Here is a 211,262-nt window from a genome sequence, read left to right as displayed (position 1 = left end):
TTTAGGCTTTACTTTCTCTTTTTCCAATTTCTTCTGATAGGCAAGACGTTGTGTGTCATTCATCTTACCAATATTTTTATGAATATGATCCAGAACTTCTTTTTGCAAAGGCTGCAACTCTTTTTCTTGTGTTAATCCAGTGTACACCTGGCGTATATAAAAGTTTGTGGTGTTGTACATGTTCTTAGCGTTATGACAACATTCTTGAAAATAAGAATACATACGATGCCCTTTTTTAATCCAAATTTGAAAAGTTTTATAGTTTGACGGATTTTCCTTTGTCATTTTATTCACCTCCTTGTTAAGGATATTATAGCAAAAAACAGAACGTATGTTTCTATTATTTTCTTGAAAATAATATATTTCTTTCGATTCACCTCACCACCTTCACTTACGTTTAGAAGTGGGAGTCCTCTCGAAAGGCATATGATAGAAAGTGTAATTTTAATAAGCGGGGGTTCTTCATCCCCCGCTCATTTCTATGTAGATTACATTAAAAAAGCATCCAAATTAGTTTAATTGGATGCTTTTTTATGTATATTTATCAGTTCATTCACTTTATAGTTATATATAATAAACTTAAGATTACTATTCATTATCATACTTACGCTTTCCGTAGCATTCTAGAGAAGAATGTAACGATTAAAATAAAGACGATTGCACCTAATAACGCTGGAAGAACAAAAATGCCTCCCCATTCAGGACCCCAATGACCAAATAACGCACTACCTACCCAAGATCCAATCAAACCAGCAATCACATTACCAACTATACCTAAAGGAAAGTCTTTTCCCGTAATCATTCCAGCTAACGCACCAATAAGTCCACCTACAATACACGTAATAATAAGTCCCACAATTAAACCTCCTATATTGTTTTTATATTTGATTTATCAAGCTTTGGTATGTAACCAAAGCTTGATAAACATGTATTATTCTTTATTATCCAATCCATCACTTATCTTTTGTTTCACTTTTCCGACTTTTTCTTTTATCGTTCCCTTCGTCTTCTCCCACTTCCCCTCATTTTTCAACTCTCTATCTTCTGTAATTTCACCAATTCCTTCTTTTACTTGTCCTTTTTTCTTTTCAACTTTACCCGTAATTTGTTCTTTTAGACCGCTCTCACTCATATTTCCCATCTCCTTTTCGTAATAGATTTATAGATGTAAAGGATATAAATTTAAATAGAATACATGCATCTTCTTTCGTGTAGCCATTCACCGACTCTTTCTAAATCCTTAACGAATAACAAGATTTTTCCTTCATCCAGCTTTTCTTCATAAAAGTTAGCTTCTTCCTCATTAAGCCCTAACTCCTGCATCTTATTTCTTAACTGATCTCCCGTTTTTTGAAAGACATTAATAATGCTTGTCCCAAGTCCTTCCTCTTTTATTCCAATCGTGTTCACGTCTGCATTATCTGCGATTCTATCTGTCCTCTCTTTCTCATGTGTTAATACGTAAATATCTTTTTGGTCTATCCCTTTCTTCACTAGATCATTCGCCGCATTCATGACCTCTTTCTCCGTAATAAATTCATATACAAAAGGTTTACTATACTTCGTTTCCATCTTTAACTTCCTCCTTTAAAATGAATTATTTGTTATATTATATGTAGTACACCTATTTTCGAAATGTTAAACATAAAATATGAAAAAAGTTATGTGAATTTTGCTTTTAATAGAGAATGAACAACATCATTTACCACTTTAAAACATCTTCTCCTTACAATAACTACCTAAATTAGCAGAAAATTGTTATAATTGAATTTGAGGAGGGATACTATGAAAAAAATCATATCTATATGTGCTCTAACCGCTCTATCTTTTACTTTAATAGGTTGTACAAGCACCTCGGCTACAGATAAAACTTCGCAGGCTAAGCAAGAACATACACAAAATGCCTTTCAATTAAATTCCGCAAATATTACAGACATTGAAATACTAAAAACAACAAATTATACTACTTCCAAATCTCAAACAGATAATAAAGAAATGATAAAATCTATCGTTTCAGCCGTTCAAAATGGAACACCTACAACAATTACTTTAGATCAAAAAAAGAGAGAATCTGCACATTCTACTATTACCGTTACATATAAAGATGACTCCAAAGAAGAGTTTCTTGTTTGGGTTGATAATAAGGAACAAATTACAATTGCTAAAGATGAGAAGAAAGATAAGGTAGAAGGTGTGATAGTAAATATTAAAGATGCTAAAATGATGAAGGATTTCTTTTAAAATTCTAGTTAACGTTAAAAAAAGAGTAGGATTACACCCTACTCTTTTGTTTAATCATGCTCAATAAATAGACCTTTATAAAATCTATTTAAGGTCTATTTTTGCTAAATCATGTTGTAAAACATTATTTCCTTCTTGTGGGTTAAATACGATTGCACTAAGACCAAAAACATTTGTAACAACATCTCTATCTTTCGGACGAATGATTCTTACTTCATAAGCAAAGAGTGCTGGAGGAAGAGCTGCTGAACGAAAAGTAACATATCGATTAGGTGGCAATGTTTGTGTTGAAGGGTCTATTAATGGTAACAATACCGGAGAACCCGATGACCAATCAAACATTTCAACTGTTACTCTACGAGTATCATCTGGATCAACATTCATAGCTTCAACAGTAAGAAATAACGTAGCGGAATGTCTACGTAATACACCCGTTGATAAAGTTTCATTATGATGTTCAAAGCATTTTTTTGGAGGGTGACCATAGCCATAACTCATACCAATTCCCCCCTTTCATTTACAATTAAGGACAAGTATTCCTTATAATATATAATGCTAGTATTCTTTTATTGAAAGGTATAAAAGCGGATTTCTATCTATATTTTTGGATATTTTATTTTTCATTTATTCGCTCTTAAATAATAAAGTGAAACTTTATTCCAAACAATATCGCTATTGCACCAAAGTAAAACAAACTGGACAACCTAGATTTCAAACTGTAAGATTAGATGTTGATGAAATTGGGCAGCAAAGCATATATAGAAAATAGGTGTTAATTTTGAAAATCAATAAAAAATTCGAACCAATAATTTTTAATATCTTTATGATTTTAGGCATATCTAGCATTATCTCTTTCGTCATGGTTTCAATGAATGTTGGATATACAGCTTTATTTCTCAAATCATGGATAAAAACATGGGGAATTGCTTTCATACTTGCATTTTTAGCTTCTAAATTATTACCCTTTGTAGTTAAAAAGATAATGAAAATCTTTACTTTTGTTGAGAATGATGCTTAAGAATAAAGTGATGTACTGCGTAGGTTCATTCCAATTAAAAGAGTTTATTATCACAAAAACTTAACCTAGTAAAATGTTTCAAATCGAAGGAAGACACCTTAAAGGTTGTCTTTTCTTTATAAGTAAAAAAAGCCCGCCTATTTCCGTAGGCGGGCTTTATCTTTATTACACAATATGAAAGTATACTCTCTTTTTCACTGAAATTTTATGTAATTATACATATTCATGAAAATAGCAGAATTAAAATATGCCAAAATAAAAAATGAGCTAAATCCCCTAAATAGCTATATAGAGATGAAGTTGTTATGACAACATATTTTCCACTTTCAACTTAGTTATCATTAGAATGTTTTTCTACAAAATCAAGGATCCTAGCATTAACTTCGTTAGAGAACTCACCATTGATTGCGTGAGATGCATTTTTCCAATTAACTATATCAATATCTTTAACGTATTTTTTTCCAGTTTCAACTGCTTTTACCGAATTGTGCATTGTACTTTTTTCAGCTATAAGTGCAAGCACTGGAATATCAATATTTTTTAAGTCTTCTTTACTAAATAAATCAGGCGCTGGCGTTTTCAGTTTATAGTTACGCATACCCGACTCGATTAACTTAGCGATAGGCTCATCGTCACTTGCTTCTGCTCCTCCAGAAACATAGCTTAACATCTTTTCTCTTAAAAACTTAGGGACAATAGGAACAGAAGCTGGAATAGATGCCAGAATCATTTTTATGGATATTTGCGCAAATACAAAGACTGGATCTAATAAACTAGCCGTAGCAATATGCTCAGGATTATATCTGGCCAAGTTCATTGTTGTCCACCCTCCAATGGAGACACCTACGATATGCACTCTTTCTAAACCTAATCCTTCAATTACTTCATTTAACCATTCTGCTTGTTGTTTTTGGTTCTCAATCACCTTCGTTTGCACACTCATTCCAGGCTCACCGAGTAAATCTATCGTATAAACAGGCCTTTTCTCCCTTAGCCCTTCTAAATTCGGGACCCACATTGGAGTAGATGCACCGCGTCCAGGGAGTAAGAGTATTGGTTCCTTATGTTTGTTTTCCTCTTTAGTAAAGTAATAAGCACGAATTGTGCCATATTTCGTTTTTATATCTTTCGTTTCGTTAGGTTTTGGAAGAAGTGCCATTGATTCATCGTAAGCAATTTGAAAATCTTCCTTCCCTTTTTCCGATATAAAATGACTAATCTTATTATCATCTCTCTTCATTTGAATTCCCCCTTTCTACAAATATATGGATGGAGTTTATCAATATATTCATGGTGGGGAATAGCAAATGATTTAAAGAAATGGGAATAAATTATTAAAATCAAAATAAGCACATCTCGTTAAAAAACAGATGTACTTATTTTTATATAAGAATTTCTTTATCACGTTTAACAATACTCTAAAATCTATTAAATCAAATTATTGTTTTATAAATTTGAATACTATTCCTTTGTCCATCTAACTAATATAATACTTTTTGCTTTATTTTATAAAATGAAGTATTTGACGCAAATAATTTCTTCTAATAATAAGGTAGTAAATTATTTGTACACTAATAAAGCTTGTGAATATGAGAATAGAATTCCCTGCAACAGGTAAGTCTACGCCCACCCTGCTCTGCGCTAAAGCCCTTATTGCCAAAAAGGCTACGCTACTGTGCAGAATAGAAATCACAATAGGCACAAAAAATAATATGCTAATTTGTTGGGTTACAATTTTTTTCAACTCTCTTTTAGTTAACCCTAATTTAGAAAGCGTTTGAAATTGACTTTTATCTCGATCTAAATCTGTGAATAAACGGAAATACAAGAAGCTAATTGCAAATATAAAAAATACAACCCCCACTAGTACGCTAAGAATAGATAGCATTGCATTCATTTGTTTACGTTCTAACCATTGTAAGACCGAGCAATCAAACATAAAAGGTGGTTGTCCACTTTGATAATCATATAAAATTACCTTCTCAAGTTGTTTAGCAACATCTGCTGTTTCATGCATATTTTTAATTAAAAAACGATAGACTTTATGTTGATCAGCCTTTCCTTCTGCTAATTGCTTTGTATTTAGTATTGTTTCGTACATTGAATCTGAAACAACAACAGAAAAATGATAAGATGGGCTAATAATATTATCCCTTAATATCTTATTTCTCGAAAGATTAAAATGCATATTATCCTGTTCTATTTCAAGAGATGAAGACACTTTCTTTAATTCCTCTTGAGAAGCTGTTCTTAAATATTTTTTTGATGGTAGAATTAGACTATCCGTTTCCCTTTTTAATGTTTCTACTGGGTACCCTAGTGTTTTGGCAGTTGCGTTGTAATCAGTCAGGCTCATAATTGTTGCACCTCCTCCTGTATTAAAACCAATAGAAGTTACTAACTTATATGAGAATCCAGCATCATGTAATTGTTTCTCGATTTGAGAAATATGAGAGGACTCCTGCTTGTTTCGTTTCAATGATGTATACTCAAACGCATAAGGGCTGTCAACTTCCGCTAATGCTCCATTTCCAATAGCAAGACAAGCACCAATAGAGGTAAAGGCGACTGCCGAAAGTATACTTACTAGAAATAGTGTTCTTGCGTTATCTGTCATTCGATATGCTAACTCCGAAATCGTTAACATATTTGTTTTTTTAAAGAAAGTGTATTGACGATTTTTCAATATTGTAATGACATAAAAGCTGAGCTGAGTAAATAAAAAGTATGTTCCTAATACACATAAGAAAACGCACATTAACATAACATATATATAATCGGTTCCTTTTTCCAATGCTGTATCTAAATAAAATGCTGAGGCATATCCAATGATAATACAAAGAATTGAAAAGAAAGCTAGCCATTTAGATGACTTTGGTTCCGTTTTTGGTTTTTCTTCAGATTTCATGAGTTCAATTAGCTGGGATACTTTCATTACTCGTAAAGTGAAAAAAGAGACAAGTATAAATAAAATAAAAAACATAATAGATGTTATTAAAATTGCCTTAGTAGGAAAATAAAATGGAAGCCCGCCTTTTAATAGGAAAAGTGAACTACATATCAGTAAGATTAATTTTCCAAAGACTAATCCAGTTCCAATCCCAACAATAATTGCAGAACATCCAATTAACATATTTTCCATGAAGATTAACTTTTTTAATTGTGTGTCAGACATGCCATGGAGTATTAAGATACCGAATTCCTTTTTCCTTGTTTTTAAAAACATAGTAATAGAATATAGAATGAAAAAGAAGGAGAAAAATATAATTAGATATTGAGTAATTTTAAATCCTTGTGTACTTAAAGCACTTATGACCGCACTTGTCGATACAAGATTACCAGTGAAATTAGGATGAAATGCAAGTAATTCATAAATGAATAGAATCATCACGGCAAATGTACTACTTAAAAAATGACCTAAATATAATCGCTTATTACGAATGACGTTATTAAGCGCGAACTGACGCAAATTCATGTTGATTGCCTCCTAATAAAGATATTACATCCATAATATTTTTGTGAAATATTGAACGATTTTCACCGTAATAAATTTCATTATAAAAAGATCCATCTTTAATGAAAACTACTCGGTCACAGTAACTCGCTGCTACAGCGTCATGTGTCACTAGCATCATAGTTACTTGTTCTTCTTGATTTAATTTCTTTAAAAGTTCCATCACATCATTTGCCGCTTTTGAATCTAAATTTCCTGTTGGCTCATCTGCTAAAATTAATTGAGGAGAATGAATGAGTGCACGAGCAATGGCAGTTCGTTGAGCTTGACCTCCTGAAATTTCATAGGTTCTTTTATTTAAAATCTGTTCAATCCCCAGTTGTTTAGAAATAACTTCTACTTTTTCGTTCATATCATTCAAACTTACATTATCTAATGTAAGTGGTAAAACAATATTCTCTTTTACAGTTAGAGTATTCATAAGGTTAAAAGATTGAAAGACAAATCCTAGTTCACGACGTCTAAATAGAGCTAAATCATTAGAAGATAAACAATAGGGATTTTTTTCGTTAATAAATACTTCCCCAGATGTTGGCGCATCAATAGTAGAAATCATATTCAGCAAAGTTGATTTTCCACTCCCTGATGCTCCCATAATCCCTACAAATTCTCCTTTTTGTATTGTCAAATCAATATTGGAAAGAGCTTTATAAGATACTTCTCCTGTATTATAAATTTTACTTAAGTTACGGACTGTTAATATACTCATTGTTGCTATCTCCTGTTCGTTTATTGGATATCTACAATTTAATCTAAAGTGTTATAGTCTTCATATTGAATTGTCTTACATTTACCTTACAAGAATGTAAGATTACAATAAGAAAGTGCAATTAATATTAAAGTAAATAGTAGTATTGTCAAGAATATCGTTAATTTAGAGGCATTTATAAATCAATTCCATAAAAAGGGTAACATTCGGCTGTTCTGGTTTAAGTTGTTCTAGCTTTACTTCTTTATATTGCACTGTTTGTCCCTTCTCATCAATTTCAGCGTGAATAGCTATTCAGATATTGTCTTGATACAGTTCTTCAAAAACTACTAGTTCTTTACCTTGTAGTCCAGAAGTATTAAATGTGAAATCTAATGTGATAGAACCGTTTCTTTCGTTTTAGGGGAGAATCAATTTCTTAAGTTAATAGCGATGGGGGCACCATATGAAAAAAGAAAATTGTACGTTTAAATACAATTTGGCAACAAACTAACTGTTTTCTTATACATTAATAGACAACTACTGTAAGAGTTATAGTTCCCTTTTTGCATTTATCTTTTAATCAGATGAATGCTTTTTTTATACATAATAAAAAAGATAAAAAACAACTAGAAAAACTGTCACAAAATCCGTTTTTCTGGTTTCTCTATAATACAGGTATCAAATTGAGAGTGAGGTTTAAACTAATATGTTAACCATAGAAAATGAAGAAAGGCATGCATCTGATATGACTTTTGAAGATTTATTTAAGCAGTACTATGCTTATGCTGTGAAACAGATTATATGGATTGTTAAAGATCAATCTATCGCTGAAGAGTTAGCACAAGAAGTATTTTTACAATTATATCGTAGCGATTGGAATGGAATTGAAAATATACCTGGATGGTTGATTAAATCTTCTACTTATGTAGCTTATAACCATTTTCGTTCTGAAAAAAGGCAGCAAGCGAAGATTGATAAAGAAATACAATACCATGAAGTACAAAATGTTTCATCATTAGACGATGATTGGATAAGAAAAGAAGAAATTACAAAGGTCCAAACGATACTAAATAAAATGAATGATCGAGAACGAACCCTTTTACTAATGAAATTCTCTGGTTTTCAATATAAAGAAATTGCAGAAGTACTTCAAATTGAAATATCTTCTATTGGAACATTATTGGTCCGAGCCAAAATGAAATTCCGCAAGATTTATAAACAAATGGAGGAGGCATAACAAATGAAATGTTATGATATCGGGTTTATTCAAACATATATTGATGGAGAACTTTCTCATGATATAAGAAAGGAATTCACAAAGCACCTAGATACATGTGAAGCATGCCAAGATTTATTAGTAGAAATCAGTAAATTAAATCAATGGGAAAACGTAATGCTAGATGAAGAATCTGCAAATTCACCACAAGAAATCAAAATTGATATAGAACAAGCATGGAAAACATTTGAAAGCCGTTCCAAGTTAGACAATGTTTCTAATATAAATCACAAAAAGCACCAAAAGAAGGGAATGTTTACAAACATGAGTAAAAAATCAAAACGTTTCATTTATACAGCAGTAGCTGCAGCAGCACTTTTCACAACAGCAATGATTCCACAAGTACAAGTAGCGGCTACAAATGTCGCTTCATATTTTTCTGATGCAATTACAAATGATAAAGTTGTAAATGAAGGAATAAAAGATGAAAATGGTATCACACAAGATATGATGAAGAATGGTAAATATATTCCTATTGATGAAAAAATTACAGATCAAGGTATTACTGTACATCTCAAAGAATTATTTATCGCAGATTCACGTATATCAGTTCATTATAGAATGGAAAAAGCTGACGGAAGTTTAGTACCATTTGAATTTGATACATCAGGATTAGATCTCCAAAGTGATGGTATAATTAATGGACAACAAGAGGAAAACCCTGAGATTAAACATGATGGGAGACTATCATTTATCCATGATGCAGATGATCGTCTTCCTTTTGAACTTGTGGCAGCAGGTCAAAAGTTAGATAAAATAGGCATCCGTGATAATGATAGACCCGAAGGTGTTGCTACATTTGTTATAACTAATGAAGAAAAAGACGTTTTTAAACAGCCTCTTACTTTAGATGTAAATATAACTAGAATTGGAAAAGTAAATGGATCTTGGAAAGCTCAAATTCCAATTGATACTTCACATTTGAAAAATAATACGAATTAACATGAAAAAAAGAATAGAACAATATGTATCTAATTCTCAGTTTATATGTTTTCTTGTTTTCGTTACATTTATTTCGTATATAGTTTTTACTCTATCTTTTATTTATGATTTAAGACCATTATAAGAAAAAGCCCTCTAAAAAAGTAGGAAAATAAATAACCGGTTTCTTAACGTATAAGGAATCGGTTATTTTGTATTTAAAATGCGTCTAAACGTACAAATTTCTTTTTATAAAAAAGAATAGACACCCTAAGGTGCCTTCCTCCGACTTGAACCATCTTAATTTTAATAATATGTATTGGACTCCCGTCCAACTATTATTTTACCACGTTAAGTTGTTTTGTTTATTGAGAAATACAATGTTTTATTTATGCTAATCTTCTGTATTAGTTCATTTTGTAGTCCGTGCAGCGGTTAACAAGAAAATAATAGCATTGATGACACCTAAAAGTCCCTGCTTAATCCACATAGATAATGCAGCATTTGTGCCAATGGCTAGAAAAATAAGCATTACTGTGTATCTATTGAATCTCAGTATAGACAACCTCCCGATGGGACTATATTTAAGGAAATTTCATTATTTTTTTGTTCCGTAAAACATTGTACTTCCTAGTGAAGAGAAATTCAGTTTTACTTCTATAACTCGCCCTGTTTCCACTCTTTATTATGGATATCTAATCCTTCTTGACCAAAGAAATGGAGAATAAATTCTTTTTCATCACTATCAATTTTTTTAGCTAGTTTAGATTCCTCCATACTTTGCTTTTTTCCTGAACTTAAATAATGAATTTCTTCAAAGTCTTTAACTACAGATTCGAACTCTCCATCATACCATTTGTTCAGAATAGATTCATATTTTGGTCTTTCATCATTATTAATAACATTTAAGTTGTTTTTTAAGTATTGAATGTTTTCTTTCGTCATTTGAAATCGCCCTACATCACGGGTACCGGAAACATGAAGATTATTCCCATTGAATGTGAGTTTTTGTAAAGACATATGTATCATCATATCATTTATAGTTTGCTCGTTTTGGATTTCACCAATCGACTGTGCCGCTTTAGAGAGCTCATCTTCACTTACTACATAACTATCTTTTTGCTGCTTTTGAATGGTTTGAACTTTCGGTTTTTCCTGAACCTTTTCTTCTTGTTTAGGTTTTGATTCAGTTGTAGTCTTCTCATTTGAGCTACAAGCAGCCATTCCCATAAGCAATGTACCGCATGTTAAAGCCATTAGTAACTTTCGGTTCATTTTTTTCCGCCTATCTGCATTAGTTATTTTAAACAGTTTTTTAATGTAAGATTTCTCATCTCATAGTAGCAAAGAATGTATCTATATATTGTCATGTTTTGTCGAAGAATAATAAAAAAACAACCTAGATCCCATAGGATCTAGGTTGCTTTTAATACGTAAACGTAATTGTTACTAAAGAATACCCTTCTTTCGCATTGTAAGGCTCCGCTTTATAAGAAACTCGATTTGCCCCTTGCGGATAATCGATTTCGCCAATTGCCTTTTTCACATCTTGCAGTGCACCATTCATTGATTGCTTGTATAGCACTTCAATTTTCTCTGGTTTTGCACTATAGCGTTGCTGCATTTTATTTTTTAATTCGGTATAGTTATTTGCGATATATTCATTTCCTAAATAGTTTAACTTTGTATCTTTTAATATTTGTTGATATGCAGGCGTTTTCGTACTACCTGCCGCAATTTTGTTTGTCAGTGTACTATAATAATTCGTTGTAGCTTGCGGGTAGTCTCCGCGGTTCCACTCATGATTTCTTGCGATTTGTTCATCTGATAAATTGAAATACGAATACGTGACGCGGCCCTGCTCATCTGGCACTGGATCATCGAATGTTGTATCAAGGTGATACCATTTGTTTTCGATTTTCACTAAATTCCAAGCATGAGGTTGTCCGTCCCCAGTTCCTGTCACAAAATGATTTTCAATTCCTGCTTCTTTTAATAATTGATAAGTTAATAGTGCGTAACCTTGGCAAACCGCAGAACGATTTACAAGTGCTTCATATGCTGTGTAAGCTTTATAAGACGTATCATAAGAAACATGCTTTACTACGTAATCATGAATCGCCTTCACTTTTTCGTGATCATCCATTCCAACATGAGTAATAGAAGAAACGATTGCTTTCGCTTGTTTCATGACATATTCCGTCTGTTCTTTCGTTTCACGATATGTAATCTTAAGCGTAAACGTATAATTTCCAGGTGATCCAGAAAGTCCATATGAAACATTCGATCTATTATTATTTGTATACTCATTTTTACTTGCAACTTCTTTATATGCGTTAAAAAGTGTATTCATCACTTCTTCTGTATTATTATTTTTCGTTTTATATGGAAGTGTAATATTTGTCTCGTATGTATTAATACGCTTTTGTACTTCCTCTTTAAAAGCTGTTAATAATGCCGCATCTCCTGTGTCTTTCACATCGGCATTTTTATATTTCAAGGTTTTATATAAAAACTGCGCATACTGTTCACGTGTTACTGTGCCATACGGTTCAAAATTCCCGTTCCCTGTGCCATCTGCGATTCCATTTGACTGCACCGCACTAATTGCATTTTCTGCCCAAAATGGATTTGGAACATCCTTAAAGGTATGTTTTTGTTTTGCCGCAAGATGGAAAGCATTTGTAAGAATTTGTGCCATTTCCGCACGACTCACAGAAGCTTTCGGTCTAAATTGGCCATTTTCATCACCTTTAAAAACTCCTAAATTCGTTAAAGTTAACACCTCTTCTGGGAACATTGTAGAACTTTGATTAATATCACCGTAAGGATTTTTAAACGTAGATCCATTCTTTAATACGTAACGAGTTCCACCATTACTAAACGAACCGCCTTGTTTATTTGGTACTAACACTCGATAAATTAAAGCCGCAACTTGCTCCCTTGTCGCAACATCTCCAAAACCAAATATTCCATTTCCATAACCGGAAATAATATTTTTACTCGCTAAATCTTTAATCGCAGGATATGACCAATGTGATGTCGGCACATCAGAAAAAACACCCACTTCAGCAGCTTTTACATCGCTGCCATTTGTATATAACAACGCACCACCAATCAGTGATAATGATGTAATTGATTTTAATAGTTTTGTGTACATAATGTCTTCTCCCAATACGTTCTCTATTTTTGTTGGTTTATGTCGAAAAATCTAAAAATATGACAAAATATATTATACAATTAAAAGTTTTCAAGGGATATATTGAATTTTAAAATATGCAAAAATTCATATTAATATATTTTTCCGTATTAATATTATGTTGTTTTGCTTGTGGATATATATAAGTAGTCAAGTCAACACAAACAATAAAAAGACAGCTATCCATAGATAGCTGTCTTTTTATTGAATCCAATTTAATTATTTTGAAAATCTAGCATACCCCAAGAAGTGCTTTTGAGTGTATGAACTATTTATCTTACTTTTAATTACACCTGTTGTTTCGTCAGCAGCATGAATATATTCACCATTCCCTAAATATATTCCTAAATGAGAAGGACCCGCTTTATATGTATTCTGTAAGAATACTAAATCTCCTGGTTGAGGATCACTTATTTTTGTAACCATTCCCCAGTATCCTGCAACACTTGTTCTCACAATGTTATATCCATTATTTTTAAATACGTAATAAATAAAGCCACTACAATCAAATCCATTTGGTCCTGTCCCAGCTTCAACATACGGCTTTCCAAGTTGTTTTAAAGCTAAATCAATTACTCCAGAAGAACCAGAATCTGTTTGGTTTAGGTTCATCCACTTGTCGCCTTCCCATGTTTTAATCTTCAACCATCCACTAGTTGTCCCATCTATTACTCTAAAATTCTGCGGACTATATAATGCTCCAGCGTTTGCTTTGCCTGAACTAAATGAAGGCTCGTTATACGCATAGAATGCTTTTTCTATGAACCTTTCTTCTCCATCTAGATTCAGCCATTTCTCGCCTTCCCATGTTTTAACCTTTAACCATCCATTAGGTGTCCCATCCACAACTCTAAAATTCTGCGGACTATATAATGCTCCAGCGTTTGCTTTGCCTGCATTAAATGAAGCTTCGTTATACGCATAGAATGCTTTGTTTATGAATCTTTCTTCTCCATCTGGATTGATCCACTTATAACCTTCATAAGTACTTACCTTCATCCAGCCATTTTCTTTTTTTTCTACTACTCCCCAATTTTGTGGGTTAAATGGTGCTCCATAATTTGCTTTCTGTGCATTAAATGAAGGCTCATTATATGCATAAATCGTTTTGTTGACGGTAATTTGTTCAGCCGCAGGATTCATCCATTTTTCGCCTTCCCACGTCTTAAATTTAAGCCAACCATCTGTTGTTCCATCTACTATTCTAAATGTTTGTCGCCCGTACTTCGCTCCAGCATTCGCAACCTTTGATGAGAGAGAAGGTTCATCATATGCATAGAAATCTCCCATGACACGTTCTTCCCCATTCAAGTTAATCCAAACTGGACCTTCCCATGTTTCAATCTTCCACCAGCCATTATCTCTTTTTTCCATGACTCCTACATTTTGAGCACCATACTCTGATCCGCCATTTGTTTTAGCTGAATTAAAAGATGGTTCTTTATACCCATAGAATGATTGATTCACGTATTCTGAACTATTAGCAGCGTGAGTTACCATACTGAATGTCGAGATAGATAGAATAAAAAACAATAAGATTCCTATACTTTTCTTAAACATAAAAATATCCTCCCTTTTATTTTGTCTAATATATAATTTTCGAAGCAAAGAATAGATATATCCTATTTCATTATTTTAATTCTCACTTTTTTACGTCCCCATTCACGTGCTTGCTTTTCTGTAGGAAACAGAACATCAATTTTATTGCCTTTAATAGCCCCACCTGTATCTCCAGCAATTGCATCACCGTATCCTTCAACCCAAACTTTCGTTCCTAGTTTAATAACTTTAGGATCAACTGCAATTAACTTGATGTTAGGATTTTTTCCTATGTCTATTCCAGACGCCGTAATCCTTTCATTTGGTGGACTACCTTCTACACTATATGCAGTAGCTTCCACGTAGAATTCTACGCCTGTATCTTCCGCATTTAAATTCATCCACTTGTCGCCTTCCCATGTTTTAATCTTCAACCACCCACTAGTTGTCCCATCTACAACTCTAAAATTCTGCGGACTATATAATGCTCCAGCGTTTGCTTTGCCTGAGCTAAATGAAGGCTCGTTATACGCATAGAATGATTTGTTTATGAATCTTTCTTCTCCATCTAGATTCAGCCATTTCTCGCCTTCCCATGTTTTAACCTTCAACCATCCACTAGGTGTTCCATCCACAACTCTAAAATTTTGTGGACTATATAATGCTCCAGCGTTTGCTTTAGCTGCATTAAATGAAGCTTCGTTATACGCATAGAATAATTTGTTTATGAACCTTTCTTCTCCATCTGGATTGATCCACTTATAACCTTCATAAGTACTTACTTTCATCCAGCCATTTTCTTTTTTTTCTACTACTCCCCAATTTTGCGGGTTAAATGGTGCTTCATAATTTGCTTTCTGTGCATTAAATGAAGGTTCATTATACGCATAGATTGTTTTGTTGACAGTAATTTGTTCAGCCGTAGGATTCATCCACTTGTCGCCTTCCCACGTCTTAAATTTTAGCCAACCATCTGTTGTTCCATCTACTATTCTAAATGTTTGTCGCCCGTACTTCGCTCCAGCATTCGCAACCTTTGATGAGAAAGAAGGTTCATCATATGCATAGAAATCTCCCATGACACGTTCTTCCCCATTTAAGTTAATCCAAACTGGACCTTCCCATGTTTCAATCTTCCACCAACCATTATCTCTTTTTTCCACGACTCCTACATTTTGAGCACCATACTCTGATCCGCCATTTGTTTTAACTGAATTAAAAGATGGCTCCTTATACCCATAGAATGATTGATTCACATATTCTGAACTACTAGCAGCGTGAGTTACTATACTAAATGTAGAAATAGATAAAATGAAAATTAATAGCAATGATACGCCTTTTTTAAACATATAAACTTTTCACCTCTTCCTTTTTTTAACAGTATATTACCATAAGTACATTAACATAAATTTCTTTATTTATCTATAATTTACCATATTAATTGGTAAACAATTTAGATTATTATATTTCTTTTAAACCCTCTCTATTCAAGGCATAATTGGGTTCAATGTAATATGAAATACAAGATATGCAATATTGCATATCTTGTATTTTTTATATTAAATTATTAATCTATTCCTTTCTTATACAAAAGTATCTAATTTTTGCTAGTTTCTCTTCTTTTTAAAATAACTATTTAGAGATAGTTTTATTAAATTTTTCACTACTAGCCACAAAAATATCTTATAATCTTTATATAATAAATTAATGTATTAGGGGTAGATAAAATGCCAGTTACACTCGAACTTATTCTTTTCATTCTTATAGCAATTAGTGCTGTTGGCTATTTAATAAAAGAATTTCAAAAAACTAGGAAACGAACACTTGGAATTTCACTAGAATTTCTAGTTCTTTTCTGGTCAATATGGAGAATATCAACTATCATAATCTAATTTATAAAACATGAATTCCTTCGAATGAAGTGAAACTCTAATCAGCGGGGTTATAGGATAAATTTACTAGTATTTTTACCACAACATCCATGTTAAAATCCCTTGTGAGTACGACATAACTCGACCTTATGAAGCTCCGCAGCTTTTATCGCGGAGCTTTTTTTATTTAAAATAACTATTTTGTTCACTTTTTTGATACATTTACGAAACATTCATATGTTACGTTATATAAGTCCTTTTTTAAATCTTATTCATTCTAGCAAAAAGTCCTAGTCCCCCTAGGGCTTTTTGCATTCAAACAATGAGTTGTATTTTTTCTCAATAACCGAAACTACTTAAGGTGGTAAAATAATAATTGGACTGGCATCCAATACCATATTACAATGGAGCAAATCGCAAGAAGGCACCTTAGGGTGTCTTTTTTATAGAGAATCGGTTTAAAAACTACAAATAAAAGAACCTCAATAAATGAGGTTCAAAAAATCTACTATTTTAAATTACCTTCGTAAAAAGCAACTCCATTTTGAACATGTTTTAAGTACCACGTAATCGTCCCGCCACAAACATTTTCATTAAAACTATTAGCATATACTCCATTTGAGTAATAAAGAGTTCTTTTGAATTTATCATTAGAATACTCATAAGGAATTGAGCATGTGGCTTGCTTCGGAGAGCTCACAGCTTTTTGTGTATCAGCTGAAGCTGCACCAATTCCTCCTGTTAATGCAATACCTGTTGCTAACGCTCCTACTACTAATTTCTTGAACATAATAAATCCCCCTTTAATAGTTTTTATAGCTTACAACTTAAATGTATCACTTTTATAATTTATGTAAATATCTTGAATATGTAGAAATATTTATTTAATTATTGGTAATATTGGAATTTCATTTTATCAAATGGAAAATAGAGGAATTTGAAAGGCATGTGAAAATACAGCTAGGTTTATATTAAATGAAAGTGGTTCAAGTCGGCGGAAGGCACCTTAGGGTGTCTTTTTTGTACATAAAAAAATCTCACCATCTTATAGAAACGATAAGCCCTTTAAAACAATAATTGCAACTATATTAATTTTACATTACATTAAGGTTAGAGAATGTTCTTATTTTAATAAAGTGCTAAATAGTAGGTGGAAAAATGGAATTTAACGATTTGGGTATTACCATTAAAGAACTTAGGATCAAAAAAAATATATCACAATCCGAATTATGTCATGGAATATGTTCACAAAGTCAAATTAGCAAGATTGAAAAAGGTATGATTTATCCATCTAGTATATTGTTATATCAATTATCAGAAAGACTTGGTATTGACCCAAATAATATATTTGCACTAACTCAAAACAAAAGATTAAAATATGTAGAAAATGTAAAATACGTAATAAAAGATTGCTTAAAGCAAAAACAATATAAAGAACTTTATGAAATAGTAAAAAAAGAGAAAAACTTAAATAATTTTCAAACAAAAGATGAGAAACAATTTCTAATGTGGCATGAAGCAATTGCTGTATTTATGGTGGATAAATCAATAAAAACTGCTTTAGATTTTTTAAATCATGCATTAAAACTGACTTTAACTAATTCTGATTTTTTATCAGAAAGAGAAATAGATATTATGCAAACAATGGCTATATTTTATGCAGAAAATAAAGAATATGAAAAAAGTATTAATATATTCAAAAGATGTTTAACTAATTTTAATAAATTAGATTTTCCTAGAGATAAAGAAATTAAATTAAAACTCATGTTAAATTTAGCAAAATGTTTCGACTTCACATATCAATATGAAGAGGCAATAAAGTACATTGATAAGGGTATCAAATTAGCAATTAATCTACATACTTTATACCTACTAGGTGAACTATTCTATTTAAAAGGTCAGTGTTTATTAAAAATGAAACAACATAATGTAGAAGATGTTATTTATAACTGGAAAAAAGCATTATTTATATTTGAACTAACAGAAAAAGAATATTATACAAAAGTGATACCAGATGAACTTATTGAATTACAAAATAAAAAACACTCATAATTTCATAAAAACTACTTACAAATCCTATAGAAAAAATCCTTATAGCTTTTAAACTTAGATCGATAATATTAAAATAATTTAAGCCGGCGGAAGGCACCTTTAGGTGTCTTTTTTTTATTTTTACAAGGACCTGCTCAATTAATTTTTAAAAACATAATAGGGAATATTGTTTTATTTATCTCATTTTCATTCATGCTATATATAAAATTCGTTAATAAACCCACCTCAAATACTAGTTCCTTTTATAAGCCGTTTTTTTGATGTAGATGACATTATTCTCAATACAATAGAATGAATTATTGGAACATACTTAGCAATATATATCAAAAAAACATAAAAAAAACCCTTCACCTTAAGGTAGAAGGGATCTTCAAATTTCCGTAAAGATAACCCAAAGCGTATGTGCACCTGCATCTGGATATCCTAAACTTCTTTCGCCAACTACCGCTCCTCTGCCGAACAATCTTTCACCGATAGATTGTATGCCGTGAAGTGCTACTTGTAACATTTCAATTCAGATATACGACAGTAAAGAATACATCATTACAGTGTCAGCAAGAAAAAGTGTATTCTGCATTTCTGAAAACAGTAGATGGCAGATTATGACCTACTGAATCTGCTAAGAAAGAATATACAAGAACATCCTTAACATCCTCTCTATTTCCACTAATGATGACATCAAGGAAATCTTCTACTTGAAATTCTGGAGTAAACAACACAATCTTAGTTGTTCTATTTGGTTCTAAAGAAACAAAAGTACGAGAGATTTCAACTAATTCATTTTGAGTTGGGAAAAAAGTGTTTCGACTTCTCTTAACAGTTACCGTTACATTACTAGTATGGCAACGTGAATCATTGTTTAACATAATGTTGAGAGCAGTTGGAATAATCCCATTTTCAGAGACTGGAACTCGAAACACTCCAGTAGATTTATGAGCCATATAATCACATCCTTTCAAAATAAAATATATTTACAATATATTAGATGCAAAAAACGTTCATTTTGATATGGACAAATTATATGATTAATATATCTATAATAACCCTCGGTATTACTAAGCCAATGTTTTAAAAGATTAACAAATATCGCGAGAACCAATCAAATGTATATTAAAAGTAAAAAAAATAATTTGTCTAAAAGCCCCCCTATTTTGAGCCAATAATGAGACATTATGTTAATCTTATATGTATAGCTGCACAAAATTGAGAAACTTAAGGAGACAGATAAATTTTATGAGAAAATTATCTATATTACTTACTTTCATTCTAGTATTAGTCAGTGTTACGGCTGCTTGCACACAAGATAAAACAGATAGTGCCGTTGAAAATGGTCCAATAGAAGAACCAACCGCAAAAAATGAAAATGAAGAATTAATAAATTTTGAAGAAAAAGAAGATATGAGCCGCTTGGAACAAGGTATTTTATTAGTTGGTGAGAGTGTTAAGGGAGGCTATTACTTGACCGCTGTTCAAAGTGCCTATTTAAATGCTAGCAACGATTCCGTCATTGTTAATGTCTCTGTAAAAAATGTACGAGGTCAAACGATTGGACTATCAGAATTAAAATATAACTTAAAAGATGAAAAAGATGGAAAGATTTATAAAGGAAAGGTGCTTGATCAAAACCCTTCTGATATACAAGTTAAACCAAATGAAACGGTAGAATTGAAAATAGCTTTTGAAGTACCACGTACCGCAGATGAATATATGTTTTATATTGAAAGCTCTTTAGACCCTCTACAAACATACTGGAAAATTGATAAGCTGCAATCACAAACAAACTAAGTCTAAAATAAGCAAAAAACAATGAAAAATTTAATATAGATACAAATGAATACTATATAAACGTAAGACCATCGATTTAATGAATCGTTGGTCTTTTTCAAAAAATGCCCCATTAAAAACTAAGAGATAAAAAAGAACTAATCTCGAGAAGAGATTAGCTCAATATATCCAAAGCTATTATGGTACATAGTTTTATGAGCAAACGTTATATAATGTTGTATGGGATACATAACCTGTCATCCCTTTATATGTAACTTTTAACCACTGTTTAGAATTACTGTAATGACCTTGAACATATTCACCAGTTACCCATGTTCCAGTAATTTTCGTACCATCATTAAATGTATGTAAGACAGGTGAATCGACAGTATAACCACTGCGCATCTTTGCACCATATACACCTACCGTACCTCCCTTTGCACAAGCTGCTACTACATTTTGATTTTCAGTAGCATTCGTAGCCGCGAAAGCAGAGCCGTTAAATGTAAATAAAGTAAATATAAAAGCTGTTAGTACTGTACAAATAGATAAACGACGTAACAAAATAAATTCCCCCTTTTTTTATAATTTACTTCTTCACAAATGATTATCTTAAATATTCTAACTATTTTCAATATATTAATGTTGAGAAATATTAGTTGTATTTTTGAAATAAGATTTTATCAAAAATAGTAACAAACTCATATTTTACTGAGAAAGAACCGAAAGAAGTCTTCTACATATCAACTATATAAAAATCCCTCCACCTTAAGGCAGAGGGACTTTCCAATTCCTATTTCAAACTACCCGCAATCTCCGTAAAGATAACCCCAAGTGCATGTGCACCTGCATCTGGATATCCTAAGCTTCTTTCGCCAACTGTACCAGCGCGGCCCATGCGAGCTACGATTTCTTTCGTGTACTCTGCTCCTTTGACCGCTGCTTCTGCTCCTTTTTCAAAGGCAGTTTTTACGTCTACTTCGTTTGAGGCGCTATCTAACCAAGAATCTACACATGGAGCAAGTGCGTCAACAAGTGTTTTGTCACCAACTACTGCTCCTCTGCCGAATGATCTTTCACCGATCGATTGGATGCCTTGCAATGCTACTTGCAGCATTTCAGCGAATTCTTTCAATGTTAACTCACGCTTCTCGCCTGCTGCTTTACTAGCTGCGCGGAATGCTCCGCCCCAAATTGGACCAGAAGCGCCGCCGCAATGTTCCATAATAATCATCGAACAACCGTCAAGGAATGATCCGATCGTTACGTTCTCTTGATCTACAATCGAATGCCACTCACGTTTTAATTGCTTAAATCCTTTTGCTACACTCATTCCGAAGTCGCCGTCACCAGCATGCGTATCTAGCTCACAGAACGGTACTTCATTTTTAATAATAATATCGCTCATTTTATCAACGAGATAAATCATGTTGTTTAATGTGATAACATTATTTTTTATCACAGCGTGTTCTTCCGCCGTTTCTAGTTCAAATGAAACTTCCTTCTCTTCTGTCTCTTCAAGTACATTTACGTACTCTACACTTTCAACTGGACCGTCTACTTTAAACGCTGGTGTATTACATTCTTTTGATAGTAATGTTTTTAGCTCTTCATCTAACTTCATTACCGTTAAAGACATACCAGCCATATCAATACTTGTCATATAGTTACCGACGAATACTCTATTAATTTTAATGTTTCTTGCAGCTAGTTCTCTCGTAACTGCGTTGTTAAATAAGTAAAGTTCTTGCAGTGGTGTTCCGCCAAAACCGTTAACTAGAAGCGCAATTTCTTCTCCATCTTTTACTCCTAAATCTTTTACAAGATCATTTGTCATACGGTTCGCTAGTTCATCTGCTGACAGCATTTTTTCACGCTTAATTCCTGGTTCGCCGTGAATACCTACGCCGTATTCCATTTCATCTTCCGCAAGTGTGAAAGTAGGTGATCCGCTCGCTGGAACTGTACAAGACGTTAATGCTAAACCGATTGTGCGCACGTTAGCCGCTGCTTTTTCTGCTACAGCTTTCACCGCTCCTAAATCCATACCTTCTTCCGCTGCTGCGCCAGCAATTTTATGAACTAAAATAACGCCCGCAACGCCGCGGCGCCCTACTGTGTACAGGCTATCTTCTACCGCAATATCATCGTCCACCTTTACGTAGTCGACTTCAATTCCATCTTCCGTCGCTAAATGCGCACCGTTTTTGAAATTCATAATATCGCCGCTATAATTTTTAATAATTAATAACGTACCTTTTTTACTAGCTGTCTCTTTAATCGCTTGGTATACCTGAATTTGTGAAGGCGAAGCAAACACATCTCCGCACACTGCCGCATCTAACATTCCTTTTCCAACTAATCCTGCATGTGCCGGCTCATGACCACTACCGCCGCCACTAATTAACGTTACTTTGTTTTCGTTCATTTCTTTCTTCTTGATGACTTTATATTTTTTCAAAAGCTCAAGCTCTGGATGAGCCATAACCATTCCATTGCACATTTCCATTACTAATGTTTCTGGTTTGTTTATAATCTTTTTCATTGTAGTTCTCCCTCAATTCCTTTAATATATTGTGATATATTTGAAATCTTCTTCTTACTAACCACGTTAAAATGAAAGCGTTTTATAGTAAACGGACAAAATGGACAATCTGTCTAAAGACACCGCTCTCATTTATAGATAAGATTTTCATATTACTAACATTCTAGGGATGATTGAGATGACCTCTTCTATAATTTCTAAAAAGATAATCGCGAACTCATTGAAGTATTTAATGGAAACAGAGTCGTTTCATAAAATATCAGTGAGCGATATTATGTTACACTGTCAAATGCGTAGGCAAACTTTTTATTATCATTTTAAAGATAAATTTGAACTATTAAGCTGGATTTATAGAGAAGAAACGAAAGAAAATATTATAGACTTTCTCGATTATGAAACATGGGAAAACATTTTCGATTTATTATTTGATTACTTTTATGAAAATCAAAAATTTTACCGAAACGCTTTTAAAGTCATTGAGCAAAACTCGTTTAATCACTATTTATTTGAGCATACGAAAAACTTATATATGAAGATTATTGATGAATTATCCGTGAGCTGTGGATTCAGCCTTTCTGATGAGACAAAAAATACGATTGCCTCTTTTTATAGTCACGGCTTCGTTGGAACGATAAAAGATTGGATTGAAAGTAAATGCGAAGTAAACCCGTCCATTATGTCTTCTCTCATGAAAAATATGATAAACAATCAATTACTACTATTACTTGAGCAATCAGCAAAGTAATTAAAGGGTGGCAAAAGCAATGAAAAAGATTATGAATGATGTACAAAATATCGTTCAAGATATGCTGCATGGCTTTTATTTTGAACATAATGACAAAGTAAATTACGACGAAACAAATAACATCATTTATGTAAAAAATATCGAAAAACTGGAGCAAGACGTCGCTATAATAAGCGGCGGTGGTAGCGGACATGAACCCGCTGATATTGGCTATGTAGGAAAAGGAATGCTTACAGCGGCAGTAAACGGAAGCATCTTCACTCCGCCTACAGTGGAACAAATTGTAGCGGCAACTCGCCTTATGCCAAAAGATAAAAGTATACTATTCATCATTAAAAACTTTAAAGATGACGTTGAGAACTTTCTTGCGGCTGAGCAGATCGCTAAAGAAGAAGGAAGAAAAATTGACCATATTATCGTAAATGACGACGTTTCAATTGAAGATGATGCTTCTTTTAATAAAAGAAGACGCGGCGTAGCTGGCACCGTTTTCGTTCAAAAAATACTTGGTGTGGCCGCTCTTGAAGGCCATTCTCTAGAAGAACTAACAACACTTGGCCGCTCTATCACTGAAAACTTACACACATTAGGAGTTGCCCTTTCCCCTGCCAACGATCCAGTAAAAGGAAAAGCTTCATTCACATTAAATGACGATGAAGTGTTTTATGGCGTCGGCATCCATGGCGAAAAAGGTTACCGTAAAGAAGCACTATCCTCTTCTGAAATATTAGCGATCGAACTAATGAACAAACTAAAAAGCATTTATCGCTGGAGAAAAGGAGACAACTTCGCTATCCTCATTAATGGACTCGGCGCAACTCCATTAATGGAACAATACATTTTCGCAAACGACATTCGCCGTTTGTGTGAACTTGAAGGATTGCAAGTGGCATTCGTAAAGGTTGGTACACTGTTAACTTCTTTAGATATGAAGGGTGTTTCGCTTAGTTTGCTTAAGGTAGAGGATTTGGATTGGGTGAAGTGGTTGAAGGCGGATGTTAGAGTGGGTAATTGGTAAGTAAAAATTATGATGATAAAAGCCTTTAACTATAACAAGTTAAAGGCTTTTTGCAAATTGAAATATCGCTCGAGCGTTCAAAAGAAATTCGTAATTACCTCACTGAATGATTACAGGTCTTCCAAATAAAGCTGGATGATAAATTAACATCGCCCCTACAAATGAACACACTAAACAAAAAATAGCCTCGTATTTTATAACTAGAGAAGAGTTTGTATCCAGCTTTTTTTCCTCTCTTTTATATATCATTTTAAATAATGCTTTATATAATAAATACCCAATAATCGCCCCGAGGGTGTTCGTAAATACATCATCAATATCTGTAATTCTATTATTTAGTAATTGATTTAACTCAATTGCCAGTGAAAAAAAGAATCCTGCACATACGGTGTTTTTCATTTTTCTAAACTGCGGCCAAATAGTCGGTAATAAAAAACCTAATGGCATAAACAGTACAATATTTAAAAGATACGTCGTACTACCTGCCGTATCAAATAGAGTCAAGTTGATTTGATTTACACGAATCCACGTTTCATATCTACTTATATCCCATACAGTCGCGATTTGCGTCACCTTATACACTAGCGAAAGATAGAACAGAAAAACATACACCCACAAAAAATGCAGAATAGATATAGTTCTTTTCGCTTTAAAATAAAATTCAATTTGAAACACAACACAAAACATAATAGTAAAAAAATAAGTATACAAATAACTCGTCAAAACTCCTGTATGCATGTGGAATCCCCTAACTTTACATTTTCATCTATTATTTAGAACATAGTTTAAGAATCGGTACTTTGTTCATATATTTAATCTTCTACTTTGTCTTCGAATATAGGGAATATATTAAAAATAAAAAATCCCCACTTCTTCATTTTCATTCTCCTCCTTGATGTAACTTGTTTATAGGATAGGAAAAACTTTTAAAATAAAAAGTGGGGTAAATATAAAATTTTTCTTAAATTTTATGTTAGTTTTTATTATTACTCTAATTACTAATCCGCTATTCGTTGTTAGGCAACAGTATGCTTAAACTTAGTTTTCACTTTACTCCTTCTCATCCCTCATACTGTAATACCCCAAATTAATAATAACCAAGAAATACCCACTCATAATTCCAGCAGCAAATGTCCACATGAATTCATGGTGTTCAATTTCATACATAATAATTGCGCCGAGAATTGCGGCTGCGAACCGGTTCATCATTCCGAGCATCGGTGCTTTTTCTTTTTTTACAATGCTATCTCCGAACTTTTCAATACGTCTTCCTAAAATCCAGGCGCAGTACATACTTACTAAAAGGCCAATGCTTATCCCTACAAACTGGGCTGAAAAAGGTGTCACAAGCCATCCCAATAACATTACGCCTAGCAAACAATACATTTGTATGTTGAACGATCTTAATGCCATACGAATCATGTTATTCTCCTTTATCTTTCTCATTGTAATTCCGTATCATCAATCCAATCTTCCAGGCTTCAAGCTTTCAGCTATATCTTTTTTAAAATGAGGGAATTTGATTTTACTCACCATTAAATACGCGAGTACACATGTACCAAACGCCACGGAAACTGGATTCTTTAAAAAACATAAAATGAGGAGACACATTGCCGCGAATGGAATGGGCATGCCGATAAAGGTTGGGAGTTTGCTTTGCTGCGTGTTAAATCTCGCAAGCCGAAGCATTCCGCAAATACTATAAGCAAGCGCACATATCATCCCGATAGACTGCAAATCTTTTAACGCGACACTATATGCAAGAATAGACGGTGCCACACCAAAAGTAACTAAATCCGCAAATGAGTCCAACTCTCCACCAATTTCCGAAACAGAATCAAGTTTCCGAGCGACCATACCATCTAAAAAGTCAAACAACATACCCGTAATAATAAAAACTGCTCCCAAATAAATATCGTGAACGAAAACAGCGTAAATAGCTAAAAGTCCACATACAAAATTTGCTATCGTAATCATATTTGGTATGTAACTCATAACACGCTTCTCCTCCTTTCTACTAATTGCTTCATCTACGTTCTTACTCATTACAATTAAGATCCTTCTGTTTTTCTTCCAATATCACTTTATTTATTTTCGTTAACGTCTCGGTCATTTGCTCAAGGGCATTTATATCGATTTTAGAAAAATATTTCTCAATTAATACATCATCTAACTCAGACAACCGCTCTATATACTTACTACCGTTTGGACCAAGTGTAAGAAAATACTCCCGTTTATTATTAGGGTTTACTTGTTTTGAAATCATCTTCTGTTTCTCCAATTTAGATAAAACTTGGCTAACGGCACTTTTGGATACATTAAAGGTAGTCGCAATGTGATTTGCTGTCGTGTTTTCATTTAAATTAATATGAAATAGCATGCTCTCTTGCTGTCCTGTAAGACCGAACTCATCTTTTAACTCCTGGAATAGTAAAATGTAGAATTCATTATAAGCTCGGTTCATTTCATTAATTACTTCTTTATACGTTCTAGTCATAGCGTTATTCCTCCATGCTTTTATTTCGTTTCGTTTAATAGTTAAGTTTACTTAACTTAACTATAGTATACCGTTATGTTCGTGTAAAGGGAAATATAACGCTCCACTTTACTCACAGTGATACAAAAAAGAAGACACTCTTCTAAAACAAGTTAAGTCCCTGCTTCCTTCATCCAAATACCCAATTAATCGTTCTGAATAATCAAAAAGAAAATCAATTAAATTCCATATAGACCCATTACTGGTTAAAATGTTATAATGGAATCACCCTACATAGTTACTCATAGCCAGACTGAGGAACTAGCGTCTTATTAAGTAATGCGCATAACTAAAATAAAAAAGACACTTTACGGTGTCTTTTTTATTTATATTCATTGCAATTATCTCTTTTATAAACAAACTCTATCAAACAGTAAAGGAGACTAACAGATGGAACATCCTGTTGCAAGAGAATTACGTTTTATACGGGTATGTCTTATCATTTTGATTATTGTCATTGCATTCTGGGATCGTGAGAAAACTGTGGAAATTACTGATCACGGTAGCGATCCTATCTTAAACACCAGCAATATGACCCAAGTTGGTGAGAATACATTTGCATACAAAGATGAATCGAATCAAATTAAAATATTTAAGTTTAATCCAGATACAAATGAAATAAAATTAATAAAAGAGTTTTATGCTAACGAATATTAATTACATGAATTAAATAATTCAAATCTGTAGAAAACACTTTAAAGTGTCTTTTCTTTATGAACTACAAAGTATGAGGCCCCAAGCCATTAGCTGCAATTACGACTAAGGCTTTTACTATATAAAAAATAAAACATAGTAAGAATAGAATACTCACTTAAATTATTTTTCACTTCACAAACTACATCCAAAAAGTTGGATAACTTCTTTTACTACTCATATTATTAATGAATAAAGCAATAACTACAATAACAACGGAGCCAATTAAAACTGGTGTTACTAAATAACTCCAACTATTTGCCCCTAAAATAACGATAATCGGATCGGCGCCTGCCGGAGGGTGCGTCGTTCTCGTTAACATCATAACGGCTATTGCCATCCCCACCGCTAAAGCAATTGTCCAATATTCATTCCCAAACAAATGATATATTGATAGACCAATGAAAGTTGAAATCAAATGTCCTCCAATAATATTACGCGGCTGAGATAATGGCGCATTCCAAACTCCAAACGCTAATACACAACTCGCACCAAATGGAGCCATTAATAATTCTGTAGAGGTTATGCTCGTTAAATATGTTAAGGTAAGAATTGTTAAAAATCCCCCTAGTAGTCCCGTTAAAGAGTCCTTTACATTTACTTGTAATGGACTTCTTCCTTTCCCTTTCATTTTTGTAAAATATCGTACACTTATTGGTTGAGGGTCTTTTTGCTTAGTTGCTGTTATATTATTCATCGTTCTCCTCCTTTATTTACCAACCATTATAACTCGGCAATAACTAACCTGTAAATATTAATTTTAGAGGTTAGTTATAGAATACAAAAAAAGAATCAACTATTATAAGTTGATTCTCTAAACTTCCTCAAATTTTCGATCCTGAAATTTTGCTACCTTTTTCCGGTTCCCACATATTTTCATAGAACACCATTTTCGTTTCCCACTCTTATCTATAAATAATAAAACACATTCAGGATTTGAACACCTTTTAAGGAAAATCAGCTTATTTTCTGCTATTAAGGTTAAAGCATCAAATGCAATTAACGATGCGAGTACATCCTCGATTTCTCCAACCGGGATAGATACTAGCTGTTGTTCAATGATTTTATATGTAAATGGTGCCTTCTCAATTTGTTTTTCTAAATACGTAATAAAATCATTAGAAATTTTTTGCTGATCAGCAATTGCCTCAAACTGTTTTCTCAGTACTTCTCTTATTTCTAATATACTAGATGTAACTTGATTCATTCGCTTCTGAATTCCTATAAGTGTTTTTTCATTCCAAAAAGGAAGATTAACCTTTATTACATGTAACCATTCTAATACATCTTCATCTGTTATTAATAAATCATAACGTTGTCCACGCCTAACTAGCTCTGTATTTACTAAATCTAATGAGAGATTTCCAGATATAAGCGGGAATTGTTTTTTGTCCTGCATGTACTCATCACCTTCTCTTTAAATAATCATATTCCAAATTAATACAGCAGTGCAACTTTTTTATAAACTAAAAAGTATGAAGATCAAAGCCTTTAGCCATAATTACGACTAAAGGCTTTTTGTATGTAAGTAAATGAAAAAGGAGCTAATTTTATGGAACATAATAAAAATGGAGTGCTTGCTTTAATTGTTTTATTTGTAGGACTAGCATTTTTTGTTAGTGGAATGGTTTATCATTTATGGGGAACGGTTTAAAAATAAATAATAATTCATTTAAGAAAAAGTACTCGTATGAGTACTTTTTTAATGTCATATAAAAACATTCTAAACTTACTTACATGCATACAATTATCAAAGATAGTTATATAATTGAGAAGGTTTTAAATTATCAATCTATATTTATGTTGATTAGGAAAGGAGCTAAAAATGTTAGAAATCATTTTTGTTGCTGCATTACTTTTATCTAGTATCATTCCCATCTTTATCAAACGGGGTTTGACGAAAAAAAATGGAGTCATTTTACTAATAAATTATACATTATTACTTGCCACTATCATTGTAATTGGTGCAAACTGGCGCATGATTCCCGCCTATTTCTTATTGTTCGTTTTAACATTACAAGTTTTTTTGAAACCAAAAACTACAGCCGTTTCTAAAAAGTTAGTGATGAAAGTTTTAAAAGGTTTAGGAATTATCGTAACTGCTATCGTAATGTTTACATTACCTTTACTTTTTCCGATCATAACACTCCCAGAGCCTACTGGAAAATATACAGTAGGCACGAAAGCTTTTCATTTAATTGATACAAATCGAAAAGAAACAACTGTACCAAATAATCATGGAAATCGTGAGTTAATGATACAAGTATACTATCCTGCCGCAAAAGGATCAGGGAATCCTTCTGCCTATTTTGAGAACATAAACGAACTGGGTGAACAATTGGCAGTAACAAACGGTGCTCCGTATATCGTAACGACACATTTAGGGCTGACAAAAACACATTCTTATCAAAATGCTAAGCCACTTCAAGCTAAAGAAAAATTCCCCCTCCTTTTATTCGGCCATGGGATGGGATTATATAGTCAACAAAATACATTCCAGTTAGAGGAATTAGCTAGTCAAGGCTATGTAGTAATCGCTCTTAATTTCACAGGATATGCAGTAACAACGATTTTCCCTAACGGAAACCGTGTAGACTCTATACCAATTGAAAATACACCTACGGCCTTAAATACCATAGTTCAAAAATGGGAACAGGATACTACTTTTGTTTTAAACGAAGTAATAAAAGGTAATTTCGATAAAAGTTTTAAAACGATTGCAGACTTAATTAACTATGACAAAATTGGAATGTTCGGTCACTCTTTTGGCGGAGCAACTGCCGCACAGATGCTAGTAAAGGATACGCGTATTAAAGCTGCAATTGATATGGATGGCGGATTGTTTGGCGACCCAATGCCTAAAGACGGTCCTCAGAAACCATTCATGTTGATGAATGCTGAGGCGACGATTCATTATATGAAAGAAGCCGAGAATCAAAAGACAACCGGAATCCAAAATGAATTATTGGAAATATCCTATTTAAGAAATAAAACGATTGAAAAACCGGGCGTGTACACAGTGGTAATTCCAAAAACAAACCATACCAGTTTTACAGATTTAGCAGCATTTTCACCTATTATTAATGAACCAGACGAAGATGTAGCCGCAAATTATACACTCATTAATAAACTAGTAACTAGCTTCTTTGATCAAAATTTAAAAGGGATAAACGAAAATCATTTAGAAGAAATTCAGAAGCAATATCCTGAACTTCAGCTCATGAAACACTAATAATCATTCATTTCCCTAGCCATGTAACCCCTCACTACGCTTGAGGGGTTTCTACTTTAACACAATTATAAAAAAGGCCTCATTACTGGGGCTCTCAAAAAATAATAGGAATAAATGAATTAAAACAAATAATAGATAACTAAAATAGGAGTCGACAATCGTTATTTTCTTCTTATTTCTAAAGCAATATGGATATATCTTCTTAACTTCATTTGGATTGTACAAGCAAAAGAAGACATCTTAATTGATGTCTTCTTTTTTTATAGTTTTATGAATTTTTTTGAGCAGCTGCTCTCCAATCACGAAAAGATGTTGGGCGTCCAGAAAAAGCTCTTTGCTTTGTAACAGATGGTTTTTCTTCAGGAGTCATTGTTTTTTCTTTAAGAGTCGCTGGTTTTTCTTTAAGCGTCACTGATTTTTCTTCAAGAATAGTCACAGTTGTTTGCATTTTCTCTAACTGTTCTTTCAACAATTGTTGTTCAATCTTTAAATCCGTAAGTAAACGTAAAATCATCTCAGAATTAGCCATAAGATCCTCCTTCCCCCAATACACAGAATAAAATACAATATGTAGAAGACAAAATTCCGGTGACAAAAATAAGATCGTCAACTCTTTTTAACTTCCAAAATCCTTTTATTTTTTTAAGGACCTGCTCCATTCACCCTTAAAAACATAAATTAAATTAAATCCATTAATAAATGGTCTTTATGGAAGGAGGAGTTAATATGGGCTATGGAGGTAGTTGTGGTGGTGGCTGTGGTTTCGGCGGCGGATTTGCCTTACTTGTTGTGCTCTTCATCTTATTAATCATCGTTGGCGCTAGCTGTTGGGGCGGCGGATTCGGCTGCTAAGGAGAGGCACTCTTGAGAGTGTCTTTTTTTGATATGTGGCTCGTATAAATATTGTTCAAATCTATATATTTTTTAAAAATATAGATTTAAAGCATATTTCTCAATGAATAAAACAATTTAACATGGTAAAATAATATTTGGATGGGAGTCCAATATATTATTAAAATTAAGATGGTTCAAGTCGAAGGAAGACACCTTAGGGTGTCTTTTCTTTATGACTTCTATCATCAACAAAGGGTGATACAAACTATTACATATGTTTGTACCACCCTTTATTGATGCGTTTAGACTTCACAGTTGTTGAAGTTTTAGACTTCTCCCTTAGTGTACCCATATTATTAGAACATCCTGTAATCTGTAGACAAAATGTAGCTAATAAAAACAATATTAATAATTTCTTCAATAAATCCTCCTACATGCATAAAACACCATATGTTACAAAACAAACATAACATCAACCCTTTATAAAAACAATATAATCCTCGGTCCTTAAGCTATCTCTTAACATAGGAGTACCGCTACATATTCATCAAGCTAAGATTTTAAAATATCCTTTACTTAAGGAATTTGTAAGTATCAAGTAAGAAAAACGAGAGCTTTGTTTCGTATAATCAAAATATAAAGTGAAGGAAGAAAGATTATTTCTGGGATTAATATGCATGTGACAAGAGAAGAAAGCTACGTTTTTTTAGAATAATAATATGAGTATGTCCAAGTTTTGGAGATTGCTTGCAAATATTTTGAAGTTTTCGCACCAGAATTCTAATTACCATACCTGTTTTGTACCATCACGTATTGGAGGTTAAAACATGAATAAAAAAAAGAAAATACAAAGATCAGTACTTACCTTTCCCCTACTCTTTTCTTTAGGCGTTTCATCTTTCCCGCTTACAACAACTATTCACGCAGATACACGCGAAGAACAATCTGCTGAAAAGAAACTAGTCTCTTTAACGGAGCGTACATCATTATTTTTTGAATATCTCCAGCAAGGTAAGTATGCAGAGGCACTACAGTTGACGTCTACTGCTTTTCAATCCAAGTTTACAGCAACCACATTACAAAACTGGTGGACACAAAGTGGCTGGAGCGGGATAAAAAGCAGGGGAACCCCCATGATAAAAGAACGAAACTTGGTCCATCAGACGGTAGAAATTCCAGCAGCTACCGAAGGAACTACCATACCGCTACTCCTTAAATTCACACCTGGCGGGAAAGTAGATGAAATTGGAGAAAGGCCACCCGAAGAATCTTATACCATCCCACATCCTAGCTATGATCAACCTGACTCCTATCAAGAACGTGAAATCGTCATTGGAAATTCTACCTATCCGTTACCAGCGACATTAACAGTTCCGAAGCATCAGCTTGGTGAAAAACTGCCCGTCGTTGTTCTTGTGCATGGTGCTGGCATCCATGATCGCGATGCTACCTATTTGGGAACAAAAATCTTACGAGACATTGCGGTGGGCCTTTCATCCAACGGAATTGCAGTGTTGCGCTATGAAAAACGTACCTTAGAACATGCATTAAAGATGAGTGCAGAACCTGTTACATTAGACCGTGATACTACAGATGATGCCATATATGCAGCAAAGTCAGCAGCGCAGCAGGAAGGCATTGATCCAAATAATATTTTCATTCTCGGACATAGCCAAGGAGCTGGCACAATGCCGCGTATACTGAGCAAAGCGCCTTCCTCACTTGTTCGAGGAAGTATCTTACTCGCACCACCTGCACGCCCTTTGACTGACATTGCCATTGATCAGTATCAATACCTTGGGAAACCACAGGAAGAAATCGATGAACTAAAAAGACAGGCTGCTTTTATTCAGGATCCTACTTTCAATCCTGATCATCCTCCAGCTGGCTACAATTTTGGGTCACCTCATTTTATGTATGATGTTTCTAGGTGGCGTCCAGTTGAAGAGGCAAAATCACGAAAAGAGCCTTTACTCATTCTGCAAGGAGCACGCGATTATCAAGTAACAGTAAAAAATGAATATACAAAATGGCAAGAAGGGCTTGCAAACCGCAGGAATGTTCAGTTCAAAAAATACCCGAAATTGAATCATTTCTTCACGGAGGGTGACGGGGAATTAAGTCTTCCTAGTGAATACGAAATCCCTGCTAATGTTCCCGAGTACGTCATCCAGGACATTATTACATGGGTTAACGAGACAAAAAAATAAGAAAACATCAAAAGCCTTCATGCAATCATCATTGCGTGAAGGCTTTTTGAAACTAGTGATTCAGAGATAGCTATTATAATGCATCAAAATGAGAATTATATTTTTCTACGTACTAAATAAAACGCTAAGGAACCCATAATAACAGGTACAACGAAGTCAAAGAAATGTGAAAAAGTAAAAAGAAAAAGAAATGGTATAAGTGTATAGATAACTGCTAGTCCTATAAATAAAGGAATTCCAAATTGAAACTCTCGACATCGTTTAATTTTCCTATATAAAACTTCCCCAAGTAAACAAGCTATGAGAGCTGGTATACTACCATAAGTGACGATAGTTTTTATGAATCCATGTAAAACGTCCGGGTGAATAAAGCTAGGATTAAAAATATATGAAATTAAGAACCATCCAAAAATAAAAGCAAATAGACTTGCAGCATAACTAACTACAAATTTTATCAAAGTAAGCAACGTAATCATCCTCACAATTCCCTAATATTATCTTCATTTTATCATTTTCTCTTAAAAAGATTCCAAAAGGGTATACTTGCCCTTCAGCTTTCTTTTTTAACGCTTGTTCAAGACGTATTTTTTGATGTTATTTTGTATAAAAAACTTTTGGGAGCAACCTGTTCGAAAAATTGATAAAGAATAAGCGATTGAAGGATGAAAACAGAAGACTACAAGGAAAACTGTATGAACAAATATAATGAAACAAGGCTCTTACTTTGTAGTGGTATCCACGAAGTAAAAGCCTTGTTTTTTCTACTCATTTTTTATATCAGTCTTGATTTTCCGATGGAAAGGCACAGAAAATCTACTACAGAAGGTGTGATACCTCTAGGATTAACAAATTCTTTAAATTTCTGTATATCCCTCTACTTTTGGAATGTGCCTCTAATTCAGCGCGAACTTGTATTGTATCCGGATCCATTTTTTCTAAAGCATGTTCAGAATATTTACGAACATTGATTTCAAGTTTTTAAAACTCATTTATTGTAACTGTAAAATGTGGCTTGAATTTTACTTCGATTGTTTTGTTTTCTACGCCACCTTGGACATATAATGAGTCATTACGGGTATAGATTCGTTTCGCCGAATGCATCTTGGTTTCAAAGATGCGTTTATTTTTATAATACAAATTTAATTCAACAGTTTCCTCGTAATAACACATAATCATTACTAATTCAAAGCCTAATTTATCTATTTTATTATATCTATATGCACCTGCACCTGGAATAAAATAATCTTCTGGTTCACTCTCGAATATTTCTAATAATTCATATTCATCATATTGTATATTCAATTTAACAACTCCTTACGTGAATGGGCTCAATCCACTTTATTTATAATATTCACGATTTATTAGGTACAACGGATACAACATCGCCATTATCATTCAATACGACTCTAACATCTTTCCCATCGTATTGCCATAGACCAGGTTTATTTCCAGGTTTTTTAGTAGCATGCTTAATTGTTTCTTCTACTACACTTGGTGTTACACCACGTGGATCAACTTTTTTTAATTCCTCCATGTATTCTTTTGATCCGAATGTGTAACCATTCCTTTCAGCTCTTTCACGTGCACGCTTTGTAAGTTCTGCTCGAACCTGAATTGTATCAGGCGCCATTCTTTCAAGCGCATGTTCAGTATACTTACGTCCATCAATGACGCCGCCACCTCTTGGCATACTCCATCCAATTTCTTCTGTTACCTTTGATACTTTTCCTAAATCCTTCGCTTTTTGCTCTAACTCTCCATATTTACCAAATACTCGACCAATAACTTTAGGAGTGCCACCTACAACTGTAGAAACAGTTCCCCATACATAATCATTCGGCTCATATTTTCTGTCTGTGAAAAATTCTCTTCCATTATAAATTTGTAAACCTTGTTTAATTTGTCCAACAACTGGAATAAAATCAAGCGCCATAGATCCTAATTCATTCGTTCGCTTTTGTTCTTCCAGATATTCTTTCATTTTTTCAGGTGGTACACCAAAATCTTTAAGGCGGGTTGTTAACCCATCCATATTACCAACATTTTTAACAACATTAGACGTATCTATTTTGTAGCCTGAAATCTTATTGGCAGAATCCATCATGTTATTAGCAGCATCTAAACCAGACATAATGTCTGTATGTATTGTTGGAAATGCTTGTTGAGCTTCTGCAACATGCGTTGAAACACTATTAATTAGTCCATCAGCCATTACGGCTTGTTTATGAAGTGATGCCCCAGCCTTCTGTACAGAATCACCAAATTTAAGGAAACTTTGATTTACAACACGCAAATCAGAAGCCATTTGTTTATATTCAGGTAATCTGCTTTTAAACCCTTCATGCATAGCTGTAACTTGCTGTCCGTAGTCCCGAACACCATCTGCTAATTTACTAATTTCACCTTTTGGTAAGGTGCCAACCCATTTTTCTGCTGGTTCAACAAATGTATCATTGATTGTAAGCCAGTATAAATTCGTTTGGTCAACCAGCGCTATCGTGAGTTCAGTTACAGCAGTTAAAGCATCTGCATACCATTCTACCATTTGCTTTTTATACGCCGTCATATCGTTAGCATAATTTTGAAGCTTGATCTTATCTTGTTGTGCTAAATTTTTACCATTTTGTATTTGTTGAATAATATTACCTGAATCCTGATTCGCTTTATCTAGAACCATAATACTATCTTTTAGTAGCATTAATTTATGGATTTTTCCAAAATCCTCATTCATCATCTCTAAAGTTGCGATAGTAGAATTATATTTTTCTCTTACAGCTGGATCAGCTTCTTTTTCGTAAATCTTATCCACTGTATTTTTTAAATCAGATTGTTTTAGTGTTGTTAGTAATTCTGAGATACTTTGCGCGATTTCACTTGATTCAACTATAACTGCATCATCATTTTTAGTTTCTTTTGCTTTTTTAAAGCGTTCGGAATATTTCTTTACTAATTCAGCAGAAGTTTTTAAATCTACAATATCTTGACGAATCGTATCTATTTTATTAGATAAGGATTGATCAAACACGACTGCAAATAATTTTTGCACAACGTATGTTTGACCATTGTAGTTCACCTTAAACCATAGAGGACCGTCTTCCCCTACCACTTCCAGAATTTCATCGTTTCTAACTTTTATAGGGTCAAATCCCCTTACAACTGTTCTGGATTTATAAATATTTTGGTCGAGGGATTGGATTGTTATCCACCCTTTTACCATTTTACCTGTTCTATCAAATTGGAATTTCTTCCCTTTGTAGGTTACATCGCCTTTTTGAATCACTCCGTTATCGTCTGCATAATACCAATGGGTAGTTTGAGAGAACCATCCTTTTTGTGCAGCTCCACTTACCGTATCAAAATAGTAGTCCTTTCCGGCTACAGTATTCCATCCTGAAGCTAGATTACCATTTTTATCGAAGAGATAGGTATCATCCCCTGAACGTAATAATCCAGTATGTTTCACGCCTGGTTTGTCATAATAGTATTTCTTTTCTTCATCTACAACCCAGCCAACCGATTCATTGTTTTTTATACCTGATGTTGCCATGATTGTCCTATATAAGAACACAGAAAATTGCTCTCTTGTGACAAGTCCATTTGGATTAAAATTTCCATCACCAGTACCATTTGTGATTTTATTCCCAGCTAATATTTTGACATATTCGTTAGCCCAATGACCTTTCATATCCGTAAAGTCAAAATTCCCTTGCGGTTTTAAATCGAATGTTCTGACAAGCACTGCAGCCATTTCAGCACGCGTCATATTATTTTTCGGATTGAATTGTTTCTCTACATTTACGCTAAATATGCCCCGTGCAGTAAGTGCCAAAATTTCCTTTTTAAAATTGCTGTCACCAATATCAACAAATGGATTATTTGTACTATCTTGCGGTTTTAAATATCGATACAAGAAAGCAGCAAGATGTTCGCGAATAATAGGATCCGTAGCACCGAAATATCCATTTCCGTATCCTGTTATAATCTTATTTTCAGCCATATACATCATTTCTTTATATGCCCAGTGGGTTTTAGGAACGTCAATAAAAGATGATGAATTCACTTGACCATTTTGTTCTGCATAGGCTGTTCCTACTGTAATGAATAATAAAATACATATCACAGAACTTAAAAATAATTTCTTAATTGTATTCATAATAGATCTCCTATTCAATTTTTAAAAATATAATTGCAAAATCAGCACTTATTTTATTCTTCATTTACGGCGTTTTATATAATTATCAAATTTCTATTCATACTAATATTTCGCATAAGGACAACCTAAGTCATTCTGTCTAAACAATAATTAGTTCATAAGATGTTTCATTTTTTAAATGTAGTAGCCCGTTTATGGAACCTTCTTAATAAACAGTAAAACCAAGTTTTTCAATTTGAAAATCCCTTAGTCTAAAATTCGCATTATGTTGACGAGATCCATAATAATACTAATCTCCTTTCTCTTTGACGCGGCCTATTTGATTTAAAACTTCGACTTCCTCTGTAAACATTGGTGCATAAAAATAATGATAATATAAGTCCTATGGTTTTCTTCATACTCGCATCTCCTTATCAATTCGTAAAAAACTTTTTAATTATATATTAGGTTTAATTAATATTAAAATAAAAAAATATAAATATGCATAATTGCATATTTACCTTCTCAATAGAGTGTACTCTATTGAGAAGCTTACAAGTTATTGATTTTAAAGGATTTAGAGTTTCTCAAATACACTTATCAAAATCGAAGCGTGGTATTTAATTTCAGAGTGGCCCTTGAAACCCATAATCGTTTCCGTACCCCTATAATGCTATTCATTTTTTTATACATTCCTATCCTGGCGTGGGTTGCAGAGTTTCCGTTTTTTACTGAATTAGCCGAAAAAATCACGCTAAGCAAAAAATATAATAAGCCGTCGATATAGACAGCCCTTTACATAATTATCTTTATTGGAATCAAAATAAGTTTACACATCCAAGCTGTTGATGATAGCTAATATTTGATGATCTGTCCATTTGCCATTAATCCTTATATTTTCTTTCGCTATACCTTCTTTTTTAAACCCCACTTTTTCTAATACACGAATAGATGCTATATTATCAAGCATCGCTCCTGCTTCAATTCTATGTAGCTTTAATTCCTTAAAAGCAAAATCTACAACAAGTTGAAGAGCCTCTGTTGTATAGCCCTTTGCATTATGCTCCTTATCTAAAGTAAAACCCGTATAACAGCTTTGGAGGTCTCCCCTAACAATTTGAGTTAATGAAATGTCTCCAATCAGTTTATCATTTTCTCTTAAAAAGATTCCAAAAGGGTATACTTGCCCTTCAGCTGTCTTTTTCAGAGCTTGTTCGAGACGTATTTTTTGATGTTCTTCTGTATAAAAAACTTCTGGGAGCAACGGGCAAACTCGTTGAAAAAATTCGCGATTTCTAATATGTAAGTTAGCTAACTCGTTAGCATCAGCAGTTTTATAAAGCCGAATATAAATGTGCTTCCCTACTAGTTTCATAACATCCCTCCAACATTTTTATATGTCTAATGAGGAAAAAATATACCGTATACTATATACAGTTGGATATTATCAGGAATCATTTTGCACGAAAGAAAAGACACTCCATATGAGTGTCTTTTCCAATAGTTTTTAGCAGAAGCAAGAAGCTCCAACGATGATTAATAAAATGAATAACACGACTAATAAAGCAAAGCCTCCCGAGAAGCCACAACCGCCACAACTACCACCATAACCCATAATAGTTCCTCCTTTAGATAAGAGGGGAAAACTAAGGTTCACTCATGTATTTTAATGGATTCGTTTCATCTTATGTTTTTCCGTATTGATTGAGCAGGTCCTTTCGAAAACTATTCACATATTAACTATATTTTTAAAAATAAATAATTTAACTATATCAATAAATAGATTAATTAATATAATGTATTAATTCTAAAAGAAGGGAGGAATAGCCATGCAAGTAGTTTGTTTTAAAATAGTGAGTGGTCAGTATTTCTTGTTTGTAGAAGGTATTCAAATTCCTGTACCAATTCCAGCAGTTGCTGCAGCTTTATTAATTGGTTTAGGAGTAATTCCACTTTGTTCTTAATGTAAGGAATTCGGATCATTCCTATCTTTCCATTAGAAAAGCCTCAAGTATATGAATACTTGAGGCTTTCTTTATATTAAAGAAAAAACACCTTACAACGCTTGAAGATCTCCTGATTTAACTAATGCAGCCGTTACATCATCACCGAAAGTATTGAGACAGAATACTTGCTCGTCTACCGTATCCATTACTGTAGCTTCACCTATCTTGCCACCTTTTGCAAGTACTACTCCCCTTATAATAGATGCTAGCCAATACGTTAGCTTCTTGTCCATCTTCATTTCCCCTGTCTTCGTTTAAATATCTTAACTAAAGAATACCATATTTAATTCCTTTTTATTGAAGAGTCTCTAATTTTTACTATAAAAAACGCGCAAATCGTTTAATGCAAATATAATAACTTCATAATCATGACTATGCCTATTCTCATAACAGAATCTATATACGATGTCACTAAATCATCTGGTGAACTATTAGCGGCAGAACTTATTATAAGAACACACTCTCTCATTATTGGACTTTTAGTTATTAGCACAGCTTTGCATCGTTATTCTCAAAAAGGATAAATATTGTACATACCAATTCTTATGTATGAAGACAACCAAAACAAGTGTTACGAAAAAAATATGAAAAAGACATCTTTGCTAGGGAAAGATGTCTTTTTTATATAAACCTTAATGTTCGTTCTGTAAAACTCTCGCTTCCTTTACTCCTTCTTTCTCCTCTTTTAAGAATAACGATACGATAAATGCAACAATAATAAAGATTAACCCAAGTGCAAATGCACCTTGGAACCCTGAAGTTAAACCGTTTAACTTCTCTACTGGATCCAGTGGATTTGCGGAGCTTTCCATATACTTAGTTGTTCCTGAAGACATTTTCGAAATAAAGATAGCTGTACCAATTGCACCAGCTACTTGTTGCAACGTATTAAACAGTGCTGTTCCATGCGGATATAAATCTGGTGTTAATTGATTTAAACCGTATGTTTGTGCTGTCATGACAAACATAAGTCCAACCATTAATACGCTATGCATAATAATAATTTGTAACATTGATGTATCAGGAGTAATGCCTTTAAATAAGAACATTGCAATCCCTACTAACACAATGCCGGGAACGATAATAACTTTCGGACTAAATTTATCAAATAGTTTACCTGCAATCGGTCCCATTATAGCGCTAATAATACTTCCCGGAAGCATGATGATCCCTGACTTAAAAGCTGTAACGAGTAAAACTGTTTGCAGGAACATCGGTAATAAAGTCATCGTTGAAAATAACGACATCATCACAATGACAATTAATCCGACTGATAATGTAAACATCGGAACTTTAAATGCGCGTAATTCTAAAATTGGATTCTCAATTTTTAATTGTCGAACGACAAAAATACATAATGAGATAAGCCCAACAATTAAAGCGCCATATACTTTCGCATCGGACCATCCTAAATCACCTGATGCACTAAAGCTATACACAAATCCGCCAAATCCTAATGTCGATAAAAGGATAGATGGGTAATCTACTTTTGGCCTTGTTAACTCTGAAACATTTTGAATGTACTTCATCCCAATCATAATGGAAATGATCACGATAGGAATAACAATATAGAATAACCAGCGCCAATTTAATGAATCCACAATTACTCCAGATAATGTAGGACCAATTGCCGGAGCTGCCATCATCACAAGTGCGATTAATCCCATTGTCGCACCACGTTTTTCAGGCGGACAAATAATTAAAATTGTATTCATTAATAACGGTGAAATTAACCCTGTCGCTATAGCTTGGACGATACGGCCGATTAATAAAACAGAAAATGTCGGTGCAAATCCCGCAATTAATGTACCAGCTAAAAACGTTACCATAGCGATCAAAAACATTTGTCTCGTTGTGAGCCATTGCTGAAGTAACGCTGTAATTGGGACTAAAACCCCAACCACCAACATGTAAGCTGTAGAAAGCCATTGAATCGTTGAAGCTGTTACGTCAAATTCTTTCATTAATACTGTTAACGCATTACCAAGTAATGTTTCATTTAATAATGCAACCATTGCTCCTAAAAGTAACGCAATTAAAATGGGGGTATGTTTCAAATTAGAAGTATCAACTTTGCCACTTGCAGGGCTCTTAGTTGTCATATTCATTTACAGATTCTCCTCCTGTTTCTTACTTAAAAAACTTTAAATATACCTAAACACATGTAATATAATATACATATGTAGATTAAAAAGGGAGAATCAATTTTCAACCACTGTATATTTAATCTACAAAAAAGGAGAATTGTAGATGAATGATAACGAAAAACAACTTGATTTACGTATTAGACGTACACATAAATTACTGTGGGATTCCTTATTTGAATTAATGACGCAATCAAAACAGAAATATAGTACGATTACGATTAACCAAATATGTGACCGCGCTATGGTACACCGAACAACCTTTTATAAACACTTTGAAGATAAAGATGCTTTATTAACATTTGGATTTAAACGATACGGCAAGATGATTGCTGAAATACCGGTTTCAGATCGATTAAGTAAACCATTTCAAGTAATGGAACAATTCCTACATCATGAAGAACTCGGTAAAATATTAGAAACGCAAATGTCTGATGAACAATTCATTACCCGTACACATTATTTAAGTCACGAAACGAGAAAACAAGAAATAGAAGCATTAAATCAACTTTGCAAAAACCATACGATACCAAATGATTTAATCATTGAGTTTTATTCAGGGGCAATCACCTCATTAAGCACATGGTGGTTTAAAAATAAAAAAAGCGTTTCTGCTGCTGAAATGGATAGGTACCTCCACCAACTCATTAATCGGGATATTTTTCAGTTTGAAAAGGAATAAGACTACACCTTTTCAATCATTCAATCAAATTGACCACAAAATAGGAATATGATATATTTTCCGTAGAATACTATATAAGTATGACATCAAATAAAATGGCATATAATAAAAAGAAGAGATGCGCTCACATCTCTTCCCTAACTGCTACCGCTTAGGGTGGTGGTTATTATAAAGCTATTTCTTTTTACGGAACCCACCCTTTTGCTTGTGATGGCGCGGAGTGGGTTTTTTGTTGTCCTTATCCAGAAGTTGCTTCCGCAAAAAATACGCTGAAACTTCGCGCACAGTCGCTTTGACAAACTCTTTTACAAGGTCAAACAAAAACTCCATATTATCACCTCCTTTCCTTCCGAATAGAAAGAAGGGATAACCATCCACCCTCACAATATGCAGTTGACTTTATTTTATCAAATGATTGTAAAGATATTATGTAAACAAAACAAATGAAATTTTACATAGAAAAATATGAGTTTATATTATTTTCATTCTCTTCACTTAGATTTTCTTTTTAGATGCTATCTTCAAATAAGGTAGCATCTAAAAAATGTTAAAAGGAATTTTCTCCTGGTATCTTCTTATATTCTATGTAGGCATCTTTGACCTTTTCTACGTTCTTGAATTACTTACTGAATATAGTCATACAGGTTTTTCGCTAACAATAAACAAGTTACTGTAATGAAAAGAGCACGAACATACCCACTGCCTTTTTTTATAGCGAATTTGGAGCCAACAATCCCTCCAGCAATTTGAGCAATCCCCATTATAAAACCATACGCATAGTTGACTTGCCCTACATACATAAACATCAATAATGCACCAACATTACTTCCTAAATTAAGAAGCTTCGCATTACCTGCTGCTTTTAAAAAATCATACCCAATAAATAAAAGAGAAAACATTAAAAATGAACCTGTTCCAGGACCTAGAAATCCATCATAAAAACCAATAGCAAAAACAAAGAAAGTAAAAATAATGACGTGTCGACCAGACAATTTCTTATGAGTGGAAATACTACCCCAATCCTTTTTGAATATCGTATAAATAGCGACAGCACCAAGCATGATCAGCATTAATGGCTTCAATACTTCTGGATTCATTAAATGAACAGTCCATGCCCCTATTATGGAACCTATGAAAGTGAGCGGAACTAATTTAAACGCCGATTTCAAATCAAGATTACCAGAACGATAAAACACAATATTACTAGTTGCACTTCCCATTGTCGATGCTAGTTTATTCGTAGCTACTGCACTTGCTGGATTCAGTCCTGTAAATAATAAAGCTGGTAAAGCAATGAGTCCACCACCACCTACAACTGAATCAATAAATGCAGCTACAAATCCAAAAACAATCAAAATCATTAATACAGATGGGTCTAAATAAAAATCCATACTATTAACCTCCCCTTTAGTCACTATTCGAATAGTAACTAATAATTTGCTAAATGTAAATAGTTATTGTAACGTTGAAATATAAAGTGAAACTTTAATCAGTGGGGGGTTTGTTCACCCCCACTGATTATTAGCCTTCACCAATCGGGCTTTTACGGGCAGCCCGACCCCACCTAACTTCTTTGCTTCCGCTGAATTTTGAGGTGGGGGTCTTACTGCCCGTTAAAGCGGGATAAAAGCAAACATCGGAGGACGAAAAAAGTGGACTACATAGTGCAACAGCTTAAAAAAATTGGTTTCAATGAATATGAAGCTAAATCTTATGTATCTCTTGTTAAACAAGGGCCTGTCACAGCCTACCAAGTGAGTAAAGATTCGGGTGTCCCAAGAGCGCGAATTTATGAGATTTTAGGTAACCTTGTAGAAAAAGGAATTGTCATGAAAGAAGAAATAAATGACACCACCCGCTATTCACCTCTACCTGTTGAAATCTTTTTACAGAAAGCGCAAACAGAATGGCAATCTACTTACGAAGGAATAAGTGATTCATTAAAAAAACTAGAAACTTCCGAGGAAAAAACGGATAATCGAGTAATTACTTTAAAAGACAATCAAACAATCATTAGCTACTGTCAGACATTAATAAAAAAAGCAGAACGACGTATTGTCATTTCAATGTGGGATGAGATGTATGAAGCGTTAAAAGAAGATCTATCTGAAGTAGCTGATAAAGTTACAATACAAGGTATTACCCTACATGTTGAAAATCCCATTAAAAATCTAGAAGCCCATCGCATAACACCTTATACAGAAACCTTGTCTACAGAACATTGGTTTATTGTATCGATAGATTCTAAAGAAATGATTTATGGACCATCACTTGAAGAGCGTAATATTGCTTTTTATACAGATGACCCCGTTCATATATACTTATTAGAGGATTACGTATGGCATGATGTTTTAGTCAATCGACTTGTCCGACGTAACCAAGATGATTTGCAGCAGTGGATTACTGCAGAGAGAAAGTCTTTCTTTATGGGGAAATGAGAAGCATATTGAAAGAATCAAAAAATAAAGCATAAGTGAATGCAATAGAACACTTATGCTTTATTTTATTTGCAAAGTGATGCTCCAGCCTTTTCACTATTTTCCCTCCACAAACCGCCCAAACTCTTTCAAAAATCTCAGCTTAAAACTCCCCACAGGTCCATTCCGATGCTTTGCCACATGAATCTCCGTCATCTCTTTCTGCTTCGTTTCCTTATCGTAATAATCTTCGCGATACATAAGCATAATGACATCCGCATCTTGCTCAATTTGTCCGGTCTCTCTTAAATCAGATAAAAGAGGTCGCTTATCTTGCCGTGCTTCTACAGAACGAGATAATTGCGATAATGCTACTACACAAACATTTAGTTCACGTGCTAATACCTTAAGTTTACGAGAAATCTCACTAATTTCTTGAAATCGATTGCCCTTATGCTTCGGATCGCCCGTAATAAGCTGCAAGTAATCTACAATAATTAAAATCTTTTTATCACCGTGCTTCCTCTTTAACTTACGAGTTTGCATCCAAATATCTTGTACCGTAACGCCTGCATTATCGTAAATCTCAAATGGCAACTCACCAATCTCCGCAAACGCCTTACTTACCTTCTCCCAATCTTCCATCGCAAAACGATGCTTCGGATTTTTCAGCCTACCTCCTGACACTTTACCTATGCAAGATGCCATCCTTTTTAACAATTGCTTACTACTCATCTCTAACGAAAACAATCCAACCGCCACTCCAGACTTCGCCGCATGCAATCCAACATTTAGCGCAAACGCAGTCTTCCCCATAGAAGGGCGCGCACCAAGAACGACAAAATCACCTTCCTGCAATCCGCACGTCATTTTATTTAACGATGTATAACCAGTCTCAATACCAGTAATCTCTTTCACATCTTGATGAAGTTCCTCATACAAATCAACTAATGCATCCTTCAAATCAAACTCACATACAGAGTCTTTCTCCTCTAACTCACAAAGTGCCGTAATCGTCTCACCGATAACTTTCTCACTCTTCTCCGCAATAAGACGCTCTCCCATCTTGTGCCCGAGAACACCAGCCTGATACATTTTCCACGCACCTCGAACAAGCCCCTCATAATATGAGAAGTTGCTAGTAGTAGGCACACCATCCATTAACCCTATAAAATACTCCATTCCCCCGATGCCCTTCAAAAAATTCGGGTCCAACCTAGAAGTGAAAGTCACAAGATCAATCGGTTGCCCCTCTCCTTCCATCTTTCGCATTAACTGAAATATAGACTTATGTACTGGCATAGAAAAATACTGCTCCGTCAAACGGCACTCCTTAATAAGCTCTCCATCAAGTAGTAGAGAACCTAACACCGTCTTTTCCGCCTCCACATTTTGAATACTCATGGACGCCACCCGCGCTCCGCTAAAAAGCGCTGCAACTCTTCCTCAGATGGCGCATTCTTCTCCCACTCCTCACACCTCGCCAAAAACTCCTCCGTCTCCCCGGTACTAATAGACGAATCCTTCTTCCTAAACTTAGCCGTATCCGCCTCAACCTCACACACTTTCGTAAACCCTTTCCCGTGCCAGCCTCTCAAAATGCCCTTCACATAAGCAACCGTCCGCTTATTATTCTCAAACGCAATTTGAAGAGCCTTCAGCACAAGATCCTCAGACAAATCTTCCATCCACGCACTCAGTTCCTCTACCGCATGAGGGGACAAACTACCGAAATGTTGCTCATAAAAAGAAAACACACGACTTCCCGTTTCTTCCTCTACAACCTCTTCTTCCTCTGTCTCCTCACAAATCGGCTCAACATCATCCACAGCCAAATCATCAGGCATACCGAAATGCGCTAAAAGCATCGGAACATTCAGCTCTTCCTCAGTGCACTTCTGAAGAAACATATGTACAAACTCCTTATTCTTCACACCCTTAAGCTCACGAAGCACACACTTCTCCACATTCGTATTCGTCACAGGATTATAACGAAGCCAATTTAAAACGAATAACTCCCGCGTATCCGCATCATAAAGAATCTTCCCATAATCAATGAAGCGCTGCACAAGCTTATCAACAGTCTCCCGATTATAACCCGTCTCCATCTCAGCTAACCGCTTCGGAAAAGGAAAAATCCCACACTGCGTCGTCTTCGAACAAGTTAATAAGTAAACATAAAAATATCGCTCCTCCGGCGTCAAATCCAAAACAAAATCATCCTGCCAAAAATTCACCTGCACATTACGGTATACCGCCATCCTAATTCCTCCCGTCTCCGTTCAAAAGTAAAAGCCCCTTCATAATATATATGGGAGGATGGCCGGGTTTTTGGCGTGTTATTTTAAATTTTTTTTGACTACTACTACGGTGTTTGTTCTTGTAGTTGTTTTTGTTATGCTTTTTCTTAGTGATTTATTACTTGGTAGGGGCTTGTAAGGGGCTTAGGAGGGGCTAGTTATCGGTTACTTCGATTAGAAACACTCGATCTGAGAAGCCGCCTCTTTCTTCTGCTTTCTTTTTGCGGATGTTGTTGATTTCTTTTAGTGTTGTGCCTTCGTGTTGGGCTAGGGCGTTTATTAGTTCTAGTAGGTCGGAGAGTTCTTCGAGTTTATCGGGTTTTGTTTTTGCTTCAATGTATTCTGTTAGTTCTTCTTGTGTTTTTTTGCAGAGTTCTTTTATGTATTCATCTTCGTTTAAGATTCTTGTTATTGGTGTTTTCCCGTTGGATTTTATTATTTGTGGGATTTTGTTTCGAATTAGTTTGTTGTAGGTTGACATGGGATTTTCCTCCGTTTGGTTTTTCATTTACTAAAGCGGTTTATATGATTAATTCATAAAAACATTTTATTATTTTCTTTAAGCTTTTCTAGACACTCAATATACCCTTCCTTTTCCATATATTTTTTTACTTTGTTTGTTTCTTCAATTTCTTTTGCTAAGTCATTCTGAGACCACATATCAATGTAATCTTCCGGATACCATGTAAGCCCAAGTGGCATCTCACCAATTAGTTTTTCAGGAAAAACTTCCCCGCATGCAATTCTTTCCTTTTCTATTAAATCATAACCTTTAACATTTATCCCCATATCATTACATAGATATATAATAGCTTTTGCTTGATATCTACTACGCCAATACGACCAACGCCATATGGTTGATATTGGTATATATTTATAGACATGCCTTGAATTAATCTTACCTATGGGATACCTTAATAAAAATACAATATTATGGTCCCCGTCTTCTTCTAATCTTAAATCGCCATACTTAAAAACATACATTGTTATTTGTTCTCTAGTAGACACTAAATTATATGTATCTCTAATAAATGCATGTACTTCTTTATAATAAGACTTATACCAATAAATTTGGTTATCAATACCATCCAGCCATTCTCTACGCACGCCAAATTTCTCACATGTCCAATTAATGATGTCATCATTTAAGATCTTAAGAATACTATCATAATCGACAAAATCTTTAAGCGATAAACCAAATCTTTTATCAATAAAAAATGGAATTTGATTTTGCATAATTGAATGATTTTCATACACCTCAATAAACCTTTTTACCACTTTATAAACCGCGTCATTTTTTTTATCCTCTATAAGCTTAGACCTTTGAACATCTTCTACAATTATCTGATTAATTGTAGTGGGGGAATTCACATTAAAGGTGTTAAAATCCCCATAATTCCCTATTTTTATTTTCAAATTCTTTTTCATTTTATTAAACATCTTATCCCCCTATATTTAACTATTATTTACATTAAAGGTATTATGGTTTCCTTTATTCTTTATTTTAGATTTTTTTTCAACTGTTTTTCCAGTAAAAAAACCCATAATGAATCCAGAAATTATTCCAGCTACTACACCTGCAAAAACCGCACCTGTAAAAGTTGACACATCCATTAAATTTTTTATTATATTCATATTTCTCCACCTCTATCAATGTTGATTTATCAAACCAGAGTATTTTTGATCTAATTTTTAATTGTCAGATATATTATTGAATAGAAAATTATTCAAAGGCGAACAAAGGCCTTCTCCTTGTTCACCTTTGAACGTTCCATTATCATGTGGAATCATTCATATTTTACTAAAAGATAAAGTATTATAAGTTTTTATACTACTTTAAATACAGAAAGTTAAATTAAGTTTTTCATTACATATTTTGAAACGTAACTTATGTCGTTTAATTCCGAAAAATTAGATGATAGTTTTTGCTTTAGCTCAAAATCATCACCAATTATTTTATTAATGTCTCTCTCATAAATACCTAAGTCTAATAGCATTTTTTTATGTTTAACTTGTGAAAAATATAGATATTCAATAGTATTTAATATCTTACTATCTAAAATATCTATTAATTCTTTTCTTACATTTTCTCTTTCTAAAAAATACTTTATGATTAACACTCGACTATAAAAATTATGTTCAATATAACTCGTCTTAAACATTATTGCTTTGGCTATGAGATAATCTATATCTATTTTGAAATATTTTTTTGCATCATCTACTACTTTTTTTATACGAGGCCTTTTTTTTACTGAGCAGGGTGTTAATTAAATTCGATTCTAATTTTACTTTTTCTTTTTGCTCACATATTTTATATAAAATTTCTACTAAACGTAATCTACCGACTCGCCCATCTTCGATATGAGCTTGCAGTTGAGCTAATAATTTTATTTTATTCATAGCATATGCATTATATAAATCAATTACTGTATCAAATCTAGCCTTTGACCCTATATTTGCTAGATAATCCTCCTTAGTTATATTTAACTTTTTTAAAAACTCTACAACATCTTGATATTTTTCTACTTCACCTTTCTGTATATCAATATCTTTACTTGCATCAGTAACTTCGAATCGAATACTTTTAACAGCATCTGCTTTTCTATACTCTGGATCACTTGGAGATTTAATATAATATGCATCTCCAATATAATGTTGATGCAATCTACCTGTTCTTCCTACCAAGTTAAAAAAATCAAATGCCGAAAAATGATCACCAGGACTATTAGAAATTCTAGAAGGCTTTGTTATAATTATATTTTTAGCAGTAGTATTTACCCCTTCTAACAAAGTAGAGGTACAAAGCAATTTATTAAATAAATTACTTTGTTCATAATAATCTAATTGAAACATTCTAGTTCCCATTGGAATTTGTCCATTATGTATTAAATATCCTCTTTCTAAAGCCGTTATTAGACACCATTCTTCATGTATTTCTTCTTTAGCCCACTCAATAAAAAATAAAACTTCATGATCAAGGAATTTTAATTTTTTTGGCTCCAATGCAATTACTGTAGAAATATATTTGTACATACTACTTACTGTAGGAAAATATATTAATGTTTTTTCTTCTTCATTTAATGATTTTAATATTCTTTTACACTCACTAACTCTGTCTTGTTCCTGTAATATAGGAAACGTCCTTACATCATTAACTACTGGAGAATAGTTTGAACCATAAAAAAACGGTGATTTTTCTAATTTATCTATGTCATTAACCTCTTTAATAAATGGTGCTAAAAGAACATATTTGCTCGCCTTTTTAGATAAATAGTAATAAGCCATATTTAAAACTAATACCCTATCATTTTGCATATCTGTTTCTAACTTATATACTTCATCAATAACTAAAAAATCTATCTTCTCTATAATATGATAATTAGTCTCTTGTACCACCCTATCATGTGTAAGAATGAATATATTGAAACTATTAAAATCATAGATTTTTTCTTCATTTAAACTCGTATGAATTTTATAATGACTAAATTTATTTTTATACTTTTTTATTATTTTCTTGAAATACTCATCAACTAATGCCAAAGTAGGTACAATCAGCACCACATTTTTCGGCTTATACTTAACTATGTATTCAAAAATACAAAAAGTTTTACCAAAACTTGTAGGTGCACTGATTATAGTTGCAGCATTCTCATTTATTTTAGAGACAATTTGTAATTGTTCAGGGTGCATAGAAATATTTTCATCAATCTCTGACATAGCAAACAAATTATAAACTATAGATCTAAAAGAAAAATTTTGGGAATAAACTGTTAGATCAAGTGAAAATAAATCATCTGCTAACTCTTTTGCTCGCAGCGCAGAATTATTAGCTCCATTCAATTCTCTAATGTATTTTTCTCTTAACGCTTGAGGATTATTTTGTTGCTTCATTTCTATAGTAGTCCCCCCTATCCCTTATTTTCTTAGTGAAAGTTGCAACTAGTTTATTCTTGTCCACAATAGGTAAAGAAATAGAATAATATTTTGTGTCTAAGTTAAACAACTTTACCTTATTTACTTTTTCTAATTTAAGTAGAATTTCTTCAACCTTTAATTCTGTACCATGAGCAATAAATATAGGCACACCAATTTGCTTAATATTAGCTTTCTTTATAAAATCCATTATGTCTATACTAATTTCGGTTACATCCCCATAAATATCATTAAATCTGTACAGCATATTCTTGTAAAACCTATTGCTTAGAACAATATCAAACTCATCAGACACTTGTTTTTCATATTCTTTTAATGACTTTTTAATAAGATTTAACCCATTATCCAGTTTTAAACTCATTTTAGATTCTCCAAATAAAAGTAAATGCTCTTTTTCTGAATAGAACAATGTATCTATTCCATAAACATTCATATTTGGATCAGTCTGTAAATGAACTTTAGGAAGAATACAATCAAATTCAAAAAAATCTGCCAATAAACAACAAAATAAATATTCTCCAATTTTCCCCATTTTATCTAAACGAACTAATTTCTTTCCATCCTCATCCTCTAGTACTTGTTCTTCTTTTAATATTAAAAGAAGCATTTCTTCTAATTCAGAAATTTCTTTCACCTGATTAAAATCATCAATATATGTTTTTAAATGTTTATATAGGGTTACAAAATTTTTAGGAGATGGGCTAAATTTTATGCTAGAGGTATGCTCACAATATTTAAGTAACTTGTCCTCCGAAAAAAATATTCAAATAAATTTTCATAAAAAGTAGGATTATCCTCGATTTCAATATGACAAAAAGAGTAATTATCTTTTATAAAATGCACGTTAAAACAATCAAATTCTTTTGTTCTCACTTTCTCTTTTGCTCCGATAGTAATAGCCTACACCTCCCAAGAAATGTCCTTTTTTTCAAATATAACTCGATGGATAACAATATATCCCATTATACCATTTTCACCCGCTATCATTTCAATTCAAACTAAATTTTTAGACTTTAATCACTATTTCAGATCAAAAGATAAATCATACCTATAGCTTCTATTACTTGGAAAAATTCAAACCAATTCTACTATGAATCCCTTTCGGCTATACCATCCCTCTATGTATTAAAATTATTCAAATGTGACCTATTTTGTGCGATATACTTCTTCTTTCCTTAAAATAGGATAAACTGCCTCGATACAAGTATTATCACACGGGCAGAGAGCTTTATTTTATAATTCACGCGTAGGGCTCGAAGTTCCTGACTTATAATATTGTGTCCCTAAGTCAGTATTTAAAATAAGACCTTTTGCTGATCCCTATGTATAACAATCGTTTTCTAGCACTTTCCCCCCAAGATTCATCGTCATATTTGGTGAAAATGAATATCCTACAATTCTACCCATGACAAATTGTAAACACTAAAATAAAATTAACCGTTTTCGCTAAGATCCTTTTTACACTTTCGCCAAAAAAATTCAACTTTCAAGTAAACTAGAAGTATTCGTTTACTGGGGGTTAGTAGTTTGGAGGGAAAATTAGTGTTATACATAGAAATTCATCAACTCTATAAAAAGAGATTCAAAATTGTACAAATTGCGGAGGAATTGAAAATTTCTTGACCTACGGTCTATACGTATTTAGGGATGTCATTTGAAGAGACGCAAGAATATTTTGAAATATCTGTTCGAAAATCTAAAATACTTGATACTTATCGAGATTGGATTGTTGCTTGGTTACAAGAATACCCACATTTGAGTGCAGCGCAGATTCAAGATTGGCTATTAGAGCGCTATCCTGATTTAAAAGTTGGAGAAAGTACGGTACGTTCATACGTACGTGAAATCCGAGAAATCTATCAAATTGAGAAAAAGCCTATTGTTAGACAATACGAGGCCGTGCCAGAGCAACCAATGGGTAAGCAATTACAAGTGGACTGGGGTGAAACAAAGCAGAAAACAACACAGAAAAATGAAGTGAAACTGTATTTCATTGCCTTTGTGTTAGCACATTCACGCTATAAATATATGGAATGGCAAGATCGACCTTTCACAACGAAAGATGCCATACGATGTCATGAAAATGCATTTCGCTTTTTGGGAGGATGTACAGAAGAAATTGTATACGACCAAGATCATTTACTGACAGTCAGTGAAAATCCTGGAGATTTAGTATTAACCTCTGACTTTCAAGCCTATGTGAAGGAACGAAAATTCCGAGTTCATTTATGTCGTAAGGCTGATCCTGAATCTAAAGGAATGATTGAGAATGTAGTGAAGTACATAAAAGGAAATTTCGCAAATAGCCATATTTTTAAAGATATTGAAGATTGGAATGCACGTGCACTTCAGTGGTTAGAGCGAACAGGAAATACTCGTGTACATCATACAATTAAAAAGAGACCAGTTGAAGTGTTTCTCCTGGAAAAGCAACACTTACAGCTAGTCTCTCCGTTACTTTCGTTAGAAAGTACCCATGAAATGATTATAACAAGGAGCGTTAACAAGGACAATACGATTCGATTTAAGTCCAATCGATACTCAGTTCCGTTAGGAACCTATACAACACAACAGGAAAATCAGGTGTTGTTAGAATTACAAGGAGAACATAAAGACATCCTGGTAATCCGTAGGTATCCACAAGGTGATATACTCGCAGAACATCGTATCAGTATGGAAAAAGGAAAGCTCATTAAAAATCATACTCATACGCGTGATCGTTCCAAAGGAATCGAAGAGTTAAAAAGGAAAGTAATTTCTAGTTTTGAGCAGGAGAAAACAGCTTGCCAATTTGTCGAGGAGATTTATCTAAAATACCCGAGGTATCGGCGTGATCAATTATCACTCCTTCAAACGGTTATTGAAAATGAACCTGAATGGATTGAAGCTGGCCTCCATAAGTGTACTGTTGAAAAGCTCTATAGTGCCAATGATTTTCGAGATGTTGTGAACTATCTGAAGCAGGATAATAATGAACCAATCCTACTCGAAAAAGATTTGAACCCTATACCCGTTTTGGGAAATAGAATTCAAGTAGCTACTCGGTCTCTTAATACCTACACAAGTATTTTAGGAGGCGATATCTAATGAATCCAACCGTAAAAGAATTACAATTATATTTTCGACAGCTACGTTTATCAGAAACGGCAGAGGAGCTTCCACAGCTCCTTCGTGAAGCTGAAAAAGAGTCTTGGACTTATTTAGAGTTTTTAGAATCGATTACTACGTTTGAGTTGAGTAAACGAGAAGCAAAAAGTATTGAGAGGCGTATAAAATGGGCTCGTTTCCCTATTTCAAAACACTACAAGAATTCAAAGTAGAGGAACAAACCGCTATAACAGAACGACAGTTAACCCAACTACAAGAGTTTAGTTGGTTAGAAAAGCAGTATAATTTAATTTTATTAGGACCACCTGGTGTCGGCAAAACATTTCTAGCCGTAGGCTTAGGCATTGAAGCCATCCAGAAAGGTTTTCAAGTATACTTTGTGACAATGGGAGAATTAATCCAGCTTTTAAAAACGCAGGAATTTGCGCATAAATCTCAAGTGCAGATGAAGCGATTACAGGCTTCAGATTTAATTATCATCGATAATTTGATGTATATGGCAATGGATCAACGTGAAGCCAATCTATTATTCTTCCAGCTAATTAATCATTTGTATGAGAGAAGCTCGATTATTTTAACATCAAATAAAAGTCCGGAACAGTGAAGTGAATTAATGGGTGATCAAGGAATAACAACTGCCATTTTAGATCGTCTTTTACATCGTGTAGAAGTTATTCATATGAATGGAGATAGTTATCGCATGAAAAACAGACAGCATTTATTTTAGGCAAAAGTGTAAATGACATATTAGCAAAAAACGTAAAATTCATCTTGACGGTTACAGTTTTTCCGTTGGATTTTATTATTTGTGGGATTTTGTTTCGAATTAGTTTGTTGTAGGTTGGCATGTGGGTTTCCTCCGTTTGGTTTTTCTTCTATTATAATAGAAAAGCAGTTTAACTAGGGGTTAAACTGCTGCATTGCTTCTTTTATATAGTTTTTTTCTTCGGTTGTGAATTCGTATTTCCCTGTAACCAAACCACTCACTTATCAATTCAACATTGATGCCTTAAAATGCAAGGAAAATACATGTTTACAGCTTAAATCGCAAAAATCTTTAAAGCTTACACCGAAGGTTATCCGTAATAACTTTTTACATGGATAGAAGAATGTCCCCAAAAAAGGTTTTCCTACTTGAAATTAAAAACATGCAATTAGTATGCAGTTTTTATACAAACACTTCATAACATATGAGTTTAATATCTCTTGGATCATTCTTATATTCAAGTTTCTCTTCAACATTTATATATTCAAGCATTTCATCAATTTTATTTACCAATTCGTCGTCTGGAAGCTTCAAGTCAATTGTCTTTAATTTACTTATAGTTCCCTTATGTAAAGGGTTCTTTAATTTCTTTCTTATCATTCTTTGCTCTCTTGTAATTCTGCTTCTATACTTTGTTTTTGAGAATATTTTTTCAAGTCTTTCAGCAATATCTTTCTGTACTTTATCAAGTTCGGCTGAAGTCATTTGAACCTGTATAATATTAGCTACTTGATTTTCCACATATTTTTTACCTAATTCCAAAATCTCATCCACATTAAAAGAAATATGACGTTTGATCGGTTTCGAATTCAGATAATTCCCTTGGGCTATTAACTGATATATTTCTGCTTTACTCGTTTTAAATTTTTTTGTATTAACATCATAAAATAGCCAATAACTCTCTTTACCTAATTTATAATACATATATAGCCCTTGATAATTTTCTAACTTACGAATGGAATAAATTTTATCAGGAAGCTGTGAAGCATAAAGCTGATTATTTTTATTACTAAAAATAATATCCTTATAGTCTTCATAAATGTATTCTTCTGAAGGAATAATGTCATCTCTTTCTCTTTCTAATTCATCAAGTAAAGACTGATCCTCCTCATTTAACCTTTTAATTCGAGCCTGGTCTTTTTCGTTAAATACCTTATCAATAAGTATCTCATCGTTAGAAATAATTCTACTTTCATTACCAATGGTTTCGTTAATGTACGTAATTTTCTCGGCAAGCCTTTTAGTCAATTTCAATATTTCATCGAGTTTATCATCTGGAATAAAGTTATAGATATATATTTTATCATGAGAAGTCGTTATTCGATCTATCCTACCTTCCCGTTGAATAATTCTTACAGGATTCCAAGTTAAGTCATAGTTAATAATAATATTACAGTCCTGAAGGTTCTGACCTTCTGACAAAATATCAGTTGAGATTAATATATCAATTTCTGGTTTTTCAGGATCGTAATGATCTGGATTAGCCTTTGGAGAAAATTGTGCTACGATCTTCTCTTTTCTGTTATTTTTATTGTTCTTACTATCAATTTCGGCAACAACACCAAAATTATTGTCAATTACATGCTTATACAAGTAACGAGCAGTATCTTTAAACTGAGTAAAAACAAGAACCTTTTTATTTTTTAAATTTTTTATCTGATAAAGTAATTCCTGAAGTTTTACATCTGCCTCATCATTAATATCTTTTATTAAATCCACTATTCTCTTGAAACTTTCAAGATCATCAAGGATTTGCCTTTTTAGTAATTCAATACTACCCTCAAACTGTTCAATATCTATTTTCTCGATACTGTCTATTATATCAAAGCTATCCGATTCTATGTCTTCCATGACGTCCTTTTTTGTTACTAAATATCCTTTTTCAATAGAAGATAACAAAATTTCACAAAATCTTATTTGTTTATAAATAGAAATTCTAAATGCTTCAACGGAGCTTTCAAATCTTTTTAAAAACATAGTTTTTACAAGAGCTTTATTATAGACCTCTTGTTGTTCTGTTAGGCTTTCCTCTGAAATTATAGGTAAATTGAGTTTTTCAATTATTGTAGAAATTTCAACAAAAATGTTTTCGCCATATAACTCAGATATACTATAACCAATTTTTTTTAAATTCCTCTTAGGAAACTTAAGCTCGTTACCTTTGATAAATAATTTATTATCTGAATCACCATATTTACTTTTAATAAAAGTTCTACTTCTTCTAATCATTATTTCATTAAGAATGTTAGAGACCTCATCTTTTTTTTCTTCGTAATAATTAAAGATGTCTCTGAGTTTTGCAATACCATATTTATTTTTAAAGTCATCATCTTTCAAGAATAGAGTTAGAATATTATATAAATCAAAAATTGAGTTATTTACAGGTGTAGCAGTTAATTGGATAACTTTTTTCCCCATTGTAATTTTCACTAATTCTCTATGCCGGTTTGCTGTTTCATTACGGAAATTATGTGCTTCATCAATAATTATTGTATCAATATTGTCTGCCACTTCAGTAGATATTCCGTCCCGTCCAATACTTTCTTGGGTAATAATTTTTATCAGTGTAGGTGAATTAGCAGCTTCACTTTCCCACATTGGCTTTAAAGAGGAAGGACAAATAATCAAGATATTTTTTCCAAACTGCGAAAAATATCTGAGCAACCCTTTTGCTACATAAGTTTTCCCTAATCCCACACTGTCTGCAATGATTACTCCGTTATACTTTGATAAAATTTGAATAGCTTTTTTTACAGCAAATGCTTGAAATTTTGTTAAATCATCAAGATTTAGAGATTTAACCTCCTCAAAAAGAGAATCGTCTTTAAGATATTCAAAAAGAGTTTTTATTAGGATGTCAAAAGGAGAGTATGTAAGTCGTTCGATATTAAGATTATTTTCTATAATCTTTAATAAATCTTCATTAAAGTCCTCCGCTTCCTCCCATACTTCAGAATACCATTTTTTCACTTCTTTAACAGCCGATGGTTGTCTTAATAATGCGTTTAACTCTGTATTTGTTTTATCGTTGTCTTTATCTCCAAGCCCTCTTTTTGAAAAGTTACTAGAACCTACAATTGCATAATTTTCTTTAATCTCTCCATTATTGTAACTTACATCAAAAATATATGCTTTTGAATGAAATTTTTCCTTAACATAGATTCGGACATTAATTTTTCCCTCTTTGATTAGTTCTGCCAAGTCATTAACTTGTTGTGTTTGCTCATCGTTTAAGTAATTTAAATCGCTTTCCATTGAATTCATAACAGCCTTTTTCTTTAGGTCATATCCCATGGATAATTCATTTACTGTTATAGCATCTGTTTCATTTCCAATTAATATTTTTATTATGCAATTCGGACCAATATGCTCTTTAATAAGATTAAAACCATTAAGGTAGAAATAGCCCGTGGCTATTTCTACCTCTGTTGCATGTCTAATCAATTGATTTATTGTATCTTTTAAAAGAACATGCCTGTTATCAATTATCTCTGGAATTTCAGACATTTATATCTCACCTCTAATCTACTGAATAATGCTTAATAAAAGCTTTTGGTCTTCCTCATTTATATCATAAATTTCAAAAACCAATTTATCAATTTCAGCTTGAATATTTTCTATTTCAGAAGTATTACCTAAGTTTTCATCTAACAACTCGATCATCTTTTTCACTAAATTTTCAATAATCATTTGCTGACTTTGCTCTCCCAATCTTATTGGTAACTTCCTTACATCTGTGACAAGAATTTTCGGGAATAGCCCCTTTTTTGCTTTAGGTGATGTGCCATAATTATAAATTGCAAAAAGCTTCGAATTTAATAAACCTAATAAATAAAACAAAGAAATTTTTTGCTTTTCTTTTGGGACTATGTTAATAATACTAGGGGTGTTATAATACTCTTCCTCAGCATAGCCAGCATTTAATCTCCCAGTGCTCTTGTTTACAATCTCTCTTACTAAAACCCTAGGCCCATTAAAAAAACGAGGCTCGCGGGGAGCAGCCAACCACTCTCCATAGCTAATCCATGTCTGCCCATTCCATTTTACAGTGTAATATTTTACATCCTCACCTTTTAATTCCGGTTTATATGTTTCATCCTTTTGATATTCCGCATGCCAAATACGTTTTTTTATAATATCTACCGAATGACCTCTATACTTATCATAAGGAATAAGTCCCTGACTAACATCAAAATACTTTTGGATAGGAACGCATTTTAGTCCAATTCTTTCAATTAACTCCTCCTGTTTATCTGTAAAACGCATCATAAATAGCCACTTTTTATCATTCTTAAGTAGTTCTTTTACAGGTTTAGAATTCTTATAATAAAACTTTTCAGTTTCTGAATTAAAATCATAGTACTTAACTTCGTAATTCTTAGAAGTATTTTTTACTCCGTACATTATAGCAGTGCGAACTTTTGCTTTTTTGAAAACATTCACTTCAGTCAAATCATAAAGGGAATCTAAAACGTTAGTAGCTAGGATTTCCTTACGAAAGTTACCCGCATTAACGTTAAAGATAAAGGTATTAGTTGTAATATAACTTATTAGCCCATCTTCTTTTAGCAACTCTAATCCCTTAAGGTAAAAATACTGAGAGGATTCATAATCAGCTACATTTGGATACTGTACTTTTAGATAGGTTTTTTCATTTGAGTTAAATTCTGCTCCATATGGGGGATTACCTATGATAATGTCAAAACCATTTGTTTCAAAAACTTCCGGGAAATTTATTTTCCAGGAGAAAAATTCTTTTCTACTAGGTAGAGTTGAATCGTTCTCATCTACCAATGTTTTAAAAAGTTCTCTTTCCAATTTTGTAATATCTTCTTCAACTTCTTTTTTATTTACAGTAGCATTAAAAAATTCTCTTCTTTTTAGTATTAATTGATCAATGATTGAATATAAAGGAGTTTTTTCTTCAAATAAAGATACTTGTCCAAAACCAAGTTTATCAAATTCTTTATCTAAATTGATACCATCAACTGAAGAAAATAAACTATTGCCTTGAATTATTTTATACGCAAGATTAGGTAACGGTTTTATGTCCTCTACTGAGGCAGCATCATATTCTACCGCTAATGATAACCATAATCGTAATCGTGCAATATCAATAGCACCCTCTTGAATATCAACACCATATAAATTTTCATGTATTATTTCTCTTTTAATATCAAATAAATTGAATCTTAGTAATCCCATGGAGTGTACATTAACTTTACGAATTAGCTCCACAACGATATGAAGCATTCCCAATATGAACGCTCCAGATCCTACTGCAGGATCACAAACTTTTATCTTTTTAAGTTCTTGTAATAGCTTAACTGCTTCATTTGGTGATAACTTATAAATAGAACAATCTCGTGTTTCTGTACGTTCATTTATTTCATCAATAATTATTTTTTTATGCTTAGAATATAAATTTTCGTCTTCTAAGTGCGAGATTAAATAATCAATCTTATCAGCTACATCAGGGGGGAATTTTTTTAACAAATACATTTTTAACGTATTTTTACACATTTCATTAATAATATTTCTAGGTGTGTAGAAACTCCCTGTGCCGGATCTCTCTTCTTCGATAATTAAATTCTCAAAAATTCTACCAAGTAATTCTGGGTCAACAGCTATATCTAGGTCATAACCTAGGTCTTCTCTTACAGTAAAGTTATATTTGTTTAATAAATTTTCAAATAGACTTTTAAATGGTTGGTTATCAATACTTATTGAATTATTTACTTCAAACTGAGGATGAGGTTCAAATAACCCACCATTTAGATAAGGTATTCCTTTAAACTTTTCGTTAATTTCCAAGTCCTCAATTACAGGTTTATAATTTTCATATAGTTTTTTTGCCTTTTGACTTCTTTCATAGTGTTCCAGTAAGTTATACTCAAATGGTGTATTTAAGCATTCAAAAAATAAAGGTTTTAGGATTTCCTCAAAGTAACCCTTTCCAGTTTCTTCACAGTGTAAAAAGCGATCATAAAGATAATCTTGAACACCGTTAAGCCATCCCTTTTTCTGTACAAAGTAGAGAAAAATCAATCTACTTATTAAAAGCAAAGTATAGTTTCTTTTCTCCTCTGGGGAGTTTAAACCATGAATATTTTTAGAGAAATTTTCAATCTGTTGTTTAAATTCTTCAAAAAACTTATCTGTAACACGTTCTATATCAAAAGCATCTTTATGGATTTTTGCAATATCTAGGTCATCAATAATGTCTTTTCCAGCAATTTTAATCTCAGTTAGTATTCTGTTGTCTGTGGCAGTTAATCTGTTTTTTTCAATTCTCAATCGACGTATTTTTATTTTTCCATCATTATCTTTATGGTAGTGTAAAAAAACGGTATTTTTATAATTGTTATCCGTAAAAATCAGCAAATTGTAGTCAAACGGGTTTCTTCTATGTAACCGATGTGCAATCATGTTCATATTTTCTGTTTTAAGTTCATCGATCTCAAATAACCATATTTTAAAATCATCTGTATTAGTAAGCATATGCATTTTATAAAGCCAATTATAGTTAAAATCAAATATAGATTTATCAAAATCAAAAATTGAATTATCTTCATAACCAATTTTCATAAAATAGTTAGCTACACTTTTTTTGTTGCTTAAATCAATCAATATATTAACCCTCCTAGATCATTTCCACCTTCATATTATTAACTATAACACATAAATCTTAATCCTTGGACAAGTTGTTTAAGCTGATTTAGTCCAATTAAATTACATTATCAATTACTCTTTAAAGTAAATGGACAGTGTAATTAAATAAAGTTTTTTTATGTAACCAAAACTTATGTTTCAGATAAGCTAATGGGCGGCGAAACAATATGGCGGGAAATTTATTAAAAATTGGTTGGAACATAATTAACAATTCTTGAATTTTAGTATTTCAGAGATACTATTTCTACTCGATGTCTGTCCAATTCAATATAACAAGAAATTCAGAAGGTATTAAAAGCAAATCATGAATCTAAAATATCATGGGGAGTGTAATTAATTAGTCAGAAAGACTTATTTTTCTGTTAGCGAGCTTAGTGGATTACAAAATATCCATATGGATTCACTTCTTTTTATAATGAATGATTAAATAACGTTTTGATTTCCTTCTTCAATTGCCGTGTAGAAATATATTTTTTTGTATTTTATATTTTGAACCTCAATTAACTATTTCCTAACAAATCAGATCGGGTCAAGAGAGAAGGAAAAAAACAACAAAGCATAAACACTTCTTTCGATATACTTCAATAATACCATTCTCAAAAAATGCATGACAGATGAGTTCTGTTACTCTCTCAATTAAATGGTGTTAAAAATCAAACTAAACTTGACATGGTCTAGTTCTTAATATTATTCATTATCTTATCTACACTAGTCATAAATTGGTCAAACTTTACTGATAAAAGAAAAATATTTAGGATTAAGAGATGTTACAAAAACACGAAAATCCCTAAAAACAACCGTTCCCCATAATTTGTCTGAGTCTATAGAATATATTACATCTGAATTGATATGGTATGGGATCGTCATTTAAATTGCTACACTAACAAATTCGCATTGCTTACAAATAAACAATATGCTTTATCCAATCAACCATTACCAAACTTAGGTCTCTCAACATTAAAAAAATAATTATGACTTCGTTCAATTAGCGCTTTACTCCACTTATCCCGAAGTTCTTTTCTTCTATGCTTATCAGGAACGTGTATCTTAAAACATAACCTTCCTTCTTCTAACTGCAAATACTACTTACAATCACTATCTTTTTGTTCATTCCACCAAAAGGCATAGAATCCACCATTCGGATTATCTACATGCCCATACTGACCTTTGATTCCACGTTGCTTTAACTCCTCATAAAATCCTTCCCAAGTCTCACCCTTCCATTCACTTAACGGAAGAATCTTATACAAATCATATTTTTGATCTAATTCTCTTAAATAAAGATAGTAATCTAAAAATATTTGATCTTGAACTCCTCTATCTATATTCTCTTGTGAAAATTCAAGCATTTGTTCTCTTATAAACAACACATATTTAGCATCAATTACTGCTGAATAATCACTTTGATTACCTATTTTATAGTAGATAGGTAATAGATCACATTCATTATATCTTTTTAGTTTAGCCACTTCTTCATAATAACGCTTTAATTGATTAGAATGCTCTTTTGTATATGTTTTATCTTCTATTAAAATAGCCTGATTACCGTTAATTTCAATAAATATATCTAAACCTTTAAATTGTTTCGTAATCTTAATTTCTTTAATAGCAGCTGGAAAGGTCTTTTTATGTAAATCATATATTCTTCTAATAAAGCCTATACTGGCTTTATATAAGCATTCATCGGGGGCGCCCACTCTGCTAGCCAACAAATAAAAACATCTTGCGAAAATTCACTTGTTCCATGTAAAAATAAATTCGGTCTCTTATCCATAACTTAATCGCCTTTGAATCTACTCGCTATTCCCCAACACTTAATACTTCTAAAACTTCCCTAAACAACACCGAACCTCTCCCAACAACCAACTCCAAAGGCACCTCTTTAACTCGCCCATCTCTCCCTACCATAACAACCTCATTCTCATAATCAACCCAAATCTGAACATCCTGCACATAATAACTCTTAATAGAAGATGCCTCATCTAAGTTGTTATGATCCAGTTCCACCTTAACTTGCTTCGTAAAACGACGCAGCGTTTTCCAAAGAGTTCGTTCTTCTTTTGATTTCATAAAGAGTTCTGGGAGTTCTTGCACTTCTTTTAATAATGACATAGTTGTTATTGTGTATGTTTGAATGCCGTATCCTACTGGGCGGATGAGGTGGTCTAGTTTTTTCCATGGCTCTAGTTCGAAATGTATATACTCATCGTTTTGTGGCATTTGAATGTGTTTGATTTTGGCTACGTATTGAATGCCACCTTTTTCTCCGTGCCATTTTTTCGGTGCATATAATGCTATGTACTTCGCTTCTTGCCATCCTGGTTTTAACTGTGTGACCGGTAACTGGTATAAGCCTTCTTTTCTATATGCTTCATAGTCGGCTTCAGTTTTCACGATGCCCACTAATACTTTTTCTTCTAGCGAGGAGTGCCATTCTTCTTTTGTGCCTCTTGGAAGGATGCCTTCTCTTATAATTTCTTCTGGGCTTTTTTCAATGAGATGGTCTAGAAACTGTTCGACTAGTCTTGTTGCGTTTGGTAAGAATGGAAAGCCACCGATATTTACTTTTTCGATACTTTTATAAAATGGATGGTTCTCGTACGCTTCCTCTTGGTTCCACGGGAATAGTACGTACGCTCCGTAAGCTGTTCGCTCAAAAGGCCCCTCTTGTTCCACTACTAATGCATCTCTGTAACGGTGCATTGTGTTAATATCTTCTTCCATTGGACCAGGGGTGCCATACTTCCTTTTATAATGAGAGCTTTCAGCAAAATCAATTCGGTATTTCGCATCAAAAATGTATTGATATTGATAGTCCTTTCCCTTTTTCTCAATAGCGAGCATCGTATCTGGTTTTTGTGTAACTGTTGGCAGTCTACCGTTTCTTTTCTGAAAATACAGTTCTATTACTTCATCAGTGACTGGATGCTTGAACGTTCTTTTTGCAGTTTTACTTTCATCAAGCGTTACGTATAAACCATCTTGTTTAACTTGAATAACGTCTTGATGGAGCGGTATATATTTTTTAGATAGAATTTGTCCAAGTTTTAAATACGTCCAGTATTCGTATAGCCTTGCAACATCTTTTACCGACATTTTGAAAATTTGTCCTCTTAAAGTTAAACCTCGCGATAGCATTAAGAAAATTTGATACGCATCTCTATAGCCTGCTGCCATTTGGATAACGAGCGAAAAGACTGAGCGATCTAATTTTCCGATTGCTCTCCAAAACGGATCGTTCAATTCATTTTTCATTCGATACTTCATATTTTTTACACGTTCCAGCAAATCTTCATCAGTTTCACCACGTGTATATCTAGACTTTTCCTTTAGTGCTTTAAGTAAATCATCTATTTTATGTACAACTCTTTGAATCATCCATTTAACAAATCGATTTTCCAGCGTATCATAAGAAACTTCCTTATAAGCTGTAATCCCTTTAGTCGGTATATTGTTTTCTCCTTGCAATAAGTGTGGTCGCTTTCGCAAATAGTTCATTCCGAGAGAATCCAATTTACGAATTTTTTCTCCTCGTACTAGTTGATGTCTAGTCATAAGCGTATGATGCGGCTGTCTTTTAATATGAGAGATCGACTTCATAAACCGCTCAAAGGAATCATTTAAAATACGATAAAACTCACTCTTCGATGGGTTTGTAGCGTAAATTGCAGATGCTCCTAAGTAAGTTCTCTTTAGTAAATGAAACGCTAAATTATAAATCTCATCATTTACTTCATCTAATAAAGCTCTGTAATCATCCTTATAATCAAGCTTTGCCGGGAAAACTTCAAATGTAACAGTTAATAAATTATCTATATCATCTTTAATTTCAAACGTTGTATTTCCTACTTCATTTGGAAACGAAAGATTCCCCATTAACACGTGAAGTGAACCCATTTGAATGGAACTAATTTGTTTTCGAAATCCTGGATGTTCATGATAAAAGGAGAGCTGCTTGTTATTTTTCGGAACAACAACAAGCTGATAACTCCTATTTTCAAAAAAGATCGGCGGATGTTCGTTCCATTTATCTAATCTCTGCAATCTCGCATCAAATACGGCAACGGATTCTGTCTTACCATCTACATGAAAATACATCATTTCATCCGCACTCATAGCGTGATATTCTTTTAAACTCTCATATTTTTCATGATAAGGATTCCCTTTAATCGTCAATGATAGCTCCTCTGTTTCAATCTTAACTAGCTCTATCTCATTATTAGATCCAGAAAGAGGTGAAACCATCATACTCGAACCTCCTTAACATATGAGACAGCTTATTAGCAGAACGAGGATATTTAGCATATAAAGCATCATTGTTGCCACTATCATATTCCTCATTTGCACATAATATATACAACTGCTTTAATACCTCTTCTGTTCTTCCGTCGCTACCTGCAAGACGTGGTAAAATCTTTTGATATATTTGATAATCAAGTGCTTCATCAAACGATAATAACTTTCCTTTTTCGTTGTATGCCATATAGAAACAAATTTCATCTCGTATACGATATCCAACTTGAGCCCCAACTGATTCCAGTGATTTATTTATTTCTATTAAAATAGTCGATATATTTCTCACAAGGTCTTCATTTTCTTTAAAGCATTCTTTTAAATGAAGATACTCGGTTGCTAAAGAGCTATTAGAAACAACTTCAGCTTCCTTCTCTTCTATATCCATTAAGAAATTAAAATAATCTAAGTTAACGGTATTAAACTCAATTGTATTCGCACGATCTAATACTTTCTTACTTAAAGGATGTGTCGTTTCGTCCATGTTTACCGTTCCGATAATATATACATTTGCTGGGATCGTAATGTGCTTATTCGTAATGGATTCTGGAAGCACTGGTGACGTAACAATTTTTCCATCTTTCCATTTACGGCTTTCAATTACACTTAAAAAATCACTAAAATAGTATTCCACTCGCGCTAAATTCATCTCATCCAACACTACAAAATACGGCCTATTTGGGTTTGCATCTGCATTTTCAAGAACTTTAATTAACGGTCTTTCTTGAAACTCCCCTTGAAGGTTCACATAACCAAGCAAATCAGAACTATCACTCCAATCAGGTCGAACCGGAATAAGTGTAAATTGTCCATTCTCTTCCGTGGCCCCTAAGCTCTCCGCAAACCACTGAACAATTTTCGTTTTCCCCGTACCCGAAATACCTGATAAAATCACAAACGGCTTCGTCTTTAACGAAAGGAAGAAATTAATAAGATCCTTTTTCTCATAAAAGAAACCTTTACTTTGAATATAAGAAGACACATGATCAATAATGGATTGCTGATCTAAATAGACTTCTTTCCTCTCATAAATCATTTCATATTTCGTTCCTTCCTCTTTATAAGCTATGTATCCCTCATAATAGCGAAGCATTTCTTCTAGGTCCTCTACTAACTCTTTTTCGCTTGGCATTTTATTAGCATCATACGCAATATAAGCTGCTGTTGAATTTGCATAGCCTTTTGCTTTTGGGCTTGTACCTAGGAAAATCTCATCATCTTTTTTCACCTTTTGGGACATATGTATTTGTTCACGAATCTCTTCTTTAATTTTTTGCATCTCTTCTTTAGTTGTTTCTGTCACACCTTGTCCAATGGTCAAATACAATCGTTGCATATCTTCACTAAATAAATAGACGATATAATACCCTCTCTGTGTCGATGTTGTAATACTTCTATGCATTAGTGCAATCCATGGAACTGTCGCCCAATTCCCTTTTCCGACTGACCCTATCACACTGTACTGCTTCTCATTTATAAATGGTAAACGAATGATTTCCGTTGCTATATCATTTCGGACTGTTAATCCTAATTTATGTCCTGCAAATTTTTCTGTTTTTGCATCCAAATATTCTTTCAGTATCTTTAAAAAGCCTTCACGTAAACTACTACTCATATTACCGCCCTTTTCTTCACTCTTTTTTATGTATTGTTCGGCTGGAATCCATTCAGCATTAATTATTTCCAATTTCTCAGACCACATTAAGAGATTATGCGTACGCTCTTTCGCTAATGATTCTAGCATTAAATTATCTCCTCTAGAGTTTCGGACGATTGTCATCGCTAAATCCACTAAAGTAGCCTTCTTGGCAGCCCTCGGATACACTCTTAAAAGATTAAGTACAAACAGAGCAATTTGAAAATACTCCTGCTTTAAAACTAGCTTTCGAATAACATCATTCTTACTCTTTTCTCCAATGTATTCATTTAATAAAGACGTATCAATATCATGATTATCATTTAAAAATCCCAGTAACCTTAAATCTTGTCTTCCTTTAGATTTAACTCTATACAAATTACCACTAATGTGATCACTTAAATTTTTCGGATCGTACGTATCGTTTATTACCTCTTCCAAAAATCCAACAACTTTATGATACTGCTCACATGGTAAATTATCAGTTTGGAACTCTTTAAATGTAATAGCCCCCGATTCCCTTACATCCACAAATGGAAGGTGTGAAAAGAATGCTACTAAGAAAGTATTACATTCACTCACTTGTCCGAAATCCTCACTCTTTACCGTTCGCATAGCGATAAGCTTTCCCCAAGCATCCTTAAGAAGCTCAAAACTCACGTTAAAATAAGATCGTGCTTCTTCTTCCTTTGCATATTGTCCACTTGAAGTTTTAGTTTGAACATCTAATCCTTTATCATCTTTGTTTATAACCAAATAAGTTTTATCACCATTTATATCTTCAACCTGCTTTATTGACTTAGCTAATTCCATTATGAGTTGCTCTAACATTTTCATCCCCACCGTTACAATTAATTACAATTACCACTATTTTACCAAACTATGTATAAAAGAAAAATCATACAATATGATGTATGATTTTCTACTCTATTATTTAAAATACTTCTGATAATCCTCTTCATTTTTAAATTCGATCGGCCCAACATCCATTCGGAATTTTCCATTCTCGTACAAGAGTGGTGAAGCCTCTGAATGGTCTTTTGAGTAGCTTTCTACATGTGAAATTTTCATCTCATTTGAATTCGTGAAATCAATATGAGCAATACACACCCAATAAGCATGGTCATTTATTTCTAATAACGGTGCTGTTACAACGCTTCCCATATGATTATCGACAACAGCTTTTGCCCTCATAGAATAAAAACTACCTACCCCATTGCCTACAGCACTATACGCAGCAAATAAAACATATTTCAAAGCTTCTGGTCGATAAATACGAATTGTTTCTTTTCCTGGCTCTTGCGAATCCCCATCTAACACAATATAAGGTGAAACTTTAGACGAACCTAGATTTTTATAATAAACCTTTCCTATTTCTCCATTCGTTGTTACATAAAAACAGTATAAGTCTAAATCTTTATTTGTTTCCCATTCTAAAGTAGCTGTTACTATTTTAGATTTTTGTATATTTATAGATTGTTTTTTCTTCAATTCAACCTTCACTACATTAATAGTTGTTTGTACTGGAGGCGGAGTAGGAACTATTTTCTTCTCTACAGGGGGAACAGTTTGTTTTTCATCATCTGCGATTTCTATCCCAAAATTTTTACATAATGCAGCTAACCCACCAAAATAGCCAGCTCCAATAGGATTGAATTTCCATCCTCCCCCATGTCGATACAGCTCTCCAACAATAATGGCACTTTCATCTGTAAATGCATACGTGATAGGAAAATGAATAATTTCTAATCCTGATTGTGCGTTGTTTATTTTCAAATGAATATAGGAAACATCTCGTAGCGCCTGTTTCTTCTCTTCAGCATTATGAATTGTAATCGAAAATACAATCCTTTGTACCTCATCTTTTATATGAGTAAAATCTATCGAAAATCTTTGTTTACTTCCATTTGCGATATTTTGATTTAATTGAACCGATCGACAACTAGAATAAGGTTGTCCATAAAAAACGAAATCCTCTTCTTTAGTAATTTCCCCATTAAAACCTACTAAAAAAGCTGATGCATCTACATCCATATTCATCGGGGCATTCCAAGTTAAATCTACCAGTAACCCTTTCATCTCTGGATGATTCTTTGCAACATCTATCTTTTGTCCCCTTACTAAAGTATGTATCATCATAATTCCCCCGTCCTACACCTTTAATGTTTTAACATTCAGTTCAATTATACTCCTCTTTAGATTTTCAAGGATATCCTCAAGATATTTCGTTCCTTAATACTTGTCCAAAGGAAGGTTTATCATAACTTCCAGCATGAATGTATAAATGCTCAGATGATCTTGTCATGCCTACATATAATAGCTTACGTAGTTTAATATCATTTTGTTCAAGCTCCATTCTTTCAAACTTGTCCACATCAACTAAAAAGACAATTGGTGCCTCAAGACCTTTTGATGAATGATATGTTGTTATAATTAAATGTCCTTCAGTAATATTTTTTGTAACTTTTACTTTTTGACGTATCTCACGATTTAATTTCTTTTGTATATTCTCACAATCTTTTCCTTCTCTACACAAAATTAATATATCTTCTGGCTTATAGCCCTTGCGCTTAATAAGCTCGTAAACTTTATTACTAATATCTTCATATGATCCTTCAATAAAACTAACTCCATCTTTCATTTCATTCTCAAAAGATAGTTCGCTCATTGGACAATAAAATTTATTTACTTCCTCTTCCAATTTCTTTTCTTGTTTCAAGAAATTAAGGGCTAAATCTATATGTTGACTACCGGCACGATAAGATTTCTTTAATAAAGAACTTCTCCCGCGCATATCAATACCTAAGCTCTTCCAACTATGATCTGAGTTGTTATAGATGCTCTGGAGTCTATCTCCTGCTAAAAATAAATTTATCCCAGTAACAGTTTCCTTTTGGTTATTAACATACGTATGTTCTTTACAAGACTTCACACATAATCGAATCCAATCATCTAGAAAGTCTTGGTATTCGTCCACTAAAACAGCATCATATGATGATTGAGCTCGCTGTATAGCTACTTCCGGCAATTCTTCATTCCACCACTTCACTGTATTTTTTTGGGGTACACATATACTTGCTGTATCTAGCGCAAATTTATGAAAAGTGCTAACATCTATATTCTCCAAGCGCACATTCATAAAAGCAAGATCAGCTGCTAAAGAATTCAATTTGTTCTCAATTTTTGTTTTTAACGATCTATTATACGTTAATATTTTTATTTTCCACTCTGGATGTTCACGTACTAGATGAATTGCACGAGCTAGCAATAAAACCGTTTTCCCACTACCCGGAACTCCAGTTACCATATAGTGACCGTACGGTACACGCTTCGCGAAACGCTCTTGCTCTGCATCTAGTGCTGTAATTAATTCTTTTGTACTAATTTGATTATCGCTACAACTAACCTTAATTTCTGGGAATAATAGCGTTCGTATTGCAATAATTTCATCTTCTTCTACGAAACTAAATTCATTTTTAAATAATTGATTTATATTTACTGTACTTAACATATCAGATGAAATACACTGTGCTGGTGGCTGATTAAATACTTGATCTAATCCACTCTCTTCAATTTTATTAGAATGAAGATACGGAAATATAACGTTAGTATGTAATTTAAACTTTAATTCGTTCCGTTCATTTTTTAAAACATCTTGCAAACTAAATAATCTCTGTGCTGCAGTATGGTATAAGTTAGCTTTACAAAACGGATTATCTACCTGTTTCCCATCTGCTAAATCTACTTTTCTTCTATCCGCTCTACTAATGTAAGAAAGTTCCCAATCCTTCACTTCAAAGATTGTTACCCCTCTTTGTGAATCAATTAAAATAAAATCAGGTTCTAAATGTCTAATCCTTGGCTGAATATATAAATACGCTTCTCTTTGCACATCTTTATATAAAGACCGAACCTTTTCAAGTACTTTTCTCTCACCTGGAGTTAAGCTCGGCAAATCATTCGGTATAATATGTAAACCCACAAGAATCCCCTCTTTTTTCATATTATGCGTGTTCGTTATTCATATAAATTAAATATATATATAAACAAATAAATTACAATAATAAAAAATGTTCAAAAGTTCTCTTTTACTATTAAAAATATTATTACACGCCATTCTCATTTTAAATTATATACTAAAATATAAGTTTTCTGGATTATTTTTCTATATCCAAAACAAAAAGACACTTTTCATAGTGCCTTTTCCATAAGTCTATACCTGACCTTTTGTATCACTAATTTCTCTTTTCTCGTTTGCCCTGACTAATTAACTTAATAAGTTTCTCTCGATTAATTAATACAACTCGATTCACTTTAGCGAGTTTGTATGCTGCAGCTGTAAATTCACTATTTGTAACAACCCATGTTTCATCAGCTTTATAAAATTCTTTTGCACTAACAATCTCCTGAACAGATTTAATTCCAACGTTATTCTTATAGCGTTTTGCCTGTACAATAATTCTTTTATCATTTTTTCTCAAAATTAAATCTGCACCAAAATCGTTAGATGCTTTAGTAATCTCTGTTTTATAACCCAAAGCTGGAAATAGACTTCCTAAATATTTTTCAAACTGGTGTCCGCTCATTTTATCAATATCATAAATTCCTGATTGCCGAAGTTCTCTTAGCTTTTTTACATTCACATACATATATAATAATATAATTGCTGCCGATACCATTACTATTGGTACTAAAAATTCCGGTTTCCACAACACCCCGAAAAACGTAATAACTAGTAAAGATCCCAGTATTGATTCATCTTGCTTTTTCTTTCGCTTAGCCATCTTAACTCCTTTTCACTCATAAACTATAATAATTATTTTAATAACCTAGATAAAATATCCCACCTAAAATAACTAATGCTATAGCACCTTTAATTATAGGTAGAATATCATCTGGTATATAAGATCTAATAATTACAAGCAGAGTACATATAATAAATATGACACCAAGGAGTATCCACCCGTCCCAAAGTACTTCTTTTAGTGATTCTGGTAACTCTATATTATTAACATCCATTTTATTTCCCTTTCTATCTCAACTTATAAAATTATAATAACGCATTATTTTTATAAAGGGAAATATTTATATAAATGCATATACTAAGAATGATATCGATATTTTATAAGTACAAAGCACTAAAATTACTTATCTCCTCTATCTCCACCAACCATCTCTCCATACCACTCATCACTCTCCTCCAAAAACACCCTACTCTCCCCACTCCCCTTATAAACCCCCTCCCAACCCCGCTCCCTCAAAATCCCCTTCCAACTATCACTCTCCACCATCCGCTTAATCACATCATCCCAATAAGCAACCTCTTCCTCCGTCATATCTTTTGGGCCCATAATTCCTTTCCAGTGCTGGAATATGACGTTGATTCCTTGTTCTTTCCATGTTAGGATTTCTGGTAGTCGGTCTAGTCGTTTTGATGCGGATACGGCTAGTATTTTTATTTTGCCGGCTTTGTATTGTTTTTCGGCTTCGGATAGGGTCATGGTTGCGGCGCCTATTTGTTTGTTCGTTAGGGCGTTTATGATTTTTTCTTTGTTTTCGTAGACGAAGAATTGTAGTTCGGCTGGGTTTATGCCGAATGCTTTGCTTACTTGTACGAAGGATAGGTGATCGTCGTTTCCTAGGCCGGGGGCAACGCCGATTTTGAAGTTTTTCTTGTTTTGTTTTAGTTGTTCCATTAGTTCGTTTGCGTTTTCTATGTTTGAGTCTTGTGATACGACAACGACTTCCCAGTCTGACGCAAGTGTTGCGAGCGGGGTGAAGTCTTTATATGTTAGTTTACTGTGGCCTAGTAGGTTGTTCGTTATGAGTAAGCTTGAGTTAATCGCCAGTACGTGACCGCCTTTTTGTTTCGTATATTTCCATCCGACATCACCGCTGCCACCTACTTTGTTTGTGACTGTAATTGGTTTTGTGAAGATTTTTTCTTCTGTTAGCGTTTTTTGCATCGCTCGTGCTGTTAAGTCCCATCCGGCTCCTTGAACGTTCGGTGCAACGATTTCTAATTTGTCGATGTTCACTTTATTCGTATGGGATTTTTCCGAGGAACAACCAGCTATTACTCCTGTCATGATCCATATACATAGTAATAATCGTTTTTTCATAGTCCTCGTCCTATTCGGTATTTTCGTTCTGGTCGTCCGATAATACCGTATGTGTACTCTACTGTGCATTCGTTTGTCGCTACTAAGTATTCTAAATATCTTCTTGCGGTTGTTCTGGAGGCCCCCATTTGTTCGCCCATTTCTTCTATTGTAATGCCCTCTTCGAATCCTTTTATAATCCCTTTCACTTTTTGCAGTGTTAACGGATCAACACCTGTCGGTAAGTTTTTTATGTCTTGTGTTTGCGAAGTCCCGAAGAAATTATCGATGAGCGCTTGATTTACTTCATTGTTACTATGTAATAGTTGCTTCTTTCTTTTATAGTCTTCAATCGTGCGAACAAATTTTTCTAACGTGACTGGTTTTATAAGGTAGTTACTTACGCCGTTTCGAATTGCTTTTTCTAACATATAGTTTTCATTCGCCGCTGTTACCATAATGACATCAACATTTGGAAAGTCAGCATGGATTTGTGGTAATAAATCTGTACCAATTCCATCTGGTAAGTAATTATCTAATAGAAGTAAATCGATTTCTTCCTTTTGTAGTAGTTCCATCGTTTCTTTCGCGTTCAATGCTTTTCCAATCACTTTTACGTCCTTTATTTTTGATAAAAACTCTTCCTGAATTTGCGCGACGCGGAAATCATCTTCTGCAATTGCAACCTTCAACATATGTCCATCCCCCTGTTTGTCATGTACTTTCTTTCAATGTTTTCGGAAGGTAAATTGTAAAAATAGCTCCCCCATTTTTCTCGTTTTGAATTTCAATTGTTCCCTCTAGTAGATCTACCATTTCTTTTACGTTTGCTAGTCCGTAACCACGATCAGTTCCTTTCGTTGAAAATCCTTTTTGAAAAATGGTCGTAATTTTTTCTACCGGTATTCCTATCCCACTATCTATCACTTCAAATACAATATCGTGTCCTATATCCGTAACGAAGAAGGAAACTCTCTTCTCCTCTTGCCCACTCACCGCATCAAACGCATTATCGATTATGTTTCCAAGGATCGTAATGAGGTGCGACACCTTTATATGGTCTGGTAATGGATGAAGCGCACTATCTCCTTCAATATGAAAATCAATTTTCTTCTCAGATGCTGTTCCGATTTTTCCTAATAAAATAGCTTGTACTTTCGCATCGTGAATTTGATGGAATAAAATATGGTTTTGGCTTTGATGAATGTTAGATTCTTGCTGGATAAATTCAATCGCCTCTTTGTAATGTCCTAACTGAAGTAATCCTGATAAAACGAAAAGCTTATTTGTAAATTCATGTGTTTGAGCGCGTAAGTCCTCGGAATACTTTCTTACCTCAGATATTGTGTTCACAAGGTTTTGCAGTTCTGTTTTATCTCTAAAACTACATACAACACCTACCGTACTGTTATTTTCGAGTATCGGCGTCATATTTAAAATAAACACCTTATCTTGAAACGCGATTTCTTGATCGTTTTCTAGCACTCTCTCCATATTAAATTCCGGTAAAACTTTTGAAATGTGCTGCTGCATATAATCATCATTTACATGAAGCATTTCTTCTGCTGAGGTGTTCATCATCGTAATAAAACCATTTTGATCAATGGCGATAATCCCTTCTTTTATAGATAGTAGTATTGCGCTTCGTTCCCGGTATAACGCTGCGATTTCATTCGGCTCTAAACCGAGTGTATCTTTCCTGATGCTACGCGCTAAAAGAATGCCACCAACAATGCCGGCTAATAATACTGCTAATGAAAAGAGGATAATTTCTTTCGTTCTACTCAATATGTTAGATTCAATACCTTTTATTAAAAACTCTACTGTCACAACGCCTACTACTTGATCGTAATCTCCGTTATGAACAATAATAGGTGCCTTCGCCATTAAAGCCGGGCCACTTGAACCCTTTCCTTCGAGCGTATAGTATCCGCCAAAAGTGAGCGCTTCATAGTTATACGGGTTGTTACTCTTTGTGCCAATTAACTCCGAATTAGAATGGGAATACATAACCCCAAAGCGATCTTCTATAATGACATAATCTGCACCAGCTTGCTCACGAACTTGTTCCGCAATAGATTGAATCGTACTTTTATGCTCGTTATTTTGAAAAGCATCTTTTATAGCAGGCATAAAAGAAAGCGACTTCGCTGTTTGCAGTGCTAACTGTTCTACTTGGCGCTTCGTATCAACGGACTGAATGTAAACAAATATTCCCGCTAATAGGAGAACGACAAATAAAATTAACGCGATAATTAAGCTTACTATTTTCGTTTGCAATGACACTTTGCGTGATTTCTTCATATTTCATATCCTTTGATAAAATATTCAAAACTATCAATCTCCTTTTTCTATTATTATGACAAAACTGAAAATGAAGCAACTATTAAAAATATCCATGTTCATAAAGTACAAAAAGAATAAAATTGTCATAATATTGAGATTTCATTTAAAGAACAGTACAATTCAACTACAATGAACACGCTTTCATAATTATTATTTTATTTATAAGCAAGAGGAGGAATTAGTATGGCTCAAGTAAAATCAAACCGAGTCGCCGGCAATATTTTCAAAGGTTCTGTCGGCAATTTAATTGAATGGTACGACTGGTACGTTTACTCTGCTTTCGCTGTTTATTTTTCAGCAGAGTTCTTTCCTAAAGGAGATCCAACGAGTCAATTACTGAACACAGCAGCTATTTTCGCAGTTGGGTTTTTAATGCGCCCTATTGGGAGTTTATTAATGGGACGTTATGCGGATCGGCATGGACGCCGGGCAGCATTAACGCTTTCCATTACGGTTATGGCCGGTGGTTCTTTAATTATCGCCTGTACACCGAGTTACGAAAGTATCGGTATTATGGCACCAATTATTTTAGTTCTTGCTCGTTTACTTCAAGGGTTGTCACTCGGCGGAGAGTATGGAACTTCCGCAACGTATTTATCTGAAATGGCTAGTAGTGGACGCCGTGGTTTTTATTCAAGTTTCCAATATGTAACGCTCGTTGCTGGACAGATGGTTGCGTTAGGCGTTCAAATTGTTCTTCAGCAATTACTAAGCGAACCAGATATGAAAGCTTGGGGATGGCGTATTCCATTCATTATTGGAGCGATGGGCGCAGTAGCTGGATTATGGCTTCGCCGCACGATGGATGAGTCGGAGCAGTTCTCAAACATAAAATCACAAAAACGTGAAAGCGCAGGAACCATTCGCGCTCTTATGAAACATCCGAAAGCAGTATTAACAGTAGTCGGCCTAACATTAGGAGGCACTGTTGCATTTTATACGTACACAACATATTTACAAAAGTTCATGGTAAACACAGTCGGCCTTCCGAAAGAAGTTGTAAGCTGGATTAACTTTGTCGCACTACTTATATTCGTCGTACTTCAGCCAATTGCAGGGCTATTATCCGATAAAATTGGACGCCGCCCACTATTAATGGCATTCGGTATTCTCGGAACATTACTAACAGCGCCCATCTTCTTCTTTATGGAAAAAACGACAGAACCAATCGTAGCATTTTTACTCATGATGGTCGGCCTCATTATCGTTACTGGTTACACATCAATTAACGCAATTGTAAAAGCAGAACTCTTCCCGACCGAAATTCGCGCACTTGGCGTAGGTTTACCATATGCACTAACAGTTGCGATATTCGGCGGAACAGCTGAGTTCATCGCATTATGGCTAAAGAGTATCGGAATGGAGTCACTATTCTACTTCTACGTAGCTGGATGTATCGCGATCAGCTTTATTACGTATTGGCGTATGGATGAGTCATCGAAGACTTCGCAGATTGAGGCAGAGCTTGGTGGTGGGGATACACTAGTTAATAATAAGTCTAGTTAAAATTATGTATTCTATGTTTTTCGTTAATCTGAACTCGATGAATCTCTTTCTTGGCAGGGTAAAGATGTTGTTGGTGCTTTAGAGGTAAGATTAGGATTTACCATTGATGTAAAGGTAACTGTGAATGGAGCGCCACAATACAAAGTACATAACAGCAAGGATAAAAGATACTATGTATCAGCAATTGAAGCCTATTTGTATGTAAAGTAAGAGGTACAAAAGGGCATCCACTTAAATGATACTTTTTAATTTAAATCAACAAAAGAGACCGCAAATGTTAGGTCTCTTTTGTTGATCATTCTCCATATGTAACTTTCTCTTCACTTACTCCAAGCTAGATAACATGGTTCATTGAAATATTCAACCTTAAAGAAGGCTTGTTCTTCAAAAAATTCATTTCTTGCCCTCAGAATCTAGCAAAGTAGCTATTCAATAAATTTTTTCTCTGAATCCAAAAATTTATAAAACCTATTTAACAAATCTTCCTTCGTAGTTGGGGTATCTTGGGGCATATAAGTAATAAAACTTGTCATATCTTCAGGATAATCATGTCTATCATAAAACTCTGCAATTCTATTTAATAGTTCATCCTCATCAGTAATCTTTTCTTTTAACTTAGATAAGTAAACGAATCTGAGTTTACTTATCTCATTCTGTAATTCTTCACTATTTTCTTCTAGATTAGGAAAGTGGAAATCTTTAATTTCAAACAAAATTTTATCTAAATCACTAGAATCTATTCCCCAAGCTAGTTCATTAACAAAAGCTTCATCATCACCGGCTTCCATTAGTTCCACCGCATAATCAGAAATGACATTCGGTTCGAAATATTTTTTATTTACACCGGTATAAATAGTTTTCCAATCATACTTAAGACCTTTGTTCTTAAAATCTATTAAATCCATATAATTCTCCTTTTACTTTTTTGGAACTTGATTTGGTTTCCCTGTAACAGTACCATTTTCATTATCTACAACTACCAAGAGACCATTAAATTCCATACCAATAGGAATATTATTCAGTTGATTATCATGTGCGCCTTGGTACCCTTGTAAAGATACATAAAAATCATGCAGTTCAATTCCTGGTATAACAGGATTTAATTCAAAAGCATAACCTAAATAATTACCTCCAAAGTCTAAAAATCAATAAGAATTATAATATTCTTTAATTGAATTATGTAATTGTATCCCCAAATCTTTTTCTATATTAGAAAAATCATGAATTATATTTTTTTCTAACGGTTTCCAGAATACGTACCCCTCTATATCTGGTTCTCCTTCATAGATAAAAGTATCTGCTTCTTCTATCCATAAAGATTTTAGTAATGAACTATTACAATCTTGCCACTCTCTAATTATTTTATCAAAACAATTTTCCATTTCATTTTTCATTTTTCATTTTTCATTTTTTATTTTTTATTTACCGCCTAATGTATGATGTTCAATACATTTCTGAAGCATTTCTACATATCCTGCATCTTTCACCCATGCTCCAATCGCTTTTTTTGCGTTATGAACCCCTCAAAAACCAGGATGTAGTGGCAGCGGAACACCAACAGCTTGACCACCACCAATATGGTGATGGGCTAATTTAGTTCCACGTAATCCAGTAAAATCATATTGTAGAAATTCCCCTCTAAATCATTAAGGATTTAGAGGGGAATTTCCCTATCACATAAGTAATATCATTTCTTATTAAATTTACTGTGTATCAGTTCAAAAAATTTATTTGTACCAAGTGAAATTGCGCCAATAATAAGAACACCAATAATAAAATAAATCTTTTTAAATAAGTTGTAAGGAGATAAAATAGCAACTACAAGAAGTATTATAATTGCAACGAATGTGACTAATTTCCCAACTTTAAATGCTTGCATATCAGCTTTCCTCCTTCTGGATAAAAACAGCCAATATAGTCATACATCACAGGTTCTTTAACCATAAGTTTTTGTTTCCTTCCATAAATCACAATACTTAAAATTCAATAAACCTCTTTAAAAGGTTTCATGTGTTCTACCCCCATCTTCTATATGCTTCCTTAAATAATAGTACCTATGGAGTTCCATAATGAAATGAAACAACATAAACGAAAGCATGGAGTATACACACATTAATACAATTGCTACCATCTTTTGTGTTGCAAAACCAAGACTGATATTAGCAATGAGTTGACCCAATCCTACAAAAGCCACTACTCCAAAACTAGAGTTTTTTTTCGATGATTTTGATTTTTTGATTGATTCCTGAAGTTTTTTAATATGATTTTTATAATAATAATGCAAAGCAAAAATATACAAACCAACCGAAAAAATAAAATAGATAGGAGTTTGTAATCCTAACATTCCATATGCAAACTTTTGGGTTATAACTAATAATCCTACTGAACATACGATGCCAAATACCCCACGAAATAGAGTGTATTGTAATTGTCGCTTCCTAGGATTTATAACAATCCATATTGCCCATACATTTAAAAAAGCAACTGGTGGAACTATTATGTACATATATATCGGTTGAACAGGATTCGCAAAAGCAGGTAAAAGCACAAATATATCTGCTATCCCAATCACAAGAGTAATTATAGTCGATCTTATATCATTTACAGCATAAAGAGCCACATAATATTCAAAAGCTTTTTTATTAAAATCTGTATTTTTTTTCATGTTAATTAAACCACCCCGCAACTGTTGACCAAGCTTTTTTCGAACCCGTTTTCACCCTATCCTTAATACTATTATCTTCACCATCACCATCTAAATCAACATCCCATTTTACACCTTCTGTGAAATATTTTTCCCTTCTCGAAAAAAAGATCAACCAATTAATAAGATCTAGACTTATCAAAAATTTAAAAAAGCCAAAGATTTTGCTGGTATCGAATCTATTGGGACTCACACCATGCGCAAAAGCTTCGGCTATTGGTTCTATAAATAAAAGGTGTCACTATGTTACACGAAATACTCAATTATAGCACCCTATAAATTACACTGAAATATATTGGTATCAACAAGGAAGAAAAAGACAATATACTAGATACACTTTGTATTTAATTCAATACACATTTCTAATAATATCCCCAGTAAGTATTCATGAACCTAAAATATATTGAAATTAATAAAAAACTGAAATAACATCAAGAACTTGCAGATTTACAATATTAAATATCTATCAATATGATTTATTCTATTGATAGATATTTAATTAATTTTACACTTCAGCTAAGGTTTACAAGTATCTCGTATGACTTATCTCAAAATCTTTATTGATGTTAAAGTTATTCATTTTTAAGACTAGCAACAAATTAATATTGTAAATTCACATTTTAGGGGTAATCCTCTAACCTTCAAATAAAAAATATATTTATGATTAAAACTAATTATATTTTTTTACCTTTAAAGGAATAGATATAAAATACAAATCTATAGCATAAATAGTAATCAAAATACCTTTACCTTCATCAGCAAACTTTGATTGATGAAACTGTTCTGAAACTTTTCTTTTTCCCCATCTTTTAGGAAACCATTGAAATCCTGAAAACATATAATTAATCTACCTTTTCACTAAAATTTTGCTAGTTTATTTCTTAACTCTAACTCTTCGACTGTTTCAAAACCTTTAAAAAATAAACTAGCAATTTGATTATGATTAAAAAATACATTGTATTCTTTAGACAAATTCCCATGAGGATATGGACAAGACACGTAATCCCACATTTTATTTTCATTCACTTGTCCCTGTTTTCTACCGTAAATCATAAGAGGTTGATTAATTCCTTCAACAAGAACCACAGAACCAATTGGTAATAAATCTTCTCCAATAAATAAATTTGGCATATATCTATCTTCCATAATTAAAAGTTCCTCCTAACTAAATTATAAAAAATTAATATTTCTTTGAAGAATGAGATTTCTTAAAAAAAAATGAAACAATCTTATAAAATATAAAAATAGATAATGGCATTACTAAACAAAATACAACAGATAAAACAATTTTTTCATTAAACGTAGCATCTGCTCCAAACCATATAGCTAACAAACTAGATGGAACAGCAATAGCACAAAAAATCAATAAAATCTTCTTAAATACATCTAAAGAAAACAAACTTTATCCTCCTAACATTAATTAAATAAAACTATTTAATCCTTTTCTACTCCAAACTTTACCCCTAGACCTATTCCAAGACCAACATCAATTTCATTCATTAATCCAAATTTAGCCTCTCCACCAATACTACCATAAGCTGCCTCTCCACCAACAACTACTTTCCAATCAATAAAAGGAATAGGAACTTTAAGTTCTGCTTCACCTTTAACTAAATCTGCTTTCGCACCAATACCAATATGACCATCTTTAGCCTCAAAACCAGCTTCAGCATTTCCTACTTTTATATGAGCCTTTCCAAAATCATGATCTACACCAAGATCATTAAAAGTTACCCCAGCCTTGGCTTCTCCACCAATTCCCCCACCAAACTGAGCTTTAACTTCAGCTCTAAGCAATTGCTCATGTATAGTAAAATCTTCAACTTTAAATCCAGCATCTACAACAGCTCCTTTAACCTCTCCACCAATTTTATTAAAAGATGTTAAATCATTAGAAAAAGTATCCATATCTTTAGGAAGCTGTATATCCGTTTCATATTTAAAAGCTTGAGCAAAAGCACCACTTTTTTTATCTGGTTCTACACCTAATCCACCAGAATTTTTAAACACAATATGATTATCCGAACTACTAGTTTTATTGACAATACTATTTAATTTAGTAGCAAATTTATTATTATTATCTACTTTTTCAGAATCCTTATTCAACCTTTCATGCTTTGTTCTTTCTTTAATCAAATTATCAACTTCACGAGCTTTATCTGCTGTAATTTTTTGAATAGGCCCCGTCCAATCCATATTCAACCCTTGCGTACTAAATGTACCACTTGCAGGACTAAAGCCTTTTCCACTTTGAACTTCCGCAAGACCTGCAGCAATACTAGCTGCTAATTGAAGTGCTGTACTATAATTATTACTAGAGGTCTGATTGAATTGATACAAATGATCCAGCTTTTCTTGCAGTTTTTTCCTCATCACAGTAAAAAGATTCGCCATAGCGTCCATACCTGGGATTGGCATAGCTTGACTGATGGCTTCCATACTTGCTTTCATTCGGTCAATTTCTCGAATTTGTTCTAATATTTCTTGTTCAATTACATCTGTGGAAGCGACTTGTGATTGAAATTGACTTGGAAAAGCATCGTTCTGGCGAATTAACTCTTCACACAGATAAATGATTCCTTGCGCTAAAGGACGAAAGGTTTGTACAAAAAATGATTTTGCACTGCTATAAGTTTGTCCTTGTAGAACAGTATCAATTGCAAAGGCATCAATTGACTGAATGACTTGTTCCATACCTTGAATAGTAGCGTTACATACAGCATTCATACTTTGAGTTTGGCCTTGTACTTCTCCTAAATACATATTTAAGCTCATGCATTGACCTCCCTCGCTAATTGTTGTTGATAGGAAAGGTCGTTTTCTAAATCACTAAGGTTTCGTCTTTCTTTAAGCAACGTTTCTTTTTGGTTTTCTAATTCAAATGTGACTTTTCGTTCAATATGTTGTGCCTCTTGATATGTATTCATAAAAAATTGAGACATTTCTCTATCACCATGCCAAGTTCCTAAAATTCGATCAAACAAACGATGGTTTCGACCTCTCCATTCATAAAAATCTGCTTCCACTTGCTCCTGAATGTGAATCGCGGATTGATTTCGGTCTTGTTCTTCAAATACACTTCTTAACTTTTGATTTACTTGATTGATTTGTTTTTCAATATCTTGACTCATTATATTCCTCCTACTATTTTACCTTTACGTAGGTTGTCACATTAGCGAAAAGTGTTGTGAAGTTCGTTATCCATTCTCTCAAACTCTTGGGCTACTGAATGAATATTATCGACCGCTTGTTGAAAGGCAGTGGAAAATTGTTTCGTAAAATCTAACATTTGTTGATTCGCTTCTTGTGCTTTTGAATTAACAGATAGTGTTGTACGCGTCGCCTTTGTTATAGAACGATTTGTTGCACTTTGGATTATATTCGAAGCTGTTCTCATCTGCGTAGCAATTTGTTGTGCCGTTTGAAAATTACTTTGAAATTGTCCCATCACTCAAATCCTTTCTCTAATTTTCAGAAGATGCCAAAAAATCCCAATAAATATATGAAAATTCCCTATTAATATCACTCTTTTTAAACGTGTGTCCAGCTAAGTTGGGCATGCAATCAAATGAGCCATACACTATAAGCTGTATGGCTCATTTGAAATGCCTGTTATATAGAGTATGACAATTTTTATTTCAAACCGAAATTACGTGATAATTCTTCATCATGAGAAGCAACAGCTTCTGCAGTTTTATTAAGCTGCATATTAATTTCTTGTAATAGCTGTGCGAAGTTTTGTACTTTTGGCTTTAATTGATTGAACTGTTGATCAAAACCTTCGAAAGCACGACCTTCCCATTCTCCTCTTAATTCATTTTGTAAATTTTGTAGTTGACTTAAAATGTCCTCAATTTGATTTGCACCTTGTCCATATTGAGCTGCTTTCGATTTAAGCTCCTCTGGTGACATACGAATTTGTCCAGCCATTTTCATTTCCCCTTTAATACATAATGAGCAAAATATAAATTGGTTAATTTTACTAAATATATTATAATGTATTATTTTGAACTTTAAAACATTTTATCTTTCTATTGAATATTAGAATATTAATATTCAACTTTTTCTTACTTTACAAGATTTTATGCAAAAAAGACCACCAAAAGGCAGTCCCTCAAAACTCAATCCCATCCCGCGCTCCACTACTTTCTCATACAAATAATTCGCAACGATAGTATCTACTACAGCCAAACCAACTGATTTGAAAATAGTAATCTCTTCATCATTTTCGTGACCAGCTTTTCCCCCTTATAATTTAACCAATTTCGGCGTGGAGATTGCTAGTTTTATCAAAATTTGAAGATCACCTGTTTCTAGATCCTATTCAATTAAGCAATCCTACAAATGCCTCTTCTTCCTCATCTATAAAACCTACAAATATAATTTCTTCAATAGCATCCTGATTAAATACAAATGTATAATCAGGATCAATATATCCTTCTGGATAAAAACAGCCTATGTAGTCATACATAACCGGTTCTTCAACCATAAGTAGTTGTTTTCTCCCGTAAATTACAACCTTTTTTGTCCCTCCTTTTAACAGAACAATAGAGCCATTTGGTAACAGCTTTTCTTTAGAAAATTGCATAATTCTCCGCCCTTTCTTATACGGCTGATATATTTTTCAAAGATTATTTAAATAGCGCAGAATCTCACTTGCACCATCCTGTCGTTTTCGATTAAGTATTATTTATCCCTATCACCCAAAATAGAAAAAAGATATCTCTGCTATCTAAATGTAATTCCACATTCATGAGATTAACTCTCCCTCCTATTTTTTCTATCCTTTAACCAACTAGAAGAAGAATGCGATTATATACTTGAAATGCAACAAATCCTCTTTAAAAGCCTATACGTATTTTCCCTCCATCTTCTATATGCTTCCGTAAATAATAATACTTATGGAGTTCTATAATCATATAAAACAAAACAAACGAAAACACTGTGCATGCAGACATAAATACAATTGCCCCCATCTGTTGTGTTGCAATGCTAAGAATTATATTAGCAATTAACTGCCCCGATCCCGCTGCAATAGCTGCTACTTTTACACCACCAGTTCCTTTCGATGATTTTGATTTTTTTCTTGGTTCCTGAAGTTTTTCAATATGATTTTTATAAAAATAATACAAAGCAAAACCATACAAACCAAATGAAAGAATAAAATAGATGGGAGTTTGTAATTGTAACACTTCATAAGCATATTTTTGAGTTATAACCAATAATCCGACTGAACATATGGCGCCATATACTCCTCGAAATAGGGTGTATTGTAATTGTCGTTTCCGAGGATTGATAGCAATCCATATCGCCCACAAATTTAAAAAAACAACTGGAGGAGTTACTATATATACATAGAGTAATCGAAAAGGATTCGCAAAAGCGGGCAACAGAATAAATATGTCCGCTCCCACAAGAACAAGGGCAATTATTTGGAATCTTATTTCATTTACAGGATAAAGAGCCATATAATGTGCAAAAGCTTTCTTATTAAAATCTATAATTTTTTTCATATTAATTAAACCACCCCGCTACTGTTGACCAAGTTTTTTTCGCACCCGTTTTCACCATATCTTTAATACTATCATCTTCACCATCACCATCTAAATCAACATCCCATTTCACACCTTCTGTAAAATATGTTAGTCCTACTGAAACAGCAAATCCAGCTGCCGCAACCGCCAGAACTGGTGCTGCTGGGAGGGCAGCAACTGTAAGAGCCGTTGCCCCTACGGTTACTGCTCCTCCTACAACAACATTACCAATAATATCCCCGGCGATTTTATCATTTGATTCATTATTTTTGATATTCTCACTTGTATCCGTATATGAGTCTATAGCCACACTAAACCATCCAAGTTTATCCTTTAAAGCCATTTTAGACGCACTTAGCGCACTTCCATTTTTTATAAGAGCATCTATTTCTTTTATCGTCTTGCTAGCAGTTCCATTTTTCATTTTTGCCGCGACATCATCTACATAATAAATCTTATAATCCCTATACTTTCCATTAATTTTTTTATTGCCCTTAAAACCGGAATATTCTCTTACAAGGACGCGTTGTGCTCTTCTGTCCAAATCGTATGTTACCTTATAACCATTAATTACTTTATGAGCTGTATTCCCTACTACAACTGCACCTGTAAGTGTTCCGAATGTATTCCCCGCTCCATCCAATGGTGCATTCCAATTGAATCCAGTCATACCTAAAAATGACTCTTTTTTGTCTACTTCACCAGATTCAGAATCCTTATTTAACCTTTCAACTTCACGAGCTTTATCTTCTGTAATTGTTTGAATAGGCCCCGTCCAATCCATATTCAATCCTTGCGTACTAAATGTACCGCTGACAACACTAAATCCCTTCCCACTTTGAACTTCCGCAAGACCTGCAGCAATACTAGTTGCTAATTGAAGTGCTGTACTATAATTATTACTAGAGTTCTGATTGAATTGATACAAATGATCCAGCTTTTCTTGCAGTTTTTGCCTCATAACAATAAAAAGATTTACCATAGCATCCATACCCGGCATTGGCATAGCTTGATTGACAGCTTCCATACTTGTTTTCATTCGGTCAATTTCCCGAATTTGTTCTAATATCTCTTGTTCAATTACATCTGTGGAAGCGACTTGTGATTGAAATTGACTTGGAAAAGCACCATTCTGACGGATTAATTCTTCACACAAATAAATAATTCCTTGTGCCAAAGGTCGAAAAGTTTGTACAAAAAATGCTTTTGCACTGCTATAAGTTTGTCCTTGTAGAACAGTATCAATTGCAAAGGCATCAATTGACTGAATGACTTGTTCCATACCTTGAATAGTAGCGTTACATACAGCATTCATACTTTGAGTTTGGCCTTGTACTTCTCCTAAATACATATTTAAGCTCATGCATTGACCTCCCTCGCTAATTGTTGTTGTTGATAGGAAAGGTCGTTTTCTAAATCACTAAGGTTTCGTCTTTCTTTAAGCAACGTTTCTTTTTGGTTTTCTAATTCAAATGTGACTTTTCGTTCAATATGTTGTGCCTCTTGATATGTATTCATAAAAAATTGAGACATTTCTCTATCACCATGCCAAGTTCCTAAAATTCGATCAAACAAACGATGGTTTCGACCTCTCCATTCATAAAAATCTGCTTCCACTTGCTCCTGAATGTGAATCGCGGATTGATTTCGGTCTTGTTCTTCAAATACACTTCGTAACTTTTGATTTACTTGATTAATTTGTTTTTCAATATGTTGACTCATCTTTTTCCTCCTACTATTTTACTTTACGTAGGTTGTCACATTAGCGAAAAGTGTTGTGAAGTTCATTATCCATTCTCTCAAATTCATTAGATACCGAATGAATATTATCAACCGCTTGTTGAAAGGCAGCGGAAAATTGTTTCGTCAAGTCTAAAACTTGCTGATTCGCTTCTTGTGCTTTGAAATTAACAGACAACGTTGTACGCGTCGCCTTTGTTATAGAACGACTGGTTGCACTTTGAATCCTATCAGAGGCTAATCCCATTTTCGTAGCAATTTGTGTTGCTTTTTGTAAATTACTTTGAAATTGTCCCATTCTTTCAAATCCTTTCTATAAATTTTCCAAATGCATTAAAGAAATCTCATTATATATATCCCTATCAATATCACTCGCTGGGCATGCAATCAAATGAGCCATACACTATAAGCTGTATGGCTCATTTGAAATGCTTGTTATATAGAGTATGACAATTTTTATTTCAAACCGAAATTACGTGATAATTCTTCATCATGAGAAGCAACAGCCTCTGCAGTTTTATTAAGCTGCATATTAATCTCTTGTAATAGCTGTGCAAAGTTTTGTACCTTTGGCTTTAATTGATTGAACTGTTGGTCAAAACCTTCAAAAGCACGACCTTCCCATTCTCCTCTTAATTCATTTTGTAAGTTTTGTAGTTGACTTAAAATGTCCTCAATTTGATTTGCACCTTGTCCATATCGAGCCGCTTTCGATTTAAGCTCCTCTGGTGACATACGAATTTGTCCAGCCATTTTCATTTCCCCTTTAATACATAATGAGCAAAATATATATTGGTTAATTTTACTAAACATATTATAATCTATTATTCTGAACTTTTAAACGCTTTATCTTTCTATTGAATATTAGAATATTAATATTCTACTTTTTCTTGCTTTACAAGATTTTATGCAAAAAAGACCACCAAAAGGCAGTCCCTCAAAACTCAATTCTATCCCGCGCTCCACTGCTTTTTCATACAAATAATTCGCAACAATAATATCTACTACAGCCAAACCAACTGATTTAAAAATAGTAATCTCTTCATCATTTTCGTGACCAGCTTTTCCCCCTTATAATTTAACCAATTTCGGCGTGGAGATTGCTAGTTTTATCAAAATTTGAAGACTACCTGTTTCTAGATCCTATTCAATTAAGCAATCCTACAAATACCTCTTCTTCCTCATCTATAAAACCTACAAATATAATTCCTTCAATATCCTCATGATTAAATACAAATGTATCCTTCTGGATAAAAACAGCCAATATAGTCATACATCACAAGTTCTTTAATCCCAAGTTTTTGTTTTCTTCCATAGTTATTTATGTGAATTCAGCTCGTTTTTTTGTTTTGGGTGAAAAAATTTTTTAACTTGATAGCAATGTGGTGCTGCCCCTATTAGGCAAATTCGACAAAGAAAAAACACCCAAAGGTGCCTTCCTCCCACTTGAACCATCTTAATTTTATTGTGTTGTTATTATATAAGAAAAGAAGACATCGCTTAAGATGTCTTCTTTTACTTGTACAATTGGTGTTAAGAAGGTATTTATTGCTTAAAAACCATAAAAAAATATAACAATCATCGAGTAAACCTATTATAGCATCAATAAATAGAGTTTTTATATGCATATTTACATATATATAGATTTATTTATGTTTTATCTATATAGTTAAATTGTCTGTTTCTTGTTTTAATTCGTTTGTTTATTTTGAGTGCTCCAGCAATGGAGCCTTTTTTTATGCAATAAAATATTTTCTTAGCATTACTTAGTTGGTCTATATTAACTTTACCCTCTTAAATTATATCTATATTTTACCAAATGATTATATAGATAACCAGTTTTTTCTAATAATTTAGTGGATTGATAATTTTAATGTTAGTTGTTAATACTTATAGAAAAATTCATCATGCAATGAAAATTGAGAAATCAAGAATTATAAAAAACTTATAGTATCTTTTGTAAAGGTATATTTTTAATTTGTATATTAATATGTTATAATTTAATTTCTAAAACTACCAAAAAAGGACTGCCAGTAATGGTGGTCCTTTTTTATATTGGTGAGATTGTACTAGTATAATAAAATAGGATTAACTGTATATTGTGAGTGTGATTGGTTATCCCTTCTTTCCATTTGGAAGGAAAATGGATCGTTGTCAGTTTTTGATTTAAGTAAGCAAACAAGAATTACAGAGGATTTGATTGTACAACATTTGCGTAAATTAGCCTTTGGAAATATTGTAATTAGTGAACGTATAGGGAAAAGACTTCATTTTAAAATAAAAGATAATAAAACAATGGAGATTAATAGGGTTACAAAGTTAATTTTAATTACTTTCGATATAAATGCTTTTGCTATAACTTAATTGTGTAAAATCACAAGTAGTCCACCTACGGAAATAGGTGGGGTTGAAATTCATAAAAAAAAGACACCTAAAGGTGCCTTCTGCCGACTTGAACTATCTTAATTTTAATAATATGTATTGGATTCTGTCCCAAATATTATTGTGCCATGTTAAGTTATTGTATTTTATTTTTGCACCAGAACTGTTTTCTTTTCATAGGGTAATTTGTCCAATTAAAAAATACTTCCACTACAAAGATCAACTCTTTAATAGAGTTGATCTTTTTTAATTTTGAATATTTTAATTTTTAATAACAATACAATCCTATATTATGTTAACATATAAGTATATCCCAATATTACCAATAATAATTAAATTTTCCATAGTAATATTTGTTACTAGAAACGTCTATTTCACTGCTTTTTTCGCTGTTGTTCTCTCATAAAATAATAATAAAACCTCTTAACTTATTTGAAAGGCGTTATTATTTCAACTAACATTTAAATCTTAAAATACCCTTTCTTGATCCCGCAAAAATAATAAAGATGAATATATGAACAATGAATTAAAAACAATTATTATAAACTGAAAATTTACTTTTTATTTACAAAAAAATAAGGATATGGTAAATTTAAATTGTAAGATTTTCCATTAGTGTAAAATCTTAACAAAATATAAAATGATAGAAATGGGGAATTAGTATGAAAAAAGCTATTATCGGTGCAATTGCTGCAGGTGTTTTAGTAGTTCCAGCTTCAATGAATGTATTTGCCGCAGAAAAAACAGTTGGAAAGTCCGAAATTGTGACAGCGGATAGCACAATAACTGAAGGATTTGTAGCAGATGAAAACAATTCTGGCAATAAACCTCAGTTATACGCAGGTGTAACGTCTGGTAAAGCAGACGGTGGGTATTGGATTAGAGGAAAAAGAGATGGAAACGTTATTTCCGAATATAAACATTATACAAAACAAGGTAGAGCAACAGTTACAAATGGAAAAGGCGTCTACAATGATGGAAAATGGCAGAAGAAAGATGTATTTAGCAAAGCAAAAGCTACATGGACATCTAGTGGTACAAATAAAGCGAATTACGATAATAAATAATATTCAAAAACAAGAGAAGTTTAAAAACTTCTCTTGTTTTTGAATATAGATAATTAGTGATATTAGATTTTTCTAAGAGGTTTTTGAATATAGATAATTAGTGATATTAGATTTTTCTAAGAGGTGTTTGCATGAAAAAAATCATTTTTATTTTAATGGCAGCAACGCTGGCATTAACTGCATTTTTATCTTTAAATATTTTTAAAGAATATAAAACACAACAATTATTCTATAAAAATACAACTAGTATTACTTTAAATTTTGAAGAAGAGAAAAGTTACACTAAGAATTACATTGAATTTTTACAAAGTTTAGCAAAGAAATATAATGTGAATATTTCAAAATACATATACCCGGGAGAAAATGATTTACATATTTTCACAACTGATACTAGTTTAAATAACCATATCAAGTTAAAATCAGGGAAGTTTCCAGAAGTAAATTCAAACAAATTTATAAGTACTTCTGAAATTGAGAGCACAGATCAAATTGGTATTATAAAAAGAATAGATTCGAAAACTAAAATAACTATCCAACCTTTAAGTGCAGATGAAAATTTTGATGGAAGTGGTATGTACTATATCTCGACTCAAGATAAAGAAAAAATAAATGCCATGTTAAAAGAACTAAATGAAAATGTAGCTAAAACAGAAATTTTTGGCGAAAATAAAGCCGATTTTATATATTTACTTGAGAGCAATGGGTTTCAAATATTTTGTATATTTTTGATTGTATTATGCATCTTTGTTGCGATTATTCACTATATCATTCGTAGATTGAAAGATATAGCTATCATGCAAACATTGGGCTATACAAGAAAAAAAATAGTTAGCTTCTTTATCTTTAATTTAGGGAAAATCATGATACTATCAAGTCTTATGATTTATGTATTATTTATTATGTATTGTATATTTACAGATAGTACAGATTTTTATTTTGAATTATCATGTATTTTTTGGATTATAGCAATTACATTGAGTTTTATTTTAATTATACCTATCACAATAATTACGATAGTAGCCTTTACTAGAAATATAAATGTTTCAAAAATAAAAGGTAACAAGCCATATATATTAGTTAGCACATTAAATTTCACTTTAAAATTTCTATTTATAGTCGTAATGTTATTGTCCACGTATCATTGGAAAATCCTATCGAATGAACTCAATCAAAAGATAGATAATTTATCTAATTGGTCAAAAACTAAACATATTTATAAAACTCAAGTTACTTTCGCTAAGGGCGACGATTTAGGTGCGGAAGAAAAAATTAGCAAAAAAATGAAAGACCTTTACTTGGATATGGAAAAACAACATGGTGGCTTTCTAATTAGTACGTCAAATTATGACAAAATAGATGGAAAGTATATCTATGATTTAAATAATGAAAATGGGGATCCGAAGTTAGAACCTTCCGGAAATAGTGTTACTATAAATTCAAACTATTTATCTTATAATCCTATTAAATCAGTAAAAAAAACAATCAAAGAGCAAATTATTCATGATTCGAATACTATGAATATATTAGTGCCTGAAAAATTAAAGGAATATGAGAAGGAGATATATAAGAATTATAGAAAACATTTTTATTTCCAAAAAGTTGAAGTTGATAACATTTATAATGAGGAACTAGGAAGAGAGAAAAATAACACTAAAGAACAAGAGTTAAATATAAATATTATATATGTAAAAAATAATCAAGATTATTTTACTTATGATTCAACTATAAAAGCGGAAGATAAAAATCTCATTAGAGATCCTATTGCAATTATTGATACAGGTATCTTCAATCAATCCTTTTATTTGTCATATGTTGCATCTGAATTTTATTTTAAAACTAATAGTGAGCAACCATACGATAGTATAAGGGCTACCATTACTAAAAATGAGGCTCAATCAACTATACAAAATATCACCTCAGTATATGATCGTTTAGCGTTTGAAATTCAAAACCTAAAAACAGAAAAAGAAAATTTATTGATCGCAATGATCATATTAATCGTCTCGAATTTTCTAATAACTTATAACACTATTTCTAGTTACTATGAAAAAAACAAGTTCAATTTGTATATTAAACAGTTATTTGGATTTAGCGCTATAAAGCGCAATAAAATTATGATTACTTTATTGTTATTAGTAAATATTATACCTATTATATCTGTATCTATATATGTTATTGATACTTATGTGATTTCTATAGGTATTTTGATCCTAATCTTAGAAATTTTAATAAGCTATTTCTTTGATAAGAAATTAAGCAATCAAACATTCAATGCTATCATAAAAGGAGAACATTAGTAATGATTGAATTAGTGAATATAAATAAGAAATTTGGTAATAAAGTTGTATTAAAAGACTTCTCATTGAAGATTGAAGATACAGACTTCATCGCAATCGTTGGGGAAAGTGGAAAAGGAAAAACGACGTTATTAAATATTATTGGTTTATTAGAACAAAGCGACTCTGGAGATATAATTATAGAAGAACAAATGAATCCAAACAAAAAGCAAACCTTACTATTGCAACGTGAAAAATTAGCTTATCTATTTCAAAATTACGCTTTAATGGAAAACGAAACGGTAGAGAAAAATTTATTAATAGCCCTAGAATATCAAAAAAATATCGATAAAAGAAAAATAATAAAAGAAGCTTTACAAAAAGTGAATTTGCCTAATTATGAGAAGAAAAAAATTTTTGAGCTTAGTGGTGGAGAACAACAAAGAATCGCTTTAGCAAGAATACTTATTAAAAAATGCGACTACATTTTAGCTGATGAGCCAACTGGTAATTTAGATAACAATAATCGAGATTTAGTGTTTAACATATTAAAAGACCTTAATGAAGATGGAAAAACGATAATATTTGTTACACATGATATGGAATTGGCCTCTAGAGCAAAAAAAATTATAACAATTTAGCGTAGGTTAAAAAGAAACTATTTTTACCCATACCATTAAAATAGTATGAGACTGATATTAATGCATCATTTGCAAAACGAAAGGACGATTCTTATGTATTTATAGAATCGTCTCTTCGTTACTATACGTATCCTTATTAAAGTCATTAAAATGGGTCCTATTGCAAAAAATCGAGAAGCTGATATTGTGTATGAAATATTGTATAAAAGAAGCTTATAACGATTTAATAGTGATGAATTATTAAATCAGTTGGAATCTGTTCGTAAAAAAGTAAGGTATGTAGAAAACAGCGCTAGTAATTGGGCTAGGATTAATCCCACTCTGTTCTTAATTTAAGGAATTCCAAAACGTTCTAACTTCAATGGAAGACCGCCTGCACCACAAGCTTAATTGTTCCGCAAAGAAAGTCATACTACTTGTATGGCTTTTTCTTTATTTTAGTTACTTAAGCCCTACATTTTTATCTGATTTGCTTTTGCTGGTGTAGAAGAGGGAAAATATAGAAGCATAAAGTGAAACTTTGCCCTCACCAATTGGGCTTTTACGGGCAGCCCGCCCCCACCTAATTTCTTTGCTTTCGCTGAATTTTGAGGTGGGGATCTTACTGCCCGTTAATGCGGGATAAAAGAAAACCGCCTGAAATGATATGTACTTGAATAGTAGTACATAAAAAATACAAATAACAATAAATTAAATATCGTTAAAACAAAAAGGAGATGTCCCAGGCATAGTACTAGGACATCTCCTTTACTTATCTAAATTCTACAAAGCACTCTCAATTAAACAATTATTAAATATATCTTCTATCTAAAACATCGTATTATCATTAGCTGCTTCACTTGGAATCTCTTGAATTACATCCCAGTGTTCGACAATCTTTCCATCCTTGATACGAAATATATCCACTATAGCAACTCCCTTATCTTGAGAATTAGTACGAGAATGTACATGAAGAGCAACTGTATCCCCTTCAGCTACTACACGTTTAATCTCTGCAGAGGAATTAGGATTTTTAACAAAATCCTCCTTAAAGAAATCCATGAAGGCTTTTCGTCCATCAGCAACAAAAGGATTATGTTGCTTATAATCTTCGCTAACATATTTAGGGATAATATCGATATTATGTTTGTTAAAAACTTCATTATAGAAATCAACTACCATCTTTTTATTCTTTTCATTTTCTTTCACTTCTTTTGATACAGAAGCAACATTTTCGCTCTTTATTGAGTTACCTTTGTTATTACCGGTGGAAGCTTGAAATATCAAAGTCGATACAATTCCTAAAATAAACACAGAAATAATTATTACTATTAAACTTTTCTCTAATTTCATATATACCTACCTCTTCTACTTAAATAAGTTCTCTTCTATAAAAAGCTTGAAGAAGGAGAAACCTTCCCCAAAATGTAATGTCAGGGGTAATGTTAGGAATTTCATTTATCCTAACCTCCCCCTATACAACGCATATTAGAAACGATTCATTCTAACTTAATACCTCATTAACAGTTGCACTGTCCACAATTTGAATAAACTTCTTAACCTTATCGTTCTCATCAAACTTATAAAGGTGACAAAAATCTGCTATGAACGATTTCCCTGTAGCTTTATATGTCCCATTATATTTTCCATACACGATAACAGTATTGTTATTAAAAGCATAGATTTCATCTTTAGCGCTATAGTCATCCCATTCTGTGCCAAGACGTTCATGTACGTTTTTCACTACTTCATCTGGACCTATATAAGTACCTGCATATGGAAACCCAGCAGCTTCTGTCCAAGATACATTTTCACTTAAATACGTTTTGAACGCATCCAATTTCCCTTCGCCAGTTAACACATACGTTTCATGTAATAGTTTTTGATATTTATTCATATCATTAACCCCAAGGCATTTCTTTTGTTACAACTTTTGCACTTAATTCTAATACACCTTTATTTGCATAGCCTGGATATGCTGCTTCAAGTTTTGCCACAAAATCTTTTGAAGTTCCACTTTCCTCAGAAGCTTGAACCGCAGTTCTTAGATAATCCATTGTCGCAGTAAGTGCTTGATTATTTAGGGATTTTTCGATTGATCCATGGCTAGGTACAATTATGTCAGCATGTAATGCTTGTAATACTTTCAAGTTCTCAATCCACGCCTCCATAGCCGCTTTTGAGCTAGTATCCGCTAAGAATACATGTATTTCGTTAAAAACATCAATACCACCAATTAATACTTTTAGTTCTTTATTAAATAGGCTAGTTCTGTAATGATCTAAGCCTACTAGTTCAAATGTTAACCCCTGAAAATCAATCGCTTTTTCTTTAAACACTTGAGGTAATACCACGTTACTTGGTGCATTTTCTCCAAGGGCGTCTTTCCAAACTTTTAATTTCCCTAAGACAGAATGAACGATATGTTCAACAGTAGACTCTGTTGCATACGCTATAGCTTCTGGGTAAACGGCTTTAATGCTCTCTAATCCAAAGTAGTAGTCTGGATCCCCATGAATAATAAAGATTTTATCTAAAGATAAGTCATTTTTTTTCAAATACTCAACAATTTCTTTCGAATCAGATTGAGTAAATTTTGAGTTTATTAAAAATGCATGTCCTGCTTTCTCAACTAATGTTGCTGTGACCATAAAGCTTTTTTCGTCCGAACTAAACACCGTTAATTTCACATCTTTTTGATTTGTATCGATTGTTTTAAACATAGTATGTTATTCTCCTTTTGTTAAAGTTATTAACTAATTATCATATTTTTATCTTGTTCCGATAAAGTGAAACTTTAATCAGTGGGGGTTTTGTTCATCCCCCACTGATTATTAGTTGAACCAATCGGACTTTTACGGACAGTTGATCCCCCACCTAACTTCTTTGCTTCCACTGAATTTTGAGGTGGGGGTCTTACTGCCCGTTAAAGCGGGATAAAATCTCCCACTCCCATTTATCTGAAAGTGTAATAGTACTGGCGAATATTCCGGAGATGAATGTCAGGTGGCCTAAGATAACATGTTTGCTACTATATCCTAAATTTTCTTAATATAAATTTTTAAAACGTGCTTCAATTTTATCCGGCGTCATTACGCCACCACCAATAGGAATAATTTGATTATCCTTTTGTAAAAGTAATGAAGGATAGCTATTAACACCAAGCTGTCGAACTTTATTAAAATCATTTTGGACATCTATTATTGTTTCTTGAGCGTTTAAACGTTCTAATACTTGTTCAGGGTCCAAACCATGCTCGATTGCAATTTTACGATATGTTTCAGGATCACTCAGACTTTGGCCCTCATAATAAAACGCTTTTTGCATAGCCGAAGTGAATTCTAATAAACGGTCTGGCGCTAATGAGCGTAAAGCTGAAAAACCAATTGCAGCATCTTTCGAATTCATTTTAAAAGTCCCTTCCTCCACCAATTTTTGATAGGAAGGACCAAATTCAGCACCTGTAAGTTGATTAATTCTTTTATTTCCTTCTTCTATATATGAGAAGTGTTTCATTGGTAAATTATCCAAAAATAACCCTCCACATAAAACCGTTAATGGCACTTCAGTGTGGTTTTTGTAAAATCCTTTAATACTTTCTGAAAAACCATAGCACCATCCACAATATGCATCCCATACGTAAATAAGATTATCTTGTTTCGTCTCCATTTAAATCTCCTACCTTTTTTTTATTATCCAGCTCAACTAAATTTTTGGTTTATATAAGTACATCTTTTTATACCTTGTTCTTTTTTAGATACCTTACTATATTTCCCCAAAACTAATATTTCCAAAGAAAGATCCACCAAGGTTTTTAACAAAAGATAACGTTGCACCTTATTGCCCCGTAACAGAAAATACTAAAGCTTAGAATATGCATCGATTTGAATGTGTTAGTAACTTTCTACACCGGGTGGCAACGTATGGACCACCATCCTTAATTAAATATATAAATCATATTTTTAGCAGATATTAGTTGTAACTAAATTGATTACATCTTTATGTAACTATTTTAGTTACAACTAATATAGAAGTCAATTCTTTTTTCCGAAAACATTAAATTTCTACATTAATCTACAACTAATCCCACTCTTTACAAAAATATATCAACGATTATTCAATTATATCGATCGTAACTCCGAATATATCAACGTTTCGACACAACATATCGATTTACCGACAAATTTCGAGCGCGTTATCTCCTAAACTAACAACCAATCCCACACCCCAACACAAAACAAAAAAGCACCAGGTCCCCCCTAGTGCTCTCCCCCTAAAACAAATGACAAGCCACTTCATGCCCCTTCGCAATCTCAACCATCTTCGGTACTTCCTGTGCGCATTTTTCAGTGGCGAATTTGCAGCGCGTTCTGAATTTGCAGCCGGATGGTGAGTTGAGCGGGCTTGGTACTTCTCCCTCTAGGATAATCCGTTCTTTACCAGTGTTTGTTGGATCTGGTTCTGGCATGGATGAGAGTAGTGCTTGTGTGTATGGATGTGCCGGTTTTGCGTATAGGTCTTCACTATCGGCAATTTCTACTATGTTTCCTAAGTACATGACTCCGATTCGGTCTGATATGTGTCTTACCATGGATAGGTCATGTGCGATGAATAAATATGTGACGCCTGTTTCTTCTTGGATGTCTTGCAGCATGTTTACGACTTGTGCTTGGACTGAGACATCAAGTGCTGAGATTGGTTCGTCACATAGGATAAAATCTGGTTTTACAGATAGTGCGCGCGCGATGCTAATGCGCTGGCGCTGGCCCCCGCTAAATTCGTGCGGGTAGCGATATAAATGTTCTTCTTTTAAGCCTACCTTTTTCAGAAGGTCTAAAATGATTTCTTTTTGCTCTTCTTTTTCGTAGGAACCGTGAATGTTCATCGGTTCGCTAATAATTTGAAATACGTTCATTGCCGGGTTTAATGATGCGTATGGATCTTGGAAAATAATTTGCATTCGTTTTCTATATTCTTTTAGTTCACTTTCCTTTAAACTTGCGATATCTTTTCCGTCGAATAAAACGTTACCTGAAGTGACATCGTGTAAACGAATGATGCTTCTTCCTGTCGTTGATTTTCCGCAACCTGATTCTCCTACTAATCCGAATGTTTCACCTTTTTTAATGGTGAAGCTAAGGTCATCGACTGCTTTTAATTGCTCTGTTTTCCTGCCAAATAGTCCTTTTTTAATAGGAAAATACTTTTTTAAGTTCCGAACTTCAATTAAGTTTTCTTCATGCATGTGAATCACCTACTGTCTTATCGTTTAACCAGCACATGGAACGTCTTTCGTTTCCGATTTCAAAATATGGCGGACGTTCTTTTTCACAAATGTCCATCGCATGCGGGCAACGCTCTGCGAATGGGCAACCTTGTGGCGGGTTTAATAAGTTTGGCGTTACACCTTGGATGGGAGCAAGTCTTTCTTTTACGCCGTTCGCTATTTTTGGCAGAGAGTTTAATAACCCTTTCGTATATGGATGATTCGGCGATTGGAAAATATCAAGTACAGGTCCTTCTTCCATAATAAGCCCGCCGTACATAACGATAACGCGCGTACAGTTTTGCGCGACGATTCCTAAGTCATGCGTAATAAGAAGTAACGCCATATTTGTTTCGTTCTTTAAGTTTTTCATTAAATCTAGTATTTGCGCCTGTATCGTTACATCAAGTGCCGTCGTCGGTTCGTCAGCAATAAGAAGGTCCGGATTACAAGACATCGCCATTGCGATCATAACCCGCTGCTTCATACCACCGCTTAGTTCATGCGGATATTGTTTTACCCTTTCTTCTGGTGACGAAAGGCCAACTTGTTTTAACAAGTTGATCGCGATCTGCTCTGCTTCTTTCTTTTTCACTTTTTGATGCCTTATAATTACTTCCGTCATTTGTTTTCCAATTTTCACGACCGGATTTAGCGCTGACATTGGGTCTTGAGAGATAAGTGAAATTTGATTTCCTCTAATAGAACGCAATTCTTTTTCAGATTTAGAAAGTATGTTTTCATTATGAAAAAGGATTTCCCCTTCTTTCACTTTTCCTGGTGACGTAACGAGAGACATAACAGACTTCGCCATTACACTCTTCCCGCTTCCAGATTCCCCAACGATACCGACTACTTCTCCTTTATTTAAGCGAAATGTAACGCCGCGAACCGCTTCAACTTCGCCACTTTCTATGAAAAAAGAAGTCTTTAAATTTTTCACTTCTAGTAGTTTTTCAGACACGCTTCTCACTCCTTTCACTTAACACTTTAGTTTTCATGTCCGGCTCCTTTTGGTGCGAAAGCTTTCTTCAATGCTTCACCAATTACGTTAAAACTAAGTACCGTTAAAAGGATAAGGAATCCTGGGAAGAGTGTTAAATACCAAGCTTCACCAATATATCCTTGCGCATTGTTTAGCATGCTGCCCCAAGAAGAATCTGGTTCCCTAATACCTAAACCTAAGAAGCTAAGTGATGATTCCATTAAAATCGATGTCGCAATCGTTAATGTCGCGGCGATAATAATGGTTGATAAAATGTTAGGAATGATATGTCTTACAATAATCATAAGTGATTTTTGTCCTGATACTTTTGCGTATAAAACGTACTCACGCTCTTTTACAGATAACGTTTCTGCCCTTACAATACGGGCCGTGTCCATCCATGTTAGTAATCCGATAATAAGAACTAGCGTCGTAATTCCTGGTTTTAAATACGCATTTAATAGTAGCATTAAAAAGAATGATGGAATTGACATAAGCACTTCAACAACTCTCATTAAAAAGTTGTCTAACTTTCCGCCAAAATATCCGCTAATTGTTCCAACTGCTGTTCCGATTGTAATAGAAACAACCATCGCAAGGAAACCGACCGCAAGTGAAACTCGTCCGCCATATAACGCTCTCGTTAAGTAATCCCTTCCGTAATCATCCGTTCCGAAAGGATGACTCATACTCGGTTCTTGTAAGCGATCTGGAATCGACATTTTGCTAGGATCGTACGGCGACACGAATGCGAAAATTGATGCGACCGTTAAAATCGCAAGTATAATAACTCCCATTGCAACAAACTTATTTTTTGTAAAGCTATGTTTTATCGTTTGAAATCTCCTATTATTCATTCCAAATCACCCCCTCATTCGAATGCGCGGATCTACTACGCCATATAAAATATCAGCAATTAAGTTACCGAGAATTAACATGAATGATGATAGTAATGTAATTGCCATGATAATCGGATAATCAAATCTAAAAATAGCATTTACCCCAAGTGAACCAAGACCCGGCCATGAGAATACTGTTTCCGTAATGAACGCTCCGCCTACTAAACTTGGAATCGATAATCCGAAAATTGTAATGATCGGTATTAATACATTTCGAAGTACGTGATTAAATAACACCGTTTTCTTTGAAGCGCCGTACGCATATTGAATTTGTACATATTCTTCTTCTAATTGCTGAATCGTACTTGAACGAATATATCTCATATAAACAGATACGTTTTGGAATGCTAACACCATACAAGGTAAAATGCCGTGTTGCACAATATCCCAGACAGAATCTTTACCTACGGTGCGCATACCCATACTCGGAAGTAGGTTCAATTTTAAAGAGAATAAGTAGACTAATAGTAGTGCAAACCAGAAAACCGGCATAGAAATACCAACGTATGAAATAAAGTTTACAATGCGGTCAAAGAATGAATTCTTTTTCACACCTGTAAATAGTCCAAGTGGTATTGCGATTACGAATGAGACGAGTAAAGATGATCCCATTAACCCAATTGTTGCAGGTAATCTTTCTGTGATAAGTTCCAAAACAGGACGATGATTTTGAAGTGAGTAACCAAAATTTCCTGTTAAAATGTTTTTTAACCATAAAAAATACTGCACGTAAATTGGTTGATCTAGTCCTAAACTTTTGCGAATACGCTCCACATCAATTGGACTCATGTTTGGCGTTACAAAGTTTCGAACGGGATCCCCCGGCGCTAGCTTTATTAATAGAAAAGAAATAATAGAAATAACAAATAAAAGCGGAATTGCATTTAAAAGCCTCTTCGCAATTACTTTATACACAAACTTCCCCCCTCAAGCTAAAGAAGCTGATTTCCACCAGCTTCTTTATTGTTTCTTATTTCACTTCATAAATCTTAGATAGATCTTCAAACATTGTGACAGGAATTGCTTTCGCTTCTTTTAATCCATCAAACTTTTTATCTACTGCAATAACTGCTTTCGGATACGCGATTGGTAGATAAGGTACGTCTTCTCTAGCTGTCTCTTGAATTTTATGGTATAGCTCTGCGCGTTTTGTTTTATCTGTTTCAACTGCAGCTTCTTCCCATAACTTATCGAAATCAGCGTTTTTATATCGTGCATAATTGTATTCAGCATTACTTAAGAATAAGCTCTTATATGAATCTGGCTCAGGTCCCATTATGTAACCACCAAATGTAATGTCATATTCTTTATTCTCTTTATCTAAGCCTTTTTCACTTGCTGCACTAGCATCTAATGCATTTAGTTCAACTTCTAAGCCAACTTCTTTTAATTTTTGTTGTGTATATAACGCTAAGCTTTCCATGATTTTATTATTCGTTACATACATCACACGTACTTTTTCGTTATCTTTCACGCCAGCTTTTGCTAATAAATCTTTCGCTTCTTTTTTATCATACTTATAGTCTTTAATATCTTTCGCATAATACATAGCGTCTGGCGTTAAGATTGAATTTGCTGGTTCTGCAAATTCACCTGAAACGAATGCTGAGTTAATCATTTCTTTTTTATCTAACGCATGCGCAATTGCTTGGCGCACTTCTTTTTTCTTCATCAAATCTGTATTCATGTTATAAGATAAGTAGAATAATCTACCTTCAGGGAATGTCACCATTGAGAAGTTCCCAGTACTATCTAGTTTCTTAAAGTCTTGCGGCTCAATCATTTTCATGTTGATTTGACCATTTTGCAGTGAAACATTTGCTGTATTACGGTCTTTTACAACGCGGTATACGATAGAGTCTAATTTAGCTTTCCCACCTACATAATCATCAAATCGATCTAATGCAACGTACTCATCTGATTTATACTCTTTAAACTTAAACGGCCCTGATCCTACAGGCTGTAAGTTTTTCTTACTCTTCGCTAAATCTGCTTCCCCTTCAAATACATGTTTCGGGATTGGGAAGAAATCATTCATCACACCTTCGAAAGATGCGCTTACTTGTGGTAAGACGAATTGAGTCGTTAGCTCATCCACTTTTTTCACCTCAAGCGGCTTTCCTTTAAAAATAAAGTTTTCACGACTTGAGCTATTTTGCTTCTCATCTAAAATAGATTGGAATGTAAATGCTATATCGTCTGATGTAATTTTCTTACCATCATGCCATTTCAAATTATCCTTTAGTTTTAAAGTCCATGTTAATTGATCTTCTGAAGGCGTAAAGCTCTCAGCAAGAACAAACTTTTTCTTACCGTCTTCCATATGATATAGCGGCGCATATAAAGCTTGCTGCACAGTTAATGACACACGATCATTCGCATAAAGCGGATTCATCGTATCTGGATTATCGCTAACACCAATCGTTAACGCCCCTCCATCTTTCGGAGTCCCTGATTTACTAGTGCCCGCTTGCTTCGAATCTTTTTCCCCTGAACAAGCAGCTAATGCAATAAATAATAGTAGGACAAATGGTAATACAAACAACTTCTTCTTCATATTTCGACCCCTCTCGACTATTTACACCTATAAGAAAACTCGGAATTAATACCGAGTTTTCTTATAGGTTTTAAATTACCACTACCGGTATGTATTGTCAAACTTTTTCGCAAAGGTAGAAAGTTTGTAATCTATTAATGCATTCTTGCGATAAACTATATTTATGCGGAGGAGAAAATAAAAAGACCACGAATAAGTAGCCTCATAAAATGAGTTAAAAAACTAGCAGCTTACAGAAAACCCTTCTAAAATGATTGTTTTATATGATCGAAAATGTAGAATGGGATTAAAGACAAAAAACACATTTAGGCGGTTATCATGACATTTGATGAATTGAAAAAAAGACCACCAAAAGGCAGTCTCAAAACTCAATCTTATTCCCCATCCCTTGCTCCACCGCTTTCTCATACAAATACTTCGCAACGATAATATCTACTACCGCCAAACCAACTGATTTGAAAATAGTAATCTCTTCATCATTTTCGCGTCCAGCTTTTTCTTTGCTTATAATTTGACCAAGTTCAGCGTGAATGGCGTTTGCTTTGAATAGACCTTCTTTTATCGGAACTTGAAGGTCTCCTGTTTCGTCTAGTGCTGCTTCTTTTGATTCGACTACTACTTTGTTTGCGCTTGTGATGGCGTGTGAGGGTAGTTCTTGCATGCTCGGTCTGAATGAGCCGACGGCGTTTATGTGGACGCCTTTTTGTAGTTTTTCTGAGAAGACTGGTGTGGATGCATTCGTAGTTGTGACGATGATGTCTGCTTCACATATCGCTTCATTTGGATCCTTGTAAACGTAAGCTGGTTTGCCTAATTTCTCTTGTATATATTGCGCAAATGCATACGCTTTTTCTTCTGTTCGATTGTATAAAATGACTTTTTCAATAGCTCTTACCGCAAATACAGCTTCAGCAATCCCCTTCGCCTGTTCTCCTGTCCCGATTATGCATAAAGTTTTTGCGTTATGACGAGCTAAATATTTTGTCGCTACTCCTGATAAGGCGCCTGTTCGGATCATCGTTAAGTACGATCCTTCTAAAAGTGCGAGCGGTTCTCCCGTTTGAAAGTCTGATAGCATCACAATCCCGTTTATCGTTTTCTTTCCTACCTGTTTATTTTGCGGGACTACCGTTACTATTTTTACTCCAAGTGCTTCAAGTCCTTCCGCTACTGAAGGCATAATTAATGCCGTATTTTGCTCGTTCGCAAATGGTAATGAGCCTCTTATTGGTGTAATTGTTCTTTCTGCGGAAAATTCTTTTAAAGCAAGCGCCGCGTATTCAATAACTTCATTCATATTTACTAAGTTTCTTTGTTCGTTCGCGCTTATGACTAGCATATCTTTCCACCCCCTCCTCTTATCCTAACAAAAATCCTCGATTCAAATCATCTCTCGGGTCTACAACGAACTGATGAAATCCTGTAATAAAGGCATTCCCCGTTACTTTTGGAACGACAGCTTCATATGGATCTACTGCGGTTACCGACAATACTTCCCCCTCGAATTTCCCGTCAGTAATGCATTCATGGACGAAAATTTCTCCCTTTTGTAAAGCATCTTTTCCAAAAAGAGTTGCGATTCTTGCGGAAGTTCCTGTACCGCAAGGAGAACGATCTACTTGCCCATCAGCAAAAATCGTTACATTTCGTAGCGTAGCACCTTTGTCTTTCGGTTCATCTGAAAAAATAACGCCGTATATTCCTTTTAAACCTTCTTCAAGTGGATGCTTCACTTCCATTTTGCTCTCTATATAATGTTTAATTTTACCGCCCCACGTTTGAATAGCAGGCAAGTCTTTAAAATCAACTTTCAAACCAAATTCTTTACAGTCTACTACAGCGTAAAATGCTCCTCCAAACGCAATATCTACTTGAAATTCATAGTTATCTATTTTAATAGGAACGTCTTTTTTGTATACAAATGAAGGAACATTTTCAAATGATACAGATTCTACTTCACTCCCGTTATATGTTGCATACGCAATAACTTCTCCGGCTGGGCTATCAATAATGAACTTTTGTTTTTCCCCCTTTACTTCAAACATGCCTGTTTCAATTCCGACTGTAATAACAGCGATAATACCGTGACCACACATCGTACTCCAGCCTTCATTGTGCATAAATAACACACCAAAATCAGCGTGAGCACTTGCTGGCGGTGTAATGATACAACCGTACATTCCGTGATGCCCTCTCGGTTCATACATCAGAACTTCACGAAGATAATCCAAATGTTCCATACAGTAGGCGCGTCTTTCCAGCTGCGTTTCTCCTTTTATTTCTGGCACACCACCCGTAATAATTCGAAGCGGCTCCCCAGCTACGTGTGCATCAATCGTTGTATATATTTTACTAACCTTCATTTCGATCTCTCCCCTATACGTTGATACTCTTTTCATTGCAAATATCATGCCAACGCATAGGGTATAAATTTGTATGCATTGTTTAGAAAAACATACACTACTGTCTATTTTTTTATACACTGTCCAGAGGCTATGTTATAGGGGCCCCCTTGATACAACCAGTCTTATTATTTTCAATGTAAAGTTACTTCGCCCCCCAACATATACTGTTCAAAAGCAAAAAGGAAGTGATCCCATGTATTACGGAACAAAGGGCTGCTACGTAGCTGAACTAAAAAAATTAGGCGTACGCTATCATGAAGGACGAAAATTAGAAAGTTACCGCGGACACGTATTACGCAATTTATTAATCGCACAACAAGAGAAATTAAAAGAACAGTAATAGATTCTCCGATCACAATATCAACTTATCGCCGCCTACAAACTGCCAATCAATCACACATCAAACTACACTAAAAAGGTCACCCAAACGGGTGACCTTCCTTTCTTATTCACAAACAAGAATTTGTCTAGTAAATGATCCTTTTCTTGTAATACAGCGATCTGTAATTTCAAATCCTGCTTCATGGATCATGTCATCCATTGTCTCCATCGTGACAACGACTACCTTTTTAGCGATGCGGCGCGCACTTGAAAGAATGGAGAGCTGATCTTCTGGTGTGGCGTGCGTAAATAGGTCGTACGGCATATCGATAATGGCAACGTCATAGTTCTCAGTAATTTCCTCGATTGGACCTTTTGTTACTGTTCCTTCAAATCCGAAATGTGCGATGTTTTTTCTCGTTCCAAGAACTACAAGTGGATTTATATCTCTACCAACGATGTTAATCCCCATAGAAAGTGCTTCTACTACTACTGTTCCAATACCGCAGCACGGGTCAATTGCTCGTACTCCCTCTGGATTTGGTACAGCGATATTTGCAACTGATCTCGCAACACGTGTGCTAAGTGATGTCGAATAGCTATGCGGTTTTTTTATGTGATGATACCAAACTGGTTCGCTTTCTACATAGTGCCCGAAGTACCAGCGTCCTCCAAGAGGAACAATCCCGAATACACGCTCTGGATTACGAACATCCGCTTCTCCTTCAATATGCATGCCAAGGTCTCGTTCAATAAGACGTCTTTCTCCATATTCAATTTTATTCTCTCCAACGAGGTCATTGATTTTAACGAAGATAACTTTAAATGTCGCTCCCGCCAAATCAATTTGTTCCACTTGTTTTAAGATACTTTCTAAGTCGTCTCCTTCATACATAACTTCAATTCGCTCTTTAATAAACGCACTTCTACTCGGGTCAATTTTGACATCACTTTTTAAAATATTAACGTGGGACTCCATTCCAAAGAACGAGCGCATTTCCAAGTAACATAAAGCACGCTCCTCCTCACGAAATGCATACGTATATATACAGGCAGGTGTTTTACTATGATTATTCAATCTATTATCATCCTCTATCGTTTAAAATTGTTCTAATTACAATTACTCAAATACTTTTGTATATAAAATTAAATGATATCATATGCCGGAAATAAAGAGAAACGTTAATAAATAAAAGAGACTGCCAATGGCAATCTCTTATTATTTATTAACGGAAAGAAGACACATTGTTACCCATTTCTTCATAGTAATCTAAAATACCTTGATAAATAGCTTCCGCTGCACTTTGTCTCTGCGCTGGTGTAGCTATTTTATCTGCATCACTTTTATTATCTACAAATGCTAATTCTGCTAATACAGCTGGCATTGTATTTTCTCTAATTACGTATAAATCGCCTTTTTTCACACCACGATCTTTTGTCCCCAGTGCATCTACAAGACGCTCTTGAATTTTTTCTGCTAATAAACGACTTTCTGATACGTTAGGATTTGTTCCTCTTGCTGTCGCTGATTCATAGTAGAATGTTTCTGTACCTTGTCCATTTTTCTTTTCCGTACCATTACCATGAATACTTACAAAAATATCCCCATTATTTTTTTGAGCAAATTCTACACGTTTCTTTAAAGAATCCGGACCACTTGTTCCTGGACGTGTATCATCTGTACGAGTGAATAACACAGTAAATGGTGTCTTTTTCTCAAATATTTTCTGTAATCGCAATGATACATCTAATACAGTTTCACTTTCTTTCTCATAATAACCTGGATTACCTGAATCAACTCCACCATGACCTGGATCAATGATAATCGCTTTTCCTTCTAAGAAGTTACCTTGCTTCACTGGATTTAATTGATTTTTATTAACCCATTGGAAACCAGCGCCCATGCGGATACGAATCCAACTGCCGCTCTCTTCAATAACAGTTACTTGCTGTGCGTTATGTGTTCCCATTACTTTTGACGAAGAAGAAGCTTCTGCATAAGTAGTGAATCCTTCATTAATAACTTCTGTTTTCTCTACTAAAGGTGTCCATTTATCACCGTTACTTGTTGCAATTTTGATCCATCCATCTCGTTCTTCTTTAATTTCAACCATTTGTGGATTATGCTGATTTGCACTAATCCCAGAACTTAATGATGGCGCGTGATATGTAATGAATTTTCTATCTATGTACATTTTCTTTGTTTCTACTGGACGATCACTATTCTTGCTAAATTTATCTGTTTGCGCAGTAAGCTGAGCTGCTTGTTCACGCGTAATAGAATCATTCGGTTTCCAGCCATTCTCTGTACCTAAAGAAAGTTTTAATTCTACTAAAATATTAACTTCTTCTTTACCCCAATGATTCTCTAAATCAGCGAATTTTGTAGGAACTGGTCCTGTTACTTTGCTCTTCAGATTATATGCTCTTACAAGCATAGCTGCCATTTCAGCACGAGTTACTTTTCCTTCTGGATCAAATACTCCTGGTTCTCGTCCCTTAATAATATTCTCTTTTTCCATGGCTGCAATAAATGAAGCTGCCCAACTATTTTTTGCATCATTATAAGACGGCTTTGCATTTGGATCTACTTTAGCACCAATTGCTGTTGCGATAATCTTTGCTGCCTGGGCACGTGTTAAATTTCCGTATGGCATAAAGTTACCATCTGGCATACCGTTAATTACATTTCTCTCCACTAAATAATAAATTGCGTCTTTCGACCACGCACTATCTGAAACATCAGGAAATTTCTTCGTTTCTGCTAAACTACTAATTGGATGTGCTAGTAAATTTGCTGCTAATAAACCTGCGGCTATTGCTTTGTACTTCATGAAAAATAAATCTCCTCTCAAAACTTCATATTCATACAATTTTTTTAATCAAGCTAACTAAAAAATATTAACTATTAATTAATTCCTTTCATAGTGTATAACATTATATATCTATAGTAAATACGTTTCCGGCCGTATAACAAAAATCGCATATATATAACTTATAATGAATGTATATAAAAAACTTTAATCAGCCCTCACCAATCGGGCTTTTACAGGCAGCCCGGTCCCCATCTAACTTTTTTGCTTTCGCTGAATTTTGAGGTAGGGGTCTTACTACTCGGCAAATAGCGGGATAAAAAAGCGATTAGAACATGTCTCCTAATCGCTTTGCCAAATAAAAAGCTGATTAAAAATAATATCTTTAATCAGCTCTCTATTATCTATGAAATTATTCTTCAATTAAATTAGACATTACATATGCATACACTAATGCTTCTGTATGCGCAATAGAACTTTCATGTGTACGTTCAAATGCGTGAGAAGAATCAATACCCGCTCCAATTAAAGCATGTTTCACATCAAATCCCGCGCGAATCGCAGCTGATGCATCAGATCCGTAGTATGGATAAATATCTACTTTATATTCAATATGATTCGTTTTCGCAAGCTCTACTAAATGTTTACGCAGTGCGTAATGATACGGGCCGCTAGAGTCTTTTGCACAAATAGATACTGTATATTCATCAGATGCTTGTCCATCACCTAACGCTCCCATATCAACTGCTAAGTATTCAACAGTTTCTTCAGGAATGTTAGAATTACCACCGTATCCAATCTCTTCATTATTAGAAATTAAGAAATGCGTCGTATATGGTAATGTTACGTTTTCATCTTGTAATCTTTTAATTAATTTTAATAAAATCGCAACACTTACTTTGTCATCTAAATGACGGGATTTTATGTATCCACTCTCTGTAATTTGAACACGCGGATCAAATGAAACGAAGTCTCCTACTTCAATTCCTAATTCGCGTACTTCATCAGCTGAAAATACGCGCTCATCAATACGAACTTCAATATTTTTCTCATCGCGTTTTGCTTCACCTGCATCTTTATATACATGTACAGATGTTTGATGCATTAAAATCGTTCCTGTATATGTCTTGCCACTTGATGTTTCAATTTCGCAATATTCTCCTTCTACAGAGTTCCAGCGAAATCCACCAATCATAGAAAGACTCAGGCGACCGTCAGGCTTAATTTCTTTCACCATCGCACCTAACGTATCAACGTGTGCCGTTAATAAGCGGTGCTGCGCATCATTCTTCCCTTTTACCGTTAAAATAAGAGCTCCCTTATTATTACGTTTCGTTTCTACGTTCCACTCACTGACATAGTTTTCAATGAAATTAATAATTTTTGCTGTATTTCCAGATGGACTCGGAATAGAGACAAGCTCCTTAATCAGTTCCATCGTTTCTTTCGTATGGTGTGCCATTGTCGTTTCCTCCTCATTTTCTCTACTATTCAGTATACAAAATTCGCCAGAAAACCTCTACTTATATAGCTAAATTTTCTAAATTGTAGTAAAATTCTTTTTAGTATACAAAAGGAGTCCTGAAATATGAATATATCAAAAAAATATATACACATTGCACTCATTTGGTTTTTAGCATCATCATTTTGTTTACAAATCTCTTATGCCATTCATACTACTACTTCTATTACAATCGGCTGGATATTAACAGCTATCTTCTTCATTATTAGCTTCATTGCAACAAGAAAGCATAGCGTTACTCAGTAACGCTATGCTTTTCCTATAAAACTATTCTTCTGAAACATCTAATAAATAAATACCTCTTTCAAATCCACCGCGCTCTATCTCTTTTTGCTTACGAAGGCGTTCCACATCTTCAATCGATGCACCTTCTGCACGTGCTAATGAAATGATAACCTCTAGCGCATCTGCAAGAGAATCTAGTGCATGTTCGCGTTCTTTCATAGAAGCAAATTCACGAATTTCTTCCGTTCCAATTTTCGCTAAAGCTTGTATGTAGGCTTGACCTGTTAATTTTTGTGCTGTATATGTTTTTCCAGACATTAAAATCTTCTCTGGAACACGATCTCTGACTAACTTGTTATATGCTGACATCATTCATCCTCCTATATTTAATAACATCCGAGCTCTGCTTTATAGAAAAACCATTTTTTCTTCACGCATGCACTTAACATATCAATTCCTGATCCATGTGCTCTTACATGTGGAAAGAAATAGTGCTCTAAGTCTTCGTCCTTACCATATAGAGTTTGATACTCATCTGGAATCGCTTCTTTTTTCACATCTTTTTCTTTCGTCACCCCGTCAGAAAATGCAACACTTGGATGTCCCTCAAAAAATAACGCAGTCCGAACTGCCAAAGATGGTGTACTATGCAAAGCAGAATATGTAAGCAAAATAATAGTGATAACACCAATCATTTTCTTCATGTATTACTCCTAAAAAAAGTGCTAACACAATTATACTAAAATGTGTTAGCACTTTCTCCCCTTTATCCCGAATTAACGAGCTAATAATCAGTGAGGAATGGACAAACTTTATTCCCCTTTAAATGCTGGTAAACGTTTCTCTAAAAACGCAGCAATACCTTCTTTATGATCCGCTGTTTGTCTCATTGCATATTGACCACGCTTTTCTAATTGCAATGTTTGCTCTAAATTAGAGCGATTTACTTCACATAAAATTTGCTTCGTTTGAATCATTGCTTTAATCGGTTTTTGTGACCATTCATTAATTTTTTTCTTCACAGCCGTTTGGAAATCTTCGCCGATTACTTCATCAATTAAGCCGATATCAAGTGCTTCGCTCGCCGATAATTTCTTGCCTTCCCAAATAATTTGCTTCGTCATATTTTCACCGACGCGCTTTTGAAGGAAGAAATGACCGCCTCCATCTGGAATTAAAGCGATTCCAATAAAGTTCATCGCAATAACAGATGATATATCCGCCATTACATAATCAGCTGTTAACGCAATACTTAACCCAAGACCTGCAGTTGGTCCATGAATTGCACTAATAACAAGCTTTGGCATCGTATATAACGTCACGATAACTTCAGAAATAGTATTCATAATGCCATCAAACTTACTTTCATCATTACTTGAAAGCATCGATTTAATATCCCCACCCGCAGAAAAACCACGACCGTTCCCGCATAACACAACGATATGCGCAGAACTTTCCGCTACTTCTTTCAACTTTTGTAATAACTCTTTTAAGGTCGGCTCATCTAACGCATTTAACACCTCTGGGCGGTTGACCATAACCGTTGCAACGTGCCCTTCATATTTCACAACGACAGATTCTGTTTTACTTGTTATTTCCATTATATATACCCCTCTTTTCTCCATAAAGATTATACTTATATAATTATAGAAAACCACTGAAAAATCCTTCTTTTTTCTCAATTTTCTGTCTAATAATCTCGCAATTTGTACATATACCGTATAAAACATACAATTCCGTTGAAAAATATAGAAATTAAAGTCGGTTTATCCATGCTTTTCATCTATTTACCATTACAATGAAATGGTGTATTCTTAAGTTTGATAAAAAACAAATATTGAAATTCATTCGCCTTACTATGTAAAAAAGGCTTTATACCCATCTTTTGGGTGTTGTAATAAAGGAATGAAGAACTGGAGGAACATATGGTTAATAAGTTGAAACAAACGGATAACTACTTCCCACATTTCCTATTGCTATTCATTGTGTTTCAACCAATTTTAGATTTATTAACATCTTTTTCAATCTATATACTACACATGAGCGCAACAGTTGGAGTTGTAGTCCGTTTCGCCTTTATGCTTCTTGCATTAGGATACCTACTTCTTCATCACAAACAACAAGATGCGAAAAAGTACATCTTCTATTTATGTTTACTCGGAATCGCACTCGCAATCGGTCTTGTAAATAATATGATGGTTAAATCTCCAGTTTCATTTGGAGAAGAAGTTAAATTTATCTTAAAGAGCGTATATCCAATTGTGCTACTGTTTGGATATATTATCGCCTTTAAAGAGCTAAAAAATAAAGAGTATGTATTTCATAAAATCATTACATATTTCTTATATGCAACTTTAATTTTAAGCATCACAATGATTGTCGCAATGCAAACTGGAACGGATTTCCCAAGCTATCCTCACTCAAAAATCGGTTCAAGAGGTTGGTTCTTCGCTGGAAATGATTTAAGTTCTCTTTTCGCCATTATGTTCCCAATCATTGTCTTATATTCGATTCATAAAACAACTTCTTTCTCAAAAATATATTACTGGATTCCAACAATACTTGCGATGTATGCAAGTATTATGGTCGGAACGAAAGTCGGATATGGCGCAATTGTTATTACATTAGGCGTAGCACTTTTCTTCTCATTCATTGAATATATGATAAATCGTAAAAAAGAAGGAAAAGGATTCACACATATTGTAAATACCGTTGTTGCCGCTGTTATACTAGGAGGTTTAATTGCTCTTACACCACATACTCCTATCGCAAAAAATATGGGCATTCACATGCAAATATACGAATACAAAAAATCAGTACAAGAAGAGAAAGATCGAAAAGAAGGAAAAGTAATTAAAGAAGATCCAGAAGATGCAAAAAAACATGCAAAAGGTGAACTTACAGATTCTGAAGTAAAAAGTTTAATTTACAGCGATCGCGACAAATTCTTAAAAACATACAAACAGTACTATAAAGACGCACCGCTTTCACAAAAACTATTCGGAATGGGTTACGCTGGTAACTACACAGATAAAATTAAATTAATTGAAATGGACTTCCATGACCTATTTTTCGCATTTGGAATTGTCGGTTTCCTTATTTACTTAATACCACTTCTATACTTTGGTATTAAATTATTCATCCGCATGATCACAAACTTTAAGAAAATCATGAGCGTAAAGTATATGCTATTAGCGAGCACACTCATTCTATCACTTGGCATTGGCTTTATGTCTGGCCACGTATTAACAGCGCCAGCCGTTAGCATTTTCTTCGTTGTTATACTCGCCTATATCATTGTTGATTTTGAAATTGAATAAAGTGAAACTTTAATCAGTGGGGGTTTTGTTCATCCCCCACTGATTATTAGTTGAACCAATCGGGCTTTTACGGGCAGTTCATTCCCCACCTAACTTCCTTGCTTCCACTGAATTTTGAGGTGGGGGATTACTGCCCGGCAAATAGCGGGATAAAAAGAAGGTGCTACGAAATATTAGTAGCACCTTCTTTTTTATTTAATTAATGTTTTACGTACTCTAAGCTTTCTTTTGCAATATACGCTTCTGTTACAGTAGGATTATCTGAAATAACTTTAACCCACGCTTTTCCATTTATTATTTCTTCACCAGTAACTGTGACAACTACATTTGTATTTAAACGATACAGTCGCTCATTTGATATACTAGGATTCTTTTTCACTTCCACGTTATTCATCACACGTGCAAGTTTGTACTTGTTGTATTCTTTTTTACCTAAATAAGAATCAAAACGGTTCATATGCCCCGCTACTTTTTTACCCCAGTTCGCATCAGATGCATATTTCGCATTTAAACCAGCAGCTTTATCACCTGTATATGTTGCTGTATAACGCCAATGTCCTGGATTTAAATATCCTTCATTCATGTATAATTTTGCTGCATGTTCAATACAATCTTCTTTTGAATTGAATGCTTCTCCGTTACCATATGGACTATCGTCTGTTGCTTTTAAACCAAATAAATTATTTTTGTCTTTTGCAAGAGCGCTTGTTCCATAATAACTTTCATGAATTGCTAATGAATATAAGAATAATGCATTTACATTATACTTGCTTTCTACTTCTTTAAATTTCTTTCCTAAACCAATTAATGGAGAGTCTGGCTTAATCGATTTCACATAACTATCTAGTTGTTCAGCTGTATAATCTGTTTTCGAACGTAATGATAAATAATTGAAATATTGATAGAAAGTTTCGTCTCCAAATGTCTTTCCATCTACACTATACATTTGCTGTCCTTGCTTCATGAAAGAAGGTGCCACACCATATCTAAATTCTGTATATCCAGGTGAACTTGTATTATATGTATAATATTTATGGTATAAATATCCATCTGATTTCACATAATAAGACGACTGTTTCATTTCATTGGTAGGAATTAAAGTGATTTCATTCTTCTTCACATAACCTGTCAAACCAGAAAGTTGAACTTTCACACGATCTTCGCCAACTTCTAACACTTTCAATTCTGTTCCATACTGAATATACGTATATACTGTTGATAAATTCTCATCATAAATATTAATGATGTTTTGCCCAGTTATTCTTTTCGCACTTGCAAAACCATCTTTAATCCATAAAAATTCGTTCTCGTATTTTACCGCATTCATACCTTTATTTTGAGCAGCGGTAACCGCTTCTTTATACGTATTATAGCGCTCTACTTCTTGCTCTGTTCCGTTTTCTCTTACATTTGTCACGACATATTTCTTAGTTTCTACAGGATTGCTATTTCCGTTTTTTTCAATCGTCTGAAGCATGCGATCCAACATAGCTGAAGCCATCCCTCTTGTAGCTGATAAATGTGGTCTAAATGTATTATCTTCTGGATACCCTTTAATAATTTGAGTAGCCACCATAACTTGCACATGCTCTTTATAGTTAATACTATCTTTATCAGTAAAGGTAAGCGGACTTACAGCTACTTTAATATTTTTATAGTCTAACGCTCGCTTTACCATTATCGACATTTCTTCACGTGTAATCACATCATTTGGTGAGAACGTCTCGTTCGTACGACCATTAATAATTTTCGCTCCATATGCTCTACTTACACCATCATATAAACCGTAAGTCTTCGGCACATCCTCGAAATTCGAATCAGCTTTCGGTAAATTTAAAGCCCTCGCTATGAATGTAGCAAACTCTGCTCTTGTTACTAATTTATCAGGCGCATATACATTGTCTCCATACCCCATTAAAACTCCTTTAGTAATAAGTGAGCGCATATTCGTCTCAAACATATGTCCTGTAATATCATCATTTGCCGCATAACTTGAAATAGGAGTTAAAAGTAATGATCCCGTTAATGCCACTGCTGTTATACCTTTTGAAAAAGTCTTCAAGGTTATCCTCCTCGTAATCTACGAATTTATTATCACAAATTTGATTATATAATAATCACAATCATTTTAGCATAATAAATAGGAATTAAAATAAAACGTTTTTTAATTTGAATTTTCATTACATTCAAAACAAAATAAAAGACACTTTACTTTTTTAATAAAGTGCCTTTTTCCATATGATCAATGAGTTTCTTTGTTGCCTGTTTGCCTTGCAACCGAAGCTCATCTATTGTCAATTGTAACTCTTGCTGCACAGTTCCTTGTTGCATTAATTGCTTTTTCGCAATTTCATATAAATATTCAGCACTCCATTCGCCATCCACACTTCCTATAACTGGCTGATTCACTTGACTTAAAAACGAATCAATTTTTGGATCGTATGAAATCCCGACCATTGGAGTTTTGGCTACAGCAGAAAAAACTAGTGCATGAAGACGCATACCAATTAGTAATGAACATTGTGATAAAATGAATATTTTCTCGTCGATATCCATTTTATATGGAAGCATATACGTCTCTTCTCCCATTAAGTCTACTACTTCACGCGAAGCTTTTTGATCAAATGGCTCATGCATTGGAACAAATAGAATTTGGTATCCTTCTTGCTTTAATTTTTTTAATGCCGCAGCTAATTTTTTTATATAATCTTCTTTTGCATTCCAATAACGCACACTAACCGCAATTACTTTTCCATGTATCGAATGCTTTTGCAACCAATCCGATTGTTTTGTCCGTTTCCATGTTAAAACAGGGTCTGGAACAATTTCAATATCGTTTTTTATGCCAAGTTCTTTTAAATATAAAAACGAATCCTCATCTCGAACTGATACATAGGAAGCTTTTGACAAGTTCCATTTTACTAATAGACGATTATATCCTTTTGTAATTGGACCTATTCCTTGTGAATAAATATAATACGGCTTTTTTAATAATCGAGCGAGTCCCATAATACCCGTATAATATAGAATACTCTTCGTACTTGTCTGATCTTGAAGAAGGCTCCCGCCACCGCTAATAACTCCATCACTGTTTTTTATCGCATGATAAACAGCTTTTATATCCCAGCGATCTACCGATTCTACACCATACATTTCCTTTGTATATTTAGAATCATTTGATAGTACTACTAGTTCTATATCCGGGTTCTCTTTACTTAACGATTCAATAATTGATTGTAGAATCGCCTCGTCTCCAACATTATAAAAACCATAATATCCTGATAAGACTAAACGCACCCTAAATCTCCTCCAAAACTAGGTAACCATTTATTTCATCTAACATAAACTAGTACCCATTCCTTACCTAAACACTTGATACCCTACATAGTTTCCTCTTTATCAGTTCATATGAATTATAATAAAAAATTAAATTTCTATATTTATCTTTTTAAAAATGGTATTTTGTTTATTGATATCCATTTTAATTTCAAAGCACATACACCATACAAAATGGTTGTAATACTTAATGCTATACCACTGAATAATAACGTCATAATTCTTGAAGATGTAATATTTATCACATTACATAATTCATACAATCCTAGTCCCAAAATACATGCTATTGCTAGCACACCAAAAAAGCTTTTTAAATGAATAGAATAGGCAATATAGCTTCGAATATACAAATGATTTACAATACAAATCAATACGTAAGTAATTAATGTACTATACGCCGCTCCATCTATGCCAAACTTCTGCACGAACATTATGTTTAACACGACTTTCACACAACTCGCACCAATAACAATCCATGCAGCTTGTGCAGAACGGTTAATGCCCTGTAAAACACCTATTGATAATACCATAACCGCAGTAAAATACGAACTGCCAATCATAACTGTTAACATACTACTGCCTTTTACATCTGTGAACAATCCGACATTTAACGGTACTGTTAATGCCATCAACCATATTGTTAACGGTGCTGTCAAAACATGCGCTAGTCGATTTGTATTTTGAATTGTTATTTTCGCCAAATTTATATCTCTTTTGGCCAATGCGGAAGTTAAGAGTGGTATTAACGGAAATACAATTGCGCTTGCAAAAATAACAATTATTTGCGTGAATGCAAAACCGCGACTGTATATTCCAAATTGTTCTTGAATTTCTGTTGATGATCCTTGTAATACATGCGGTATTGTAAGCGAGTCTACTAAATTTAAAAGTGGCATTGATAAAGCTCCAATAGCGATTGGGATCGATACCCGCAATATCTTTTTGCCGTTTTCTCTTAAATCTCGGAGCGAATAGGAATTGCTTTTATTGTAGTATGGACTTCTATTATATTTTATACGCAAATATATAAGCGAACTAATGACTCCAAGAAAAGAGCCAACCATCGCACCACTAGTAATAACAGTATTACTCTTATCCCATGATACTAGTATGTAAGCAATTATTAACATAAAAAACACACGTACAAATTGCTCAATGACCTGTGATACCCCTGTTGGTTTCATATCACCGAAACCTTGAAAATACCCTCTATACACCGCCATGTATGGCGCAATGAGTAACGCTAATGAAGTAATAAGCAACGGCATTCTAGTTTCTTGTCCACCAAGCATATTTGCAATTTCAATAGAAAATAATACAATGACTAAACAGCCGAAAACGCCAAATGCTATCCCAATAATTGAAGCTGATTTAAATAATTTCGCAATTTCCTTTTGCTTATTTTTTTCGTTCAACTCTGCAATTAGTTTCGAAATTGCAAGTGGAACTCCGGCTACCGATAATGTAAGAGCAATCATATATACAGGAAAAACAAGGCGGAAAATACCGAGCACTTCATCTCCTGCAATATTTTGTAATGGAATTTGAAAAAAACTACCCAGCAATTTCGACAAAAAAGTTGTAATGGTTAAAATTGCTGCTCCTTTTACAAATGTTTTATTCATATTTTTTCTCTTTTCTTTTATACATATACTCTCAAACATATTGTTTTAAACGATAGGAATTCACTTTATCCCATTGGTTATCATAACAAATTTATTATAGGTTGAATACTTGGTTTTTTTTTCAAAATAGAAAAGAGAACCCATTTAAGCCTGTCTCTTCACAATATTTTTTCTAATTCCTTCCATTATATATGTACACACTATAACCGTTTCTGTTACGCAAAAAGAGCCCTTCCTCTCTATCACTGCGATACATATTACTAAAAACATTATAAAAATATCCCACAACTCTACATTATAATTTATGTAAGATTGTGAGATATTCTAATTACTATCTAAACACTTAAAATTTTCAATTGCTCTTTCTGTTCATCGCTTGCCATTACTGCGATTGTTTTTTCAATACTCGGATGTACTTGCTCAAGCTTTACACTTGCTCCTACTTTATTTGATTGCTCAACAAAATTTAATAATGCCATAGCTCCTGATACATCCATATAACGCACATCTTTCATACGTAAAACAACCGGTGACTTCACATCTTGTAAAGTAGAGAAAATACGATCTACTGATAGGAAAGAGAGCGGTCCTTGAATTGTGTACGTTTCTTCTTTTTCTTTTACGATAGAAGTTTTGCGTTCTTTACATTTCACCATATATATGATGAACGAAAGAATAATACCGAATGCAACAGCAATCATTAAATCGAACTTCACCGTTACAATCATCGTTACGAGCATAACAACGACATCACCTTTAGGAGCGACATGCATCTTTTTCATGCTTCCCCAATCGAACATTCCAATACCAGTTAAAATTAAAATACCTGATAATACAGCAAGTGGAATATATTGTACGACCGAACCAAGACCCATAATAAAAATAAATAAGATAACACTATGCATACATGCCGAAAGTGCCGTTTTACCGCCACTTCTTATATTCACGATAGACCTTACAGTCGCACCTGCACCTGCTAATCCGCCAAACAATCCGCTCATCATATTACCGATACCTTGTCCGACCAGTTCTTTATTACTTTTATGACGTGTACCTGTCACATTATCCATTACGACCGATGTTAACAACGAGTCAATCGATCCTAATAAAGCAATACTAAGCGCTGGCAAAATAAGTGCTGCTATTCCTGTTCCACTTAAAGATGGAATATGAAGCGTAGGCATCGCTTCTGGAATGGTTCCAATCTTTTCAATTACTTTATTTAGTGAAAGATTTCCGATAATCGGTAACTTTACTGTAAGTCCTTCGAGTAAGGAAGAAAATAAAGGAAGCAAAGCTGTCACACCGACTAGTGCTACTAAACTAGACGGAATCGCCTTAATCCATTTACCAGAAACAATCATTACAATAATCGTTAACACAACAAGTAAAAAACTATTTTGTACGTGCTTTATTTCGCCTAAAATAATGATTAATGCAATACCATTCATAAACCCCGAAACGACAGGATACGGAATATATCGAACGTAAGAACCGAGCTTACATACACCGAATAAAATTTGAAATAACCCTGCCATCATAAAGGCAATAAAACTTGCCTCTAACCCGTGCGTCGCAATAACTCCTGTTGCAATAACGGTAATTGGTCCAGTTGGCCCTGTTACTTGCCCAGGTGTCCCGCCAAATAACGCTGCGAATAAACCTGCAAAAATCGCACCATACAATCCAACAAGCGCTCCCTCAGACGTTCCTGTCGCGGCAATACCAAATGCAATCGCAAGTGGTAACGCAACAATCGCAACAGTAAATCCTGCTAAACATTCCTTTGCTATTTTTTGAAACATAAAAAAACCACCTTTGTATAAAGTCCATGTTCCATTGTACACCTAAAAAGATACATTCGTTAGCTCACTTTTTACATTCTCGTGACGTAAACGTATTCAACGAAAAGTTTTCCCCTTATCTTTGGAAACAATTGCAACTATGCTATAATGAACAAATTAAATCTTTTACTATATACTTGGAGGCACTATGCTAACTTTTGAAGAAAAATTATCGATTATTGAATCTTTCCCAGAACTAGAAAGAAAGAACGTATCATTAAAACGTGTAAACTTCCACTTTGAAGAAAGTCGTTTAGATAAAAAGAACGTTGTATTTCATTTACACCCAAATGGAAATGGATTTGTATATGCAAGCGGTATTAAAGGTTATAAAACAGATGATAAAGGCATGGTTAACATCCGTGAGTTTTCAGCAGAGGAGTTACGTTCAGTAATTGAGAAATCAATTGACCTTCTATCACAAGAAGAAGTAGTAGCACCTGTAGAACCTGCGAAAGAAGAAGAATGGCAGAACGAAGATGGTCATATTCTTACTCTTATTTCAGAGGATGACATGTGGAACGTGTACGCTGGTGTAAACTTAGACGGTACATTCAACTCTTATCCAGAAGCTGCGGAATACCTTGATGAAGAAGGCTTTTCACGCAAATAAAAATAGAAACCTATTTTATTCAACGACTTTTATAGTAATCAAAGAAGACACTTAAGGTGTCTTTTTTTGTTATATAAACTCCTTTCTCACACTATCTCTATTAATTTTCATAAAATGATTCAGAGGAGGTTTATATGAATACAACTGCTAAATTAATAACTTGGAAAGAACATGGCGATATGATTATTCTAGAATGTGAATTAAATGGAAAACGCTTCGAGATATCAACATATAAACAACGAATATATAATGCACACCTTTTATCAGCTGACGTTTATATTCGTTTAGACTCATCTGATAATATAATTGGAATAAATATTTATAAAAAGTAAGAAAAGCCCCCTATTCGTAGGCGGGCTTCATCTTTATTACACAATATTAGAGTATACTCTCTTTTTTTTCATACAGTTTATGTAATTATACATATTCATCAAAAAATACACTAAATGAATATTACATGTAGTAAAATATAACTTGTGGGCACGTTCTATAAAGCAGATTCTTTTAAAAGGCGTAACATATCAATTATTATAGGGGATGTGGCGTCACTTCGATATTGATCTCAAATCTCTTGTCTTTTGTGAACTAACAATCTAGTGTATATAGACGATTCTGCTTTATAGTGTGTGTTTACACTCATAACAAAGGGGTAATGGTAATACGGATAGATTCCGATTCGTATGAAATGAAATGGTTCAAGTCGGAGAGAGGCACCTTAGGGTGTCTTTTCTTTTTGTGCATTACATCCCTTTTGTTTTTCCACCTTATTTCAAATGCGCTAATTAACCTTCACCAAGAAGAAATGAGAATTAACAAAGATATTGTTTCTTCTGTTTAATACAGAAAAATGCAGGATACCCCATAGATATGGGGCATCCTGCATTTTCTATTTTTTCGCACCTTTCAACGACTCCCTCAGTACAAACTTCTGCAACTTCCCGCTCGCATTACGAGGGAGTTCATCTACAAATAAATAATGACGCGGACGTTTATAATCTGCTAGTTCATCACTTTCTTTGCAATACGTTTCTAAATCAGCTTCTGTTATTGTTTCATCTTTCTTCACAATAACTGCCACAACACGCTCTCCCCATAATTCATCTGGCTCACCAAGTACCGCCACATCTAATATACCTGGATGACTATGAAGGAAATCTTCAATTTCACGAGGATAAATGTTTACGCCACCGCTAATTACCATATCATCAACGCGATCAGCAACGAATAAATAACCGTCTTTATCAAAATAGCCTAGATCACCAGAATGATACCATCCTTTATACATCGATTTTTTATTCGCTTCTTCACGATTATGATAGCCAGCCATTATAGTTGGGCCGCGTAAAATAATTTCTCCCACTTCATAAGGAGGTAATACATCATCTGGTTCTGCCGGTGCATCCTCGTTCGGTTTCACAATACGAACTTCATGGCTAAAACATGGCGTGCCTGCTGAACCAGCTTTCGTAATTTGATCCTCCTCTACGAGAAACGCAACAACTGGCCCCATTTCTGTCATTCCGTATATTTGAACAAGATCAATATAAAGACGTTCTTTACATTCCTTCACTAACGCCGGTGCCATTGCTGCTCCGCCATATATACCGATTTTCATTGACGTTAAATCATACTGAGCTAAATCTTTTTGCAACAACATATTCCACATCGTCGGCGCTGCAAAGAACGTCGTAATCTTTTCTTCTTGAATCGTATGTAATACTGTTTCTGTATCAAAATGATGCAAAATAACATTCTTTCCGCCAACTTGAATGCGTGGTATGATTCCGGCATTTAATTCACCACAGTGATATAAAGGCGCAACAACAAGCCCAACACTATCTCTATTATATTTAAGGAAATACGTACAAATCATACTATGCTCAGTCATTTCGCGATGACGATGTAATACGCCTTTCGGATGCCCAGTCGTACCGCTCGTATAAAGCATTGAACAATAATCCATTTCATCAATTTCGATATTTACTTTCTCAGAAGATGCTTCATTCACTTTTTCATGGTAGGAACTTGCATAGGAAGGTTTATCGTTTTCTATAGACCAAAAAGATGTATTTGGAAAATCTCTTTCAATTATAGCAACAGTTGACTCAACTGCTTTTTCAAAGACAACGACTTTCGAGGATGCGTCCTGAAGAATATAAGATACTTCTTTCGCTTTTAAGCGGAAATTAATCGGGTTAAAGATCGCTCCAATTTTCGCACAGGCTAAGTAAACGTTTACAAATTCATGGCAATTATATAAGTAAACAGATACCGTATCTCCCTTTCTTACCCCTTCTTCTAATAGAGCGTGCGCTGTTTTATTTATTTGTTCATCCCACTGTTTATACGTCCAGCGAATATTTTTTTCAGGTTCCACTAACGCCTCTTTATTTGGATACTTACCAACTGATAAATCAAAAATTCTCCCTATCGTCATATACATGCCAACAATTTCCCCCTTTTCTCTTTCATAAATCTATCATTTCGTCCATAAGTAGACATTGTCCTCTAATGATTTGACTAATTTTTCTGATTATTATCGACATAGTTTTACATACGGTACCGTTAGACGGTAAATGAAATTATATCGGCGATTTTCAAAATATATCAACCACAACTCAATTTATATCAGCGATTTTTCGAATATATCGACTTACCGACAAAAACTGACAAGATATAATCGGACCGCCCGTTACTGCAGGATAAAAAAGAGGTTGTTCCGAGTCGGAACAACCTCTTTCTTCTTATGCAAATAGCTCTTCTAAAATTTTCAGTTTATCTTCTGTATATTTCACAAAGCCATCATTATATGATTTTGGATCTTTCGGATTCGCAAAGTGCGTAATTGCTCCCGTCTTCGGATGAACAAATTTACTTGATGCACCACAACCAAGTCCGATAATTGATTGTACTTCTTCCATAATTACAATGTTGTAAATACTTTCTTGCGTCGGCATTGCATAACCAACATTCTCTAAGTTACCTAAAATATTCTTTTGACGATATAGGTAATATGGTACGTAATTATGCTTTTGCGTCCACTCTTCTGCTTCGTGCATCATCGCTGTAATTTCTTCGCGACCTGCTACTTTATATTTACGTTTGTTTTGCGTCATTTCAGAAGCACGTTTAAATGATAACGTATGAACTGTTAATGATTCTGGCATTAACTTTTCTGTTTCATCTAACGTATGCTTGAAGATATCTAACCCTTCACCAGGAAGACCAATAATTAAGTCCATATTAATATTGTTCATTCCCATTTCACGAGCTAAATGGTATTTCTCAATTGTTTCTTCTACAGTATGATGACGTCCAATTGCTTTTAGTGTCTCTTGATGGTATGACTGTGGATTAATACTAATACGGTCAATGTTCCATTTATTTAACACTTCTAGCTTTGCTGGCGTAATTGTATCTGGGCGACCTGCCTCAACTGTTACTTCACGCACATTTTTCACATCTGGGAACGCTTCATACATTTCTTCATACAGCATATCCATCTCTTCTGCTGTAATACTTGTAGGTGTACCGCCGCCGTAATAAATCGTCGTAACTTTTACACCTTTTTCTTTTAAAAACTTACCAATTTCACGAACTTCATAATGTAAACCACCTAAGAACGAATCAACAGATCCTTGGCGTCCATTAATTGCATAAGCCGGGAATGTACAGTATGCACATTTCGTTGGGCAGAACGGAATACCGATATAAATACTTACTTCTTCTTTCAAACGGTATAAATCCGGAACAACTGCTAATTGGCAATCAACAATGCGCTGAAGAAGTTCAATTTTCTCTTCATGAATTAAATAACTTTCACGAAGTTCTTGATGCGCTTCTTCTTTTGACATACCATTTTGAAGCATTTTGTGAAGAAGTTTCGTCGGACGTACTCCCGTTAAAATACCCCAGCTTTGTTCAATACCAGTTAACTGCTGAAGAACAGAAAGATATACATAAGAAACAACGTGCTTCACTTGCTTCATACGCTCTTTTTCATCTGTGAAAGCAGATAAATCTTTCGAGAATGTTTCTTCATACACATTTCCTGTGCTAACATCCGTCAATTGAGCAGATGCTTTCACATTATCCTCAATGTGTATATCAACGATCAGATTTGCTTCCTCTTGTTCAAATCCAATCGTACTATCTTCAAAAAATAAGCCGCCAATATTTTGTAGCGGACGTAAAAAACGATCATCTTGTAACGTTTTAATTGAAATTAACAACATTATCACCTTTTCATTTGCAAACTCTCTTTAGTTTACTTGAAGGGCGTTTACAGGTCAATACAGAAGGTTTTACCTGTTTCTCTTACATTTTTTCAAATAATTCTTTTTATGAATATTGCTCATGTATATAGACATCATGATTTTCTCTTGTTAAAATTTATTAGTGTTAAAATCGATACATAGTGAAAATACAATATAAAAAGGAGGACTGTTAACACTAGATTCCACAATCTAATGTGTTAAAAACAAATATGAAAAAGAAATTTTATAGTGTTTTAACTCTCTCTCTTGCATTACAAACTGTTCTTGCACCTACTTATTCATTTGCAGAGAGTGCTGAAAAATCTGCCGAAGTATATACGGAGGATCAAGTTTTTAAAAGTATTAAAGAACATGTTAATGAGCATAGTACTCATGAAGAAGATATCGAGGTTACTGGCCAATTCCTACTATACACTTCAAAAAAACATTCATTATATACCGCGAATGATTTAAAAAACAAATCGAATATCGAGATTACAGAACAAGTCGTAACGGCGACAAAGAAAAAAGGAAATGCTTATTACATAACGACGTCAACTGGCGCTGGATGGATAGATAACAATGATAATAGCTTAGAAGTTCAAGAGATTCATAAACTATCTAACCAAAAATTAATCGTAAAAGAAGAAGCTTCCATACATGCACTTCCGTTCCAATCGTTTAAAGAAGAAGGAAAACTAGAGCCACAAGTCATAACTCCTACTGAACAAGCTGGAAATTGGTTTAAAGTCCAAATAAATGAAACAGCAAAATGGATTTATGCACCTTCTGCTACATTTGAAGGTACAAAAGCTTCATTATTAAAAAACAGTCGTACTGCTAAAAATAGTTTATTGAGATCGCCAGAAGCTCTACAAACAAACAATATTTATGGCGTTACATTTAAAGAAATGATTGTCCCAAAAGGAAATGACGATATTCGCCCTGGCTACCCGATGGTGCCTAAATATATTACGATTCACGAAACGGCTAATACAGCGAAAGGTGCTAATGCTCTGAATCATGCAAAATTCTTAGATAATCAAGCACGCGGAACAGCTGATCGCGCTGCATCTTGGCATTTCACAGTAGATGATAAAGAAATTTATCAACATCTTCCAGTAAATGAAGTTGGATGGCATGCTGGAAATAAAACTGGAAACTATGAATCTATCGGAATTGAAATTGCCGTTAATCAAGATGGAAACTATGAAAAAGCGGTAGAAAATGCGCGTAAATTGGCAGCTTATTTAATGAACGACTTAAATATTTCTCTAGATAAGGTCCAAAAACACCAATTTTGGTCAGGAAAAAACTGCCCTGCGTTTATGATTCAACGCGGACAATGGGATGCTTTCTTAAAAGGAACTGAAACATACTATAAGGAAAACCAAAAAAATCCCGTAACTGATGACATTACAGGTGGATGGTATGAACAAGACATTCGTCAATTAGCAGCTAGAGGCATTATGCAAGGAGAAGGGAACGGCAAGTACTTCCCAGAACGTCTTGTAACGCGTGCTGAATTTGCTACATTAATTACTCGTGCTTTACAATTACCAAGTGGAAATGCTAATTTCACAGACTTAGAACAAGTACACCCATCTTTAAGAGACGGTATTAATCGTGCAGCAAGCGCAGGCATAATCCGCGGACGTGGTGATAATACATTTGATCCAAATACTACAATTACACGCGAAGAAGCTGTTATTATGATCGATCGTTCTCTAAAACACGCTGGTATTTTTGCAAAACAAGTTGAACTACCATTCGTAGACCAAAACTTAATTTACGCTAAAGAAGAAGTACAAAGAGTGTATGGATATGGAATTGTAAAAGGTAATGAATTTAATCAATTCGTACCAAAAGGACCATCACAACGTGCTCACGCAGCTGCATTTATAAACAGAATGCTTAGCGTAATTGAAGCTTAACATATTTATCATTCCATATAGATATTTTCATTTTATCTGTATTCACTTAAAAGGCATCAGAGATTATATATCTCTGATGCCTTTTATACATCCGTTAACTATTTTTAGCCATGAATCTTAAACGTATTCCTAGTAACAGAAGCATAAAACCGATGAATGGAACGTAATTCGTATTGTGTCCTGTAGCTGGAAGTTGTTGATTATTAGAAGAACCTTGTCCTTTTTCTGGTAAATTAGGTTTTTCTACTCCCTCACCTGGCTCCTCTGTTCCTTCACCTGGTTTTTCTGTTCCTTCACCTGGCTTCTCTGTTCCTTCACCTGGTTTTTCTGTTCCCTCACCTGGCTTCTCTGTTCCTTCACTTGGTTTTTCTGTTCTTTCTTCCTTCACCTGGCTTTTCTGTTCCTTCACCTGGCTTTTCTGTTCCTTCACCTCTGTTCCTTCACCTGGCTTCCCTGTTTCTTCACCTGGTTTCCCTGTTTCTTCACCTGGTTTCCCTGTTTCTTCACCTGGTTTTTCCGGATCTTTATCTGTATCTTTTTTATTTGTAATTTGAAGCTTTACAACTTCAATTTTTTCATTAGAAATCGTAAATTTGATTTCCTTATTGGATAAAGTGTATCCTTCTGGCGCTTGGATTTCTTTTAAAATATAATCTTCTGGTTCTAACTTCTTAGAAATTGCTTTACCGCTCTTATTTGTTATTAATGTTTCCACTTTTGTTCCGTCTTTCCAAATTTCAAACACTGCGCCTGCTAATGTTGTATTTGTATTATTAGCATCTACCTTTGTAATTTCTAATTGACCTGTAATTTCTTCTTTCATTTTTTCATTCATAACTTCTTGTTTTACTACTTCATTTGCTACAACATTTACGTTTACTGTTACTTCTAGCGCTTTATAACCTTCCGGCGCTTTCGTTTCTTCTAACGTATACTTTCCTGGCACTAAGTTTTCGAATTTTACAACACCGTCTTTATTCGTTGTTTTCGCTTCTCCAACTACTTGACCAGCTTCATTTTTCAGTTTGAATTCTGCACCTGCTAGAACTTTTCCACTTTCTGCATCCTTTTTGATTACTTGTAAGCTTCCTAGTTCTTTTGCATTTTCTACTTGTACTTCTACTACTTTGTCCGCTTCCACAACGACTTCAATTTCTTCTTTTAACAACTTATATCCTTGTGGTGCTTTCGTTTCTTTTAATGTGTATGTTCCTGGTTCTAATTTCTGAGAAATTACTTTACCTGTTTTATCTGTTCGTAATGTATCTACTTTCTTACCATCTTTATACACTTCAAATTCTGCGTCTGATAATACTTTCGTTTTATCTTCCGCATCTACTTTTACAATTTCGAATTGACCAAGGCTCTTACCGTTCGTTACTTTTACATCAATAACTTTTTCACCGTCAACTGTTACATGAATTATTTGTTTTGTTACCTCATAACCTTCTGGTGCTTTTGTTTCTTCTAACGTATATTCACCTGGCACAAGTCCGTCTACTTTAACCGTTCCAGACTTATCTGTTGTAATTCCTTCTTTTACAACATTTCCTTTCGCATCTTTCAATGTAAATTCTGCGCCTGCTAAGCGTTTCGTTTGATCTTTATCATCCATTTTAATAATTTGTAGAGAACCTAAGATTTTTTCGTTTTCTGCCTCTACTTTTACTACTTCTTTCTCATTTTGAATTGTTACTTTCCATTCTTTATTTGAAAGTTTGTAGCCCGCTGGTGCTTTCGTTTCTTTCACTGTGTATTCACCTAGCGGTAATTTCGGTGACATCACTTTTCCACTCTCATCTGTTTTCAGTTCCGCTACCTTTTTACCATCTTTATACACTTCGAATTCTGCACCTGATAACAATTTCGTTTTATCATTCGCATCTACTTTCACGATTTCGAATTGACCCATTACTTTTTCATTCATGACTTCTTGTTTTACTACTTCGTTCGCTACAACGTTCACTTCTACTGTCACTTCTAGCGCCTTATAACCTTCCGGCGCTTTCGTTTCCTCTAACGTGTACTTTCCTGGCACTAAGCTTTCGAATTTCACAACACCGTCTTTATTCGTTGTTTTCGCTTCTCCAACTACTTGACCAGCTTCATTTTTCAGTTTAAATTCTGCACCTGCTAGAACTTTTCCACTCTCCGAATCCTTTTTGATTACTTGTAAGCTTCCTAGTTCTTTTGCGTTTTCTACTTGTACTTCTACTACTTTGTTTGCTTCCACAACGACTTCAATTTCTTCTTTTAGCAATTTATATCCTTGTGGTGCTTTCGTTTCTTTTAATGTGTACTTTCCTGGTTCTAATTTCTGAGAAACTACTTTACCAGTTTTATCTGTTCGTAACGTATCTACTTTTTTACCCTCTTTATACACTTCGAATTCTGCATCTGATAATACCTTCGTTTTATCTTCCGCATCTACTTTCACAATTTCAAATTGACCTGTTACTTTTTCGGGGATCTTTTTATTCACCACATCTACAGTCAATACTTTATTAGCCTCTACATCAACAGAAACTGAACTAGATGATAATTCATATCCTTTCGGTGCTTCTACTTCTTTTAATGTATAGCTTCCAACTGGAAGTCGTTTCGATAAGGCTTCACCTTTATCATCTGTAACAATTGTTTCCACAACTTTCCCATCTTTATCGATAACATCAAATTTTGCACCTGGCAGAAGTTGACCAGATTCACTATCTTTTTTCAATAATTTAAATTGGCCATTCTCTACTTTTTTCGTATTCTTCATAACAAGTTCAATTACGTTTGTATTATCAATTGTTACTTTGACTGGTGTATCAACTTTTATATATCCTTCTGGTGCATTTATTTCTTTTACAAAATAGTCACCAAGTGGTAAATCTTTAACTTCCGCAATACCCTTTTCGTTTGTTGTAACAGTAGCCACAACGTTATTATCTTTGTCTATAACATCAAATTTTGCGTCTTTTAAAACAATGTTTTCATCGTTTTCATCAACTTTTTTAATTTGTAAATGTCCTTTTTCAGCTGCTGGTTTATTCCACTTTGGCCAGTTAAATTTAAAGTTATGAACCTCAAAACCATCTCTTTGGTGTAATCCTCCAACATAGGCTTGTCCATTAATAGAACCACCTTTTGTTTCTACAACTGCATTAGGTGCAAACACACTACCTACTACACCGTAACCTTTAGTTGTTATCTTTGTAGCATTAGGAAATACCCAAATTACCTTACTAGCTAACTCAGTAAAAGATGAATTAGGGTCATATGCTTGAGATGTATTAATTAAATCCGTCGCCATCCCAGTATTTCTTGTATCATACAAAATTGCACCGCCACCAAAACTCACTTCTTCTGCATCTGAATAAATAACAATAAAGTCTTTATTCTCTACATTCGGAAGAAAAACGTCTTTTACATCAAATGCTTTCTTTCCCGTCTGGCCTGAAGAGACATAAATATTAGGGTTGTTTACATCTTCACCGATTCCAAAGCTCATATTAGGTTTTGGCTTATCAGTGTGTAGTTTACTTGCATCCCCAATTACACCATCAACGTCTTTTCTAAATTCTTTAAACTTAGCATCAATCTCCGCTTGCTCTTTATAAGAGATACGGTCATATGACGTTTTCATTGCGCCATCTGGGTCACCGTCTTTTGTCATCGCCACTATTCCATCTTGAATAATTACTTGTCCTGCTCCCGCTTTCGTAAATTGACCGCCTAGTAATAATGATGGATATCCTTCATCTACCCAAGTTGCTCCAGCTAAGTTATTTGCTCCAGTTGCAGCCGCTACGACTGTATAACTTGATGCGTTCATATTTTTCTGAACAGCCATCGCACCTTCAATATCCGCACTCGTTGCACTATGATCTCCAAAAATGATGGCGTTGTAATAAGATACATCACCTAAACCTTTTAATTCTGTTGTAGCTGCCTCTGCTTTAAATGGTAAATGGATTAAAAAATTCATACATATTAGTAATACAACTATTAAACTACTACTTAACTTTTTAATTTTTTGATTAAATGATTTCCTCAAGAAATTCATTCCCCCTTTTAAACTTCCTAAAATCACAAAAAGAAGTACATATCATATGTACCAAACCTTACTCACATTAACTTAAAATAATCCATTTAAATAAAACAAAGGAACGCTACAACTACTTAATAAAATTACTACAATTCATTTTTGAAATAATACGTGAACTAAACTGTCATGGGGAAATACTTTTACGTATGGGAGCCCAATAAAATTAATCTGAAGAATATTTCATGTGGTGTAACTATTTTGACAACATCATTCACTTTACATTAGTTTTCTAAAGGATTCAAGTGAATTGTATGGATTTTATACACAATTCACATCTTAAAACGCTTTCACTTTTAAAAAATAAGCTCAACAAAAAAACGTAGCCAAAAAGCTACGTTTTTCTTTCATCGTTTCGGTGTATTTTTATGATTCTTCAAAAACGGAAGCGGGAATTGCTTACGGAAATGCTCTTTAATCATATACTCTACACCGTTTTCGCTATTTGAACGTGTAATCCAATCTGCTGCTTGCTTTAATTCTACAGGCGCGTTCCCCATCGCTACCCCAAGTCCCACGTTTTCAATAACCTCTAAATCTTCCATACTATCTCCAATCGCAACCATTTCATTTAGCGAAATATTTAAATGCTCTCCAAGCAATTGTAACCCGCGTAACTTTGATACATTTTGCGGTAAAATTTCTATTCGTTTTGAATCACATTCAACATACTCTACATCTTGGAACGCTTTTTTTAATGTATTTAGCCCGCGTTCTTTTTCACCTTTAGTTTGGAAAAGAACATCAATTTTTGGCGCCGCTACCGGATGGTCACGAAGCGCGTCACCTAACGAATCTACAAATTGAACTGGATAAAATAACGGATCTGCGCTTGATAATACAGTGCGCGCAATTAAGTTTGGTGTATTTCTCTCACGATTTCCTATCGAAAACCGTTCATGAGAAATACGTACGTTACAATCAAAGTGCTCTAACACTTGCACAATGTTAAAAGTCTTCTCTTCAGACAATCTTCTTTGAACGTACGGCTTATCTAACGTTGCTGAAACGAAAGCACCACCATGTGTCACTAATATAGAATCTAATTTTAACGCCTTTGCTACTTTATGAGCGGATTGAAAATTACGACTCGTAAATAACGTAACGTATACATCTTTTCTTTTCACAAATTCAATTGTTTCTCTTAATCCTTTTGCAATTTTTCCATTGTTGTATAGTAGTGTCCCATCTATATTAAGAGCTAGTAAGCGATAAATCATGTCGCACTCCCCCTCTTCGCTGTTGTACTCTATCCATAATTTATGAAATAAATGTAGCAAATAGAACGAGTTAGAATTACTACTGAAAATTTGGTTTACTATATACATATACACTTAGCAAAGGAGATAGTACAATGCAGGCACCTCCTTCTTTTTATGAAGGCGATACGTTAGAAGTCGCAAAAAAATTACTTGGGCAAAAACTTGTTCATATTGTAGACGGAATAAAGCGAAGCGGAATCATTGTAGAAGTAGAAGCATATAAAGGCCCAGATGATAAGGCCGCACATAGTTACGGAGGCAGACGGACAGATCGCACAGAAGTTATGTTTGGTGCACCAGGGCATGCTTACGTATATTTAATTTACGGTATGTATCATTGCTTTAACGTTATTACAGCGCCAGTGGGCACCCCACAAGGTGTTCTCATTCGAGCTCTTGAGCCAGTAGATGGAATAGAAAAAATAAAACTAGCGCGCTACAATAAGACCGAAATTACAAAAGCGCAATATAAAAACTTAACAAACGGTCCTGGCAAACTATGCCGTGCACTCGGAATTACTTTAAAAGAACGCGGCGTATCGTTACAAAGTGATACGTTACATATTGAATTAGTTCCAAAAGAAGAACACATATCATCACAATATAAAATAACAGCAGGACCTCGTATTAATATCGACTATGCAGAAGAAGCTGTACATTATCCGTGGCGTTTTTATTATGAGGGGCATCCGTTTGTTTCAAAGAAATAAGCGATATCAACGATTTTTCAAATATATCTATCGTAACTTACAATATATCAACGATTTTTCGAATATATCTATCGTAACTTACAATATATCAACGATTTTTCGAATATATCTATCGTAACTTACAATATATCAACGATTTTTCGAATATATCTATCGTAACTTACAATATATCAACGGTTCGACAAGAAATATCGATTTATCGACAAATAATAACATTACGAATAAAAGAAGACTGTTCCAAAATGGAACAGTCTTTCCCTCTTACTCTGCACCTTCCGCAGTTGCAATATTATCCTCTAAATTTTCTCTTGATAATTCAGCCGCCATAAAATCAGCTGTTTCTGGAAGTGCTAAATGCATATGAGCTTTTTGACAAATTTGGATCGTACAGTTTTCTATAACATAGTCGAAAACATGTCCGCCCCCGCTTCTTTCATCATCAATGTAATGTAAGTGGAATCCAGCTACCCCAATACCTTGTGCGTAATCTGGTGTCCAAAATCCAGCAAGCGTACCTTCTGTATTTTCAAATGAAAAGATTGGTTGTGATTTCGTCACTTCAACGAGCGGTGTATACGGTTTTTCTTGTCTTGGAACAGTTCTCGTCCTTACTTCACGGAACGTACCGTCCATTCGAATACCGTAAAACAAGTTTTTACTTGGCATTAATTCATGTAATAACGCTTCAACTTCTTCACGATTCATCGGACGCTCTACCGTATAACTCATTTCTTTTTCAAAAAACGTTACAGTCGCAAATGGCGTTGTTTCTTCTGGCTCTACTTTTTCTGCTGAACCGTCTGAACGTAAATGATAAAATTCATTATCAAATGCAATCATTTCACCATCTAATTGATCAAATGTGCCGATGCCGAAATCACCATGTTTTTTCAAATCTTCAAAGCTAATTACACCATCATATATACCATCTAATAGCGCAAGCATTGTAGATGTTTGATATACTTCATTACTCGTTTTCGTTTTTTTCGCATCAATATCAATTAATTGCGCAACAGTCATCTCAAATCTGCCTCCATTAGTTTAATTGGTTTGGTAATAATTTTTCGCTTAATTTAATGTTGTCACGATAGTCAATTGGAATATCAATAATGACAGGACCATCTGCTGCTAGCGCGGATTTTAACACACCTTCTAATTCATCAGGCGTGTTAACACGAAGACCTAACGCCCCGAAACTTTCCGCATATTTCACAAGATCAACATCGCCAAACTCTGTAGCTGATGTTCTGCCGTATTTCATCATTTGTTGGAATGCAACCATATCATATGTGCCGTCTCTCCAAACAAGATGGACGATTGGAGAATTTAAACGTACCGCCGTTTCTAACTCCATCGCAGAGAATAAGAAACCACCGTCACCTGATACGGAAACTACTTTTTTACCTGGTTCTACTAAAGTAGCTGCGATTGCCCAAGGAAGTGCAACACCTAACGTTTGCATGCCGTTACTAAATAATAATCTACGTGGTTCATAAGAACGGAAACATCTCGCCATCCAAATAGAATGGGAACCGATGTCACATGTAACAGTTGTATCGTCACTAATTAAAGAACGAAGTGTACGAATCACTTGAAGTGGATGCGTAACACCTTCTGAAGGACGATTTGGAACTTCTGCTTGTTCTGATAATTTTGCGCGTAATCGTTCTAATACCGCTTCTGATTTCGTACTTAATACAAGTTTCGGTAATTTCTCCGCGATGCTATTTACCGTTAAGGCAATATCACCAATTAATTCACGCTCTGGCTGGTAATCATGGTCGATATCTGCTTGATGGTCGTCAAGATGAATAATCGTTCTGTCACCAAGTTTATTCCAGAACTTTGGATCATACTCGATTGGATCATAACCGATAGAAATCACAAGGTCTGCTTCTTCTAGTAAAATATCACCTGGTTGGTTACGGAATAATCCAACGCGGCCGAAGAAATGATCTTCTAACTCACGTGAAATCGCACCAGCTGCTTGATATGTTTCAACGACAGGAAGTTCTGTATCCGCAATTAATTTACGAACAGCTTTCGTCACTTCATTTGTGCTCGCTCTCATACCGAGTAAAATAACTGGTAATTTCGCTGATTTTATTTTTTCTACTACATATGTAATATCATTTGTGGGAGCGATTCCAAGCTGTGGCTTAGAAAGCGCACCGATAGACTCTACAGTTGTTTCCGCAGTCATAACGTCTTGCGGAAGACTTACTAAAGTAGCTCCCGGATTTGTGGAAGTCGCACTTCGGAATGCATTTGATAATGCTTCTGGCACATTATCAGGATGCTCTACTTCTACGCTATATTTTGTGATTGGTTCGAATAGTGCAGCATTATCCATAGATTGATGTGTACGTTTTAATCGATCCGTACGCGGAACTGCACCAGCTAAAGCAACAACGGGATCACTCTCCGCATTCGCAGTAACAAGACCTGTCGCTAAATTTGATGTCCCTGGTCCTGAAGTTACAAGACATACGCCCGGTTTTCCTGTTAATCTACCAATAGCAGCTGCCATAAATGCTGCATTTTGTTCATGACGACAAACGATTAACTCTGGTCCTCTTTCTTGCAATACATCAAATACAGAGTCAATCTTTGCTCCTGGAATACCGAAAACATGTGTAACACCTTGTTTAATTAAACAATCAACAACAAGATCTGCTCCTTTTGTTTTTGTCTTCACGTCGTTTACTTTTACACCTGTACTCAAACTAATCATCCGATACGATAAACTTAACTAAATCTATACAATTCAATCAAATTTACACGAGTTAGTGCTTCATCGTGTTCTCGCAACCCCAAAGGGACGAGGGGTATAACACTCCACACGAGGCAGTATCGTTACCTCCTATTATCAAGCATTTATTTTACCCATCTTGATAAATTTATCGACGCATTTACATCCCTATCGTGATAGCTATTGCATGAAGCACAACGCCACTCACGAATCTTTAAACTCCACTGTCCTTCTGGTTGAACTGAATGGTCGTATTTAACGCCGCAACATGAACAAATCTTGCTTGAAGCGAACCATTTATCAGCTTTTACATACTCAATGCCGTACTTCTCACACTTGTATGATAAACATTGAAAGAAGAAGTTTAATTTTTGAAATGAAAATGCTTTCGATAGTTTTTTGTTTTTTAACAGGTTTGAGATAGGTAAGTCTTCCACAACAATCCTCATTGGTTTGGTTTTCACCAATTTAGCTGTTGCTTGATGGATATGGTTATTTCGGATATTCGTAATTTTCCTAGATAACCGCAGGTGCTCAGCTTTCGCTTTTTCATATCCGGTAGATTGAATTTTTACACCTTTTTTAAATCTCCTAGACATATCTCTTTGTGCTGACTTTTTCCTTTTCAAAAGTTTTTTAACCTTGGCATCTTTGTTTATATTTCGTTCTTTCATACCATTAGAAGCTACAAACAGCTCTTTTAAACCAACATCCACACCAATCGACTCATCGGTTAGTTCTTGTGATTCAAAGTCTTCTTGGAACCCTACACTAATCCACCAGTGACGACCGTCAAAGGTAACTCTTGGGTTGGATGGTTTTTTATTTCTTGGTAGTTGTTGGCTTGTTTTCACTTCTCCAATAGACTGAATATGAACGACTTTCTTTCCTATAACCAGTCTTTCATAATTGGCATAAAATCCTTGAATTAAATCTTTTTTGGATTTATAAGAAGTGTGAGAACCATTTTTGTACTTTTTGAACGAATTTTTTCTCGCCGTATCAAAATCTTTTGAAGCCTGTTTGGGAACTTGTGCATTAATGTCTTTTAACCACTCATATCTCTTTCGCTTCTTAATCTTTGTAAATCGTTTCTGTAAAGCTAACTGTGAAACAGATTTTCCAAATAGCTTATAGTATCTATCACTCATTCTTTTACAATAGTTATAAGCGAATCTTGCAGCACCAGCATGGTTTCTAAGCAATTTTTCTTGTTCAGGCGTTGGAATTAGTCTGACTTTCTTCGCCAATATCATCAGAATGTAACTCCTTTAATGAAAGATTTGTTCTTCTGAATAGTAGCGTGTTCCACCAGCATTCTCGTAAGACTACTCGGATGCAAACCTGTTAATTCTGATACTTGACTAACTCGTAAAAATTTCATTATTATTCTTACCTCATTGAATCTACCATAGCACATACGTTCGATGGATTCAATGAGGTTTGATAGATTTAATTAAATGTATCTCGTTCAACTAAGGGCGCAATTCCTTAGCCAGTTCTCTTATGAACTTCTCATGTTTTCACATGAGCGCAGACTATATGTTTATCTCTTTAGAGATAGAGGATTTTTCCACCACCATAGGCTTGTGATGTACTCTCGTCAGTTATACGAGATAGTCGTTGAACGTTCATCCTATCCATTTTGACTTAGATGATTCGAGGCGGAAGACCCATTGTTCTAATGTTTAGGATTTAACCTTGCATCATCTGATTGATTTTTTCTGCTTTCGCGACATTCACGCTCGCTATTTCTAGCCACGTTGTAGTTCAATCAGCTTTAGGGATTGCCCGCAGTTAACCCTCACTACTAGCCAATTACTTGACTAGCAGGGCTTACTGATATATTTAATTAACTTTCGTTATAATTGGTTAAATAAATCGTAACAGTTAGTTACCCTTTGTTTCATAATTTGTGTAATAAAGATTTTTAATTTCACCTAGTTAATTAATGTGGTGAAGTATCATTTATCATTATATTACAAATGCATTATTTTTCCAACAATATGAATTCGACATTATTTTGACAAGATTTAAAGAATGCGCTTACAATCTTTTGTTTATCTTAAAATAACATTTTTATATCTCTTCTAAAAATGCACAAAAATACTTCCACCTATTCACATTATTAACAAATTTATAGTACCTTGCAAAGAATAATAGTAAGTGATATATTTGTAAATAATGGAATACCCATTATTTGGAATGTTATTCACGATTAGTATATCTCCTTTTAAAAAGTAGATATAGATTGTGTGTGCTGTTTAGAAAAAAGATAGGATTTTCAGCCATAATTCATCATTTTATAAAGGAAAGTGATCGTTATGAACAAAAGTGAATTTTTAGAACAACTTAGTTCTTCCCTACGGAATATGCCTAATTCAGAAAAGGAGGATATTATCTCGGAGTACGAAACTCATTTTATTAGTGGTAAACAAGATGGAATATCTGAAGAGGAAATTTCTAAAAAGCTAGGAAACCCTAAAACTATCGCTAAAGAACTTACTGTTTCATATGTAATAAGTAACGCTGACAATAGACGCAGCCTAAAAAATATTATGGCAGCACTGTTTTCTGTTATGAGCTTAAGTGTTTTAAACTTTGCCTTTATCTTTATCGCCTTTTTCGTACTACTCTTTTTATTACCGATTCTTCTAGCACTTATCATTGCCACGCCAGTATTAATTATTTCGCCTATTTTATTAATAGGATTAGGATTCTTTAAAGGGTTTCATCAAATTAGTTATTCCGATGTTTATAATGTGTTCATCGCTTTTTGCGTCGTTTTACTCATATCCGTCATATCTTATCAAATGGTAAAACATCTATATGCACTTTTAGTAAAGTATTTGAAATGGAATATTGCTATTTTACAAAGACACTAATGAATGTAAAAGGAGATTAAAATGAAGAAATATACTTTATATTCACTCATGCTACTTACTCTTTTATTTCTATCAGCTTGTTCAAACAGTGTACAACCTAGGGAAGAAAACGATGTACAATCTATTAAAGATGTTGCTATTAAAGTTCCAGAAAATATATTTAGTTCCTCAAAGAAAAACGAAACTATTAGTGAAGACGAAATGAAACAAAATATAAAAAATTATATAGATTATAGTTGGGAGTTATCTGAAAATATTATCCCTCTCGCTTCAACAAATTCTGATAAGAATTTCACGGAATCTGACCGAGAAAAATTACAAAAACTAATTGATTTAGCGAAACAAAACGATATGAATTTCCATGAGTTTATTAGTAATAATAATTTACCTACTGATTATAAAAAACCTTCAAAAGAAATCTATGCATTTATGTCATCATCTACGGATATTTTCGTAGAGCTAGATCAAGAATTAGACAAACTCACCCAAGATGGTAACTTATTCAAAGCCAATTTTTCTTTTACAAAACGCCTTGAGAAAATAAATGGGAGGAAACAAAAAGAGATTGAAACGTTTTTGAACGAAAAAAATATTAAAACTTCAATTAACAGCAATAAAAAAAATTAACAGATGTGTTACATATCCCTTTCAAAATAACCAATAAGAAATGGCTATTTTGAAAGGGAGTTTTTGTGGTATAACTATTAAATTCCCTAAACAAAAAAGACACTCCTAAACTAGGAGCGTCTTCCACTATTACGCTTGTTGTTGCGCGCTATATAATTCTTCAAGTGGCTTCATGATAATTTTGTTAACGTCACCGATTACAACGTTTAGGCGTTGCTCAGTTTCCATTAATTTTGTAATTTTAGCATCTTGTTGAATACGAGCTACAACTTCTTGTGCTTGTTGGTTGTCTTCTTCAGTGATTTCTTGGCCTTGCATCATTTTCTGTTGTAGGCTAAGTTGCATTGTACGGAACTCATCGAATAAGTTCTTTGAAGCTGTGTCAGCTTGAACTGCTGCGTAGCTCTCTTTTAAAGTTTTGAAGTCTTCGTTTTCAGCGATTGCTTTTTGTAATTCATATGCAACATCATGAATGTTCTTTGTCATTTTATTTTTCCTCCTTTAGAAGGCTAGCGCTTTTCACTCGCACTGCCTTTTACGTGCATTTACATACGCACCTCTTCTTACCATATCAAACTATGCAAGAGATGTGAAGAAATTTCACTTTTATTTCTATGTACTCACCTTATTATCTAAGAAACAATAGTAACAATCCTTGTACGAGCCCGATCATTCCGCCTAATAACGCTCCTAAATACGTAATCATTTTCAATTCGTTTTTCGTAATAGACAGAACTAAGTCTTCTAATCTTTCTGTTGAGAATGTAGACACTTCTTGCTGGACAATTTCCGCAAGGTGTAGATTATTTAGTATACTCTCTACATTTTCTGTTCCCCACTTTAAGCCTTTCGCTACTGCACTTGGAACCACTTTTTCAATAATTGTTTCTCGAACTGGTTCACATACTTGCTGAACAGATTGATTTAAAAACTTACTCACTGTTTCCTCTACTTTAACTGCTGACAGCACGGAGCTTACAATCATTTCTTTCTCCACAAATGCTTCTAATTCTTTTACATCTCTTCCTTTTAACTTTTCCCACTCTTTTTGTAGTACGTCAGTTAAAAGCTGCTTTGTAGCATCTTGCCCTAAAAACTTAATAACTTCTGGCTGCACACGATCCACAACACTTACATTTCCTAAAAACATCCCAACTAAGTTAAGTAGCGTTCCACGAGAAGCAAAGAAATCATCAATCATTTTTGAAAGACGCGCTTTCCCTTCTTCACTTTCAAAAAAGCTAATTCCTCGCTCTAAAATAAACGCCGAGGCATTCGGAATCGCATTCTCTATCTTTTCATGTACAGAATGAGGTAAAGCCTGTTCCCATGTATATGTATAATACTCTGCTAAAAATGCATGAATTTTTTCTGTAATCACATATTCGATTTTTCGAGTCGCTTCTTCTTCTACATGCGCTACATTCCATTTTTCTAACATATATCGCAGTGATTGTTCATTCGTAATTACTTTATCCACTTCCACTTGCGCCCAGTGGATTAAACCTTTTTGAAACTCTTCATTTGTTAGCTTTTTTCCGATTCCTTCTGGTGTTAACAAATGTTCTACAACCATTTTTCCTAATTGAACAGCAAGTTCATCACGACGCTTCGGAATTAACCCTGGTGTAAATGGAACTTGAAACTTTCCGATATAAATAGGACGATGAGGACGAAATAACATTTTTATCGCTAAATGATTCGTGTATCCCCCAATAATTGCTCCGAGCCCTGTCGTCGTTAACATATTTAACCATATATTCATTACAATCAACCTTTCACTTCTCCAAAACTATAGCATATCATCATACGGACAAAAGTATAATGGTATAAAAACGTATTTGCAATATATAGCTTCGCCTATTATGCAAATAGTAGTAAAGGAGTGATTTCGTTGGTTCTCGGCCTTTTAACTTCTAAACTTCATTATGAGCAAACGTATTACACCGAAATCGCTAAACGCGCTCGGCTTTATCATAATGTCGTTGCCCAGTTTACGCCATTTTGTATTGATTCTAAAACAGACCTTGTTTCTGGTCTTATTTACGATACAGATACAGGAAAATGGAAAGAGCAAACATTCCCTATTCCTTCTTATATATATGATCGTTATTCTTTTCACGAGGAAACAGACTTTGAAAAAGCAAAATCAATTATTCACTCTTTGCACAACCGTCCTTCCACTACCTTTTTAAATAACACACTTATTAACTTAAGTGAACTACATGATTTATTTCTCACTAATAAAAAACTGTCTCCTTATATACCCAAATTTGAAGTGGCAACGATACAAAACATTTTCAAACTGTTGTTAAAAACTAAAGATATTATTATACGCCCCACTAATATACATTCTAAAGATAACTTATATCGAGTCGCTTACAAAAATAAAACGTTTCATATCGATACAGTAAATGAAAAATACCATACTTCTCTTCCAATCAAGCGGACAGATGAATTTATATCTTGGTGTAAATCTAACATACGTTCATCACGCTACATAGTGCATACCATGCTACAACCACCAAATCAATTAACATACCCACTCCACATTCGAACCATTTTGCAAAAAAACAAAGAACAAACTTGGAATATTATCGGTCAATTTATACAAAAAAGTTCATTTCCTAATCAACTTTTACCTTCAGCAACAGACGATGATTCATTGCATTCATTTTCAAAAATTAAATACGTACTATCTAGTACAGGTGTGCAACTATTGCAAGACGCTTTACACGACATTATAAATGAAGTATTCCAAACACTAGATCAGTCTTATTCTTCATTATTCGAACTAGAACTTTCCACAATTATGGATCAAAAAGGCGCGATTTGGCTTATGTATGTCAACACGATTCCTCCTTACGAACAATACATTCGTCATAGTGATTCATTAGCTGAAAAGATATTTCACGGACCACTTAAATTCAGTCGCTTTACACCATAATGAAAGGAGGTAAGCCTATTTTGAAAGAACATATATATACATTAAACATTTCAGATGAACATCCAAATAGCATTACTTTACCTTACGTTTTTTCTATTACACCGCCTATTACATCCCTATCCTTCGGTATACGTCACATTGCAAGTGAAGAGGTGAAAATTCATTATTCCTTTACTCGCGAAATTATTATCGGAAAGCATATTGCCGAAAAACTTTTACTGCCTCAATCAACTACTATTCATGCATTTACACAAAACCAAACAATTATTTTCGGACCATTAATCGGCATTTTTACAACTGGCTTTAATGATGATTCTTCTAACCCTTTAGGAAATCGTTCAATTGCTCTGAGTGAGTTGTTAACACCACCATTCTCATTACGACCGTTCGTATTCGTCTTTGGCGTTCAACATATACACTGGGAAGAAGAAACGATTGAAGGATATTTCTTTCAAGAGAAACAATGGATAAAGAAAAAAGTCCCTTTACCAAATGTCATTTACGATCGCTTACCGAATCGGCAAGCGGAAAATTATAAACCAATTGTCAGGGCAAAAAGAAAATTAGAACAAGACTACTGCATTCCATGGTTTAACCCAGGTTTTTTCAATAAATGGGAAGTTCATCAACTTCTTACGAAAGACGAATCAATTAAACCCTTATTACCAAATACAGAAGCATTTCAGCATTTTGAACAAGTAGAACGGTTTCTTGGCACGTATAAATCAGTGTACATGAAACCAATACACGGGAGCTTTGGTAGAAATATTCATCAAATATTTTATTCTCAAACAGAGAATTGCTACTACTGTCGTTATCGCGAAAATGAAGAAAATAAACTGAGAAAGTATCAATCATTAGAAACGCTTCTAAACCATGTATTAAAAGGACATGATTTAAAAAAGTTTATCGTACAGCAAGGTATTTCGTTACTTCGCTTCGATGGGCAACCTGTTGATTTCCGCATTCATACAAATAAAAACCATTTCGGTAATTGGATAGTTAGTGCAATCGTCGCCAAAATCGCCGGCAAAGGCAGTTTAACAACGCACGTAAATAGTGGCGGTGACACAAAATTATTACAAGAGCTTTTTCCAGATTCAACGAAACAAGTTCAAATTGAAAATAAATTAAAACATACTGCCTTACAAATAAGTTACGCGCTCGATGAACAAGTAACTGGAAATATTGGAGAAATCGGTTTTGATATCGGTTTAGACACAAAGGAAAATCCGTGGCTCTTTGAAGCCAACTCTAAACCTGGGCGAACTGTATTCCAAGATAAAAAATTAAAAGAGCAAAGTGAACTGACGCGCCAGTTATTTTACGAATATGCCGTCTACTTAACTGAACATTCTTTACGTGATACAAAAGAAAAAATGTCTCAAATAAAATCAGAAGCTTCATCAAACACCGAACATATCCCTTCTCCTATGATTCACTCACAAATACAAAAACAAAAACTTCCACCTAGATAATAAGGTGGAAGTTTTCTATTTACACAAGTTTTACTACAACCTCAGTTTCCACGTTACATACTCTGCAATAAAAAATATGATTGCAATATTCATTTGAATTATTATGCGTTAAACCATCTACTGCACTTAATAATTCTTGATCCATATAGGCACTATAATCGTCTATATAATCTACAGACTTCCCATAATCTTGGAGTATACTTTGGCAATTTTGACAAGAATATGTTTGTGATTCTAATGCGTTGCAAAGCGGGCAAATCCCCATCATGATTCCTCCATACGTTATCGTTTAAAGCCTCTCTTTTTTAGAGTGAAGAGAGCAACCTATCCAGACATAGGAGCGCCCACTCCATCCCTACTTAAAAATAGAACTATGAAGTTGCTACCGACTTCATTTTTATTTCAATAAATCATAAATAAGAAGCTAATAATTAGCCTACAAGTAGCAGGCCACAATGAAAAAATTATATTTAATATCCTCCTTATTTTGGCCTGTTTTCTTAAAAATACAACGATTACTCTTATTTCATAATTTACGAAATCAATACGTTTTTTTGACAAAATTTACAAATTATTATTTTGTATATCTTTCTAGGTAACATCCATACTATGAGTACAAACTTAATTACCGATGGATTAGCGCCAACCGGGGCGATAATCTGGTTCAACTCCAGCTAGTCCAACCAAAAAAACTTTTATAACTCTAAGGAGGATATATTCCTATGGCAAACCAAAATTCTTCAAATCAATTAGTAGTACCAGGTGCAACAGCTGCAATCGATCAAATGAAGTACGAAATCGCTCAAGAATTTGGTGTACAATTAGGAGCAGATTCTACGGCTCGCGCTAACGGTTCAGTTGGTGGAGAAATCACAAAACGTCTAGTTGCAATGGCTGAGCAAAGCCTTGGCGGATTCCACAAATAAATATATATGGCAAAAAGGTCTCAAGGCATATGCCTTGAGACCTTCCTTAATTTATTGCAACATTTGTAAAAACTTCTTCGTGCGTTCTTCTTTTGGATTTGTAAATACTTCTTCTGGTGTACCTTGTTCGACAACGACACCACCATCCATGAAAATAACACGGTTCGCAATTTGATGTGCAAAACGCATTTCGTGCGTTACAATAACCATCGTCATGCCCTCTTTAGCAAGTTCTTTCATTACTTTCAGAACTTCTTGAACGAGTTCAGGATCAAGCGCTGACGTCGGCTCATCAAATAGTAACACTTCCGGCTCCATCGCAAGCGCGCGCGCAATTCCAACGCGCTGTTGTTGTCCGCCTGATAATTGGAACGGATACAAATCCACTTTATCTGCTAAACCAACTTTTTCAAGGAAATAGTTTGCTTTTTTCTTCGCTTCTTCTTTCCCCATCTTTTTCACTGTAACGAGCCCTTCCATTACATTTTGAAGTGCTGTTAAATGCGGGAATAAATTATGGTGCTGGAATACCATACCTGTTTGCGTACGAAGATTAACAATATCTTTCTTCGTTACTTTTTGAGAGAAGTTAAGCTCTTTATTACCGATACGAATATTACCAGCGTTTGGCGTTTCTAATACATTGAGACAACGTAAGAATGTCGTTTTACCAGATCCAGACGGCCCAATAATAACAACAACCTCGCCCTTCTCAACTGTTAAATCTATATGCTTTAGTACGGTATTATCTCCGAAACTTTTTTGTAAGTGCTGAATTGAAATCATAAAAACAAAAACTCCTTTTGTAAAAGGATTATTTTAATGTGTAGCGTTCTGAACGCTTTTCTAACATCTGTTGTACGATTGATAACAAGAAACAAATAACCCAATAAATAAGACCTGCTTCAAAATAAACAATTAAAAACTCGTAGTTCATCGCTGCAATTTCCTGCGCTTTTCGGAACATTTCTGTTACTAAAATTAACGATGCTAATGAAGTATCCTTCACTAAGCTAATAAATGTATTCGAAAGCGGCGGGATTGATACGCGCGTTGCTTGTGGTAAAATAACACGTTTTAATGCTTGTGGATATGTCATCCCAATTGTATAAGCTGCTTCCCACTGCCCTTTCGGAATGGAAAGGATAGAAGCACGAATAATTTCAGATGCATATGCACCGACATTTAATGAAAATCCAACAACTGCTGCTGTATATGGCTCAACTTCAATATTAAGAGTTGGAAGACCATAGAAAATAATAAATAACTGTACAAGAAGTGGCGTTCCGCGAATGATAGATACATAGATACGAGCAATCCATTGTAAAATACGACTACCTGAAATACGTGCGAGCGCTGTTAACGTCGCAAGTATAAGACCGATAATAAATGTAATAAGCGTTAATGGAATTGTTGTAAAAACAGCTTCCTTCAGCATAGGCATGAAGGAAGTCTGCATAATATCTATCCAAGTAGACAATCGATCTGAAACTAATGCACTACTTAGATACATTTTCACCGAACCATTTTTTCGTTATTTTGTCATACGTACCGTCTTTTTTCATATCTTCTAACGCTTTATCTACTTCTTGTACAAGCTTATCGCTACCTTTACGGAATAAGAATCCACTTTCTGAAGCTTCTTTTTCTGTATCTACAATTTTAATTTTTGCATCTTTTTTCGTTTCTAAATAATTTAATACTGATAACTTATCATTAATTGTAAAATCAACGCGTCCTGAAGCTAATAATTCTGCCGCTTGGCTAAATCCTTCTACACCAATAATTTCCGCACCGTTTTTCTTAGCAATATCTGCATAGTTACTCGTTAAAGATTGTGCTCCTTTTAACCCTTTTACATCAGCAAATGTAGCAGGCTTATCTTTATCTTTTGCGATAACTAATGCCGCTGAAGATGAAATATATGGTTTAGAGAAATCGTATTTCTTTTGACGATCTTCACGAATACCAACTTCGTTTGCAACCATATCGAAACGTTTTGCATCTAGGCCAGCAAGTAAGCTATCCCATTGTGTTTCTTTAAATACAGGTTTTACACCTAAACGTTTTGCAACTTCTTCTGCTAATTCAACATCGAATCCAGTTAATTTATTGCTTGAATCGTGGAACGTAAATGGTGGATATGTACCTTCTGTACCAATTACAAGTTCACCGCTTTGTTTAATCTTTTGTAACGCGTCTTGACTAGCTGTATCTTTTTTCTCTTCTTTACCGCAGCCGGCTACAATCCCGATCGCTAATGTAGTTACTGCAAGCACTGAAAATAATTTCTTCATGATAGTAATCCTCCAAGTATTCTGATAGGAATTTAAAAACTATATTGATTGTATGCAATCTTGAACAATTTTTCAATGAAAATGTTCTTATTTAGTTTATCCTTTTTCTTCATAATCAAACAAAAGGGAAAAATAACGCTACATACAAAAAATAAGTAACATTTTTTAATATAGCATTTATGGAGAAAAAGGTAAAACAATACTTCTTATTTAACTGTCGTAATTCGCTAAAGAGTCGACATGTTCATCAATAAAAAAGAACTTGTGAAAATCACAAGTTCTCCTCCATGCATATTAAGCACTCTGATTGCCTTCCATTTGCGTTTTATACATATCGTAATAACGCCCGCGCTTTTTCATGAGTTCATCATGAGAGCCTTTTTCTAAAATGGTTCCTCTATCGAGCACAATAATTTGATCTGCGCTTTTAATCGTTGAAAGGCGGTGAGCAATAATAAATGTCGTTCTTCCTTTTTTTACAACTTCTAGTGCTTGTTGAATCATCGCCTCTGTTTCTGTATCAATACTAGACGTTGCTTCATCTAAAATTAAAATAGCCGGATCAAAAGCGAGCGCCCTAGCAAACGAAATAAGCTGACGTTCTCCAGTGGAAAGCGTACTTCCCTTTTCTGTAATTTCTTCATTTATATTGTTCGCAAATCTTTCAGCACCAACATCACGTAACGCCTTTACAATGCGCTCTTTTGAAATTTTTTCATTTTCTAAGCTTACATTGGAAGCGACCGTCCCACTAAAAAGAAACGGGTCTTGCAGTACGATTCCCATATGTTCACGGGTTGCTTGTTTCGGCATCTCTTTTACATCGTGACCATCAATCGTAAGCTTTCCTTTTTCAAACTCATAAAATTGAAAGAGTACATTCATGATAGAACTTTTTCCTGATCCAGTATGACCGACAAGTGCCACTGTCTCGCCTTGTTTCGCTTCAAAAGAAATATTTTTTAACACTTCATCTTTTCCATTATAAGAAAATGATACATTATCAAATTTTACATTTCCTTTTAAACGAGGCATACGTTCTTCTTCTACCGGTTCCCCTTTTTCCTCTAACAATTCAAAGACACGTTCTGATGCAACGCGCGCTTGCTCTAAGTTTGCAAGCTGGTTCACCATATTCGTAATTGGCGAGAATAATCGTGTTAAATAATCGACGAACGCATACAGTACCCCAAGTGAAATAATACCTGTAGCACTTAATGACGCACCGCCGAAATACCAAATTACTCCTGTGAAAGCGATATTTCTTAATACGGCTACTAAGTTATGCGAAGTTGCTGCATTTAAATTTAAAATTTTATTTTGATACTTAAAATAATCGCCATTTAATTCTTCAAATTCTTTTTTCGTTTCACGCTCTTGACGGAACGCTTGAATAATTGGCATCCCTTGAATGGATTCATTCACTGTTCCGTTAATATCAGATAAACGAGAGCGCATTTTATGATTGTATACAGACGCGTATTTTCTATAAAGAATCGCCCAAACAATTAAAATTGGGATAATTAATAAACATAATGAAGCGAGCTTCACATCTAATAAAAATAACGCAGCGAATATCCCAATAATATAGATGATACTAGAAACGAATGTTGCCAGCACCGTTACATATAAATCACGAATGGCCTCTGTATCATTCGTCACACGCGAAACAATTTTCCCCGCCGGTAAATGATCAAAGTACCGAATTGGCAACGTTTGAATATGAGAAAAAACATCTTCCCTCATAATTTGAATAATTTTGTTCGCTGCCTTTTGCAAGAAGAACTGCTTTCCGTATGCAAATAATGACACGACTACTAATAAAGCGAAATAGCCACCACCAAGTAATAATAGACGGTTTATTTCTGGTTTATAAAATGCAAATACTTCTTCCTTTGTTAATGCTTGCGCTTTATACACTTGCACCGCTTTACCATTTTGAACGGTAATCATATCCCCTTTTACAGTACGTGACCCTTCCGCATTTACTTTATTCGGTACAAAATAATATTGAAAACCGACTTGCATCACACGTACTTCTTTACCTTTTGTCTCGCCTTGTTCAAAGCGATCACTTCGCTTATAAAAAGCGCCATTATACGAAACAGCTTCTTCACTCTTTTCTGTTTCATACCAAGGTTTCTCTATCCCGACGATATGATCATCAATCATCGTTTTAGCAACGAAAGGACCAGCAAGCTCTGCGATGACGAAAATAAATAACATTAACATCGCAGCAAAAATCGTCCCTTTCACTTTCATCGCGTATTGAAACAATCGTTTTGAAACGCTCATATTTTCACCCCACTATCCGCACTTTCACTTTCACCTTGTTGTCTTTCAAACTGTTCAGCATACCAGCCTCCGCTCTGGATAAGCTGAGCATGCGTACCTTCTTCTATAACTGCGCCTTCATCCATAACGAGAATCCAATCCGCATGTTGCACTGCAGATAAACGATGCGTCGTAATAATCGTCGTCTTTCCACTTCTTTCCGTTCTTATATTTTCAATGATCGCTGCTTCCGTACGAGCATCTACAGCTGATAAAGAATCATCCAAAATTAAAATTTCTGGATTTTGAATAACAGCTCGTGCAATCGAGATCCTTTGTTTTTGCCCTCCTGATAAAGAAACACCTTTCTCTCCAACGAGCGTTTCTAACCCTTCTGGTAAAAACTCTAAATCCTTTTTAAACGCAGCAATTTCAATTGCTTTCTCTAGTTCTTCTTCAGTCGCTTCCCTATTTCCGAATAAAATATTTTCTCGCGCTGTTTTTGAGAACAAAATATGCTCCTGCGGTACATAACCAATCCAGCCGAGTACATTTTCATTCGTCATTTTATCTAATGTCACATCAGAAACTGCAATATCTCCATCTCCAAGCGGATATTGGCGAAGAAGCTGACGTACAAGCGTCGTTTTCCCGCTTCCTGTTTTTCCGACAACCCCTAGCGTTTCTCCTTGCTTTAATGTGAAAGAAACCTTTTTTAAATTTTCTTCAGTTGATGAAGGATATGAGAAAGACACATCATCAAACTGAATATAATCCGGCTCTTGCACAAGCTTTGGATGTTTCGGATTCTTTACATCTGGCTCATACGCTAACGTTTCATTCACACGGTCAAGCGAAGCATTTCCTCTTTGCATAACATTAATTAATTCACCAATTGCAAACATCGGCCAAATCATCATCCCTAAATACACGTTAAAAGAAACGAGTTCACCAAGCGTCACCTTTGACTGGAACACAAGGTATGCACCGTACACTAAGCCGATTAAATAACTAAGACCGACAAGCATTTTCACAGTTGGTTGGAATAATGCATCAATCTTTGCTACCTTCATATTTTTTTCGTAGACGTCATCTCCTAAATGATGAAATCTTTCCTCGTCTGCATTCTCTTGTACATATGCACGAATAACACGCACACCAGCGATTGATTCAAGCACTTTATCGTTCATATCACCAAACGCATCTTGCGCAACGGTAAATCTTTCATGCAATTTCTTTCCATATATATTCATCGCATACGCCATAATTGGAAGCGGAATAAGCGCTGCAAATGTAAGCTCCCAACTAATTGTAAATCCCATCATAAAGACAATCGTAAGCATATATAAACTAGAATCCACAAGCGTTAATATACCAAAACCAGCTGTCATAGCGATTGCTTTCAAATCATTTGTCGCTCTCGCCATTAAATCACCAGTACGATTTTTTTGATAAAAAGTCGGCGTCATCTTAAGTAAATGCCCCATAAATTTAGAGCGCATCGTTTTCTCAAGTACGAATGCACCGCCAAACAATTGATGTTGCCATACGAAAGTGAGGCCATATCCAACGATCGTAACCCCTATTAAAATAAGAATAGACTGTATAATAGCTTCGTTCGATAACGTTCCTGTTTTTATGTTATCTATCGTAACCCCTAACACTTTCGGGGGAATCACTTCAACTATATTCACAATTAAAAGAGCTCCAATGGCAATACTATATCTCTTCCAGTGCTCCCTAAAAAACCATTTTAGCTTTAGTAATACTGATAACAATGTAACCTCTCCCTTCTCGTTCTCGTTTACCTCTCATTTCTTTATCCACTATCCAGACCTATCACATTTACATTTCGTAACCCATACAATCTCATCACATTTTTCCACCTTCCAAAGTTTTTTATCGGAACTAAACAAGGGAAAATAAACAAAAAAAAGCATACCGCCGCTTGACGATATGCACAGGAATGCATAAAAGCGTACGTTACGATATACGCAACGTACGCTTCTTATAAGACAAAAATGCCCTATATATCCGTACGGGTTGCGTAATGATATGAATGTTTTCTGCCATTTAACAGAGCTAAGCCCATTACATTTACGATTACAATCATTACGCACACCCCTTTCATTTATTTTCCATTTATAATCTTACAACTTTATTGAGTATTCTGTCAATTATTTTTTCACACTTTAAATAAAAATATATGATACACCATTTTGAAATAAGAGAATGTTCTGTAAGAAAGGGCATACAAAATAAAAAAAGAATAAGAAATCGTTTTCACAAACATTTCATTTGAAAAATGTTATCAAACCCCCTACAATCACCTTATACTCACTCTTACAAGTTGCTATTTTAGGAGGACTAATCATGACAACTAGCAATACGTACAAATTTTATTTAAACGGAGAATGGAGAGAAAGCTCTTCAGGAGAAACAATCGAAATTCCATCTCCATACTTACACGAAGTAATTGGACAAGTACAAGCAATTACTCGCGGAGAAGTAGATGAAGCAATTGCATCTGCAAAAGAAGCTCAAAAATCATGGGCTGAAGCTTCCCTACAGGATCGCGCAAAATACTTATATAAATGGGCTGATGAGCTCGTAAATATGCAGGATGAAATTGCCGATATCATTATGAAAGAAGTCGGTAAAGGATATAAAGATGCGAAGAAAGAAGTTGTTCGTACAGCTGACTTCATTCGTTACACGATCGAAGAAGCTTTACATATGCACGGAGAAAGCATGATGGGCGATAGCTTCCCGGGCGGTACAAAATCTAAGCTTGCGATTATCCAACGCGCACCACTTGGTGTTGTATTAGCAATCGCACCATTTAACTACCCAGTAAACTTATCTGCTGCAAAACTTGCACCAGCATTAATTATGGGTAACGCTGTTATTTTCAAACCAGCAACTCAAGGTGCAATTAGTGGTATTAAAATGGTTGAAGCACTTCATAAAGCTGGCCTTCCAAAAGGTCTTGTAAACGTAGCTACAGGACGCGGTTCTGTAATTGGTGACTACTTAGTAGAGCACGAAGGCATCAATATGGTATCGTTCACAGGCGGTACAAACACAGGTAAACATTTAGCGAAAAAAGCTTCAATGATTCCACTTGTATTAGAACTTGGTGGTAAAGATCCTGGTATCGTTCGTGAAGATGCTGACTTACAAGATGCTGCAAACCATATCGTAAGCGGTGCATTCTCTTACTCTGGTCAACGTTGTACAGCTATTAAACGTGTACTTGTACACGAAAACGTAGCGGACGAGCTTGTTAGCTTATTAAAAGCGCAAGTAGCTGAACTATCAGTTGGATCTCCAGAACAAGACAGCACAATCGTTCCATTAATCGACGATAAATCTGCTGACTTCGTTCAAGGTTTAGTTGACGACGCTGTAGAAAAAGGTGCTACGATTGTTATCGGTAACAAACGTGAGCGTAACTTAATTTACCCAACATTAATCGATCACGTAACAGAAGAGATGAAAGTTGCTTGGGAAGAGCCATTCGGCCCAATCCTTCCAATCATCCGTGTTTCTTCAGATGAGCAAGCAATTGAAATTGCTAACAAATCAGAGTTCGGTCTGCAAGCAAGTGTCTTCACTAAAGACATTAACAAAGCATTTGCAATTGCTAACAAAATCGAAACTGGTTCTGTTCAAATTAACGGACGCACAGAGCGCGGCCCTGACCACTTCCCATTCATCGGTGTAAAAGGTTCAGGTATGGGCGCACAAGGTATTCGTAAGAGCCTTGAGTCTATGACACGTGAAAAAGTAACTGTATTAAACTTAGTTTAATCTTATAAAAAGAAGCTGATCTATAAATAGATCAGCTTCTTTTCTATATAAACACTTCCAAAAACGGAGTATTTCATTCTACTTCCGATTTGGTTTTCCAAATCGAACTAAAACATGCCATAATAATTTTAATTCCTGAAGCACTTCTTCATAAGTTCCACGATCACTCCAAGATAATGGATTGCGTTTCAAATCCACTACAGCAGAACCAATTATATTTGCATCGATACAATGATTCCGTGCAATGCGTCTTGCTAAAGATGGCATTTTTGAACCTCTAAAATCCATCGGAACTTCGTCTACCGCAAGTACAAAACCGATGTGCCAATACAAATCAATAGCGTACTTCAGGCAAATTTCTTCTAAAACTTTTCCTACATCCGTACCCTTAAATGAAGGATCTGCAACAAACGCTTCCACGTCTTCTTTTAGAGAAATCTCTCCATGAATCTGCGCTTCAATATAATGATTAAGATTACGGGCTGGCTCTTTGCTTACTACATCTATAAACGGCCTTTTCAGATTAGCCAGTAAATGATTAATTAATATTGTTGGAGTCAAATTTCCTTCACCAATTGCAAAATCTCTTACGAATGTCTCTTCCAAAAGAGCAGCTAAAATCATATCAAACTCCTCATAAGTCCCCTTTTCTTTCGGATCTTGATGCGAATCTAAATACGTATATGTAGAGCGCGAAGAAACTTTTGGAGATAAGAGAAAATAACAGGAACCAAAACGCGGAGCCGGCCCATCTGGATGTAACATTAAATTTAGCGCTCCATATTTTGGCCGTTGATTATTTGTTACGCCTTCTAATTGATATGCTCCTCCAAATATTCTTTTTTCCCAAAGGTCACGTTCACCACCAGGGTAAGCAGATACGCTTCCATTAGATAGCAATGTTTCAAACTGACTTTTATATACTCCTTGCTCAAACAGTGCTTCAGCAACACTTTTCATATTCGAATCTAGTCTGTCTGGATGAAAGTGTAAAGCAATCCTTGCATGAGATTTTAAATTAGCGACAGCTTCTTCAAATATTTCATCTGTAATATTAGACATTTTAAGTATATGATTAATCGTTGCTTTAGCCCCACGTTTTTCGTTCTCTGCATATTTTGAAATATACTCTAAAGCAAATAATTGAGATCTTAATAATTCCATAATCCAATCTCCCCTTTAATTGAACTGCCCTTAAACACTTCAATTAAAAGCTTATTCTTTCCTTCTTATGAAACGAACCTCATTTATTAAAAAAAGTAATTTACTAAATCTTAATTATGTATACACGCATTTTTCATAGGCAAATGTACACATTCTACAGAAATTTGATACCCTAGCCATCGCTCAGCGATATGTTCAAATGATAAAACAGATCCCGTTGTAAAAAAGCGATGCTTCGGATTCAGATTGTCAGACAAAATTCCTTTGTGCTGTAAAATGGTACTTAACTCTATCGCTGTTTCTTCTGCCGAACTAATAATCGTTATGTCTTCTCCTAGTTCCTTTTTTATATAAGACTCTAAAAGTGGATAATGCGTACACCCAAGAATTAACGTATCTATATCTTCTTTCGTTAATGGAAGTAAAGCTTGTTTCACTTGCTGCGTGACATATGCTGTATCTTCTAATTGATTTTCTACAACTGTGGCTAAAGTCGGGCAAGCATAGCTATGCACTTCCAAATATGTATCCAGCTCGTGTAATGCTTTTTCATACATATTAGATTTTATCGTACCTACAGTTCCAATTACCCCGATTCCCCCTTTCTTTGTCACTTTAATTGCCGCTCTTGCTCCTGGATGTATAACGCCAATAACTGGAATGGAAAGTGCTTCTTGCAGCGCAGTCAATGCAGCAGCTGCAGCAGTATTACATGCTACGACTAGCGCTTTTAATGGAAACTGTTTGAGGAACTCAACCATTTCAAATACGAAAGATTGCACCTCCTCTACACTTCTTGGCCCATACGGGCAACGCTTATTATCACCAATATAATAAATGCTTTCTTTAGGCAATTGTCTTATAATTTCGCTCGCAACTGTTAATCCTCCAACTCCCGAATCTAGCACACCTATTACTGAATGTTTATGACATACAGACATTTACTTCATCCCCTTTTCAATCATCTAGCGCTAATAACATGTATTATATTACGAAAATTCAAATATCACATAACAATCCCTCTTACTTTTAATCACTAACTCTTCTCTATAATCTGATTATTACTATATCCATTGACGTATAAAAATACATTTGTTACTCTTAAAGACGTTAATTTAATATTTAAATCCTCATTCGTATCTCGGTGAGGTAGAGGTTGCAATCATTAAGAGTATCATTTCAGGAGATGTAGTGGCATTGATGAAGGAATGAGAAAGGAATGGTTGCCGAAGTAAGTCGTGTCCACCATGCACGCTTGCTGGGTCTGCATTTAATAAGTGCAGAACTGTCACAAACGTTTCGTTTGTGGAGAGCTATCGAGAGGTATGTCGTGGGTTTCTTATAAGATAGAAAGCATGTAGCGGCAAATTACGTGCTTTTTTTGTTTTGTTTGGGACTTCTCTTCCTGACTCAGGAAGACATACATATCTCCTCGCTTGACTTGGTTATACTAACTTTGGAGGTATTTTCTATGCAACAAAAAAAATGGGGCTTTTGGGTACTAACAGCTTTCGTTGTCGGTAACATGGTTGGCGCTGGTATTTTCATGGTGCCAAGTACGTTGGCACAAACAGCAAGCCCACTCGGTGTCACTTTAGCTTGGTTAACTACAGGGTTTGGTGTTTTAATGCTAGCTCTTGTTTTCGGTAATTTAGCAATTCGTCGTCCTGATTTAACGACAGGGCCACAAAGTCATGCATATGCTTTATTCTCAACACCAAAAAAGAAAAAAATGGCTGGCTTCAGTATGGTATGGGGATATTGGGTTGCAAACTGGGCAAGTAACGTTGCCATCATTACATCATTTGCGGGATATTTATCACTCTTCTTCCCAATTATGAAAGATACGCGACTACTATTTTCAATCGGCTCGTTTAACGTAGAAGTCGGAAAACTAATTACATTTACGATTTGTTCCATCTTACTTTGGGGAACTCATATTATATTAACAAACGGTGTAAGCGGAGCTGGAAAACTAAACTTCTTAGCAACAACAACGAAAGTAACTGGATTCCTTTTATTCATCGTCGTTACGTTATTTGCATTCGAAGCTTCTAAGTTTGGACAATGGTACACACCGATGATTGATAAATCAGGTGCATCACACGGTCTTCTTTCACAAGTAAATTTAGCTGCTCTTACAACGCTTTGGGCGTTTATCGGAATTGAATCAGCCGTTCTTTTATCAAACCGTGCTGTTTCTCCAAAAACGGTAAAACGTGCAACAGTTGCGGGATTACTTATTACAGTTGCGATTTACTTAGGAATTACAATTTTAACAATGGGTGTACTTCACGTTGATAAATTACAAGCTTCTGAACGTCCATTAGCAGATGCACTAAACGCTGCAATGGGTCATGGCGGCGGGAAACTGATGGCATTACTTGCTCTTACTTCCCTGTTCGGTTCTATCTTAGGCTGGATTTTATTAAGCTCAGAAGTACCTTATCAAGCAGCAAAAGAAGGTTTCTTCCCTTCCTTCTTCACAAAAACAAATAAAAAAGGAAGTCCAATTTACTCATTACGATTAACAAACATTATGTCGCAAGTATTCCTATTCTCAACATTATCAGGAACCATTGCGGAAGCTTATACATTCGTTATTACCGTATCAACACTGGCCTACCTCATTCCATATCTCGTTTCACCAATCTTCCAGTTAAAACTAGTCGCAACTGGTGAAACATATAAAAATGAAATGCGGGCAAGAATTACAGATGGCATAGTCGCAGTTATCGCACTTTGCTACGCACTATGGGTTATTAAAACCGGCGCATCCGATATAAAAACGTTCCTTCTCGGAATTGGTTTATTCGTAATTGGATTTGCTTTCTATCCATTAATGAATCGTGATCAGAAAAAAAATAACGAAAAGAAAAACGGGCAAGTTGCATAACGCAATTTGCTCGTTTTTTCTTTTGTAAAACATATATAATAGAACAAAGAGGTGAAAAACATGTCAATCGAATCGCTATGGAGCAGTCGCTTCCAACAACATATTCAAAATATCATTACATACTTTGCACGTATGATTAACGGTTTACTATATAGCTTTATCTTTATTTCATGCGTTGGTGCATATTATTATGCTCAGTTTCTAAAAGCATCTCCTTCTAAAGGAATATCTTTAATAATTATAACGATTGTACTTACATTCATTATAACGAGATGCCCTATCCGTACATTTATTCAAAAACCTGATGCTGTCTATTTACTAGCACTAGAAGAGAAATTAACATCTTATTTCAAAAAATCTCTTCTATACAATTACATCATTCAGCTTTTCCCATTGTTATTTACGTTCCTTATTCTCGTTCCACTTGCTATGCAATCATTACAATTAACGGTACCTTTTTTATGTACAATCTTTATCGTGTTAATGATTACGAAAGCCTGGAACATGTACATACATTGGATGTGGCGTGATAGTCACGAAAAAAATATATGGCTAATCATTCGTATTACTTGTAACGCCCTAATCATTTACATGCTGTTTTATTCCGCAAATGTTCTCATATTGGGCGGACTACTCTTACTACTTGCTTTCCTACTTCTATATACGAAAAAACAGCCTACAAAACGAATACCGTGGGATTACATAATCGAGCAAGAAGAAAAAATGAACGTTCGTTTTTATCAATTTGCTAACATTTTCACAGATGTTCCGCAACTGAATAAACAAGTAAATAAAAGAAAATGGCTTACAAATTGGATTGAACCTTTATTACATAAAAAACGAGCAACTTTCTTCTACTTACATACACTAGCATTTTTACGTGGAAATGATTATTTCGGTATATATATTCGCTTAGGATTGATCGGTGCTTTCGCCTTATATTTCATACCAAATATATACGTAAAAGGCGCTATCGCTTACATCGTTTTATATATGATCTCTATGCAGCTTCGTTCACTATGGAAATATTTTTCGGGAAATATTATTGTAGCATTATATCCAACCCATACTGAAGAAAGGATGAAGCAATTTCTTAGCTTAATCTTTATATCGCTAAGTATTCAACTCATTGTATTTTCAATTGTTATACTCATTGCTACAGGACAATTTTTACATAGTCTTATCATTATGATTATCGGATTAATCTGGATCAAATTTATTATTGTACCAAAAACGAAGCAAAGAATTTCCGCATTTTAACGAAAAGAATTATCTAAAAAGCCAAGGAGAAAATAAATTTTCTCCTTGGCTTTTTTATTTTTTAATGTTAAACCTATCGTTCATACTTAATTAAAAACTTTAGGTATGTTACTCCTGTTTTTCTTAAGCATAGAGTGCTATACAAACTCCCTTTCTTCCCCTTGATGTTTTAGGGTTTAATTATGATTTTTACATACAAAAATCATAATACATGTTTACATACTAATAAAAAGGGTATCTATTAAATTAACAGAGTAAAGGAGGGGCCTATATTGTGAATAAAAAAATGGAACAATTGAAGCATCACGTTACTGACAATCAATGCAAACATGCTTTAACAACAAATCAAGGGGTAAAAATAGCTGAAGATGAATTTTCTTTAAAGATGGGCTTAAGAGGCCCAACCTTAATGGAGGATTTCCACTTTCGCGAGAAAATGACCCATTTTGATCACGAACGAATTCCCGAAAGGATTGTTCATGCACGCGGGGTTGGCGCTCATGGTTATTTTCAGCTTTATAAATCTTTAGAAACATATACGAAAGCAGATTTTCTTACTAATCCTTCAAAGAAAACACCTGTATTTGTACGGTTCTCAACCGTTCAAGGTTCTAAAGGATCCAACGACACAGTAAGAGATGTACGCGGATTCGCCACAAAATTTTATACAGATGAAGGAAACTATGATTTAGTGGGTAATAATATGCCAGTATTCTTTATCCAAGATGCTATTAAATTTCCTGATTTTGTCCATGCAGTTAAACCAGAACCACATAATGATATTCCTCAAGGAGCTAGCGCTCATGATACCTTTTGGGACTTTGTTGCGCATAATCCTGAGTCCACTCATATGGTCATGTGGCAAATGAGCGACCGAGCTATTCCGCGTAGTTTACGAATGATGGAAGGTTTTGGAGTTCACACATTTCGACTCATTAACGCAGCAGGAAAAGCCCATTTCGTAAAGTTTCACTGGAAACCTACCCTCGGGGTTCATTCATTAGTATGGGATGAAGCTCAAAGGATTGCTGGGAAAAATCCTGATTTTCATCGTCAAGATTTATATGAAGCAATTGAAAAAGGGGATTATCCTGAATGGGAGCTTGGATTACAATTAATTCCAGAAGAAGATGAACATAAATTTGATTTTGATATTTTAGATCCAACGAAATTATGGCCAGAAGAAGAAGTTCCCGTAAAATTAGTTGGTAAAATGACATTGAACAAAAATGTTGATAACTTCTTTGCTGAAACAGAGCAGGTAGCTTTTCACCCTGGTCATGTCGTACCAGGTATTGATTTTTCAAATGACCCTCTTCTGCAAGGAAGATTATTCTCCTATACAGATACACAATTATCTCGTTTAGGGGGCCCTAATTTCCATCAAATCCCTATTAATCAGCCCGTATGTCCTTTTCATAATAATCAACGTGATGGTATGCATCAAATGCAGATTCATCGCGGTCAAACAAGCTATCATCCTAATGGATTAAATAATAATCAACCTGCAACCGTCCAAGCCGAACAAGGAGGATATGAACATTATCAAGAAAAGATTGATGGGCATAAAATTAGAGGTCGCAGTAAAAGCTTTCTTAACTTTTATTCTCAGGCTAAACTTTTCTACAATAGTATGAGCCCTATTGAAAAGCAGCACATAAAAGAAGCTTTTTGCTTTGAAGTTGGGAAGTGTAAATCAGACATGGTGAAGGCAAATGTAATTGCTCTCCTAAACCACGTCGATCGTCAATTAGCACAAGAAGTCGCTAACATTATTGGAGCTCCTTTACCTAAGGAAAATCACGAAGTAAATTCAGATGCAAAATCACCTGCACTAAGTATGTCCAATACTATTTTTAAATCTGATTCCAAAAATGTTGCAATTCTATTAAATGGTGACCCAAGCGTCTCACTTCTGTCCGAATGGATTCAAGCTTTTGTACAACACCGAATTAACTATAGCATCATAGATAATAAAATTTATCAGTTCAATGATTCCATTAAAGTAACTGATACTTATACAACAACAGACTCCTCCCTTTTTGATGCAGTATTAGTGTTTAGTAGTGAGTCTGTCATTCAACCCCCTGTTTTAGAATTTGCAGAAACTACTTTTAAACATTTTAAACCGATAGCTCATGTCCTTAGTAATCCTCATGCTTTGGACCATAGTAAGATTAAACTGGATGGAGCAGGAGTTTATAACTTAACAAACACTTCAATTGAATCATTTATAGAAGGCATTGCCCAAGGAAGATTCTGGAACCGATAATATAAGGAGCGGATTAGAATGAGTAAAAAAATTGCTATTGTAATAACGGATTATTTCGAGGATACAGAATACACAGAGCCAGTAGAAGCTTTTAAACAAAAGGGATATGAATTAACAACTATTGAAATGGAAAAAGGGAAAACAGTACACGGTAAGCAAGGAAAAAGTGAAGTCGTGATTGATAAAAGTATTGATGATGTTTCTCCAGAGAACTTTGATGCCCTCTTCATACCGGGTGGATTTTCTCCAGATATACTTCGTGCAGATGAACGTTTTGTTCGCTTTAGTAAAGCATTTATGGATGCGGACAAACCCGTTTTCGCTATTTGTCACGGACCTCAGCTACTCATCACTGCACAAACACTTGAAGGACGTGATGTCACTGGATATAAATCTATTGAAGTCGATTTGAAAAATGCCGGCGGGAACTTTCATGACAAAGAGGTTGTCGTATGTCAAAATCAGCTAGTAACAAGTAGACAGCCAGAGGACATCCCAGCGTTTATTGAAGAATCGTTGCGTATATTAGGATAACTACCCTCCTTTTATTTACATGAAAATAGTTAATCATTGGGGTTTTATTCATCCCCTACTGATTAATTAGCCCTCACCAACTGGTCGTTTACAGGCAATCCGACCACCACAAATAGCAAGATAAATAAAAAGAGGGGAATCCAAAAGTTCAGTTTTAATAATCTTTTGGATTCCCCCTTTTCTCGCCCAAAAATTCCTTATCACTTTTCATAGGCAGTTCTCATATAGTGAAAATGACTATATAATTCCTATCCATAAGTTAAATAATGATTTCGCACATATATAAATACAAAAGATGGGAGCCTTATTTATGAATAACAATCCACCTTCAACGCCCCCAAATCCAACGGAAACGAATAATAATGAAGTGAGCTTACAAACGTTACGCGTTATTGGGCTAATTGTACTGATTAGTGGCTACATATTAGTAACGCTTTCTGAAGTAGGCACATTAAAAAATCTTTTGCTACAGCCTAGTACTACTCCAAATTTAGCTGAAGTTGATCCGTTCTAAAAATTATATAAAAAGCGAATCCCAGTATAACTGGTTCGCTTTTATATAGTTTCATCCAATTTGAGAAACATTTCTCTCATCCTCATACTTCTCTTTCCCTATCGCTTTCATAAATAGTAAAATACTGCTCATACCAACGATAAAGTACAGAGCACTCATGCCCCAAGATGCAATAAATGAACCTAGCATAACACCTAATGCCCCGTTCATTTTTGCCACTTGAAAGACCATTCCGTTAATCGCCATATAAGAACCTCTTGCCTCATTTGGCACCATATCTGCCATAATAGATTGACGCACTGGCACATACATCATCTCACCTACCGTTTGGAAAAGCCCTGCAATTAATAAAATCCATAAGCTATTGCTCGTTCCGAGTATTGTAAATCCAATTGTATAAATGAATAAACCTACATATAAGATTTTCAAATCGTTGAAGCTTTTCAGCATTTTAATAAGAAGTGCTGAACATAACACAACTAAAATTGTATTCTCTGCAGAAATCCAGCTCAGCATGCGAATCCCTGTTAAATCAAACGTAACACCATTCCCGAATAAAAAGTGCACCGTTTCAAATTCCTTCTGCAAGCGAACACCTAAATAATTATTAATTTGAAACTCTAAAGACAATGTACATATACTCGCTGCACAAAAAATTAAAAATGCTTTATCTTTCATCACGACTTTATAACTATCTGCCATATCTTTTAATACATTTTTCTTCTCCACCGTTTTTCGTGCTACATACACTTCTTCCATATACACAGCCATCACATATAAAGTAATAATTGCAACAAGCGTTAATACGATAAACAATTGCAATCTATAGTTTTCAAATAGTAACCCACCAAATATTGCTCCAATCGCAATGGATAAATTAATAGCCCAATAATTAATACTGTACATTACTTTTCGATTTTCAGGTGTACTCACATCAATTAACATCGCCTCTGTCGCAGGATTCATAAGTCCAGATCCTAAACTATTCACTAGCATAAAGATAAATGTTAACCACGGTGAATCTACATAATCCGAATTCGCAACTCCCATACAAGCAATAGAAATGACTTGTATACTTTGACCGATAATCATAACCTTTTTACGCCCAAGCCGGTCTCCAACATATCCACCGTATAAACCAATTACTAATGAAGCTATGACATTAATGAGTAGTAACGCACCAGCAACCGCACTACCTAACTTTATTGAAAAATAAATCGCCATAAATGGAAAAATCATCGTGGACACAGTACGTGTTAAAAACGAAGTTATAATTCTAATTTTTATATTTCGATGCATACTCCAAAATCCCATTGTTTCCCCCTCCTTATGCTTACTTATTTTACTTTGAAAAAAAGGAAGAAAAAGGTTAGAATATTCTAAAGAGTTTCCCCTTTTATGATAGAAGGAAGTGTATATATGAAAATTATGGACTATTACATTAGACTAAGACTACATGCACAAGATCAACAACATATGCGAAATAGCTTACAAGAATTAGCGGATGTTTTATATTGCAGTACGAAAAACGTAAAGATTTTATTAAAGAAAATGAGCGAGGAGCAATTAATTAGCTGGACTCCAGGGCGAGGCCGCGGAAATAAAACGGAAATTCTATTTATACATAATTTCGTAGAAGCGATTGAGTCCTATACAGATGACCTGTTAGCGCAAGAAAAATTAAAGGATGTTTTTCTTCTTTTAAAAGAACCCCTCCCCCCTGCACTTCAAAAAAAGATAGAAAACAAACTACATCATCATTTTGGATACGAACCTTCAAATGGTATGTACGACATATTAAAGATTCCTATATCGAGAAAGATATTCCCATTAGATCCGGCTTTTGTGGCTGTAACTACAGAGAGCCATCTTACGAGTCAAATTTTTGATACGTTAGTCGTCTATAACGATGTTACTGAAAAAATGGAACCACACATTGCGCATACGTGGGAATTAAGTGAAGATGGGCTTACGTGGACTTTTTATTTACGAAAGGATGTATATTTTCATAACGAAACAGTTTTAACTTCTAAAGATGTACAATTTTCATTTGAAAGACTAAAAGAGGTTCACTCTCCTTTCGAATGGTTAACAGAAGAAATTGTTCAAATTGAAACGCCATCACCACTGCAAATTCGATTTCATTTAGCAAAACCAAATTTATTTTTCTTACACTATGTAAGTTCCATGCAGCTCGCAATTTTACCGCGTGATACGAGTATTCAAAATCATCATTATATAGGTACTGGACCTTTCAAACTTGCTCATTACTCTGAAGATAATATCGTACTCGAAGCGTTCACTCATTATTTTAAAGAGCGCGCATTATTAGACCGTATTGAATTTTGGGGTATTCCTGACCATGTGCAAATAGATGCTGATTATGAACTACCAAACGAAGAGGAAAATGAAAGGCATGATATACAAATAGAAGAAATAGGTTGTATTTATGCTAGCTTCAACTTTACAAAACCTGGTCCTCATCACGATATTTACTTTCGAAAGGCTTGGAGAGAACTATATGATGTTGAAACGATACTTCGTAGCATAGAGGGTAGACGAACAATTGCTGCATCAAGCTTCTTCCCTGATAGAAGCCGCCTTGCAACAAGAAGATCCTACTCTTTAGAAAAAGCAAAAGAGTATTTGAAAAAGAGTACATATAATGGAGAAACGATACATATTTACTTCTTCGCATTTAAAGATAGTGCAAATGATGCATATTTCTTAAAAGAACGATGTGAAAGTTTAGGTATACAAGTAGAGCTTCACCCATTTCCCGTTTCAGATTATATAGATCGCTCTATTGATAAACATGCTGATATTATTTTCATGGGAGAAGTCTTTGCTGCCAATCATGAAATTGCATTCTTAAATGTATTTAAAAATAAAAGTTGCTTCGTAAATCGGTTCATGGACCCGCACTACGAAAAACAAATTAACTGTTTACTAGATACATTTTTACTAGAAGAAAATAAAGAAAAGCGTTATGAACTCATGTATGAGATTGAAGAGTTTTTACAAGCAGAACACATCATTTTATTTAACTATCACGTTTTAAAAAGAAAAACATACCCTTCTTCTTTAAAAAACGTAACAATTGATTCATTTGGTTGGGCAAATTTTGCGAAGTTATGGATACAGCCATCCACGTATTAAAGTGTGAGTTTTTATAAAAGGAGAAGGTACTACATCCTTAGTAGTACCTTCTTCACATACTATTATTTAATTACTCCATCTAAATGATCTTTCAAGTTCACTAAAAACTTCTCTATATCCGGATTCTTCACCACATCATAACAAGCAAAACTCTTTAACGGACTCATACCGAGAAACTTTTGCACGCGGTGTAAATGACTAAGCGCTGATTCTAAACTTTCTCCTTCAAAGAACTTCGTCTTATCTCCAAATGCTTTTTCAGGTGCATTCCAAGTTGTAGAGAACATATACTCTTTCTCTTTTAATAAACCACCTGTTCCATATTCATCTGCACCTTTAAAGAACAAACCGTATTCATATACTTCATCCATATACGTTTTAAATAAGCCCGGTACACTAAACCAATAAATCGGTGTTTGATAAATAACAACATCGGCCCATAAAAACTTATCTTGTTCTTCTTTAATATTGTAACCATCTTGAATCGTTGTTGTTTTCACATGATGATTCTCGCCTAATACAGTAACCATATAATCTACTAACGTTCTATTTAATCGTCCTTCCTTTGTACCGTATTTTTCATGTCCATTTATAATAAATATATTTTTCATCGTTTTTCTCTCCCCTATATGATCTACTCTTCGGCTATTAAGCCGAGTTGCTGCTGTAGTGTAAGATTATCTTCTAAATGCCAATCTTCCGTTATCTTTCCGTCTTTCACATGTAAAATATCAATTGCAAAAAAATTAATTTTCTTACCATTATGCATTCCTGTAAAAAAAAGACGGGCTGTTACTTTATCACCAACAACTAATAAGTCTTCAATCTCACAATGTATATCAGGCACAACTTTACGAAAATTTTGCGCTGCAAACTTTAATCCTTCAATGCCTTGTGGTCGCCCTTTCGGCAATGTATTATCGAAAAAATTTTCAGTAACAGTCTGCGGAATAAGTTCCTCCTTACCTGTATCCCAAAATGCATAAAAACGCTGCGCCGCATGAACCATTTCTGTCGCTTCTTTTTTACTTAGTGAGGGATCAATTGTCATTGCTTTTGGCCTTGGCATTTCTTTTAATAACTGAACTTCACCTTTTTGTTCCGCGCCGCATGCTACAAGCACAATACAAATAACAAACAAACTAAGAAATCCAAGTAACTTTTTTATCCCCATGGAAATCACCACCTCCTTATATAAATCCTTTTTGTTTCGTATTGCTATTGTATATGCACTAACTTCCTTTATGGAAGTAGTGATATTTTTTTCATATAGTTACCAAAAGTATAGTTTTGTGATACTATAAAGCAAATTCATCTAAAAAATTTTATGGAGGCTAGTTCCATGAACAATATAGATCCAGTTGAATTAACGAAAGGTTTACCTGGCATACCTTGTCCTATCGCTAAAACGCTTGATGTAATTCGTACAAAATGGACGTTTTTAATCATTCGTGATCTTCTTATTGAAGGAACATTACGCTTTAGTGATTTACAAAAATCCATGGATGGTATTAGTCCAAAAACATTATCTCTTCGACTAAAAGAATTAGAATCTCAAGGCATTATAACGAGAAAAGTATATCCAGAAGTTCCGCCTCGTGTAGAGTACACATTAACGGATAAAGGAAAGCAATTAGAGGGGATTTTTATTGAATTAAAACGGTTTGGATTAAGTTTATAAAATGAAACTTTAATCAGAATAAAACAAAAACCCCTTACCGTCGTAAGGGGTTTTATTACTTCGCAAAACTCTCAGCCAGCTGTTTCTCTCTCCACATAAATGTAATGCCGAGACCAACTATTAAAACAACTCCTGAAAATGCATATGGATAATGAATATTCATATCAAATAATATTCCGCCCATCGCTGGTCCTGCAATATTTCCTAAACTCGTATAAGTCGAGTTCATACCAGCGACGAACCCTTGCTCTTTTCCAGCTGCTTTTGATAAAAACGTCGTTAAAGCTGGACGAAGTAAATCAAATGCTAAGAAAATGAAGCAAGTAACGAGAAGTACAATCCAATAATTAAAGACTACAGTTGAGACGAATGCTAATACTGCACCTACAATTAAACATATTTGGATTAATACTTTCTCACCGAACATGTCTACCAATTTGCCAAACATAAATACTTGCACAACTACCCCAAAGATTGAACTGATTGTAATAATTGCTGCAATATCTTTCGGCGAGAAACCAAATTTATGATCAGAAAATAAGCTAAACACTGTTTCATACGCTGATAATCCAAATGCGAGTACAAATACGATAATAAATGCAATTGCATACATTGGATGTAATGATTTCTTTAAATCACCAATAAAACTTGATTCTTTCGTATTAGAAGAAATCTCTGCAAGTTCTTCTTTCGTTAACGGTTCTTTTAAAATAAAGATTGAAATCACACATGCTATAAAAGCAATTGCTGCTGCAACGAAAAACGGCACACGTATACCGTATTCTGCAATAAATCCGCCGATTCCAGGCCCTATAATGAATCCAGTACTAATAGCCGCAGATAAGTATCCCATCGCCTTTGGACGTTCCTGAATAGATGTAATATCCGCAACATATGCCGTAACACCAGGCATAATAAAAGCAGCACTAATTCCGCCTAATACCCTTGCTACATAAAGCAGCCACACATCTTTTCCTAATCCAAAAAGAAGCTCTGAAACACCAAAAATAAATAATCCAATGATTATCATTTTCTTCCTACCGTAAAGATCAACCCACCGGCCTGTAATAGGTGAAGTAATGAGCTGTGCCATTGCAAACACTGCAACGAGATATCCCATCGTCTTCCCTGTTAAATGCATATCATTCATAAAGGACGGCATAACCGGAATGATTAATCCAATCCCTAGAAAAGCGATAAATATATTACTCAAAAGAATGACCAATACCATCTTTTGTTCTTTTATCGGTTTCTTCACTTTTTAACACCTCTTCCCGTAAGTTCCTCTCAAAAAATAATACCCAAGAAGCTTTTTCTTTATCCTGCTCTTTGTGGGCTAGTAATGAGTAGAGATGCCTCCACTCATTAGAATTTCACTCTATCCTTCCACACATACATAAGTATTAGGTGAATGACTATCATTCAGTTTTCCTCAAAAATGAACCTACCTTCTCAGACAGGTTCATCTTACTACTTCTTTATATGTAGTGCATGTGTTAAAAAATCTAGTACTTCTGCCTTTTGCAAATCCACTTGCTCATCATCTTTATGATCATATAAATAAACTTGTTCCGCTGCTGATTCAACTAGAGCGATAAATAACTTCGCTGTTCGCTCTGCGTGAACCGAATCACGAATTTCACCAGCTTCTTTTGCCTCATTTAAAAATTCACTTAGCCACATATAAAGGGGCTCATACACAGCTTCCCATTCTTTTATATGTTCTGTAGATGCAAGACCAGCATACATTAAAGCCTGTATTTCACGATATTCAGCTATAAAGTGAAACACCGCATCTATTACTTGCGTCACTTTACTTGAGAAAGGCGCATCGTTTTGCACTTTTTCTTTCACTGCAAGTATCATCTTTTCAACCATCACTTCTGCTATTGCAGGCATAACAGATAACTTAGAAGGAAAATATAAATAGAAAGTTCCTTGCGCAATGCCAGCTAATTTCACGATATCAGAAATCTTCGTTTTTTCGACGCCCTTTTCCTGAAACACTTCAATAGCTGCATAGACAATTTTCTCTTTTTTATTCATCATCTAAACCCTTTCACACGCATATTGAATGACTGTCACTCATTTTATAAGATAATCGATTGTACTGTCAATGATAGTGAACTCTAAGAGGAAATCATTTTTTTATAATAAAATCTCCTAATAAACAATTAGGAGATAAAAATACAATATATCTTTAAGAAAGTGCCTTTAATCCTGTCACTCCACATACAATAAGAAACACACTAATGATACGCGCTTTACTTTTCGACTCACCAAACAAGAACATGTTTAACAAAACTGCACCTGCTGTTCCGATACCAATCCAAACCGCATATGCGACACTTACTTGTAAAAATAAGAAGGAAGTATACAAAAATGCGAAGGATGTAGCAAACCCGCCTATATAAATTGCACCATTGGCCAATGTCTTATCTTTACTATACATTTTAAGTCCTATCACACCGACTATTTCACTAATTGCAGCACAAAATACGAAAAACCAACCCATCTTTAAGCAGCTCCTTCCACAGTTTCTTCTTTATTATCAGCTAGCTTTAAACCGATAACGCCAGCTACAACCATCACGATAAAGAATAACTTCCCTACACTGAAACTTCCGCCGAAAAGAAATACATCCATCAAGAAAGTACCTACCGTACCAGCTCCGGCGAAAACAGCATATACAGTCCCTGTTGCAAGATGTTCACACGCTTTAGAAAGGAAGTGAAAATCAACAGCGATAACTCCTAAAATAATAATCCAATGCCACCAAGTATTAGCCGTATTAAAACCAAACACCCAAAAAATTTCAAAAATACATGTTAATATGACATATAACCATGCTCTATTTTTCATACCTCTCACCTCTTATGACTGACTTTCAGTCATTTTTATTTTAAAAAAATATACTCTTTCATCAATACTATATAAACCAATATCATCCTCATTTACCATTGTATTTGTTCCATTTTTAAACTAACTACATCCTTTTACACGAAAATGACTGAATGTCATTCATGTATATTGTACATGAACATTTTAAAAACTGTCAATGGCGAAAGTTTATTTAAAATTTCTTTCATCTGATTTGTATATTTCTTAATAATCTGTCAATACTGCTAGTAACATAATATTTTCTCCACTCCCCCTTGGAGAGATCCCTTGAATGGAGCAGTTAGCTTTTGCTAGCTGCTCTTTTTTATTTATCCGCACACTATGATGAAATACTCATAGATCAAATCCATTTTTCATCACATAACAACATCTATTTATTTTCCAATGAGCTTTTGTATGCACTAATTTTATTCTCGAGCATCTTCTCTGTAACTTCTAAGTTTTCTCTTTGAATCTGAATAGATTTCCTATGATCTTCTAGGAGCTGTAAACGAGCTTCTGTTGTATGCTCCCCTTCTGTATATAATCTAGCGTATTCTCTTATTTTCGCTATTGGCATTTGCGTTTGTTTTAATTTCATTACAAACTGCAACCACTTTATATGTGACTCTTCGTAAAGTCGATTTCCATTTGTATCTCGATTTGCAATTAATATATTTTCCTTTTCATAATAACGTAGTGTATGTGTGCTCACGCCTAATAATTTTGCTACCTCGCTAATTGTGTACATACTAAAACTCCCTCCACATGCTTACCCTCATATATTTTATGACCTTATCAAATTTATAAAAAACATTTGACTTAGAGTATACTCTAACAAATACAATCTAACCATAATAAATTCATTTGAACTTAGGGGGATTTTATATGAAATACACTGTTATTACTGGCGCAAGTTCCGGAATTGGTTATGAAGCAGCTTTAGCATTTGCATCTCGCGGAAAAAATTTAGTACTTGTAGCTCGAAGACAAGAAGAATTAAACGAATTAAAATTGAAAATTAACGAAATGCATCCAGAATTGGATGTTGTCATTCGAAGAACTGATTTATCTGTTACTGAAGATGTTTATAAACTTTATGAAAGCCTACAATCTTTTCAAATTGAAACGTGGATTAACAACGCAGGTTTTGGTAATTTCGCCTCAATTGCTGAACAAAATTTAAATAAAATCGAGACGATGTTTCATGTCAATATAGAAGCACTAACAATACTCTCTTCTCTTTTCGTTCGAGATTATTCAAAGGTTGACGGAACACAGCTTATTAACGTTTCATCGGGCGGCGGATACACGATTGTTGCTGATGCTGTTACGTATTGCGCTACGAAATTCTATGTAAGTGCATTTACAGAAGGGCTGTCTCACGAACTGAAAGAACAAGGCGCAAAACTGCAAGCAAAAGTTTTAGCTCCTGCTGCAACTGAAACAGAATTTGCGAAGCGTTCATTTGATATTGATGAATTCCAATACGATAATGTTGTACCAAAATTCCACACTGCAAAACAAATGGCACAATTTATGCTCGATCTTTATGATAGCGATAAAGTTGTAGGGCTTGTCGATGGTTCTACTTATAACTATGAACTTAAAAACCCCATTTTTAAGTTTGCAGTAAGAAAAACGAATTCAAGTTCTTAATTTCCCCTAAAACATAGATGCCCACTATTACGTAAATAATAGTGGGACTTTTTCTGTCTGAAAAATTCACCCAACATACCGAATCATCGCCACCTCATCACAATAATCAACCTTTGGACAATGCCTACAATCAATCCATACTTTCTCTGGCAATGCATCTCTATTCACAAAATCAAACCCGCACTTTTGAAAAAATTCCGTTTCATATGTTAAAGAAATAACTCTACTCACTTTTATTTTCGCAGCTTCATTCATGACATGATTCACTAACATACGTCCAATCCCTTTTCCTGCATATGTATGCGAAACGACTAACGACCGGACTTCTGCTAGGTCCTCCCCTAATACATGTAAACCAGCAACTCCAACAATTCTCTCGTCTTCTTTCATAACATATAAACATTGCAAATATTGATAAAGAGACAAAAGAGAACGCGGTAAAACAACTCCCTCTTTTGCATAAACCTCAATAAGACTATAAATTTCTTTCACATCACTCGTCACCGCATTACAGATTTTCATATTACATCCCCTTGCCCCTCAATATTAATATTTATAACTTAAAATGAATTTTAATTCATAATTTTATATAATAATACATCTCTCTTTTCTCCTCGTCAATCAATTTATACAAACCAAAAACCAAGCAATCTAATCGATGCTCGGTTCCTCATCTCGTATCGGCAATACTGTTGAATATTTAATTTCACGAAGTGCCAAACTCGTCTGTATACGTGTAATACCAAGCTTATTCAGCTTTCTAATAAACTGCTCTAGTTCTTTACGATCACGATTTGCAACCTTTAATAAATAATCGTACTCTCCTGTTAAACAGTGACATTCTAACACTTCTGGCATCGATTCTAATTCTTTCTCCAACACTTCCAACTTGTCAAATTGATGAATATTTGTACTCATAAAAATAAAACATAATAAATCAAATCCAAGCTTTTCTTGATTTAAAATCGCAACTTGCTTATCGATGAAACCTTCCCCATCCAATCTTTTTATTCTTGCATGCATCGCAGCCGGTGATAAATTAACGCGACGTGCCAGCTCTGCATTACTTACTTGTGACTCCTTCTGCAATATATCTAAAATTTGTACATCCAAATCATCCAACACTTTAATAACAGACGACTCCATTACAATTCCCCCTTTTTTCTTACCGATGATTATTCGAAAAAACACCTTATACCTTACACAAAACTGAATATCATTCCGTAAATATCATTCATAACTAAATATTTTATCGAGTTTTAATCATTATACAAAAGAATATATTACACAATAAAGAAAAATGCTAAAATTATTTACAATTCGTATTGATTACAAAAAAGGGGATTTTAGCATGCCTTATTTTTACGTCTTTTTACTATTACTAACGAGCTTATTATGGGGAGGAAATTTCGTCGTTGGAAAATCACTCGTCAATCATGCATCACCGATGACACTGACAAATTTAAGGTGGATGATTGCGATTGTTTGTTTATTACCAATGGTATGGTTTAAAGAAAAAAAAATCCTTCCACCACGTACCGCAATACTTCCGTTAATATTGATGGGAATTTCAGGGGTCGCTCTTTTTAACATCTTTCAATTTTTAGCATTAGAAAAAACATCCGCTACGAATGTAGGTCTTATCTCTACATTGAATGCAATTTCAATCGCATTATTTTCAGTATTATTTCTAAAAGAAAAAGTAAATACACTTCAAATCCTATCCATGATTCTTTCATTCTTCGGGGTTATCCTCGTCCTATTAAAAGGTGATTTCTCGCTTTTATTTTCACTACATTTTAATAGCGGCGATTTATGGATGATTGCAGCAGTTTGTATTTGGGGAATCTATTCTGTTTGTAGTAAATGGGCAACAAAAACAACTACACCACTTATGGCAACGTTGTACTCTGGTATTTTCGGCGTTATTTTATTACTACCGTTTAACATAGGTAGCTTCACTGTTTCAAATATAAATACTTCTTTCATCACATCACTTTTATATACTGGGCTTATTTCGACAGTTCTTTGTATGGTATTTTGGAATATTGGTGTACAAAAATTAGGCGCAACTACATCAGGTATTTTTCTAAACTTCAATCCAATTTTCACAGCCATTTTAGCATTCATATTCCTCGAAGAAGAATTAACGTGGATACAAATTTTAGGGACAATTGTCGTTGTAACAGGATGTTATTTATTTTCTCATTTCAAAACTGTTGCCGTTCAACCTGTTAGACCTTTAATGCGAAAACATTCTTAATGAAAAAACATCGTCATCTGGATTGGCGATGTTTTTATTTACTCTTCATTTCTTTTATATACTGCTTTTCCTCTTCTGGCGATAAACGTTCCGTCGCCTTACCAGTATCTCCACCTTGAAGGCTCCATAAAAAGTTATGCTCCTCAACAGTTTGAGAAAAATCTCCTTTTTCCCATCTATTTATAATAGAAAATAACTTCATTTTATATTGAAAACCTGTACTATTTTCAATATCCCTTTTTACATTAGAAATTTCCTTTTTTGTCATCTCTACAAATCCCCATTTTTCAGAGGATTTTACCTTTTGGTGCACCATTTTATGCATAGTAGAAATAATTTCACCTTCACTAATTTGCGGGGCTTCTTCTGCAGCTTTTTTCTCTTTTTCGTTTGCCGCTCGCTCGATTTGAATATTTTTATTTTCTTTTTCCACATATGCAAGCAATTTCTTTCCGCCAACTATAGACGAGAAAATTACTATAATTGTAATGCATATACCTACGATCCATTTAAAAAACATTATCTCTTCATCGCTTCCCTAACAATATGACTATCTACATATTGCTTAAACTTCACGATTTTTCCGTTCTCAAGTTGCCATACATGAACAAATTCTGCTTCAAATGATTTTCCTGTTTCTTTATAAACTCCAGAATACATACCTTCAGCAATAATTACATCTTTTCCGTTTACTTCATGATATGTATTTACACTTGCTTTATAATCATCCCATTCTGATCCTAAACGGCTAAATACATTTTCCATTATAGCTTCTACGCCTTTATATGTTCCGCCATACGGGAAACCTTCTGCCTCTGTCCATTCCACTTTTTCAGAGAAGGCTTCTGCTAAATGCTTTGCATTCGAAGAAGCTGATCCTTCATACGTGCTTTGAATAATTTCTAAATTTGATTTAGGCATATTACTTCCTCCCGTTTATTTATTTTTACACAAGACGTAACCGATGTAGTTACATCTTGTGTAAAAAAATATTTAAATTGTTTCATTCGTAATTCATTAGTTGTAATCATTATAGTTACAATAATTATTCAAGTCAACAATTTATAAATAAAATTTACTTCGTTTTCATTACTTTCTCTTTTAAGAAACGATCTACATATCCTTCTGCTTTTACTACGAATAAATACGCACCCATTGATAATAATGCAAGATCTAATTCATATCCTGGATTCTTTCCATCTCCTAATAAACCTGCTGCTCCATTTACCTTTACGATAGCTCCAGCTAAAATAAGAGCGAATAACAATCCTACATATCGTACACCTAAACCGATAATTAATAATATACCACCAACTAATTCTACAGTTGCTACGCCGTATGCAAGGCCACCTGGTAAACCGATGCTTGTAAACCATCCTGCTACATTATCGATACCTGATTGAAACTTTGCTAAACCGTGTGCAAAAAACGTAACTCCTAACACGATACGAATAATTAAATTCCCAATATATTGATTCATTTTGAACTCTCCTTTTTGTTTTGTTATGGTGAACTTTTATTTACAAGTCAAAACAATACGGTATTTTATTTCATTCGTCAAATACTTTTTTAAAGAAAACAAAAAACATTATCCGTTTTACAGATAATGTTTTCTTACAAAATAGCGCTAATTCAAGCTTTTATTCTATCGCATAAAAAAAGTTGAAACATTTTTCCAGCGCCAATATAAGGCAGTAATGAAACGTCCTCTTCCACAACCATTCCAACAACATTCACTTTCTCATCTACAAGTAAATCATGTGTGGCAACTTGCATCTCCCCTGCATATCTACCGTACAATTCATTATCAATTGTAATACTGCCTTTCTTTCTTACAATTGTATGCATCGGCTGTAACACCACTCTATTTCCTTCCCTTGATTCTACAGATCGAATAACATCACGAGCTGGATCTAGTCTATTTGTATGCACTTGCTCTACCACTTTTAATACTTCTTTATCAGTTATAAATGATTTGTAACGCAATGGAATAATCCCTCTACTTGCACTAGCTATTTCTTGTATACTTTCCAAACTTGCGCTTATATCTCCAATCAATACTTTATCAACACCACAATCTTGGACAAGTTCTAAGTACGCTTCAAGCGGGCGCATATTGCGATGTTTTTCTAACGTTGGTAACCCTTCATATAACGGACCTCGTTTTTCCGCATCTCCTGGAATAAATGCCATCGTCTTTATTCCACACTTCTGTAAATATTGATTTTGCTTTTGTAAGAAGGACTTTGCTAGTCCTGTCTCTGGACGTGGGTAAAAATTATGCCATGCTTCTACATTCTCTACTCTTATATGTTCTGCAAGTAATTCTTTCCAAAATGGCTTTGTAATCGTACTCGCATTTAAAGCTACTTTCATCTTATGAGATACGCTTGCAATTTCTTTTGGCGCAATGCCGTAATCCATTCTTAAACCGGTAATGCCCCAGTCCAATAGTTCTTCCACATTTTCATATGTTAGCCCTAAATGGTGTAACGATTTTGGAGAAACATCAACCATTAACTCCATTTCATGTGCAAGAGCTTGTTTCCCTAATATTTGAATTAACTCTTTATACGTATTTGGATCATCTTCTGGAATGTGCAGTGATGTAAAAATAGATGTAAACCCATTTTCCTTCGCTACTTTTAGCCACTCTTCTTGTTTCTCTACTCGTTCTTTTGAAAGATAAATGGAAACTCCGATCATATAAATCTCCCTTTCTATTAATAGAAAAAGAGAAAGGAATCCCTTTCTCTATATGTTTTCTGCCATTTCTTCTTTAAATCCGAAGAAGTACGTAAAGATAAATCCGAAAGCATATGCAATTACTAAACCTAAGAAATATAGTAAATATTTATTGTCAGCAATTAATGGAATTAAAGATAGCCCTGATACGCCAATTCCAAGAGAAGCTGTTTGCATAACTGCTTGGAATGCACCACCGACAGCCGCTCCTAAACAAGCAGTAATAAACGGTTTCCCCAGTGGTAATGTCACCCCGTATAATAACGGCTCACCAATTCCTAAAAAGCCAACTGGCAATCCACCTTTAATTACATTTCGAAGTCGCTTGTTTTTTGTTTTCACATAAATCGCAATTGCTGCGCCCACTTGGCCAGCACCAGCCATTGCGAGTACTGGTAATAAAGGTGTTACGTGTGTTTGATTAATAAATTCCATATGAATTGGTGTTAAACCGTGATGTAATCCGACCATAACGAGAGGTAAAAATGTTCCCGCAAGTACTGCGCCAGCAAATGCTCCACCAATATTTAAAATAGCATTAATTCCGCTCGTAATACCATCTGATAAGAAACCTGCTAATGGCTGAATGGCTAACATCGTTACGATACTTACAACTAATACAGTAATGAGTGGCGTCACGATTATATCAACTGCATTCGGCACTGCTTTTCGAACTTGTCTTTCCACTACAACCATAAGCCATGCTGCAAAAATAACTGCAAACAATCCGCCCCTTCCGGGCACTAATGCTTCACCAAACAATTTTACGTTTGCCATCGCCGGATTGAAAATTAAAATACCAGCAATTGCCCCAAGAACCGGTGTCCCGCCGAACTCTTTCGCTGTATTCCAACCAACTAAAATTCCTAAGAATGTAAAGATACCGCCGCCAATGAGTAGTAACATTTGTAACCACGTTGCATTTGGATCAGCACCAGCGTTTTTCGCAAAGTTAGCAACCCCGTTTATAATTCCTGACGCAACAAGACCTGGAATTAATGGGATGAAAATACTCCCTATTTTTCGTAAAAAGTTTTTCACCGGTGTATTATTTTTCTTCTTAATCTCTGATTTCATCTCTTGCCCAATATCTTCAAGGTGATGATCTGCTACCTCACCAATTCGTAGTCCTGTCAAACCTTCCATTTCAGCTGCTACTTTATTTACTGTTCCTGGACCAACGACAACTTGAAGCGTCTCATCTTCTATAACACCCATAACGCCTTCAACTTTTTTCAAAAGGTCCATGTTTACTTTACTTTCATCATGAAGCGTTAATCGTAGTCTCGTCATACAATGAGCAATACTACGAATATTTTTTATTCCTCCAAGTTGCTCCGAAATTTCCTTGGCCATTCTCTCTTCTTTCTTCATAATAGAATCCCCCTCCCTATTATTTTATAGTGCTTTCTTCACAAACCCTTTAGCGTATTTTAGTTTCTCCAGTGCTTCCCCATATTCGCACTGCAACAACACCATAACAATTGCAGCTTTTACGTTACGTTCTGCCTTTTCATAATACTCTGTCGCTACTTCATAACTAGCGCCTGTTGCTTCCACAATAATTCTTTTTGACCGTTCTACTAACTTTTCATTTGTGGATTGAACATCTACCATTAAGTTTTTATATACTTTTCCTACACCAATCATCGAAGCTGTTGAAATCATATTCAGCACTAATTTTTGTGCTGTACCAGCTTTTAAACGCGTTGATCCTGTTAATATTTCTGCACCTGTCTCTACTTCCACATTTAACTTTGCATATTTACTTATTTCAGCATTTTTATTACAAGAAATACTCGCTGTACTCGCTCCTACGCTCTGTGCGTATTTCAAGCCGCCGATTACGTAAGGAGTTCTGCCACTTGCAGCAATTCCAATCACTGTATCTTTCTCATTTAATCCAATACTTTTTAAATCTTCTTCCGCTAACTCTTCGCGATCTTCGGCACCTTCCACCGCTTTAGTAAACGCTTTCAATCCACCTGCTATAAACCCTTGCACCATTTTATCATCCGTGCCAAATGTCGGCGGACATTCCACTGCATCTAGAATACCTAAACGACCACTCGTACCAGCACCAATGTAAATTAAGCGTCCCTCTTCTTCAAAAGATTTAATAACAGTCTGTACAACCTTTTCAATTTGTTCTATCTCTTTTTCAACTGCTAACGCAACAGTTCGATCTTCTTCATTCATACTTTGCAACACTTCTTTTATGCTCATTTCATCCAGATTCATTGTTTTCTCATTACGATGTTCTGTCGATAAATTTTCTAACATATTGCCACCCTCTTTGAAATTATATTTCACACTTTTATTATAACTTTAAGAAACTAAAAATCAATAACTCTTTCTTATTTTATGAAATAAAATTTCACTACATGACATATTTTTGTCAAAGATCATAAAGTGAAACTTTAATCAGTGGGGTTTTGTTCATCCCCACTGATTATTAGCCCGCACCAATCGGGCTTTTACGGGCAGTTGATCCCCCATCTAACTTTCTTTGCTTCCGCTGAATTTTGAAGTGGGGGGCTTACTGCCCGTTAACGGGATAAAAAAAAGATGAGTCTCCTCATCTTTTCTTCTACTTTAACTTCCGTAACCGCAACGCTTCTTCTCGCGTCTCCATAAATTGATCCAATACTTTATTACCAATTCGATTGAAAGTAATAACATATAAAGCATCGATCATATTCAATTGTGTCATTCTCGAAGCAATACTCGCAATGCGATGGTCTTGTTCTACATCTGGCATACAAAGGCGAATATCCGCTTCTTTATATAGGGGTGATGATTGATCTAATTTCGTAATTCCAATAACAGTTGCACCTTGTCTCTTTGCATACTGCGCCATTTCAAGCACATCTTTCGTTCGACCAGATGTTGAAATCGCAACAAATATATCGTCTTCTTTTAAATTTGTCACAAGCGGCAACATCATATGAAAATCAGATAGCATCATCGCTGTAAATCCAAGCCGCGTAAATTTATAAGCCCCGTCCATTGCTGGCGTAGCTGATCCGCCTACGCCGTAAAATATAATTTTATTCGCATTTACAATAAGATCTGCAGCTTTCTCAAGTTCCCTCTTATCTATTGCAGTAACACTCGCCTCAATTGCAGCTTTATTCACATAAGTAACTTTATTAAATAAATCATACGGTCCATCTTCTGTATTCATCACTGAAAAATCGTTAATATTATAATCAGCAATCGTTAATTCACGAACGAGTGCTATCTTAAATGCTTTAAAACTTCCGATTCCAATCGATTTACAAAAGCGAACGACACTCGCTTCACTTGCGCCTGCATTCGTTGACACTTCTTTCGTCGTTAAATTCGGTACAATCTCTGCATTCTCCATTATGTACATGGCAACCTTCTTCTCAGCTGGTGAAAATTGATCCATATTACTTTCAATTTTAAATAGTAATGTTGAAGCTTTCACTATTTAACCTCCACTTCTTACGGTTGCGTTCACTTATTTTCTCTTGCTTCAAGAAGGTAATAACCATCATCGCCAGGAGGATGAAACACATTTACAATGCGATTCCCTTTTTGATAAACAGTTCTTTCCCCTTCTGTCCACTTCTTTTCCCAACCGTTCATCCAAATCGCAACATCAGGTAAAAAAGCAGTATATTTCAGCTTCTGACCGTACTCACCATCTGCTTCTTCCGAAAAAATAGAAACCGGAAAATCTTTCACTTTAGATTCTTTCCATGCAGTAAATGGTATACATACTGCAATAAGTACGATTACACCGATAACCTTCTCCTTCGTAATCTTCACACTTCCCTCTCCTTGTCATATCACATACATAGATTTTACCATAATTACAAACCCTTCATGCTATATGATCATTGCTTTTGGGAATAAAAAAAGAGCTTACCTACATCAGATAAGCCCTTCCTGTTTATACAAAATATTTCTTCAAAAGTGGCGGTGTAATAATCGTCGTCAATATAACAACAATAACAATCGCTGTGAAATTTTCTTTCGCTAATAAATTCGCCGTAAGTCCATTTGCTGCGATGATAAGCGCTACTTCACCACGTGATACCATCCCCGCACCAATACTGATAGAAGATTGGCGATTAAATCCTGTCAGTCTTGCGCCTAAGCCGGATCCGATTAACTTTGTGAAAATCGCAACGAGAGTCATAATAATAATGAACCAAAGCTGACTTCCAATGCCTTGAAATGTAATTTCCATTCCGATACTTACGAAGAATACTGGAACAAATATTGCATAAGCAATCGGTTCAATTTTATGTTCCACTTCATGCTTATACTCTGTTTGAGAAATAGCAATTCCTGCTGCAAATGCTCCAATAATGCCTGCAATTCCCATCATTTCACTGTAATAAGAAAAAGAGAAACAAATAATAAGAGCCGCGCTAATTAACGCTTCTGTTACACGAAGCGGGACAAGCATTTTCATAATCCAAGGAACGACTTTCCAAGCAATAAAAACAATACTTACAAAGAAAATAATTTTCTTTACAATGACCAGTGTTATATTCACATCTTGTGTTCCTAAAAAACTCATTACAAATGCTAATAAAATAACGACAATGACATCATCAAATACGGCAGCACCTAAAATTGTTGTACTTTCTCTCGTATTCATTTTTCCTAGATCACGTAGCGTCTGCACCGTAATACTAACCGATGTTGCGCAAAGTAATAAGCCTAAAAAAATGGCATGGGATTGTATTAATCCAAACAGCAATCCTGTTACATAACCACCGATGAAAGGAAAAATAATTCCACCGGCCGCTACTGCAAACGACGATTTCAAATTCCGATTTAACTCTTCTAAATCTGTTTCAAGTCCCGCCATAAACATAAGTAACAAAACACCAATCTCACTCAATTCATCAATCAGTTCAGAACTATTAATAATACCAAGTACAGCCGGACCGATAATAATACCGACAATTAACTTACCAAGTACAGAAGGCTGACCAAGTCTTACACTAATGTCACCAGCTAATTTCGTACAAAGTAAAATGACGACAAGTTCAAAATAAAATAACATAGCATCTGCTCCTACTTTAACTTTAATCAGTGGGTCGTTAACCCCCGTCCATTTCTGCAAGTAGTTTCCCCTATTGATCCGCATTTTATTTGTCATATTTTTATTTGACAAAATATTCTGAATTATATTAAGATTAATCCAGCAATTTTAAAAAACTACATACCATAACTGCACCTCCACTTCCTTACTTACTCTTTTTTAATGGACTCATACTATAGTCGCAGTTATGGAAATGAAAAAACGGGGGGAGAGTCCAAAGTGAAGTCATTATTACGAAAAAAAGCGCTTAGTACTGAATCACCAAAGCAGCTAGCTAGAACATTAACCGCACTCGATTTAACATTTTTAGGAATCGGCGCCGTAATTGGGACAGGGATCTTTGTATTAACAGGTATTGTTGCAGCAAAACATTCTGGTCCTGGTATTATGCTATCATTCCTTATTGCTGCATTTACTTGTGCTTGTGTAGCCTTTTGTTACGCTGAATTTGCTTCTTCTATTCCCGTCTCAGGAAGTGTGTATACTTACGCATACATGACAGTCGGAGAAGTCGTCGCCTTCATCGTCGGATGGTGTTTAATGCTCGAATATTTACTTGCCGTTGCAGCAGTAGCTGTCGGTTGGTCTGGTTATTTGCAATCATTACTACAAGGGTTCAATATACACCTGCCCGCCATAATCGCCTCGGCCCCCGGCGTAGGAAAAGGTGGTCTCATCGATTTACCTGCTGTCTGTATTTTACTTCTTATTACTGGCCTTTTAAGTTTTGGTATACGCGAAAGCGCACGCATTAATAATATTATGGTTCTTATTAAGTTAGCCGTTATTATCGCCTTTATCGTAGCAGGTGCAAAATATGTAAAACCTGAAAACTGGACACCGTTCATTCCGTTCGGATACGACGGTATTATTACCGGAGCTGCCACTGTATTCTTCGCCTTCTTAGGATTTGATGCAATCGCAACCGCTGCAGAAGAAACGAAAAAACCGCAGCGCGACTTACCAATTGGTATTATCGGTTCGCTTCTTATTTGTACTGTTTTATATATGATTGTATCTTTCGTTTTAACAGGTATGGTTCCTTATACGCAATTAGACGTTTCTGATCCAGTTGCATTTGCATTGCATTTCGTTGGTGAGGATACAATTGCAGGACTACTCGCTGTTGGAGCGATGACTGGAATGACAACCGTTCTCTTAGTCGTTATGTATGGACAAGTTCGCGTTTCGTATGCGATGAGCCGTGACGGTTTACTTCCAAAAGCGTTAGCACGTGTAAATAAAAAAGTAAAAATCCCTTTATTAAATACGTGGATTACTGGCGTTGTTGCTGCTTTATTAGCAGGCCTTTTAGACTTACATTTGCTAGCGAATTTAGTAAACATCGGCACGTTAACAGCCTTTACATTCGTTTGCTGCGCAGTACTTATTTTACGAAAAACACACCCTGATTTAAAACGTGGATTCCGTACACCTTTCGTACCTGTATTACCAGTTGTCGCGATTCTTTGCTGCTTATATTTAATGATCAATTTGTCTAAAACAACATGGATTAGCTTTGCAGTTTGGCTTATAGTCGGCTTATGCTTCTATTTCTTCTACTCTAGGAAACATAGTCATTTAGCTATTGAAAAAACAAATGATGAAAAGAAAAAAGCATAACAAAATAGCTCGCCGTTTTAGCGGCGAGCTATCTTTCTGTACTATTATATTTTTTCGTCAACGATTGTAAAATGAAAAATATGCCGATGCAAGCTGTAAACCATGCCCAATTTCCTATTGATGTCGAGTATTTAACCATTCCAATACCTACAAGCAATAGAAAAATAATCACCTGATATATGAGCTTCCACTTTTGCATATATTCCCTCCTTTACTTCGTTCCCTTCTTTTTATTCTTCCAGGCATTCAAACTATCAAAGAAAAAGTTAATAAATAACGTTCCTAGTCCTGCTAATAAGAAAGTCATTAAAAATAAAACCCAAATACTTTTCTCTTTTAAGAGATAATATCCTACAAGGAGCACAACCGCGATCCATACATATTCAAGAATTCTTTTTAGCTTTTTCTGTTCCAAATTATTCGCTCCTTTTTTCTATGCTATTTTTAGTATAACAAAAAAGAAGCCTATCATGATAAGCTTCTTTTCTTCTCTCTTACTTGTTTATGCTTTTTTCAACGAGTGAAATTGCATATTCCATCGTACGATTCATTGTTTCTACCTGTGTATCTTTTACTTTTACATCTTTCACTACAGCTTCTGCCACTGTAATTTTTTGACTCAGTGCTTTCACTGAACCGTCCGTTACGTTTGCAGCTTGCGCCTTTTTCACTACTACTTTTGCAGATTCAATATGAATTTGTAATTTTTCTTTCAATGTTTTCGGTTGTTCTACTACTTTAGATTGTATAAATGTTTGATTTGCAGTTTTTAATTCATTATACGCTTGAACAATTTGCTCTCCATTACTTGCTACATTTTCAAACACTTGTTTTGCATTATTATAGCTTTTCTCTAGTTCTTGAAATGCTTCCTTTGAATATTGACCTGGCTTATCACCAAATTCATACGTACCAGCTAACACTTCTTTTACTTTTCCAAGTTCTTTAAATAACGCATTTACTTGCTCTAACTTCGTACGGTTAGAAAACTCATTGTACGCTGCTAATACTTCTGAAGAACTTAACGCTTTACTATATAATTTCGCAAGCGCGATTTTACCGTTTAACGGAATACCACCATTGCCGTTACTATCAGGATCAGCTCCAAGTGCAAATGGTACATTTGGATGATACACTTTTCCTGTAGCTGGTTGGCTATTTACTTTTTTACCATCGACATAAATAGCTACTTCACTTCCGTTATACGTTCCTGTTAAGTGATATGTTTTGTTTGCTTCTAATTGAACTCCAACACGTTTATAACTGCCGCCAATGTGAGCCCATAATTCAACATAGCCGCTTCCTGTAGACTCAAATCCAATTCCGCCGCTCTCTGTATTTTGCAAAATACCTTGGCCACGGATTTGATTCATTGAAAATACCGTTTCTAACGTAAATGTATTTGCTACTTTCTCTTTTTGTGCTGCTGAAAATGGAAGGTATCCAAATGTATTAGATTGTCCGTTTAACTTCATAACATTCTTTTTCAATGCTTTATCATATTCAATAGTCACATTGCCCTTCACATCACCTTTTGTTCCAAATGGTGAATTGTCTTTAAATGTACCATCTGCAAAATTCACATCAAAAACATCAGCCTTTGGCACTTTTACATTCGGATCAATATCATCTTTTTTCGTAGTAATTTCTGCCGTTAACGGCTGCGCGGTTTCATTGCCAAATGAATCAATCGCAACTACTTCAAGTGTATATGTTTTCCCGCCATCTAACCCCGCAAGCGTAAACGTAAGATCTTTCGGCACTGGATCACGATAAAACTCTGAGAATGCTAACAATTTATTTTTTATTTCACCCGTTTGCTTATCTCTAGCCTGCACACGGTAAGAGTGAACAAGGAGGTTGTCCAATGCTTGTGGGAATGTTACTGTTGCCGCATTTTCTGTTACATTTGATACAGCAAGCTTTGCATCCTTAGCAAAGTAAGGCTTTTCTTTATCACGATCTTCTACATGTGTAAATGTTTCTTTCTTTGCTGGTAATTTAATTTTCCAAGGCTCGCCTGTCCAAGAATTCGTATGGAAATCACGACGATTAATCGTTACTTCTTTATCATCTACTTCTACTAATAAACCTTGGCTTAACGTACTAGCTCCTGGCGGGATATTCCCTTGTACTTTACCACCTTCAACTTCCATATAACTTACTGAAGATGTACCAACTGATGTAAAGTCTTTTTGATGTATCGATCTCGGATCATCTAACGGATAATGTGAATGACCTGAAAACGTAATAACTTGTGGGTATTCTTTTAATACTGCATTAATTTTTGCGCTATCTTGTGTTCCCCATTCATGACTACCGTATACTGTCTCTTTAATGTGTTGATGTAAAAATACAAAAATCGGTTTTTCTGGATCATCTTTTTGCGCTTTTGCCATTTCTTCTTTTAACCAATTAATTTGCTTGTCCGAATAATAGCCATGAGTTGTTCCATTCTCTGGAGACATAACAAGGAAGTGATAACCTTTTACCACTTTATGATAATAAATTGATTCCATACCTGTTTTTTCTAAGAAACGCTTCTGTGCGCCCTCTACAGATAAACCGTTCCAATAATCATGGTTACCAAGAGAATTCATTCTCACGGCATCTTTATTTGCATTTTCATTATACACTTGCATGAAACGATCATATTGCTGCACTGATCCTGTATCTGTGAAATCACCTACAATAACAAATGCATCTTGCTTTGGTGCTAGTGTATTAAACTGTTCAATCGCTCTTTTCCAGCGAAACGTATCATCTGTTCCACTGTTTTTAATATGCACATCACTTACAACTGGAAAAACTATCTTCTTCTCACTTGATGCCTTTTCTTGCTTCTTCTCTTCCGCTTTAACTGATGTACTCCACGGAAATGATACAAATGCTAATACAAAAACCATTAATAATCCAATAAGGCCTTTTACTTTTCTTAAAGCATTTCTGTCCACTTGAATCCTCCTCATAATAATTGATTCATTACAAGGGCTATTTTATCTAATACATGTTAATGTCGTTTAAATAACAAATGAACTTTATTAGATTTTTGTAAATATACAGTTAATTAGAAATTAAGTCCAACATTCCTCGTACTATTGTATACAACCACCTTTTGTCTAAAAGAGTCTGATCATTCTTTTCCTATGACTATTCACATATAATCTTTTCTATAACACTAATGATAAGTTAAAGTTTAAGCCTATTAGACAATCTTAATTTTTAATATTTCCTTCTTTTTTTAACACATCGGCCATGCTTTTACATTTAATAGTAATAAAAGACAACTTAAAAGGAGGGGGTATATTGAAGAATAAAAAAAATATCGGCTGTTTCGCTCCTTTATCTATTATTTGTCCACCGCCCCCTCCTCCAAATCCAAATTGCGAGCGAGTAACAAATGAATTTGCAGGGAACTTCCTCATAACTAATAACACCATCCCATCTGCCAAAGATGCATCACAATCAATGATACTATGGCAAAGTGATGGGATACTACTTATATCAGGTACTGTCTCGGTTTACAATAGTACTAGCAGCACCGAAGCAATTACAATTCAAATCGTTGGAACAGTAACCAATATTTTCACTGTGTTTCCTGGTAATACAATATCGTACACAGGAAAAGACCTACAGTCGGTCAATATTATCAATATAACAAGTAATCCTTCACTATATTTAGAAGGCAAGTACTGTTGTGAATTTACATGTTGCTTATAGAATACCAATTTCATTATTTCCTTAATATAAAAAGCATACCGTTTACGGTATGCTTTTTATGAGATCGGATAACGTACTGTAATACAAAACTCACCTTGATTAACAGTCGTTCCTGTCGTAGTAATTCGGACAGTAGTAAAATATCGGACAGTGAAAGTACCACTACTTTGTGGTTGTACAGTAATTGTATCAACTACTGTTGCACCTACTAAAAAATCAACTGTAATCGGGTTGGCACCTACATCATATTTCACGTAACCTGAACCATATACTTCTTGCGTGATATTATTTGTATATACAATTTGAGTACCAGCACCTGTAATAGACCAGTCTGTACATACTTGGTCTTGCACAAGTGTTTTATTAGAACAACAAGACAAACTGGAACTTCTCATTCCCATTTCGATCCTCTCCTATTCTGCTATGAAAGTGGATAACGTGTTGTAATACAAAATTCTCCCTGATACGTTCCAGCAGGTGTTGCAGGTAACACAACTTGTATACTATCAAAGCGACGATACGTAAAAGCAATACTCGTTCCTGGGTTTAATGTTTGTGTATCAATTGTACCCCCAGCAGAATCAAGCGCTTCTACAGTAATTGGGCCCGGTCCAACATCATATTTAACAAAACCAGTACCAACTACGTTTTGGTTGATATTATTTGTATAGAGAACATTATCAATTGCTGTTGCAACTACAGTAGCAGACCACGGACTACACACTTTATCTTGCACATAATTTTTATCTGGACAACAAGTTAATGCTGACCCTGAGCACTCACAAGACATAGTTGTTTCCCCTCTCTCTTTTATATTCCCTATATGTGTATGTCCCTCAGAGTCTTTTGCCTGTACTATTCATCTATTTTCAAAAATTTAACCTGAGTGCTAATGACTAGATAGATTCCGTTCTGTTTCTTTTTTTCATAAATTTATAGATTAATATACCACCTACAATAATAACTACGACCACTAATATCGGTAACATATATTGCCCAACAACATCCGCTGCTTTTTCCCAATGTGGGCCTAATTTCATTCCAAAATAAACATACAAAGTCGTTAACGGGAACATTGCTACAAATGTATATATGCTAAATTTCCATATGTTCATTTTCGCCATACCACATGGAACAGAAATAAGCGTTCGAACTCCTGGCACAAAGCGTCCAACAAATGCTACAACCGGTCCATATTTCTCAAAGAAATCATCTGCTTTTTGAATTTGTTCTTCTTTAATGAAGAAGTATTTCCCGTATTTTATTAATAGAGGACGACCACCGTAATAACCGAGTGCATATAACGTTAAAGGTCCTGTCGTTCCGCCGAGGGTTCCGGCTAATACAGCAAGCCAAAAATTCATATCTCCCTCGTACACCCAATAACCAACCATGGGCAAAACTACTTCTGCTGGAATAAATTCAAACGTTAATGCTAACACAACTCCAAAATAAGAAAATTGCTTTAAAAACTCGATTATATCTAAAATAATTTGCTCCATATTTTCTACCCCAACTCCTATCCTACGTTTACGTTATGCTTTTCTTGTAATTGAACTGGCGCCATTTTTACAATTCGGTTCAAAATAAATAATACAATTCCAATATCATCTAAAATACCGATAAACGGTAAGAAGTCTGGAATTAAATCGAGCGGCATCGCAACATAACCAACTAAAAACGCAATAGATAAAATTTTCTTCTTTATTGAAACCTCTTTTGAAGTGAAAAAGTCAAATAGGAATGGAACAAATCGGCGAACATGAAATACAACTCTTAATCTACTAATAAGTTTTTTCATTTTTATATCTCCTCTCTTTGTATACAAAAAGGCCCCTACCAAACATGGTAAGGGTCCTAAAAAAGACAATAAGGGGCCTTTACCATTGCTGGTAAAGGTCTCACTAACAACGAAACGTTGCCAATAAAGCCGAGGGTTTCTCCCTGTAATGACGACTTTACTGTAATAAGTTACTCCCCTTTATATACACAATTTTATACAATCACATTAAAATATTTTGGAGGGCTTGTCAATATATTTTATATCCCACATCCTCCTGCTTAACATTCCGTAAAAACAAAAAACGTATAGGAAATTTCTTACTATCTCATAATATACATAATCATTTTTGAATGAAAGGAGAGGCTTCATTTGCATACCGTATGGAAAGGTGCCCTTTCACTTGGACTATTAAATATAGGAATCAAACTATACAGTGCCGTAGAAGAAAACGATATAAAATTTTTAAGTCTTCATAAAGAATGCTTAACACCTATTAAATATAAAAAATTTGCTCCTGATTGTACGGATGAAGAAATTGATGATAAAGATATTGTAAAAGCCTATGAATACGCACCTCATAAGTACATTATTATGGATGAAAAAGAATTAGCTGAGTTGCAAAAAGCTCACGAACCAAGATCTATTCGTATTATATCTTTTATCCAAAATAACGAAATTGATTCTGTTCTCTACGATCGTTCTTATTTTATAGGCCCTACCTCAGGACATGAAAAATCATATTTATTATTAAAAGAAGCACTTGAACGTACGAATAAACTTGGTCTTATCCATATTTCCATTAGAAAAAAACAACATTTAGCTATTATCCGTAACTTTGAAGATGGGCTTATATTACAAACTATTCACTACCCTAATGAAATTCGCGATATAACAAATACACCTAACTTACCAAGTAACGAAAATTATCCGATTCAAAAACAAGAACTCACAGCAGCAATCAATTTAATCCACCATCTTACAAATCCTTTTGAACAAGAGATGTATACAGATGAGTATAAAGAAGCCCTTACCGAACTAATCGAAAACAAAATTGAACAACAGGAAAAAACCGAAACAATCTCTCCAACTCCAAACATCATCAATATTATGGAGACATTACAGGCAAGTATTGAACAAGCAAAAATAAAAAGAGAAAATAAAGCAGAAAAAGAGGCCAAATAAAATTGACCTCTTTTTTCTTTAAAGCGGATTACATTTTGGCATCTCAAGTCCAGACGATTGTGCTAATTTTAATAAGTAATAACATTCTTCTCTTGCCATATGATCCGCCATTCTAGCAGATAATGCACTTAATATTTCATTCGATAACTCCAGCTCTTCAACCTCATGGAGAAAATGCGAAAATAAGTTTAACTCAAGTGAAACATCTTTTGTAAACTTCTTTAATGCAGGAAAATGATGAAGCTCTGTCCGTAAATACCCCGTCATTTCAACTGCCTTTAAGTAAAATTGTTCAAAGTGCTTCGTAAATTCTTCGCTTTTCTCTTTTAATCTTTTTTCAACAAGATCTAATCCACCAGAAATAGACCCTGCATGGCCAGCCGCATCCGTTAACCAAACGAGATGATAATGTAATTCATGAAAAACAGGCGGAACTTCTCCTTTCTTTAAAAATTCTAACACTGTTATATACTCTTCTACTTCGTTTACCATATGATTGATGAAAGTTGGTGTAAAATGAATAGTGATTTTTCCCTCGAGTTGTTTCTGTATAATACTTAATTTAAACGTTCGTATTTCCTTTGCTGCTCGTTCTGCCTCTTTTGAAAACGCAATGAGATTCACATTACGAACTTTATTTAACAGATTCGTAAATGTTTCAACAAAATAAGTGGCCTTTTTTATATCCTCTTTTTCCTTTGGAGCTAATGCATCAAGTAAAAATTGCGAATGATCAGTAAGCACCTTTAGCCAAAATTGATGCTCAAACAATGCACTTTCTTCATAATTCCTCTCCACTAAATCCCCTCCGTTTATTCGTCCTTCTCTATCACTTGAATTTTATATCCATCTGGGTCTTGTACTACAATACTCTTCTCACTTTTGTTTTCTGTATATGCAATTTTATAAAACACTAACCTCTTCTTTAAGTTCTCTATGTTAGAAATTGAAAACATTAGTACATCAATCGAATCCGTAATACTCTTCTCACGCCCACCCAAACTACGATTCATTACAAAACTAACTCTCATTGAATCAGCATCATACCAAACCCCTGTTACATCTAATTGGGGTCTTTCTAAACTAGGCTTGATTCCTAAAATCCCTTCATAAAAATACAAAGTTTCCTTTAAGTTTTTCACTTCCAATACAATGAATTGTTTCACATTCTCCACATTCATTCCCCCCGTACCTATTACTTTTTTATATGTGTCATAAAGGCCTATTATGTCTGAATACAATACGTAGTAATGAACATTTAAGGAGGTTTATCCATGAATAAATATATGCAATCATTCGTGCCCTATCATAGTCCTCTCGATCCTTGTCCTCCTATTGGAAAGAAATATTATTCTACTCCTCCTAATTTATTTTTAGGTTTTCAACCGCCAAACTTACCACAATTCACACCAAAAGAAGCGCTACAAAAAGGGACTTTATGGCCAGTTTTTTATGACTATTATGAGAATCCTTATAAAAAAGGGCGGTGACTACTGACGTGACTCAATCGCTACCAGAAGAATATTATCAGCTGTTACTGGAGCTTCAAGAACTAGACTTTGTACTAGTTGAACTAACTCTTTATTTAGATACACATCCAGATGACACCGCTGCTATTAATCAATTTAATGATTTCTCCTATAAACGAAGAGTATTAAAACAAAAGATGGAAGAAAAATACGGACCACTCCAACAGTTTGGGAACAGTTATTCTAATGCCCCTTGGGAATGGAGTAAAGGTCCTTGGCCATGGCAAATATAAAGGAGAGAAACTATGTGGATTTATGAAAAAAAATTACAATACCCTGTTAAAGTAGGAACTTGTAATCCAGCACTTGCAAAATTATTAATTGAGCAATACGGTGGTGCAGATGGAGAATTAGCTGCTGCACTACGTTACTTAAATCAGCGTTATACAATCCCGGATAAAGTCATTGGCCTCCTTACCGATATTGGTACAGAAGAATTTGCGCATCTTGAAATGATTGCTACGATGGTTTATAAGCTGACAAAAGATGCGACTCCTGAACAGATGAAGGCAGCTGGTCTCGACCCTCATTACGTCGATCATGACAGCGCACTTCATTACCATAACGCAGCTGGTGTTCCATTTACTGCAACCTATATACAAGCTAAAGGTGATCCAATTGCCGACCTATACGAAGATATTGCGGCTGAAGAAAAAGCGCGTGCCACATATCAATGGCTTATCAACCAATCTGACGATCCCGACATAAATGACAGCTTACGCTTTTTACGCGAACGAGAAATTGTCCATTCACAACGCTTCCGAGAAGCCGTTGAAATTTTAAAAGAAGAACGCGATAGAAAAATATATTTTTAATACACATATCCTAGCGATATGTGTTTTTTTGCGTTAAAAGTTAAATCTTCCCTATTAAACATACAAATAGTATATTTATTCGATTTAATGCATTATTTTTTAATTTTTTCAAAATTCCCTATTGCTTTCTAGTCATCAGACCTTTAAAATAATAACAGTTACTCGACAAATTATTTGAATTTTCGACAAAAATACTCATTAGGAGGATTTTCTTTATATGCGTACAACTTTGAAACCAGCGCAAATACTTTCGATTAGTTTATTACTATTCGCAGTTTTCTTCGGTGCTGGTAATATGATTTTCCCGCCCCTTCTTGGTCTTTCTTCCGGAGAAAATATGTGGGTTTCCATTACAGGGTTTATTATTACAGACGTCGGTTTATCTTTACTTGCTATCGTTGCTGTTGCCCTTGCTGGTGGTAGTTTTAACACTTTAGCGAGCCGTGTTCATCCAAAATTCGCAGCAGTATTCGCTATCATTATTTATCTTTCAATCGGCCCACTATTTGTTATTCCACGAACTGGATCTGTATCTTATGAAATTGGGATTGCACCACTTTTCCCAGATCAATGGTATTCTATGTTAGTTTTTAGTGCGATTTTCTTTACAGTCGTTTACTTCTTATCATTAAATCCATCCAAGCTAGTAGATCATATCGGTAAAATATTAACGCCAATTTTACTTGTAATTATTGCAATTATGGCAACAAAAGCGATTCTTTCACCAGGAACGTTTGCAGAGCCTATCGGTGACTATAAAGACATCCCGTTTTTCAAAGGATTTCTTGAAGGATTTTTAACGTTAGATGCAATTGGCGCTCTCGTACTATCAACAATTGTTGTAAATGCAATTCGTCAAAACGGTATACAAGAGAAGAAATCTATCGCGAAATATACAATCATTTGCGGAAGTATCGCTGCTCTATTCTTAACAATTGTTTACTTCTTACTCGGTTATATCGGAGCTTCAAACGGAAACTTGGGACAATTCGAGAACGGTGGTCAACTATTAGCAACTGTTATGTACCAATTCTTTGGGACAAGCGGTAATGTTTTATTAAGTATCGCCATTATCTTCGCTTGTTTAACAACAGCAATTGGTGTTGTAAGTGCATTTGCAAACTATTTCGCAACAGTATTAACAAATGTTTCTTACAAAAAGCTCGTACTATACGTTTGTATCTTTAGTTTCGTTATTTCAAACTTAGGATTAAGCTTATTAATTAAAATCACACTACCTGTATTAATTATTTTGTACCCAATTACAATCATTTTAATTTTCGTATCATTTATCGATAAATATACGAAACGTAAACCTTCTGTCTACATCGGAGCAATGATCGCAGCATTCATTATTAGCTGTATTCATGCACTTGATAATGTGGGAATGATACCAAGTTTTATCGCTAATATCGTACACACGATTCCTTTTTATAACTTAGGAATCGGCTGGATCGTTCCAGCAATAATTGGTGGTATAATCGGATACTTTATTCCGCAAACAGAAGCTGAAGGTGAAGTTTCTGCAAAGTAAAAAGAAGCAAGCATGAAATCCATGCTTGCTTCTTTTTCTCTTCACATCGTATGTTTAAACGTAAACAACTCATCCTTTGACTGTACAGCAGATTGTTCCTCTTCTACAACTTCCTTCTTTATCTCTCCTCCTAACCTTACTTTCATCATCGCCTCTTCGATACTTTTTACAATCATATTTCCTGAAAAAATAGTAAGTCCAAAAAATGTAATTGGGACGAGAGGAATCCATGGATGCACTGTTAAAGATCTAAAATAGACTCCAATTAGCCCTGACCATTCATGTGTGTAAGATTCTATTTCTTCTATCGGTCCTAAAAACTTAACCGTTCCGCCAAAGAATATTTCTAGTAACCCTAAGTGCAGTAAAATAGTAAGAGTCTGCGTAAACTGCTGAAAAAATACGAGTATAAACGTCATATAAAGGTGCGGGAAAAGATGCTTTATAACAATATGTCTTCTCGATCCACCTAATATGCGTGCGGCATCAACAAATTCCTCCGTTCGCAATTTACGAACTTCCTTCGCAACATACAGTGCAATAACTGGCATTACAAGCATTACAAGTAAGACAACTTGAAACGAAGCCCTTTCAAAAAAGGTTGTTGTTTCCTCCCCACTTCCAAATGCATTTGCAGATTGAAGAAAAAAATACGCAATCATAACTGTCGGAATAACTGTAAAACTATCAAAAAAAGCCTCAATTTTTGAAAAACCTCTTTTTATATACGTTCCGAGTACAACACCTAAAAGTACACCTATTACCATTTTAAGTGCCGCAATTAAAATAGATATACCAATCGTCCACTTCGCACCCTCAATGACTAAATGTAAAAGGTCATATCCTTTCCGATCTGTCCCAAGTAAAAATTGTAATGAAGGTGAAAAAGGTGGTACTTGTGGATTTTCATCCGCATCATATCGCAATGTAACTTGTCTAATATGTCCATCATTCCATAACGTATTTCCGATGCTCAAAAGAACTAATAGGAGAAGAAACCCAATGCTTATCCAAAATCTTTTATCACGTTTTATATACGTCCACATATTATAATCTCTCCTTCATCGCAGCCGGAATGAGATAATGAAACAATTTAAATAAAATAAAAATCGGAATATATATAAGAAGCACACTAACGATGAAAACCTCAACTCTAATACCAAAATACGATTTCAAAAACATAAAAATACCACCCGTATTAAAAATCCATTCTATAATATATAAATTAGATAACATAAAAAAGATATTCGTTTTCGCAAAGAATAATGTACTAAGCAACACATTTCGTAAAATATGACGATTTAAAATATGAAAGCGCCCCAGCCCTTTCGCCTTAGCAAATAGTACATAATCTTTTTCTAGTTCATTTTCAAAACGAAGCACGACCATTTTTACAAACATAATCGTAGTCGGGATGCTCAAACAAAGTATCGGCAATCCTCTAATCGACTCGCCTCCAATTGAAGCAATTTGAAAAGGTAAAAAACCTGTTTGTTTAAAAAACCATATAACTAAAATTTGTGATACTAAAATAAGAAGGATATCTGGAATAGATTCTAGGAAGATAAGAAATGATTTAATTCGATGTTGTATACGCGGTGAACTACTCATAATTACATAAACAATACAAAATGCTACAAATAATGAAATAAAAAAAGCAGCTAAAAAAATAATAATCGTTTCTTTATAATGGACGAACAGCTGCGGAAATAAAAATTTACCTTTCACATATTGCAAATTGGAAATATCCATTAAGTTCACAAACACTTCTTTTAAACTCTGTATGTACTTTGATACATCCAGCTTAAATCCATAAAACAATTTCGGCAGAGCCCCTAACATAATAATCCCCAAAATCGAAATAATAAATTGAATTGTCACTTCCATCCCATTCAGAAAAACTTTTTTGACCACGTTTTCCCTTCTCTCTCTTTATATTTTACTCTCTAATTTTATTCTTAATTTTCTGAATTGTAAATATTCAAACATAAAAAATCACTAGGTTATGATCCTAGTGATTCTTTATGCGCATGCCTTTCTCTTTTTGCAAACGCCATATACAAAATAAAACACCCAATAAGTGCTGCGAGTTCTAATGAAATAATATAGTAAGGATGCGGTCCTAACATATCGAGTAGTGAAGCTGTTTCTGGCTTATGAGCTAAAAACATATAATTACCGCCTGTTTTATAATTCACAAACGAAACAAGCGGAATCAATATGTTTAAAAATATCATCGTACGCTTAATAGATTGCAAGGTCGGTCTATAGCCTTCCACCCAAGTCATAAAGAGTGGTGCCCAAATGAGCAATATATGCGCGCTAAAATATTCAATGAAACGAAAATGCGGAAAAGCATACTGCAAGTTTGGCGTTAAAATAGCTTGTGATGCACCAATAATTCCCGTGAAAAATACAATCTCATATATGCGGTAACTTTTCGTTACGATCATAATCGACGCTAATAATAAACTAATCGTACATAATTCAAACGGTAATGAAGTAGCTAGCTCAAAAATCCCCGCTTTCCACTCCCACATATGAAGCCCAATTTCACTACCTATAAATAAAAATGCAATTGCATATCGAACCGTTATATTCCACTCACTTTGACGTAATACATCTTGGTATTGATACAGAAAAAATATCCCCACCAACATAATAAATAATATAAGGGCATGTTGCCTTGAGTATGGAATAAATGGTTTTAATGGGTGTGCGCTAAAATAAGCTTCCATCTTCCTTCCTCCTTTCCTCCATACAATATTATTGTAAGAAAGAAACGACGAGTCAATTCATTTGCTTACACTAGGACAACCTCTACCTTACATTTACATATTCATACCTTACAAAACTGTAAGGTTATTGTAAGCTAAAACGATTTGTCAGATTCTTCACCTCTTCTATACTTAATGTAGATACTAAAACGAACGAAAAGGTGATAAATAGATGAAAAAGAAAAATAAAGTGTTAATTACTAGTGTAGTAGCAATCGGAATTGCAGCTGGATCATACTTTGCATTTGCTGGAGGCGGTTCAGAAGTAGCAATGGCATATAGCGGATATAAAGTAACTGAAAAACAAATCCAAAACGCGCAAAAATTTGGTGGCGAAGTTATTCCAAACGGAATTGAAACTATTTCATTCGATCCAACAAAAGGAACATATGAATTAGCTGTAAAAAAAGGCGATGAAGTGAAAAAAGGTCAGCTTCTATTTAAATACAATGACCCGACTGCTAAACAAGGTGTAACAGAAGCAGAAATGCAAAAGAAAATCGCACAAAAAGAAGTAACGTTGTTCCAAAAACAACTTGATGCAGCGAAACAAAAGTTACAAAAAGATAAAAATGCAGGCCTTCCCGCTGAAGCATTAAAAGCATCAGAAGCTGAAGTTGGGCAATTAGAATCACAACTTGAAATGAAAAAGTTTGATGTTGAAAAATTTGATGAAATGATTAAAACAGCAAAAGAGAAAGTAAACAATCTTTCTGTAACAAGTCCTGCTGATGGCGTAATTGATGATATCGTGAAAACTGCTGACGAAAAAACAGGTATGAGCGGCGTTACTCTTCGTCACGCTGGTCAATTTAAGGTAAAAGGTCAACTTTCTGAATATGAGCTTGCTAGTATGAAAGTTGGGCAAGAAGTAACTGTTTCATCAAAAACTGTCGCTGGTAAGACTTGGACAGGAAAAGTAACAGAAATCGGTTCTACACCATTAAAGAGCATGGATGAAAATAAAACTGTTTCTAACTATCAATTCACTGTCACATTAGATAATAGTGACGAATTACAAAACGGCTTCCACGTTTACGTAACAAGTAAATCTGGCGAAGCAACTGGTACAATTGTTCCGAAAAGCAGTATCGTGAAAAAAGGTGACAAAAATGTTGTCTTCGTTGTAAAAGACGGTAAGGCGAAAGAACAAGCAGTTACTGTTGAATTCGAGACTGATAGCGAAGCAAAAGTTTCTGGAGTAAAAAAAGGAGAGGAAATTATCTCTAAACCTGAAAAAGACTTAAAAGATGGTATGGAGGTTGTCGCCCAGTGATTAACTTAAAAGGCATCACGAAATCCTTCCAAAATGGTGCAGAGTCCGTTCAAATATTACACGGAATTGACGTAACATTGAACCAAGGAGAATTCACTTCAATTATGGGACCTTCTGGTTCTGGTAAATCAACATTAATGAACATTATCGGTTGCTTAGATAAACCGACGACAGGTACGTACGAACTAGCCGGTCAAAATATTTCAAACATGTCTGAAACAGAACTTGCACACGTACGTAATAAAGAGATTGGATTCGTATTCCAAAACTTCATGTTATTACCGAGACTTACAGCGCTTCAAAATGTAGAACTACCTCTTATTTACGCTGGAGTCGATAAAAAAGAAAGACGCGAGCGCTCATTAGCTGCTTTAACAAAAGTCGGTTTAGCTGATCGCGCTACTCACTTACCAAACGAATTATCAGGTGGACAAAAGCAGCGTGTCGCCGTTGCACGTGCAATCGTAAATAACCCAAAATTCATTTTAGCCGATGAACCGACGGGAGCACTTGATACGAAAACAAGCACACAAATTATGGACCTCTTTTACGAATTAAATAAACAAGGCTCAACAATCATTATGATTACCCATGACCGTGAAATCGGGGAAGCTGCAGCACGTCAAATTGTAATTCGTGACGGAAATATCGTCCAAGATTGGAGAGGTTAATTTTGAATACGAGTGAAAATATACGCATGGCCCTTTCCTCTATCTTTGCTCATAAAATGCGTTCTATCTTAACGATGTTAGGTATTATTATCGGTATTAGTGCCATTATTACTATCATTTCAATGGGTGATGGTACAAACGCAAAGTTTAAAAAAGAATTAGGCCAAGGAAAAGATAACGAAGTAACGATTTACTACAACAATCCTGATTACGGAACAGATAGTGCCAAAATCACACCTGATATGCTAAACCGTCTGCAAACTGTACCAGGCGTTAAAGATGTGTATCCAGACGTAAGTATGAAAGTAAAAGCATCTGCTGGTTCAAAAGATGTAAATCTTGATTTAAAAGGTGGAACAGGCGCCTTTATGACAGATTCGAAAATAAAATTAGTTCACGGTCGTGAATTAAATGACAGTGAACTAAATCAAGCAATCCCTGCTGTTATATTAAATGAAGAAGCTTTCAACAAATTATTTAGTAGTGGTTGGGAATCAAATCAATACACAGATATAAAAGGAAAGCCGTATAAAATAGTTGGTGTATACGAAACGAAAAATGACTTTGGAATGCCTATGCCTGAAGGTTATACATCACTTGAAAATGCGCCTGTCATTTCAGGAGTAAATGAGTATGACTCTGTAAGATTAACAATGACCTCTCCGACAGAACGTAAAAGTGTAGAAAAACAAGCTGTTTCTGTTTTAAACGAAATGAAAGCTCCTAAATTTGAGCACAAATTCGAAGCACAAGATTTAGGTGAATTTACGAAACAACTAGACGAATCAATCGGTATGATGAAAATGGTATTCGGTGGTATTGCCGCTATCTCCTTACTTGTTGGTGGTATCGGTGTAATGAACATCATGCTCGTATCTGTAACAGAACGTACACGTGAGATTGGTATTCGTAAAGCACTTGGTGCAACACGTGGTAAAGTATTAACACAATTCTTAATCGAATCTTGTATATTAACAGGACTTGGTGGTTTCATCGGATTCATGCTCGGTATTTTCTTCGCTTGGATCGTCTCAATCTTTGCTGGATGGCCACTCGTTGTCTCAAAAGAACTTGGACTTCTTGCAGTAGGTATCTCAATGTTAATCGGTATTATATTCGGTTTACTGCCAGCTAACAAAGCTGCCAAACTGGATCCAATTGAATGTTTACGATATGAATAAACAAAAACGTAGGAGTTTACACTCCTGCGTTTTTTATTTATCTACTAAATTGAGTTTCTTCTATTATATATGTTTCACGTTACAACTATCATTCTAATACTCTTCATTATTTATAGGTACTAAGGCTATTATCTAATTCTATTATTGCAAAAATACTATGTAACAGACGAAAATCAAGGCGTAATTTTTTCCATACTTCGACTGATTTTGTAACAATTATATCGATATTTTATTAAATTTCACCTCATTTATATATTTTCACGCCTAAAAAGATTATCGTTTCATAACTAAATTCCCATTCAAACAGTAAAATAAGCTATTTTTGTAACACTATAGATATCATCAAGAAATATTACCGTAACATTATTAACGTTACAGTAATTGAAATACTACTCATTTTGTGTTTCATATGCCCTAATACGCCAAAAAACAACAAGGAAGCGCTATCAGGATATTTATGGAATTGTTACAGAATATTAATGCCCCGTTACGAAAGCTTTGTAATTTTATGTTTTTCGCAAATAAGAAAATAATGGTTGCTATAATGAGGTCAACGAAAACAAATGCAATGGAGGCTATTATGAAAAAATTTATGGGTATAGCAACAGCAGCGGTTTTTGGTCTTGGGATTTTCACAACATCTGCTAAAGCAGAAACAATCGTAACGACTGACGTACTAAACGTACGAGAAAACCCAACTACTGAATCAAAAGTTGTAGGAAAATTATTAGATGGATATAAAGTAAATGTTTTACATACAGAAAATGGTTGGTCAAAAGTTCAATTGAATAGCGGTAAAGAAGCTTTCATAAGCGCTGACTATACAAAAGACACTTACTACGTAACAGCAAACGTATTAAACGTACGTGCTGGGGCAAACACAGACTCAGAGATTCTTGGTAAGTTGAAAAAAGATGATGTAATTGAAACAACACACCAAGTACAAAATGATTGGATTCAATTTGAATATAACGGAAAAACAGCTTATGTTCATGTTCCTTACTTAACAGGTAAAGCACCAGTTAAAGTTCAACCAGTAGCTAAAGTTGAAAAAACGACTACAGTTCAAGATACAGCTAAAGTTCGTGAAGCTGCTAAAGCTCAGGAAGTAGCTGAAACTCAAGCAAAAGCTAAAGCAGTGGAAGCAACTAAAGCTCGCGAAGCAGCTGAAGCCCAAGCAGAAGTTAAAGCTCAAGAAGCGGCTAAAGCTCGTGAAGCGGCTAAGGCTCAAGAAGCGGCTAAAGCTCAGGCAGATGCTGAAGCTCAAGCAGAAGTTAAAGCTCAAGAGGCTGCTAAAGCTCGTGAAGCTGCTAAAGCTCAAGCAGATGCTGAAGCTCAAGCAGCGGCTAAGGCTCAAGAAGCAGCTAAAGCTCGTGAAGCGGCTAAAGCTCAAGAGGCAGCTGAAGCTCGTGAAGCAGCTAAGGCTCAAGAAGCAGCTGAAGCTCGTGAAGCGGCTAAGGCTCAAGAAGCGGCTAAAGCTCAAAAACCAGCTACACAACAACCTGTTGCAAAAGAAACTGAAACAAGTGCACCATCATCTTCTCGTGAGTTACGTGTTGTAGCAACAGCTTACACAGCAGATCCACTTGAAAATGGTTATAAAGCAGGCGACCAAGTAAAATCAGCTTTAGGCCACAACTTAACAGCTAATCCAAACATGAAACTAATTGCAGTTGATCCAAGTGTCATTCCATTAGGTTCAAAAGTATGGGTTGAAGGTTACGGAGTAGCAATCGCTGGTGATACTGGTGGAGCTATTAAAGGTAATAAAATCGACGTTTTAATGCCAGATAAAGGTTCATCAAGTAGCTGGGGACGTAAAACAGTTACAGTTAAAGTATTAAACTAGTTAGTAAAAAAAGGAGTCAGTCTTATCGTTGAGACTGACTCCTTTTCTATAATTATTACATTCTTTCTTTCTCTTGAAAGTAAGCAATATTGTCTCGAAGCCATTCCCTCTCTGATATAAATAAGTTCCCTCGTTTTTTATATACTTTATCAAATATCCTTAAAACTTCTTCATGATTAGCAAACTTATGTAAGAAACGAAGAGCAATGATAATCTCTGCTTCATCCGTAGGCTCTACTTCATTTTTACGTCTTCTAGCAACAATTTTATTCACACGTTCGCAAATTGGTCTCATTGCCATTTCGTCGCCATACGTATAAATAGCTCGAACAGCTTCATATTTCACCATCACATTTCTATCCTGTAAAGCTTCAATATAAACTATTTGTAAGTCCGATCCCCCTATTTTTGCTAACACCTCAATAACAGTTGAACGAACATAGGCACTATTACTATATAAAAGCTTTGTTAACGGCAGAATCGATTGATTTGTTCCAATCTCAAACAATGTATAACAAATATTTGTAATCTCATCTTTATTTTCTTGAGTATCCAGCAACTTTAGTAAAGCACTTTCCGCTTCTAATGATTTACATAACTTTAAGGAAGAAACTGCCCAAAAACGAACACTATCGTTTTTATGGTAAATATACGGAATAATTTTATTTGTATCACTTACTTCTGGCAATGTATAAATATTACTAAGCAGTTCACTTAACAAAGTCGGGTTTTGTTCACATTCCAAACAATCTATAAGATAATCAGCAATACTGATCTCTTTCGTATTAATAGCGAGTTTCGTCATTAAATAATAAATGTCTTTCTTCATAGATACCTTTTTTGCTTTGATTACCTTCTGCTGTAAATAAGGAAAAGTTAATAAGTCATTTAACGCTTTTGCTTCATCATACGCACGATGCCAAATCTTTGTTTCCTCATCATCCATCCGCCTTAATAAATCATCTATATACTCTTCCATCTCCTTCTCTCCCGTCCAAATTAAGTCTATCTCTTTGCATTCTATATACGATAGATTACTATTTCAACAGAAAAAAGAGGATGCCACAGCATCCTCTCCTTCTCTTCCCTATTCCACACAAGTAAATTGCGTCCAAGCTCCTACATAATCTAGTAAGAATAACTCCTCTTCCGCAATTGTACCGACGATATTTTTCCGTTCATCTATCGGCATCTCTTTCAGAATGATTTGCAGTTCACCTTTATACTTACCAAATGAATTGTTTCCAATTACAACTTGCCCTCTTTCCTGCAGCACACTTTCACGCACTGGGAAGTCATAGTCTTTGTACTTTTTACGTACTTCTGTAGAACGTACCATATACTCTGTTATGTCGCCGCGCCTTACGTGTAATTCTTGCAGCGTAGCTCTCTTCTCTACTTCAGTCGCTTCGTCTACAAAGTGCACTTTTAGCTGTAACATGTAGCGATTTAAGTTTCCTAGTTTCTCTAACTCTTCCTCACTCGCATAAGCATTTCCGATAATGACATCATCAATTAACCCTGTTGCCCATAAATGCTTCGCTTGTACTTCAATTGGTAAATTACGATGCTCTTCTAATGTACATAATCCATCGTTAATATCCCATGGACCGATGTTTGCGACATGTGATGTAATAAAGGCTGCACTGCGAATACCATGCTTTTTAAAGCGTTCACTACAGCGAATGAAATAATCGTATGGAAGACCAGTGAATTTTTGCGGATAAAAATTATGGCAACCAATTAAAGCTGATTTATTCGCTTGATGCGACAGAATATTTTCTAAGTACGCAATATCGTTACTTACATTTAACTCAATTTTTAAACCGTACGGATTATTCGTCATTTTCGCTTCAGTTAACCCGTCGAAGCCTACATCTAAACGAATACCGTCTGCGCCTAACTCTGCGAAGAATGATAAATCGCTATAACTAATACCAAGCTGATCAAACACAGCCGGAGCTACATCTAAAATAACTTCCATATTGTTATCTTTTGCGTGATTAATAATCTCTTTAAATTCAGCTACAATTTCTTCTTTCGGACGATTCACAGATAACAAACAAGTAAATATTCTTGAGAAACCGTGTCGTGCCGCTGCGGAAATATAAGCCATATCTTTTTCTTTCGTTGAATGTTCTGGATAAAGTGAAATTCCTAATTTACGCTCCATGCTTTTGCATCTCCTTCACACGTTGTATTAATGCCATGCTCGTAAATCTATATTTTGCAGATAAACACGTTGCACATAAAATTGTCGGTACAATAATTACGTACGGTGATTGCAATCCTAACATTACATATGCACCCATTGAACAACCGATAAATAAAACTGATACTAGTAGTAACACTAATAAAGATTTACTTTGTACCCATTTCGAATAATGGGCAATACACTGTCCGACCACGAATGTAATTAAGATGATAATTGCTCCGAGCATTCTGTTTTCTCCTCTCCTGCTAATTGTTGTTTCTCATACATTTTGAAGAATGGATAGTAAATAACGAATGAGATAACAAAGTTAACAAGTACAAGTACACCAGCCATAATTGTCCAGTCCGTACTAATTACCGCTGCAATTGGTGCTAACATCGTAAATGGCAGTTTCGCCATCATAAGTGGAATCATACCTGAAACAACTGCGAAATATGATACTGTCGTTGTCACTAACGGTGTAATAACGAACGGAATAATTAAGATTGGGTTCATTACAATCGGTGCCCCAAAAATAATTGGTTCGTTAATATTGAATAAACCTGGTACGAATGATAATCTACCTAACTCTTTTAGGAACTTAGATTTAGAGAACATAAACATAATTACTAAAGCTAACGTTGAACCTGATCCGCCAATCCATACGAACCATTGAATGAATTGCTCTGTAAATAAGTTTGGTAACTGATGTGCATTTCCTGTAGCAGTGAATACTTCCATATTTTCAAGAATTGCTGAATCCCACATCGGACGAATAATTGGTCCTAAAATCGCTGGTCCATGTATACCGAATGACCAGAAAAACACGATTAAGAATACTGTTAATAAACCACCGAATAAATTATTTCCTACTAATACTGATTTTAATGGTGCGATTAAATATGTAATTGTTGTATTTACATCGAATTTCAAACCGTAGCGAATGCCCCAGAATAAAAGAATAACTGCTAATGTTGGAATTAATGCTGCAAACGAATTTGAAACTGCGGGTGGTACACTATCTGGTAATTTAATCGAGATATTATGCTTAATCATAAAATGATAAATTTCTACTGCAATTAATGCTGTAACAATTGCGCCAAATAAAGACGTTGCACTTAATGTTCCTACTGAAATATATCTACCTGCATCAATAACACCTGGTACAGCTTTCGTAATTTGAATTGGTTCAACTGATGCTAGTAAAAAGGCGAGTACAGATAATAACCCTGCACTTAACTGATTGAGCTGATAAAAGTTCGCGAGCGAAGCCCCTACACCAAACGCTGCGTATAATGCCATTAGCCCTACTGTAAATCGAAATGGAATATCTAAAATATGGCGAAACGGTGCAATCCATTCCATATATGCATCAATTGGTAAATTTAAAAAGATAACGAAAAATGATCCGACGATCGTTAACGGCAATGTAGAAATAACCCCGTTTCGAATTGCTAATAAATGTCGTTGTCCTGCAATCTTTTGCGTTGTTGGCATAATCTTTTGTTCCATAAAACTCATAAACCCATTCATCAATAGCCCTCCTCTTTCTCTCTACTATAAAAGAATGAAATAAACTTTATAACATTATAATGTTTATATTTAAAAAGATATAATTATGCTAAAACTAATTGTTCTGCTTGCTTAAGCACCTTCAAACCATCACACATGCCATAATCTCGTTGGTCTATAATCGCAACTGGTATATTGTATGAATTTGCAAGAAACTCTACAGCTGGGAATAAATATTTCACCTGTGGTCCAATTAAAACGACATCGGCTTCCTTAATTTCAAGCTTCACTAGTTCTGAATCAACTGCCTTAATTTTATAATTCTTCCCCTGTTTCTTTGCCTCTTCTTGCATTTTTCTTACGACCATACTCGTTGACATACCTGCTGCACAACATAATAAAATGTACATCTTATACAGTCACTTTCTCTTCTACTCGTTTATGAAGAGCAATAAATTCTTCAGCCAGTTCTTTCACTGTAATTGCATTCATTAAATGATCTTGTGCGTGCACCAACAGTAAACTAATTTCTGCATGATTTCCTCTTGCCTCTTCTTGAATTAAATCCGTTTGAATACGATGCGCTGCTGAAATTTCCTCACTAGCAAGTTTCATCTTTTCACCGGCATTCCCGAAATCTCCTTGTCTTGCAAAAGCAATTGCTTCAAGCGCCGCACTTCTCGCATTGCCACCATGTAAAATTAACGCAAATGGAGTTTGCATATCAGCCATTTTAAATTCCCCCAAGCTATATGTTTTCTATATTTCCATCTTATTATGAAAACGCATACAATTAAACATAAAAAACTTCCGTTATGTAACGGAAGTTTTTATATACTTTTTCAAAATGATAATAAAATCTCTTGAAAATCTTCAATTACCTCGGTCTGAGTAAGTTTCTCTATCGTAGTTTGACTAGACATAATATCATATAAAAAATCATATAGCCTTTGCAAATCTTCATTATTATTGCGCTTTACACTAAATAAAATAATTACTTGTACTTTTTTATCTCCCCAATCAACAGCCTTTTCAAGTGTGCAAAACATCAAAAAAGTTTCCTCACTTAATAACTGCATCGGATGCGGTATTGCAACTGAATTCCCAACCGCTGTCGGAGACGTATTTTCTCTTTCCATAACAGAAGCATAAAAGTTTTCTGGTACATAGCGTTTCTCAGCAGCTTTCTCACATAAAAACTGAATAACATCCTCTTTCGTAGAAGCACTATAATTTAAAAAGATTAAATCTTCCTTAATATAAGGCTGCACACTAGTATTCACATGCGTAAACAACCGCTGACCAATCGATTTAATCTCTTTATCATCAAATATTGAATTCACTTTTATAACTGGAACAGGCAAGCCACTCGGTATATGAATCGTACTAATAATACAATCTATTTTTTCTTTATAAAGATCTTCTACTTTCAATTGATAATAGCCTGTAATACCTACAATCTCTAATTTATCTCGGAACTGTGATAAAATTTTATATTTTAATAGTTGTGCACTTCCTTGACCAGTCGCACAAACTAATAAGCATCTTTTCTTTTGATTCTGCTCCTGCAAACGGCTCATCGCTCCGCCGAAGTGAATTGCTATATAACCAATTTCACTTTCAGGGATCGATTCACCCGTATATTCACCAATGATATCTCCAACGAGAATCGCAATTTCAAAAGCATACGGATAATTCTTTTTCACTTCTGCCAAAAGAGGATTTCTCGTATTTAACTTATACTTCAAACGATTTAATAACGTTTTTAAATGAATACCAAATCCAAATAATAATTCTTCATCATAATAAAAAATAAGATTCCGTTCTTCCGCTACTTTAAAAAGAATATGTTGCATAAATGCATATATATCTTTTCCTAATAGCTCTTCTACATTTTCATAGCGATCTCTCGTTGTAACAGCAGTACTTAATAAATGCATCGTCACATATAATACTTCTTCTTCTGGAAATAAAAATTTTAACTCTTTCTCTAAATCTCCTAAAATCTGCTTCGCAATTGTATATTCTTTCTTTATTATAAGTTCTGATTGCTCCGCATGCAGTCCTTTCATATAATGTTGACTTTGACAACGCTTTAATGCGATTGCAATATGAATGACTAAATTATCAATTTCTATATCAGATAAATATATTGTTCCGCCTTCAATATACTTTAATATAATTGAGCGAATGAGTGATATATGCGGTAGCGATAAATATGTCTCCGTCTGCTCAAATTGCTCATGAAACGGAGTATGGTCATAACGCGGTAAACCATATTGTGATAAACAAGAACGAATATTAAATTCCTCTCCAACAATACGTATACCATAATACGGTCTCTTCTCAATTTGTAATTTATAGCGACCACATGTATCTGTAACATCTTTCATAATTAAATTGACCGTTGATTTGCTCACATACATCTCTTCCGCTAATTCTGAAAGCTTCACATATCCCTCTGTCATTAAAACACGCTGCAGAATGTACGCTATTCTTTCTTCATAAGAAGTTGGGATCTTTTCCGTCTGTTTTTGAAATAGACTCACACAAAAGTCTTCAAATTTCTTCTTTTGTATAATTTCTAATTCGTACCCAGTCCCTCTTTGCGATTCGATTTTCGCTCCGTTTTCTTCCAATATATCATTTAATAATTTTATATCTTTTTGAATCGTCTTCGTTGATACATGTAAACGGCCTGCTAAAAAAGCTCGATTTAACATCGATTTCTCTTCTAAAAATTCTTCTAAAATAGAAATTAATCGCTGATGCACCTTTGTCATAGCTCTTCCTCTCGCTCTTTATATATAAAGGGGGAAAAGCTGCTGAAATCAGTAGTTTTTCCCCTTTATATTCTCTCTATTTCTTTAATGTAAATCCGAATTTATCCCATGCTTGTAAATAGTCTAGTAAGAAAATCTCTTCTTCTACAATTCGACCAACTACATTTGTTTTTCCTGTATTCACCATATCTTTTAATGCAATTTGTAATTCGCCTTTATACTGACCATATTGTTCATTATCAATTAATAAATCCCCACGCTTAATTTCACGCGTATTATGAGGTTTAAACTCTTCTTTTTTATATTTCACACGACTTTGTGTAGAACGAATCATATATTCAGATACATCTCCGCGATAAAAATGTGGTTCGTTTAATACGATAATTCTTTCTAGTTCTGTCGTTGTATCATATATTTCTATATCAAATGTTTGTTTCTCTTTATTTAATGCACCTAGTGCTTGTAATTCTTCTTCTGACGCATATGCGTTTGCAATAATAACATCATCAATTAATTCCGTCGCGAATAAATGTTTCGCCTGTGTTGTCATCGGTAATTCACGATGCTGCTCTAATGTACATAACCCTTCTGTTACTGGCCAAGGTCCGTATGTTGCATCAAATGATGAAATAAAAGCAGCCGTTCTCATACCGTAATCTTTAAATTGTTTCGAGCATTTAATGAAATGATCGTATGATAACCCTGAATAACGATGCGGATAAAAATTATGACAACCAATTAAATTTTCACGATTTGGTCTATGACTCATAATGTTATCTACATACTTCGTACCATTGCTCATATTAATCTCAATTTTCAAACCATACGGATTATAAGTCATAATTGATTCTTCTAATCCTGAAAAACCAACATCTAAACGAATACCGTACGCACCCAATTCATGGAAGAATGATAAATCATTATACGAAATACCTAATTGTTCAAAAACAGATGGACTAATATCCACTAATACTTGGAACCCTAATGCATTCGCATGTGAGATCGTTTCTTTAAATTCTTCAATAATTTTCTCTTTTTCTCCATCCACAGATAATAAACATGTGAACACACGTGTAAACCCATATTTACTTGCTAATGTTAAATACTCCTTATCTTTCTCTACTGTTGAATGTTCTGGATAAATAGAAATACCTAATCGTCTCATATGTACACGCCTCTTCCTTCATCATATTGTAAACCTTTTCAAATATATGTAGTGAAAAAGTATATATCCCCTTCTTGTTCACTACTCTTTTGAATCCGCTTTCTTTAAAGAAAAAACAATTTCTATCATTCTTAACACCTACAAGTCTATACATCTATACTTTACATCTTTTTTTCATAGTTGTGTAGCTTTTATACAAATTTGTCAGTTTTTCATCTTAAAAATTGTTATCCGTTTTCAAGACACCTTCCTTGACTGTTGCATTGGCCAATACATATACTCGAAAGAAAAGAGAAAATTTTATATAGGGGATGAATATATGGGAGAAGCAATACTCGTAAAACGAGAACCGTTATGGACAAAAGAGTTTGTTGCTTTAATTTTTGCAAACTTATGTATGTTTTTAGGGTTTCAAATGTTAATTCCAACCTTACCTGTTTATGTGAAAGAAATTGGTGGCACAAGTTCAAATATCGGATTTGTTGTCGGCATGTTTACCGTTGCGGCACTTTTTGTTAGACCGCTAACTGGGAACGCCTTGCAAAAATTCAATAAAAAAATCATTTTAATGATCGGTACTGCTATCTGTTTACTCGCTATGGGCAGTTACCTTTTCGCCTCAACTATTTTTCTCTTGCTTGCTGTTCGTATTTTGCACGGAGCTGGTTTCGGTATTACAACGACTACATATGGAACTGTCGTTTCTGATTTAATTCCCTCAGCTCGCCGCGGAGAAGGCATGGGATATTTTGGCCTTTCTGGAACAATTGCAATGGCCCTCGGTCCACTTATCGGACTATGGCTTATGCAAACATATAACTTCACAATTCTTTTTTTATGTGCATTATCGTGCACAATTGTTTCATTAATATTAACGAAACTACTTCAAATCCAAAAAACGAAACAGCCTCCACAACAATCATCTAGTACTTTTCTCGATGGATTTATTGAGCGTAAAGCTTTACTTCCTTCATTATTAATATTATGTATTACATTAATGTACGGAGGAATCGGAAGTTTTATCACACTATTTGCTACAGAAGTCGGCATAGCTGATATTAGTCTCTTCTTTTTATGTAACGCACTAGCAATCGCTGTGACTCGTCCATTCTCTGGAAAGCTATATGATGCGAAAGGCCATACATTCGTCATCATTCCGGGAGTTATTATAACATTTACAGGTATTATTTTATTGTCGTATACGACGACAATTCCGAGCTTAATTATTGCTGCAGCATGTTACGGAAGTGGTTTTGGAGCGATTCAACCTGCACTACAAGCATGGATGATTGACCGCGTAGCACCGCAT

Annotated in this window: 197 protein-coding genes, 17 pseudogenes and 1 riboswitch (1 of these 215 only partly in view); of the genes and pseudogenes, 58 read left to right on the top strand and 156 right to left on the bottom strand. The window is 34.6% G+C overall.

What is annotated here, in order from left to right; all coding sequences use genetic code 11:
- The 4 genes and pseudogenes from DN404_RS25110 to DN404_RS25095 form a co-directional block, all read right to left on the bottom strand.
- Positions 1-285, bottom strand: a pseudogene (locus DN404_RS25110) (RNA-guided endonuclease InsQ/TnpB family protein); the annotation flags it as partial.
- A 319-nt stretch (positions 286-604) separates the two neighbouring features.
- The gene (locus DN404_RS25105) at positions 605-856 is read right to left on the bottom strand and encodes a GlsB/YeaQ/YmgE family stress response membrane protein (RefSeq protein ID WP_000522903.1); all 252 of its coding nucleotides are present in this window, start codon (positions 854-856) and stop codon (positions 605-607) included.
- A gap of 75 nt (positions 857-931) precedes the next feature.
- A complete protein-coding gene (locus tag DN404_RS25100; RefSeq protein WP_029442042.1) occupies positions 932-1,132 on the bottom strand; it encodes a CsbD family protein in 201 nt (66 codons plus the stop codon).
- 50 nt (positions 1,133-1,182) lie between these two features.
- Positions 1,183-1,572, bottom strand: a complete 390-nt coding sequence (locus tag DN404_RS25095; RefSeq protein ID WP_063535801.1) for a YflT domain-containing protein — start codon at positions 1,570-1,572, stop codon at positions 1,183-1,185.
- A 213-nt stretch (positions 1,573-1,785) separates the two neighbouring features.
- Between DN404_RS25095 and DN404_RS25090 the strand changes: the two genes are divergently transcribed.
- Positions 1,786-2,241 carry a hypothetical protein gene (locus DN404_RS25090; RefSeq protein WP_149215583.1) on the top strand — a complete coding sequence of 152 codons (456 nt, stop codon included), beginning with the start codon at positions 1,786-1,788 and terminating at the stop codon, positions 2,239-2,241.
- 84 nt (positions 2,242-2,325) lie between these two features.
- Here DN404_RS25090 and DN404_RS25085 read toward each other — a convergent pair whose 3' ends face one another.
- Positions 2,326-2,739, bottom strand: a complete 414-nt coding sequence (locus DN404_RS25085; RefSeq protein WP_016125604.1) for a hypothetical protein — start codon at positions 2,737-2,739, stop codon at positions 2,326-2,328.
- Positions 2,740-3,019: 280 nt separating this feature from the next.
- Here DN404_RS25085 and DN404_RS25080 point away from each other — a divergent pair, with 280 nt between their 5' ends.
- Complete coding sequence (locus tag DN404_RS25080) at positions 3,020-3,259, top strand: DUF2798 domain-containing protein (RefSeq protein ID WP_086404432.1); 240 nt, start codon at positions 3,020-3,022, stop codon at positions 3,257-3,259.
- A 331-nt stretch (positions 3,260-3,590) separates the two neighbouring features.
- Here DN404_RS25080 and DN404_RS25075 read toward each other — a convergent pair whose 3' ends face one another.
- The 4 genes and pseudogenes from DN404_RS25075 to DN404_RS25060 form a co-directional block, all read right to left on the bottom strand.
- Positions 3,591-4,499, bottom strand: coding sequence for an alpha/beta fold hydrolase (locus DN404_RS25075; RefSeq protein WP_098771778.1), 909 nt, complete (start codon positions 4,497-4,499; stop codon positions 3,591-3,593).
- A gap of 261 nt (positions 4,500-4,760) precedes the next feature.
- Complete coding sequence (locus DN404_RS25070; RefSeq protein ID WP_139849242.1) at positions 4,761-6,734, bottom strand: FtsX-like permease family protein; 1,974 nt, start codon at positions 6,732-6,734, stop codon at positions 4,761-4,763.
- Positions 6,709-7,482: an ABC transporter ATP-binding protein gene (locus tag DN404_RS25065; RefSeq protein WP_088363732.1), complete on the bottom strand. Its 774-nt coding sequence runs from the start codon at positions 7,480-7,482 to the stop codon at positions 6,709-6,711. The genes DN404_RS25070 and DN404_RS25065 overlap by 26 nt, the downstream gene beginning before the upstream one ends.
- A 204-nt stretch (positions 7,483-7,686) precedes the next feature.
- Positions 7,687-7,878 (bottom strand): annotated as a pseudogene (locus tag DN404_RS25060) (VaFE repeat-containing surface-anchored protein); the annotation flags it as partial.
- A gap of 292 nt (positions 7,879-8,170) precedes the next feature.
- Here DN404_RS25060 and DN404_RS25055 point away from each other — a divergent pair.
- Together DN404_RS25055 and DN404_RS25050 are read left to right on the top strand one after the other, a co-directional pair.
- Positions 8,171-8,701: an RNA polymerase sigma factor SigX gene (locus DN404_RS25055; RefSeq protein ID WP_098771780.1), complete on the top strand. Its 531-nt coding sequence runs from the start codon at positions 8,171-8,173 to the stop codon at positions 8,699-8,701.
- 3 nt (positions 8,702-8,704) lie between these two features.
- Positions 8,705-9,682, top strand: coding sequence for a DUF4179 domain-containing protein (locus DN404_RS25050; protein WP_149215582.1), 978 nt, complete (start codon positions 8,705-8,707; stop codon positions 9,680-9,682).
- A 636-nt stretch (positions 9,683-10,318) separates the two neighbouring features.
- On the opposite strand, the gene DN404_RS25045 is transcribed toward DN404_RS25050, so the two are convergent.
- The 5 genes from DN404_RS25045 to DN404_RS25025 all read right to left on the bottom strand — a co-directional run bounded on the left by DN404_RS25045 (position 10,319) and on the right by DN404_RS25025 (position 17,060).
- Positions 10,319-10,936, bottom strand: coding sequence for a DUF6241 domain-containing protein (locus tag DN404_RS25045; RefSeq protein WP_149215581.1), 618 nt, complete (start codon positions 10,934-10,936; stop codon positions 10,319-10,321).
- A gap of 151 nt (positions 10,937-11,087) precedes the next feature.
- On the bottom strand, positions 11,088-12,821 hold the full coding sequence (locus tag DN404_RS25040) for an S-layer homology domain-containing protein (protein ID WP_149215580.1): 1,734 nt from the start codon (positions 12,819-12,821) through the stop codon (positions 11,088-11,090).
- A 258-nt stretch (positions 12,822-13,079) separates the two neighbouring features.
- Positions 13,080-14,420 (bottom strand): C40 family peptidase, encoded by a 1,341-nt coding sequence (locus DN404_RS25035; protein ID WP_149215579.1) that lies wholly within the window; start codon positions 14,418-14,420, stop codon positions 13,080-13,082.
- 62 nt (positions 14,421-14,482) lie between these two features.
- Positions 14,483-15,748 (bottom strand): 3D domain-containing protein, encoded by a 1,266-nt coding sequence (locus DN404_RS25030; protein ID WP_000473134.1) that lies wholly within the window; start codon positions 15,746-15,748, stop codon positions 14,483-14,485.
- A gap of 1,030 nt (positions 15,749-16,778) precedes the next feature.
- The gene (locus DN404_RS25025; protein ID WP_149215578.1) at positions 16,779-17,060 is read right to left on the bottom strand and encodes an LCI fold-containing protein; all 282 of its coding nucleotides are present in this window, start codon (positions 17,058-17,060) and stop codon (positions 16,779-16,781) included.
- 368 nt (positions 17,061-17,428) lie between these two features.
- Between DN404_RS25025 and DN404_RS25020 the strand changes: the two genes are divergently transcribed.
- Positions 17,429-18,322, top strand: coding sequence for a helix-turn-helix domain-containing protein (locus DN404_RS25020; RefSeq protein ID WP_000395469.1), 894 nt, complete (start codon positions 17,429-17,431; stop codon positions 18,320-18,322).
- Between the two features lie 370 nt (positions 18,323-18,692).
- Here the strand turns inward: DN404_RS25020 and DN404_RS25010 are convergent, their stop codons facing one another.
- Together DN404_RS25010 and DN404_RS25005 are read right to left on the bottom strand one after the other, a co-directional pair.
- Complete coding sequence (locus DN404_RS25010; protein WP_000942237.1) at positions 18,693-18,830, bottom strand: DAK2 domain-containing protein; 138 nt, start codon at positions 18,828-18,830, stop codon at positions 18,693-18,695.
- Positions 18,831-18,873: 43 nt separating this feature from the next.
- Positions 18,874-19,263: a hypothetical protein gene (locus tag DN404_RS25005; protein WP_000940665.1), complete on the bottom strand. Its 390-nt coding sequence runs from the start codon at positions 19,261-19,263 to the stop codon at positions 18,874-18,876.
- A gap of 292 nt (positions 19,264-19,555) precedes the next feature.
- Here DN404_RS25005 and DN404_RS25000 point away from each other — a divergent pair, with 292 nt between their 5' ends.
- Positions 19,556-20,107, top strand: coding sequence for a DUF4352 domain-containing protein (locus DN404_RS25000; RefSeq protein WP_001228901.1), 552 nt, complete (start codon positions 19,556-19,558; stop codon positions 20,105-20,107).
- 192 nt (positions 20,108-20,299) lie between these two features.
- On the opposite strand, the gene DN404_RS24995 is transcribed toward DN404_RS25000, so the two are convergent.
- Both DN404_RS24995 and dhaK read right to left on the bottom strand, forming a co-directional pair.
- Positions 20,300-20,650, bottom strand: a complete 351-nt coding sequence (locus DN404_RS24995; RefSeq protein ID WP_000946193.1) for an SH3 domain-containing protein — start codon at positions 20,648-20,650, stop codon at positions 20,300-20,302.
- 229 nt (positions 20,651-20,879) lie between these two features.
- Positions 20,880-22,631, bottom strand: coding sequence for a dihydroxyacetone kinase subunit DhaK (gene dhaK, locus DN404_RS24990; RefSeq protein ID WP_149215577.1), 1,752 nt, complete (start codon positions 22,629-22,631; stop codon positions 20,880-20,882).
- 178 nt (positions 22,632-22,809) lie between these two features.
- Between dhaK and dhaS the strand changes: the two genes are divergently transcribed.
- Entirely contained in the window at positions 22,810-23,376 is a 567-nt protein-coding gene (gene dhaS / locus DN404_RS24980; protein WP_000204221.1) for a dihydroxyacetone kinase transcriptional activator DhaS, read from the top strand.
- A 19-nt stretch (positions 23,377-23,395) separates the two neighbouring features.
- Positions 23,396-24,394, top strand: a complete 999-nt coding sequence (gene dhaQ, locus DN404_RS24975; protein WP_046392420.1) for a DhaKLM operon coactivator DhaQ — start codon at positions 23,396-23,398, stop codon at positions 24,392-24,394.
- Between the two features lie 99 nt (positions 24,395-24,493).
- Here dhaQ and DN404_RS24970 read toward each other — a convergent pair whose 3' ends face one another.
- The 4 genes from DN404_RS24970 to DN404_RS24950 form a co-directional block, all read right to left on the bottom strand.
- The gene (locus DN404_RS24970) at positions 24,494-25,132 is read right to left on the bottom strand and encodes a VanZ family protein (protein WP_149215576.1); all 639 of its coding nucleotides are present in this window, start codon (positions 25,130-25,132) and stop codon (positions 24,494-24,496) included.
- A gap of 312 nt (positions 25,133-25,444) precedes the next feature.
- Positions 25,445-25,816 (bottom strand): ATP synthase subunit I, encoded by a 372-nt coding sequence (locus DN404_RS24960; RefSeq protein WP_006917967.1) that lies wholly within the window; start codon positions 25,814-25,816, stop codon positions 25,445-25,447.
- Between the two features lie 39 nt (positions 25,817-25,855).
- On the bottom strand, positions 25,856-26,440 hold the full coding sequence (pssA, locus tag DN404_RS24955; RefSeq protein WP_000042263.1) for a CDP-diacylglycerol--serine O-phosphatidyltransferase: 585 nt from the start codon (positions 26,438-26,440) through the stop codon (positions 25,856-25,858).
- Positions 26,433-26,891: a MarR family winged helix-turn-helix transcriptional regulator gene (locus tag DN404_RS24950; protein WP_000198944.1), complete on the bottom strand. Its 459-nt coding sequence runs from the start codon at positions 26,889-26,891 to the stop codon at positions 26,433-26,435. The genes pssA and DN404_RS24950 overlap by 8 nt, the downstream gene beginning before the upstream one ends.
- A gap of 429 nt (positions 26,892-27,320) precedes the next feature.
- Here DN404_RS24950 and DN404_RS24945 point away from each other — a divergent pair, with 429 nt between their 5' ends.
- Positions 27,321-27,587, top strand: a complete 267-nt coding sequence (locus DN404_RS24945) for a YmzC family protein (protein ID WP_000400965.1) — start codon at positions 27,321-27,323, stop codon at positions 27,585-27,587.
- A 178-nt stretch (positions 27,588-27,765) separates the two neighbouring features.
- Here DN404_RS24945 and DN404_RS24940 read toward each other — a convergent pair whose 3' ends face one another.
- Together DN404_RS24940 and DN404_RS24935 are read right to left on the bottom strand one after the other, a co-directional pair.
- Positions 27,766-28,320, bottom strand: coding sequence for an HPP family protein (locus DN404_RS24940; RefSeq protein WP_001059994.1), 555 nt, complete (start codon positions 28,318-28,320; stop codon positions 27,766-27,768).
- Positions 28,321-28,437: 117 nt separating this feature from the next.
- Complete coding sequence (locus DN404_RS24935) at positions 28,438-29,022, bottom strand: CGNR zinc finger domain-containing protein (RefSeq protein ID WP_071732643.1); 585 nt, start codon at positions 29,020-29,022, stop codon at positions 28,438-28,440.
- Positions 29,023-29,448: 426 nt separating this feature from the next.
- Here DN404_RS24935 and DN404_RS24930 point away from each other — a divergent pair, with 426 nt between their 5' ends.
- Positions 29,449-30,855, top strand: coding sequence for an alpha/beta hydrolase family protein (locus tag DN404_RS24930; protein ID WP_149215575.1), 1,407 nt, complete (start codon positions 29,449-29,451; stop codon positions 30,853-30,855).
- Between the two features lie 268 nt (positions 30,856-31,123).
- On the opposite strand, the gene DN404_RS24925 is transcribed toward DN404_RS24930, so the two are convergent.
- Positions 31,124-31,384, bottom strand: coding sequence for a hypothetical protein (locus DN404_RS24925; RefSeq protein ID WP_000013698.1), 261 nt, complete (start codon positions 31,382-31,384; stop codon positions 31,124-31,126).
- A 197-nt stretch (positions 31,385-31,581) separates the two neighbouring features.
- On the opposite strand from DN404_RS24925, the gene DN404_RS24920 reads away from it, so the two are divergent.
- Together DN404_RS24920 and DN404_RS24915 are read left to right on the top strand one after the other, a co-directional pair.
- Positions 31,582-31,707, top strand: a complete 126-nt coding sequence (locus DN404_RS24920; RefSeq protein WP_000540377.1) for a YjcZ family sporulation protein — start codon at positions 31,582-31,584, stop codon at positions 31,705-31,707.
- 809 nt (positions 31,708-32,516) lie between these two features.
- Positions 32,517-33,899 carry an alpha/beta hydrolase gene (locus tag DN404_RS24915; protein WP_149215574.1) on the top strand — a complete coding sequence of 461 codons (1,383 nt, stop codon included), beginning with the start codon at positions 32,517-32,519 and terminating at the stop codon, positions 33,897-33,899.
- A 95-nt stretch (positions 33,900-33,994) separates the two neighbouring features.
- On the opposite strand, the gene DN404_RS24910 is transcribed toward DN404_RS24915, so the two are convergent.
- The 6 genes and pseudogenes from DN404_RS24910 to DN404_RS24890 all read right to left on the bottom strand — a co-directional run bounded on the left by DN404_RS24910 (position 33,995) and on the right by DN404_RS24890 (position 39,646).
- Positions 33,995-34,375, bottom strand: a complete 381-nt coding sequence (locus DN404_RS24910; RefSeq protein WP_119683036.1) for a hypothetical protein — start codon at positions 34,373-34,375, stop codon at positions 33,995-33,997.
- A pseudogene (locus DN404_RS31365) lies at positions 34,359-34,556 on the bottom strand (GNAT family N-acetyltransferase); the annotation flags it as partial. The gene DN404_RS24910 and the pseudogene DN404_RS31365, both read right to left, overlap by 17 nt.
- A gap of 321 nt (positions 34,557-34,877) precedes the next feature.
- The gene (locus DN404_RS24905; protein WP_001025898.1) at positions 34,878-35,201 is read right to left on the bottom strand and encodes a hypothetical protein; all 324 of its coding nucleotides are present in this window, start codon (positions 35,199-35,201) and stop codon (positions 34,878-34,880) included.
- A gap of 49 nt (positions 35,202-35,250) precedes the next feature.
- Positions 35,251-38,052 (bottom strand): S-layer homology domain-containing protein, encoded by a 2,802-nt coding sequence (locus DN404_RS24900; RefSeq protein ID WP_149215573.1) that lies wholly within the window; start codon positions 38,050-38,052, stop codon positions 35,251-35,253.
- An 808-nt stretch (positions 38,053-38,860) separates the two neighbouring features.
- On the bottom strand, positions 38,861-39,406 hold the full coding sequence (locus DN404_RS24895; RefSeq protein WP_049108296.1) for a GNAT family N-acetyltransferase: 546 nt from the start codon (positions 39,404-39,406) through the stop codon (positions 38,861-38,863).
- 132 nt (positions 39,407-39,538) lie between these two features.
- Positions 39,539-39,646 carry a YjcZ family sporulation protein gene (locus DN404_RS24890; protein ID WP_000540375.1) on the bottom strand — a complete coding sequence of 36 codons (108 nt, stop codon included), beginning with the start codon at positions 39,644-39,646 and terminating at the stop codon, positions 39,539-39,541.
- A 214-nt stretch (positions 39,647-39,860) separates the two neighbouring features.
- Between DN404_RS24890 and DN404_RS31060 the strand changes: the two genes are divergently transcribed.
- A complete protein-coding gene (locus DN404_RS31060) occupies positions 39,861-39,995 on the top strand; it encodes a hypothetical protein (protein WP_001198456.1) in 135 nt (44 codons plus the stop codon).
- Between the two features lie 92 nt (positions 39,996-40,087).
- On the opposite strand, the gene DN404_RS24885 is transcribed toward DN404_RS31060, so the two are convergent.
- A complete protein-coding gene (locus tag DN404_RS24885) occupies positions 40,088-40,270 on the bottom strand; it encodes a hypothetical protein (RefSeq protein ID WP_149215572.1) in 183 nt (60 codons plus the stop codon).
- Positions 40,271-40,669: 399 nt separating this feature from the next.
- Positions 40,670-42,145: an MDR family MFS transporter gene (locus DN404_RS24880; RefSeq protein WP_001057517.1), complete on the bottom strand. Its 1,476-nt coding sequence runs from the start codon at positions 42,143-42,145 to the stop codon at positions 40,670-40,672.
- A 142-nt stretch (positions 42,146-42,287) separates the two neighbouring features.
- Here DN404_RS24880 and DN404_RS24875 point away from each other — a divergent pair, with 142 nt between their 5' ends.
- The gene (locus DN404_RS24875; RefSeq protein WP_000999319.1) at positions 42,288-42,863 is read left to right on the top strand and encodes a TetR/AcrR family transcriptional regulator; all 576 of its coding nucleotides are present in this window, start codon (positions 42,288-42,290) and stop codon (positions 42,861-42,863) included.
- Positions 42,864-43,037: 174 nt separating this feature from the next.
- On the opposite strand, the gene DN404_RS30655 is transcribed toward DN404_RS24875, so the two are convergent.
- Complete coding sequence (locus DN404_RS30655) at positions 43,038-43,193, bottom strand: hypothetical protein (protein ID WP_179951871.1); 156 nt, start codon at positions 43,191-43,193, stop codon at positions 43,038-43,040.
- A 293-nt stretch (positions 43,194-43,486) separates the two neighbouring features.
- Positions 43,487-44,254 (bottom strand): TSUP family transporter, encoded by a 768-nt coding sequence (locus tag DN404_RS24870; protein WP_000348458.1) that lies wholly within the window; start codon positions 44,252-44,254, stop codon positions 43,487-43,489.
- 261 nt (positions 44,255-44,515) lie between these two features.
- Between DN404_RS24870 and DN404_RS24865 the strand changes: the two genes are divergently transcribed.
- Positions 44,516-45,301 carry a TrmB family transcriptional regulator gene (locus DN404_RS24865; RefSeq protein ID WP_025710329.1) on the top strand — a complete coding sequence of 262 codons (786 nt, stop codon included), beginning with the start codon at positions 44,516-44,518 and terminating at the stop codon, positions 45,299-45,301.
- Positions 45,302-45,397: 96 nt separating this feature from the next.
- Here the strand turns inward: DN404_RS24865 and dnaB are convergent, their stop codons facing one another.
- The 8 genes and pseudogenes from dnaB to DN404_RS31055 all read right to left on the bottom strand — a co-directional run.
- On the bottom strand, positions 45,398-46,684 hold the full coding sequence (gene dnaB / locus DN404_RS24860) for a replicative DNA helicase (RefSeq protein WP_149215571.1): 1,287 nt from the start codon (positions 46,682-46,684) through the stop codon (positions 45,398-45,400).
- The gene (locus DN404_RS24855; protein WP_149215570.1) at positions 46,681-47,541 is read right to left on the bottom strand and encodes a DnaD domain-containing protein; all 861 of its coding nucleotides are present in this window, start codon (positions 47,539-47,541) and stop codon (positions 46,681-46,683) included. The genes dnaB and DN404_RS24855 overlap by 4 nt, the downstream gene beginning before the upstream one ends.
- A gap of 193 nt (positions 47,542-47,734) precedes the next feature.
- Complete coding sequence (locus tag DN404_RS24850) at positions 47,735-48,061, bottom strand: nucleoside triphosphate pyrophosphohydrolase (protein ID WP_149215569.1); 327 nt, start codon at positions 48,059-48,061, stop codon at positions 47,735-47,737.
- Positions 48,062-48,114: 53 nt separating this feature from the next.
- The gene (locus tag DN404_RS24845) at positions 48,115-49,020 is read right to left on the bottom strand and encodes a hypothetical protein (protein WP_149215568.1); all 906 of its coding nucleotides are present in this window, start codon (positions 49,018-49,020) and stop codon (positions 48,115-48,117) included.
- A 15-nt stretch (positions 49,021-49,035) separates the two neighbouring features.
- On the bottom strand, positions 49,036-49,215 hold the full coding sequence (locus tag DN404_RS24840) for a hypothetical protein (protein WP_097863063.1): 180 nt from the start codon (positions 49,213-49,215) through the stop codon (positions 49,036-49,038).
- Between the two features lie 579 nt (positions 49,216-49,794).
- Complete coding sequence (locus tag DN404_RS24835) at positions 49,795-51,471, bottom strand: DEAD/DEAH box helicase (RefSeq protein ID WP_149215567.1); 1,677 nt, start codon at positions 51,469-51,471, stop codon at positions 49,795-49,797.
- Positions 51,455-52,225 carry a Hachiman antiphage defense system protein HamA gene (locus DN404_RS24830; RefSeq protein ID WP_472926810.1) on the bottom strand — a complete coding sequence of 257 codons (771 nt, stop codon included), beginning with the start codon at positions 52,223-52,225 and terminating at the stop codon, positions 51,455-51,457. The genes DN404_RS24835 and DN404_RS24830 overlap by 17 nt, the downstream gene beginning before the upstream one ends.
- 437 nt (positions 52,226-52,662) lie before the next feature.
- Positions 52,663-52,914: pseudogene (locus DN404_RS31055) on the bottom strand (IS3-like element ISBce13 family transposase); the annotation flags it as partial.
- A 141-nt stretch (positions 52,915-53,055) separates the two neighbouring features.
- Here DN404_RS31055 and istA point away from each other — a divergent pair.
- Positions 53,056-54,600 (top strand): annotated as a pseudogene (istA, locus tag DN404_RS24825) (IS21 family transposase).
- Positions 54,600-55,348 (top strand): annotated as a pseudogene (gene istB / locus DN404_RS24820) (IS21-like element helper ATPase IstB). The pseudogenes istA and istB overlap by 1 nt, the downstream one beginning before the upstream one ends.
- Positions 55,349-55,388: 40 nt before the next feature.
- On the opposite strand, the pseudogene DN404_RS24815 reads toward istB, so the two are convergent.
- From DN404_RS24815 to DN404_RS24755, 12 genes and pseudogenes are all read right to left on the bottom strand, one after another.
- Positions 55,389-55,469: pseudogene (locus DN404_RS24815) on the bottom strand (nucleoside triphosphate pyrophosphohydrolase); the annotation flags it as partial.
- A 320-nt stretch (positions 55,470-55,789) separates the two neighbouring features.
- Positions 55,790-58,894, bottom strand: coding sequence for a helicase-related protein (locus DN404_RS24810; protein ID WP_149215566.1), 3,105 nt, complete (start codon positions 58,892-58,894; stop codon positions 55,790-55,792).
- A gap of 18 nt (positions 58,895-58,912) precedes the next feature.
- Positions 58,913-62,017, bottom strand: a complete 3,105-nt coding sequence (locus tag DN404_RS24805; protein ID WP_149215565.1) for an Eco57I restriction-modification methylase domain-containing protein — start codon at positions 62,015-62,017, stop codon at positions 58,913-58,915.
- Between the two features lie 968 nt (positions 62,018-62,985).
- Positions 62,986-63,833, bottom strand: a pseudogene (locus DN404_RS24800) (PD-(D/E)XK nuclease family protein).
- Between the two features lie 26 nt (positions 63,834-63,859).
- Positions 63,860-66,304, bottom strand: coding sequence for a restriction endonuclease-like protein (locus DN404_RS24795; protein WP_149215586.1), 2,445 nt, complete (start codon positions 66,302-66,304; stop codon positions 63,860-63,862).
- Complete coding sequence (locus tag DN404_RS24790; RefSeq protein ID WP_149215564.1) at positions 66,279-68,819, bottom strand: MrcB family domain-containing protein; 2,541 nt, start codon at positions 68,817-68,819, stop codon at positions 66,279-66,281. Before DN404_RS24790 ends, DN404_RS24795 begins: the two co-directional genes overlap by 26 nt.
- Positions 68,820-68,918: 99 nt before the next feature.
- Entirely contained in the window at positions 68,919-70,124 is a 1,206-nt protein-coding gene (locus DN404_RS24785) for a TerD family protein (RefSeq protein ID WP_149215563.1), read from the bottom strand.
- Between the two features lie 79 nt (positions 70,125-70,203).
- Positions 70,204-71,970, bottom strand: coding sequence for a UvrD-helicase domain-containing protein (locus DN404_RS24780; protein ID WP_149215562.1), 1,767 nt, complete (start codon positions 71,968-71,970; stop codon positions 70,204-70,206).
- 253 nt (positions 71,971-72,223) lie between these two features.
- Entirely contained in the window at positions 72,224-72,772 is a 549-nt protein-coding gene (locus tag DN404_RS24775; protein ID WP_016125572.1) for a restriction endonuclease, read from the bottom strand.
- Positions 72,773-73,132: 360 nt separating this feature from the next.
- Positions 73,133-74,110, bottom strand: a complete 978-nt coding sequence (locus tag DN404_RS24765) for a tripartite tricarboxylate transporter substrate binding protein (RefSeq protein WP_149215561.1) — start codon at positions 74,108-74,110, stop codon at positions 73,133-73,135.
- Positions 74,107-74,784, bottom strand: a complete 678-nt coding sequence (locus DN404_RS24760; protein WP_000921544.1) for a response regulator — start codon at positions 74,782-74,784, stop codon at positions 74,107-74,109. Before DN404_RS24760 ends, DN404_RS24765 begins: the two co-directional genes overlap by 4 nt.
- 19 nt (positions 74,785-74,803) lie before the next feature.
- Positions 74,804-76,393: an ATP-binding protein gene (locus DN404_RS24755; RefSeq protein WP_149215560.1), complete on the bottom strand. Its 1,590-nt coding sequence runs from the start codon at positions 76,391-76,393 to the stop codon at positions 74,804-74,806.
- Positions 76,394-76,618: 225 nt separating this feature from the next.
- Here DN404_RS24755 and DN404_RS24750 point away from each other — a divergent pair, with 225 nt between their 5' ends.
- Both DN404_RS24750 and DN404_RS31360 read left to right on the top strand, forming a co-directional pair.
- Positions 76,619-77,941 carry an MFS transporter gene (locus DN404_RS24750; RefSeq protein ID WP_149215559.1) on the top strand — a complete coding sequence of 441 codons (1,323 nt, stop codon included), beginning with the start codon at positions 76,619-76,621 and terminating at the stop codon, positions 77,939-77,941.
- Between the two features lie 39 nt (positions 77,942-77,980).
- Positions 77,981-78,151 (top strand): annotated as a pseudogene (locus DN404_RS31360) (N-acetylmuramoyl-L-alanine amidase); the annotation flags it as partial.
- Between the two features lie 215 nt (positions 78,152-78,366).
- Here the strand turns inward: DN404_RS31360 and DN404_RS24740 are convergent.
- From DN404_RS24740 to DN404_RS24720, 6 genes and pseudogenes are all read right to left on the bottom strand, one after another.
- Complete coding sequence (locus DN404_RS24740) at positions 78,367-78,846, bottom strand: DUF2247 family protein (RefSeq protein WP_000364132.1); 480 nt, start codon at positions 78,844-78,846, stop codon at positions 78,367-78,369.
- 45 nt (positions 78,847-78,891) lie between these two features.
- Positions 78,892-79,335 (bottom strand): annotated as a pseudogene (locus DN404_RS24735) (SecY-interacting protein Syd); the annotation flags it as partial.
- A 129-nt stretch (positions 79,336-79,464) separates the two neighbouring features.
- Positions 79,465-79,530: pseudogene (locus DN404_RS31050) on the bottom strand (hypothetical protein); the annotation flags it as partial.
- A gap of 98 nt (positions 79,531-79,628) precedes the next feature.
- The gene (locus tag DN404_RS24730; protein ID WP_001147554.1) at positions 79,629-79,820 is read right to left on the bottom strand and encodes a hypothetical protein; all 192 of its coding nucleotides are present in this window, start codon (positions 79,818-79,820) and stop codon (positions 79,629-79,631) included.
- A gap of 11 nt (positions 79,821-79,831) precedes the next feature.
- Positions 79,832-79,924: pseudogene (locus DN404_RS24725) on the bottom strand (DUF4176 domain-containing protein); the annotation flags it as partial.
- 13 nt (positions 79,925-79,937) lie between these two features.
- Positions 79,938-80,606 carry a hypothetical protein gene (locus tag DN404_RS24720; protein WP_139849224.1) on the bottom strand — a complete coding sequence of 223 codons (669 nt, stop codon included), beginning with the start codon at positions 80,604-80,606 and terminating at the stop codon, positions 79,938-79,940.
- Between the two features lie 130 nt (positions 80,607-80,736).
- Between DN404_RS24720 and DN404_RS31045 the strand changes: the two are divergent.
- Positions 80,737-80,993: pseudogene (locus DN404_RS31045) on the top strand (tyrosine-type recombinase/integrase); the annotation flags it as partial.
- A gap of 322 nt (positions 80,994-81,315) precedes the next feature.
- Here the strand turns inward: DN404_RS31045 and DN404_RS30650 are convergent.
- From DN404_RS30650 to DN404_RS24635, 16 genes and pseudogenes are all read right to left on the bottom strand, one after another.
- The gene (locus DN404_RS30650) at positions 81,316-81,483 is read right to left on the bottom strand and encodes a hypothetical protein (RefSeq protein WP_000490954.1); all 168 of its coding nucleotides are present in this window, start codon (positions 81,481-81,483) and stop codon (positions 81,316-81,318) included.
- A gap of 20 nt (positions 81,484-81,503) precedes the next feature.
- On the bottom strand, positions 81,504-81,791 hold the full coding sequence (locus DN404_RS24705) for a DUF4176 domain-containing protein (protein WP_076876523.1): 288 nt from the start codon (positions 81,789-81,791) through the stop codon (positions 81,504-81,506).
- A 34-nt stretch (positions 81,792-81,825) separates the two neighbouring features.
- Entirely contained in the window at positions 81,826-82,044 is a 219-nt protein-coding gene (locus DN404_RS24700; protein ID WP_076876522.1) for a hypothetical protein, read from the bottom strand.
- Between the two features lie 35 nt (positions 82,045-82,079).
- Positions 82,080-83,420, bottom strand: coding sequence for a T7SS effector LXG polymorphic toxin (locus DN404_RS24695; RefSeq protein ID WP_076876521.1), 1,341 nt, complete (start codon positions 83,418-83,420; stop codon positions 82,080-82,082).
- Positions 83,417-83,776: a DUF3958 family protein gene (locus DN404_RS24690; protein WP_149215558.1), complete on the bottom strand. Its 360-nt coding sequence runs from the start codon at positions 83,774-83,776 to the stop codon at positions 83,417-83,419. Before DN404_RS24690 ends, DN404_RS24695 begins: the two co-directional genes overlap by 4 nt.
- Positions 83,777-83,817: 41 nt before the next feature.
- Positions 83,818-84,093, bottom strand: coding sequence for a TIGR04197 family type VII secretion effector (locus DN404_RS24685; protein WP_000529655.1), 276 nt, complete (start codon positions 84,091-84,093; stop codon positions 83,818-83,820).
- 185 nt (positions 84,094-84,278) lie between these two features.
- A complete protein-coding gene (locus DN404_RS24680; RefSeq protein ID WP_000918587.1) occupies positions 84,279-84,575 on the bottom strand; it encodes a WXG100 family type VII secretion target in 297 nt (98 codons plus the stop codon).
- Positions 84,576-84,701: 126 nt separating this feature from the next.
- Positions 84,702-84,893 (bottom strand): annotated as a pseudogene (locus DN404_RS24675) (hypothetical protein); the annotation flags it as partial.
- A 76-nt stretch (positions 84,894-84,969) separates the two neighbouring features.
- Positions 84,970-85,233, bottom strand: coding sequence for a DUF4176 domain-containing protein (locus DN404_RS24670; RefSeq protein WP_138101366.1), 264 nt, complete (start codon positions 85,231-85,233; stop codon positions 84,970-84,972).
- A 253-nt stretch (positions 85,234-85,486) separates the two neighbouring features.
- The gene (locus tag DN404_RS24665; protein ID WP_098821582.1) at positions 85,487-86,158 is read right to left on the bottom strand and encodes a hypothetical protein; all 672 of its coding nucleotides are present in this window, start codon (positions 86,156-86,158) and stop codon (positions 85,487-85,489) included.
- 1 nt (position 86,159) lies between these two features.
- Entirely contained in the window at positions 86,160-87,542 is a 1,383-nt protein-coding gene (locus tag DN404_RS24660; RefSeq protein WP_149215557.1) for a T7SS effector LXG polymorphic toxin, read from the bottom strand.
- The gene (locus DN404_RS24655) at positions 87,539-87,901 is read right to left on the bottom strand and encodes a DUF3958 family protein (RefSeq protein ID WP_149215556.1); all 363 of its coding nucleotides are present in this window, start codon (positions 87,899-87,901) and stop codon (positions 87,539-87,541) included. Before DN404_RS24655 ends, DN404_RS24660 begins: the two co-directional genes overlap by 4 nt.
- Positions 87,902-87,941: 40 nt before the next feature.
- Positions 87,942-88,217, bottom strand: a complete 276-nt coding sequence (locus DN404_RS24650) for a TIGR04197 family type VII secretion effector (RefSeq protein ID WP_006923578.1) — start codon at positions 88,215-88,217, stop codon at positions 87,942-87,944.
- A 158-nt stretch (positions 88,218-88,375) separates the two neighbouring features.
- Entirely contained in the window at positions 88,376-88,672 is a 297-nt protein-coding gene (locus DN404_RS24645; RefSeq protein WP_000918591.1) for a WXG100 family type VII secretion target, read from the bottom strand.
- Positions 88,673-88,870: 198 nt separating this feature from the next.
- Positions 88,871-88,990 (bottom strand): annotated as a pseudogene (locus tag DN404_RS31040) (ornithine cyclodeaminase family protein); the annotation flags it as partial.
- A gap of 76 nt (positions 88,991-89,066) precedes the next feature.
- Positions 89,067-89,235: pseudogene (locus DN404_RS24635) on the bottom strand (DUF4176 domain-containing protein); the annotation flags it as partial.
- Positions 89,236-90,064: 829 nt separating this feature from the next.
- Between DN404_RS24635 and DN404_RS24630 the strand changes: the two are divergent.
- From DN404_RS24630 to DN404_RS24615, 4 genes and pseudogenes are all read left to right on the top strand, one after another.
- Positions 90,065-90,283: pseudogene (locus tag DN404_RS24630) on the top strand (transcriptional regulator); the annotation flags it as partial.
- A gap of 680 nt (positions 90,284-90,963) precedes the next feature.
- Positions 90,964-91,368, top strand: coding sequence for a lactococcin 972 family bacteriocin (locus DN404_RS24625; RefSeq protein WP_000709112.1), 405 nt, complete (start codon positions 90,964-90,966; stop codon positions 91,366-91,368).
- Positions 91,369-91,499: 131 nt separating this feature from the next.
- The gene (locus DN404_RS24620; protein ID WP_044307484.1) at positions 91,500-93,665 is read left to right on the top strand and encodes a DUF1430 domain-containing protein; all 2,166 of its coding nucleotides are present in this window, start codon (positions 91,500-91,502) and stop codon (positions 93,663-93,665) included.
- A 2-nt stretch (positions 93,666-93,667) separates the two neighbouring features.
- A complete protein-coding gene (locus DN404_RS24615; protein ID WP_000571715.1) occupies positions 93,668-94,285 on the top strand; it encodes a putative bacteriocin export ABC transporter in 618 nt (205 codons plus the stop codon).
- Between the two features lie 807 nt (positions 94,286-95,092).
- On the opposite strand, the gene DN404_RS24610 is transcribed toward DN404_RS24615, so the two are convergent.
- The 11 genes from DN404_RS24610 to DN404_RS24560 all read right to left on the bottom strand — a co-directional run bounded on the left by DN404_RS24610 (position 95,093) and on the right by DN404_RS24560 (position 106,334).
- A complete protein-coding gene (locus DN404_RS24610) occupies positions 95,093-95,617 on the bottom strand; it encodes a nuclear transport factor 2 family protein (RefSeq protein ID WP_000764219.1) in 525 nt (174 codons plus the stop codon).
- Positions 95,618-95,768: 151 nt separating this feature from the next.
- The gene (locus DN404_RS24605; protein WP_149215555.1) at positions 95,769-96,161 is read right to left on the bottom strand and encodes a nuclear transport factor 2 family protein; all 393 of its coding nucleotides are present in this window, start codon (positions 96,159-96,161) and stop codon (positions 95,769-95,771) included.
- Positions 96,162-96,165: 4 nt separating this feature from the next.
- A complete protein-coding gene (locus tag DN404_RS24600; protein ID WP_088349307.1) occupies positions 96,166-96,987 on the bottom strand; it encodes an MBL fold metallo-hydrolase in 822 nt (273 codons plus the stop codon).
- 325 nt (positions 96,988-97,312) lie between these two features.
- The gene (locus tag DN404_RS24595) at positions 97,313-97,933 is read right to left on the bottom strand and encodes a DsbA family protein (RefSeq protein WP_000448615.1); all 621 of its coding nucleotides are present in this window, start codon (positions 97,931-97,933) and stop codon (positions 97,313-97,315) included.
- 604 nt (positions 97,934-98,537) lie between these two features.
- Complete coding sequence (locus DN404_RS24590; protein WP_006919776.1) at positions 98,538-99,509, bottom strand: ABC transporter ATP-binding protein; 972 nt, start codon at positions 99,507-99,509, stop codon at positions 98,538-98,540.
- Positions 99,502-100,494, bottom strand: coding sequence for an ABC transporter ATP-binding protein (locus tag DN404_RS24585; protein WP_016121976.1), 993 nt, complete (start codon positions 100,492-100,494; stop codon positions 99,502-99,504). Before DN404_RS24585 ends, DN404_RS24590 begins: the two co-directional genes overlap by 8 nt.
- 26 nt (positions 100,495-100,520) lie before the next feature.
- Entirely contained in the window at positions 100,521-101,372 is an 852-nt protein-coding gene (locus DN404_RS24580; RefSeq protein WP_001065278.1) for an ABC transporter permease, read from the bottom strand.
- A gap of 6 nt (positions 101,373-101,378) precedes the next feature.
- Positions 101,379-102,329 (bottom strand): ABC transporter permease, encoded by a 951-nt coding sequence (locus DN404_RS24575; protein WP_000278778.1) that lies wholly within the window; start codon positions 102,327-102,329, stop codon positions 101,379-101,381.
- A gap of 55 nt (positions 102,330-102,384) precedes the next feature.
- The gene (locus tag DN404_RS24570; protein ID WP_016121974.1) at positions 102,385-103,971 is read right to left on the bottom strand and encodes an ABC transporter substrate-binding protein; all 1,587 of its coding nucleotides are present in this window, start codon (positions 103,969-103,971) and stop codon (positions 102,385-102,387) included.
- 361 nt (positions 103,972-104,332) lie between these two features.
- Positions 104,333-105,310 (bottom strand): ornithine cyclodeaminase family protein, encoded by a 978-nt coding sequence (locus DN404_RS24565; protein WP_025709967.1) that lies wholly within the window; start codon positions 105,308-105,310, stop codon positions 104,333-104,335.
- 19 nt (positions 105,311-105,329) lie between these two features.
- Positions 105,330-106,334: a proline racemase family protein gene (locus DN404_RS24560; protein WP_098272313.1), complete on the bottom strand. Its 1,005-nt coding sequence runs from the start codon at positions 106,332-106,334 to the stop codon at positions 105,330-105,332.
- 106 nt (positions 106,335-106,440) lie between these two features.
- Here DN404_RS24560 and DN404_RS24555 point away from each other — a divergent pair, with 106 nt between their 5' ends.
- Positions 106,441-106,716: a YflJ family protein gene (locus DN404_RS24555; protein WP_149215585.1), complete on the top strand. Its 276-nt coding sequence runs from the start codon at positions 106,441-106,443 to the stop codon at positions 106,714-106,716.
- A 105-nt stretch (positions 106,717-106,821) separates the two neighbouring features.
- Here DN404_RS24555 and DN404_RS24550 read toward each other — a convergent pair whose 3' ends face one another.
- From DN404_RS24550 to DN404_RS24540, 3 genes are all read right to left on the bottom strand, one after another.
- Positions 106,822-107,775 carry a TRM11 family SAM-dependent methyltransferase gene (locus DN404_RS24550; RefSeq protein ID WP_001059308.1) on the bottom strand — a complete coding sequence of 318 codons (954 nt, stop codon included), beginning with the start codon at positions 107,773-107,775 and terminating at the stop codon, positions 106,822-106,824.
- Positions 107,776-107,923: 148 nt separating this feature from the next.
- On the bottom strand, positions 107,924-109,531 hold the full coding sequence (locus tag DN404_RS24545) for an N-acetylmuramoyl-L-alanine amidase (RefSeq protein WP_059304101.1): 1,608 nt from the start codon (positions 109,529-109,531) through the stop codon (positions 107,924-107,926).
- 391 nt (positions 109,532-109,922) lie between these two features.
- The gene (locus DN404_RS24540) at positions 109,923-110,972 is read right to left on the bottom strand and encodes a M42 family metallopeptidase (RefSeq protein WP_000930085.1); all 1,050 of its coding nucleotides are present in this window, start codon (positions 110,970-110,972) and stop codon (positions 109,923-109,925) included.
- Between the two features lie 126 nt (positions 110,973-111,098).
- Here DN404_RS24540 and DN404_RS24535 point away from each other — a divergent pair, with 126 nt between their 5' ends.
- Entirely contained in the window at positions 111,099-111,278 is a 180-nt protein-coding gene (locus DN404_RS24535; protein WP_149215554.1) for a hypothetical protein, read from the top strand.
- Positions 111,279-111,299: 21 nt separating this feature from the next.
- Here the strand turns inward: DN404_RS24535 and DN404_RS24530 are convergent, their stop codons facing one another.
- The 3 genes from DN404_RS24530 to DN404_RS24520 form a co-directional block, all read right to left on the bottom strand.
- Positions 111,300-111,626, bottom strand: a complete 327-nt coding sequence (locus tag DN404_RS24530) for a nucleoside triphosphate pyrophosphohydrolase (protein ID WP_001277350.1) — start codon at positions 111,624-111,626, stop codon at positions 111,300-111,302.
- A gap of 17 nt (positions 111,627-111,643) precedes the next feature.
- Positions 111,644-111,961 carry a hypothetical protein gene (locus tag DN404_RS24525; protein ID WP_000738198.1) on the bottom strand — a complete coding sequence of 106 codons (318 nt, stop codon included), beginning with the start codon at positions 111,959-111,961 and terminating at the stop codon, positions 111,644-111,646.
- A 108-nt stretch (positions 111,962-112,069) separates the two neighbouring features.
- Positions 112,070-112,882, bottom strand: a complete 813-nt coding sequence (locus DN404_RS24520; RefSeq protein ID WP_149215584.1) for an enoyl-CoA hydratase — start codon at positions 112,880-112,882, stop codon at positions 112,070-112,072.
- Between the two features lie 300 nt (positions 112,883-113,182).
- Here DN404_RS24520 and DN404_RS24515 point away from each other — a divergent pair, with 300 nt between their 5' ends.
- Entirely contained in the window at positions 113,183-114,577 is a 1,395-nt protein-coding gene (locus DN404_RS24515; RefSeq protein WP_016121969.1) for an O-antigen ligase family protein, read from the top strand.
- A 199-nt stretch (positions 114,578-114,776) separates the two neighbouring features.
- Here the strand turns inward: DN404_RS24515 and DN404_RS24510 are convergent, their stop codons facing one another.
- The 4 genes from DN404_RS24510 to DN404_RS24495 all read right to left on the bottom strand — a co-directional run bounded on the left by DN404_RS24510 (position 114,777) and on the right by DN404_RS24495 (position 121,343).
- On the bottom strand, positions 114,777-116,639 hold the full coding sequence (locus tag DN404_RS24510; RefSeq protein WP_000847506.1) for an S-layer homology domain-containing protein: 1,863 nt from the start codon (positions 116,637-116,639) through the stop codon (positions 114,777-114,779).
- Between the two features lie 146 nt (positions 116,640-116,785).
- Entirely contained in the window at positions 116,786-117,874 is a 1,089-nt protein-coding gene (gene csaB / locus DN404_RS24505; protein WP_001241591.1) for a polysaccharide pyruvyl transferase CsaB, read from the bottom strand.
- A 143-nt stretch (positions 117,875-118,017) separates the two neighbouring features.
- Positions 118,018-119,538: a putative polysaccharide biosynthesis protein gene (locus DN404_RS24500; protein ID WP_006919753.1), complete on the bottom strand. Its 1,521-nt coding sequence runs from the start codon at positions 119,536-119,538 to the stop codon at positions 118,018-118,020.
- 335 nt (positions 119,539-119,873) lie between these two features.
- Positions 119,874-121,343 carry a SulP family inorganic anion transporter gene (locus DN404_RS24495; protein WP_000486654.1) on the bottom strand — a complete coding sequence of 490 codons (1,470 nt, stop codon included), beginning with the start codon at positions 121,341-121,343 and terminating at the stop codon, positions 119,874-119,876.
- A 187-nt stretch (positions 121,344-121,530) separates the two neighbouring features.
- Here DN404_RS24495 and DN404_RS24490 point away from each other — a divergent pair, with 187 nt between their 5' ends.
- The gene (locus tag DN404_RS24490; protein ID WP_000954998.1) at positions 121,531-121,995 is read left to right on the top strand and encodes a hypothetical protein; all 465 of its coding nucleotides are present in this window, start codon (positions 121,531-121,533) and stop codon (positions 121,993-121,995) included.
- A 134-nt stretch (positions 121,996-122,129) separates the two neighbouring features.
- Positions 122,130-122,327 (top strand): hypothetical protein, encoded by a 198-nt coding sequence (locus DN404_RS24485; protein ID WP_001098262.1) that lies wholly within the window; start codon positions 122,130-122,132, stop codon positions 122,325-122,327.
- 554 nt (positions 122,328-122,881) lie between these two features.
- Here DN404_RS24485 and DN404_RS24480 read toward each other — a convergent pair.
- Together DN404_RS24480 and DN404_RS24475 are read right to left on the bottom strand one after the other, a co-directional pair.
- On the bottom strand, positions 122,882-124,438 hold the full coding sequence (locus tag DN404_RS24480; protein WP_149215553.1) for a fatty acid--CoA ligase: 1,557 nt from the start codon (positions 124,436-124,438) through the stop codon (positions 122,882-122,884).
- 301 nt (positions 124,439-124,739) lie between these two features.
- Positions 124,740-126,230: a coproporphyrinogen III oxidase gene (locus DN404_RS24475; RefSeq protein WP_002164625.1), complete on the bottom strand. Its 1,491-nt coding sequence runs from the start codon at positions 126,228-126,230 to the stop codon at positions 124,740-124,742.
- Between the two features lie 251 nt (positions 126,231-126,481).
- Here DN404_RS24475 and DN404_RS24470 point away from each other — a divergent pair, with 251 nt between their 5' ends.
- Positions 126,482-128,185, top strand: a complete 1,704-nt coding sequence (locus DN404_RS24470; RefSeq protein WP_044307491.1) for an S-layer homology domain-containing protein — start codon at positions 126,482-126,484, stop codon at positions 128,183-128,185.
- Between the two features lie 94 nt (positions 128,186-128,279).
- On the opposite strand, the gene DN404_RS24465 is transcribed toward DN404_RS24470, so the two are convergent.
- Positions 128,280-132,224: a SpaA isopeptide-forming pilin-related protein gene (locus DN404_RS24465; RefSeq protein ID WP_370512804.1), complete on the bottom strand. Its 3,945-nt coding sequence runs from the start codon at positions 132,222-132,224 to the stop codon at positions 128,280-128,282.
- A 395-nt stretch (positions 132,225-132,619) separates the two neighbouring features.
- The gene (locus DN404_RS24460) at positions 132,620-133,492 is read right to left on the bottom strand and encodes a Cof-type HAD-IIB family hydrolase (RefSeq protein WP_149215551.1); all 873 of its coding nucleotides are present in this window, start codon (positions 133,490-133,492) and stop codon (positions 132,620-132,622) included.
- A gap of 134 nt (positions 133,493-133,626) precedes the next feature.
- Between DN404_RS24460 and DN404_RS24455 the strand changes: the two genes are divergently transcribed.
- On the top strand, positions 133,627-134,244 hold the full coding sequence (locus DN404_RS24455) for a DNA-3-methyladenine glycosylase (protein WP_149215550.1): 618 nt from the start codon (positions 133,627-133,629) through the stop codon (positions 134,242-134,244).
- Between the two features lie 261 nt (positions 134,245-134,505).
- On the opposite strand, the gene alsD is transcribed toward DN404_RS24455, so the two are convergent.
- From alsD to DN404_RS31035, 4 genes are all read right to left on the bottom strand, one after another.
- Entirely contained in the window at positions 134,506-135,264 is a 759-nt protein-coding gene (gene alsD, locus DN404_RS24450; RefSeq protein ID WP_000215024.1) for an alpha-acetolactate decarboxylase, read from the bottom strand.
- Positions 135,265-135,280: 16 nt separating this feature from the next.
- A complete protein-coding gene (gene alsS / locus DN404_RS24445; protein ID WP_098214038.1) occupies positions 135,281-136,969 on the bottom strand; it encodes an acetolactate synthase AlsS in 1,689 nt (562 codons plus the stop codon).
- Positions 136,970-137,121: 152 nt separating this feature from the next.
- Positions 137,122-138,252: an RNA-guided endonuclease InsQ/TnpB family protein gene (locus DN404_RS24440; protein WP_097920884.1), complete on the bottom strand. Its 1,131-nt coding sequence runs from the start codon at positions 138,250-138,252 to the stop codon at positions 137,122-137,124.
- Positions 138,252-138,380: a hypothetical protein gene (locus DN404_RS31035; RefSeq protein WP_000670740.1), complete on the bottom strand. Its 129-nt coding sequence runs from the start codon at positions 138,378-138,380 to the stop codon at positions 138,252-138,254. Before DN404_RS31035 ends, DN404_RS24440 begins: the two co-directional genes overlap by 1 nt.
- Before the next feature lie 940 nt (positions 138,381-139,320).
- Between DN404_RS31035 and DN404_RS24435 the strand changes: the two genes are divergently transcribed.
- Positions 139,321-139,881 (top strand): HAAS signaling domain-containing protein, encoded by a 561-nt coding sequence (locus tag DN404_RS24435; protein WP_149215549.1) that lies wholly within the window; start codon positions 139,321-139,323, stop codon positions 139,879-139,881.
- A gap of 21 nt (positions 139,882-139,902) precedes the next feature.
- Entirely contained in the window at positions 139,903-140,508 is a 606-nt protein-coding gene (locus DN404_RS24430; protein WP_097821430.1) for an NDxxF motif lipoprotein, read from the top strand.
- 129 nt (positions 140,509-140,637) lie between these two features.
- Here DN404_RS24430 and DN404_RS24425 read toward each other — a convergent pair whose 3' ends face one another.
- Together DN404_RS24425 and DN404_RS24420 are read right to left on the bottom strand one after the other, a co-directional pair.
- Positions 140,638-140,994, bottom strand: coding sequence for a YlbF/YmcA family competence regulator (locus tag DN404_RS24425; protein WP_000164614.1), 357 nt, complete (start codon positions 140,992-140,994; stop codon positions 140,638-140,640).
- A gap of 142 nt (positions 140,995-141,136) precedes the next feature.
- Entirely contained in the window at positions 141,137-142,273 is a 1,137-nt protein-coding gene (locus tag DN404_RS24420; protein ID WP_025709955.1) for a DUF445 domain-containing protein, read from the bottom strand.
- Positions 142,274-142,402: 129 nt separating this feature from the next.
- Here DN404_RS24420 and DN404_RS24415 point away from each other — a divergent pair, with 129 nt between their 5' ends.
- Both DN404_RS24415 and DN404_RS24410 read left to right on the top strand, forming a co-directional pair.
- Positions 142,403-143,455, top strand: a complete 1,053-nt coding sequence (locus tag DN404_RS24415; protein WP_000242827.1) for a YheC/YheD family endospore coat-associated protein — start codon at positions 142,403-142,405, stop codon at positions 143,453-143,455.
- A 20-nt stretch (positions 143,456-143,475) separates the two neighbouring features.
- Positions 143,476-144,933 (top strand): YheC/YheD family endospore coat-associated protein, encoded by a 1,458-nt coding sequence (locus tag DN404_RS24410; protein WP_149215548.1) that lies wholly within the window; start codon positions 143,476-143,478, stop codon positions 144,931-144,933.
- Positions 144,934-144,952: 19 nt separating this feature from the next.
- On the opposite strand, the gene DN404_RS24405 is transcribed toward DN404_RS24410, so the two are convergent.
- Positions 144,953-145,198, bottom strand: coding sequence for a hypothetical protein (locus DN404_RS24405; protein WP_000510476.1), 246 nt, complete (start codon positions 145,196-145,198; stop codon positions 144,953-144,955).
- A gap of 457 nt (positions 145,199-145,655) precedes the next feature.
- Here DN404_RS24405 and sasP point away from each other — a divergent pair, with 457 nt between their 5' ends.
- Positions 145,656-145,859, top strand: a complete 204-nt coding sequence (sasP, locus tag DN404_RS24400; RefSeq protein WP_000013338.1) for a small acid-soluble spore protein, SasP family — start codon at positions 145,656-145,658, stop codon at positions 145,857-145,859.
- A gap of 51 nt (positions 145,860-145,910) precedes the next feature.
- Here sasP and DN404_RS24395 read toward each other — a convergent pair whose 3' ends face one another.
- From DN404_RS24395 to DN404_RS24370, 5 genes are all read right to left on the bottom strand, one after another.
- A complete protein-coding gene (locus DN404_RS24395) occupies positions 145,911-146,645 on the bottom strand; it encodes an amino acid ABC transporter ATP-binding protein (RefSeq protein WP_000623610.1) in 735 nt (244 codons plus the stop codon).
- A gap of 28 nt (positions 146,646-146,673) precedes the next feature.
- A complete protein-coding gene (locus DN404_RS24390; protein ID WP_000281501.1) occupies positions 146,674-147,372 on the bottom strand; it encodes an amino acid ABC transporter permease in 699 nt (232 codons plus the stop codon).
- Complete coding sequence (locus DN404_RS24385) at positions 147,359-148,156, bottom strand: amino acid ABC transporter substrate-binding protein (RefSeq protein ID WP_025687295.1); 798 nt, start codon at positions 148,154-148,156, stop codon at positions 147,359-147,361. Before DN404_RS24385 ends, DN404_RS24390 begins: the two co-directional genes overlap by 14 nt.
- Before the next feature lie 294 nt (positions 148,157-148,450).
- Positions 148,451-150,451: an ABC transporter ATP-binding protein gene (locus DN404_RS24375; protein WP_149215547.1), complete on the bottom strand. Its 2,001-nt coding sequence runs from the start codon at positions 150,449-150,451 to the stop codon at positions 148,451-148,453.
- Complete coding sequence (locus DN404_RS24370) at positions 150,448-152,208, bottom strand: ABC transporter ATP-binding protein (RefSeq protein WP_000953782.1); 1,761 nt, start codon at positions 152,206-152,208, stop codon at positions 150,448-150,450. The genes DN404_RS24375 and DN404_RS24370 overlap by 4 nt, the downstream gene beginning before the upstream one ends.
- Before the next feature lie 595 nt (positions 152,209-152,803).
- Here DN404_RS24370 and gapN point away from each other — a divergent pair.
- A complete protein-coding gene (gapN, locus tag DN404_RS24355; protein WP_000213634.1) occupies positions 152,804-154,243 on the top strand; it encodes an NADP-dependent glyceraldehyde-3-phosphate dehydrogenase in 1,440 nt (479 codons plus the stop codon).
- Positions 154,244-154,321: 78 nt separating this feature from the next.
- Here gapN and DN404_RS24350 read toward each other — a convergent pair whose 3' ends face one another.
- Complete coding sequence (locus DN404_RS24350) at positions 154,322-155,407, bottom strand: DUF3626 domain-containing protein (RefSeq protein ID WP_149215546.1); 1,086 nt, start codon at positions 155,405-155,407, stop codon at positions 154,322-154,324.
- Positions 155,408-155,517: 110 nt separating this feature from the next.
- Positions 155,518-156,348 carry a glutamate racemase gene (racE, locus tag DN404_RS24345; RefSeq protein ID WP_149215545.1) on the bottom strand — a complete coding sequence of 277 codons (831 nt, stop codon included), beginning with the start codon at positions 156,346-156,348 and terminating at the stop codon, positions 155,518-155,520.
- A 201-nt stretch (positions 156,349-156,549) separates the two neighbouring features.
- Positions 156,550-156,731, top strand: a riboswitch (Lysine riboswitch).
- Between the two features lie 147 nt (positions 156,732-156,878).
- Between racE and DN404_RS24340 the strand changes: the two genes are divergently transcribed.
- The 5 genes from DN404_RS24340 (at position 156,879) to DN404_RS24320 (ending at position 162,883) form a co-directional block, all read left to right on the top strand.
- On the top strand, positions 156,879-158,303 hold the full coding sequence (locus DN404_RS24340; protein WP_001186301.1) for an amino acid permease: 1,425 nt from the start codon (positions 156,879-156,881) through the stop codon (positions 158,301-158,303).
- A 60-nt stretch (positions 158,304-158,363) separates the two neighbouring features.
- Positions 158,364-159,563 carry an ABC transporter permease gene (locus DN404_RS24335; protein WP_098955312.1) on the top strand — a complete coding sequence of 400 codons (1,200 nt, stop codon included), beginning with the start codon at positions 158,364-158,366 and terminating at the stop codon, positions 159,561-159,563.
- Positions 159,564-159,837: 274 nt separating this feature from the next.
- Positions 159,838-161,835 (top strand): catalase, encoded by a 1,998-nt coding sequence (locus DN404_RS24330; protein ID WP_141402259.1) that lies wholly within the window; start codon positions 159,838-159,840, stop codon positions 161,833-161,835.
- A gap of 18 nt (positions 161,836-161,853) precedes the next feature.
- On the top strand, positions 161,854-162,369 hold the full coding sequence (locus DN404_RS24325; protein WP_149215544.1) for a type 1 glutamine amidotransferase domain-containing protein: 516 nt from the start codon (positions 161,854-161,856) through the stop codon (positions 162,367-162,369).
- Positions 162,370-162,679: 310 nt separating this feature from the next.
- Entirely contained in the window at positions 162,680-162,883 is a 204-nt protein-coding gene (locus tag DN404_RS24320; RefSeq protein ID WP_001063866.1) for a hypothetical protein, read from the top strand.
- A gap of 51 nt (positions 162,884-162,934) precedes the next feature.
- Here DN404_RS24320 and DN404_RS24315 read toward each other — a convergent pair whose 3' ends face one another.
- A complete protein-coding gene (locus tag DN404_RS24315; protein ID WP_000508230.1) occupies positions 162,935-164,197 on the bottom strand; it encodes an MDR family MFS transporter in 1,263 nt (420 codons plus the stop codon).
- 84 nt (positions 164,198-164,281) lie between these two features.
- On the opposite strand from DN404_RS24315, the gene DN404_RS24310 reads away from it, so the two are divergent.
- Positions 164,282-166,042: an SgrR family transcriptional regulator gene (locus DN404_RS24310; protein ID WP_000569513.1), complete on the top strand. Its 1,761-nt coding sequence runs from the start codon at positions 164,282-164,284 to the stop codon at positions 166,040-166,042.
- Between the two features lie 62 nt (positions 166,043-166,104).
- On the opposite strand, the gene DN404_RS24305 is transcribed toward DN404_RS24310, so the two are convergent.
- Both DN404_RS24305 and DN404_RS24300 read right to left on the bottom strand, forming a co-directional pair.
- Positions 166,105-166,653, bottom strand: coding sequence for an NAD(P)H-dependent oxidoreductase (locus DN404_RS24305; protein ID WP_000789190.1), 549 nt, complete (start codon positions 166,651-166,653; stop codon positions 166,105-166,107).
- A 23-nt stretch (positions 166,654-166,676) separates the two neighbouring features.
- On the bottom strand, positions 166,677-167,216 hold the full coding sequence (locus DN404_RS24300; protein WP_000511570.1) for an ester cyclase: 540 nt from the start codon (positions 167,214-167,216) through the stop codon (positions 166,677-166,679).
- 168 nt (positions 167,217-167,384) lie between these two features.
- On the opposite strand from DN404_RS24300, the gene DN404_RS24295 reads away from it, so the two are divergent.
- The gene (locus DN404_RS24295) at positions 167,385-167,723 is read left to right on the top strand and encodes a winged helix-turn-helix transcriptional regulator (protein WP_001059468.1); all 339 of its coding nucleotides are present in this window, start codon (positions 167,385-167,387) and stop codon (positions 167,721-167,723) included.
- 55 nt (positions 167,724-167,778) lie between these two features.
- Here DN404_RS24295 and DN404_RS24290 read toward each other — a convergent pair whose 3' ends face one another.
- The 5 genes from DN404_RS24290 to DN404_RS24270 form a co-directional block, all read right to left on the bottom strand.
- Positions 167,779-168,981, bottom strand: coding sequence for an MFS transporter (locus DN404_RS24290; RefSeq protein WP_088362305.1), 1,203 nt, complete (start codon positions 168,979-168,981; stop codon positions 167,779-167,781).
- Between the two features lie 212 nt (positions 168,982-169,193).
- Complete coding sequence (locus DN404_RS24285) at positions 169,194-169,772, bottom strand: TetR/AcrR family transcriptional regulator (protein WP_001999151.1); 579 nt, start codon at positions 169,770-169,772, stop codon at positions 169,194-169,196.
- A gap of 151 nt (positions 169,773-169,923) precedes the next feature.
- Positions 169,924-170,238: a DMT family transporter gene (locus DN404_RS24280; RefSeq protein WP_000539671.1), complete on the bottom strand. Its 315-nt coding sequence runs from the start codon at positions 170,236-170,238 to the stop codon at positions 169,924-169,926.
- A gap of 2 nt (positions 170,239-170,240) precedes the next feature.
- Positions 170,241-170,585 carry a DMT family transporter gene (locus tag DN404_RS24275; protein ID WP_000796022.1) on the bottom strand — a complete coding sequence of 115 codons (345 nt, stop codon included), beginning with the start codon at positions 170,583-170,585 and terminating at the stop codon, positions 170,241-170,243.
- A gap of 409 nt (positions 170,586-170,994) precedes the next feature.
- Complete coding sequence (locus DN404_RS24270) at positions 170,995-171,354, bottom strand: MerR family transcriptional regulator (RefSeq protein WP_075677766.1); 360 nt, start codon at positions 171,352-171,354, stop codon at positions 170,995-170,997.
- Between the two features lie 137 nt (positions 171,355-171,491).
- Here DN404_RS24270 and DN404_RS24265 point away from each other — a divergent pair, with 137 nt between their 5' ends.
- Positions 171,492-172,262: an SDR family NAD(P)-dependent oxidoreductase gene (locus DN404_RS24265; protein WP_088859404.1), complete on the top strand. Its 771-nt coding sequence runs from the start codon at positions 171,492-171,494 to the stop codon at positions 172,260-172,262.
- A gap of 66 nt (positions 172,263-172,328) precedes the next feature.
- Here the strand turns inward: DN404_RS24265 and DN404_RS24260 are convergent, their stop codons facing one another.
- Together DN404_RS24260 and DN404_RS24255 are read right to left on the bottom strand one after the other, a co-directional pair.
- Positions 172,329-172,784 carry an N-acetyltransferase gene (locus DN404_RS24260; protein ID WP_000686669.1) on the bottom strand — a complete coding sequence of 152 codons (456 nt, stop codon included), beginning with the start codon at positions 172,782-172,784 and terminating at the stop codon, positions 172,329-172,331.
- A gap of 129 nt (positions 172,785-172,913) precedes the next feature.
- Entirely contained in the window at positions 172,914-173,408 is a 495-nt protein-coding gene (locus DN404_RS24255; RefSeq protein ID WP_000446095.1) for an Lrp/AsnC family transcriptional regulator, read from the bottom strand.
- Positions 173,409-173,613: 205 nt separating this feature from the next.
- Here DN404_RS24255 and DN404_RS24250 point away from each other — a divergent pair, with 205 nt between their 5' ends.
- Positions 173,614-174,525 (top strand): DMT family transporter, encoded by a 912-nt coding sequence (locus DN404_RS24250; protein WP_088859403.1) that lies wholly within the window; start codon positions 173,614-173,616, stop codon positions 174,523-174,525.
- Positions 174,526-174,559: 34 nt separating this feature from the next.
- On the opposite strand, the gene DN404_RS24245 is transcribed toward DN404_RS24250, so the two are convergent.
- The 9 genes from DN404_RS24245 to DN404_RS24205 form a co-directional block, all read right to left on the bottom strand.
- Complete coding sequence (locus DN404_RS24245; RefSeq protein ID WP_149215543.1) at positions 174,560-175,045, bottom strand: PRK06770 family protein; 486 nt, start codon at positions 175,043-175,045, stop codon at positions 174,560-174,562.
- Positions 175,045-175,446, bottom strand: a complete 402-nt coding sequence (locus DN404_RS24240) for a nuclear transport factor 2 family protein (protein ID WP_063546535.1) — start codon at positions 175,444-175,446, stop codon at positions 175,045-175,047. The genes DN404_RS24245 and DN404_RS24240 overlap by 1 nt, the downstream gene beginning before the upstream one ends.
- A gap of 154 nt (positions 175,447-175,600) precedes the next feature.
- Positions 175,601-176,005 (bottom strand): DoxX family protein, encoded by a 405-nt coding sequence (locus DN404_RS24235; protein ID WP_001077751.1) that lies wholly within the window; start codon positions 176,003-176,005, stop codon positions 175,601-175,603.
- 152 nt (positions 176,006-176,157) lie between these two features.
- On the bottom strand, positions 176,158-177,231 hold the full coding sequence (locus tag DN404_RS24230; RefSeq protein ID WP_102956461.1) for a DUF871 domain-containing protein: 1,074 nt from the start codon (positions 177,229-177,231) through the stop codon (positions 176,158-176,160).
- A 48-nt stretch (positions 177,232-177,279) separates the two neighbouring features.
- The gene (locus DN404_RS24225) at positions 177,280-178,644 is read right to left on the bottom strand and encodes a PTS transporter subunit EIIC (RefSeq protein ID WP_000711293.1); all 1,365 of its coding nucleotides are present in this window, start codon (positions 178,642-178,644) and stop codon (positions 177,280-177,282) included.
- 24 nt (positions 178,645-178,668) lie between these two features.
- Positions 178,669-179,553, bottom strand: a complete 885-nt coding sequence (murQ, locus tag DN404_RS24220; protein ID WP_000892348.1) for an N-acetylmuramic acid 6-phosphate etherase — start codon at positions 179,551-179,553, stop codon at positions 178,669-178,671.
- 307 nt (positions 179,554-179,860) lie between these two features.
- A complete protein-coding gene (locus DN404_RS24215) occupies positions 179,861-180,724 on the bottom strand; it encodes a MurR/RpiR family transcriptional regulator (RefSeq protein WP_000648169.1) in 864 nt (287 codons plus the stop codon).
- A gap of 29 nt (positions 180,725-180,753) precedes the next feature.
- Entirely contained in the window at positions 180,754-181,068 is a 315-nt protein-coding gene (locus DN404_RS24210) for a hypothetical protein (RefSeq protein ID WP_000704958.1), read from the bottom strand.
- Between the two features lie 124 nt (positions 181,069-181,192).
- Positions 181,193-182,416 (bottom strand): cation:proton antiporter, encoded by a 1,224-nt coding sequence (locus DN404_RS24205; RefSeq protein ID WP_060852387.1) that lies wholly within the window; start codon positions 182,414-182,416, stop codon positions 181,193-181,195.
- Between the two features lie 105 nt (positions 182,417-182,521).
- Here DN404_RS24205 and DN404_RS24200 point away from each other — a divergent pair, with 105 nt between their 5' ends.
- Positions 182,522-183,982, top strand: coding sequence for a branched-chain amino acid transporter BcaP (locus tag DN404_RS24200; RefSeq protein WP_002040681.1), 1,461 nt, complete (start codon positions 182,522-182,524; stop codon positions 183,980-183,982).
- A 28-nt stretch (positions 183,983-184,010) separates the two neighbouring features.
- Here the strand turns inward: DN404_RS24200 and DN404_RS30645 are convergent, their stop codons facing one another.
- The 4 genes from DN404_RS30645 to DN404_RS31355 form a co-directional block, all read right to left on the bottom strand.
- On the bottom strand, positions 184,011-184,181 hold the full coding sequence (locus DN404_RS30645) for a hypothetical protein (RefSeq protein ID WP_001174840.1): 171 nt from the start codon (positions 184,179-184,181) through the stop codon (positions 184,011-184,013).
- 12 nt (positions 184,182-184,193) lie between these two features.
- Entirely contained in the window at positions 184,194-184,397 is a 204-nt protein-coding gene (locus DN404_RS24195; RefSeq protein ID WP_000435803.1) for a hypothetical protein, read from the bottom strand.
- A gap of 79 nt (positions 184,398-184,476) precedes the next feature.
- On the bottom strand, positions 184,477-186,936 hold the full coding sequence (locus DN404_RS24190; protein ID WP_149215542.1) for a LamG-like jellyroll fold domain-containing protein: 2,460 nt from the start codon (positions 186,934-186,936) through the stop codon (positions 184,477-184,479).
- A 261-nt stretch (positions 186,937-187,197) separates the two neighbouring features.
- Positions 187,198-187,434 carry a hypothetical protein gene (locus tag DN404_RS31355; RefSeq protein WP_370512806.1) on the bottom strand — a complete coding sequence of 79 codons (237 nt, stop codon included), beginning with the start codon at positions 187,432-187,434 and terminating at the stop codon, positions 187,198-187,200.
- Here DN404_RS31355 and DN404_RS24185 point away from each other — a divergent pair.
- Positions 187,331-187,702, top strand: a complete 372-nt coding sequence (locus DN404_RS24185; RefSeq protein WP_370512805.1) for an S-Ena type endospore appendage — start codon at positions 187,331-187,333, stop codon at positions 187,700-187,702. The genes DN404_RS31355 and DN404_RS24185 overlap by 104 nt on opposite strands.
- A gap of 56 nt (positions 187,703-187,758) precedes the next feature.
- Here DN404_RS24185 and DN404_RS24180 read toward each other — a convergent pair whose 3' ends face one another.
- The 4 genes from DN404_RS24180 to DN404_RS24165 all read right to left on the bottom strand — a co-directional run bounded on the left by DN404_RS24180 (position 187,759) and on the right by DN404_RS24165 (position 189,503).
- On the bottom strand, positions 187,759-188,103 hold the full coding sequence (locus DN404_RS24180) for a DUF3992 domain-containing protein (protein ID WP_000525819.1): 345 nt from the start codon (positions 188,101-188,103) through the stop codon (positions 187,759-187,761).
- A gap of 20 nt (positions 188,104-188,123) precedes the next feature.
- The gene (locus DN404_RS24175) at positions 188,124-188,492 is read right to left on the bottom strand and encodes a DUF3992 domain-containing protein (protein WP_001277540.1); all 369 of its coding nucleotides are present in this window, start codon (positions 188,490-188,492) and stop codon (positions 188,124-188,126) included.
- A 106-nt stretch (positions 188,493-188,598) separates the two neighbouring features.
- Entirely contained in the window at positions 188,599-189,204 is a 606-nt protein-coding gene (locus tag DN404_RS24170) for a DedA family protein (protein WP_000435023.1), read from the bottom strand.
- Positions 189,205-189,221: 17 nt separating this feature from the next.
- Positions 189,222-189,503, bottom strand: a complete 282-nt coding sequence (locus tag DN404_RS24165; protein WP_000733844.1) for a YkvA family protein — start codon at positions 189,501-189,503, stop codon at positions 189,222-189,224.
- A gap of 351 nt (positions 189,504-189,854) precedes the next feature.
- Here DN404_RS24165 and ku point away from each other — a divergent pair, with 351 nt between their 5' ends.
- Positions 189,855-190,667, top strand: coding sequence for a non-homologous end joining protein Ku (ku, locus tag DN404_RS24160; RefSeq protein WP_000557737.1), 813 nt, complete (start codon positions 189,855-189,857; stop codon positions 190,665-190,667).
- A gap of 18 nt (positions 190,668-190,685) precedes the next feature.
- Here ku and DN404_RS24155 read toward each other — a convergent pair whose 3' ends face one another.
- Complete coding sequence (locus tag DN404_RS24155; RefSeq protein WP_000440986.1) at positions 190,686-191,465, bottom strand: DUF2935 domain-containing protein; 780 nt, start codon at positions 191,463-191,465, stop codon at positions 190,686-190,688.
- Between the two features lie 14 nt (positions 191,466-191,479).
- Positions 191,480-191,908, bottom strand: coding sequence for a VOC family protein (locus tag DN404_RS24150; protein ID WP_165443285.1), 429 nt, complete (start codon positions 191,906-191,908; stop codon positions 191,480-191,482).
- 33 nt (positions 191,909-191,941) lie between these two features.
- Here DN404_RS24150 and DN404_RS24145 point away from each other — a divergent pair, with 33 nt between their 5' ends.
- From DN404_RS24145 to brnQ2, 4 genes are all read left to right on the top strand, one after another.
- Complete coding sequence (locus DN404_RS24145) at positions 191,942-192,157, top strand: spore coat associated protein CotJA (protein ID WP_149215540.1); 216 nt, start codon at positions 191,942-191,944, stop codon at positions 192,155-192,157.
- 8 nt (positions 192,158-192,165) lie between these two features.
- Positions 192,166-192,429 (top strand): spore coat protein CotJB, encoded by a 264-nt coding sequence (locus DN404_RS24140; protein ID WP_000194492.1) that lies wholly within the window; start codon positions 192,166-192,168, stop codon positions 192,427-192,429.
- A 12-nt stretch (positions 192,430-192,441) separates the two neighbouring features.
- Positions 192,442-193,011, top strand: coding sequence for a spore coat protein CotJC (cotJC, locus tag DN404_RS24135; protein WP_000265278.1), 570 nt, complete (start codon positions 192,442-192,444; stop codon positions 193,009-193,011).
- Positions 193,012-193,228: 217 nt separating this feature from the next.
- Entirely contained in the window at positions 193,229-194,545 is a 1,317-nt protein-coding gene (gene brnQ2, locus DN404_RS24130; RefSeq protein WP_001260934.1) for a branched-chain amino acid transport system II carrier protein BrnQ2, read from the top strand.
- Positions 194,546-194,586: 41 nt separating this feature from the next.
- On the opposite strand, the gene DN404_RS24125 is transcribed toward brnQ2, so the two are convergent.
- The 3 genes from DN404_RS24125 to DN404_RS24115 all read right to left on the bottom strand — a co-directional run bounded on the left by DN404_RS24125 (position 194,587) and on the right by DN404_RS24115 (position 197,283).
- On the bottom strand, positions 194,587-195,591 hold the full coding sequence (locus tag DN404_RS24125) for an ABC transporter permease (protein ID WP_149215539.1): 1,005 nt from the start codon (positions 195,589-195,591) through the stop codon (positions 194,587-194,589).
- A 1-nt stretch (position 195,592) separates the two neighbouring features.
- Positions 195,593-196,459 carry an ABC transporter permease subunit gene (locus tag DN404_RS24120; RefSeq protein ID WP_000239670.1) on the bottom strand — a complete coding sequence of 289 codons (867 nt, stop codon included), beginning with the start codon at positions 196,457-196,459 and terminating at the stop codon, positions 195,593-195,595.
- Positions 196,460-196,548: 89 nt separating this feature from the next.
- Positions 196,549-197,283: a YwaF family protein gene (locus tag DN404_RS24115; RefSeq protein WP_149215538.1), complete on the bottom strand. Its 735-nt coding sequence runs from the start codon at positions 197,281-197,283 to the stop codon at positions 196,549-196,551.
- Positions 197,284-197,494: 211 nt separating this feature from the next.
- On the opposite strand from DN404_RS24115, the gene DN404_RS24110 reads away from it, so the two are divergent.
- The 4 genes from DN404_RS24110 to entC all read left to right on the top strand — a co-directional run bounded on the left by DN404_RS24110 (position 197,495) and on the right by entC (position 202,299).
- Positions 197,495-198,598, top strand: a complete 1,104-nt coding sequence (locus DN404_RS24110; protein WP_000728834.1) for an efflux RND transporter periplasmic adaptor subunit — start codon at positions 197,495-197,497, stop codon at positions 198,596-198,598.
- Entirely contained in the window at positions 198,595-199,269 is a 675-nt protein-coding gene (locus DN404_RS24105) for an ABC transporter ATP-binding protein (protein ID WP_000609100.1), read from the top strand. The genes DN404_RS24110 and DN404_RS24105 overlap by 4 nt, the downstream gene beginning before the upstream one ends.
- A 26-nt stretch (positions 199,270-199,295) precedes the next feature.
- On the top strand, positions 199,296-200,450 hold the full coding sequence (locus tag DN404_RS24100) for an ABC transporter permease (RefSeq protein WP_001986269.1): 1,155 nt from the start codon (positions 199,296-199,298) through the stop codon (positions 200,448-200,450).
- 457 nt (positions 200,451-200,907) lie between these two features.
- On the top strand, positions 200,908-202,299 hold the full coding sequence (gene entC, locus DN404_RS24095) for a cell wall-binding protein EntC (RefSeq protein ID WP_000421966.1): 1,392 nt from the start codon (positions 200,908-200,910) through the stop codon (positions 202,297-202,299).
- A gap of 55 nt (positions 202,300-202,354) precedes the next feature.
- Here the strand turns inward: entC and DN404_RS24090 are convergent, their stop codons facing one another.
- The 8 genes from DN404_RS24090 to DN404_RS24055 all read right to left on the bottom strand — a co-directional run bounded on the left by DN404_RS24090 (position 202,355) and on the right by DN404_RS24055 (position 209,953).
- Entirely contained in the window at positions 202,355-203,278 is a 924-nt protein-coding gene (locus tag DN404_RS24090; protein ID WP_016121939.1) for a HEAT repeat domain-containing protein, read from the bottom strand.
- A 108-nt stretch (positions 203,279-203,386) separates the two neighbouring features.
- A complete protein-coding gene (locus DN404_RS24085) occupies positions 203,387-204,472 on the bottom strand; it encodes a DUF871 domain-containing protein (RefSeq protein ID WP_000440054.1) in 1,086 nt (361 codons plus the stop codon).
- Positions 204,462-204,740: a hypothetical protein gene (locus DN404_RS24080; RefSeq protein ID WP_000900048.1), complete on the bottom strand. Its 279-nt coding sequence runs from the start codon at positions 204,738-204,740 to the stop codon at positions 204,462-204,464. Before DN404_RS24080 ends, DN404_RS24085 begins: the two co-directional genes overlap by 11 nt.
- Positions 204,716-206,026: a PTS sugar transporter subunit IIC gene (locus DN404_RS24075; protein WP_001013053.1), complete on the bottom strand. Its 1,311-nt coding sequence runs from the start codon at positions 206,024-206,026 to the stop codon at positions 204,716-204,718. Before DN404_RS24075 ends, DN404_RS24080 begins: the two co-directional genes overlap by 25 nt.
- An 83-nt stretch (positions 206,027-206,109) precedes the next feature.
- The gene (locus tag DN404_RS24070; protein ID WP_000275642.1) at positions 206,110-206,415 is read right to left on the bottom strand and encodes a PTS sugar transporter subunit IIB; all 306 of its coding nucleotides are present in this window, start codon (positions 206,413-206,415) and stop codon (positions 206,110-206,112) included.
- 1 nt (position 206,416) lies between these two features.
- Positions 206,417-206,737 (bottom strand): PTS lactose/cellobiose transporter subunit IIA, encoded by a 321-nt coding sequence (locus DN404_RS24065; protein ID WP_000774631.1) that lies wholly within the window; start codon positions 206,735-206,737, stop codon positions 206,417-206,419.
- Positions 206,738-206,847: 110 nt separating this feature from the next.
- A complete protein-coding gene (locus DN404_RS24060; protein WP_149215537.1) occupies positions 206,848-208,788 on the bottom strand; it encodes a BglG family transcription antiterminator in 1,941 nt (646 codons plus the stop codon).
- A 76-nt stretch (positions 208,789-208,864) separates the two neighbouring features.
- Positions 208,865-209,953, bottom strand: coding sequence for a DUF871 domain-containing protein (locus DN404_RS24055; protein WP_001253349.1), 1,089 nt, complete (start codon positions 209,951-209,953; stop codon positions 208,865-208,867).
- Between the two features lie 319 nt (positions 209,954-210,272).
- Between DN404_RS24055 and DN404_RS24045 the strand changes: the two genes are divergently transcribed.
- On the top strand, positions 210,273-211,262 hold the 5' portion of the coding sequence (locus DN404_RS24045; protein ID WP_000503239.1) for an MFS transporter. It continues 213 nt past the right edge of the window; the window shows 990 of its 1,203 coding nt (coding positions 1-990); its start codon is at positions 210,273-210,275; the stop codon falls past the right edge of the window.

The sequence above is a fragment of the Bacillus sp. TE8-1 genome (assembly GCF_008368855.1).
In the GTDB taxonomy this organism is placed as follows: Bacteria; Bacillota; Bacilli; order Bacillales; family Bacillaceae_G; genus Bacillus_A; species Bacillus_A cereus.
This window is presented reverse-complemented; position numbering and strand designations above follow the sequence as displayed.

Bases quoted from the DNA above. Each gene is read 5' to 3' on its own strand.
- DN404_RS24850 (WP_149215569.1), bottom strand. From the start codon at position 48,061: ATGTCAACCTACAACAAACTAATTCGAAACAAAATCCCACAAATAATA.
- DN404_RS24855 (WP_149215570.1), bottom strand. From the start codon at position 47,541: ATGGCGGTATACCGTAATGTGCAGGTGAATTTTTGGCAGGATGATTTT.
- DN404_RS24090 (WP_016121939.1), bottom strand. From the start codon at position 203,278: ATGGAAGAGTATATAGATGATTTATTAAGGCGGATGGATGATGAGGAA.
- DN404_RS30650 (WP_000490954.1), bottom strand. From the start codon at position 81,483: ATGTTTTCAGGATTTCAATGGTTTCCTAAAAGATGGGGAAAAAGAAAA.
- DN404_RS25000 (WP_001228901.1), top strand. From the start codon at position 19,556: ATGAGAAAATTATCTATATTACTTACTTTCATTCTAGTATTAGTCAGT.
- pssA (WP_000042263.1), bottom strand. From the start codon at position 26,440: ATGAGTAAGAACGTAGATGAAGCAATTAGTAGAAAGGAGGAGAAGCGT.
- DN404_RS25040 (WP_149215580.1), bottom strand. From the start codon at position 12,821: ATGTACACAAAACTATTAAAATCAATTACATCATTATCACTGATTGGT.
- DN404_RS24395 (WP_000623610.1), bottom strand. From the start codon at position 146,645: ATGATTTCAATTCAGCACTTACAAAAAAGTTTCGGAGATAATACCGTA.
- DN404_RS24520 (WP_149215584.1), bottom strand. From the start codon at position 112,882: ATGGAGAAAAGAGGGGTATATATAATGGAAATAACAAGTAAAACAGAA.
- DN404_RS24885 (WP_149215572.1), bottom strand. From the start codon at position 40,270: ATGGACAAGAAGCTAACGTATTGGCTAGCATCTATTATAAGGGGAGTA.
- DN404_RS25075 (WP_098771778.1), bottom strand. From the start codon at position 4,499: ATGAAGAGAGATGATAATAAGATTAGTCATTTTATATCGGAAAAAGGG.
- DN404_RS24750 (WP_149215559.1), top strand. From the start codon at position 76,619: ATGGCTCAAGTAAAATCAAACCGAGTCGCCGGCAATATTTTCAAAGGT.
- DN404_RS24740 (WP_000364132.1), bottom strand. From the start codon at position 78,846: ATGGATTTAATAGATTTTAAGAACAAAGGTCTTAAGTATGATTGGAAA.
- DN404_RS24325 (WP_149215544.1), top strand. From the start codon at position 161,854: ATGAGTAAAAAAATTGCTATTGTAATAACGGATTATTTCGAGGATACA.
- DN404_RS24665 (WP_098821582.1), bottom strand. From the start codon at position 86,158: ATGAAAAAAATTATAGATTTTAATAAGAAAGCTTTTGCACATTATATG.
- murQ (WP_000892348.1), bottom strand. From the start codon at position 179,553: ATGTTAGAAAATTTATCGACAGAACATCGTAATGAGAAAACAATGAAT.
- DN404_RS24960 (WP_006917967.1), bottom strand. From the start codon at position 25,816: ATGATTCGTATGGCATTAAGATCGTTCAACATACAAATGTATTGTTTG.
- racE (WP_149215545.1), bottom strand. From the start codon at position 156,348: ATGTCTGTATGTCATAAACATTCAGTAATAGGTGTGCTAGATTCGGGA.
- DN404_RS24920 (WP_000540377.1), top strand. From the start codon at position 31,582: ATGGGCTATGGAGGTAGTTGTGGTGGTGGCTGTGGTTTCGGCGGCGGA.
- DN404_RS24515 (WP_016121969.1), top strand. From the start codon at position 113,183: ATGGTTAATAAGTTGAAACAAACGGATAACTACTTCCCACATTTCCTA.
- DN404_RS24280 (WP_000539671.1), bottom strand. From the start codon at position 170,238: ATGGGTTGGTTTTTCGTATTTTGTGCTGCAATTAGTGAAATAGTCGGT.
- DN404_RS24900 (WP_149215573.1), bottom strand. From the start codon at position 38,052: ATGAATACAATTAAGAAATTATTTTTAAGTTCTGTGATATGTATTTTA.
- DN404_RS24845 (WP_149215568.1), bottom strand. From the start codon at position 49,020: ATGTTTAATAAAATGAAAAAGAATTTGAAAATAAAAATAGGGAATTAT.
- DN404_RS24625 (WP_000709112.1), top strand. From the start codon at position 90,964: ATGAAAAAAGCTATTATCGGTGCAATTGCTGCAGGTGTTTTAGTAGTT.
- DN404_RS24720 (WP_139849224.1), bottom strand. From the start codon at position 80,606: ATGAAAAAAAATACAGATTTTAATAAAAAAGCTTTTGAATATTATGTG.
- DN404_RS24240 (WP_063546535.1), bottom strand. From the start codon at position 175,446: ATGCCTAAATCAAATTTAGAAATTATTCAAAGCACGTATGAAGGATCA.
- DN404_RS24530 (WP_001277350.1), bottom strand. From the start codon at position 111,626: ATGTCAGCATATAACAAGTTAGTCAGAGATCGTGTTCCAGAGAAGATT.
- DN404_RS24840 (WP_097863063.1), bottom strand. From the start codon at position 49,215: ATGAATATAATAAAAAATTTAATGGATGTGTCAACTTTTACAGGTGCG.
- DN404_RS24605 (WP_149215555.1), bottom strand. From the start codon at position 96,161: ATGAATAAATATCAAAAACTATTACATGAAACGTATGTGTTAACTGGC.
- dhaK (WP_149215577.1), bottom strand. From the start codon at position 22,631: ATGAAAAAGATTATAAACAAACCAGAAACATTAGTAATGGAAATGTGC.
- DN404_RS24470 (WP_044307491.1), top strand. From the start codon at position 126,482: ATGAAAAAGAAATTTTATAGTGTTTTAACTCTCTCTCTTGCATTACAA.
- DN404_RS25070 (WP_139849242.1), bottom strand. From the start codon at position 6,734: ATGAATTTGCGTCAGTTCGCGCTTAATAACGTCATTCGTAATAAGCGA.
- DN404_RS24730 (WP_001147554.1), bottom strand. From the start codon at position 79,820: ATGCAAGCATTTAAAGTTGGGAAATTAGTCACATTCGTTGCAATTATA.
- DN404_RS24385 (WP_025687295.1), bottom strand. From the start codon at position 148,156: ATGAAGAAATTATTTTCAGTGCTTGCAGTAACTACATTAGCGATCGGG.
- DN404_RS24440 (WP_097920884.1), bottom strand. From the start codon at position 138,252: ATGATATTGGCGAAGAAAGTCAGACTAATTCCAACGCCTGAACAAGAA.
- DN404_RS24645 (WP_000918591.1), bottom strand. From the start codon at position 88,672: ATGGCTGGACAAATTCGTATGTCACCAGAGGAGCTTAAATCGAAAGCG.
- DN404_RS24810 (WP_149215566.1), bottom strand. From the start codon at position 58,894: ATGTCTGAAATTCCAGAGATAATTGATAACAGGCATGTTCTTTTAAAA.
- DN404_RS24455 (WP_149215550.1), top strand. From the start codon at position 133,627: ATGCAGGCACCTCCTTCTTTTTATGAAGGCGATACGTTAGAAGTCGCA.
- DN404_RS24535 (WP_149215554.1), top strand. From the start codon at position 111,099: ATGAATATATCAAAAAAATATATACACATTGCACTCATTTGGTTTTTA.
- DN404_RS24490 (WP_000954998.1), top strand. From the start codon at position 121,531: ATGCTAACTTTTGAAGAAAAATTATCGATTATTGAATCTTTCCCAGAA.
- DN404_RS24245 (WP_149215543.1), bottom strand. From the start codon at position 175,045: ATGTTTTTTAAATGGATCGTAGGTATATGCATTACAATTATAGTAATT.
- DN404_RS24680 (WP_000918587.1), bottom strand. From the start codon at position 84,575: ATGGCTGGACAAATTCGTATGTCACCAGAGGAGCTTAAATCGAAAGCA.
- DN404_RS24085 (WP_000440054.1), bottom strand. From the start codon at position 204,472: ATGGAGCGTAAATTAGGAATTTCACTTTATCCAGAACATTCAACGAAA.
- DN404_RS24145 (WP_149215540.1), top strand. From the start codon at position 191,942: ATGAATAAATATATGCAATCATTCGTGCCCTATCATAGTCCTCTCGAT.
- DN404_RS24915 (WP_149215574.1), top strand. From the start codon at position 32,517: ATGAATAAAAAAAAGAAAATACAAAGATCAGTACTTACCTTTCCCCTA.
- DN404_RS24775 (WP_016125572.1), bottom strand. From the start codon at position 72,772: ATGGCTAAGCGAAAGAAAAAGCAAGATGAATCAATACTGGGATCTTTA.
- DN404_RS24545 (WP_059304101.1), bottom strand. From the start codon at position 109,531: ATGAAGTACAAAGCAATAGCCGCAGGTTTATTAGCAGCAAATTTACTA.
- DN404_RS25035 (WP_149215579.1), bottom strand. From the start codon at position 14,420: ATGTTTAAGAAAAGTATAGGAATCTTATTGTTTTTTATTCTATCTATC.
- DN404_RS24570 (WP_016121974.1), bottom strand. From the start codon at position 103,971: ATGAAGAAGAAGTTGTTTGTATTACCATTTGTCCTACTATTATTTATT.
- DN404_RS24235 (WP_001077751.1), bottom strand. From the start codon at position 176,005: ATGAATCAATATATTGGGAATTTAATTATTCGTATCGTGTTAGGAGTT.
- DN404_RS24765 (WP_149215561.1), bottom strand. From the start codon at position 74,110: ATGAAAAAACGATTATTACTATGTATATGGATCATGACAGGAGTAATA.
- DN404_RS24595 (WP_000448615.1), bottom strand. From the start codon at position 97,933: ATGGAGACGAAACAAGATAATCTTATTTACGTATGGGATGCATATTGT.
- DN404_RS24250 (WP_088859403.1), top strand. From the start codon at position 173,614: ATGCCTTATTTTTACGTCTTTTTACTATTACTAACGAGCTTATTATGG.
- DN404_RS25025 (WP_149215578.1), bottom strand. From the start codon at position 17,060: ATGTTCAAGAAATTAGTAGTAGGAGCGTTAGCAACAGGTATTGCATTA.
- DN404_RS24420 (WP_025709955.1), bottom strand. From the start codon at position 142,273: ATGAATATATGGTTAAATATGTTAACGACGACAGGGCTCGGAGCAATT.
- DN404_RS24650 (WP_006923578.1), bottom strand. From the start codon at position 88,217: ATGGGACAATTTCAAAGTAATTTACAAAAAGCAACACAAATTGCTACG.
- DN404_RS24600 (WP_088349307.1), bottom strand. From the start codon at position 96,987: ATGTTTAAAACAATCGATACAAATCAAAAAGATGTGAAATTAACGGTG.
- DN404_RS25050 (WP_149215582.1), top strand. From the start codon at position 8,705: ATGAAATGTTATGATATCGGGTTTATTCAAACATATATTGATGGAGAA.
- alsD (WP_000215024.1), bottom strand. From the start codon at position 135,264: ATGACTGTTGCGCAATTAATTGATATTGATGCGAAAAAAACGAAAACG.
- DN404_RS24660 (WP_149215557.1), bottom strand. From the start codon at position 87,542: ATGAGCTTAAATATGTATTTAGGAGAAGTACAAGGCCAAACTCAAAGT.
- DN404_RS24540 (WP_000930085.1), bottom strand. From the start codon at position 110,972: ATGGCACACCATACGAAAGAAACGATGGAACTGATTAAGGAGCTTGTC.
- DN404_RS24310 (WP_000569513.1), top strand. From the start codon at position 164,282: ATGATAGAAGGAAGTGTATATATGAAAATTATGGACTATTACATTAGA.
- dhaS (WP_000204221.1), top strand. From the start codon at position 22,810: ATGACCTCTTCTATAATTTCTAAAAAGATAATCGCGAACTCATTGAAG.
- DN404_RS31060 (WP_001198456.1), top strand. From the start codon at position 39,861: ATGCAAGTAGTTTGTTTTAAAATAGTGAGTGGTCAGTATTTCTTGTTT.
- DN404_RS24475 (WP_002164625.1), bottom strand. From the start codon at position 126,230: ATGTTGTTAATTTCAATTAAAACGTTACAAGATGATCGTTTTTTACGT.
- DN404_RS24950 (WP_000198944.1), bottom strand. From the start codon at position 26,891: ATGACTAGAACGTATAAAGAAGTAATTAATGAAATGAACCGAGCTTAT.
- DN404_RS24705 (WP_076876523.1), bottom strand. From the start codon at position 81,791: ATGGAAGATAGATATATGCCAAATTTATTTATTGGAGAAGATTTATTA.
- DN404_RS24300 (WP_000511570.1), bottom strand. From the start codon at position 167,216: ATGGGGATAAAAAAGTTACTTGGATTTCTTAGTTTGTTTGTTATTTGT.
- DN404_RS24870 (WP_000348458.1), bottom strand. From the start codon at position 44,254: ATGGATTTTTATTTAGACCCATCTGTATTAATGATTTTGATTGTTTTT.
- gapN (WP_000213634.1), top strand. From the start codon at position 152,804: ATGACAACTAGCAATACGTACAAATTTTATTTAAACGGAGAATGGAGA.
- brnQ2 (WP_001260934.1), top strand. From the start codon at position 193,229: ATGCGTACAACTTTGAAACCAGCGCAAATACTTTCGATTAGTTTATTA.
- DN404_RS24255 (WP_000446095.1), bottom strand. From the start codon at position 173,408: ATGGAGTCGTCTGTTATTAAAGTGTTGGATGATTTGGATGTACAAATT.
- DN404_RS24480 (WP_149215553.1), bottom strand. From the start codon at position 124,438: ATGTATATGACGATAGGGAGAATTTTTGATTTATCAGTTGGTAAGTAT.
- DN404_RS24295 (WP_001059468.1), top strand. From the start codon at position 167,385: ATGAACAATATAGATCCAGTTGAATTAACGAAAGGTTTACCTGGCATA.
- DN404_RS24340 (WP_001186301.1), top strand. From the start codon at position 156,879: ATGCAACAAAAAAAATGGGGCTTTTGGGTACTAACAGCTTTCGTTGTC.
- DN404_RS30655 (WP_179951871.1), bottom strand. From the start codon at position 43,193: ATGGAGTTTTTGTTTGACCTTGTAAAAGAGTTTGTCAAAGCGACTGTG.
- DN404_RS24835 (WP_149215567.1), bottom strand. From the start codon at position 51,471: ATGAAGCAACAAAATAATCCTCAAGCGTTAAGAGAAAAATACATTAGA.
- DN404_RS24110 (WP_000728834.1), top strand. From the start codon at position 197,495: ATGAAAAAGAAAAATAAAGTGTTAATTACTAGTGTAGTAGCAATCGGA.
- DN404_RS25020 (WP_000395469.1), top strand. From the start codon at position 17,429: ATGGAATTTAACGATTTGGGTATTACCATTAAAGAACTTAGGATCAAA.
- DN404_RS24560 (WP_098272313.1), bottom strand. From the start codon at position 106,334: ATGAAGGTTAGTAAAATATATACAACGATTGATGCACACGTAGCTGGG.
- DN404_RS24910 (WP_119683036.1), bottom strand. From the start codon at position 34,375: ATGATTACGTTGCTTACTTTGATAAAATTTGTAGTTAGTTATGCTGCA.
- DN404_RS24525 (WP_000738198.1), bottom strand. From the start codon at position 111,961: ATGAAGAAAATGATTGGTGTTATCACTATTATTTTGCTTACATATTCT.
- DN404_RS24760 (WP_000921544.1), bottom strand. From the start codon at position 74,784: ATGTTGAAGGTTGCAATTGCAGAAGATGATTTCCGCGTCGCGCAAATT.
- DN404_RS24615 (WP_000571715.1), top strand. From the start codon at position 93,668: ATGATTGAATTAGTGAATATAAATAAGAAATTTGGTAATAAAGTTGTA.
- DN404_RS25055 (WP_098771780.1), top strand. From the start codon at position 8,171: ATGTTAACCATAGAAAATGAAGAAAGGCATGCATCTGATATGACTTTT.
- DN404_RS24230 (WP_102956461.1), bottom strand. From the start codon at position 177,231: ATGATCGGAGTTTCCATTTATCTTTCAAAAGAACGAGTAGAGAAACAA.
- DN404_RS24495 (WP_000486654.1), bottom strand. From the start codon at position 121,343: ATGTTTCAAAAAATAGCAAAGGAATGTTTAGCAGGATTTACTGTTGCG.
- DN404_RS24875 (WP_000999319.1), top strand. From the start codon at position 42,288: ATGAATGATAACGAAAAACAACTTGATTTACGTATTAGACGTACACAT.
- DN404_RS24075 (WP_001013053.1), bottom strand. From the start codon at position 206,026: ATGAATGGGTTTATGAGTTTTATGGAACAAAAGATTATGCCAACAACG.
- DN404_RS25065 (WP_088363732.1), bottom strand. From the start codon at position 7,482: ATGAGTATATTAACAGTCCGTAACTTAAGTAAAATTTATAATACAGGA.
- DN404_RS24590 (WP_006919776.1), bottom strand. From the start codon at position 99,509: ATGCATGAAGAAAACTTAATTGAAGTTCGGAACTTAAAAAAGTATTTT.
- DN404_RS31035 (WP_000670740.1), bottom strand. From the start codon at position 138,380: ATGAAATTTTTACGAGTTAGTCAAGTATCAGAATTAACAGGTTTGCAT.
- DN404_RS24115 (WP_149215538.1), bottom strand. From the start codon at position 197,283: ATGGAAGCTTATTTTAGCGCACACCCATTAAAACCATTTATTCCATAC.
- DN404_RS24205 (WP_060852387.1), bottom strand. From the start codon at position 182,416: ATGACAAATAAAATGCGGATCAATAGGGGAAACTACTTGCAGAAATGG.
- DN404_RS24285 (WP_001999151.1), bottom strand. From the start codon at position 169,772: ATGATGAATAAAAAAGAGAAAATTGTCTATGCAGCTATTGAAGTGTTT.
- DN404_RS30645 (WP_001174840.1), bottom strand. From the start codon at position 184,181: ATGCAAAAGTGGAAGCTCATATATCAGGTGATTATTTTTCTATTGCTT.
- DN404_RS25100 (WP_029442042.1), bottom strand. From the start codon at position 1,132: ATGAGTGAGAGCGGTCTAAAAGAACAAATTACGGGTAAAGTTGAAAAG.
- DN404_RS25045 (WP_149215581.1), bottom strand. From the start codon at position 10,936: ATGAACCGAAAGTTACTAATGGCTTTAACATGCGGTACATTGCTTATG.
- DN404_RS24180 (WP_000525819.1), bottom strand. From the start codon at position 188,103: ATGGGAATGAGAAGTTCCAGTTTGTCTTGTTGTTCTAATAAAACACTT.
- dhaQ (WP_046392420.1), top strand. From the start codon at position 23,396: ATGAAAAAGATTATGAATGATGTACAAAATATCGTTCAAGATATGCTG.
- DN404_RS24265 (WP_088859404.1), top strand. From the start codon at position 171,492: ATGAAATACACTGTTATTACTGGCGCAAGTTCCGGAATTGGTTATGAA.
- DN404_RS24620 (WP_044307484.1), top strand. From the start codon at position 91,500: ATGAAAAAAATCATTTTTATTTTAATGGCAGCAACGCTGGCATTAACT.
- DN404_RS24890 (WP_000540375.1), bottom strand. From the start codon at position 39,646: ATGGGTTATGGTGGTAGTTGTGGCGGTTGTGGCTTCTCGGGAGGCTTT.
- DN404_RS25090 (WP_149215583.1), top strand. From the start codon at position 1,786: ATGAAAAAAATCATATCTATATGTGCTCTAACCGCTCTATCTTTTACT.
- DN404_RS24880 (WP_001057517.1), bottom strand. From the start codon at position 42,145: ATGAATATGACAACTAAGAGCCCTGCAAGTGGCAAAGTTGATACTTCT.
- DN404_RS24425 (WP_000164614.1), bottom strand. From the start codon at position 140,994: ATGACAAAGAACATTCATGATGTTGCATATGAATTACAAAAAGCAATC.
- DN404_RS24940 (WP_001059994.1), bottom strand. From the start codon at position 28,320: ATGAATAATATAACAGCAACTAAGCAAAAAGACCCTCAACCAATAAGT.
- DN404_RS25010 (WP_000942237.1), bottom strand. From the start codon at position 18,830: ATGTTACAAGTAGCACTTCACGGCATACAATCTATCGGTGAAAGATTG.
- DN404_RS24100 (WP_001986269.1), top strand. From the start codon at position 199,296: ATGGCCCTTTCCTCTATCTTTGCTCATAAAATGCGTTCTATCTTAACG.
- DN404_RS24065 (WP_000774631.1), bottom strand. From the start codon at position 206,737: ATGGCTGATATGCAAACTCCATTTGCGTTAATTTTACATGGTGGCAAT.
- DN404_RS24895 (WP_049108296.1), bottom strand. From the start codon at position 39,406: ATGAAACTAGTAGGGAAGCACATTTATATTCGGCTTTATAAAACTGCT.
- DN404_RS24945 (WP_000400965.1), top strand. From the start codon at position 27,321: ATGGAACATCCTGTTGCAAGAGAATTACGTTTTATACGGGTATGTCTT.
- DN404_RS25005 (WP_000940665.1), bottom strand. From the start codon at position 19,263: ATGGCTCATAAATCTACTGGAGTGTTTCGAGTTCCAGTCTCTGAAAAT.
- DN404_RS24690 (WP_149215558.1), bottom strand. From the start codon at position 83,776: ATGAGTCAAGATATTGAAAAACAAATCAATCAAGTAAATCAAAAGTTA.
- DN404_RS24080 (WP_000900048.1), bottom strand. From the start codon at position 204,740: ATGCTCGGAGCAATTATCATCTTAATTACATTCGTGGTCGGACAGTGT.
- DN404_RS24055 (WP_001253349.1), bottom strand. From the start codon at position 209,953: ATGAGACGATTAGGTATTTCTATTTATCCAGAACATTCAACAGTAGAG.
- DN404_RS24405 (WP_000510476.1), bottom strand. From the start codon at position 145,198: ATGGGGATTTGCCCGCTTTGCAACGCATTAGAATCACAAACATATTCT.
- DN404_RS24755 (WP_149215560.1), bottom strand. From the start codon at position 76,393: ATGAAGAAATCACGCAAAGTGTCATTGCAAACGAAAATAGTAAGCTTA.
- DN404_RS24970 (WP_149215576.1), bottom strand. From the start codon at position 25,132: ATGCATACAGGAGTTTTGACGAGTTATTTGTATACTTATTTTTTTACT.
- DN404_RS24485 (WP_001098262.1), top strand. From the start codon at position 122,130: ATGAATACAACTGCTAAATTAATAACTTGGAAAGAACATGGCGATATG.
- DN404_RS24335 (WP_098955312.1), top strand. From the start codon at position 158,364: ATGTCAATCGAATCGCTATGGAGCAGTCGCTTCCAACAACATATTCAA.
- DN404_RS24260 (WP_000686669.1), bottom strand. From the start codon at position 172,784: ATGAAAATCTGTAATGCGGTGACGAGTGATGTGAAAGAAATTTATAGT.
- DN404_RS24695 (WP_076876521.1), bottom strand. From the start codon at position 83,420: ATGAGCTTAAATATGTATTTAGGAGAAGTACAAGGCCAAACTCAAAGT.
- DN404_RS24785 (WP_149215563.1), bottom strand. From the start codon at position 70,124: ATGATACATACTTTAGTAAGGGGACAAAAGATAGATGTTGCAAAGAAT.
- DN404_RS25085 (WP_016125604.1), bottom strand. From the start codon at position 2,739: ATGAGTTATGGCTATGGTCACCCTCCAAAAAAATGCTTTGAACATCAT.
- DN404_RS24060 (WP_149215537.1), bottom strand. From the start codon at position 208,788: ATGACAAAGGTGCATCAGCGATTAATTTCTATTTTAGAAGAATTTTTA.
- DN404_RS24270 (WP_075677766.1), bottom strand. From the start codon at position 171,354: ATGTACACAATTAGCGAGGTAGCAAAATTATTAGGCGTGAGCACACAT.
- DN404_RS24200 (WP_002040681.1), top strand. From the start codon at position 182,522: ATGGACTCATACTATAGTCGCAGTTATGGAAATGAAAAAACGGGGGGA.
- DN404_RS24925 (WP_000013698.1), bottom strand. From the start codon at position 31,384: ATGGCTAATTCTGAGATGATTTTACGTTTACTTACGGATTTAAAGATT.
- DN404_RS24460 (WP_149215551.1), bottom strand. From the start codon at position 133,492: ATGATTTATCGCTTACTAGCTCTTAATATAGATGGGACACTACTATAC.
- DN404_RS24350 (WP_149215546.1), bottom strand. From the start codon at position 155,407: ATGGAATTATTAAGATCTCAATTATTTGCTTTAGAGTATATTTCAAAA.
- DN404_RS25030 (WP_000473134.1), bottom strand. From the start codon at position 15,748: ATGTTTAAAAAAGGCGTATCATTGCTATTAATTTTCATTTTATCTATT.
- dnaB (WP_149215571.1), bottom strand. From the start codon at position 46,684: ATGAGTATTCAAAATGTGGAGGCGGAAAAGACGGTGTTAGGTTCTCTA.
- DN404_RS24430 (WP_097821430.1), top strand. From the start codon at position 139,903: ATGAAGAAATATACTTTATATTCACTCATGCTACTTACTCTTTTATTT.
- DN404_RS24315 (WP_000508230.1), bottom strand. From the start codon at position 164,197: ATGGGATTTTGGAGTATGCATCGAAATATAAAAATTAGAATTATAACT.
- DN404_RS24275 (WP_000796022.1), bottom strand. From the start codon at position 170,585: ATGAAAAATAGAGCATGGTTATATGTCATATTAACATGTATTTTTGAA.
- DN404_RS24795 (WP_149215586.1), bottom strand. From the start codon at position 66,304: ATGGTTTCACCTCTTTCTGGATCTAATAATGAGATAGAGCTAGTTAAG.
- DN404_RS24070 (WP_000275642.1), bottom strand. From the start codon at position 206,415: ATGTACATTTTATTATGTTGTGCAGCAGGTATGTCAACGAGTATGGTC.
- DN404_RS24685 (WP_000529655.1), bottom strand. From the start codon at position 84,093: ATGGGACAATTTCAAAGTAATTTTCAAACGGCACAACAAATTGCTACG.
- DN404_RS24225 (WP_000711293.1), bottom strand. From the start codon at position 178,644: ATGAAGAAAGAAGAGAGAATGGCCAAGGAAATTTCGGAGCAACTTGGA.
- DN404_RS24435 (WP_149215549.1), top strand. From the start codon at position 139,321: ATGAACAAAAGTGAATTTTTAGAACAACTTAGTTCTTCCCTACGGAAT.
- DN404_RS24390 (WP_000281501.1), bottom strand. From the start codon at position 147,372: ATGTATCTAAGTAGTGCATTAGTTTCAGATCGATTGTCTACTTGGATA.
- DN404_RS24375 (WP_149215547.1), bottom strand. From the start codon at position 150,451: ATGAGCGTTTCAAAACGATTGTTTCAATACGCGATGAAAGTGAAAGGG.
- DN404_RS24610 (WP_000764219.1), bottom strand. From the start codon at position 95,617: ATGAAATTAGAGAAAAGTTTAATAGTAATAATTATTTCTGTGTTTATT.
- DN404_RS24175 (WP_001277540.1), bottom strand. From the start codon at position 188,492: ATGTCTTGTGAGTGCTCAGGGTCAGCATTAACTTGTTGTCCAGATAAA.
- DN404_RS25095 (WP_063535801.1), bottom strand. From the start codon at position 1,572: ATGGAAACGAAGTATAGTAAACCTTTTGTATATGAATTTATTACGGAG.
- DN404_RS24500 (WP_006919753.1), bottom strand. From the start codon at position 119,538: ATGAATAAAACATTTGTAAAAGGAGCAGCAATTTTAACCATTACAACT.
- DN404_RS24930 (WP_149215575.1), top strand. From the start codon at position 29,449: ATGTTAGAAATCATTTTTGTTGCTGCATTACTTTTATCTAGTATCATT.
- sasP (WP_000013338.1), top strand. From the start codon at position 145,656: ATGGCAAACCAAAATTCTTCAAATCAATTAGTAGTACCAGGTGCAACA.
- DN404_RS24125 (WP_149215539.1), bottom strand. From the start codon at position 195,591: ATGTGGACGTATATAAAACGTGATAAAAGATTTTGGATAAGCATTGGG.
- DN404_RS24935 (WP_071732643.1), bottom strand. From the start codon at position 29,022: ATGCAGGACAAAAAACAATTCCCGCTTATATCTGGAAATCTCTCATTA.
- DN404_RS24580 (WP_001065278.1), bottom strand. From the start codon at position 101,372: ATGAATAATAGGAGATTTCAAACGATAAAACATAGCTTTACAAAAAAT.
- DN404_RS24790 (WP_149215564.1), bottom strand. From the start codon at position 68,819: ATGTTAGAGCAACTCATAATGGAATTAGCTAAGTCAATAAAGCAGGTT.
- DN404_RS24320 (WP_001063866.1), top strand. From the start codon at position 162,680: ATGAATAACAATCCACCTTCAACGCCCCCAAATCCAACGGAAACGAAT.
- DN404_RS24165 (WP_000733844.1), bottom strand. From the start codon at position 189,503: ATGAAAAAACTTATTAGTAGATTAAGAGTTGTATTTCATGTTCGCCGA.
- DN404_RS24670 (WP_138101366.1), bottom strand. From the start codon at position 85,233: ATGCAATTTTCTAAAGAAAAGCTGTTACCAAATGGCTCTATTGTTCTG.
- DN404_RS24170 (WP_000435023.1), bottom strand. From the start codon at position 189,204: ATGGAGCAAATTATTTTAGATATAATCGAGTTTTTAAAGCAATTTTCT.
- DN404_RS24565 (WP_025709967.1), bottom strand. From the start codon at position 105,310: ATGCTAGTCATAAGCGCGAACGAACAAAGAAACTTAGTAAATATGAAT.
- DN404_RS24655 (WP_149215556.1), bottom strand. From the start codon at position 87,901: ATGAGTCAACATATTGAAAAACAAATTAATCAAGTAAATCAAAAGTTA.
- DN404_RS24305 (WP_000789190.1), bottom strand. From the start codon at position 166,653: ATGAAAAATATATTTATTATAAATGGACATGAAAAATACGGTACAAAG.
- entC (WP_000421966.1), top strand. From the start codon at position 200,908: ATGGAATTGTTACAGAATATTAATGCCCCGTTACGAAAGCTTTGTAAT.
- cotJC (WP_000265278.1), top strand. From the start codon at position 192,442: ATGTGGATTTATGAAAAAAAATTACAATACCCTGTTAAAGTAGGAACT.